A 226,921-nucleotide genomic window follows, 5' to 3' on the forward strand; every position below is an offset into this window, starting at 1 on the left:
TCGCGAAGTCGCAGCCGATCGCGGCGTGCATGGTGATGCCGAACTTCCAGAACCCGCTCGGGTTCCAGATGCCCGACGAGCGCAAGCGCGAACTGGTTGAGTTTGCAACGAAAGCCGACCTGCCGATCATCGAGAACGGCGTGTACAACGAACTGTACTTCGGCAACATGCATCCCAGCACGCTGAAATCGTTCGACCGCCATGACATCGTGCTGCATTGCTCGTCGTTCTCGAAGAGCCTGACGGCCGCGTACCGGATCGGCTGGGCGCTGCCGGGCCGCTATCGGGAACAGGTCGAGAAGCTGAAGTTCCTGAACACGCTCGCGACGCCGTCGCTGCCGCAACTGGCGATCGCGGAGTTTCTCGAACGCGACGGCTACGAGCACCACCTGCGGCGGATTCGCAAGGCGTATGCGCAGCAGGCGAACCTGATGCGGGCGATGGTGTCGCGGTTCTTTCCGGAGGGCACGCGCATCTCGAGCCCGGCGGGCGGTTACGTGCTGTGGATCGAGCTGCCCGCGCAGGTCGATGCGATGCGGCTGTACCAGCTCGCGCTGGAGCAGGGGATCACGATCGGCCCCGGCTACATGTTCTCGATCGCGGACAGCTACCGGAACTTCATCCGCCTGAACTACAGCAGCCCGTGGTCGCCGGAGATCGAACAGGCGGTCGTGACCGTCGGCAAGCTCGCCGCGCACTGTCTCGACTGACCGTACCGCCGTGCGTTGCGCGCCGCGCCCGGCGTCATGTCAGGCGGTACGACTGCGCGCCCGTGCCCGCGAGCGTGCCGCCGTCGACGATCAGGTATTCATTGCGGATCGGCTTGCCGTCGAACCAGCATTGCAGGATTTCCAGCGTGCCGGCCGCATAACGCGCCTGCGCGGACAGCGACGTGCCCGAGATATGCGGCGTCATCCCGTTGAAGGGCATCGCGCGCCACGGATGGTCGGCCGGCGCCGGCTGCGGAAACCACACGTCGCCGCCGTAGCCGGCGAGATGCCCGGACGTGACGGCATTCACAACCGCGTCGCGGTCGACCAGCTTCGCGCGCGCGGTGTTGATCAGGTACGCGCCGCGTTTCATCCGCGCGATCATCGCCGCGTCGAACAGGTGCTCGGTCGACGGGTACAGCGGGATCTGCAGGTTGACGATGTCGACGGCGCTCGCCAGCGACGCGGGATCGGCGTGATACGTGAGCGCGAGTTCCTGTTCGATCGACGGGTCGAGCCGGTGGCGCTGCGTGTAGTGCAACTGCAGGCCGAACGGCTTCAGCCTGCGCAGTACCGCAAGCCCGATGCGCCCGGCGCCGACCGTGCCGAACTGCATCCCCTCGACGTCGTAGCTGCGCGACACGCAATCGGCGATGTTCCAGCCGCCTTGCTGCACGACTGCGTGCGACGGCAGGTAGTTGCGCACCAGCGCGAGCGTCGTCATCACCACGTGTTCGGCCACGCTGATGCTGTTCGAGCCGGTGACTTCGGCGACGGTGATGTGCGCGCGCGCCGCGGCGTCCAGGTCGACATGATCGGAGCCGATCCCGGCCGTCAGCGCCAGCTTCAGCTTCGGCGCGCGGGCGATCCGGTCGGCCGTCAGGTACGCGGGCCAGAACGGCTGCGAAATCACCACGTCGGCTTCGGGGAGCCGGCGCTCGAATTCGGAATCGGGGCCGTCCTTGTCGCTCGTGACGATCAGCGTGTGACCGTGCGCTTCCATGTAATCGCGCAACCCGAGCGCGCCCGATACCGAACCGACGAGTTCGCCGGGCCGGAAGCCGAGCGGGCCGGCCGGCGTTGGCGCGGTCTGGCCGTCCGCGTACCGCGTCACGACCGGAATCGTGTCGCGCACGTAGCGCGGCGGATAGCCGTCGACGGGATCGGGGTAGAGCACGCACAGAACGGTGGCCATCGGGAGCGCTCCTGATGAGGAAAGAGAGGCGGCACGCGGATTGCGCAGGTGGCGCGACGCGTGTGCGGCGTGGCGGATGTGTTGCGCCGCAACGTGGGTGACGTTCTACGCCCGTCATGGATCGCGCACAAGCTACAGTCCGCGTTTGCGTGCGCTGCGAGGTCGTCTGTACCTGTTATTTTCAGGAGGGATGTCGATAATGGGATCGTTACCTGACTTTCCGGGAGCCACGTCATGAGCGCAAGCGACGATTCGTCTTCGCGCCCCGATCTCGCGGCAGGCATCGCGCTCGACGATATCGCCGACGGCGCGATGATCGAGGGCCATGTCGGCGATGCGGCGGTGCTGCTCGTGCGCCGTGCCGACGAACTGTATGCCGTGGGGGCGCAATGCCCGCACTACGGCGCCCCGCTGGCCGACGGCCTGCTGGTGGGCGACACGATCCGCTGCCCGTGGCATCACGCGGCGTTCTGCCTGCGCACGGGCGAGCTGCAGCGCGCACCGGCGCTCGACGGGCTGCCGTGCTGGCGCGTCGAACGCCGCGATGGCCGCGCCGTCGTGCTCGATGCACGGCCGGCACCGGTGCCGCCTGCGCCGGAAGCGGCCGGGCTGCCGGCGTCGGTCGTGATCGTCGGCGGCGGCGCCGCCGCGATCGCGGCGGCCGTGACGCTGCGGCAGGAAGGCTATCCGCATCCCGTCACGCTGTTGAGCGCCGATCGCGATCCGCCGTACGACCGGCCGAATCTGTCGAAGGATTACCTCGCGGGCACGGCCGATGCCGACTGGCTGCCGCTGCGCGCGCCGTCGTTCTATACCGACCGGCGCATCGACGTGCGGTGCGGCACGCGCGTCGCGCGGATCGATCCCGCGCGGCACGCGGTCGAGCTGGCCGACGGCAGCCGCGTCGAATACGGTGCGCTGCTGCTCGCGACGGGCGCCGAGCCGAACCGGCTGACGGTGCCGGGCGCCGACCTGCCGCACGTGTGCGTGCTGCGCTCGCGTGCCGATTGCGACGCGCTGATCGGCAGGCTGAAAACGGCGCGCCGCTGCGTGGTGGTCGGCGCGAGCTTCATCGGTCTCGAGGCGGCCGCCGCGTTGCGCACGCGCGGGCTCGACGTGCAGGTCGTCGCGCCCGATGCGCGTCCGATGGCGCGTGTGCTCGGCGACGCGCTCGGCGATACGATCAAGGCGCTGCACGAATCGCACGGCGTCGTGTTCCATCTCGGCGCGACACCCGCGCGGATCACGCAGGACAGCGTGACGCTGTCGACCGGCGACGTGCTGCCGGCCGATGTCGTCGTGGTCGGCATCGGCGTGCATCCGAACGTGGCGCTGGCGCAGGACGCCGGGCTCGCCGTCGAACGCGGCGTGACGGTCGACCGGTTCCTTCGGACGAGCGCGCCGGGCATCTACGCGGCCGGCGATATCGCGCGCTGGCCCGATCCGCTGACCGGCGAGCGGATTCGCGTCGAGCACTGGGTCGTGGCCGAGCGGCAGGGGATCGTCGCCGCGCGCAACATGCTCGGCCAGCAACGGCCGTTCGACGCGGTGCCGTTCTTCTGGAGCCAGCATTACGACCTGACGATTCGCTATGTCGGGCATGCGGAGCAATGGGACCGCGTCGAGATCGACGGCGACCTCGGCGCGCACGACTGCTCGATCGCGTACTGGCGCGGCAACACGCGGCTCGCGGTCGTGACGGTCGGCCGCGATCTCGACAGCCTGAAGGCGGAAGCGGCATTCGAGCAGCAGATTGCAGCCGCGTGACGGCGGCGTGACGACACGAACCAACCTGGAGTGGAGAAGAGATGAATTCCGATGTCCGTGCCCGTTTCGAAACCGAGTTCGCGCCGCGCATCGCCGCGCGCTTGCGCGGCCTGTACCCGCCCGGCGACGTGAAGGTCGACGTCGTGCCGCATGACGGGCAGGGCAGCCCGACCTGCATCGACGTCGTCGGCCTCACGTCGACGGTGGGGCTGCCGAACCGGCTGAATGCGCGGCTCGCGTGGCGCGACGATGCGATCGCCGGTCTGCTCGCCGAGCCCGACCACGGCCGCTTCGACCGTTATCTCGCGGCGCTGCCGGTCACGATCGAGCGCTGGCAGATGGAACTGCCGGTCGATTTCAGCTCACGGACCCAGCGCGATCGCGAGATCCTGATCGGCGACCTCGATTTCGATGCGTGACCCGCGCGGTGCGATGCCGGCCGACGACGCGCCGGCGAACCGCGCGACGTTACCGGTCGCGCGTCTTGACGATCACGCGGCCCTGGTCGATGCCGCCGCGCAGCGCCTCGTCGCACGTGAGCCATTCGGGCGTGACGAGCTCGGGCGCGGGCAGGTCGACCGGCGCGCCGTCGCGGAAGATCCGCACCTGCGCGACCCACGCGCCGTTTGCGTTGCGCGTCGCTTCGACGCGTATCTCGTGATCCATGAAGGTATCGGTGGCTTGCATCGGTCGGGGCCCTCCGTCGTGCGTGAACGCGGTGCGTCGATCGTATCAGCATGGCGCGCGCCGCGCACTGGAAACCGGCCGGATTCCGCATTCGATTCGGCCTGCGAAACGGGAGCAAGCCTGTGGGCTTCGATCTGACCTTTTCCATCAAGGTGTTCGCGGCGCTGTTCGCGATCATGAACCCGATCGCGAACATTCCGGTGTTCCTGTCGCTGACCGAGGGCGCGGCGGACGGCGTGCGCCGCAAGGTCGCGCTGACGGCCGCGATCGGCGTGTCGATCGGCTGCATCGTGTCGGCCGTCGCGGGCGGCGCGATCCTGCACGTGTTCGGTCTGACGATCGACGATTTCCGCCTCGCGGGCGGGCTGCTGGTGCTGCTGATCGCGCTGTCGATGCTGCATGGTTCGCCGAGCCGCCAGCATGCGCCGGGCGACGACGAAGGCGCGGATCCGGCGGCGGCCGAGCGCGTCGCGATCTATCCGCTGACGATCCCGCTGCTGGTCGGCCCCGGCACGATCGCGACGATGATCGTGCTCGGGCACGGCGCGTTCACGACCGGACAAGAGCTTGCGTTCGCGCTCGGGCTGGCCGCGTTTCTCGTGCTGCTGGCCGTCTCGCTGCTGTCGGCGCCGCTGATCGGCCATTACCTGTCGCCGCGCGTGACGGCCGTCACGCAGCGGCTGATGGGGATGATCCTCGCGGCGATCGCGATGCAGATGATCGTCGCGAGCCTGAAGGCCGCGTTCGGGCTGCCGCATTGAGCGCGGGCTGCCGGCACGCGACCGTTTGATTGCATGGAGTTGTCGATGAACACGCTGATCGTGTTGTCCTATCCCGACCTCGAGGCCGCCCGTCGCGCGCTGGCGGAACTCGGCACGTTGCGCGACCGGCACGTCGTCGCGCTGTCGGGCGTCGTGATCGTCGAATGTACGACCGACGGACAGTTGCGCGCGCATTCGGTCGATCCCGGCCGCGTGTCGTCCGGATCGCTGCTCGACAGCGTGGTAGGACACATCGAATCGTCGCTCGACGCGTGGCGCGAGCGGCCGGTGGACGACGCGCTGACCGATCGCGTCGCGCGCAAGGCGCGCCCCGGCGCCGTCTCGCTCGGGCTCGCCGCGACGCAGCTCGACATCTATGCGCTGAGTGCGGCGCTGGCGCCATTCGGCGGCGAAGTGACCGACACGACGCTGTCGATCGACGACGAACTGAAACTCGTCGAAGCGATCTCGAACGCGCGCGACGGCGGCCGCGGCGCGGCGACGGACTGAAGGTGAAGCCGACGCCGACGCCGACGCCATGAAGACGCGAAGAACCGAAACCGGGAGCACGGCGCTGGACGATCGGTGCGACGACGGCACGGCCGCGGGCGACGCGCTGCAGCAGCGCGTCGAGCACGGCCATCTCGACCGGCTTCACGAGATGGTCGTCGAAGCCCGCGCGTTCGGTTCGCGCGAGATCCGACGCACGCGCATGGCCGGACAGCGCGACACAGGTCGTGTCGCGCAACGCGTCGATCGCGCGCAGTTCGTACAGCAGCGTGAAGCCGTCGATGTCGGGCATCGTCAGGTCGAGGATCATCAGATGCGGGACGTAGTCGCGGGCGAGCGCCAGCGCTTCGTCCGCCCGGTAGGCGACGCGCGGCGCGTGTCCCTTCATCTGCAGGAGCACGGCGAGCGTGTCGGCGGAATCGCGGTTGTCGTCGACGACGACGATGCGCAGCGGCGTGGTGACCGGCTGCGCGGGTGCGGCCGGCTCGGGCTCGCCGACGCGTTCCGTGCGCCCCATCCGGTCGATCGGCAAGCGCACGGTGAACGTCGCGCCGCGGCCGGGCCCGGCGCTCTCGGCCGAAATGCGCCCGCCATGCAGCTCGACGAACGTCCGGCAGATCGCGAGACCCAGCCCGAAACCGTCGGACGGCCGGCGCCCCGGCGCGCCTTCCTGCTCGAACAGGTCGAAGATCGTTTCAAGCGCGCCCTGCGCGATGCCGACACCGTGATCGGTGACGCGGATCGCGACCACCGGCCCTTCCGTGCGGGCACCGACGTCGATTCGTCCGCCGGGCGGCGAGAACTTCGACGCGTTGTCGAGCAGGTTGTGCAGCACCTGGACGAGCCGTGCATCGTCGCCGTGCAGCACCACGGCATCGGACGGCAGGTCGACGTGGATGTGTTGCCCGCGCGCGGCCAGTTTCGGCTGGATGCTCTCGACACCGCGACACACGATATCGCGCACGGTGACGGGGCGATCGTCAAGCTCGACCTTGCCGGCCGTGATACGTCCGACGTCGAGCAGATCGTCGACGAGCCGCGTCAGTTGTCCGACCTGACGATCCACGGCGTCGCGGCACTGTGCCAGCGTGGGCGCCGGATCGGGCAGGTTCTGCAATATGCCGACCGAATGGCGCAGCGGCGCGAGATGGTTGCGCAGTTCGTGCGCGAGCATCGCGATGAACACGCTGAGCCGGTGTGTCGACGCTTCGAGTTCCTCGAGCCGCTTGCGCTCGGTCATGTCGCGCGTGATCTTGATGAAGCCGCACAGCTGGTTTCCGTGATCGTGCACGGGGGTGATCGTCACGCTCGCCCAGAACTGCGAGCCGTCCTTGCGCACGCGCCAGCCCTCGTCTTCGAAGCGACCCTGCGTGGCCGCCTCGTCGAGCGCGTGCGACGGCCGGCCCGCCGCGATCGCGTCGGGAGGATAGAAGCGCGAGAAGTGCTGGCCGACGATCTCGGCGGCGCGATAGCCCTTGATGCGCTCGGCACCCGCGTTCCAGGTCGCGACGTTGCCGTACGGATCGAGCATGAACACCGCGTAATCGGTGATCGATCCGACGACCGTCTGGAAACGGAACTCGGCGAAGCGATGCAGCAGGTCGCGCGCGTCGGGCAAGCCGGGCGGCGAGGGGTGCGGGCGAGGATCGGCGTCGTCTCTATTCATCGTTGCGGCGGGTCGAAGGCGGGCAGGCAGACGCTGCCAGGCCGTCGCCGGATGGACCGGTGGCGGCTACAAGAATCGGATTGGCACCCCGGAAAGCATAAGGGAACTCGATTCGCATGATCAATGGGCACGCATCGGCTGTGCCATCCGTCGTGCCGGCCGCCGAAACCGGGGTCGGCGGCGCGACGCGGCATGCCGGTTGCACGACCCTCAGGTCCGCCTGTCGGGCGGCGGCCGGGTGGCCGCACGCGACGGCGAGCCACGCACGGAGATCGACACGAACAGCACGCTGAACCCCGACAACGAACCGGCCGGCCCGGACGACGACAACACCACCCGCGGCCGCGACGGCCGCGCGCTGGGGCCGAGCGACTCGTCCGACTGCGGCAGCGACACGGCCGGCGCGCGGCGCCATCCGTTCGATATCGATTCGCCGCTCGACGATCACGCGCTCGAACGCGGCGATGCGTCGTTCGACAGCGATACGGACCGCGCGGGTACCGGCGAGCGCGCGTCGGCCGACGGCGATTCGACGCTCGACGAAAGCGCCGACATCGAACCCGACCGCACCGAGCGCCTGGGCGGGCCCGGCCGCATAGGGGAGCCGGACGAGCCCGACGAACCGGACGAACCGGACGACGGCGGCGCAACGTGACGCCCGGTACGCAAAAACTGCAATCGTGTTGCAGATTCGCGCCGCCAGCGCAGATCGCGATCACGACACGCATCTGTCGCGAGCCGGCCACTGCGTCGGCACGCGGCTTGCGTTCGACCCGCTCGGCATGCGTCGCAACGCGGCATGGGGCCGTGCGCGGCGCAGGCACGATCAAGGAGAGACACGATGCAACGACGAGATCCCGGACGATACGGCGCGCGTGGCATCCCGGACGATCTGGCACGTTGGCCGGAGGACGACCCTGAATCGGCTGATCGCCGTTCAGCGGGCGAAGCCGAACGCCCGGCATTCCGCGGCCATCGCGCGATGGGCGTGTCCGGCGTCGAACGCGACCCTGGCGGTCCGCGCGGCAACCCGCGCTACGGCGACAGGGCGCCGGACCTGTCGCGTTGCGGCAATGAAGCCGAACGCGACGCGATGCGTCGCCGCCGCGGGCCGAAAGGTTATACACGCTCGGACGAGCGGATCCGCGAGGACGTGTGCGAACGGCTCGCGCATGCGCTCGACATCGACGTGAGCGACGTCACCGTGCTGGTGAATGACGGCTGTGTCCAACTGGACGGCACGGTGCCGGCGCGCTGGATGAAGCACGACATCGAGGATCTGGCCGACGGCTGCATGGGCGTGCGCGACGTCGAGAATCGCGTGCGCGTGCGTCGCGAAGGCGAGCACGATACCGGCATGGTGCTGCATCCCGACCAGCGTACCGTCACGCCGACGCTGCCGGCCGCGCGCGACCCCGAACCCGGCACCGTCGGCTCCGATCGCGAGCGCAAGCCGCACCATTGACCGGTCAGGCGCGACACGGCACGCTCTCGAACCCGTCCGCGCGCCGCGCGCGCATGACGACCGGAAGGGACGATTCGCGGTCCGCGCCGCATGGCGGTAATTCCATGCGCTGCAACCGGGCGACACGCCGTGCGCGCCGCTTGCGAACGCTTCGGCATCGAACGGTTCGCAGCGCGACATGACCGCATGACGCTTAAGGGTTCGCCGCGGGCGGCGGAGCGGGCGTGCCGGCGCCGTTTGGATTCGGCTGGGGGGCTCTGCTGGCCGCATTGCGCTCGTGTTCGGGCAGCAGCGCGAGGCGGTTGTACAGCGTCTTCAGGCTGATGCCGAGCGCCTTCGCGGTGCGCGGCTTGTCGCCGTTGAAGTGCCGCAGCGACGCGACGATGAAGCGCTGCTGCGTATGTGCGAGCGTCGTGCCGATATGCAGCGTCATCGCGTTGTGACGCACTTCCTCGCGCGGCGGCTGGCGGCGCGGCAACTGCAGCTCGATCTGCTCGTCGGCGAGGATGAACGCGCGCTCCAGCGCGTTGCGCAGTTCGCGCACGTTGCCGGGCCACGTATACGCGCGCAACGCCTTCATCGCCTGCGTGGACAGCCGCTTTCGCGTACGGTGCCGCGCATTCAGCCGCTCGACGATCTGCAGCGCGATATCGCCGACATCGTCCTCGCGCTGCCTGAGTGCGGGCACGTGCAGCGCGACCGGCGCGATCCGGTAGAACAGGTCCTCGCGCAGCCGCCCGGTGCGCAGCGCCTCGACCGGATCGTGATGGGTGGCAGCGACGATGCGCACGTCGAGCGGAACCGGCTCGTGGCCGCCCACGCGCACGATCGTGTTCGTCTCCAGCGTGCGCAGCAGCTTGACCTGCAGTTCGGCCGGCATTTCGGCGATCTCGTCGAGAAACAGCGTGCCGCCGCGTGCGGCTTCGAACATGCCCACGTGCTGCGAAATGGCGCCCGTGAAGCTGCCTTTTTCGTGGCCGAACAATTGCGATTCCGCGATGTCGTGCGGGATCGCGCCGCAGTTCACGGGGACGAAGGGCCCGCGCCGGCGCGGGCTCATGTCGTGAATGAGCCGCGCGACGATGTCCTTTCCGGCACCGCTTTCGCCGACGATCAATACGCTGATGCGCGTCGCCGCCACGCGCGATATCTTCAACAACAGATCCTGAATCGTACGCGAGCGACCGAACAGACGTGCACCCTCATCGACTGATTTCGACATGATGTGAGATCGAATTGGGAAAATATGACCGAATGCGTCGAAGCTGGATGAAAAAATGACGTGGCACACGTCGTTTTTCATGTACCGAGGATACATTTTGTGCCAATTTCGCGGCATTGAATCTGGCAATGCAGGTAGCGTCGACAGATAGATTTATTAGATGAACGACGAATGCGCAACCTCGTTCTTCTATACTGCCTGAGCACTTGTTTGTCAGTGCAGGACAGCTTGTCTGCCCGTTCGCGTGCGGCGGAAGCGTGCCGCCGCGGCCTGCGCGGCGGCGCGTTTTGCGCCGTACCTGTCGCGGTGCCGGCCGACGATCGCGCCGGGCCGCCTTCCAAGGAGCCTCGATGCCATATGTCCTGATCGTCGAAGACGATGCCGATACGCGAACGATGCTGGCCACGCTTGCGCGCACGCAGCAGCTTGCGTGCGATACGGCGGCTACGCTCGAAGAGGCGCGTACGCTGGTCTCGACGAATACGCCCGATCTCGTGCTGTGCGATCTCGTGCTGCCCGACGGCAACGGCATGGATCTGTTCGATGCGTTGCCCAAGCGCGCGCATTGCGAAATGGTGTTGACCACCGGCCACGCGAGCCTGGAAACCGCGATCGACGCATTGCGGCGCGGCGCGACCGACTATCTGGTGAAGCCGCTCAACATGCAGCGGCTGAACAGCATCTTTGCGCGCGTGCCGCGCACGACCGCGCTGCACGAGGAAATCGCGGAGCTGCGCTCGGAACTGAAGCGCCTCGGCCGCTTCGGCCGCATGCTCGGCAGTTCGCCCGCGATGCAGGCCGTCTATGACGCGATCGGCCGCGTGGCGCGCACCGAGGCGTCGGTCCTGCTCACGGGCGAATCGGGTACCGGCAAGGAGCTCGCCGCGCAGACCGTGCACGACCTGAGCCTGCGCCGCCGCGGTCCGTTCCTCGCGGTGAACTGCGGCGCGATCGCCGCGAACCTCGTCGAGAGCGAGATGTTCGGCCACGACCGCGGCAGCTTCACCGGCGCCGAGCGCCAGCACAAGGGCTTCTTCGAACGCGCGGACGGCGGCACGCTGTTTCTCGACGAGATCACCGAAATGCCGCTCGAGTCGCAGGTCAAGCTGTTGCGCGTGCTGGAAACGGGCCGCCTCACGCGACTCGGCTCGACGCGCGAGATCGACGTCGACGTGCGCATCGTTGCCGCGACGAACCGCGATCCGGAAGCCGCGATGGCGGACGGCAAACTGCGGCCCGACCTGTTTCACCGGATCAACGTGTTCCCGATTCCGCTGCCGTCGCTGCGCGAGCGCGGCGACGACATCCCGATGCTCGCGGATGCGTTCCTGCAGCGCTACAACGAGGAAAGCGGCCGCAACCTGCGTTTCGCGCCGGCCGCGCGCGAAGCGCTGAAGACCTACGAGTGGCCCGGCAACGTGCGTGAGCTGCGCAACTTCGTGCAGCGCGCGAGCATCTTCACCGATGGCGACGTGATCGACACGCTGCCGCCGCCGATCATGGACGAGCTGTCGAACATGGTCGATTCGCACGAGGATCGCGTGACGGTGCCGTTCGGCACGCCGCTCGAGGAAGTCGACCGCAAGCTGATCCTCGGCACGATCGCCCAGTGCGGCGGCGTGAAGGCGCAGGCGGCCGAGGTGCTCGACGTCAGCCTGAAAACGATCTACAACCGGCTCGCGCAACTGGAAGACGAAGCGGAGAAGCCGGATTCCTGATGTCGCAATCGCGCACATGCCCTCGTTTTCGCATCACGACGCGTATCGCGGTCGAGACGGCGGCGCACGCGGAAAGCGGTCGCGGCTCGGGGTGGCCGTCACGCGCACGTGACGTCACAAGCGAACCGCCAGTATGTTTCGGATTCCAGGAGATCGGCGCGCATATGAGTCTCGAACAGTGCGGCCGGCCAACACGCGCCGCGCCTGCTTGCCGCCGGTCTTCCCCCGAGGAGCGTGCCCGATGATCGACCTGGTCCGGCCGCCGGCCGGAAACTACGCAACGGCGGTGATGCTGGTCGCGATCGCGACCGTGCTGCAGGCGCTCGCGATCCGTTTCGGCGGCGTGAACCTGCCGTTCGTCCTGTACTACCCGCTGCTCGCCGGCGCCGCGTGGGCGACGTCGTTCCTGTTCGGCGTCGTGTCGACCGTCGTGAGCGGGTTGCTCGTGTGGACGCTGTTCCTGTCCGATCCGGCCGCCTATCCTGCGCCGCTGCCCGAGCGGCTCGTGCAGCTCGGTACCTTCATGCTCGTCGGTGCGCTGGTGTGTGCGATCGCGTCGATGTTGCGACACACGCGGGTCACGAACGATCGCGTGCGCCGGCGCGAGGCCGCCGCGCGCCGGCAGCTCGAAGCCGTGCTGCGCGCGCTGCCGCACGGCGTGGTCGCGACCGATACGAAAGGGCGGTTGACCTACATCAACGCGGCGGCGGCCGAACTTGCCGGCTGCCGGCCGGACGACGCGACGGGTCGGCCCGTGCGCGACGTGCTGCGGATCGTCGATCACGAGGGGCGTCGCGTGCAGACGACGCCCCTCGATCGCGCGCTCGGGGGGGCGGATGCCGTGTCCGACCGGCACTGGCTGCAGCCGGGCGGCGCAGGCGACCCGGTACCGATCGTCGAGGTGGCGTCGCCGCTCGGCGATGCGGACGGCAACGTCGACGGCGCGGTGCTGCTGCTGCGCGATGCCGGTGCGGACCGCGCGCGCGCCGACGCGTCGCGGTTGCAGCATGCGGTCGTCGACGCGTCGCCGGACGCGATCGTCGGCATCGACGCGAGCGGGCGCATTGCCAGCTGGAATCCGGCCGCGCAGCGGATCTTCGGTTATGACGAGGCGGACGCGCGCGGTCGCATGTTCGACACGCTGATCGCGATGCGCTGGCTGCGGCTCAATCCGCTGGCCGATTCGTTCGACGCGATGCGCGAACCGGTCGGGCCGCTCGAGCTGCTGTGCGTGCGGCGCGACGGCCGGCGTTTTCGCGCGACCGTGTCGGCGTGCCCGGTACGCGGCGACGCGCGCGAATGCGTCGCGCTGTCGCTGACGCTGCGCGAAACCGGCGCGCAGCGCCGTCGCGACCTCCGCGCGCAGCGCTCGCTGCAGGGCGCGCGCGATGCGCGCGACCAGGCGGCCATGTCGAACCGGCTGAAGGACGAACTGCTGGCGACGGTATCGCATGAACTGCGCACGCCGCTGAACGTGATCTACGGCTGGATCGAGGTGCTGCGCAATTCCGCCGACCACGCGCTGCAGCATCAGGCGGTCGACGCGATCGACCGCAGCGCGCGCTCGCTCACGCGGATGGTCGGCGACATTCTCGATGCGTCGTCGCTCGCGACCGGCAAGCTGCGGCTCGACACGACGCCGGTCGACCTCGTGCGGCTATTCTCCGATTCGGTCGGCACGTTCCAGACGGCCGCGTCGTCGGCCGGCATCGTGCTCGAATTCGATTGCGACGCCGCGTCGTGCATCGTGTCGGGCGATGCCGAGCGCCTGCGGCAGATGCTGTCGAACCTCATTTCGAATGCGCTGAAATTCACGCCAAGCGGCGGCAGCGTGACGGTCCGGCTCGCGCGCGACAACACGCGTGCGGTATTGACCGTGGTCGATACCGGGCAGGGCGTCACGCCGGAGTTCGTCCCGTACGTATTCGACATGTTCCGTCGCGCGGACGATTCGCCCGCGTCGTCGCGGCGCGGGCTTGGTCTCGGCCTGTCGATCGTGCGGCATATCGCCGAACTGCACGGCGGCCGCGTGACCGTCGCGAGCGCGGGCCGCAATCGCGGTACGACCTTCACGGTGACGCTGCCGGCCGGCTGGCAGCCGGCCGGCGCGATGGCGTGGGGCGTCGCGCCGGCGGGCAGCAGTCTCCGCACGCCGCTCGCGCTCGATGCGCAGCGTATCCTGATCGTCGACGACGATGCGACGACGCGCGCGAGCCTCACGGCCGCGCTGACCACCTTCGGCGCGGCCGTCGCGATCGCGTCGTCGGGCCGCGAAGCGCTCGCGGTGGTCGCCGACATGCGGCCGACCGTCGTGCTGTCCGATCTCGCGATGCCCGACGGCGACGGCTTCTGGCTGCTCGACGCGCTGCGGCGCGGGTCGGTGAACGGTAACGGCGGTCAACCCGACATGTGCGTGCTCGCCGTCACCGCGCATGCGGGGCTCGCCGACGAGCGCCGCGCGCTGGAAGCAGGGTTCGACGGCTATCTGTGCAAGCCGGTCGACGTGCGCGAACTGGCGCACAAGATCGCGAACGTGACGAAGCGGGACGGCTGACGCGCCGGCCGCGGAGGCGCGACGTCGCGTGTGCCGGCCGGTTCCGCGTATGAACCGGCGCGCGCAGGCGCCGGATGAAATACCGTGCCGTGCGCGCGGGTCCATTCGCCAGCGGCGCCGCATCCATGCGCGGCACCCGCCGGAATCCCTGAAGATCGAAACCGCGCGGCACGCATCTCGATGTGCGTCTTGTCGGCGCGATAGTGCGCGATCAGGTCGAGCGCGTTCTGCGGACATTCGGCAATCAGGTGGTCGGAGCGTCGAGCGAACGTGTGCTCGATCGCGAAGCGTGCGTCCGGGAATCCGTCGGCCGCGCCCTGGCGCAGGCGCCGCCCGCCGCCCAGCGCATGTGACGAACGGCATGCCGAGCCGCCACTTCACGCGCAGCGCGGCGTCACCCGACATGAAGAAGTTCGTGTGCATCGCGTCGACCCGGTCGGGCTCGCGCCGCACGCGCGCGATCATGGCGTCCATGCACGCAACCGTGTACGGCAACAGCGGTTCCTTCAGCACGTCGGCCGGCGGCCTCGGCCGCCCGTAGGTCCTGCGCACGCGCGTGCCGATCGGCACGACTTCCGGTAGGTGCGGATCGTCGCAACGGGTGTCGATGTCGACGTCGAGCCCGCGCTCGGCCAGTTGCTTCGCGACATAGATGTTCTGTCCGCCCACGTCGACACACCGATCACCCCCATCAGCGATGCAGGTTCACTGATCGACGTGATTCTTTGCGCGGCATTGCTCCCGGTATCGAGGCCGCGCAGACGGGCCAGCGTTGCCGCTCGTTCGGCAAACGGCATGCCCGGCGCGTTGCCGGAAAAGTCGCTTCCCGGTATGCCGAAAAAATTACAACGCGTTGGATGAAAGGACGTCCGATCGCGGTTTGCCGCGTGCACGTGTCGCCTGCGCGACGGCACGCGACTTGCGCGACGGATACGCATCCGCCGGCGAGGTCGGCCTGACGAAAGGAGGTCACGATGAAGTCATTCCCGCTGCAAGCCCGCTCTCCTCGAGACCGTCGTCGGCGCGCGATGCGTGCCGGCATGGCGGTCGCCATCGTCGCAGCCACGGGCTGCGCTGTGATCGCGCCGAACGCGAGCGCGGCAGGCGACGGCACCGCCGCCTCGTCGTCGCATTCGAGCACGGGCACGAAGATTCGCGACGCGACGATCACGACCAAGGCGAAAGCCGAACTCGTCGGCACGAGCGGCCTGTCGGCCGGCGACATCCACGTGAAGACGCGGCACGGCACGGTGACGCTCAACGGCAGCGTGCCGGACGAGCAGCAACGCACGCAGGCCGTGAGCGTCGTGAAGCAGGTCGACGGCGTGCAGGGCGTGCGCGATCAATTGACCATCCGGCCCAAGTAACGGGCGCCGCGCCCAGGGAGTCCAGTGATGAACTGCATGCTCAAACCGATCGGCGAACAGACGATCGTGATCACCGGCGCGACGAGCGGCATCGGCCTCGTCACCGCGCGCAAGGCGGCACGGCGCGGCGCGAAGCTCGTGCTGTTCGCGCGCAACGAGGACGCGTTGAACACGCTGTGCGAGGAAATCCGCCAGCACGGCGGCCTGGCGGTGCCGGTCGCCGGCGACGTCGGCAACGTCGAGGATCTGCAGCGCGCGGCCGCGCAAGCGGCCGACACCTACGGCGGCTTCGACACGTGGGTCAACAACGCGGGCGTGTCGATCTTCGGCACGGCGGCCGCGGTGCCGCTCGAGGACCAGCGGCGGCTGTTCGACACCAACTACTGGGGCGTCGTGCACGGCTCGCTCGTCGCGGCCGATCATTTCCGGCGCAAGCGCGATTTCCACGGCGGCGCGATCATCAACATGGGCAGCGAGGCATCCGACGCGCCGGTGCCGCTGCAGAGCGCGTACGTCGCATCGAAGCATGCGGTGAAGGGTTTCACCGATTCGCTGCGGCTCGAGATGGAGTCGGACCGTCTGCCGGTGTCGATCACGCTGATCAAGCCGGCCGCGATCGACACGATGTTCGTGATGCACGCGAAGAACTACATGAACGTCGAGGCGAAGCTGCCGCCGCCGATCTACGACCCCGATCTCGTCGCCGACGCGATCCTGTTCGCGGCCGCGCACCCGCGCCGCACGCTGTTCGTCGGCGGTGCCGCGAAATTCACGTCGGCGAGCGCGTATCACGCGCCGCGCCTGTTCGATCGCGTGGCGGCCACGCTGTTCTCGCGCGGCCAGCGCACGGTGCGGCCGGCACGGCCGCGCGACGACAACGCGCTGTACGAGTCGCGCCACGCGCTGCACGAGCGCGAAGGGATGGACGGCCCGGTGCTGCGCGGCTGCGCGTACAACGCGGTGGTGCAGCGGCCGAAGGTGGCCGGCGCGGTCGCGCTGGGCGCGGCGGCGCTCGTGTTCGCCGCGCTGGCGCGTTCGCGCCGGACATCCACGTGATTTCATTCATTTGCAAAGGAGTTCGACATGACATCCCGACAACACACGGGCCACGAATACAGCCATTCGCGCGCGCACGAAGGCGAGCGCGTGCAGCAGGACCACGACAAGGGCGGCCACCAGACTGGGCACGGCAAGGCGCCGAGCCCGGTCGACGTGCAGAAGGCGCTGAAGGGCATGGACTATCCCGCGAGCAAGGCGGAAGTCGTCCAGTGCGCGGAACGTTCGCACGCGGACGCCGGTGTGCTCGACATGCTGCGCCGGATTCCCGATCGCGAGTACGCGACGCCGGCATCGGTATCGAAGGAACTCGGGCGGCTGATGTAAGTGCCGCCGCGTCGCGCCGCGCGGGTTGCCGCGCGCGGCGCCTGACCCGTCACGAGGAGGACGAGCATGGCGATGATCGTCGCAGGCCGCTTCACGACGTTCGATGAAGCGGAAGGTGGGGCGCGCCACCTTTACGAGCGCGCGTTCGGCCCGGACGACGTATCGATCTTCTTTCTGAATCCGGGCGGCCAGCATGCGCGCTTTCCGATCGGCGGCGACGTGTATGCCGATACGGCGGCGAAGCCGGGCGGCCGCGGCGCGATGATCGGTGCGATGCGCGGGTTGCTGATCGGCGCCGTCGCGGGGCTGGTCGTCTACGCGGTCGGCGTGCGCTACTGGTTCGTGCCCGCGGCCGGCGCGCTGGCCGGCGCGTATCTCGGCGCGTTCGGCGGTGCGCTCGGCCGGATGCGCGGCGAGCCGGCCGAAGGCAAGGGCACGCTCGCGCGGAGCGAAACGGGCGTGATTCTCGCCGCACGCGTGACGCCCGACACGGCGAGCACGGCCGAAGACGTGCTGCGCGCGACCGGCGCGCATTCGATCGAGCGCGTCGAAGGCGACTGGCAGGACGGTGAATGGCGCGATTTCGACCCGGTGCGCCGGCCGGACGAACCCGCGTCGGGCGGCCCGCGCTGAGTACGCGCTTTCCTGCATGCGCTTGCAACGCCGACCGGGAAAACGCGGCAGCAGCGCCGTGCGCCTGCGGGTCGCGCGCGGCATGCCGCTTGCGCAACAGGAACGGCACCCGTTCAAGGAGGAACCGATGACTACCGCACAGACGCCCCCGCCCCAGCAGCAACGCCATCAACCGGGCACCGAGCGCGACATGCATCCGCAGCCGCGCGACGACGCGGCCGATTACATCGGCAGCGGCAAGCTGGCCGGTAAGGTCGCGCTCGTGACGGGCGGCGACAGCGGGATCGGCCGCGCGGTCGCGGTTGGTTTCGCGAAGGAAGGCGCGGATGTCGCGATCGTTTATCTGAAGGAGTCCGACGATGCGGCGCACACGAAGCGGCTGGTCGAGCAGGCCGGCCGGCGTTGCGAGGCGATCGCGTGCGACGTCGGCGAGCGCCGGCAGGCACGCGACGCGGTGGCGCGCACGGTCGAGCGGCTCGGCCGGCTCGACGTGCTCGTCAACAACGCGGGCGAGCAGCATCCGCAACCGGGCATCGAGGACGTGACCGAGGAACAGCTCGAACGCACCTTCCGCACGAACGTGTACGGCATGTTCTTCTGCACGCAGGCCGCGCTGCCGCATATGCAGCATGGCGGGCGGATCGTCAACACGGCGTCGGTGACGGCCTATCATGGCAGCCCGAGGCTGCCCGATTACTCGGCGACCAAGGGTGCGATCGTCGCGTTCACGCGTTCGCTGGCGATCGAGCTGGCCGAACGCGACATCCGCGTCAACGCAGTTGCGCCGGGGCCGATCTGGACGCCGCTGATCCCGTCAACCTTCACCGCCGACCAGGTCGCGAAGTTTGGCTCGAACGTGCCGCTCAAGCGGCCCGGGCAGCCGGACGAACTGATCGACTGCTACGTACTGCTCGCGTCGGACGGCGCGAGCTACATGACGGGGCAGACGCTGCACCCGAACGGCGGCTCGATCGTCGGTGGCTGACGGCCGCCGGCGGCTTCCACGCAAGCACTAGGAGAAAGCAGATGAGACATCCGGACTGGACGATCGCGATGCTCGCCGCAGGCGCGCTCGCCGTGTCGGGGCTCGCCCGCGCGCAGGCGCCGAGCGAGCCGCCCGCTTCGAATTCGCACGTGCCGGGCGGCGTGATCAATCCGTCGTCGGGCGCGGGCGATGCGCGGATCGCGAAGGCGCCGCAAGGCGGCGACGCGGAATTCATCGACAAGGCCGCGCTCGCCGGCAAGGCCGAGGTGCAGGCGAGCCAGCTCGCGCTGAAGCAGGCGCAGTCGCCGGACGTGCGCGCATTCGCGAAGCGGATGGTGAGCGATCACGGCAAGGCGAATGCACGGCTCACCGAGCTTGCCGCGCGCAAGGGCATGAAGCCGCAGGTCGAACAGATTTCGGACCCCGACGTCGAGGCGCTGCGCGGCAAGAACGGCCGAGACTTCGACGTCGCTTATGTCGCGGCGGTCGGCCCCGACGCGCACCGCAAGGCGGTCGCCTTGTTCGAAAGCGAGGCGCGCGACGGCAGGGATCCGCAGTTGCGCGAATTCGCGAGCGCCACGCTGCCGACGCTCCGGCATCACCTGAGCATGGCGCAGGCGCTCGAACGCAAGGTGGGCGCGCGATAACGCGTGCCCGTTCAACCCCGGGCCGCATGCGCGGCCCGTTTTTTCCGGAGAGAGAGTCATGGCCCATCGGCAACCGAAACACGAAGGCATCCGCGAATTACTCTGTCAGGCCTACGAAACCGAGCTTGGCGGCGCGAAGATCTACGAGGCCGCGCTGCAGTGCGCGACCGACGACGATCTGCACAAGGAGTGGGAGAAGTACCATCGCGAGACGTTGCATCACCAGGAGGTGCTGCGCAAGGTGTTCGAGACGTTCGGCATGGACCTCGACGCGCAGTCGCCCGGACGCAGCGCGGTCGCGGCCACCGGCCAGTCGCTGGTCCACGTGATCGAGCAGGCGCAGAAGCACGCCGATCCTGCCGTCGCGCAGGTCGTCGCGGCGGAATGCGTGGTGCTCGCCGAAACCAAGGACCACCTGAACTGGGAGCTGATCGGCTACGCGGCCGACCAGTTGTCGGGCGATGCGGCGAAGACGCTGAAGGACGCGCACGACGAGGTCGAGGCCGACGAGGATCACCACCTGTATCACACGCGCGGCTGGGCGCGCGAGATGTGGATCGAGTCGATGGGCTTCAAGGCCGTGCTGCCGCCGCCGGAGGAAGTGAAGAAGGTCGAATCGGCGGCCGAGGCGGCGCGCGCCGAACGCTCGCGCGGCAAGATGATGTGACGCGCGATGCGGAGCGGGCAGCCGTTCGCGCGGCTGCCCGGTTGCCGACGCAACCGTCTCGTGACGCTCAGGTGAGCAGGTCGACGATCATCGTGGCCACGGCCGCGGCCATCAACGCGACCGCGAGCCAGCCGAACGCTTGCGCTGCCGGACCGCTCCCGGGCTGCCCGGCAGCGTCGCGCTGCCTTGCGAGCAGCATCACGAGCACGAGCATCGGCACCGCCGCGACGCCGTTGAGCACGGCGCTCCAGTACAGCGCCCGGATCGGATCGATCGGGCCGACGCAGATCGCGATGCCGACGATCACACATAGCACCAGTACCGCGTAGAACGCGGGCGCGCGCCGCACGGGTTCGTTCAGCCCTTCGCGAAACCGCCAGGCTTCCGCGCAGCCGTACGCGGCGCTGCCGGCGAACGCCGGAATCGCGAGCAGCCCGCAGCCGACGATGCCGAACGCGAACACGACGAACGCGGCTTCGCCGGCGATCGGCCGCAGCGCCTCGGCCGCTTGCGCGGTGGTGCCGATATCGTGCCGGCCGTGCGCGAAGAACACGGCCGCACCGATCACCATGATGCAGAACGACACCGCATTGGTGACGATCATGCCCGTCCACGTGTCGAGCGTGACGCGCCGCTCGGTGCCGGCCTGCGTATCGGTCTGCGTGCCGGTCCCCTCGTCGCGCTGTTCGGCCGCGGTTTCCTCGACTTCGAGCGCGGCCTGCCACACGAACAGGTACGGGCTCAGCGTCGTGCCGAGCACGGCGACCGCGGTCGTCGCATACGCGTGCGTGAACGCGATCTGCGGCAGCACGAGCGCATGCAGCACGCCGCGCCAGTCGACATGAACGAAGCCGAGTTCGAGCACGTACGCGATCAGCCCGAGCGTCATCCATTTCAGCCAGAGCGCATAGCGTTCGTACGACAGCATCACCTGCAGCGCGAGCGAGGCGATTCCGTAGAGCGGCGCATACCAGTAGCCGCGGCCGCCGGCGACGAGCGCCGTCGCGTCACCCATCGCCGCGAGATCGGCGCCGACGTTCACGACGTTGACCACCGCGACCATCACGATCAGCGCCTTCGCGAGACGGTCGGAGAAGTGCGTGCGAATGCCGGCGACGAGGCCTTCGCGGTTGCGGCGTCCGACGAAGGCCGCCGCGAGCTGCACGGCGACCATCATCGGCAGCGTGACGACGATCATCCAAAGCATGTTGAAACCGAACTGGCTGCCGGCCTGCGCGTAGACCGCGATGTTGCTCGGATCGGCATCGGATGCGCCCGCGAGCAGTCCTGGGCCGAGCCGCTTGTACCAGGGTTTCGCCGTGGCGGCGGCGGGCGAGGTCACGGCCGCCGGCCCTGCGCCTGGGTCCGGCGCACTCATCCGGCGTTGCGGTGCGCGCCGCGCGTGCCGCCGCGGCGTGCGTCGCGCGCGAGGTCCGATGCGGTGCGCAGCGCGTCGACGAGCGTCCGGTATGCGTGCTCGCGCGAATCGGCGCCGCGCGTGCGCAGCACGTACGACGGATGATAGGTCGCGACGACGAGCTGCCCGCCGGCGGTACGCACCGGCGCGCGCGTGCGCTCGAGCGTCGCGTCGTGGTCCTGCAGCACCGCGCGCAGCGCCGTGGCGCCGAGCGCGACGACCACCCGCGGGCGCACCGCATCGAGTTCGCGTTCGAGCCAGTAGCGGCACGCGGCCACCTCCCGCTGCGCGGGCGTCTTGTGCAGCCGCCGCTTGCCGCGCGGTTCCCATTTGAAGTGCTTGACCGCGTTGGTCAGGTACACGTGCGTGCGTTCGATCCCGGCTTCGTCGAGCGCGCGGTCGAGCAGGCGGCCGGCCTCGCCGACGAACGGCAGGCCCGCGCGGTCTTCCTGGTCGCCCGGCTGCTCGCCGACCAGCATGATCGACGCGTCGCGCGGTCCCGCGCCGGGTACCGGCTGCGTCGCGTGTTCCCACAGCGCACAGCGGCGGCACGCGTCGAGCGTCGGCGGCGCGTCGTCTTCGGCGGACGACGGTGTTGAGCGGCCCGGCGGCTGGCGGGTCATGCGGCGCGCCCCGCGCGGGTCGACGCCGGATCGCGCCGCCATCGAGGGGAACGGTCTGGCGCTCGGCCCGTCGCCCGCGCAGCGGGGTGCAGACCGGACGGAGAAAGCCGCATCGCTCGCATCAAGGACTCCCGTGTCGACGATGCGAACGACGCAGCAACCGGCATGCCGCGTGCGGTCGTGACGGGTGCGCGGCTTGCGTGGCCGTCCGGTCCAACGACAGGAGAAACGCGATGCAACCCGATCCCGGCGACGATCCGGCCGCCGCCGACGTGCTGCTGTGGCGCGCGCCCGACAGCGTGCCGCGCCGCCCGCGCCGCGTGCTGGTCGTCGACGACTATCGCGACGCGGCCGACGCGTTGCGCCTGCTGCTCGAGACGCGCGGCTTCAAATGCCGCATCGCCGACGATCCGTTCGCCGTGTGCGACGTCGCACGCGACTGGCAACCGTTCGCGGTGCTGCTCGACATCGCGATGCCGGGCCTCGACGGGCTGCAGCTCGCGACGCGGCTGCGCGCCGATCCGCGCACGGCCGACATGCTGCTCGTCGCGTGCAGCGGGTTCGCGTCGCGACGCGATTGCGAGGAGGCGAAGGCCGCGGGTTTCGACGCGCATTGCGCGAAACCGCTGACGCCGCACCGGTTGCTGGGCTATCTGGAATCGGCGAGCGGCGCTGGCGGTGGCGCTGCGAGCCCCGACGAGGACGTTACACGGCGCTTGTAAAAAGGCGGTCGGATCGCCTGCCGCATGCAGCCGGACAGGGCGCCAGGCGGCGCTCGACGGGTTCGGCATCACATGGGTCGAGGACGTCGGCCGAGGCTGCCGCGCGTTCACGCGTGCGTCCGGCGCGGCCGCGGCCCGCACGAAAACGCCCCGCGCGGGGCGGGGCGTGTCGCAAGCGGATACGCCGGCGAACCGGCGCCGCATCGTTGCGATCAGTGACGGCCGCGCGTGCGCGGATCGTCCAGTTCCTCGGTCGGGTCGGTCAGCCCGAGTTCGTCGCCGGCGCTCCAGTACGGCGCGCTGCCGTAGAACTCGTGCAGCGGCTCGGCCCATTGCGGGTCGGCCATCGCCGGCCAGTGGTCCTTGTCGAACCCCGGCGCGTTGCGGATCCGCTCGGACGATACCGACAGCAGGAAGCACTTGCGCTCGGTGTCGAGCGTGAGCGCGCTCCACGGAATCGCGTGCAGCTTGTCGCCGATGCCGAGGATGCCGCCGCTCGACAGCACCGCGTAGGCGATCCGGCCCGAGCGCACGTCGAGCATGATGTCCTTGATCTTGCCGACGTCGTCGCCGTCGGTCGTATAGACCTTGTTGCCTTCCAGCGTATCGGCCGCCATCACGTCGGGGCCGGGGCCGGCCGCGGTCGCGGCGCCCTTGCCGATGATGCGGGTCTGACCTTGATCGGAAGTCTGCATGGTTTCCTCCAGGCTGCGTGGGGCGCGACCGTGCCCGGGGCGGGCCCTGCGGGTCGCGCGGGTTGTCGGGACGGGCGAGGATCGCGCCGTCACGTCTGCTTCGGTTGCGACACGCTTTCGAGTGTGTTCGCGACGTCGTCGCGCTCGGGGCTCGCGGAGCGCGTCGCGATGTCCGCGAGCGACAGCATGCCGACCAGCCGCTTGTCGTGATCGACGACGGGCAGGCGGCGCAGTTGCGCGTCGGCCATGTAGTGCTGGATCTCCTCCAGCGAATCGTCGTCGAAGCACCATTCGATCGGGCCGGACGCGACCTCGTGGATTCGTGTCTCCGGCGGCTTGCCGGCCGAGATCGCGCGCACCGCCAGATCGCGGTCCGTCACCATCCCGATCAGCCGGTTGTTGTCGCATACGGGCAGCGCGCCGATGTCGTAGCGCTCCATCAGTTGCGCGGCATGACGGATCGAATCGGTCGGCGCGATGCGCACGACGTCCTGCGACATGATTTCGTTGACGCGATGCATGAAGTCCTCCTTGCGGGTGGGTACGGTGTGTTGGTCATCCGAACCAGCAAGCCGCGTGCCGCACGGCGCGCGCGGCCGCTCACGTGTCGCCGCGTTCGCGCTTGTCCTGCCGCGGCGCGTCGTCGTGCGTGCCGGGCGGCGTGTCGGGTTCGATACGCGTGACGCCGCCGGTCGCCGGCGGGTCGCTCGCCGGAAAGGTGTCCTCGAGCTGTTTGTCGATATGGCGTTCCGAGTGGCGAGTGTGCGTGCGGTCCTGGTGTTTCAGCGGCGGCGACGGGTCGTCGTGCCGCTCGTGGGCCGGCGCGTCGTGGCCGGACCGGGTCGAATCCTTCATCGCGAGGCTCCGTATCGGTGACGATGACGCGGATCTTCCCGCAACGGACGTTCCCGGCGCGCGCGAGGCACGCGACTTGCCGCGTGAACGGCGACGACGAACACGACACGACGACGATGCGCGGCGCAACCGGTGCCTGCCGTGCGCGTGTCCAGCGGGAGGCACGATGACGATTCCGAAACGACGACCTGGCGTGCGCTACGAGGTCAACGTATGCGGCGGCGCATTCGATTCGGTGAAGCACCATTTCAACGAATGGAAGCATGAACCGCTGATCTACCGGCCCGAGCGCCGGATGTTCGAAGGCAAGGCCGACGTGCGGCCGCTCGGCGACGAGACATTCGGCGCGACCGAGCCCGCGCGCTTCGCGCTGCAGCGCGCGTGCGAGCCGTCGGACCCGTATGCGCTCGCGGCACGCGTGACGGACGACGGCCGCGAGCTGTGGCTCGTGATGGCCGCGTATGACGCGTAGCGTGGCGCTTGCAAGTTTTGCAGTGGACGGTGTAGCGAAGGCACGGCGTGTCGGGGGGAGCCGCTCGCATGCGCGTTCATGCCGGTCCGCGGGCGACGCGCGCGACGGCATGCGCATTGCGCGACCGCTGTACCCGAATGCGGCCGCTATCCGCAGTACGGTCCGAACCCGCAACGATGGAATGCCGATGAAACACGATCCCGTGCAGTGGCTGCAGCGACCCGAGCCGCCGATTCCCGACATCGAGCCCGACCCCGAACCGCCCGATCCGGACGACGTGCCGCCCGACATGCCGGAACCGCACCGTCAGCCCGCGGGCGACCCGCCCGGGACCGCGCCGCCGGAACGCGACCCGCCGTCGCGCGAGCCGCCGGTGCGTGCTTGGGCGGTGAGCAGGGTGCGACGAACCCATCGGGAGGCACCGCGATGAGCCTCCGCGTGAAACCCGGCATGCTGCGCGAGATCGCCGAGACGCTCGGCCGCCATTTCGAGGCGCGCGCGCTGCCATTCCATGTCGAGGAACAGCCGGCGGGCGCGTTGCATATCGGCTTCCGGGTCGACGGCCATCCGGCATCGTTGACCGTGACGTTCGACGCGCACGCATTCGCGGCGCTCGAACAGGCCGGCATCGGGCGGCAGCGCGGCACGCTCATGCGGGTCGCGGCCGAATTCGACGCGATGATGGCGCGCCGCGCACCGACCGCCTATGCGGGCGATTTCCATTTCAACCGGCTTTGAGCCGCCGATCCGAGGGAGGATTTCGATGAACACGATCCAGACGATCCGCGCGGGCGCCTGTGCGTTCGCCGCCGTGTGCGCGCTGGGCGCCTGCACGCAGCCGACAAACGGCCCCTACGGCGCCCATGCGGCGCCGCCCGCGCCGCCGGACGGCCGCGGCGCGCAATCGACCACGACGATGCCGGACGCGAATACGCGCTACGACACGCGTCCGTCGCCGGGCAACATGATGCCGCAAGGCGCGGCCGGCGGCGAACCGGCCGACGTGCCGCCGCCGGGACCGAACGGCGCGCAGGGCGACCAGCCGTTGCCGGGCACGCCGCCGCCGATGCAGTACTGAACCGGCGACGCATGACGTGAGGCAGGGGGCGGCATGAGCGAAATGCGTGCCCCAAACTTGCCGCCGGCTTGTAAAAAAGCGGCCCCGAGCGGCGGCGACCCGGGGTAGGAACCCGCGAGAGCCGCGGCGCAACGCGCTTTGCCGGATTGGCACGAAAGCTGCATGAATCCTGGACACGATTGAACACGAACCGAACCGTCAGGAGGCTTTCGATGCCCGTCTCGCTTGCGCTGCAGATGCGACAGCATCTCGCACTTACGCCGAGGCTTCAGCAGTCGCTGCGGCTGCTGCAGTTGTCCTCGCTCGAATTTCAACAGGAACTGCGGCAGGCGCTCGACATGAATCCGTTTCTCGAAGACGGACAAGGCGACGATGAACCTGCCGCCGATCCGGCGGCGCAGCCGGCCGAAACGGCCGCGCCCGACCCGGCGCCCGAACCCGACGAAGGGCGCCCGCCGGACGGTGAGGTGCCCTTTACGGCCGCGCCCGCGCCGCGCGGCACCAGCCACCAGGGCGACGACGGGGGCGGCCTGTCGCCCGGCGAATGGATCGCCGCCGAGCCGTCGCTGCATCAGCAACTGCACGACGCGCTGCGGCTCTATCCGTTGAACAGGCGCGATCGCGAGGCCGCACGCATGGTGATCGACGCGCTCGACGACGACGGTTACCTGCGCCAGGAGCTGGCCGAGCTGCTGGCCGCGGCCGATCCCGCGCTGCTATTGTCCGAACAGGATCTCGCGATCGCGCTGCGGCTCGTGCAGATGCTCGACCGCCCGGGGATTGCCGCGCGTTCGCTGTCCGAATGCCTCGTGCTGCAGCTCGATGCGATTCCGGCCGGCACGCCGGCCCTGGCGGAAGCAAAAGCGATCGCGCGCGAGCATCTCGAGCGGCTCGCCCGCCGCGAGACGGCCGAAATCCAGCGGCGCCTGGGCTGCAATCAGGAGACGCTGCACGCGGCATGCGCACTGGTGCGCGGGCTCGATCCGCGCCCCGGCAATCACTACGGCAGCACGCGCGGCGACTACGTGGTGCCCGACGTGATCGTGCGTCAGGTGCGCGACGAGTGGATCGTGACGATCAACCCGGCCGTGCTGCCGCGCGCGCGCCTGCACGAGCGTTACGCGACGCTGTTCGCGCAGTCGAGCGGCGAACGCGATTCGCCGCTCGGCCAGCAGCTGCAGGAAGCGCGCTGGCTGATCCGCAACGTGCAGAAGCGTTTCGACACGATCCAGCGCGTCGGCGAATGCATCGTCGCGCGCCAGCGCGATTTCTTCCGCTACGGCGAGATCGCGATGAAGCCGCTCGTGCTGCGCGACATCGCCGAGGAACTCGACCTGCACGAATCGACCGTGTCGCGGGCGACGGGCAACAAGTACATGGCCACGCCGCACGGCACGTTCGAATTCAAGCATTTCTTCCCGCGCAAGCTCGAGGCGGCCGGCCGCGGCGTGTGTTCGGCATCGGCGGCGAAGGTGCTGATCCGCGACATGATCGCGGCCGAGCGGCGCACCGATCCGCTGTCCGACGTCGCGCTCGCGGCGTACCTCGCGGGGCGCGGCATTCTTCTTGCGCGTCGCACGGTGACGAAGTATCGCCAGGCGATGAAGATTCAGCCGGCCGACCTGCGGCGTCGCGATGCCGCGTGACGGCTTGCCTGACGAATCCACCGCGCGAGGCTGCCCGTCGTAGCGGCCCGCGCACTCACGACAGGAGCGCAACCATGCCAGCAAAATCCCAGGCCCAGCAGCGTGCCGCGGGCGCCGCGCTGTCCGCCAAGCGCGGCGAAACGAAAATGAAGGATCTCAAGCCGCCGTCGAAGTCGATGGCCAAATCGATGAGCGAGAAAGAGCTCGAGAAAATGGCTTCCACGCCCGTGCGCGGCAAACCGAAACACAAGCACGATGCGTGACCGACGACGACGTTTGGTGACGACCGCTGTCCTTCAGGAGGGTTCCATGCTTCGATACGCCATCATCTTCTTCATTATCGCGATCGTCGCGGCCGTGTTCGGCTTCGGCGGCATCGCGGCCGGCGCGGCCGAGATCGCGAAGATCCTGTTCTACATCTTCGTCGTGATCTTCCTGGTCACGCTGCTGCTGGGTGTCGTGCGACGATGAGCGATGCGCCCGACCGGTCGCAGCGCGTGGCCGAACTCGAACACGCGCTCGCGATCGGATTTCCGTCGCAGTCGACCGTCGTCGTGCAGGCGGACGACGCGTCCGGCCGGCTGACGATCCACGTGTCGTGGGTGCGCGTGCCGTCCGACGAGGACGCGCGCGAATGGCGCTGCGCGGTCGACCTGCGGTTCGATCCGGACGTGATCGCGCGCTATGCGTCGCTCGATGCGGCCGACCGGCTGCGCGTGCGCACGCAGCTGTGCGATCGCGCGCGGCGCGCGGTGGACGAGTACAAGCCGCGCGTCGAGGATGCCGCGATCGAATGCAGCGTGGCGCTCGACGTGACACGCGCCGAATTCGACGCGGCGCTACGCGCGCCCTGACGCTTCGCGGCCGGTTCGCGGGTGCGGTTCCGCTCGCGCCGGCTTTCGCCGCTGTCCGCACGCGCGCGCCGTAGCGCGAGGGCGCGTGTCGCGGCGGCCTCACACATGCCACGAGGACTCTCGATGACCCATTCCCCCTCAGCCGGCAAGACCCCGCCGGCGCCGTCGCCCGACAGCGCGAAGTCGCGCCAGCTCGAAGAAAACCGTTCGCGGCCCGACCGCGAGGCGCTGCGCACCAACCAGGGCGTGCGGATCGCCGACAACCAGAACACGCTGCGCGGCGGCGCGCGCGGCCCGTCGCTGCTCGAAGACTTCATCATGCGCGAGAAGATCACGCACTTCGATCACGAGCGTATTCCGGAGCGCGTGGTGCACGCTCGCGGCTCGGCCGCGCACGGCGTGTTCCGCGTCTACGAGCCGATGGCCGACTACACGAAGGCCGCGTTCCTGCAGGATCCGGCCGCCGAGACGCCGGTATACGTGCGCTTCTCGACGGTGCAGGGGCCGCGCGGGTCGGCCGACACCGTGCGCGACGTGCGCGGCTTCGCGGTGAAGTTCTATACGGAGGAAGGCAACTACGACCTCGTCGGCAACAACATGCCGGTGTTCTTCATCCAGGACGCGATCAAGTTTCCCGACTTCGTGCATGCGGTGAAGCCCGAGGCGCCGAACGAGATGCCGACCGGCGCATCCGCGCACGACACGTTTTGGGATTTCGTGTCGCTGGTGCCGGAAGCCACCCACATGGTGCTGTGGCTGATGTCTGACCGAGCGCTGCCCGCGAGCTTTCGCGCGATGGACGGCTTCGGCGTGCACACGTTCCGCTTCGTGAACGCGGCCGGCGACGTGCGCTTCGTGAAGTTCCACTGGCGCCCCGTGAGCGGCGCGTATTCGCTGCTGTGGGACGAAGCGCAGCGGATTGCCGGCCACGACCCGGATTTCAACCGGCGCGACCTGTGGACGGCGATCGAGCGCGGCGACTATCCGGAGTTCGAGCTCGGCGTGCAGATGATCGATCCGGCCGATGCGGACCAGTTCGACTTCGATCTGCTCGACCCGACCAAGCTGGTGCCCGAAGAGCGCGTGCCGGTGCGGCCGATCGGCCGGATGACGCTGAACCGCAATCCCGACAACTTCTTCGCGGAAACCGAGCAGGTCGCGTTTCACCCGGGCCACGTGGTGCCGGGCATCGACTTCACGAACGACCCGCTGTTGCAGGGGCGCCTGTTCTCGTACACCGATACGCAACTGAGCCGGCTCGGCGGCCCGAATTTCCACGAGATTCCGATCAACCGTCCGGTGTGCCCGTTCGCGAACAACCAGCGCGACGCGATGCACCGGCAGACGATCAACGTCGGGCAGGCGTCGTACGAGCCGAATTCGACGAGCGGCGGCTGGCCGCGCGAGACGCCGCCCGCGCCGTCCGGCGGCGGCTTCGAGACCGTGCACGAGCCGCTCGAGGGCGAGAAGGTGCGCGTGCGCAGCGAATCGTTCGCCGATCATTTCTCGCAGGCCGCGCTGTTCTACCAGAGCATGACCGGGATCGAGCAGCGGCACATCCGCGACGCGTACTGCTTCGAGCTGGGCAAGGTGACGCAGCCGCGGATTCGCGAGCGGGTGGTCAACGACATCATCGCGCGCTTCGATGGCGGGCTCGCCGCGCAGGTCGCGGAACGGCTCGGGCTGCCCGCGCCGCACGCGGCCGCGACGCCGGCCGTCGCGCAGCGCTCGCCGGCACTGAGCCTGATCGGCCGCGCGAAGCCGGGCGTCCGCTCGCGCAAGATCGCGCTGATCGCGACGCCGGGTACGAGCCCGGCGCTCGTCGAGCAGGTGCGCGACACGCTGCAGGCCGCGCACGCGGTGCCGACGATCGTCGCGCCGACGCTCGCGCCGATCGGCGGCATCGTGCCGGAGGCGACGCTGGCCGGCATGCCGTCGGTGATGTTCGACGCGGTATTCGTCTGCGGCGGCGACGACGATGGCGGCGATCTCGCGCACAGCGCCGACGCACGGCACTTCGTGCGCGAGGCGTTCAAGCACCTGAAGCCGATCGCGGCCGTCGGGTCGGGGCGGCAACTGCTGCGCACCGCGCACCTGCCGGACCCGGCCGAAGGCGTGTGCGTTGGGCAGGCCGTCGATCTCGACGCCGTCCTGAAGGCGCTGTCGGACCACCTCGGCCAGCATCGCGTCTGGGCGCGCGAGCAGCAGGCGGCCGCGTTGCCGGCCTAGCGCCGCCGCGCGATCATGGACGTCGTCGTCGCGCTGTTCGGACAGGGCCGGATGCTTGGCCCCGGCCAGATGGCGCTGCGCGCGATCGTCGTGTCCGCGATCGCGCTCGTGCTGATCCGCGTCGCCGGGCGGCGCGCGTTCGGCCAGCGTTCGCCGTTCGACTACGTGGTCGGGATCCTGCTCGGCGCGATCCTGAGCCGCGCGGTGGTCGGCGCGTCGCCGTTCGTGGCGACCGTCGCGGCGTCGTTCGCGATCGCGCTGCTGCATCGCGCGATCGGCTGGGCCTGCGTGCGCTCGCGCCGGCTCGAGCGGCTGCTGGTGGGCGTCGAGCGCGAGGTGTATCGCAACGGCCGCTTCGACGACGCGCAGATGCGTGCCGCGCTGCTCACGCCGACCGACATTCGCGAGAGCGTGCGGCAGGCGCTCGGCGCGAACGACCTGTCCGACGTCGATGCGGCGATCCTGGAGCGCAACGGCCACGTCAGCATCGTGCGGCGCAGCCGCCGCCGCAGGCCGTGACTTGCGCTGGCCCCCACACGCGGCAAGGAGGACATCGATGGCACGGATGATCTGGAAAGGCGCGATCAGCTTCGGGCTCGTTCACGTGCCCGTGCAGCTGTTCCCGGCCACGCGCACCGTGAAGCCGTCGTTCCGGCTGCTCGACAAGCGCTCGATGGACCCGGTCGGCTACCGGCAGATCAACAAGCGCACCGGCAAGGAAGTCACGCGCGAGGACATCGTGCGCGGCTACGAGTACGAGAAGGAGCGCTACGTCGTGCTGACCGACGACGAGATCCGCGCGGCGAACCCCGAATCGACGCAGACGGTCGACATCGTCACGTTCGTCGACGAGGACGCCGTGTCGTTCCTGTATCTCGACACGCCGTACTACCTCGTGCCGGACCGCAAGGGCGAGAAGGTCTATGCGCTGCTGCGCGACGCGCTGAAGGACAGCGGCAAGATCGGCATCGCGCACGTCGTGATGCGCGACCGCCAGCATCTCGGCGCGCTGATTCCGGTCGGGCCGCTGCTGGCGCTCGACACGCTGCGCTGGCAGGAGGAGCTGCGCCCGCTCGACGAACTGTCGGTGCCGGCCGACGACGCGAAACGTGCCGGCGTCAGCGCGCGCGAACTCGCGATGGCGAAGAAGCTGATCGAGGACATGTCCGGATCGTGGTCGCCCGACGCGTATCACGACACGTTCCGCGACGACATCCTCGAGCTGGTCGAGCGCAAGGTCCGCGCGGGCCGGATCGAGGAGATCGAGGACCGGCCCGCGCAGACGGGGCGCGCGGCGTCCAACGTCGTCGATCTGACCGAATTGCTCAAGCGCAGCCTGAAGGGTGGCGGGCGCGCGGGCGGTGGGGACGACGATGCGGATACTGAAGCATCGGCGCCTTCGCGTGCGGCCGGCGCGCGCCGCAAACCGGCGGCGAAAGCGCCCGCCAAAGGAGCGGCGAAGGCGCCCGCGAAACGTACGGCCGCGAAGCACGGCGCCACCGGTGCGCACTCGGCGAAGAAGGCCGCCGCGCGCCGCAAGCACGCCGCATGACGCCGCGTGAAGGAGGATGACGCGATGGCAGGCAAGCTCGATCCGTATCGCCGCAAACGCCGCTTCGACGCGAGCCCGGAACCCGAGGGCGCGCACGGGCGGCGGCGCGCTTCCGCCGATGCGAATACGCGCACGGGGCGCAACGCGCGACCGTCCGCGCGCGCGGCCAGGCCGCTGCGCTTCGTGATTCAGGAACACCACGCACGGCGCCTGCATTACGACTTCCGTCTCGAACTCGACGGCACGCTGAAGTCGTGGGCCGTGCCGAAGGGGCCGAGCGTCGACCCGTCGGTGAAGCGGCTGGCCGTGCACGTCGAGGATCATCCGCTCGAATACGCGTCGTTCGAAGGCGAGATTCCGGCCGGCCATTACGGCGCGGGTTCGGTCGTCGTCTGGGACGAAGGCACGTGGACGCCCGACGGCGGCGTCGCGCAGGCACGCGCCGGCTATCGTGCCGGCAAGCTGACGTTCCGGCTCGACGGCGCGAAGCTGCACGGCGGCTGGGCGCTCGTGCGCAGCGGGCGGCAGCAGGGCCGCCAGGCGCAATGGCTGTTGATCAAGGAACGCGACGACGACGCGCGCGACGCCGAGACGTTCGATGTCGTTGCCCAGCGGCCGGGCAGCGTGCATGACGGACACACGCGGGCCGCGCGCGATCCGGCACCGGCCGACGCGGCGCCTGCCGCGCGTGCATCGCGCCGCGCCCGGCGCAACGCGTCGGGCGTGCGCGGCGAGGCGCACGACGACGGGCTGGAAGAGCCGTCGCCCGACCTCGCTCAGGTAGAGGGCGCCGTGCGTGCGGCGTTGCCCGAGCGCGTCGCGCCGCAACTCGCGACGCTGGTCGATGCGCCGCCGGCGCACGGCGACTGGCGCTACGAGGTGAAATTCGACGGCTACCGGATCCTTGCGCGGATCGCGGGCCGCGGCGCGCGGCGGCACGTCACGCTGATGACGCGCGAAGGCCGCGACTGGACCGCGAAGCTGCGCTTGCAGCGCGATGCGCTCGCGGCGCTCGACGTCGACAACGCGTGGCTCGACGGCGAGGCCGTCGTGCTCCGCGACACCGGCCTGCCGGATTTCCAGGCGCTGCAGAACGCGCTCGGCGCCGGGCGCTCGGACGCGGTGACGCTGTTCGTGTTCGACCTGCCGTTTCTGGATGGATACGACCTGCGCGACGCGCCGCTCGCCGCGCGTCGCAGGCTGCTCGAACCGCTGCTCGCCGGCAGCGACCCCGCGCGGCTGCGCTACTCGCCCGATCTCGGCGACGATATCGCGTCGCTGATCGCGAGCGCGTGCGACACGGGGCTCGAGGGGCTAATCGGCAAGCGCGCGGATGCGCGCTATCGCGGCGGCCGCTCGTCCGCGTGGATCAAGCTGAAATGCAGGCGGCGACAGGAGTTCGTGATCGGCGGTTATACCGAGCCGTCGGGCAGCCGGCATGGCTTCGGCGCGCTGCTGCTCGGCGTCCACGAGCCCGCCGCGGGCGGCAGGCGGCCGCGCGGCACGCCGCCGCTGCGTTATGTCGGCCGCGTCGGCACGGGGTTCGATACGCGCCTGCTCGACCGGTTCGCGGCTACCTTGCGCAAGCACGAACGCGACACGACGCCGTTCGACCCGCCGCCGCGCGAACGGTCGCGCACGCGGGTCCACTGGGTCGAGCCGACGCTCGTCGCCGAATGCGAATTCGCGGAATGGACCGGCGACGGGATCGTGCGGCAGGCGGCGTTCGTTGCGCTGCGCGAAGACAAGCCGGCGCGGCAGATCGTCCGCGAGGTGCCGCGCCACACCGACACGGAGACGACGATGGATGGACCCCGCACCACGCACGACCCGCACCCGCCCGCCGCGCCTGCCGAATCCGCGCACGGCCGCCCGCCGCGCACGCGCTCCGATGCGTCGGCGGGCCGCACGCACGGCGAATCCGGTGCCGCCCAGGTTGGTCGGGTCCGCATCACTCACCCCGATCGCGTACTCGATCCGCAAAGCGGCACGCGCAAGATCGACCTCGCGCATTACTGGCAGCGGGTCGCGCCGTGGCTGCTGCCCGACCTGAAAGGGCGGCCCGTATCGCTCGTGCGCGCGCCGGGCGACATCGCCGGCGAACTGTTCTTCCAGAAGCATGCGGAGCGACGCGAGATCCCGTTCGTCACGCAGCACGTAGGACTGGATCCCGGCCACGGGCCGCTGCTGTCGATCGACAGCGTCGACGCGCTGCTCGGCGCCGCGCAGATGGGCACGATCGAGTTGCATACGTGGAACGCGCATGCGTCGAACATCGAGCGGCCGGACCGCATCGTGTTCGACCTCGATCCCGATCCGGCATTGCCGTGGCGCGAGATGATCGACGCCGCGCAGCTCGTGCGCGGGCTGCTCGATGCGCTGGGACTCGTGTCCTTCTGCAAGACCAGCGGCGGCAAGGGGCTGCACGTCGTCGTGCCGCTCACGCGGCACGCGGGCTGGGACGACGTGAAGGCGTTCTCGCGCGCCGTCGCGCAGCACGTCGCCGGCACGTTGCCCGAGCGCTTCACCGCGACGATGGGGCCGCGCCACCGGCGCGGCAAGATCTTCGTCGACTACTTGCGCAACGGCCGCGGCGCGAGCACGATCGCCGCGTACTCGGTGCGCGCGCGGCCCGGCATGGGCGTGTCGGTGCCGCTCGACTGGGACGAGGTGCCCGCGACGACGGGCGGCGCGCAATGGACGATCGACACGCTGCACGAACGGCTCGATACGCTGAAGCGCGATCCGTGGGAAGACTATGCGAAGACGCGCCAGCGCGTCACCGCCGCGATGCGTGCGCGGCTCGGCGTGCAAACGTGAACGCGTCAGCGCCGGTGCTGCAGCCGGTAGTACCAGTTCATCAGCGGCGTCGCGGAGATCCCGTGCGCGACCACCGATGCGCAGACGACGGCCAGCACCGGCGCGGCGAGCGGGCGCACCGCATCGGACGGCCCGTGCTCAAGCGCGAACAGCAGGTAGTAGAACGAGCCGATTCCGCGAATGCCGAACCATGCCATCAGGCGCCGCTGCGCGTGCGTCGCGGGTGAACCGGCGAGCGTGAGCAGCACCGCGAGCGGCCGCACGGCGACGAACAGCACGGCGGCCAGCGCGGCGGCGCCCCAGGTGAACAGCGCGCCCGGCAACGTCGCGAGCACGCTGCCGACCATCGTCATCACGACGGCTTCCGCGATCCGTTCGAGTTCGATCGTGAAGCCGAGCACCGATTCGGCCATGAACGCGTGGGCCTTCTCCGGATGCTTTTCGGTCGCGACGACGTCCTCCGAATCGATCTGGCCGATCACTTCGCGCGGCTTGCGGTCGCCGCTCGCGCGATGCTCGACGCGCCGCATCGCGACGCCGGCCGCGAACGTCGCGATGAAGCCGAACGTGTGCGCGAGCTGCGCGGCGCCGAACGACAGCACGATCAGCGCGAGCGCGAAGAAGCCTTCGAGGCCGAGTGCCTGCGCATGGCGCGTGCGCAGCCAGCCGATCGTCCAGGTCGTCGCCCAGCCGAGGCCGCCGCCGATCGCGGCCGCACCCGCGATGCCCCACAGCGCGGCGAGCGCGAACGTGCCGGACAGCGGCGCGACGCCATGCGTCGCGTCGCTTGCGCCGCACAGCGCGAGCCCCGCGAGCGCGAACGGCAGCGCGATGCCGTCGTTCATTCCGCCTTCGCCCGACAGCGCGAAGCGGACGAGATCGCGATCGCCCGGATCGTGCACCTGCACGTCGTGCGCGAGCACGGGGTCGGTCGGCGCGAGGATCGCCGCGAGCAGCAACGCGGGGCCCCAGCCGAGCCCGAGCGCGAGCACCGCGCAGGCGGCGAGCAGCGGCACGGTGACGACCATCGCGAGCAGGCCGAGGCGGCACGGCACGAGCCACAGCCGGTCGGACAGCGGCACGCGCAGCCGCAGCCCGATCGCGAACAGCGACACGAGCAGCGCGATTTCGACGATTTCACGCAGCAGCCGGCCGTCGCGTTCCAGGTCGAGACGCAGCAGGCCGGCGCCGGCCGGGCCGAGCGCGACGCCGAGGATGAGATAGATCATCGCGGTGCTGCAGGGCAGGTGGCGCAACGCGGACGTCGCGAGGCCCATGCCCAGCAGCACGGCGCCGATGATCAGGTACCAGAGCGTCTCGTGCATGGGTGCGCTCGTGGCTGGCGGGCAACGCAGGCGCGCAAGCCGTCAGGGCTTGCGGCCGAATGCCTCGCGCAGTTTCCGCTTCGCGCGTTCGAGCGTCGTGCGGCGCGTTTTCGGGAGGTTGCGGCCCGCGCGGTTCACGTAGAAGTTCAGCATCGACATCGCCGACTGGAACGGCGATGCCTTGCGGCGGCGGCTGTGCTCGGCCGAACGCTTCAGCGAGGCGGCGATCGCGGCCGGATCGTCGGATTTGAAGATGTCGGGCTCGAGGTCGAGCGCATCGCTTTTTTGCGTGACTTCGCCCGACCAGCGCTTGCGGTGTTTCGGGTCGGCGCTGCGGGCGCGGCCGGCGCGGCGCGTGAGGCGCTTGCCGTGCGCATGGGAAGCGGAGGCGGAAGGCATGAAGGCGGCTCCATATGGGGTCGGGGGAGGGTCGTACGGTGAGAGGCGCCGCAAACCGCGTGCCGCGCGGCGCGCCGGTGCCGGTGACGGCATGGGCCTTGCTGAAAGGTACGGGCAGGCTTTTCCATGACCGCATCACCACCAGGGAGACAACACCATGGAGTCAGTATTGGAATCGATGTGCGTCGCGCGGCGCGTGCTCGCTTGCGCGGCTGTCGCGATCGTTGCGGCCGCGCCGGCCGCATGGGCCCAGAACACGCAGCGTCCGGACGAAGGAACGGGCGCACCGAATCCGTCGATGGACATGTCGACGCCGGACACCAACGGCAATACGGCCGCGCCGCCTCCGCCCGCCAGCCCGAAGCGGCACGGCGCGAAGCACGGCATGCCGTCGCACAGCGGGGCGGCAGGCCACGTGAAGCCGGGCGGCGGCCCCAACGGTGCGGGTGCGGGCGGCAGCGGTGCCGCGGGGGGCGGTGTCGGTGGCGGTACGGGCGCGGGCAACGGCGGCTCGCCGGGGGCGACGGGCTCGGGCGGCGGCGGGGCCGGCGGCGCGGGTTCGAGCGGATATTGAGGCGGTAATCGACGGTGTCGTGCCGGCGCGGCCGGCACGGCGCGATGGCGGCGCGGTTTCCAGGACCGGCGCACCGCCACCACGCAGGAGGACATCATGCAATCGAATTCCCGGATTTTGCTGGAGAACGAAGAGATCGACGGCGACGCGATCGACGCGGACGATCTCGACACGACCGTCCAGGTCGATGTCGAAACGGGCCGGATCATGTTCCATGCGGCATGGGCGCTCACGCCCGAAGCGCCGCCCGAGGCCGCGCGGCATGCGGTCGTGCTCGCACTCGACTGCGACACGATGGAGCGTTACGCGGATCTCGACGACGGCGCACGGATGCGCGTGCACGCGATGCTGCACGAGGCCGTGCAGCAGACGCTCGACCAGTTGCCCGACACCGACGAGCACCTGACGCTGACGGTCGAACTGACCGACGCGATGCTCGACGCCGCGCGCCATCTGCAGTAGCCGTGGCGGATCGCCCTGCCGCATCGGATTACATCCCGTTGAAATCTTTGCAGCCGGTACGTGGCGACGTCGAACGGCCGGCCGCGCGCACGCGCGCGGCGGCCTTCGCGTGATTGCGGGGTGGTTCCCCGGCCGGCACGCCGATTGCGGCGCAATCGACGCGGCACGACGTGTGCCGCCATTCCGACGGAGGCATTCATGAGCGGCAGGCTGGATCATTGCAGGGTAGCCATTCTCGCGGTCGACGGTTTCGAGGAAGCCGAACTCGTCGAGCCGCAGCGCGCGCTCGCGGCCGAAGGCGCGCAGGTCGACGTGATTTCGCAGCAGCGCGGCGAGATCCAGGGTTTCCGACACGTCGACAAGGGCGAGCGCGTGAAGGTCGACCGCACGTTCGACGAAGCGCGCGAAGGCGACTACGACGCGGTCGTGCTGCCCGGCGGCGTCGTAAACGGCGACGCGATCCGGATGCTGCCGGCCGCGCGCGAATTCGTGACGGCGGCCGTCGGCGCCGGCAAGCCGATCGCGGCGATCTGCCACGGCGGCTGGCTGCTCGTGTCGGCCGAACTCGTCGAGGGCCGCACGATGACGAGCTGGCCGAGCCTGCAGGACGATATCCGGCACGCGGGCGGCAAGTGGGTCGACGAGGAGGTGGTGCGCGACGGCAACCTGATCACGAGCCGCAAGCCGGCCGACCTTCCCGCGTTCAACGGCGCATTGGTCGATCGCCTCGCGGCGCGGGGCGCATAGCGCGATGCCGGCCGATTCCGCCCGCCAAGTGACGCTGACCGTCGCGCCGCCCGTGTTCGACGGGGCGGCGCTGCAGTTGCGTTTCGTCGTCGAGGTCGATGGCACGCCGCAGACCTGGGCGATCACGGTCGAAGCGCTGGAAGATCATTTCGGCGCGCGCTCCGCGCTGGAGGCCGACCTGCGCGACGCGTTCGAACGCGGCCGTGCGCGCATCGAGGCGGCATGTGCGGACCTGCTGGCGAACGGCAATGAGGGTGATGTCGTGCTGCACAGCGGGTATTTCCGGGCGCCGGCGGGCCGCGCGCGGGCAGGGCTGTTCCCTTCCGGGCGGCGCTGACCCGCGTGCCGTTCCCGTGCCGGGATTCGGGCGCACCCGGGCCGCCGGCCTTACACGCAATTGAAAACTTTCCAGCCGGGCGCACCCGCCGTCCGGTGCCACATCGCGCGGCAGGCACGCCGCCCGGACATCGATCGCCTCACGCCGGCTGGCACGGACCCTGCATGTTCATCCCGTTGCCGGCGCACGATGCGCGCCGCACGCCGATGCGGTGCCGGGGGGGCGTCGCGCGCAGCCGTCAACGGGGAAACGAGCATGCTGACCGCCCATGAATTTGCCGCGCTGTTCCTGGCGCATCACGCGCCGGAACAGATCCAGATCGACCGCGACGACATCGTCGCCCTCGTCGAACAACACCTGATCGTGATGCAGCACGACGACGCGTCGGGCGAGCACCGTCCCGCGCTGACGGCCGACGGGCTGTCGGTGCTGCGCAGCGTGCAGCGGCATGACGCGGCCGAATCCGGCGCGATCGGCCTGAGCGACACCGCCGACGCGTAATGTTTCGCGCTTGCGCGCTGCGCGCGCCGCTCACCGCGCAATCGCCACGGCCGCGTTGACCCGCACGACGGGCGCCGGGCCATCGTGCGGCGGCGCATGCAGGAAGCGGTCGATCACGCCGGCTTCGAACAGCAGGCAGTACGTCGACCCGCCGAACTGGAAATAACCGATCTCGTCGCCCTTGTCGACGCGCTGCCCCGGCACGACCTCGATCACGCACGACGACACGTCGCCCATCCCGACGAACACGGCCGCCACGGTGCCGATACCGGGGTCGTCGCAGGAAAAGGCGACCACCGCGCGCGCGGCGACGGACGTCATGTAGCCTTGCGAATCGTTGAGTCCGGCAGGATCCGGGCCTTCGGCTTCGGCGACCGAGTAGTAGGCGCCGTCGACCCGGTACGCATGCGTGACGACACCACGCACCGGCGCATGCCAGCGATGGTAGTTGTAGGCGCTGAGATAGGCCTGGTAGACGTCGCCGCCGACGAAGCGTTCGGCGAGGGACAGCCGCGCGGGCGTGAAGAGATCGCGCAGCGAATACGGCTGCGCCTTGATCCAGAACGTGTCGCGCAGCTTCACGTGCGTTTCGGTGTGATACGGCGCGGCCTCGCACGCGCTGACGATCACGTGCGGATCGTCGGGCGCCGCGACCGGCCGCGCGCCGTCGCGAAAGCGTCGCGTGAAGAAATCGTTCCACGAATCGAACCCCCAGTGCGGCTGGTCGTCGCGATACCGGAATTGCGACAGGCCGAGGCGCTCGTACGCTTCGTCGCAGAACCAGCCGTCGGGCGCCGACGTGTCGAGATGCGCGCGCGAGTGCGGGCCGCCGAGGAAGTCGCACCACACGGTCAGCATGCGCTTCAGGTGGGCGTTGACGGTCTGGTCGCGAAACACCGCGTGGCCGGACGGCATGCACATCGGCCAGTCCAGGAACGCGTTGATCGGGCAGACGATCAGGCTCGCTTCGCTGAACGGCGGCGTGTAGGTCATCAGGTGATCGAGCACCGTCATCAGTTCGCCGATCGACGTGTAGCCCAGCCGGCGGCCCGACGCGACCGCTTCGTCGATCGCGCGGCTCAGCCCCATGCGCAGCACCGCGTGATCGTCGAACAGCCGCGCGAGGTCCTGCACGGCCGGCGTGCGCAGCCGGTCGCCGGCATGCGCGCGCGCTTGCGCCGCGACTTTCTCGCGGAACGCGGCCATATGAGCCTCTTCGCGCGCCATCCAGTCGCCGAGCCGGCGGCGCGTGGCGGGCGGCGGGTTGGAATGGGTGGACATTGTCTCCTCCGGACGTCGGTTCGCGTGAAGCGCAGCAAGATGCCTGCCCGGCGGCGGCACCGGAATTGCGACGCTCGTTCGACGACTGTTTCATGACACGGGAGAGCAAGATGAACACGACTTCGAAGGCACGACAAACGAAGGAGGCCGAGGCGACCGACACGCGCCGCGGCGGCGGACAGCATACGGTGACGCCGACGCGCCCGCGGGTGCGTGCCACCCGGGCCGCGCCGCGCGATGCGCGACGGCCGACGGAGCACGACGCGAGCGGGCCGGTGGCGGCGCACGACGGCCACGGCGAGGACAAGCCGTTATGGGAAGACGACCGTGGGGCGATGCCGCCGGAAGAAGGGGCGTGAGGCCGTCATCGCGCAGCGGCCGCGGCACGGCGGGGCCGGCGATCAGCCGTTGACGATCGTGTGCTGCCGGCGCGCGGCACGCGCCGGCAGGGTGGATCGGCTTCAGCGTCCGGCACGCGCCGCAACGAGCACCGCGACCGGCAACCCGCTCAGGCAGCGCTCGAGCGCCAGCACGCCGTCCGTCGCGTCGATCTCGGCGCGCCCGTCGAGCCAGTCCGTCCACGGCCCTTCCATCGCGCGCGGCAGCACGACCGCCGTATCGCCCCACCGCGCGGGTTCCACGCGCGGCAAGCCGGGCGTTTCGCCCAGCAACCGGCACGCGAGCCGCGTCGCGATCACCACCACGGCGGCCGTGTCGTCGCACCGCGCGAACGCGATCGCGTGACGTGCGAGCCTGCCGCGCACGCGCAGCGGTACGTACGCGCCCTCCGCGAAGGTCGCCGGCCAGCGCGCACGCAGCGCGAGCATCCGCTCGACCAGCGCCCGCTTCACGCGCGCATCGGGCCACGCCGGCAGGTACGACGCGACCGGTCCGTCAACGTGCTCGGCCGCCAGCGTGGCGAACGGCACGTCGCGCCGGTTGTCCGGATCGACGAGCGAGTGATCCCAGGATTCGGTGCCTTGGTACAGGTCCGGCACGCCGGGCGACGCGATCCGCAGCGCCGTCTGCGTCAGGCTGTTGACGACACCGGCCGGCGCGATCCGCGCGACGAACGCATGCAGCCGGTGCGCGAAATCGCCGGGGCCGCGCGGCGTCAGGATCGCGCGGACGAACGCGTCGCAGTCCCGTTCGTAGCGCTGCTCGGGCGCCAGCCAGTCGGTATGCCGCTTCGCTTCGCGCAGCGCCTTCGTCTGCCACTGCGCGACGCGTGCGGCGAGCGCGTCGAGACCGGCCGCATCGTCGGGGGCGAGTGCGGGCGGCCAGCAGCCGACGAGCGTCTGATACAGCATCGCCTCGGCGGCCGGCCCCGGCGCCCACGCGAGGTCGCGATGCGCGCGGCCGCGGTGCGGCAGGTTCAGCGCCGACCAGTCGAGCGACACCGCGCGCCACGCATCGGGCAGCTCGCTGAGCACCGCGAGCCGCGCCCGCGCGTCCTCGCCGCGCTTGTGGTCGTGCGTGGCCGTCGCGACGAGCCCGTGCGGCACGGTGCGCGCGCGGCGCCGGTTGCGCGCATGGAACGCGCCGCGCGACAGGCTGAAGTCGCCGGCATCGGCGCCGACCTCGTTGCGCGACAGCAGCCGGCCGTAGCGGTAGTGGGCCGTATCCTCGACGCCTTTCGCGGCGAGTGGCGCGGTGAGCTGCGCGAACGCGATGCGCGCCGCATGGCGCTCGGCCGGCGCCGCGCGCGGCACGCGCACGACCGACAAGCCCAGCCATGCGGCGACCCGGTCGAGCGCGAACCGGTCGGCCGGCTCGACGGCTGCCCGCGCGCTTTCGTAGGCTTGTGCGAGCACGCGGAGATCGGCGTCGGCCAGCCCGTTGCGCGGTGACGGATAGGTGCGGTACACGGGCAGCCGCACCGCGAGTTCGCCAAGTACGCGCTGAATCGCGATCCGGCTGACGTCCCGCGTCGCGGGCGACGCGCGTGCGACGCCGTGCAGCAGCCGCGCGACCCGCGCATGCTCGGCGGCGAGCTGGCGCATCAGCACGCGCCGCTTGCCGTCGAGCACCTCTTGCGCGAACGTGCGCGATGCGCCCGACACGGCGGCCCAGTGCGCGGCGAGCGGCTCGGCGCCGGCGGGGTCGTGCAGCAGCGCGCCGACATCGTTCATGAAGTCGTAGCCGGTCGTGCCGGCGACGGGCCAGTCGGCGGGCAGCGCCTCGCCGGGCGCGAGGATCTTCTCGACGACGACGTACGGCGGTGCCCGACGCTGAGCGGCGAGCCGCGCATCCAGCCGCCGGCAGTACGCCGGCGGATCGGCGAGGCCGTCGACGTGATCGACGCGCAAGCCGTCGACGAGCCCCGCCGCATGCAGGCGCAGCGGCAGCGCATGCACGGCGTCGAATACCGCGTTGTCGTCGACGCGGACGGCCGCGAGCGTCGCGATGTCGAAGAAGCGCCGCCAGTTCAGTTCGTCGGCAGCCGTGCGCCACCACGCGAGCCGGTAGTGCTGGCGTTCGAGCACCTGGTGCAGGCGGATGCGCGAACGCGCGAGGCGCGGGTCGGCCCCGCGCAGCACCGCGTCGAACGCGTGCGGGCCGTGCGCGGCCGCATGATCGCGCAGCGCCGCATGCGCGGCGGCCAGCCGCGCGCTGTCGCGCGCCGGCGCGGTGTCGAAGCGTTCGGCGAGGGCGTTCAGGTCCGCGCGGTTCGCGAGGCGCAGGATCTCCGCATACGTGGCGGCGGACACCGGCAGCCGCCGTCCGGGGCATGCGACGAAGAAACGTCCGGCGGCCGCGTCGACGCCGAGCGTGATGTCGCCGGCTGCGAGCGCGTCGGCATAGGGCACGCCGAGGCACGGCAGCAGCACCTTGCCGTCGAGGTCTGGATCGGGCGGGTGCCAGTCGATATCGAAGTAGTGCGCGTACGGGCTCGCCGGTCCCCATTCGAGCACGTCGTTCCACCAGCCGTTCGACGATCCGCCGACGCCCATGTGGTTCGGCACGATGTCGACGATCACGCCGAGGCCGCGTGCGCGCAGCGCGTCGACGAGCCGGACGAAACCGGCTTCGCCGCCGAGTTCGGGATTGAGCACGCCGTAGTCGACGGTGTCGTAGCCGTGCCGCGAGCCCGGCTCGGCCGTCGCGACCGGCGACAGGTACAGGTGGCTCACGCCGAGCCGCGCGAAGTAGTCGGCGTGCGCGGCGGCGTCGTCGAACGTGAAGCCCGCATGAAGCTGCAGCCGCAGCGTCGCACGCGGTGTCATGCGCCGCGCCTCGGTGAACGGCGCGCGTGTACGATGGCCGCGATGCGTTCGCGCACGTCGGCGTCGACCAGCGTGTCGATCGTGCGCGGCAGCCGCTGCCGCCAGTTCGGATGGCCGCACGGCGGCCCCGGCAGGTTCGGCTGCGCGTCGAGCGCGAGCAGATCCTCGAGCGGCACGATCGCGAGCGGCGACGGGCCGTGCGCGACGTACGCGAGGATCGCGCTCACCGGCGGCGCGGCGGCGGGCGGCACGGCGGTGCCGGCCGGTGCACAGCCGGCTTGCTGCATCGCGTGCCACAGCGCCGCGCGCTCGGTCGCGCGTGCCGCATGCGCGGCGGCGAGGCCGGGGGGCGGGACGGAAGGCGGGGCGGGAGGCAGCAAGGCGTCGCCGCTTTCCGGCGGCTGCACGGTGTCATGCCCGGACGGCGCGCTTTGCACGATCTCGTCGGCATCGTGCGCGCTGGCGTCGTCCGGCGCGGGGGCGGCCACCTCGCCCCTGGCAGGCGCCTCCGTTTCGCTGCGCGCCTTCGCGGCGTCGGCCGCGGCCTGTCGCCACGCCAGGTCGACCCCGCGCCACCAGCCGCCAACGGTCGGCAGATCGTGCGTCGACGTCGTCGCGATGGCGTCGCGGTCCCAGGCGGACGGCGGCCGGAATGCGCCGCCGGCGTCGCGCTCGAACCACAGCACGCGCATGCCCGCGATGCCCTGTGCGCCGAGTCGTTCGCGGAATCCGGCCGGCACGGTGCCGAGATCCTCGCCGATCGCGATCGCGCGATGGCGGGCCGCCTCGAGCGCGACGAGCCGCACGAGATCGTCCAGCGGATAGCGCAGGTAGGCGCCGTCGCGCGGCGAGCCGCCGTCCGGGACGATCCACATCCGCGCGAAGCCGAGCACGTGATCGATGCGGATGCCGCCCGCGTGCGCGAAGGCGGCGCGCAACAGGTCGACGAACGGCGCGAAGCCGTCGGCGCGCAGCGCGGCGGGCGTCCACGTCGTCACGCCCCACGCCTGGCCGGCCGCGTTGAACAGGTCGGGCGGCGCGCCGAGCGACACGCCGCGCAGCAGCGCCGTGCCGTGCGCCCACGCGTCGCTGCCCGCGCGATCGGAGCCGACCGCGAGATCGGCGATCAGCCCCGTCGCCATGCCCGCGCCGCGCGCGGCGTGCTGCGCGTCGCCGAGCGCGCGCGATGCGCACCATTGCAGGAACGTGTGGAACGCGATCGTGTCGGCGTGCTCGTGCGCGAACGCCTCGACTTCCGCCGATCCCGGCGTGCGCCACGGCGCCGGCCACTGCCGCCAGTCCGCGCCGATCCCGTGCTCGATGCAGAACGCCTGCAGCGCATCGAAGCGCGCATGCGCGTCGAGCGCCGCGCCGCCCGCCGCGCGAAACCGCTGGTATGTGTCGCGCGACGGGTCGTTGCCGGCGCGCCACGCGTCGAAGCACGCACGCAGGCGGCGCAGCTTCATCGGCAGCACGCGCGGCCAGTCGATCAGCGGCGCGTCGGCCGGGCCGGCGGGCGCGTGATGCGCGCCATCGGCGCCCGGCACCGCGTCGCAGTCGAGATACGCGACGTTGTGCCAGCGTCGCGACGACGGCGAATACGGGCTGTCGTGCGCGGGAAGGGCCGGATAACCGGCGTGCGTCGGGCTGATTGCGACCGCCTGCGCGCCGTGTCGCGCCACCTGGGCGACCAGCCGCGCGAGGGCCGTGTAGTCGCCCGCGCCGTCGTCGCCGCCGCGGCGCAGGCTGTAGAGCTGGGCCGCGATGCCCCAGCGGCCGCCCGTGTCGTGCGCGTGCGCCAGGGTGTCGAACGGGCGCGCCCGCTGCGGCGCGATCGCGAGCCCGATGCGCTGCTCGCCGATGTCGAGCGCGTGATAGCCGGGCATCGAAAGGGGCGGCAGCAAGCCGTGCTCGCCGGCACCGCCGACGCGGCCGTCGACGTGCCCGCCGGTCTCGAACGAGATCCGGAAGCGCGCGCCGGGCGGCGCGAGCGTCGCGGGCAGGGCGAGCGCCAGCCCGGCGTCGCCGGTCACGAGGCGCGGCGGCGCCGCGTTCCCGTCGGCGAGTGCCGCCGCGCTGTCGACCCGCTGGGACGCGGTGCCGCACGGCCAGCCGAGCGCATCGACGAGCGCGGCGAGCGCGACGTCGTCCACCCGCCGCGCGACGCCGCCGGCGTCGGTCCAGTCGGTTTCGAGGCCGGCCGCGTGTGCGAGTACCGCGATCGAGACGTCGGTCGTCATGATCCTCCCAGTCCGTTCGCGCGGTGATGCCGCGCATCGTGGTTGACCGCGCCGTCGCGCCACGCGATGCAGGCACGTGGCGGCATCCGCAAGTCGCGCAGCCGGTCGCGGGCGCGCGGCGGCGTCTCGAACACGAGCTTGCCGACCGGCAGCGCGGGCAGCACCGCATCGTGCGGGCCGAGGTTCAGCGCGATCGTCAGCGTGCTGCCGTCGCCGAGCCGCCAGCGCGCGACGAGTGCCTGCGGCTCGTCGTCGCCCGCGAGCAGGTCGACGCCGAGCACGTGCGCGCCGGGCAGATGCGGCGCCACGAGCGCCATGCGCACGGCCAGCGCGCTGCGGTAGAAGCGCTGCCAGGCGGCCGCGTCGGCCCAGGAGTCGTCGGGCGGGTGGTGCAGCGACGACCGGACGAAGGTCGCGATGTCGTTCGGATCGGGAATCCGGTCGCGATGCGCGGGATCGGCGAACGCGGGAAACGCTGCGAATTCGCGGCGCCGGCCTTCGCGCACGGCATCGGCAAGCGCGCCGCGATAGTCGGTGAAGAACTGGAACGGCTGCGTGCTGCCGTCGTCCTCGCCCATGAACAGCAGCGGGATCGGCGGCGCGAGCAGCATCAGCGCGGTGACCGCGCGTACCGCGTCGTCGTTCGCGAGCGCGCGCAGGCGTTCGCCGAACGCGCGGTTGCCGATCTGGTCGTGGTTCTGCAGGAACGTGACGAACGCGGTGGGCGGCAGGTGCGCGCTCGGCTCGCCGCGCGCGGCGCCGTCGTGCAACGGCGACGGCTCGCCCTGGTACGCGAACCCTTCGGCGAGCGTGCGGGCGAAATGGCGCAGCGGCGCGTCGGCGTACGCGCGGTAATAACCGTCGCGCTCGCCGGTCAGCAGCACGTGCGCGCTGTTGTGGAAGTCGTCGTTCCACTGCGCGTCGAACCCGCCGGGGCCGAGCAGGCTCGCCGCGTTGCGCTCGTTCTCGAGCACCAGATGGATGTGGCGTGCGTCGCCCGCGTACGCGCGCACGCGGCGCGCGAGCTCACGCAGCCACGCATCGTCGTCGATCGCGTGCGCGGCGTCGATGCGCAAGCCGTCGACGCGAAATTCGTCGAGCCAGTACAGCGCGTTGTCGATGAAGAACGCGCTCGTCTGCGGGCACGAGAAGTCGATCGCCGGCCCCCATGCGGTTTGCCGGTCCGTGCGGAAGAAGGCGGGCGCGTAGCGCGGCAGCAGGTTGCCCTCGGGGCCGAAATGGTTGTACACGACGTCGAGGAACACCTGCAGACCGAGCCCGTGCGCGGTATCGACGAGCGCCTTCAGTTCCTCGGGCCGCCCGTACGACGTGTCGGGCGCGAACGGCAGCACGCCGTCGTAGCCCCAGTTGCGCGCGCCGGGAAACGCGTTGACGGGCATCAGCTCGACCGCGGTAACGCCCAGCGCGGCGATCGACGGCAGCCGCCGTTCGACGCTCGCATAACCGCCGCAGGCGCCGACGTGCAGCTCGTACAGCACCGTCTCGTGCCACGGGCGGCCGCGCCATGCATCGTGGCGCCAACGATAGGCGCCCGGATCGACGACCTGGCTCGGGCCGTCCACGCCGCCGGGCTGGAAGCGCGACGCGGGATCCGGCACGACGAGACCGCCGTCGAGCCGGTAGCGATACAGTGCGCCGGGGCCGCACGGCGCGACTGTCTCGAACCAGCCGTCGCCGACGGGTGTCATCGGGATCACCTGCTCGCTGTCGTCGTGCAGCTCGACGGCGGCCGCGCCGCTCGCGGGCGCCCACAGCCTGAAGCGCGTGTGGCCGGCGTCGAGGCAAGTGGCGCCGAACGACGAGTCGAATGCATGCGTGCCGGACGGGCCGGCGGAACGGGTTGTCATGGCGATCCTCACGAAGGCGGGTCGAGCGGCACGGCCGCGACCGCGATCGCGGCCGCATGCGCGGCGACGTCGAGACCGTCGGCCGGCCAGGTGCGCGGACCGGCGTCGGGCGTGGCCGTATCGACCAGCACGCGATACTCGAGCACCGGTGCGGGCGGCACGAACACGATCGTCTCGGACGACGCGTTCAGCATCACGAGCAGCGCCTCGGTGCGCCCGGTGCGGCCCGTGCCGACCCGCCGCATCGTCAGCGCGCGGCGTTCGCGGTCCTGCCACGCGGGGACGGTCAGCGCGTCGCCGTGCTCGTCGAACCAGCCGATCTCGGCCATCCCCGGCGCGCCGTCGCGATCGCCGGACGGATAGCCCGGCGCCGACATCACCGGGTACATGCGCCGCAGCGCGGCGAGCCGCGACACGAAGCGCATCAGCGTCACGGCTTCGTCGCCGCGCGCGAGATCCCAGTCGAGCCACGACAGTTCGTTGTCCTGGCAGTACGCGTTGTTGTTGCCGTGCTGCGTGCGGCCGAATTCGTCGCCGGCCACCAGCATCGGCGTGCCGAGCGCGGTGAACAGCGTCGCGAGCATCGAGCGCGCGACGCGCGAGCGTACCGCGCGAATCGCCGCATCGTCGGTCGGCCCCTCGACGCCCCAGTTCGCGCTGCAGTTGTCGTCGCGGCCGTCGCGGTTGTCCTCGCCGTTCGCGTCGTTGTGCTTGGCCGAGTACGACACGAGATCGGCGAGCGTGAAGCCGTCGTGCGCGGTGATGAAATTGACCGACGCCCACGTATGGCGCCGATGGTGGTTGAACAGGTCGGCGGAGCCGGCGAGCCGCGCGGCGAGTTCCGGCCGCTGCCCCGCGTCGCCGCGCCAGAAGCGCCGCACGGTGTCGCGAAAGCGGTCGTTCCATTCGGCGAAGCCGGGCGGGTGGCGGCCGAGCTGGTAGCCGCCGGGGCCGAGATCCCACGGTTCGGTGATCAGCTTGCGCTGCGAGAGCACCGGGTCCTGCCGCAACGCGTCGAAGAATCCCGCGCCGGGATCGAAGCCGTGCGCCTCGCGGCCGAGCGTGACGCCGAGATCGAAGCGGAAGCCGTCGATGTTGAACGCGGTGGCCCAGTAGCGCAGCGAGTCCATCACCATCTGCAGCACGCGCGGATGCGACAGGTTCAGCGTGTTGCCGCAGCCCGTCTCGTCGACATGAAACCGCTGGTCGCCCGGCACGAGCCGGTAGTAGCTCGCGTTGTCGAGGCCGCGCCACGACAGCGTCGGGCCGAGCTGGTTGCCTTCGGCGGTGTGGTTGTAGACGACGTCGAGCACGACCTCGATGCCGGCCGCATGCAACTGGCGGATCGCGATGCGCATCTCGTCGAGCCGCCGCGTCGCGAGATACGCGGGCTCCGGCGCGAAGAACGCGGCCGTGTCGTAGCCCCAGTAGTTGCGCAGCCCGCGGTTCACGAGCGCGCGCTGCTGCAGGAACGCGTGGATCGGCAGCAGTTCGACCGTCGTCACGCCGATCGACAGCAGATGATCGACGAACGCCGGATGCGCGAACGCCGAAAACGTGCCGCGCTCGGGCACGCGCAACCCGGCGCGCCGCATCGACGCGCCGCGCACGTGCGTCTCGTAGATCACGGTGTTGCGCCATGGCACGCGCGGGCGCCGGTCGGTGCTCCAGTCGAATGCCTCGTCCACCACCACGCATTTCGGCATCGCGGGCGCCGAATCGCGGCGGTCCAGCGACAGGTCCGCGCGGTTCGAATGCACACGATAGCCGAACAGCGCGTCCGACCAGCGGAACTGGCCGACCAGCTTGCGTGCGTACGGGTCGAGCAGCAGCTTGGTCGGGTTGAAGCGGTGACCATGCTGCGGCTGGTACGGGCCGTCCGCGCGAAACCCGTACACGGTGCCCGGATGGGCGTTGGGCAGGTAGCCGTGCCACACCTCGTCGGTGCATTCGGGCAGGTCGAGGCGCGCGAGTTCCTTGCGGCCGGTCGGATCGAACACGCACAGCTGGATGCGCTGCGCGTGGGCGGAAAATACCGCAAAGTTGGTCCCGAGGCCGTCCCAGGTCGCACCGAGCGGATAGGCGCGGCCGGCTTCGAGGCGGGCGGGCAGGGCGGTCGGCATGGGGCGAATCTCCGAGTCGAGGGAGCGGGAAATCACGCGGGGGTCAGCCACAGCGTCGCGAGCGGCGGCAAGCGCAGGGTCGCGGACCACGCCTCGCCATGGGCGGGCACGGCCTCGGCCCACACGGCGCCGTCGTTGCCGGCGTTGGTGCCGCCGTACGGCGCGGCATCGGTGTTCATCAGTTCGCGCCAGTGGCCGGGGGCGGGCAGCCCGAGGCGGTAGCCGGCGCGCGGCACGGGCGTGAAGTTGCAGACGGCGACCACCAGGTGCCCGGCGTCGTCGCGGCGCGCGAACGCGAACACGCTGTTGTCGCGGTCGTCGCCGATCAGCCAGGCGAAGCCGGCCGCGTGGCAGTCGAGCGCATGCAGCGCCGGTTCGGCGGCGTAGGTCCGGTTCAGGTCGCGCACGAGCCGCTGCACGCCGCGATGGGCCGGCGCGTCGAGCAGGTCCCAGTGCGGCGTCGCATCGTGCGCGAACTCCGCCCATTGCGCGAATTCGCTGCCCATGAACAGCAGCTTCTTGCCCGGATGCGCCCACATGAAGCCGAAGTACGCGCGCAGCGTGGCGAGCCGCTGCCACGCGTCGCCCGGCATCTTCGCGACGAGCGAGCCCTTGCCGTGCACGACCTCGTCGTGCGACAGCGGCAGCACGAAGCGCTCCGAGAACGCGTAGACGAGCCCGAACGTCATCCGGTCGTGGTGATGGCGGCGGTGGATCGGGTCTTCGTGCAGGTACGCGAGCGTGTCGTGCATCCACCCCATGTTCCATTTGAAGTCGAAGCCGAGCCCGCCGTCGCGCGTCGGCGCGGTGACGCCCGGCCACGCGGTCGATTCCTCCGCGATGGTGACGACGCCGCCCGGCGCGGCCGCGCCGTGCAGCGTGTCGTTCAACTGGCGCAGGAACGCGACCGATTCGAGGTTCTCGCGGCCGCCGTACCGGTTCGGCACCCATTCGCCTTCCTTGCGCGAATAGTCGCGGTACAGCATCGACGCGACCGCGTCGACGCGGATGCCGTCGACGTGGTAGCGGCGCGCCCACGCGAGCGCCGACGCGACGAGGAACGCGCCGACTTCGGCACGCCCGACGTTGAACACGCAGGTGTGCCAGTCGGGATGCAGCCCTTCGCGCGGATCGGCATGCTCGTACAGCGCGCTGCCGTCGAACTGCGCGAGGCCGTGCGGATCGTCCGGGAAGTGCGCGGGCACCCAGTCGACGATCACGCCGATGCCGGCCGCGTGCGCGCGGTCGACGAACCGCGCGAAGCCGTCGACCGGCCCGAAGCGCGCGGACGGCGCGAACTGCGCGAGCGGCTGGTAGCCCCACGATCCGCCGAACGGGTATTCGGCGATCGGCATGAATTCGACGTGCGTGAAGCCCATCCCCTGCACGTAAGGAATCAGCCGCTCGGCGAGCTCGTCCCACGTCGCGCTGCGATTCATCTCCTCGGGCACGCGCTGCCACGACTCCGGATGCACCTCGTAGATCGACCACGGCACGCGGTAGCGGTCGGCGCGCGGCCGCGCGTGCATCCAGCCGTCGTCGTGCCACGCGAATGCGTCGAGCGCCGCGACGTCGGCGACGACGGACGCCGTGCGCGGCGGCGCTTCGGTCGCGCGCGCGCACGGATCGGCCTTGTGCGGCAGCACGCGCCCGTCGGCCGCGCGCAGCTCGTACTTGTAGCACTCGCCCGCGCCGATGCCGGGCACGAACAGCTCCCACACGCCCGACGGCCGGCGCAGCCGCATCGGATGGCGGCGGCCGTCCCACGCGTTGAAGTCGCCGACCACCGACACACGCTGCGCGTTGGGCGCCCAGACCGCGAAGCGCACGCCGTCGGTGCCGTCGATCCGTGCGGGCGTCGCGCCGAGGCAGTCGAGCACGGCGGCTGGGTCGCCGGACGAAAGGCGCGCCAGTGCGGCCTCGTCGAGCAGCGTGCCGAACGCGTACGCGTCGTCGATCACCTGCCGCGCGTCCGGCCAGTCGATCGCGAGCCGGTAATGAGTCGCGCCGCCGTTGCGTGCGATGGTTCCCGCGAAGCAGCCTGCGCGATCGACGCACGCGAGCGTCGCGAGTTCGTCGCCGTCCGGCGCCAGCGCACGCACGCGTTCGGCGCCGGGCAGCAGCGCGCGCACGACGGTCCGGCCGGCCTGCCCGTGCGGGCCGAGGCACGCGAACGGATCGGGATGGCGGCCGGCGAGCAGCGCATCGATATCGGTGCGGTCGAACAACGTATCGGTCATCGCGTGTCTCCGTCGTCGTCGGGCGGGCCGCCGTCGCCGAGCAGGCGTTCGACGAGCGCCGCGAGCCCGCCGACCGGCACGCTCAGCCAGTCCGGCCGGTTCGCGGCTTCGTAGCACAGCTCGTACGACGCCTTGTCGATCAGGAACAGCGCGAGCAGGCGGTCGGCATAGCGCGGATCGACGAAGCGTGCGGGAGCGAGATCGGCGGCCGCGCGATAGCAGTCGACGAAGCGGTCGGCGGCCGCCTGTCCGAAGCGGTCGAACAGCGCACGCTTGCGGCCGGCCGCCTGCGGCGGCGCCTTCTCGATCGCGAACTGCGCGGTCGCGCTCACGTACGACAGCGAACGCAGCAGGCCGGCGACGTCGCGCAGCGGATGCGATTTCGCGCGGCGGTGCCCGAGCGGACGCGCCGGTTCGCCCTCGAAGTCGATCAGCAGCGCGTCGCCCTGGACGTCGAGCACCTGGCCGAGATGGAAATCGCCGTGAATCCGCAGGCATTGCGCGTCGAGCGTGCGCGGCACGAGGTCGCCGAGCGCCTGCACCGCGGCGTCGCGCGACGCGAGCAGCGTGTCGGCCGTCGCGCGCATCGCGGGGTCGAGCGTATCGAGCCGCGTGCGCAGCACGTCGAGCGCGCGCTCGAACGACGCGATCGCGTCCGCGCACCAGCCGTCGACGTGGTCGGGCGTGGCATGCTCCGGTGCGAACGCGGGGTCGCCGGACGGCTGCGCGAGCGCGACGTGCAACTGGCCGAGCCGCGTGCCGATGATGCCCGCGAACGCCGCGTAGCCGAGCAGCGCATCGGGTGCTTCGTCCGCGTCGGCCGTTTCTTCGTCGTCCGCGGCCGGCAGCGCGAGTTCGTCGACCGCCCGCCGCAGGAAGTCGAACGACCGTGTCCACGCGTCGCCCTGGTTGTCGACGTAGCGTTGCAGGATCGCGACCGTGTGCGGCGTGCCGTCCGGATCGACGTGCACGACTTCGCCCGCGAGCGTCGCGGTGTTCGCATAGCCGATGCGCGTCAGATGCCGGCTCATTTCCGCTTCCGGGTGGATGCCGTGCGCGACCTTGCGCACCAGCTTCAGCACGATCGCGTCGCCGATCACGAGCGAGCTGTTGCTCTGCTCGGCCGCGAGCCAGCGGATGTCCGCGTCGTCGCCGGGATCGAGCGCCGCGAGCGCCTCCTCCGGCAGGAACGCGAGCCGGCCACCGTCGGCGGTCGGCACCGTCGCGCCGTCGCGCAGCTTGCGCAGCATCCCGCGCGCGAACGCCGGCAGCGCGAACGCATCGGTCAGGTACCCGACCGTATGGCCGCGCCGCACGCGCGCCAGTGCCAACTGCGCGAACAGCGGCTGCGAGGTCTCGCCGCCCCATGCGGTGGCGAGCGGCACGACGTAGCGTTCGACGCCGCCGTCGCTGGCCGACACCCACGCCTCCGCATACTGGAACGGCTCGTCCGGCATCGGCGTGACGACATTCAGCCACGCGTCGCCGATCGCGCGATCCTTCGACGCGAACCAGCGCCGCCGCGCGAGCCAGGACGCGAGCGCGTCGTGCGCGAGCGCGTGCAGCTGCGCGACGTCCGGCCGCGTTTCGCCGCGCCGCATCACGAGCGTCACGTATTCGGGCAGCGGCTCCGCGTGCGGCTGCCGCCACGACGGTTCGCGGCCGTGCTCGGCGAGCACGAACCACAGGAACCCGTACGGCGGAAAGGTGAGGAGATATGGGAGCTGACCGATCGGCGGAAACGGCGAATCGGACGTCATCTCGATCGGCACGCGGCCCGCGAATTCGGACAGGTCGAGCTCGACGGCCTGCGACGCGCGCGACAGGTTGGCGACGCACAGCACCGGCTCGTGGCCGTCCAGCTCGCGCAGGTACGCGAGCACCTTGCGGTTTTCCGGCCGCAGGAAGCGGATCGTGCCGCGCCCGAACGCCTGCGAGGCGCGGCGGGTCGCGAGAATGCGCCGCGTCCAGTTCAGCAGCGAATGCGGGTCGCGCGTCTGCGCCTCGACGTTGATCGCGTCGTAGCCGTACAGCGAGCCCATGACCGGCGGCAGCACGAGCAGCTCGGGGTCGGCGCGCGAGAAGCCGCCGTTGCGGTCCGACGACCATTGCATCGGCGTGCGCACGCCGTCGCGGTCGCCGAGGTGGATGTTGTCGCCCATCCCGAGCTCGTCGCCGTAGTAGATCACCGGCGTGCCGGGCATCGACAGCAGCAGCGAGTTGATCAGCTCGATGCGGCGCCGGTCGCGCTCCATCAGCGGCGCGAGCCGGCGCCGGATGCCGAGGTTCAGCCGCGCGCGCCGGTCGCTCGCATAGGTCTGCCACAGCAGGTCGCGCTCCGAATCGGTGACCATCTCGAGCGTCAGTTCGTCGTGGTTGCGCAGGAACACGGCCCACTGGTTGCTCGGCGCGAGCGCCGGCGTCTGTCGCATGATGTCGACGATCGGGAAGCGGTCCTCGCTCGCGATCGACATGTAGATGCGCGGCATCAGCGGAAAGTGGAACGCCATGTGGCATTCGTCCTCGTTGCCGAAATACTCCTGCACGTCCTCCGGCCACTGGTTCGCTTCCGCAAGCAGCATCCGGTTCGGGTATTCGGCGTCGATCGTCGCGCGGATCCGCTTCAGGATCGCGTGCGTCTCGGGCAGGTTCTCGTTGTTCGTGCCTTCGCGCTCGACCAGGTACGGCACCGCGTCGAGCCGCAGCCCGTCGATGCCGAGGTCGAGCCAGAAGCGCATCACCTGGATCACTTCGCGCACCACGGCCGGGTTGTCGAAGTTCAGGTCGGGCTGGTGCGAGTAGAAGCGATGCCAGTAGTACTGGCCGGCCACCGGGTCGTGCGTCCAGTTCGACGTTTCGGTGTCGAGGAAGATGATCCGCGTGCCCGCGTATTTCGTGTCGGTGTCGGACCACACGTAGTAGTCGCGATGCGCGGAGCCCGGCTTCGCGCGGCGCGCGCGCTGGAACCACGGATGCTGATCCGACGTGTGGTTGATCACGAGCTCGGCGATCACGCGAATGCCGCGCGCATGCGCTTCGCGGATGAAGCGCCGCACGTCGGCGAGCGTGCCGTAGTCGGGATGCACGTCGCGGTAGTCGGCGATGTCGTAGCCGTCGTCGCGGCGCGGCGACGGGTAGAACGGCAGCAGCCAGATCGTGTCGACGCCCAGTTCGGCGATGTAGTCGAGCTTCGCGATCAGGCCGGGGAAATCGCCGATGCCGTCGTTGTTCGAGTCGTAGAACGACTTCACGTGCACCTGGTAGATGATCGCGTCCTTGTACCACAGCGGATCGTCCGTGCAGAGCGCGGGGGCGCGGCGGCGCGCGCGACGCCGGCGCGGCGTGCCGGCCGGCGCGAGCGACGGGAATTGCGCGCGGCGCACGTCGTCGAGGGAATCTTCGCGTTTCATCATCCATGGGCTCCCGAGGAGGGGCGGGCGACGTCCGGTGCGGGCGCCGCCGCCCGCGCGGCGTCCGGCGACGGCGCGAGCCGCCAGATTGCGTAGGGCCGCACGTGCGGATCGAGCGACACGTACTGGCGATGCCCGCGCCACGTTTGCGCGTGGGCGGCATCCTGTTCGAGCGCGTCGAGCGGTTCGCCCTCGGCGAGCCCGAAACCGCGCCACAGCGCGGCGTCGAGCGTGAAGTTCGCGGCCTGCGGATGCCACGGGTCGAGGCTGATCGCGACGACGACCACGCTGTCGAACGCCGGCGTCGCCTTCACGAACACGAGCACGTTGTCGTTGTCCGCCTCGACGAATGCGAGGCCCAGATGCGTCTGCAGCGCCGGGTGATCGCGCCGCGCACGGTTCAGCCGCGCGATTTCCGTGCCGATGTGCGCGGCCTTGCTCCAGTCGCGCGCGCGCAGTTCGTACTTCTCGGCGTTCGCGTATTCCTCGCTGTCCGGCAGCGGCGCCGACTCGCCGAGTTCGAAGCCCGAGTACATGCCCCACGAACCGGCCAGCGTCGCCGCGAGCGCCGCGCGGATCACGAACTGCGCGCGCGGCGCGTTCTGCAGGTGGCGCGGGTTGATGTCGGGCGTGTTGACGAAGAAGTTCGGCCGGAAGAATTCGCGCGCGGGGCCGGCCGTCAGCTCGGTCAGGTAGTCGATGAAGTCGCGCTTCGATTCGCGCCACGTGAAGTACGTGTACGACTGCGAGAAGCCGACCTTCGCGAGCCGGTACATCATTCCCGGCCGCGTGAACGCCTCGGACAGGAACACGACGTCCGGATGCCGGCCGCGCACGTCGCCGATCATCCATGCCCAGAACGGCAGCGGCTTCGTGTGCGGGTTGTCGACGCGAAAGATCCGCACGCCCGCGTCGACCCAGAACAGCACCGCGTCGCGCAGCGCGAGCCACAGGGCCGGGAGCGCATCCGGTGCATAGAAATCGGGGTTCACGATGTCCTGGTAGCGCTTCGGCGGATTCTCCGCGAAGCGCAGCGACCCGTCGGGGCGCCACGCGAACCAGCCGGGATGCTCGGCGAGCCACGGGTGATCGGGCGAGCACTGGATCGCGAAATCGAGCGCGATCTCGAGCCCGTGGACGCGCGCGGCATCGACCAGCGCGCGAAACGACGCGAGCGTGCCGAGCCGCGGATGCACGGCCGTGTGGCCGCCGTCGGGCGAGCCGATCGCATACGGGCTGCCGACGTCGTCGGGGCCGGCGCTCAGGCTATTGTTGCGCCCCTTGCGCGCGGTCGTGCCGATCGGATGGATCGGCGGGAAGTACAGCACGTCGAAGCCCATGTCGCGGATGCGCGGCAAGTGCGCGCGTACGTCGTCGAACGTGCCGTGCCGCCGCGGATCGTCGCTCGCCGAACGCGGAAACATCTCGTACCAGCTCGAAAAGCGTGCCTTGCGGCGTTCGACGTCGACCGGGTAGGCGGTGTCGTCGTGCGTGGCGAACGGGCGGTAGCGCAGCGCCGCGAACGCGTCGGCGAGCGGCGGCGCGGCGAGCAGCGCGCGTCGCGCATCGGGCGGCGCGTCCTTGAACTCGGCGACGAGGCGCTCCATCCGCGCGCGGGCGCGCGGGTCGACCGGATCGGCGAGCTTGAGCGCGGTCGCGAGCAGCAACTGCGCCTCGCGCAGTTCGAGCGTCACGTCCTGGCCGGCCGCGTGCTTCTTGGCGACGTCGTCGACGAGCGACGCCCAGTCGTCGCGCCAGGCGATCACGCGGAATTCATGCCGGCCGAGCCGGTCGAGCGCGACGCGCGCATGCCAGCGGTCGTTCGGCCCGGCTTCGAACGGGACTTCTCGCCACGCGTCGTCGCCGTCGGCGCGCCACTGGAGCGCGGCCGCGAGATGCGCGTGGCCGTCGGTGAAGATCGACGCATGGACGACGAGCGACTCGCCGATCACGCGCTTGACCGCGAAGCGGCCGTCGTCGACCGACGGCTCGACGCGCTCGATCGCGATCCGGTCGGCCGCGAGCGCGGCCGACAACGCTTCGCGCTCGCGCGCGGCATCGGGGCGCGTCGTGACGGCGGGCGCCGGCCACGCGTGCAGCAACGCGTAGGCGCCGGGTTCGAGCGTCAACGGTGCGAGCGCGGCAGGCGGCTGCGTGTGCGCGCCCGCCTGCGTGGCGACACGCGTGAAGCCGCCGGGCACGCCGGGCAGGATCGTCGCGGGGTCGACCGTCGCCCGTGCGTCGAGAGCGGGATTCAGCGCGATCAGCAGCGCCGCGTCGTCGTGTTCGAGCGACGGGCCGGTGCCGCGCAGCAGCACCGTCGCGGCCGCGCCGGGCGCGCTCAGTTGCGCGATCTCGCCGCGGGCCGCCGCGACGGGCGTCGCCCGCCGCCAAGCGTTCGCATCGGCGATCGCGCCCGACAGGTCGAAGCGCCCGTGCTCGAACGCGGCGCGGTAGCGCCCGGCGTCGGCATCGCGCGCCATCAGCGGCACCGCGACGCCGCGCTCGAAGCCCATCGGCACCAGCCAGCCGGTGCCGACGGCCGCGGCCGTCCACAGCGCGCGGCGATATGCGCGGGCGACGGTGTCGTCCGGCGCGTCGGGCCGGTCGTCGGCGAGACGCGGGCCGTCCAGCGCGTCAGGGAACGCGATCGGCGAGCCGATGCGCCGCAGCAGCCGGTGCTCGTCCGCGAACCACGGCGCGTGCAGGTCCCACCAGCGCACCGACGAAAACACCGCGTCGAATCCGGCCGCCTCGAGCTGCGCGAGCGCGTCGCGCGCATGGCCGGGCACGCCCGCGAGCACCGCGACGTCGGGGCGGGCGCGGCGCAGCGCCGCGCGCCAGCCCGGCCACCAGTCGGCCGGCAGGTGATGCGGCGCGTCGATGAGGAAGCCGGCCGCGCCCGCATCGGCGAAGGTGGCGAGGTGCGCGCACCACCAGGCGGCCAGCGCGTCGCGTACCGCTTCGTCGCCGCTGTTCGCGTGCGCGATATCGAGCGCATGCGCGGTGCCGCGCGGGTCGATCAGCGCATCGTCGTGCGTGCGTTCGACGTACCAGTCCGGATGCTCGGCGCGCAGCGGGTTGTCGCGCGCGATGCGGTCCGGCACGACTTCGAGCAGCAGGCGCAGCCCGTGGCCGTGCGCGAGCTGGGCGAGCCGCGAGAAGGTTTCGAGCGCGCTCGCGCGTGTCGCGAAGGCCTGCGTCGGCCGCCGGTAATCGGCCACGTGGCGCGGAAAGCCCGCGACGCTCGCGGCCCAGAACGCGCCGACGAGCACGTGATCGAAACCCATGCCCGCGATATGCGCGAACGTCCGCGACCACGCGTCGAGCGGCCCGACGAGGCGGGCGTCGCAGAAATAGAGGTGCGGAGCAAAAGTCGGCGTGGAGTCCATGGCGTGGCGCGGGGCGGGTGGCGGTCGGTGACGCCGGTGCGCCGCAACACGCGTGCCCGCCCCGCGGTTTCCCGGCGGGCAAGGCGGGTGCGCGAAGCCGGCCGGCGCCGGGACTGTCGTTTTTACATGACCGCAGGGAAGGCGCATGCACTTACATACGCGGGATCGAACGGATATCGGTGCTGTCGCCGCTGCCGCGATCGTCATCCGCGGCGGGTAACGGCACGCCGGGGTCATAGCGCACCACGGTGCCGTGTTCGATGCGATGCGCGAACGGCGGCGGGGCGTCGACGTCGTCGCCGAAGCGTGCGCGCACGAACGCGCGCAGCAGCGCCACGCGCGCGTCGCGGCCGTGCGCGCCGCAGGTCGATGGCCCGTCGACGAAGGTTGCGTCGCATTCCACGTCGTCGCCGTGGCGGGCGATCCGCAGGTCGTCGACGCGATCGAGCACCGTGCCCGCGTCGGCCCACGAGGTCGACGGCGCGAACGGCGCGTCGAGGTGCCGGAACGCGTCGCAGGCGGCCGTCACGACGACGGTCGGCGCGACGGCCGTGAAGCGCAGGGTGTCTTCGTCGTCCGCGCACAGCGCGCGGGCGCACCAGTAATCGAGATCCTTGCCGTCGAGGGCGTCGGTTTGCATGGGTCGCTCCGCCGAATCGAAAAAGGGCTCAGCGCGCAAGCAACGTGCCCGTTGCGGGGGGCGTGCGCATCCGCGCCACCAGCGGGTAGTGGTCGGACGCATGCCGCGCCCGCGCGCTGCGATGCACGACCACGTCGACCAGCAGCTCGCCCGGGTGGATCCAGATCCGGTCCAGCGAGAACACCGGGCACACGGTCGGGAATGTGCGCGGCGCCGGCGCGCGCCGTCACCGCGTGGATGACCGGGCATGAAGCTTGCGCGCAAGTCCCGACGGGTGCGCGGCGATCATGTGGCGCGCATTTCTTGATCGATATCGCAGAGAAGGGCAGGAGGCCACCGTGCAACATCCACAGGACGCACAGGTTCGCGACCCGTATCGCGGTCACGAGATCCTCGTCTGGGCGCGGCGCGATGAAAACGGCGCATGGCGCGACGAGGTGCAGGTATATGTCGGCGGCGCACGCATCGAGAGGGTCGCGCCGGAACCGGCCGGCCCGGAATGGCTGACCGAGCTCGAGGCGCTGCGCGCGGGCGTCGAGCGCGGCCGCTACCTGATCGACAAGCGTGTGGACGACGACTGACCGGCGGCGCTTGCGACGTCGTGCGCCGCGAGGGGATCCGCGGCGCGGACGCGATGAACATCGACGGCAAGAACGGCCTCGCATGCCTGACCCACATGCGGACGCTGCCGCGCGCGAGCGTGCTGCGGCGGTTGCAGGGGCTGCCGGTGGTGCGCGGCTGCTGCAGGCGTACCGCCCCATTGCCGATTCGCGTGATCTCGCGACGGCCGGTTCGACAACCTCGAGGATCCATACCGGCCGTTCCGCTGCCGGGCGATCATGAACTGTACGGACGTATGCCCGAAGGGGCTGAATCCGACCCGGGCGATTTCGGAGATCCGGACGATGCCGGTCAGGCGGACGGTGTGACGCGCGACGTCTGAATGCTTGCGTTCGAACTCATGAAAATAATGCGATCAGTCGTTGCAGAAAAGGTATTCGCGCCGTCCATCTGTCCATCCTGGAAGGCGGCATGGCGATGAAGCGCAATGGAGACGATTTCGATTGGTCGTAGTAGAAAATATTGTCGTCGCCGTACTCCAGTTCCCGAGGAACGGCATCGTTGATCGTGCGTACTGCAAAATACCGCTCCGCCAGCACATCCCCCGCCGGTCCTATCACTTGGAGCCGAATTTCGTCACCGTCACCAAAAGAGCGACGTGCCCCACACAGCTCGATTTTGTATTTTTCGCCACTGAACTCTTTTGTTCCTCCGTTAAGAGCCTGAGTATAGCTTTTGCAACCCTCATATGATTTTCGCAACGTAAGCGACGAAATCGCCAACGCCGAAACGAGCGAGAGCACGATTAAATTTTTTCGGGTGACCTGCATATTTCGCCCAGACTCAATTTAATGGAATTTGTTAACTTGAGGTATCGAAATGGTGAATATATCACAAAATCTTCCCCGCGATTATGTTTGATTCTCCAGTCGTTGTAGGTTTTGTTGAAAATGGGATAGTACACATCACATGCCCTGAATTTCTTGAGCAGACCTTTTCGTGTGTCGATCGGATTATCGAGAAAGTCATCGATCAGATACTTCCACTTAATCCTCGAGTCAACCTCGAGGGAGGTTCCGAGATTCGAATTGACGCCACTTCGATATAGAAGCTCCCTGATTCTCCCTCCGTTCGTGATAATCATGCCATTTTTGTTCCAGTGTCCCAAATACTGGCTGCTCGATTGCGATTTCCCGTCGTTGAAGGAATAGCTATCTTTTATATATACATAGATATGTGTTATGGATGCGGCCAGATCGACGCAGTATGATTTGGATTTTTCATGATTGTTGTATTTGTAATATCTGTCTCCAGAAAACTCCACACGCCCAATGGCGGCATAGATGTTGAAATTCGCCAGAGCAGCAGTCAAATCCGTCGGCGCATATGGGAGGCCTCCCGTTGTATCAAAGCTGGACACATTGACAAGTTGAAATTGCCACTTCCTGCAAAACTCGACGGGATTGCCTTTGTCGCCGACCGTCTGAAAATCGAGAGCTACCGAAGATGCGAATTTTTCTTTCACCACATGCCGTAGCAGATCTCTCAACCTAGCCGTGGCATTTTCGTTGTAGATATTTTTCGAGATAAGTTCTTCATATCGCTCTTTGACCTTCCCGAATTTCAGGGCCCAATCAAGGGTGACTGCGGTATTGTCAAACGGCTGATCTGTTTTGAAGCTGTTGTCCCATACGTGCTTGGGGCCGCTGAACCATCGCCTGGCGAGCTTGGCGGCAACAGGCCATTTCATTCGTTTCATCGCCTCAGGGACTTCCAGCAGGTCAAACGGAGGCGGATTTTCGCAATGCTCCGCATCGGCTGGCTCGGGCGACTTGGGTGGCGGGGCTTGCTTGGGTGGAGGAGTCTTTGCCGGCTCAGGTGCTTTCATCGTCTCGGGCTGGGCGGGTTTGGGCCCCGGAGACTTGGCGGGTTCGGGTTCGCCCGGAGCGAGCTTGTCCATGCAAACTCCGTGCGGGGTATTCAGGGGGACACACCCGTTGACGCCAGCGTATTCCTTCCACTTCGGCAATGAGAATGGAACCGATGATGTTTTGATTTCGTAATAAGGTAATTTTTTGACTTCCGGCATAGGGTGTTCGATATAGGATTTTTTGAAATGGAGTGGCAATGATTTAATCAATGATCTGGAAAAATAGAACGGCAACAATGAAAACAACTGTCAGAATTTTCCTTGCATTTGAGATCGTAAAGATATGGGTGGCTCGCCATCGGAGGCGTACAGCAACTCGCGACGATTGGCGTACTCCGCCCGATACGATGTCGACATCGTCAGCGACGGCAGCGCATTCCTGCGGCCTCGGCGTTCGACATTAACGTACTGATAGGCCAGGTGGCTCCTGCCATCGTGTTGGTCACCTCTATTTGTTTATCGAAACCCGTCTAGTCTACCGGGATGCAGAAGTGCGGCTGTAGCTGTCCGGGAGGACGACCTTATAATCTATCGATGAATTAAATAGTAACTTCTATTCGCGAATTGATAATTAAGATTATCTTGTGCGAGAAAATCGCTCGCCTGCCGAGACTCCCATGTGAGGATTATCGATTGGCAATTTTAAAATACGGGGAAAATACGCAAGCGTTGCTCGCAGAGAACGTCGGTCCTGGCGTTGTACGCGTCATGCCGTTTGCGCCGGCCGCGAAGCTCGACGTCGCTTTAATGCATGGCGATGGGCCGGAACGTCGTACACGCTCAGCGTGCCGGCGCGTTCGAGTTCGTCGCGGCCGTAGCCTCGAGGATCCGTACCTGCTGTTCGCGTGCCGGCGATCGTGAACTGCACGGACGCGTACCGGACGGGGGCGACTCAGACCCGGGCGATTGGGAGATCAGAACAATGTTGGTCCAGGCGGACGGTGTGACGCAGGACACCCCGCTGCCGGGGCCATCGGCTCCTGCTATTTCCCGGCGAACGCATCGGCATGCGCGGCGCGATGCCGTGCTTCGGCCCGATCCCCGGCCGGATAGAACTGCCGCGCCCATCGCTGAAACACCGGGTACGGCCCGTCGCCCGCGCCCGGCGTACCGTAGCCCGTGTAGTCGCGATTGCTCCACACCATGATGTCTTCCTTGAACACCGGCACGAGCCACAGCCGGTGCAGCAACCGGCCGAGCGCGGCGTAGACGACGCGCTGCAGCGGGGCCGGCCACCTCGACAGCCACGAAAAGCGGAACGAGATGCCGTCCCGGAAGGTCCAGCGCAGCGGCGCGATCTGCACGCCGCACGCGAAGATCTTCGCTTCGAGGCCGATCGCCTTCATTTCATGGTCGGACGACACGCACCCGAGGCCGTGCACGCCGATCAGCGTGCTCCATCTGATGTTCTTCCACGCCATGTCCACCTGCATCGAAATACGCGGGCCGTCGATCACCGGGGCATGCGGTTTCATGTCCTTCCAGCGATGCAGCGCGCCGAAATGCTCGAGGTCGTAGCCGTTTTCCGGCAGGTTCTGCATCACGCCGCGCAGCGTGAATGCCTGGCCGACCGGCGCCGAGAAGCCGGTCATGTTCACGTCGGGCAGTTCCCAGGTCGGCGCCAGGCCGTCGGCGTTCTGCCACACGAACACGAAGCCGTTCCATTCGCGCACGTGCCGGGTGCGAAGCGTCAGCCCTTGGGCGCCGTGCGGGCAGCGGGCGGTGGCGCGCCGGCCGTCGGGGCCGTATGCGTAGTGATGGAACGGGCAGACGATCTGCTCGCCGTCGACCGTGCCGCCGTGGCCGAGATGCGCGCCCTGGTGCGGGCAATACGCGTCGACCGCGCAGGCGACGCCCGATGCGGTCCGGTACAGCACGACATCGCGTCCCATGAACGGCGTCGTGAGCACGCTGCCGCGCTTCAGCTCGCGGCTGAAACACAGTGCGAACCATCCGTCCGGATAGGGCAGCGGCGCGGTCTCGTCGGCGGGGCCGGTTGCATTCATCGCGTGTTCCTGCGTCGGCTTGGCACTCATCGCGCGAATGCCCGATCGACGTAGGCGACGGCCGCCGGCCCGGCGCCGTCCTGCCCGTCGGGCGCATCGCCGTCGGGTGCCGGATAGAACTGCGCGGCCCAGCGCCGGAACGTCATGATCGGCATCTCGCCGGCCATCAGCGTCGGGCGCGCGTCGTAGTCGCGGTGATGCCAGATGCGCAGGTCGCGCTTGAACTGGGGCACGAACCACCACCGGTAAGCGGCGCTCGCGAGTACCTCGTGCAGGGCCCGGCGCAGCGGCGACGGCCACGCCGACGCGCGTTCGACGCGCAGTGCCACGAATTCACGGCACGTCCAGCGATCGGGTTCGATCTGCGTCGGGAACAGCACGACCCGCGCATGCAGCCCGAGGTCCGGCAGTTCCATGCGCGCGGCCATGCAGCCCAGGCCGTGCATCGTGATATCCAGCAACAGCCGTTGCCCGAGCAGCACGAGCGTCGAGCGCATCGTCATCCGGTGGCCGTCGGCTTGCGGCGGCTCCAGCACCGGATTCGACCAGCCGTGCACCGGACTGAAATGGTTGACGTCGACGCCGTTCTCGGCCGGATTCTGCAGATTGCCGTTCAGGGTGTGGCACGCGCCGCGCGGCCGCGAATAACCATCGAGGTCGAGGTCGGGCAGCGACCACGACGGCGGTGCGCCCGCACGGTCCTGCCATGCGAGCACGAGGCCGTTCCATTCGCGCACCTGGCGGTGCCGCAGCGTGGCGGCAGGCGGCTTGCCGTCTTGCCCGGCGCGCACGCAGGTGCCGTCCGGCGCGAACGCGAGGTGATGGAACGGGCACACGATCTCCTCGCCGCGCACGACGCCGCCGTGCCCGAGATGCGCGCCGAGGTGCGGGCAATGCGGCGCGACCGCGCGAATCAGGCCGGATGCCGTTCGATAAAGCACGACGTCCTCGCCCATGAAACGCGTGACGACGAGCGCGCCGGGTTTGACGTCGCGGCTGTAGGCCAGCGCGAACCAGCCGTCCGGATAGCGATGTCGCGAGGCGGCGGGCGCGGACACGGGAGGGATCGATGCGTGCATGCGCGTCTCCGGTCACCGGTGCGAATCGTGCCGCTCCGCCGCCGCGATTTCCTCGAGCGTCGGCAGCGCCGTCATCGCGACTTCGCCGCCGGCGAAGCGCCCGCCGCCGAGATCGTCGCCGTGGTAGCGGGTGCTGAACGCGTGGAATTCCGCGTTGCCGGCGCTCATGTAGCCCAGTTCCGTCACGTACGCCTGCGTGTCGGCGTCGCCGGCCAGCACGCCTGTCGCGATCGCGTCGCGCGCGTCGATCAGGCGGCGCTCGTTCGACGCGCACAGGGCAGCCAGCCGGTCGAGCGCCGCCTGCACGTCCAGTTGTTCGACGCGTATCAGGATCCAGACGGCATTGAACCGCTCATGCGCGGACCACTCCTTGCGAAACGAAAACAGGTCGTTGACGAGGATCACCGAATCGATCGCCGCGTCGCGCGCATCGGCCAGTGCCGGGTGTTTCGCGAGGCGCTCGCCCATGTCGATGTCGAGCGCGTATTCGGTGAGCAGGGTGATCCAGTGCCCGAATCCCTCGACCCGGCGAAACGCCAGATAATCGGCGAGCGACAGGCGCGACGCGTCGGTCGCCGTCGGATTGGCCTGGGTGCGGATCTGGTCGCGGATGCATTCGACGAACCGCTGCCAGAAGGCCGGGCGCGCGTCGCCCGCGGTGCGCATCAGGTGCAGCGTGTTGTGCAGCAGTCGCGCGGACGGCACGTCGGCCGGTGGCAGCTTGCCGTCGACGGCCGCGAGGAAATGCTCGCGCAACGCGTCGAGCCCCGCCTGATCGCCGGTGCGCGCGAGATGCGTGAACGCGTCGTCCATCAGCGTCGTGACGTGCATCATGCGGTGGATCGCATACACGCGATCGGGCCGCGCATTCGGGTAGCACAGGCTGCCATAGGCGGGAACGCGCTGCGCGAGAAAACGGCGCGCCGCTGCCTCGCTGCGATAGTGCTGCAGGATGGTCGGGTAGTCGTCGATCGCGAGCTGCCGCTCGATCGCTTCATGCCGCGGGTGCCGTGCGACGGGCAGCGACAGACGCGGCAGCGGCAGCACCAGCGTCTGCGTGGCGCTCGCGGTGCGTGGCGTTTGGGAGGCGTGCATGCGAGTCTCCCGGTCATGCGTCCGGTTTGACCGCGACGACGCTGTAGGTCGACACCTTGTTCTTGATCAGCGCGACGGACCAGTTTTCGGCGAGCACGCGCAGTTCTTCCAGCGTGTCCGGGGCGTGGTGCGGAAAATGGCGATCGATGTTGGCCTTGGCGTCCATCAGCCAGCGCGCGACGTCGATGTTCGACGGCAGCACGCGCATGTCGCGGATGGCGAACCCTGCGTCGACCAGCACCCGCCGGAAATAATCGGGTGTCTTCCTGTGTTTGCACGCGATCCGGTCGATCTCGTCCGGCGTGTCGGACTGGTATTCGCTCAGGTCGACGTTGTACAGATTATCCGAGATGATCACCGATCCGCCGGGGCGCACGCGGGCATGCAGCGCGCGCATCGCCTTTTCGTACAGTGCGTTCGGGAAATGCGAGATCACGCCGCGAATGATCACGAGATCGTACGGCGTCGCGGGATCGGGTAGTCGATCGACGTCCTGGGCGTTGCACTGATAGAGGTTGATGCGGCCCGCGAGCCCGTGCTGCGCATGAAAACGTGCGCAGTAGTCGAGCTGCTCGCGACTGACGTTGACCCCGTCGAGACACAGGCAGTCGGGGAAGCGGCCGGCCAGATACTTGAGGATGTAGCCCCAGCCGCAGCCGATGTCGAGAATGCGCTCGACGCGCGCGGGAGCCGGGGCGTCGAAGCCGGCGAGATGGAGCTGGCGTTCGAAGTAGCGCATGCCCGATTCGTCGAGCGAGATCGGCGGCGTGGAGCGCGGATCGTCGTAAACACCGAACTGGAACAGCAGGTACTCGCCGATCGCCTTGCGCCAGTCGTCCGGACTGCCGGCATAGGTCGTCTGCACTTTCCGTTCGTAATCGTTCACCGTCTCGCCATGCAGCACGCGGATAGGCAGCGCGCGCTCCAGGTGAGGCGCGCGCAGTTCGGCGCTCGCCCGTTCGCTGAGCTGATTCATCGAAATCCTCGCGTCGTCTATTGCCGAAAAAACCGGACGAAACAATGCCTGCCGATTGAGCGGCAGCGCAGGTCTTCACGAGACGTCGGCACGAAAATGCGCCCGCCGATACGTGAGATCGAATAAATCGATGTAATGCTTCTGTCGAAGCGTTATGAAGGTGAAAGATCCGTGCGCATTTAAAGGTCCCCGGATAAATGGCGGAAAGGGTGCCGAGACGAAGCATCGCAACCCCGGCCCCATACCATGTGCGGGCCTTCTGGCATTGCGGGATCGCGCCGGCCAGCCGGTTCGGCGCGGTATGTCGCTTGCGTTTTCACGATTCCGATACTGCGATTGTGAAACGGAAGCGAAGTGTATTCGTTATATGAGAGGCAATTCGTTTTTTCAAGAATCTTCCAGCCTGTTTTAAAAACACCGGGAAAGCAGGCGCTAATTAAAATATTGAAATCGCAATGGTCAACGGCGATTGGGATTATTTCGATTCGATGAATCGAAGCCGGGCGGCCGCGCCGCGAACGATCGCGTGCGCGGCTGCCTGGCAGGACGAGGCCGGCCGCATGACGTCAGGCTCGACGGGAACGCGCGCTCGCGCCGAACGAGCCGGGCGCGGTGAACGGGCGCCTACGGCCGCGCGGCAATCTCGTCGAGATGCCACAGCAGGTCGGCCGGGTCGTCGTACACGCGCAGCGCGCCGGCGCGCTCCAGTTCGTCGCTGCCGTAGCCGCCCGACAGCAGCCCGACGCCGAGCGCGCGGCAGCGGGCGGCGGCCAGCATGTCCCAGATGCTGTCGCCGACCACGACGGTGTGCTCGATCGGCACGTTCAGCTGCGCGGCGGCAGTCAGGAACAGGTCGGGGTCCGGCTTCGCATACTTGACCTGGTCGCGCGTGACGACCACCTGCTTCGCCGGATCGACGCCGAGCGCCTCGAGATTGATGGCGGCCGTTTCCATCCGTCCGCTGGTGGCGATCGCCCAGCGGATGCCCGCGCCGGACAGCGCGGCCAGCAGTTCGCGCGCGCCCGGCAGCGGACGCACCTGCGCGCGCAGCCGCTGGTAGGCGGCCGCATGCAGCCGCGCGAGCCGTTCGACACGCTCGGCGTCGATGTCGCCCGCCGTCTCGCGCAGCAACTGGTTCAGGAACAGGCCGCCGCTCATCCCGATCTTGCGGTGGATGCGCCATACCGACAGCTCGATGCCCTCCGCGTCGAGCGCTTCCTTCCACGCGAGCACGTGCTGATAGACGCTGTCGACGAGCGTGCCGTCGAGATCGAACAGAAACGACGTTTCAATGCGCATGTGAATCTCCTGGTCCGGTGACAGGCGGGCGAAGCGTCCGCGGGAATCGTGGTCGATGGAGACATTATCGGCGCATGGCCGTGTCGTCGCCATGTCCGGCCGCCGGTACGGCGACGTGTCATGCGCCGCTGGTACAATCGCCCGATGCGCCGGGCCGGGCCTTCTGTGCCGCTTTCCGCGCCGCGCCCGTGCCGTACACACCCCCAACCCTCGTCTCGTCGATTCCACGCATGGCAACACCGGACGCCATCAGTTCCAGGCACTCGTGGTGGGGCGTACTGGCCCTGTCACTCACCGCCTTCATTTTCAACACCACCGAATTCGTGCCGGTCGCGCTGCTCAGCGCGATCGGCGACAGCCTGCAGATGCAGCCGACCGCCGTCGGCCTGATGCTGACGATCTACGCATGGGCGGTGGCCGTCGTGTCGCTGCCGCTGACCTTCGTCACGCGTCACGTCGAACGGCGCAAGCTGCTGATCGGCGCGTTGCTGGTGTTCATCGGCAGCCACATCGTGACCGGCGTCGCATGGAATTTCACGGTGCTGATGATCGGCCGGCTCGGCATCGCGTGCGCGCATGCGGTGTTCTGGTCGATTTCCGTCCCGCTGGCGGTGCGGCTCGCGCCGAGCGACCGCAAAAGCCGCGCGCTGAGCCTGATCGCGATGGGCTCGGCGATCGCGATGGTCGCCGGCATTCCGCTCGGCCGCGTGATCGGCGAGGCGTTCGGCTGGCGCGTCACGTTCCTGATCATCGCGGGCGCCGCGGCCGGCGCGGCGCTGGTGTTGCGCGCCACGTTGCCGGTCCTGCCGAGCCAGGGCGCCGGCTCGCTGAGCAGCATCGGCGTGTTCCTGCGCAAGCCGGCCCTGGTGGCGCTCTACGCGATTACCGTCCTGGTCGTGTCCGCGCATTTCACGTCGTACACGTACATCGAGCCGTTCGTCCAGAGCGTGAACCACGCGAGCAGCAGCCGGATCACGTACGTGCTGATCCTGTTCGGCATCGCCGGCCTGCCGGCCGCGCTCTGCTTCAATCGCGCGTACCCGCGCGATCCCGACCGGTTTCTGCTGACGTCGATCGTCGCGTTGTCGGGTTGCCTGCTGGTCCTGTTCCCGTGCGCGCTGAACATCGTCACGCTGTCCGTGCATACGCTGGTGTGGGGCGGCGCGATCGTCTGCTTCGGCCTCGCGATGCAGGCGTGGGTGCTGAAGCTGGCGCCGGACGCGACCGACCTCGCGGTGTCGATCTACTCCGGGCTGTACAACGTGGGCATCGGCGCGGGTGCACTGCTCGGCAACCATATCGCCGGGGACTACGGGCTGCCGTGGATCGGCACGTTTGGCGGCGTGGTCGGCGCGTTCGCGGTCGGGATCGCGTGGCTCGCGTTGCGGCTTCATGCGCGGCAGGCAGTGGCTTAAAGGCCGCGCAAGCCCGTTATCGGCATGAACGGGCCCCAAGCGCCATTGTCATGCGGCCCGCTTCGTCCCGCGTCGTCAATGCGGCGCGTCGTATGGGAGCCCCGCCGCATCGCGCTGCCGCAGTTTCGCGTACAGCGTCGTGCGTGAAATGCCGAGTTGCCGCGCGGCCGCCGACACGTTGCCGTCATGCTCGTCGAGCGCCCGGCGGATCGCGTCGAGCGACTGTTCGCGCAGGCTGACGCTGGCGGGTGGGCTGACGGCCGGCGCCGCGTGACACAGGTCCTCCGCGTCGGCGAGCACGTCGGCGTGGCGCGCGGCGGTCGCCCGATCGAGCGGTGCGCGCACGGTGCGCACCCAGATGTGGCTGCCATCGTCGCGTGCGATCCGCTGCGGCGTGCGCGACGGTGTCAGCAAGCGACGCTGCTGCGCGGGCGTCGCACCGGGAAACAGTTGCCGGAGCTCGACCGGTGCGGCCGGCCCTTCGGACGCGAGGTCGAGCATCCGGCGCGCCGGACGGCTCACCGCACGCACGCGGCCGGACCCGTCGAGCGCAATGACGCCGGCGAGCGGCGTGCCGAGCCAGCGCGGATCGTATTGCACCTGCAGCAGATGGCAGTCGCGCAGCATCGCATAAAGCCGCTGCTCGGCGGACAGCGCCGCATGCCGGAACGGCTCGAGCAGTTGCGCGACATTGCGCCGGCCGGTGCCGGTGATGTCGAGCGCGCCGATTACTTCACCGTCGAAGCCGACCAGCGGTACCGCGAGACAGAACACCCGCGAGAACGCGTCGAGATAATGCTGCGCGCCCGCGACGACGGTCTCGACGCCGTCGTGAATCACGCAGCTCGGCGCGGTCGTGCCGATGTTCGGTTCGACGATCCGGCGCCCGGCGACGATCGGCGTCAGCAGCGCGTCGTCGCATTGCGGGCTGCGTCGCGCGTGGACGACCGTGCCGTGCGGATTGACGCACATGATCGTCCATTCGCTGCCGCCGAATGCGGCCCACAGCGGCTCGATCTCCTGCGCGACGCAGCGATAGAGCCGCCGGTCCGCGCGCGATTCGTCGTGCTCGCGCTGCATTTCATAGCGGGCGGTTTGCCACGGCCGCAGCCCGGCATCGCGCGAGCGCAGCCACGAGCGCGCGACGCCGGCCGGCAACGCCATGTCCGGCAGCGGCTCGCCCGCGGCGAAGCGGGCGCGGAGCCGGTCGAGGTCGACCGGCCTTGCAGGGGATTCGGGGGCCATGTTCACGCTGCGCTCCATGTGGGTCGAAGGTCCGGGCGCGCGTGCCGCGCCGGCGTGTCGAGCGAATGCGTAATATAGCCCGGTGCCCGGAATGCGGCATTTTCCTTCCCCGAGGGCGTCGTTGCGTGCCGCCGCGAGGCGTCGGCGGCCCGCGCGGCGCCCGCGTGCGCTCAATGCGGCAAGCGCAGGATCGGCTTGAGCGTGATTCCCGTGCTGCTGTCTTCCGCCGCCTGGTTGATCTGCTCGAGCGGATAGAACTTCACCAGCCGGTCGAACGGAAACCGCCCCTGCAGATACAACTGCACGAGTTGCGGAATGAACGTCTGCGGCACGCTGTCGCCTTCGACGATGCCGCGGATCGTGTGGCCGCCGAGCAGCAGGCTGTTCACGTCGAATTCGGCCTTCGTGCCGAGCTTCGGCGCGCCGACCACGCCCATCGTGCCGCGCGAGCCGAGCGCGTCGATCCCTTGCGACAGCACCGCCGGCAGCCCGGTCGATTCGAGCGCATAGTCGACGCCACCGCCGGTGATCTCGCGGATCGCGGCGACGACGTCGACTTCCCGGCTGTTGAGCGCGTGCGTCGCGCCGAGCTCGAGCGCCAGCGCGAGCCGCGACGGGACGATGTCGACCGCGATGATCGTCGTCGCACCCGCGATGCGTGCGGCCATCACGGCACTCATGCCGACCGCCCCCGCGCCGAAGCTCGCGAAGCTGCTGCCGGGGCGCACCGCGAGCGAGTTGATCACCGCCCCCGCGCCGGTCTGGATCCCGCAGCCGAGCGGGCCGAGCAGTTCGAGCGGCGCTTGCTTCGGCACCTTGATCGCGTTGTTCTCGCGTGCGAGCGCGTAGCTCGCGAACGACGACTGCGCGAAGAAATGATCGTGCAGCGGTTGTCCGGCTTCGTCGCGGATGGCCGTCTGCCCGTCGGCGTCGGCGCCGCCGAAATTCAGCGCGAAGAACTGCCGGCAATACGCGCCGTGACCGCCGACGCACGACGCGCAGTGGCCGCACGCGCCGTAGGTGAGCACGACGTGATCGCCGGCGGCGAGCGTCTTCACGTCCGGGCCGACCGCCTCGACCACGCCGGCGCCTTCGTGACCGAGCACGGCCGGCAGCGGTACCGGGTAGTACTGGTCGCGCACGATCAGGTCGGTGTGGCACAGGCCCGTCGCGACGACGCGTACCAGCACCTCGTCGGCGCGCGGCGCGCGGAGCCGGGCGGATTCGATGGTGAAGGGCGCGCCGGCGGCGCGTGCGACGGCCGCGGTGACGGCGCGCGTATCGTTTTCGGTGTACATGGTCGGTCTCCTCGTCAAATCGGGTACAACGGCGCTTCGCCCTTGATCGTCAGCCACTGCCACTGCGTGAATTCTTCCCAGTTCGCGCTGCCGCCGATGCTCGCACCATTGCCCGATGCGCCGACGCCGCCGAACGGATTGATCACTTCGTCGTTCACCGTCTGGTCGTTGATGTGCAGCAGCCCCGTGTTCAGGCGTTCGCCGATCCTCAGCGCGCGGCCGACGTCGGCGGACAGGATCGCCATCGACAGCCCATATTCGGTTTGATTGGCGAGGGTGATCGCGTCTTCGTCGGTATCGAACGGCACGACGATCGCGACCGGCCCGAAAATTTCCTCGTCGAACGCCGGATTGCCCGGCGTGACGCCGCTCAGCACGGTCGGCTCGAAGAACAGGCCGCGATGGCCGCCGCCCGTCTCGACGCGTGCGCCCGCGCGGCGGGCTGCATCGACCACGCTCGCCGCATGGTCGCATTGTGCGGCATTGATCAACGGTCCGAGGCCGACGTCGCCGGTAGCCGGGTCGCCGACGCGCAGGCTTTGCGCCTTCTCGACGAGCTTCGCGACGAAGCGGTCGTGGATCGCGCGCTGCACGAGCACGCGGCCGGTCGCCATGCATATCTGGCCTTGATGCAGATACGCGCCCCACGCGGTGTTGGCGACCGCGCGGTCGAGATCGGCGTCGTCGAGCACGATCAGCGAGTTCTTGCCGCCGAGTTCCAACGATACCTTCTTCAGATGGCGGCCCGCCGCTTCGCCGACCTTGCGCCCGGCCGCGGTGGAGCCGGTGAACTGGATCATCGCGACATGCGGATCGGCGACCAGCGCGGCGCCGGCCGCACCGTCGCCGGGCAGCACGTGCAGCACGCCCTCGGGCAGGCCGGCAAGCTCGAACACGCGCGCGATCGCGACACCGCCGCACACGGCGGTGCGCGGATCGGGTTTCAGCACGACCGCGTTGCCGAGCGCGAGCGCCGGTGCGACCGCGCGCAGCGCGAGGTACAGCGGGAAATTGAACGGCGAGATCACGCCGACCACGCCGCGCGGGCGGCGGCGCGCGAGCGACAGCCGGCCGGCCGCCGACGGCAGCACTTCACCGGCTGCGCGCGACGGCAGCCCGGCGGCCTCGTGCAATGTCTTGATCGTAACGGACGTTTCGAACGACGCCTTCGCGCGCGTCGAGCCGCTTTCGCGCACGAGCCAGTCGACGATCGCATCGAAATACGTTTCGGCGACGGCCGCCGCGCGGCGCAGCACCGCCGCGCGCTCGTCGTAGGGCAGGGCGAACCATGCGGGTTGCGCGCGATGGGCGGCGATGGCGGCTTCCGCGATGGCCGCGCCGTCGGCGAGACCGATGCGGCCGAGCGTGTTGCCGGTCGCCGGTTCGATCACGTCGGCCGCGTGCGGGCTCGCGTCCCAGCGGCCGGTGAAGATCTTGCCGCGCCAGATGTCGGCGTCGAACAGTGCGGTGTTGCTGCTATCCATGTGCGCTCCTGTGGAAATTCGGATCGCCGGATCGGGCAACGCGCGGCCCGCTCCAGCATGCCCGCGAGGGTAGGCGGGCAGGGCGAAACGGGGCTATCCGGGTTTCTTCCCACGCGCGGGAGGCGTATGGATTGGGGCGTGTCCGCGATGCGGTGTGCGGAAACTGAACAGTCGCTGTGGGTTTTGTTGCCGCATTCTGTTCGATGACACTGCAGGTGTGGCCGGTGCGGCGGGACCGGTGCCTGATCTGAAGGCCCGGCGTGAAAACCTGCGCGAAGACTTTCGGTCACGCGTGTTCGGATCGGCCGTTATCGATCCGCAAAGGATATCTGGCGCCCCCGATTGCAGTCATTTTCAAGAATGCGCTTTGGCCTGGCAGCCCCATTCCGCAATTAACTCGAGGCGATGCCGGTGACGTGCCTGATCGATCGTGGGAGCGGGTGCGCGTGGCCATGGATCTTCCGTGGAGAACCACACTTCGTGCCGTTGTCGCCGGCCTGTCTGACGGACGACACCGAGGCGGAGATCGAGGCCGTATGAGCCGGAGCCGGATTCGCCCGGTGCGCGGCGTACCTGGTTCGGCCGTACGTCCAGCAGGGGCGCCTGGTGCGCCTGTTGCCGAGCCTCGAACCGGAACCGTGGAGGCCGCACGTCTATCGGCCGCGGCCCGATGCCACGGCGTATCCGGGGGGGTACGACGAACGCGTGGCGAAGCTCGCGCACGCAACGTCGCGAGCGTAGCGGCGCGCCTGTCCGGTTTTACTTCAAACCGGCAATAACGACGCGGATTGTTTCCGCCTGGTCGATCAAGTGTCCAAAGAGTGGGTTTTCGCGGACGATCGCGGCAAGCATCGACGTCAACGCGATGGGCGACCGGAACACCGTCATCTCCCAATATGTGACCGCGTGCCGCAAAGATTGAAACGGGGAAACGAACGTCATTAATCTGCGTACGCGCACGATGCTGACTGGCGTGCGTCGTTCACAACAATCGGGAGACGAAGATGAAGGGCGTCAATCATTTAGGAATGTTGATGATATGCCTCGTGGCGGCAGCGATTGGCCTGTCGGCATGCGGCGGCGACGATGTCGGTTCGTCGCCGGGAACGAACACGTCGGCGACGGGGACGACCTCGACCACCGGCACGACGTCGACGACTGGCGGCGGCACGACCCCCACCGGTACGTCGCCGACCGCACTGCAGCAGATCGCGGTGAATCCGCCGCCGATGGGCTGGTCGTCGTGGAACAGCCTCGAGGAAAACGTCAGCTTCGATACGATCAAGGCGCAGGCCGACGGCCTGGCCGCGCTGAACGCGAACCTCGCGACGGGCAACAAGTACCAGTATGTGAACATCGACGAAGGCTGGTGGACGTCCAGAAAGCGCGACGCGAACGGCAACTTCATCCTCAACGTCGACATGAACGGCAATCCCACCAATCAGTGGCCGGGCGGGATGAAGGCGATGGCCGACTACATTCACGGCAAGGGGTTGAAGGCCGGCATCTATATCGACTCCGGGCCGCAGGGCTGCGGAAACACGAACGGCACGCATTTCGTCGGCAGCGACTACGCGCACTACGATCACGACTTCCTGCAGTTCGCGCAGTGGGGCTACGACTTCGTCAAGGTCGACTGGTGCGGCGGCAGCGCGGCCGGATACGATCCGCAGCAAGCCTATACGGCGATCTCGCAGGCGATTCAGAAAGCCTATGTCGCGACCGGGAAGCGGCTGGTGCTGAACATGTGCGACTGGGGCACGCTCGGCAAGAGCGGTTATCCCGACTACAACCTGGGGCCCTGGGACTGGGGCGCGGGGATCGCGACTTCGTGGCGCACGACGGGCGACATCTACGGGCCGGGGAGCGGGGTGCCGAAGTTCGGCTCGGTGCTCGGCAACTTCAACGGCAACTATCACCCCGAAGGCCAGCACACCGGTTACTACAACGATCCGGACATGATGGTGGCCGGCATGGGCATGACGGCGGCGAACGACCTGGCGCACGTGAATCTGTGGGCCATCGCCGGCGCGCCGATGATACTCGGCAACGACCTGTCGAAGTCGCTGTCGAGCGATACGACGAGCTTGCTCACCAATCCCGAGCTGATCGCGATCGACCAGGACATGCTGGGCCTCCAGGGGTTGAAGGTCGCGGATGCCAACGGGCAGCAGGTGTGGGCGAAGCTGCTGGCCGGCGCGGGCAAACGCGCGGTGCTGCTGTTCAATAACGGCACGGCGGCGAGCGACATCACGGTGACGTGGCAGCAACTGGGCTTCGCGGCCGGTACGTCGGCGACCGTCCGCGATGTCTGGGCGCACAAGGATCTCGGCGCGGCGACCGGTGCCTACACGGCCGCGAGCGTGCCGGCCGGCGGCACCGTGATGCTCGTGTTGAGCGGCACGGACCTGCCGTCGACCGCCTACCTGCCGGGCCCGCTGTCGGGCGGCGCGACGGTCGCGGACTGCACCGCGTGTGCGAGCGGCAAGAAGGTGACGGGGCTGGGCGCGGTGACGTTCAACAACGTGACCTCGCAAACGGTGGGCGGTTATGTCCAGATCGCCTACCTGAACACCGGGACGGAAACCGCCAGCGCACAGCTCGCGGCGAATGGCGGCAACGGCACGACGCTCGCGTTTCTGCCCACCGGCAATACCGTCGGCACGGTGACGGTCTTTGTCAACCTGCAGTCCGGGGCGAACACGTTGACCTTGTCGGGCCTCGGCGGTACAACGGCGGCACCGGACGTCACGTCGGTCGCCGTGGTGGCCGGCCCGGTGAAGGTTCCGCCCCCGCCGCCGCTGGCTTACGAGGCCGAGGCAGCCGGCAACACGCTCGGCGGGGCGGCGCGCGTGTCGTCATGCGGCGCGTGTTCGCGCGGACAGGACGTCGGCTATATCGGCAACGGTGACGGGACCAGCAACGGCACGCTCACGATCAACGGCATCTCGGTGCCGGCGGACGGCACCTACAGCGTCGTGATCGCCTACGTGAACGGCGATTCGACGCCGCGCAGCGCGCAGGTCGGTTTCGACGGCGCGGCGCCCGTGTCCGTGTCGTTCCCGTCGACGGGCGGATGGGGGAACGTGTCGACGGTGACGGTGACGGGCACGTTCAGGCAAGGAAGCGCCAACGCGCTGCAGTTCTCCAATCCGACGGGCTGGGCGCCCGATATCGACGGTATCGGTGCGCCGGCAACGCAGTGACGTGCGCATGGCGCGGCGCCCCGCTCGCGGGCCGTCGCGCCATTCATCGGAACACGCGCGGCAAGCCGACATCGTGCGGCATCATCATGGTGCCGACGCACCCGCATGCGGTGCCCGATATTCGACTGGAGAGGCTCGATGCCGATACCCCGGATTGAAACGCGCGACGCGATGGGCGACCCCGACGTGGTCTATCTCAACCCGGCGCACGTGCTGTGGATGTCGCTGCCGACCGCCGCGCACCGGCGGCCGGGCGGCACGGCCATCCGCGTGGACGATCGCGTGAAGGGCGGCGCGCTGCTGCTGGCCGACGATCCGCCGGCCGCGCAGTTGCTGCAGGATCTCGGGCCGTTCGTGACGGTGACGCTCGCGAACCCGTCATCCGACTACCCGAACGGTGTCGTGCACGTCCGTGCGCATGCGATCGTCAAGGTCGCGACGGACGATCACGAGAAGCCGCTGTCCGAGCGCACGCTCGGCTGGGTCCATGTCCAGGACGGCTCGGCTTTCAAGGTCGACGATTACGCCGGCGTTGCCGCGCAATGGCAGGCGACGATCGCGGCGGCCTGCCGCTGACCGACGATGGCGCGGCGGCCCGTCGTGCCGCCACGGTCCGGCAGTTTTTTCCCTCAGGAAAACCCTGATCTTTCCGTATCGACCGCCGATTTCCTCGCTTATGGCCGGTGCGCGGGCGACCGCAGCGCACCGCCTCCCCCACCGTAGCGCGCATTCGCGCACACCCCGTTCCAGCAAGGCTCTGCATCTCGCTAACTAGCCAAAATAGGTATGGTGCGTCGCAATAATGCGCGCATATTGCCGAGGTTCGATACCTGTCAGGTATGAAATTCGGCGACCAAAAGTATTGGACGCCCCATTTCCCCGCCGCGTATAAATCCGTTCCATGAACAGCCCCCAAGCCGCACGCGCCATGTCTTCCGCCACCATCGAACGCATCGAAACCCGCCTCGTCGACCTGCCGACAATCCGCCCGCACAAGCTGTCGGTGGCCACGATGCACGGCCAGACGCTGATGCTCGTGAAGGTGTTCTGCAGTGACGGCGTGACGGGCCTCGGCGAAGGCACGACGATCGCCGGCATGGCGTACGGCCCGGAAAGCCCCGAGGCGATGAAGCTCGCGATCGATGCGTACCTCGCCCCGGCGATCGTCGGCCGCGACGCAACACGCATCCAGACGCTGATGGCCTTCCTCGGCAAGCTCGCGAAGGTCAATCACTTCGCGAAGAGCGCGCTCGAAACCGCGCTGCTCGACGCGCACGGCAAGCGGCTCGGCGTGCCCGTCGGCGAGCTGCTCGGCGGCCGCCGGCGCGATCGCCTGCCGGTCGCATGGACGCTCGCGTCGGGCGACACGTCCACCGACATCGCCGAAGCCGAGCGGATGCTCGACCTGCGCCGCCACAACGTGTTCAAGCTGAAGATCGGCGCGAAGTCGCCGGAGACGGATATCCGGCACGTGGCCGAGATCAAGAAGGCCGTCGGCGATCGTGCGTCGGTGCGCGTGGACGTGAACATGGCATGGAGCGAAACGCAGGCCGCGCGCGCGATTCCCGCGCTGGCCGATGCGGGCTGCGAACTGGTCGAACAGCCGGTCGCGTCCGCCGCGGCGCTGGCGCGCCTGATGCGCCGTTTCCCGGTCGCGCTGATGGCCGATGAAATCCTGCAAGGCCCCGACAGCGCCTTCGATATCGCGAAGCATCACGGCGCGGACGTGTTCGCGATCAAGATCGAGCAGAGCGGCGGCCTCTTCGCCGCGCAGCGCGTGGCCGCGATCGCGGATGCCGCCGGCATCGAGCTGTACGGCGGCACGATGCTCGAAGGCGCATTCGGCACGGTGGCGTCCGCGCACCTGTTCGCGAGTTTCGCGAACCTGCAGTGGGGCACCGAGCTGTTCGGGCCGCTGCTGATCACCGAAGAGATCCTGACGCAGCCGCTCGACTACAGCGACTTCGAACTGGCCGTGCCGGACGGCCCCGGTCTCGGCATCGAGCTCGACGAAGACAAGGTCAGGCGTTTCACCCGCGACGGACTCGTGCGAGTCGCGTGCTAGCCCGGGTCAGGCAAAGCCGTCATTCCCCCCAAAATACACGTGGAGACACCATCATGAGCGTCAAAGTTTTCGAAACCCGGGAAGTGCAGGATCTGCTGAAGGCCGCGTCGAACGCGGGCGGCGCCGGCGGTCACGCGCGCACGCAGCAGGTCGTGCTGCGCCTGCTCGGCGACCTGTTCAAGGCGATCGACGATCTCGACATCACGCCCGACGAAGTGTGGGCCGGCGTCAACTACCTGAACAAGCTCGGTCAGGATGGCGAGGCAGCGCTGCTCGCGGCCGGTCTGGGTCTCGAGAAGTACCTGGACATCCGGATGGACGCCGCGGACCAGGCCGCCGGCCTCGACGGCGGCACGCCGCGCACGATCGAAGGGCCGCTGTACGTCGCAGGCGCGCCGGTTCGCGACGGCGTGTCGAAGATTGATCTCGACGCGGACGACGGCGCGGGCCCGCTCGTGATCCACGGCACGGTCACGGGCCTCGACGGCAAGCCGGTCGCGGGCGCGGTGGTCGAATGCTGGCACGCGAACTCGAAGGGCTTCTATTCGCACTTCGACCCGACCGGCGCGCAGACCGACTTCAACCTGCGCGGCGCGGTGAAGACGGGTGCCGACGGCAAGTACGAATTTCGCACGCTGATGCCGGTCGGCTACGGCTGCCCGCCCCAAGGCGCGACGCAGCAACTGCTGAACGGCCTTGGCCGCCACGGCAACCGCCCGGCGCACGTGCACTTCTTCGTCGACAGCCCCGATCACCGCAAGCTGACGACGCAGTTCAACATCGACGGCGATCCGCTGATCTGGGACGACTTCGCGTACGCGACGCGCGAGGAGCTGATCCCGCCCGTGGTCGGGAAGACCGGCGGCACGGCGCTCGGCATGAAGGCCGATGCCTACCAGGACATCGAATTCAACTTCGTGCTGACGCCGCTGGTGCAGGGCCAGGACAACCAGATCGTCCACCGCCCGCGCGCAGCCGCGACGGCATAACCGCCTGGCGGCGCGGCGCGCATGCGCCGCCGCCGGCCGGGTTTCCGCGAGATTCAACCGAAACCGATGCGAGCGTGCTTGCAGGACGCGGCACGCGCATGGAAGGAGACAACATGTCCGCCACGATCGACCCCACCAACGAACTGGATCACCTGCTCGCCACCGCGGTGCAGGACGACAAGGAGGCCGGCGTATTCCGCTGCCGCCGCGACATCTTCACGAACGCGGAACTGTACGAGCTCGAGATGAAGCACATCTTCGAGGGCAACTGGGTGTACCTCGCGCACGAAAGCCAGATTCCGGCCAACAACGACTACTACACGACGTGGATCGGCCGCCAGCCGATCGTGATCACGCGCGACAAGACCGGCGAGCTGCACGCGGTCATCAATGCCTGCGCGCACAAGGGCGCGATGCTGTGCCGCCGCAAGCACGGCAACAAGGGCAGCTTCACGTGCCCGTTCCATGGCTGGACCTTCTCGAACACCGGCAAGCTGCTGAAGGTGAAGGACGAGAAGACGACGGAATATCCGGTGCAGTTCAACACGAACGGGTCGCACGACCTGAAGCAGGTCGCGCGCTTCGAAAGCTATCGCGGCTTCCTGTTCGGCAGCCTCAACCCCGACGTGCTGCCGCTCGAGGATTACCTCGGCGAAGCGCGCGTGATCATCGACCAGATCGTCGACCAGGCGCCGAACGGGCTTGAAGTGCTGCGCGGCAACTCGTCCTACATCTACGAAGGCAACTGGAAGATGCAGATGGAGAACGGTTGCGACGGCTACCACGTCAGCACCGTGCACTGGAACTATGCGGCGACGATGGGCCGCCGCAAGGAAGACGGCACCAAGGCCGTCGACGCGAACAGCTGGAGCAAGTCGGTCGCGGGCGTGTACGGCTTCGACAACGGCCACATCCTGCTGTGGACGCAGACGATGAACCCGGAAGTGCGGCCCGTGTACCGGCATCGCGACGAGATCCGCGCGCGCGTCGGCGACGTGCAGGCCGACTTCATCGTGAACCAGACACGCAACCTGTGCGTGTACCCGAACGTGTTCCTGATGGACCAGTTCAGCACGCAGATCCGCGTGGTGCGGCCGCTCGGCGTCGACCGGACCGAAGTCACGATCTTCTGCTTCGCGCCGAAGGGCGAGAGCGACACCGATCGCACGCTCCGCATTCGCCAGTACGAGGATTTCTTCAACGTCACGGGCATGGGCACCGCCGACGATCTCGAGGAGTTCCGCGCGTGCCAGGCCGGCTATGCGGGCGTCACGGCGATGTGGAACGACCTGTCGCGCGGCGCGCCGCTGTGGGTCGACGGGCCGGACGAGAACGCGACGAAGATGGGACTGAACCCGCGCATCTCGGGCGAGCGCAGCGAGGACGAAGGGCTGTTCGTGTGCCAGCACGAACACTGGGTGCACGTGATGCGCGATGCGCTGAAGAAGGAACGCGGGGAGGTGGCGGCATGAGCTTCGATTACCGGACCATTTGCACGACGCTGTATCGCGAAGCACGGCTGCTCGACGATCGCCAGTGGGACGAGTGGCTGACCTGCTATTCGGAGGACGTCACGTACTGGATGCCCGCGTGGGACGACGACGACCGGCCGACCGACGACCCGCAGAGCCAGATCTCGCTGATGTACTACCCGGACCGCGGCGGCCTCGAGGACCGCGTGTTCCGGATCAAGACCGAGCGCAGCGGCGCATCGACGCCCGAGCCGCGTACCAGCCACAACGTGACGAACGTCGAGGTGCTGGCCGAGCGCGATGACGAAGTGGACGTGCGTTACAACTTTCACACGCTGAACCATCGTTACCGCGTGACCGACCACTTCTTCGGCACGATGTTCGTCACGTTGCGCCGGGCGGGCGATGCGCTGCTGATCTCGCACAAGAAGATCGTGCTGAAGAACGACTACATCCGGCAGGTGCTCGACGTCTATCACGTCTGACGCCGTCGTTTTGTGATGAAAGGAAGTGGAGGCGACACCATGTCCAGCTACACGATTGCACTGAATTTCGAGGACGGGGTAACCCGCTTCATCGATTGCAAGGCCGGCGAGAAGGTTCTCGACGCGGCCTTCCGCGCGAAGATCAACCTGCCGATGGATTGCTCCGACGGCGTGTGCGGCACCTGCAAGTGCCGCGCCGAAAGCGGCCGCTACGACCTCGGCGACGATTACATCGACGACGCGCTCACCGAAGACGAGAAGGACGGCGGCCTCGTGCTGACGTGCCAGATGGTGCCGCAAAGCGATTGCGTGATCGCGGTGCCGACCTCGTCGGTCGCGTGCAAGACCGGCCAGAGCGGCTTTGCCGCGACGGTCACGAAGGTCGAGCAGCACAACGACGCGGCCGTCGTGCTCGAGCTCGACGTCGGCGCGGCCGCGCCGGTGTTCCTGCCGGGCCAGTACGTGAACATCGACGTGCCCGCGAGCGGCCAGCACCGCTCCTATTCGTTCTCGTCGGCGCCGGCCGATGCGAAGGTCAGCTTCCTGATCAAGAAGATTCCCGGCGGCGTGATGAGCACGTGGCTCGAATCGGCGCGGCCGGGCGACACGCTGCAATTGCACGGCCCGCTCGGCAGCTTCTACCTGCGCGACGTCGCGCGGCCGCTGCTGTTCCTCGCCGGCGGCACCGGCCTCGCGCCGTTCCTGTCGATGCTCGAAGTGCTGGCGCGCGGCGGCTCGCGGCAGAAGGTGCACCTGATCTACGGCGTGACGCGCGATCTCGATCTCGTGCTGGTCGACGCGATCGAGGCCTATGCGGCGCAGCTGCCGAACTTCAGCTTCGCGACGGTCGTCGCGGATGCCGCGTCGGACCATCCGCGCAAGGGCTGGGTCACGCAGCACATTCCGGCCGATGCACTGAACGACGGCGATGTCGACGTGTATCTGTGCGGGCCGCCGCCGATGGTCGACGCGGTGCGCCAGTATTTCGACGACGAAGGCGTGAAGCCGAACAGCTTCCACTACGAGAAATTCACGCCCAACGTCACGGCAAAGGCGGCATGATCATGCAACGATTCTCCGGCAAGGTCGTCGTCGTCACCGGCGCGGCGCAGGGTATAGGGCGAGGCGTCGCGCTGCGCGCGGCGGCCGAGGGCGGCAGGGTGCTGTTCGTCGATCGCGCGGATTTCGTCGCCGAGGTGGCGGCCGAGGCGAGCGGCGGCGAGACGGCGGGCTGCGTCGCCGATCTCGAAACCTATGAAGGCGCGCAGGCGGCGATCGCATACGCGGTGCAGACGTTCGGCGGCATCGACATCCTGATCAACGGCGTCGGCGGCGCGATCCGCATGCGTCCGTTCGCCGAATTCGAGCCGGCGCAGATCGACGCGGAAATCCGCCGCTCGCTGATGCCGACGCTCTATACCTGTCACGCCGTGCTGCCGCACCTGATCGCGCGCGGCGGCGGCACGATCGTCAACGTCTCGTCGAACGCGACCCGCGGGATTCGCCGCGTGCCGTACTCGGCGGCGAAGGGCGGCGTCAATGCGCTGACGTCGGCGCTCGCGATGGAGTACGCGGCGCACAACATCCGTGTCGTGGCCACCGCGCCGGGCGGCACGCATGCACCGCCGCGTCGCGTGCCGCGCAATGCGGCCGGCGACAGCGCGCAGGAGCAGGCGTGGATGGCCGAGGCCGTGCGGCAGGTGACCGAGTCGACGTACTTCAAGCGCTATGGCAGCCTCGACGAGCAGATCGCGCCGATCCTGTTCCTCGCGTCCGACGAGGCGAGCTACATCACCGGCACGGTGCTGCCGGTCGCCGGCGGCGATACGGGTTGAGCGGGGTGCCGCTGGACTTCGCCCATCGACCGCTTTCATCGACAACCAGACGGCCGGCGCGATGCCGCCGGCCACGGAGACCTCCATGCGTGATCGCAAAGCCATCGTTCCGGCGGGAATGGAAGCGGTGTACGAGAAAATCGGCTATGCGCCGGGCCTGCAGGTCGGCGACACGCTGTACGTGTCCGGCCAGATCGGCCGCGACGCGGCGATGCAACCGGTCGACGGCCGCGAGGCGCAGATCGTGCAGGCGTTCGAGAACCTGCGGCTCGTGCTCGAGGCGGCCGGCGCATCGTTCGGCGACGTGGTCGACCTGACGACGTTCCATACCGACATGCGCGACCTGCCGCTGTTCATGCAGGTGCGCGACCGGTATCTGCACGCCGATCCGAAACCGGCATGGACGGCGGTCGGCGCGCACATGCTGGGCGGCTCGCCAGGCTACATCGTCGAGATCAAGGCGGTGGCGGTGTTGCGGGACTGAGCGCGGCGTCGTCGCGTGCGGGACGGCACCTGCCGGGCACACGAAATGCTCGCTCGGCGATGGCGCCCGCATGCGGGCCGCACCGCAGCCGCGCGCTCGCGGCCCGTGCCTGCTCGCGCCATGACCGACAGTCTTGTCCGGGAGGCGCCATGCGCGAATCGAACGAATCATCACGAGCAAGTGTGCATGCGGGCGGCGCAGCCGCGGCCGACCGGCGGGTGGTACCGGCCAGACATCCCGTCACGCGTGCCTTCGAACGTTTCGCGTCGCACGTGACCTTGTGGGCCGGTTCGCCGATCGCGTTCGGCAGTGCAGTCGCCGTGACTGCGCTGTGGCTCGCCAGCGGGCCGGTGTTTCATTTTTCGGACACGTGGCAGCTCGTCATCAATACCGGGACGACGATCATCACGTTCCTGATGGTGTTCCTGCTGCAACGCAACCAGAACCGCGACAGCGTTGCGCTGCACCTGAAGCTCGACGAACTCGTCGCCGTGACGCGTGCGGCAAACGACCAGTTGATCGGAATCGAGGACGCGTCGGAGGACGAGCTGCGCGAGCTTGCGCGGAACTATCTCGAACTGGCGAAGCGGGTCGCCGGCCGCGACGGTGCCGGCGGGCGGCCCGAAACGCGCCCGGAAGAGTCGTGACCGGCGCGAAGGCTCGCGTTGCCGTCGGCGACGTCGGGTATCCGCTTTTTCAAGCGTTTGTCATTTCGTCCCCGTCGGGGCCGGACGATCCGTCTGGCGGCGCGGACCGTGGAAGGCGGTTACATCGAGTGGAGGCGTACCGACGACCGCGCGCGAGCCCCCCGACGCGACGTCTCCGCATGCGGAGACCGATACGCCCGACGCGCCGGGCATGCAAAGCGGGCTGCAGAGTCTCGCGGTCCTGCTGACGGCGCTGTCGCGCATTCCGACCGAACGGTTCGGCCGCACCGTGTTCACGGCCGCCGATGCGCTGCATGAAGTCGGCGCTTGGAGCCGTCGCAGCACGAACACGTTAGGTTTGCACACGCACCGCGTCACTCCCACGCGTGCTTGCTGAACTGATAACCCTTGGAGCGAATGGTCTTGATCCGTTTAGGCTCGGTCGCGTCGTCGCGCAGTTTGCGGCGCAGCTTCGAGATGCGGCCGTCGATCGAGCGATCGAGGCCGTCGAACGCGATGCCGCGCAGCAGCAACGTCAGGTCGGCGCGGCTGACCACTTCGCCGGCGCGGCACGCAAGGGCCCACAGCAGGTCGAATTCGGTCGACGTCAGGCGCGGCACGCTGCCGTCGGGAAGGTGGACGCGGCGATCCGTGCGGTCGATCGAGAGCTTGCCGAACGTGAACCGCTGCGGCGATTCCGGCCCGCGGTCGGCCGGCTGCGGGCGTGCCCGCCGCAACTGCGCCTTGATCCGCGCGAGCAGGATGCGCGGCTCGACCGGCTTGCGGAGAAAGTCGTCGGCGCCCAGTTCCAGGCCGAGCAACTCGTCGAACGGTTCGTCGCGGGCCGTCATCATGATGAGGATGCCGTCGTATTGCGTGCGCGCCGCGCGGCAGATCTCGAAGCCGTCCTTGCCCGGCAGGTTGATGTCGAGCAGCACCAGGTCCGGGCGGCTCGCGATGATCGTCGTCGCCGCGCCCGTGCCGTCGGACAGCGTGTCCACCTGGTAATGATGCTGGCGCAGATAGTCGGCGATCAGCGCGGACAGGGGGACGTCGTCTTCGACGAGCAGGATTCGGATGGGCATCGCGGAACGAGGGGGGAAACGGGAAAGTGGCGAGCGGTCAGGCCCAGTCCGAACGCGGGGTAGCCGACGCGACGTGCATGGTACTGCGCGACATTCCGACGGAATGTGACGAAATCTGATTCGTTCGGTGAGCGTATCGATGGGGGGACCGCCGCTGCCTGGCGAAGCGGCGAATGGCTGTCGGCGTGCAGACGCACGTTTGGCCGAAACGGTCGGCGCGATAGCCGGCGCGGGGCCGGCGAGGATGCGCGATCGGGCATCCTTCAGACGAAAACGTTTGCGGAAAATCCGTTGTTCCCACCGTCGTCTGTATGGGCGAAACCGAGGCCGGGCAAGGTTACTCGACATATCATTACAAAATATTACCAATGTCGCCGAGTATCCGTCCCTACAATTTCGGCACCTGTCGCGCGCGCCGGACGGATCGCGATTCGTTGCAGGTGCGCGGGGCGGGGAGCCGGGTCGCCACACGAAATCCACGCGGGGATCATCGCGCCGAAGGCGGCACCGCCGCCTCGAGCCGCGCTTTCCGCGCGGGCACCCGATCCGTTTCCCGTCCGGCAACACGAAGCGGATATTCGCTTCCTTTGGGAATGGCATGAGATTCAGAAAACGCACCAGTTATGTCGATGCAACACGGTGGTTCGCCGACGGCGATCATGACCGGGTGAAGAGCCGTCACGGCGTTTGGGCCATCGCGACGCCGGAAGGCTGGCGCACGGTGAAGCCGGGCGACTGGATCCTGCTCGATGAATGCGGAAACTGCTGGCCGATGGACGACAGTCTTTTCAGGCATTTCTACGAACCGGCAGCGGAGTGAGGCGGCCGCCGGATTAACGCGGTATTCGCGCCTATCGACGCCTGCGCGAGAACAGCAACGAATCGGCGTCGTTGAAGCGGATGCGTTCCGGTTCGCCATACCCGGCCTTCTCCGCCACGCGGATCGACGCGACGTTGGTCGGCGCGATCAGGCACACGCTGCGCTCGAAGCGCTGCTGCCCGTCGAGCCACGCCAGCGCGGCCGCGAGCGCCTCGGTCGCGTAGCCCTTGCCGTGCGCCCAGCTCGCGAGCGCCCAGCCGGCTTCCGGCACGCCGCGCACCGACGGCTCGATGTTCCGGTGGAAATCCGCGAAGCCGAGATCGCCGACATAGCGCCCTGACGCCTTCTCGCGAATCGCCCAGTAGCCGTAGCCGAGCAGCGGCCACAGCCCGCGATACGCGAGCATGCGCATCCACGAATCGCGCGGCGCGGACGGCTGGCCGTTGAAGATGTGCGAGACGACCGCCGGCTCGGCCCACATCGCCGCAAGCGCGTCGAAGTCGCCGAGCGGATGGCCTTCGAGGACGAGGCGGGGCGTGTCGAGAACGGGCGGGGAAGAGACCGGCGGCATCGAGGTTTCCGGAACAGGGTTGGACAGAACAACCTGGCCATCAAGGCGCCGAAATCATATCAAAACCCCTGCGCGGCGGTGGCGGCGTCGCGCAGCCGCTGTTGCCCGATGCAACGGGCAATCCGCATGGCCGCGGGCATCCCCGCCGTGGAACCCCGTGCGGCCGCAACCGGCAATCGGGCTCCTCCCGTGCAAGGCAAGGTCGCTCGCGGGCGGCGGCCTATTTCCGGCTTTTCAGGAAGGTCCGCCCTTCGGCCGTGATCGACGCGCCGGAGCGGCCGTGCACCGGATGACTGACGAAGCCGGCGCTGACGAGCTCCCGCGCGATCGACCAGCCGAGTGCCGGCGCATCGCGTCCGTAGCGGACATCGGCGAGGCGTTCCAGCGCCCAGATGGCGGAGGCGGACAGGTTGGGGGTGTTGGACATGTCGGTATCGCTCATCGCTTCCTCGGGGAGTGGAGATTCGGGGGGCGCGGCGCAATGCCGCGAGACGGGTGGCGCAAGCATCAGCGCGCCTGGAGCAGCGGCAGCAGCGCGTGCAGCGCGGCTTCTTCATCGGGCCCGGTGGCCAGCACCTGGGCCGACGTGCCGCCGTGTACCTGCAGCGACGCGATGGCCGCGCTGTCCTTAGCGTTCCCGCTGAGCCCGTTCGCGATCAGCAGGATGTCGCTTTCGAAGCGGCGCGCTGCGTCGGCGGTTGCGTCGCGGGCGGCGGCACCGCGGTTGCGGTTCCACGCCGAGCCGATCTGAACGTACACAACGGTTGCCACGATGCTGGAAATCCTCCGGACGGGGGCGGGATCGATGTGCGGCGTGCACCGTCGGGCCGGGCTTTCGCGGTTTTCCGCGGGAGCGCGGCGCGCGATCCGGTGCGAACTTGCAGACATCCTCAGTAAAGCTGCCTTCAAGTTCGCTGAATATCGTGAAGTCGAGGATTATAATGCATCGGTCAGGATATGTGTATTGCATTATAATGTCGTGTGCGCCGATGGCGGCCTGCCGCGTCCTGGCAGGCGTGTCCCGGTTGCATGACCGCCCGGGTGCGCAACCTGCCCGCCCGGCATTTTCCTGACCGATCCAACTCCTCCCGAATGGAAGCTGCAATGAACGCCGCCCCCGCCTGCCCGCAATGCGCGATGGAAAACACTTACCCGGACGGCACGCTGACCGTCTGCGCCGACTGCGGCCATGAATGGTCGGCGGGTGCCGAAGTGGTCGACGAACCGGCGGGTGACGTCGTCAAGGATGCGAACGGCAACGTGCTGTCGGACGGCGATTCGGTCGTGCTGATCAAGGATTTGCGCGTGAAGGGCTCGTCGATCACGCTGAAGATGGGTACCAAGGTGAAGAGTATCAGGCTCGTCGGCGGCGATCACGAAGTCGATTGCAAGACCGACATGGGCGGCTTCATGCTGAAGGCCTGCTACCTGAAGAAGGTCTGAGCGCACGTCGCGCCCGGCCGTTTTCGCCCGATTGCCCGCCCATGATCGACGATCCAGCTTCCTACGACGCGTTCGTCAAATTCCTGGCGACGCCGCTGAACGACGGCCGGCCGTTCGTGCTGGAGACACGGCATGCGCTGTCGCTGCACTTCGATCATTTCGCGACGCAGAGCTTCATGTCGCTGCGCGATCCCGTGCGGCTCGAGCTCGGTTATACGCGCGTGATGATGGGTTTTCTGCTGCTGCAGCCCGAGCCTGCGCACATCTGCATGCTCGGGCTCGGCGGCGGCTCGCTCGCGAAATATTGCTACCGGCACCTCCCCGGTACGGCGATCGACGCGGTCGAGATCAATCCGGACGTGATCGCGCTGCGCGACATATTCAGGATTCCCGCCGATGATGCACGGTTCTCGGTGATATGCGCCGACGGCGCGGATCATGTGAACCGGGCGGACGTCCGGACGGACGTGATCCTGCACGACGCGTTCGTCGCCGACGGCACGCCGGGCCGGTGTACCGGCGCGGCCTTCCTCGACGCGTGCCGCGCGCGCCTGGGCGACACCGGCGTGCTGGCGATCAACCTGATGGACGACGATCCGGCGCTGCCCCGGCATCTCGAGCACCTGCGAACGGTGTTCGGCGCGTCGTATACGCTGGTGCCGTGCGGCGACGACAACAACTTCGTCGCGTTCGCATGGAAGCACGACACCCGGCTGCCGTCGTTGCGGATCCTGCTCGAACGCGCGCTCGCGTGCGAGCAGGCCGGCACGCTGAAGCTGGCGGCCACGGCGAGGCGCATGAAGGCAGGGGAGAACGTCGATCCGCGGCGGCTGGCGCGGCGCGCGCAAGCGCGCGGGCGATGGGAAATCGACGCATGACCGGCGTGTGACCGCCGTCGCGGGCGCGGCCGGTGTGGCCGCGCTTACTTCACGCGCTTGCCGAGCGCGCTCTTGGTCTTGTACGTGACGCCGTGCCGGTCGAGATAGTCGCGGATCAGTTGCCGCACGACTTGCGACGGCGTGAGATCCTGCTCCGCGCAGAGCATTTCGAAGGCTTCCTTCTTCGCGGGGTCGATCAGGACGGTCAGGCGGGCGGTTTTCGTTTCCATGACGGGTCGAGCGTGGTCGGTATGTTAATCAAATTATAATCGATCCGACTTCGGTGCCGCCGCCGGAACGAGGGCCTCGGGGCCGATCAGCGGCTGCCGCGGAGCAGCGCGAGCAGATCGTCGATCACGGGAACGATCGCGAGCATCACGAGCACCGCGGCGAGCGGCACCGTCGATACGTAGCCGACATGCTTGAAGCCGATCGCGCCGGCCAGCCCGCCGACGAAGAACGACGTGAGCATCATCGCGTGAATCCTCAGTTTCGAACGGTTGGCGATCACCGCATGCGCGTCGACGTCGATGGCCGACCGGTTCCAGTAGAACAGCTTCCCGAGCTCGATGCCGAGATCGGTCACGATGCCCGTCATGTGCGTCGTGCGGATCTCCGCGCCCGAGAGCTTCGTGATCGTCGCGTTCTGCAGCCCCATGATGAAGCACAGCAACGTCACGGTCACGGGCACGAAGAAGGTTTCCCACAGCGCGAGGTGGCTGCCGAGCAGCCCGAACAGGAGCAGCAACGCGGCCTCGACCAGCAGCGGCAGCACGAACTGGCTATGCAGCCCGCGGCGGCGCCCCCAGTTGACGAGGATTGCCGAGCAACTGGCGCCGAACAGGAACGACCCCAGCGAACTGATGCCGGCCAGGGCCAGCCGGACGTCGCCGAGCGCCGTCTGGTCGGCGATCGCGGACACGATGCCGCTCATGTGCGACGTGTACTGCTTGACCGCGAGAAAGCCGCCGGCATTGGCCGCGCCGGCGACGAAGGCCAGCGAAAACCCGAGCTGACGGTTCGCGGTCGCGCTGCGGTGTTTTCCGGTCAGGTTGCGAAAGTACTGCGCTGGCATAAGGGTTTCGCTCAATCGCCGCGGATCGCGGGCACGGACGGGAAAGCCGGCGCCGGGCGGCAGGGTGGGCACGCTGCCTGCGCCGGAGACCGGGTCTGTCGAATCATGTGATGAACATGATAATGTCATTATCATACTCTGTTAGCCGGATGGGGCTTTCAGTACAATATGCCCGGTACGACCGGCCTGTGGCTTCGCTGCCGCGCGGCCCGCGTTTGCGATTCCTTCGACCCACCGCTTCATGACCCCGATCAAGTTCATCCTTCGCTACACGGCGATCCCGTTCACGGCCATCGTGGCCGTGGTGCTCTGGACTGTAATACCATCGTCGAAAGAGATCGATGCGAGACAATATGCGGCGCTGTCGCGCGCCTACGCGAGTTTCCCGCTGCCGTTCCGGCGCGAGATCTCGGAAGCCATGGATCACGGCCGGCTCAACGACCGGCGCTACCAGGCGCTCGTGCGCGATTCGCTGGGCAACGGCGTCGCGCTGGACTGGCCCGCGTCAGGCGTCGGCGGCATCGCCGACGAACGGAATAAACTGGCCGAACTGATTCAGGCCGATTCGGATCTTCAAAGGCAACAGCAATGAAAACCCTGCTGGTTTCTGTGGCATTCGCGATGATCATCGCGAGCTTGATCTTCGCGCTGTATTTCATGAATCACGATCGCGGCAAATCCAAGCGGATGGCGTGGTCGCTCGCGGCCCGCGTCGGGCTGTCGGTCACGCTGTTTCTGTCGCTGCTGATCGCGTACAAGCTCGGCTGGATCGAGCCGACCGGATTGCCGATCGGACGTTGAGCGGGGCGCCTCGCGGCATGCGGGGCGTTCTCGTAAATGCGAGTTTGGTTATCTAATCATGGTGTTGTGATAAGAAAACTTATCCTGACGCCGTTGATGTAAATGAATCCCGTTGGCGGAAGTGCCGCTTCGGCTGTGCCGCCGAGGCCATTCGCGGGCGCCAACAGACGCAGAGGCGACCGGCGCTAGTGGCCCGACCCGTCGGCCAGGCCATGCCGATACGCGCGCGGCGAACAACCCACGATGCGCTTGAATGCGTGTCCGAACGCGCTGTCCGAGTCGTAGCCGAGCCGCTGCGCGATCGCCGATATCGAGACGTTCGAACGTCGCAGCTCCCGCATCGCAAGTTGTATCCGCCAGCGCAGCACGTATTCGAGCGGCCCGAATCCCAGCCGTCGCTTGAAGTGCAGCGCGAACGTCGAGCGCGACACGTGGCAGCAGGCCGCGAGTGCGTCGACGCTCCAGCGTCGCGCCGGCTCTGCGTGAATGGCGGCCAGCGCCGCGCTCACCCGCGAATCCGCGAACCCCGCAAGCCACCCGACATCGCCGTTCGCACCGTCGTCCACATAGCGCCGCAGGATCTGCACCAGCATCATGTGTCCGAGATGCCGGACCATCAGCGACCCGCCTGGCGACGACGCACCGAATTCCTGCGCGAGTTGCTGCAGCGCCCAGCGCAGCACCGCCGCCTGTTCGGAGCCGCCGTTCACGACGACGACGGGCGGCAGGCTGCCGAGCAGCAGCGGCATGCCTTCTTCGTACACGAAGCGGCCACCGATCAGAAAGCAATCCGCCGGCTCGCCAAAGTGCGCGATACCGCGTTCGACATTCCGATAGACGTCGGCGGCCGGCACCGGGGCGAGCGCGAGATCGCTCGCCAGCGAAAACGCGCGCGGCGAAGCGAGCAGGAAACAGTCCCCCGGGCGCAGCCGGACAGGCGGCCCCGCTCCGTCGACGGTCAGCCAGCAGCTTCCTTCGACCACCGCGTTGAACTTGACCCCGTCGGGCGGCGGAATCGCGACTGCCCACGCACCGCCGGCGCGCAGGCCGGTGAAAAACGAATCGCGCGTTTCCAGTAGCGACAGCACTTCCGACAGCGGATCCATGCGCAACTCCCGGACGATCTCGACGAAAAAACGGATTCTATTGCATTCACAGTCCGGGTGCGTGCCCCGAGAATGGGCTCGTGCGGTGACGTGACCGGCGGGCGGCCGCGTGCCGTGCGTATCATTCCTGGAGCCTTCAATGACGAGCAGGCAACACCCCCTTCATTCCGGATTCGGCGCCGCGTCGACGGCGAGCGATGTATTGGCCGGTCTCGACCTTCGAGGCAAAACCGCCATCGTCACAGGCGGCCATTCGGGTCTCGGCCTCGAGACCACGCGCGCACTGGCGCAGGCCGGCGCGCAGGTCATCGTCGGCGCGCGGAGCGCCGATGCCGCGCGCGACGCGACGCGCGGGATGGCCGGCGTCGAGAGCGCGGCACTCGACCTCGCCGATCTCGCGAGCGTGGCCGCATTCGCCGCGCGGTTCGTCGACGCGCGGCGCGACGTGCATATCGTCATCAACAGCGCGGGCGTGATGGCGTGCCCCGAGACGCGCGTCGGCGACGCCTGGGAAGCGCAGATCGCCGTCAATCATCTCGGCCACTATGCGCTGGTCAACCGGCTGTGGCCCGCGCTCGCGCATGGGCACGGCGCCCGCGTGGTCGCGGTGTCGTCGCTCGGGCACCGGCTTTCGCCGATTCGCTGGGATGACGTTCAGTTTGCGCACGGCTACGACAAATGGCTCGCGTACGCGCAGTCGAAGACCGCCAATGCGCTGTTCGCGGTGCAACTCGACGCGCTCGGCGCCCGGTTTGGCGTCCGCGCCTACTCGTTGCATCCGGGCAAGATCGCGACGCCGCTGCAACGTCATCTCACCCGCGAGGAGATGATGGCGCAGGGCTGGGTGGACGAGCACGGCGTGCCGATCGACCCGACTTTCAAAACGCCGGCGCAGGGCGCGGCGACGCAGGTGTGGGCCGCAACGTCGCCGCGCCTCGCCGAAATCGGCGGCGTTTACTGCGAGGATTGCGACATCGCGGTGGTGACGCGCGGCAACGAGGAGTCGGGCGTGCGACCGCACGCGATCGATCGGGAGGACGCTGAACGTCTGTGGGCGTGGTCCGCTGCGTTGACGGATGTCGACGCCTTCGCGCCACGCCGCTGACGCCGGAGCGAGCGCCGGGAACCGCTCGGGCCCGGGCCGGGATGGCGAGTCGGCGCACGGGTTCTGCCGGAACGGCGCGGCGGACTGAGCGTTGTCTCTGCGCGCCGCGAGCGGATGGTTTCGTGCGCGGGCATCGTCGTGACCGTGCGTCGCAGGCCCATCCGGCGCCGACACGGCAGCCATGCGCGACCATTCCCGGCGCACGCATAACAAAAGCTGAAATCGGCTTTTCACGTGCGCCGGACGCGTCCCTATACTTTGCGATGCCGCGATCGCACTTCGCCGCGACGCACCCGATCACCTCCCACAAGGATTTTCCCGATGACTGCCCGTGATGCCGTCGATCCACGCGACGCGTTGCGCGACGCGCTCGCCACGCTGCCCGATCTCGCGAACGCGCTCGGCCAGGATGCCGCGCAACGCGAGGCGCGCCGCGAACTGCCGTTCGAGGGCTTCGCGATCTTTCGGCGCTCGGCACTGGGCGCGCTGCGGATTCCGGTGGCGCGCGGCGGCCTTGGCGGCAGGCTGGTCGATCTGTTCGATACGATCGCGACGCTGGCCGCCGCCGATTCGAATCTCGCGCACGCCTTGCGCATTCACTACGACCAGACCGAGACGCTGCGGCTGTCGCCGCGCACACCGTTCAACGACGTGCAGCTCGAACGCGTGCTGGCCGGCGCGATCTTCGGCGGCGCGTCGACCGAGCTCGGCACGTCGCGGCCGGGCGAAAACACGACCGTGTTGCGCCGGGACGGCGATCACCATCGGGTCACGGGACGAAAATACTATTCGACGGGCACCGCGTTTGCCGATTTCGCGCGCATCAACGTGGAAAACGAGCAGGGCGACGCGCTGGCCGTGATCATTCCCGTCGCGCGCGACGGCGTGCAGGTGCTCGACGACTGGGACGGGATGGGGCAGCGCATGACGGCGAGCGGCAGCCTGCTGCTCGACAACGTGCAGGTGTTCGCGGACGAAGTGACCGCGCGCGACGGGGCGACGCTCGTCGGCCGCCATTGCGGCGCGCTGCGGCAGCTGCATCTCGTCGCGACGGCGGCAGGCATCGTGCGCAACGTGGTGGCCGATGCACGTCGCTACGTGCTCGCGCACGGACGCCCGGCGCTGCACAGCCCGGCGCCCACCGCGCACGACGACCATTTCGTCCAGCAGGTCGTCGGCGAGCTGTCCGCGCACAGCCACGCGATCGACGCGCTCGTGCGCGAAAACGCGCGGGCGCTCGATCGCTCCGCCGACGCGATCGAAGCGGGCGACGCCGACGCGCATGCGCAGGTGCTCGACAGCGCGCTCGCGACCGCGCGCACGCAGCTGATCGTCAGCAAGCTCGCGCTGCATGCGGCCGAGCGGCTGTTCGAAGTCGGCGGCGCGTCGGCGACGGCGCGCGCGCACAACTTCGACCGGCACTGGCGCAACCTGCGCACGATCTTCAGTCACAACCCGCTGCTGCACAAGGCACGCGTGATCGGCGACTACGAACTGAACGGCGTGACGACGCACCTGACCGAAGGGCGCGTGTTCTGATCGCACCAGGCCGGTTGCCGCGGCCGGACGTCAGCGCCGCAAGCCGGCTTCGCGCAGCAACGGCAGCACGCGTTCGCCGAAGAAGTCGAGGTCGAGCCTGAAGTCGTAGAAGCTCAGCTGGATACCGTCGATGCCGGCGCGGTGCAGCCGCACGATGGTGTCGGCGACTTCGTCGGGCGAGCCGGTGATCGAGATGTTGCCGCCGATCGCACGCGCGGCCGTCTGCGAACGCTGGTCGAAGCCGCCGCGCCACGCATGCGCGTCGCTGTCGAAACGGTGAAAGCTGCCTTCGTCCGCGTGCGCGACGATCGCGTCGCGGTACGCGCGCGCTTGCGCCGCCGTCTCGCGGCAGATCACGAGCGGATTGAGCAGCGTGCGGATCGTCCGGCCGCGTGCGGCAGCGGCCGCCTTCACGCGGGCAGTATGCGCGGGCAGCGCGTCGATCGCCCGTTCGGCGTCGGGGCCGGCCGGGCTCGTGACGAACACGATGTCCGAATAGCGCGCCGCGAATTCGATGCCGGCGTCGGAGCCCGTTGCGTTGATCAGCAACGGGCGGCCGTAACGCGGCTTCGGCGTCACGAATGCGCCGCCCAGGCGCCAGTTCGACAGTGCCGGCGTATAACTGAAGTTGTCCGGTTGCGCCCACAACTGCTGGACCGCATCGAGGAATTCCGCGGCCATCTCGTAGCGTCGGTCGTGCTCGATCCGGTTCCAGCCGAACATCTCGTGTTCGATCGCGCGATGACCCGTCACGACGTTGATGCCCCAGCGCCCGCGCGAGATGTGATCGAGCGTCGCGGTGAATTTCGCGAAATGCAGCGGATGCCACGGCCCGTAGAGCACGTGGCTCGTCGCGACGAGGATGATCCGCTCGGTGCGCGCGGTCAGCGCGGCCAGCGTCATGAACGAGTCGAGCGCCTGGCCGTCGAACACGCCGCCGTAGCCGCCTTTCGGCAGCCACTGCGACAGCGCGAACACCAGATCGAAGCCGAGTGCCTCGGCGCGCGCGACCAGATCGGCGTTGTAGTCGAAGGTCCAGTCGGTGGAACGCGGCAAGGTCGACGCGCTCCATCCGCCGGCCTGGATCGGCAGGAACAGCCCGAGCATCAGCGGCTGCGCGAGCGCTCGCGACACGGGGCTGTCGGGGAAATCCGCCGGTGAACGGACGTCGACGAACGGCGACGGCGCGAGCGGGGCGGCAAGGGAGGTGTCGCTCATGGCTTGCTCCTGGCGAGGGTGGCGCGCGCCGGGCAACGGCGACGGGCGCGACGCCCGTCCGGTTCGGCGTTCACGCAGGCGGCCTCGCGCGGCGAAACGCACATTCTCGGCAACCGGGCACGGCGCGGCAAACAACGAATCCCGCTTTGCTTATCGCGCCGCCCCCGATACGCGTGCCGTCAGAACTTCACGCGCAGCCCGCTGACGAACGCGAGCTGCCGGTTCGTCGACGACGCGCTGCCGATGTTCGAGATCGCGGCGATCTTGCGATAGCCGCCCGACGTGGCCGTGCTCGCATCGCCGGCCGCGAGCTGGTAGATGCCCGATACGTAGATGTCGGTGCGCTTCGACAGCGCATAGTCGAACCCGAGCGTGAACTGGTGCCAGCGCGGCTTCAGCGTCTGGCCGCCGGTGCCCGGCAGGCCGCTCGCGCGCCCGTCGGTGAACGTATAGACGCCGATCAGCGTGGCGGCCGGCGTGATCTGGTAGCGCGCGTTCACGTCGTAGTTGTTGAACTTGCGCGACGAGCCGTCGACATAGTCGAGTTGCGTGTGGCTCCAGGCGAAGCCGACCGTCGCGCGGCCGAGCGCGTAGTTCGCGCCCAGCGCCCCGATCTGCTGCTTGAGCACACCGCCGTTCAGCCCGTAGAAGAATGCACCGCTGTAGTCGTTGCCGGTGGTCGAGGTCGCGCCGCCCACCGCGCCGCTTGTGTTCGACGTCGCGTTCGGGTGATTGAACCGCACGTAGCCGCCGCCGACCGACAGCGGGCCGTTCACGTAGTTCGCCGATGCACCCCAGGCGTTGTTGTTCGAGAAACCCGTGCCTGCTCCGCCGTTCGCCTGGTTGCTGAATGCATAGAGCAGGTCGGCCGTGAAGCCGGCGATCGTGTCGCTGCGGAACTTCACCGCGTTGTTCAGCCGGAAGCTCTGGTTCAGGTTGTCGTTGTCGCCCACGTGGGTGGCCGGCGACCAGAAGCCGGCGCCCGAGTACTGCGCGACGAGGTCGGTGATCGGCTCGTACTGGCGGCCGAACGTCAGCGTGCCGAGGCCCGACTTGGCGAGACCCACGTACGCGGAGCGGCCGAACAGTCGGCCGCCCTGGCCGAGGCCGCCGTCGCTCGGCCGGAACCCGCTTTCGAGCGTGAAGACCGCCTGCAGGCCGCCGCCGAGATCTTCCGCGCCTTTCAGGCCCCAGCGGCTGCCGCTCAGCTTGCCGCTCGTCTGCTGGATGTTGCTCGCGCCGCCCTGGTTGTTCGTATACGCGATGCCGGCGTCGACGACGCCGTACAACGTCACCGAGCTCTGCGCGTACGCACTGACCGAACCGATCGAAACCAAACCCAGTACTACCGATTTTTTGATCATCGCTATCCTCTGTTTTTTATGGGTACGTCCGTGAGGATCACGATGCTATTGACGACGGCCGCGCCGACGAACGGTCGATCCGTGGTTTGTAAATCGTCGCGCGGCCGATTTGTAATGTGCAGGGTCGCCGGCCCGGCATGTCCGTCGTGATCGCGTCCGGCGTGCGTGCTGCGGCGAACACATCGCCTGGACCGCATACGGCGGGCAGCGGCAACCCGTGCGTGATGTCATATCGATCGATGAAATCGTTCGATATCCGCAATATGTGCAGCCCCGACCGCGATGTTTTTATGCAACGCCCGCTAGGCGGCGTAGCACCGATGCGCTATGCGGTCCCGCATATCGATTCCGCAAAACGTTGGTAGGGCCGCACGACGCGTGACGGTAGAGTCGGGCATCCGGTCGCGGGCCGGCATGCGCCGGAAATCGACGCGCACACGGGTGCAAGCGTCCCGGCCGGGTGGATCAACGAACATGGGAGCCGATTGACATGAGTCGCGATGTACTGTTTCTGCTGGAACCGGGCTTTGCCGATCCGAAGCATCCGGGCCAACGCTTCGTCTGTCCGCATGGACTGTCGATCGAAGGACTGCTGGCGAGCGCGCCCGATCGTGCCGGCCGCCTCGACGTGAAACGCGTCGGGTTCGAGCGGCCGCGGGCCGCGGTGATCGACGCGCTCGACGATGCCCATCAGGGCCTGCCGGTCCTCGTGCTCGGCCGCGACCAGCCGGCGCCGGACGACGCGCAGACGCTCGGCGACGTGCGCTTCGTCACCGACGCGCGCCGCATTCTCGAGCTGCTGGCCGAGCGCCACGGATTTCCGGCGCTGCATTGACACGCCGGTTCCGGCAACCCAATCAATCGACAGGAGCACCCGATGTCGTCAATCTCGGCGTCACGCCGCCGCCTGCTGCTCGCCGGCGCCGCGGCCGTGGCGGCACCCCTGGCCGCGAGGTCCGTGTTCGCGGCGCCGGCCGTCAACACCGATCTCGCCGGCACGACGTTGCGCGTCGCGACCTACAAGGGCGGCTGGCGCGCACTGCTGCAGGCTGCCGGGCTCGGCGACACGCCGTACCGGATCGACTGGCGCGAGCTGAACAACGGCGTGCTGCATATCGAGGCGCTCAATGCCGATGCGCTCGATATCGGTTCGGGCAGCGAAATCCCCGCGGTGTTCGCCGCGCGCCAGAAAGCCAATGTGCGGTTCATTTCGCGGGTGCGCGAAGACCTGAACAACCAGGTCACGCTCGCGCGCAAGGACACGCCGATCCGCAGCATCGCGGCGCTGAAGGGCAAGCGCGTCGGCTATGTGCGTGCGACGACGTCGCACTATTTTCTGTATCGTCAGCTGACGGAGGCCGGCCTCGGTTTCGACGACATCCAGCCGATCAACCTGTCGCCGACCGACGGGTTGTCGGCGTACGATCGCGGCGACATCGACGCGTGGGCGATCTACGGCTACAACGGCCAGCTCGCGCGCAATCGCTACGGCGCGCGCGTGCTGAAGACGGGGAAGGGCTATCTGTCGGGAAATTTTCCGGTGTACGCGAATCCCCGGGTGCTCGACGATGCGCGCCGGCGCGCGGCCACCGCCGATCTGCTGCTGCGGTTCCGGCACGCGTATGCGTGGGCGAACGGGCGCTTCCGCGACTATGCGCTCGCGCAGAACCGCGAGACGCGCGTGCCGGTTGCCGATCTCGTCGCGATGTTCGACCAGCGCAGCGAAGACTTCGCGCTACTGCCGGTGACGCCCGACGTGGTCGCGCAGCATCAACAGGTCGCCGATGTGTTTACCCGGATCGGCGTACTCGACGGGCCGGCCAACGTCGCACCGTTGTGGGATACGTCGTTCAATTCGGTGGTTGCGGCGGGGTGACGCGCCGCCGCCGGGCGCTGCCCATGTGAACGGGCGATGCGACGGGCCCGGCGGAATCAGGAGAACGTCGTCGCGACCATGATGCCGAATACCAGCCCGATCGCGATTCCGCTGAGCCGGCCGTAAATCGACGCGCGAACATTGTCGTCGAGCACGAACGGCGAGCGCTTGTGCTTCCAGATCGTGCTCAGCGCCACCGGGCGGGTGAGCAGCGCGATGCATGCGATCAGCACGGGCGTGGCGATGAGCATCGCGATGCGCTGCCCGTTCCAGTCGACGCCGTGCATGGCGAGCGAAACCAGCGCGGCGAGCGGCACCTCGACGCACAGGCCGAGCAACGAGCCGCTGACGAATGAATCTCCCGGGGACTGGAACATGATCGGTCCTGGCGTTCGAATGAAATCGGCAACGCGGTCGAGCTGCCGAGTGAAAACTCCACGGCCGGCGCTCGCGGCCGGTCGACCGTGGGCGGCATCGGCGAGGATGACGGCCGGATGGTAAGGCAAATTGCCGGCCGGTTGTCGGTCATTCAAGCTATTTAACAAATGCCCGGCGCCGCGGCATTTTCATCCCGCATCGGGCGCCGGCGCGATCGTGATCGTCGGGCAATCGGGCCGGGTGCGACGCACCGGCGTGCGTCTTCAGGAATCCGTCGTTCTTCATTACAATCGGACATCGCTTGTCGAGCGAACGGATGCGTCGATACGAAGCCGCTGAAATGGATTCGCCGCGATATCGTATGACGATAACGAATATTCGATTGCTGCCCGGCAACCGGTCTCGCGCGCAAGAACCTGCAGCCGGACTGACTCGATACGCGCCACCTTTTCGCCACCACACGCATGAACACGTCCGATAACAACGAGACCAGCCGCCGCCATCTCGTCGCCTTCGCGATCGACGACAACCGGCAAGCCTGGTACGAGATGGTCATTCCGTTCATCGTCTCGCTGCGCGCGACGGACTACCGCGGGCGCATCGGCGTCATCGGCTACGGCTTGTCCGCCGACAAGCAGCAGCGGCTGCGCGACAACGGTATCGAAGTCTATGCCGGGGCAGGCGTCGGCGACCTTTCGTGGGATCGCTACATCTCCGCGGCCGCGGTCTTCGACGCCGATCCGGAACTGCAGACGCTCGCGCTCTACGACGCCGATATCTGGTTCCCGGGGCCGCGATTCGATATCTTCGACGTCGCGACCGATGACGATCTGCTGCACGTCGCGCCCGACGCCCACTTCTGCGCGTTCGTGATGTCGCCGATCATCGGCGAGCGGCGGGACACGCTGGTTCGTCAATGCGTCCAGGACGTACTCGATCGGGTCGGGCATCCGTTGCAGGCGGGGCTCGTCGTGGGCGGCCGAGCGCCGTGGGCGCGGTTTGCGCAGTATGTCCGCGAGCAGGCTGGACGCATCGGCCTGGACTTCGCCGGGATTCACGGGCTCGATACGACGTTCCTGCATCTGTGGGGCGGGCTGGGGCAGGTTCGCCTGGTCGGCTGCGAACAGAATTTCGTCACGAAATGGGGGCTTCACGAGCGGCACGATTTCGATGCCGTGCAAATCCTGCTCGAGCATCAGGGCAAGCCGATCCGCGGCCTGCACATGACGGGCGACGTGCGCTTCCTCAATCACTGGCGATATCTGTCTCGCGATGCCGAGCAGGCGATCGCGCTCGGCCAGGCGTTCGCGTTGCCGCCCGAACCCGGCATGCGGGAACAGCCGGCCGCCCTCGACGCGCTTCCGCTCGAACGCCTCGCCGCCAACGGGCTGGCGCTCGTGGCCGCGCACGAGGACGTGCTGCCGGATGTCCCGCGTCTCGCCGCGGGAGCGTCGTTCCGGCACCCGCAGGGCAGTGCGCTCAATGCATGGGCGTCGCACACGGTCGAATTCGAGGTGACGCGCGAACGGACGGTGCTGGACATCGGGCTGTCGCACCTGAGCGGCCAGCCGTCGGCGCCCCGGGCGCATGTGGCGCGCAACGGCGAAAGCGTCTCGCTGCAGGCGCCGTACAAGATCAGCGTCTCGACGCAACCGGGCGACCGCATCGTGTTGAGCGCGCTCACGTTGCCGGGGCAGGCATGCCATACCGCGTGGGATATCGTCGTGCGACACGCGTGATGCCGCGGCTGCCAGGCATGCAGTAGGCCGATACGTGCCGGCGCGGATGCGTCAGGCGGCGAAGATCCGGCGCTGGTAGTCGAGGATCAGGCGATCGATGTCCTGCGTAGCGCGCGGCGGCTGGCTTTTCGGTTCGAGCCAGAGCCATCGCATCATCCGGTAGCGCGCCTCGACGCACATCAGCCAGGCGTCCCAGTCCGACCAGTGGCGCAGCAGCGGGATATTGCGAATGTCCCGCAATCCGTCGCGGATCTCGTACACGTGGAAATGCTGGCTCGCGCGCTGGCTCAATTCGTCGAATGCGCGGGCGGCCTGCTCCGGGTCGGACAGCAGGAAATCGTGGATCTCGATGATCACGTGGCTGCCTGAGAGCTGTTCCAGCAGCGTGTCGTCGAACAGGTCGAATTCCGCGCCTTCGATATCGCACAAGATGACGCGTTCGGCCGGCGCGCCGCCGTGCTCCGACAGGATCGCCGGCAGGTCGCGATCGGCCTTGCCGTAGACCGCGACGCGATCCGCCAGCCCCATCTCCGCGGCGCGGTGCTGGATGGCCTGGCGGCGCTGCTCGTCCATCTCGAAGCACAGGCTGCGGGCAAAGACGTTGTTCCGGACCAGGCCGATGCCGAAGATCCCGTCGGCGGCCCCGAGATCGACCAGCACCTTGTCGGGTGACCCGAGCGCCTCGAGGATCGCGCAGACGGCAATTTCATAGGTGCCGAGCAGGTAGCCGCCGACCGCGACTTCCGCCCAGTGACTGAAGCCGATCGGAAACCCGCGAAGGATGCCGTACTGGACGATCGAGCCGGTCTGCTCGCGCAGCAACTGCGACAGATAGTGCAGGCGAAGATTCGCGGCCTGGATCGAGCTTTGGCTGAAGTACTGCGCGTGGTCCATTTTTTCGTTCTCGCTGGGTGAGGAAGCACGTCGGAGCATGCGGCGATGGCCGGACGGGCGTCTTCCGCGGAGGCGAGCGCGTCGTCCTGCTCGGACGAGAATATAGCGCGTTGCCGGCGTATCGCCAGCATGGCATGAACCCGGACGATGCCGGGCGGCGGGCCGGCGGGGCAGCGCAATGGGTTGAACGAACGTGTCGTCTGCTTGGGCGGATGCTTCGGTCACGGTGCCGCGTCGACGCCTCTGCAATGATCCGCCGATCAACCGCCCGAGAATCGCAGGCGGTTGACCGGCAACGGTCCCCGTCGTTCGCGTGAACGTCGCGTGACCGCGTCCGGCCAGCCTTCGATGCGAAGGACCGAAGGACGGCTGCGCGATCGCCCGACGTTCGACGGGTTCACGCACGCACCGTCAATTCACCCCGACCGCGCTCCAGGCCCGCGCGACCGTTGCGCTTTCGGCCGAGTTCGCGCCATACAGGTCGTTCGCCGCCTGGATCGACGCCCGTCGCGCGTTCGGGTAGCTCGAGTTGGCGTTCAGGTACACGGTCAGCGTGCGGTACCAGATCTTGCCGGCCTTCTCGCGGCCGAGGCCGCTGAAGGTCGTGTCGCCGTTGCAGACCAGTTGCGCCTTCGACAGGCCGGTGTCGGTCGACGGCACCGACGGGCCTTCCGACAGCAGGTAGAAGAAGCGGTTGCCGACGCCCGACGTGAAGTGCGGATCGTGGCGCGGATTCGACCACGAGAAGCCGCCGGACGGGTAACAGCTGAACGACCGGCCGTCGAGATCCTGCTTGTACATCTTGCGCAGGCCGCCGCTCACCACGCGCGCGCCGATCACGTAGTTGCCGGGATCGTTCGGGTTGTTCGCGTAGTACTTCACGAGCGTGCCGAAAATGTCGGACGTCGATTCGTTCAGGCCGCCCGCGTCACCCGAATAGTTCAGGTTGGCGGTGGCTTCGGTCACGCCGTGACTCATCTCGTGCCCGGCGACGTCGACTGAAACGACCGGTTTCGGCAGGCGAGTGCCCGGATCGCCGTCGCCATACACCATCACGTGCGACGACAGCCAGGCCGCGTTCGCGCCGGTCGTGCCGCTGCCGGTGTTGAAGACCACGTGAGCGTAGCTTTTCACGCCGCGGCCGTCGTTGAAGATGCCGTTGCGGTTGTGCGTGGTCTTGTAGTAGTCCCACGTCAACGCGAGCCCGTAGTCGATGTCCGCGGCGACCGTCTGCCGGTCGGTCGTCGTGTTGTTGCCCCACACGTTCGTGCTGCTCGTGAAGATCGGCAGGTCGGTCGCTTGCTCGACATCGTCCGAGCTCAGCCCACGGCCGTCGTAGACCGATCCGCTGCCGCGGCCCGGATCGAGCATCCGGTACGCGTTCGTGCCGGTCTGGTCCGTGGTGAGCGTCAGGTTGCCGTAGTACAGCGAGCGGCCGGTGCCGGTCGCGGCGGCGGTCTTGATCAGGTCTTGCGCGTCGAGCACGGTGCCGGTGCGTGCGTCGACGTAGTACAGCACCGCATCGCCGTGCGCTTCGGTGGCCTTGCCGTATACGCGCACCGCGTAGGCCAGAGCCGGCGCGACGTCGCGCGCGAACACGACGAGTTCCGCGTCATCGACACGGCGTACGTCCGAGTTGAAACGCGCGGCCGCGATGCGCGTGGCCCTGGACGCGCCGACATCGGGTGCGTTGCGTACCACCGCGCGGTTTCCGACCTTGCCGATCGTGGCGGCGAGATTGATCGGCGCGGGCTGAGTCAGGCTCGCTTGCTTCAACTGCCCGTTGCGCGAATGGACGACAACGTCGCCGCCTATCACGGGCAGGCCCGCGTGGAAGCGGTCGAAGCGCACGTGCTCGGTGCCGTCGGGATCGACGATCACGTCGCGTACCTGGAACTGATCGCCGTCCGCCGGCGCGTTCGCCTGCGGCCCCGCGAACTTCAACGTGCGTGCCGTGCCGCCGGTGGCGAGGCTGAAGGCGGACGGGTTCTGCTGGATCAGTTGCAGCGCTTTGTCGACCGCGGCCGACGGGTCGCCGGCCTGGGCAAAAGCGCTGAGACTCGCGACGGTAATCGCGGTGACGGGCAGCAGTCGAGACAGTTTCTTCATGTAATTCCCCAGATTATGAATGGGTTTGTTCGAGGAATGAATCAAGTGAAGACTTCCATACAAGACATGTCGCGAACAGCAGAGGCATGCTAGAGGGTGGTTTTTATAATTACAAGATATTTCCGGTTGGATTAAATTTTCATATCGCTATCGTTAATCAAGTCATGATTTGGTGATGGATTTGAAATGATCTTGTCGGCTTCATCGGAGGCCTCGCCGGCATTGCATCGGCGGTGGATGACTGCGAGGCGTCTCGTGACGCTCAGCGCGGCGCGGGACGCGGCTCGACGTGGGTCGGGAGGAATGAGCGAAGTGGAGCGGATTGAAAGCGGCCGCAGAAACTTGATTTATTAAACGTCGGTTTTGATTGTTTTCATTTGGTACTGAATTTGCGAGCATGAATAATGATTGAGATATTTCAGTTTTTTGATGTAGAAGACTTTGAATCCACGTTGAGATTTGGGAGGACGCCCGCTACGTAGCGAAATTTTGAACGTGAGGCCGTCAGATATTTTGATGCCGTGTTGATCGTGACCCGATGGCGGGTAATCCCGGTCGTGCAAGCTGCTGCCGGACTGATCGTGTGACGGATATCGAGGCCGGCGACAGGCTTGCCGGGACCGGCCCAAACATAGCCGCTGCCGGTGGCTGCTTCGTCGAAGCGGGCGGCGCACCGCCGCGGGCGCGGGTGGCCGGGTTTATCCGGCCGACGGCTCGATGCTTGCAAGGGAGCGACGGATCGACCGTGGAGACACGAGCTTTCCAGAATCAACTGAGGGCATTCAATCGCAGCAGGCAAGCTCGGAATTATCAATAAAAAAGAGCAAATATCCGCAAAATATCGGGTTTGCCCGATGGTGCGGTATCGTACAAAGAGCGCCGGCAAAGTGACGGATCATTGGCCCGTCCGATTCAGTGCTGTAAAAAAAACTGAGGTGAAATCTGATGTCGACGCGCCATTCAATGACATTTCGTTGATTAGGTGAGCGGCATTTAGCGCGCGATTATTCTCGGTCGATCCTCGGTCGGGCAGTCGTTCTCGTTGAAATTTCGTACTCCATGACGTGCGGGTGCCGCAGCATCCATGCGCGGGGGCACCTGTACGTCCGTTACTCGACGTCTTTCAGACGGATGCCGGACGGGACGAGGAGTGCTCGCATAGCGCCGATGAATTACCGTCCGGTTGCCGATTACGGTGAAAGGTCGACCGATTGATCTCGGCCGCCGGGATTTTATGCGCCGTTTGAGCAGGATTGATGCAAGGGTTTAATTCGGATTGATCGATATGTCGCGTCGTTCGAAAGTTTAAATCTATTTAACGTGTTGATCTGCGTCGCAATCGCGGCGTTGTTCGATGCCCCGCTAGATGGATTATCTAGCAATTTGAAACTGGAGAAATGCAATGCAAGAACTGAATCAACAGGAAATCGCACAAGTTTCCGGCGGCTACTACAGCGGCCCGGGCATCCCGTCGGCGTTGGGCAACATCATCGAATGGGGCGGCAGCACCGCGGAGAGCATCGGCAATGCGCTGACGTTCGGCATCTTCGCCGCACCGGTCAAGCAGGCATACAACATCGGCGAGACGATCACGACCGCCGCGGTGAACCTGCTGGACGGCCTGTTCGGCGGCCCGCAGTACTGAGTTGCCTGCATTGAGGCGACGCGGTAGCGGCCGCGTCTCCCGATGATGGAACTGACGATCCGGTATGCACGGGTCTTCCATGTATACCGGATCGCTTTTGCCTGTTCCGACGCGTGGAAGCGGAATGGACGCCGATACCGATATTGGGCGACACGTTGGTGAAAATGGAGTTCGGTCTTTTTCGTTCTGAAGCGGCACAGGCTCGGCGCATGCGGGTGCTGGGCGACATCGTGCTCGTGCACCCTCTGTCCATGACGCTGCTGACGGTCGCCGCGATGGTCATGGCCACCTGCGTGGTGCTGTTCTTCACGTTCGGTACGTATACGCGGCGCACGACGGTCTCCGGTGTAGTGATGCCGGATGCGGGCCTGGTCAAGGTCTATGCATTGCAGCCGGGCATCGTCGTCGAGCGCGACGTGAAGGAAGGGCAGCGCGTGACGCGCGGGCAGACGCTCTACACGGTGTCGACCGACTTGCAAAGCGCGGCGCAAGGTGCGACGCAGGCCGCGTTGATCGCGCAGGCGCGGCAGCGCAAGGCATCCCTGCTCGCGGAAATGGACAAGACCCGCAGCCTGCAGCAGGACGAGCGCGACACGCTGCGCGCGAAGATCGCCAACCTGAAAGGCGCGCTCGCGCAAATCGACGACCAACTCGCGGCCCAGCGGCTGCGCACGTCGATCGCGGCCGACGGCGCCACGCGCTATCGCCGCCTGCTCGCGCAGGATTACATCTCGAAGGACCAGGCGCAGCAGCGCGAGGCCGACCTGCTCGACCAGCAGTCGAAGCTGAACGGGTTGCTGCGCGACCGTGCATCGACGCTTCAGTCGCTCACCGAGGCGAGCAACGAACTGTCGGGGCTCGGCTTCAAGCAGCAGAACCAGCTCGCGCAGATCGACCGCAACGTGATCGACGTCGACCAGAACCTGATCGAAAGCGAGGCGAAGCGCCGGATCGTCGTCACCGCGCCGGAGGCGGGCATCGTCACGGCCGCGATCGCGGACGTCGGCCAGTCGGTCGATACGTCGCGGCCGCTCGCGAGTGTCGTGCCGGGCGGCGCGCGCTGGCAGGCGCACCTGTTCGTGCCGAGCACGGCGATCGGCTTCGTGCGGGCCGGCGAGCCGGTGCTGGTCCGCTATCAGGCATTCCCCTATCAGAAATTCGGCCAGTACGGGGCCACGGTCGTGTCGATCGCGCGCACGGCGCTGTCGGCGGCCGAACTCGCGAACGACGGCGGCCCGGCGGCGACCCCGGGCGAGGGGCGCGACGCGACGTTCTACCGTGTGATCGTCGCGCTCGACGCCCAGCACGTCACCGCATACGGCGCGCAGCAGCCGCTGCAGGCCGGCATGACGTTGCAGGCGGACATCCTGCAGGAACGCCGGCGCCTGTACGAATGGGTGCTCGAGCCGCTTTACAGCCTGACCGGCAAACTCTGACGGGCGCACGCATGCGATTACTCGATCGACTCTCGTTCGGCCTCGGCCGCAAGCTGCCGATGGTCCTGCAGACCGAAGCGGCCGAATGCGGCATCGCATGTCTCGCGATGGTGGCAGGTTATCACGGCCATCACGTGGATCTCGCGACGCTGCGCGCGCAGTTTCCCGTTTCGCTGAAAGGCGCGGGCCTCGGGCGCGTGATCGAGATCGCGCAGCGCCTGTCGCTCGGCACGCGCGCGGTGAAGCTCGACCTGGCGCAGCTCGGCCAGTTGCGCCTGCCGTGCCTGCTGCACTGGAATTTCAACCACTTCGTCGTGCTGAAGGAAGTGAACGGCAAGACCGCGACGATCCACGATCCGTCGCACGGTATTCGCAAGGTATCGCTCGCCGATGTCTCGCGCGCGTTCACCGGCGTCGCGCTGGAGCTGTGGCCGAACGCCGGCTTCGCGCCGCGCGCGGCGCGGCCGGCGGTCAGGCTGCGCGAACTGCTGGGCCCGGTGTCGGGGTTGTCGCGCTCGCTCGCGCAGATCCTGGTGCTGGCGATCGCGCTCGAAGTCTTCATGCTCGTGCAGCCGTTCTTCCTGCAATGGGTGATCGACGAAGTGATCGTCAGCGCCGATCGCGACCTGCTGACGGTGCTCGCGCTCGGCTTCGGCCTGTTGCTGCTGATGCAGCAGGCGACCGGCGCGATTCGCGCGTGGGCGCTGATGTATGTCGGCGTGACGCTCAACATCCAGTGGCGCGCGAACGTGTTCACGCATCTGCTGAGCCTGCCGGTGCGCTATTACGAACGCCGCCATCTCGGCGACGTCGTGTCGCGCTTCGGCTCGATCGACACGATCCAGCAGACGCTGACCACGTCGTTTCTCGGCGCGGTGATCGACGGGCTGATGACGCTCGTCACGCTGGCGATGATGTTCGTCTACAGCCGCACGCTCGGCTTCGTCGCGCTGGCGACGATGGCGCTGTACGCGCTTGTCCGATGGATGTGGTACGGCCCGTTGCGGCGCGCGACGGAGGACCAGATCGTGCACGCGGCCAAGCAGCAGAGCCATTTCCTCGAGACGGTGCGCGGCGTGAAGACGATCAAGCTGTTCAACCGCCAGACGGAGCGGCGCGCGAGCTGGATCACGCTGCTGGTCGAGCAAGTGAACGCGAGCCTGCACGTGCAGAAGCTACAGATCTTCTATCAGCAACTCAACGGGCTGCTGTTCGGCATCGAGAACGTGCTGGTCATCTGGCTCGGCGCGCGGATGGTGATGGACGGCCAGTTCACGGTCGGCGTGCTGATGGCGTTCAACGCATACAAGAGTCAGTTCGACAGCCGGGTCGGCAGCCTGATCGACAAGTATTTCGAGGTCAAGATGCTGCAGTTGCAGGGCGAGCGGCTGGCCGACATCGTGTTCGCGGAAGCGGAACCCGACGCGAGCCTGCGCAGCGTGCCGGGAGAGGCGGACACGCTCGACGCGAGCATCGAGATCGACGGGCTGTCGTTCCGCTATGCGGACGGCGAGCCGCTGGTGCTGGACGGCGTCAATGCGACGATCGCGGCCGGCGAATCGGTCGCGATCGTCGGGCAGTCCGGTTGCGGGAAGACGACGCTGATCAGCGTGCTGCTCGGGATTCACGAGCCGACGGGCGGCGCCGTGCGCATCGGCGGGCTCGACGTGGCCAGGCTCGGCATCGAGCGGCTGCGCGCGCTGGTCGGCACGGTGCTGCAGGACGACGTGCTGTTCGCGGGGTCGATCGCGGAGAACATCAGCTTCTTCGATCCGGAAGCGGACCCGGACTGGGTCGCCGAGTGCGCGCGCATCGCGGCCGTGCACGACGACATCGCGGCGATGCCGATGGGCTACAACACGCTCGTCGGCGACATGGGCACCGTGCTGTCCGGCGGCCAGAAGCAGCGCGTGCTGCTGGCGCGCGCGCTGTACAAGCGGCCGCGCATCCTGGTGCTCGACGAAGCGACAAGCCATCTCGACATTCAGCGCGAGATGCAGGTCAATGCGGCCGTCACGCAGCTCGCGATGACGCGGCTCATCGTCGCGCACCGGCCGGAGACGATCGCGTCCGCGCAGCGCGTCATCATGCTGCAAGGCGGGAAGGTCGTGCTCGATCAGTCGACCGCGGCGATGCGCGCGGCGGTCGCGGCGAAGTCGCATGCCGGCGTGCCGGCCGCGTCCCGGCCGGCACCGCACGATGCCGGGCCGGTAGAGCCGGTGGCGGGGCGCTAGATGATGAAGCGATCATTCGCCGTCGTGCTGACCGCCGTTGCGCTGGCCGCCGCGCTGCCCGCGAGCGCGCAGATGCTCGACGTCTATCGCACGCGCGACGACGTCGCGGCGACGCAGGCCGGGTCGATGGCATCGGCCACCGCGTGCGGCGCACGGCGCCTCGACGACCGGCCGCTCGCGCTGGAGGACGCGATCCTGCTCGCGATCTGCTCCCATCCGCAACTGAGCCGCACGTGGGCGGATGCACGCGCGGCGACGGCCGAGGTCGGCGTGTCGAAGGCCGCGTACCTGCCGACGCTGAACGCGACGGCCGGGATCCAGCGCGACAACGTGAACACGACCTATACGGGCGGATTCTCCGGCGATCAGCGCAGCACCAGCCGTTACGGCATGCTCAACCTGAGCTGGGTGCTGTTCGATTTCGGCAAGCGCGGCGCGAACCTCGACCGTGCGCGTGCGTTGCTGCGCGCGGCCAACGCGGCGCACGACGACGCGTTGCAGAGCGTCTTCTTCGACGCGGCGCAGGCGTTTTATGCGCTGCGCGATGCGCAGGCGGCGCTCGAGGCCGCCCAGGCGGTCGAACATGCGGCGCAGGAGAGCCTGGCCGAAGCAAGCGCGCGGCATGACGGCGGCGCCGGCACGCTCGGCGACGCGTTGCAGGCGCAGACGACCTATCGCAAGGCGCTGCTCGACCGTGTGAGCGCGGAGGGCGACCTGCAGAACGCGATCGGCACGCTCGCGACGACGCTCGGCGCGGACGCCGACACGCCGCTGCGGATCGCCGACGCGGAACCGTCGCCCGATCGCGACGATTTCACGCGCGGCGTCGCGAACCTGATCGCCGAAGCGAAGCGCGATCACCCGAAACTGATCGCCGCCCGCGAGCGGCTCGAAGCGGCGCGCGACCAGATCCGCGCGGTGCGCGCCCAGTCGCTGCCGACGATTTCGCTGATGGGCAGCCTCTCGCGCAACAACCCGTCGTACCAGCAGCAGCCGTCGCTGTTCCAGTTGCAGAGCAGTCACAGCAACTCGATCGGCATCCAGGTTTCGATTCCGCTGTTCGAGGGATTCGCATCCGGGTATCGCATCGCGCAGGCGAAGGCGCAGGCCGATGCGCAGGAAGCCGATGTGCGCAGTACCGAACTCAAGGTGTCGCTCGACGTGTGGAAGAGCTACCAGAGCTTGCAAACCGACACGACGAACCTCGACAACTCGCAGCATCTGCTCGACACCGCGCTGCATTCGCTCGACATCGCCCGCGGCCGCTACAAGGCCGGGGTCGGCACGTTCACGGAACTGCTGAATGCGCAGTCGGCGCTCGCGGATGCGCGCCGGCAGCGCGTGCTCGCGGTGTCGAGGTGGCGGACCGCGAGACTGAAGCTGGCCGAGAGCCTTGGGAGGTTGGGATTATGGAACGACGCGAGTTGAACGGTACCGGGCCGAACGTGGGCGACGCGCAAGCGCGCGGCTGCGCGTTCCTGTTCCCGGGACAAGGGGCGTTCTATGCGGGCGCGTTGCGGCAACTCGGGCGAGAACACCGCGGCGTGCGGCAGACGCTCGACGCGATCGACGCGGTCGCGAGCGAGCGGCTCGGCCAGCCGCTGACCGGCGCGCTGTGGCGCGACGATGCGGGGCTCGATACGTGGCTGCGCGAGGCGCCCGACTTGTTGCAGATCGGGATCTTCGGCGCATCGGTCGGGATGTTCGGCGTGCTGCGCGAACGCGGCGTCGTCCCCGACCTGCTGATCGGACACAGCTTCGGCGAAATCGCGGCGCTGGTGTGCGGCGGCGTCTATTCGATCGAGCAGGGCGCGCGCATCGTGTGCGACCGGATTGCGTCGTTGCAGGCCGCGGCGCCGGCCGACGGCATGATGGCCGCGATTTCGGCCGGCGCCGACGCGACACTCGCGCTGATCGACGCGAGCGCGATCACGCACGGGGTGCGCAACGTCTGCATCGCGGTCGAGAACCACGCGTCGCAGACCGTCGTGTCCGGCCCGCGCGACGCGCTGGAAGGTTTCGTCGCGGCCTGCGCGGCGCGCGGCGTGACCGCACAGACGCTCCGGTCTCCGTATGGCTTTCATCACCCCGACCTGGCCGGCGCGCGCGCGCAGTTCGCCGCGCGGCTTGCCGCCTATCGACCCGGCGCACTCGCGATTCCGGTGTATTCGCCGATCCTCGGCCGCCGCTATAGCGGCGCCGACGATCCCGGCATGCGGCTCGCGTCGCATTTCGTGATGCCGGTGCGCTTCGCGGACGCGATTCGCGCCGCGCGCGCGGACGGCATCGCCCGCTACGTCGAGTGCGGCGCGCTCAATGCGCTGGCGCGCATCGTCGTGCGCATCGCGGGGCCGGGCGCGGTCAGGACGTTCGGCGGCCCGACGAGCGTGGCAGAGGAATCGAGCGTCGTCACGACGATCACCCGTTATTTCCAGGAGGACAGCATCATGAAGGACGATATTCGCATCGGCAACGCCGGCTCCGGCTTCGACGCGTTCTGGCAAGCGCGCGGACCGCACATCGTCGACTGGCTCAAGGGCGAACTGCGTCACGCGTTCGACGCGGCGGGCACGGTGCCGGCAGGCACCGCACCGACGGCGACGCCACTCGCGCCGCAGCCGGACCCGATTCTCGCGCCCGCGCCGCGCCTCGCGGCAGTGGGTGGAGCGGCGCTGGCGCCGGTTCCGGCGCCGCCGAGTGAGGGGGCGCCCGCGGCGGTTGCCGCGGCGCGGCCCGCGCACGTGCCGCGCGAGCGGCTGTTCTCGGAGCTCGTCGATATCTACGCGCAGGCGATGGAATATCCGGCCGAGGTGTTCTCCGAATCGATCGAGCTCGAAGCCGAACTCGGTATCGACTCGGTCAAGCAGACCGAGATCATCCAGCGCATTACCGCGCGCTATGCGTTGCCGCCGCTGCCCGCGAATTTCCGCAGCGGCGACTTCAAGGCGATGGGGCAGATCGTCGATTTCGTCTACGAAAACCAGGGAAAGGCGCTCGCCTGACGGCCGTGGGCCGAAACGTTGGTCGGCAGGGGGGGCCCTGCCCGTAATCACAAGTTCTCGATAGGCAGGCGATCCATGTCGAATACCAGCATGCGCGGCAAGCTCGTTCTCGTGACGGGCGGTGCGAAAAACGTGGGCAAGGCGATCTGCAGGCGTTTCGCCGAGCAGGGCGCGCACGTGATCCTGAATTTCTTCCATTCGCTCGACGCGTCGAAGGAGACGGCCGAGGAACTGCGCGCGCTCGGCGCGACCGTCGACGTGATCCGAGCGTCGGTCGCGCAGCAGGCGCAGGTCGACCGGATGTTCGACGAGATCGAACGGCGCTACGGCCGCCTCGACGTGCTCGTCAACAATGCGGCGTCCGGCGCGCTGCTCGGCGTCGACGAGATCGGCGCCGAGCATTTCGATCGCGCGCTCGACACCAACCTGAAGGGCGCGTTCTGGTGCGCGCGCCGTGCCGCGGCGCTGATGGCGCGCTCGGGCGGCGGCGCGATCGTCAACGTGTCGTCGGTGGGCGCGACGCTCGTGCCCGCGAACTATCTCGTCGTCGGCACCGCGAAGGCGGCGCTCGAATCGCTGACGCGCTATCTCGCGGTCGAGTACGCGGGGCGCCAGATCCGGGTGAACGGCGCATCGTCGACGCTGATCGACGGCGACGTCGCCGCGCAGTTTCCGGACCCGGAGAACACGAAGCGATCGAGCATCGCGGCGACCCCGCTGAAGCGGCTCGCGCGCGCGGAGGATCTCGCCGATCTCGTCGTGTTTCTCGCGTCGGATGCCGCGCGTTGGATTACCGGACAGGTGGTCGTCGCGGATGGCGGGTTGTCGCTGTGCAGCGAGGGATTGTCGCCGCGCGCGGACTGGCCGACCGCCGGGCAGGATGCGGCCGCGGCCGCTGCCGTCGCGCAACCGGCTGCCCGTGCGGCCGCCGCTGCCGACGACGCACCGGACAGCGACGACATCGCCGTGGTCGGCATGGGTCTCGCATTGCCCGGCGCAAGCGATCCGGACGCATTCTGGCGGGCGCTGCTGGACGGCCCCGAGCTGTTCGGCAACGTGCCCCCGGATCGGTGGGACTACCGCTCGTTCTACTCGCCGGATACGTCGGCGGAAGACAAGAGCTACCAGTCGCGCTCGGTCTTCATCGAACAGTTCGAGCCGTGCTCGACGGTGCGCGCCGAGCTCGACGCCGGCACCGCGCCGCGCGAACTCACGACGCTGTGGCTGCGCCATGCACTGTGCCAGGCGCTCGACGGCGTGACGCTGCGCGACGCCGATCGTGTCGCGTTTCTGGTCGGCTACACGGCGGACGGCAGCCAGCATCTCGAGGAAGGCATGGTGCTGGCCGCCGCGCGCGAGCGCCTGAACGCGGTGCTGGCCGACGCCGGCGTCGACGCGGCCGAGCGCGCGCGCCGCGTGGCCGCGATCGATGCGGTGCTGAGCGCGCGCTATGCGCGCGGCGCGGGCGATCTTGCGTCGTTCTTCCCGCACCGTGTCGGTCTGAACGCGATGAAGGGCGTGCTGCCGGACGATGCGGAATACATGATGGTCGACACCGCGTGTTCGTCGTCGCTGTATTCGATCGATCTCGGGATCAAGGCGCTGCTGCTCGGCAAGCAGGACGTGGTCGCGTGCGGCGGTGCGTTCGCGCTCGCACCGCGCGGCTCGATCCTGTTTTCGAAGCTGCACGGGCTGTCGCGCAGCGGCGAGGTGCGGCCGCTCGATCGCAACTGCGACGGCGTGCTGTTCGCGGACGGCGCGGGCGTCGTGATCCTGAAGCGCCTGGCGCGGGCGCGCGCGGACGGCGACCGCATTCTCGGCGTGCTGAAGTCGTTCGGCTCGTCGTCGGACGGGAAAGGCAAGGCGATCTACGCGCCGAATTCGGCCGGCCAGCGCATCGCGATCGACCGCGCGTATGCGCGCACCGCGACGGTGCCCGCCGACGTCGACTGGGTCGTGGCGCATGCCACCGGTACGCCGGCCGGCGATCTCGCCGAATTCCAGAGCCTGCGCGACGCGATCCGGCGCGCTCGCCCGGTGCAGGTGACCTCCAACAAGTCGCTGGTCGGGCATACGGGCTGGGCGGCGGGCGTCGTATCGGTGATCCAGGTGCTGCTCGGCTTGCGCCACGAGGTCATCCCGCCCCAGCATCGCTTCAGCGAACCGCCGCCGGAATTCGAACTCGGCGGTACGAGCCTGCGGATCCCGGTGGCGCCGGTGGCGTGGCCGGTCCGGCGCGGTTCGGCGCGCGTCGCGGCGGTGTCCGGTTTCGGCTTCGGCGGCACGAACGGCCACCTGATCGTGTCGGAGTACCGCGCCGATCTGCCCGCCGGCGGCGCGAGCGGCCGCTTCAAGCGCGAACCGCTGGCGATCGTCGGTTGGTCCGCGAAGTTTCCCGGTCTCGACGGCGACGCCGAGGTCGCGGCCTGGCTGCGTGGCGAAGGCCGCGCGCCGGACGCGAGCTTCGGGATCGGCTATCCGCTGCCGAGCTTCGCGCGCGTGAAGATGCCGCCGGCCGTGTTGCGCGCGCTCGATCGCTGCCAGCTGATGGCGCTCGATGCCGCGCACGATCTGCGCGAACGTCTCGGCACGTTCTGGCAGGAGCATGCGGACACGATCGGGCTCGTGATGGGACATATGGGGCCCACACGTAACGCGGCGCTGTATGCGAGCCGCTGCTATCTCGACGACATCGCGGCGGCGGTGCTCGATGCGACGCGGCCGGACGAGCGCGCGACGACCGAGCGCCTGCTGGACGGCTTGCGCGACGCGACGCAGCGGCTCGTCGCGCCGACCACCGAAAACTCGTTTCCCGGGATGATGCCGAACGTGATCCCGGCGCGCGTCGCCAATTACCACGATCTGCACGGGATGAACATGACGGTGGACGCGGGCCACGCATCGACGCTCGCCGCGTTCGAGGCGGCCGAGCGGTTCCTGTGCAGCGGCGAGCTCGACATGGCGATCGTCGGCGGGATCAACGGCAACGCCGCGGAGGAGGTGGGTCCGGCATTCGGGCTGCCGCTCGCGGAGGGTATCGTGCTGTTCGCGGTGACGACCGTGCGACACGCGCAGGCCGAAGGGCTGCCGGTGCTCGCGGTGGTCGGCGGCGGCGACGCGCGGGCCGCGGTCGAGCCAGCCGCGCCTTGCGACGCGACGGGCCGCGCGGTCACGTACGCGGGCGCGGATGCGGCGATCGACGTGCTGCGCGCGATCGTTGCGCGTACCCCCGACGTGACGCTGGCACGCGACAGCGGCGGCGACCGGCCGCGCTATGCGCTGCACGTCGCCTGCGAGCCGGCCGCCGCGCAGGCGGCCGCCCCGCATGAACCGCAAGCCGCGGTTGTAGCCGCGCCGGTGCAGGCCGTGCAGCCGGCGCCGGCTGCCGCACCCGTCGGGCCCGGGACGTTGCTGCCCGGCACGTTGCGCCGGACCGGCGTCGCGGCCGACGGCGAGCCGCTCGGCGTCGCACGATACCGGATCGAATGGCGCGATGCGCCGTGGCGGCCCGCGGGACGATCGACGCCGTTCATCGCGCCGCGTTGCGTGATCGTCACCGACCTGCCGGAAGCGCTCGCGGCACAGGCCGATCCGGGCCCCGGCTGCGTGGTGTTGTCGACGCGTCCGTTCGCCGCGAGCCGGCCGGGCTGGCACTGGATCGAGCGAATCGACGAAACCGTGCTCGACGGGCTGCCCGACGACATCGGCCACGTGCGCGTGCTGACGTCGCTCGATGCCGGCACGCTCGCCTCGGGCACCGCGGCGCCGGCCGCGCCCGCGCGGCTCGCGCTGCACGATCTCGCGTTCCTCGCGATCAAGCGTTGCCATGCGGCACTCAAGCGCGACGGCAGCTTCGTCGCGCTGCTGCTCGATGCGCTCGCGGGCGAGGTGCCGCATCCGGATGCCGGGCTCTACACCGGTCTCGTGAAGGCACTGGCGATCGAGATGCCGGAAGCGCGCCCGGTGGCCGTGCTGACCGATGCCCGCTCGCTGCCCGATGCGCTGCGCGACGCCGAGCGTGAAAGCGGCGCGCGTCACTGGCTGCCGGTCGTCGCGCTGGGCGGCGGGCGTCGCCGCACGCCGCGCGTGATCGAGGACGCGGGCGAGCTGCGCGCGGACGAGCGCCTGGCGCTCGGGCCCGACGCGGTCGTCGTCGCGGTCGGCGGCGCACGCGGGATCACCGGCGAGCTGATGAAGACGCTGGCCGCGCACGTGCGCCCGACGCTGTACCTGATCGGCAGCAGCGCGCTCGACGAGGTCGACGCGGACCTGCTCGCGATGGACGACGAAGCGTTCGCGAAGACCCGCCCCGATTACATCCGCCAGCAGAAGGCACGGCATCCGGAGCAGCCGCTGCCGGCGATTATCCGCGCGTTCGAGCGGCGTGCCGACGCGCGCACGGCGTGCATGAACATCGAGGCGATGCGCGCCTTCTGCGGCGCGCATCGCGTGACGTACCTGCGCGCCGACGTGATGGACCCCGGCAGCGTGCGCACGGCCGTCGACACGATTCTCGCGCGCGAACCGCGCGTCGACCTGCTGGTCAACGCGGCCGGACTGAACCGTTCCGCATCGGTGCTCGTGAAGTCGCTGGACGATTTCGTCGCGGTGCGCGACATCAAGGTGCGCGGCTACTGGAACCTGCGCGGCGCGTTCGGCGCCCGGCAGCCTCGCCTGTGGTGCAACTTCGGGTCGTTCATCGGCCTGACGGGCCAGGCCGGCGAAACCGACTACGCGTCCGGCAACGACTTCCTGAACACGCAGGCGTCGTATCACCGCGCGGCGCTCGGCCACGACGAATTCACGATTGGCTGGACGCTGTGGCGCTCGGTGGGGCTCGGCTCGAATCCGGTCACGCGCGCGTTTCTCGAGAAGAGCGGCCTGTTCACGAGCATGCGCACCGCGGAAGGGCAGCATCATTTCATGCGCGAACTCGGTCTCGGCGAGCGCGCGGCGATGTCCGTGCATCTGGGCGAGGCCGAGCGACGGGCGATCGAGACGCACCTGCCCGGCTACTTCGAACTCGACGAAGCGGAAGCGGCGCCGCACGTCGCCACGCCGCGCGAGCCGGATTTCTATCTCGGCCGCGAGCTGGCGCGCACCGGCGACAGCGTGAGCTTCGAGCGCGTGTTCGATCTCGAGCGCGATGCGTATCTGCAGCATCACGTCGTCAACGGTTTTCCGACGCTGCCGGGCACGTTCGTGCCCGAAGTGGCCGCCGAGGCCGCGCTGCGGCTCGTGCCGGGGCTCAAGGTCGTCGGATTCGCGGACGCGGCGTTCCTGCACTTCCTGCGCGTCTACGATGCGAAGCGGCCGAGCGCGAAGCGCATCCACGCGCGCATCGCCGCGCGCGATGGCGACGCCGTGCTCGTGCACGTGCGGATCTCCGGCGACGTGCTGGCGCCCGGCGGCCAGGTGCTCGTGCGCGACAAGCCGCACTTCGAGATCACCGTGCGCCTGGCCGCGGCCTACGCGCCGGCACCGGTGTGGAGCGAACCGCCGGGCGGGACGTTTGTGCCCGTCGCCGATCCGTATCACTTCGACGCGGCGCCGGTGAGACTGACCGGCATGTTCGTGTCGACGACCGACACCGGCATGAGCGAAACGGGCAAGCAGGCGCGCTTCCGGCTGAACGTGCCGGACGGCGATCCGGTGTTCTCGCGCTTCGTGGTGCCGAGCATCCTGCTCGACGGTCTTGCACGCGTGGCGGCGCTCGATCATGTCGCCGGCGACTACATCCCGCTCGCGGCGCCGATGTCGATCGGCCGCATCGACCTGTACGAAGCCGGCAACGACTGCGAGCTGGCGGCGCGCCATGCGTCGATCGCGCTGCGCGTGACGCCGCGCGCCTTCGCGCTCGAAGGGCCGGCGAGCAGCGGCAACCGGTTCGTCGCGGTGCGCCCGGACGGCCGCATCGTGATGCAGATGCGCGACGTGACGGGCATCGTGACCGGCTACGTGCACCGCGTGACCGGCGCGTTCGCCACGCGCGGCGAGATCGATGCGCGGCTCGCCGCGCCCGCGGCTTCCGAACAGGTGTCGGCATGAGCACGAAGCGTCTCGCGCCCGGCCCGCGCGGCAGCGTCGTGATGGGCAATCTCGCGGAATACAAGCGCAATCCCGTCACGATGCTGCTGAAGCTGCAGCAGCAGTACGGCGACATCGCCCGCAACCGGCTGGGCCCGTTTCTCACGCATGCGCTCGCGCATCCGGACGGCGTCCAGCACGTGCTGCAGGACAATCACCGCAACTACGTGCGCGGCCGCTTCTACGACAACTTCAAGATGTTCTTCGGCGACGGACTGCTGACGACGGACGGCGAGTTCTGGCGGCGTCACCGGCGCGTCGTGCAGCCGCTCTTTCACCGCAAGCAGGTGGAAGCGCATACGGCCGCCGTCGGCGACGCGGCGCTCGCGCTCGTCGAGCGCTGGCTGAAGCGGCCCGCGCACGCGCCGTTCGACGCCGTCGAGGAGATGATGCGCGTGAGCCTGCGCATGCTCGGGTTGATGCTGTTCAACGCGGACATCTCGCGGCACGCGGACGAGGTCGGGCCGGCGGTGCGCTTCGGCATCGAGGCGATGATGCCGCAGGGCAACATGAACGATTTCGTGCCGCGCTGGATGCCGACGCCGTTCAACCGCCGGATCGCACGCGCGCGCCGCGGGATCGACACGATCGTCGATGCGATCGTCGCGGAGCATCGCGCGGGACGCTGCGACACGAGCGACGTGATCGCGCTGCTGCTCGCCGCGCGCGACCCCGACACGGGCGCGCCGCTGACCGAGCGCGAGGTGCACGACGAGGTGATGACGGTGTTCCTGGCCGGCCACGAAACGACCGGCAGCGGGATGGCGTGGGGGCTCTATGCGCTCGCACAGCATCCGGACGTGCTGCGGCGGCTGCGCGAGGAGCTCGATGCGGTGCTCGGCGGTCGCGCGCCCACGGCAGACGACATCGCGCGCCTGCCGTATCTGGTGCAGACCGTCGACGAGATCCTGCGGCTCTATCCGCCGATCTGGGGCTTCACGCGCGATCTGGTCGACGACGACGAGATCGGCGGCTATCACGTGCCGGCTGGCTCGTCGGTATTCATGTCGCCGTACGTCACGCATCGTCATCCGGCACTGTGGGCCAACCCGGACGCATTCGATCCGGAGAACTTCGGATCGCACGCACCGACGCGGCACAAGTACGCGTACTTTCCGTTCGGCGGCGGGATGCGCAAGTGCATCGGTTATCAGACCGCGCTGCTGCAGATCCGCGTGCTGATCGCGGTGGTCGCGCAGCACGTCGATCTGAGCGCGGTGCCCGGTCGTTCGCTCGACACGGGCGCGACGATTTCGCTGCGCCCGCGTGACGGCATTCAGCTGGTCGCCCGGCCGAGATCGCGCGAACACACGAGCGCGGCGCCTGCCGGGCGCGACGTGCAGGTGCCGGCTTCGCGCGGCACGGCGTGTCCGTTCACCGGTGCGCCGGCAACGACGGCCGGCGGCGAGCGGGCGGCAAGCGTGGCGGCGCCGGTCACGCGCGGGCCTGCGCCTGCTGCCGGGCCGGCGCTGGCGCCCGGCGTGCTGGCGTTTCTGCAACGCGACGCGACGGCATCGGAAGCACAGGGCGACGCCGGCGTGGACGACGCACCGACCCACCGCTTCACGTGGCGGCCGGTCGAGATCGAACCGCTGCCGGAACGGCCGGCGGCCGAACTGAGCGGCAAGCGGATCGCGATCGTCAACGGCCTCGGCCGCACGGCCGAGCGCGTGGTGGCGGCGCTCGCGCGCGCCTGCGCGAAGCCCGCGGTGTTCGCCCCCGCCGACGGCGTCGATCCGGCGGCGGCCGCGAACGCGTTCGTCGCCCAGTCGGGTCCGTTCGACGGGATCGTCGATCTCGGCGTCGAGGCACCGTTCTCGCTCGACGTGCGCGATCAGTGGGAAGCGCCGCTGCGCCGCACGGTCGCGTTGCTGCAGGCGTGCTACGGCGACTGGGTGCAGGAAGAAGCGACGTCGCGGCTGTTCTATCTCGCCGTGACCTGGCTGGATGGACTGATGGGATACGGCGACGACACGCTCGTCCAGCCGCTCGGCGGATTGTGGGCGGGGCTCGCGAAGACGCTGCCGCAGGAATTGCCGAACTGCAACGTGCGCGTGCTGGACATCGCGCCGGACGAAACTGGCCGCGTCGACGGGTTGATCGCACGCGAGCTGTATCGCTGGGGGCGCTTCGAGGTCGGTCATCGCGACGGGCGCCGCCACACGCTCGTCGCGACCCGCGACGACCTGCCGGCGCAAGCGGCGCCGGACTGGGGCCCCGACGACGTCGTGCTGTTCTCGGGCGGCGCACGCGGCATCGGGTTCCTGGCCGCCTGCGAGATCGCGAAGCGGCATCGCTGCACGGTCATCGTCACCGGCCGCGACGCGCCGCCGGCCGGCGACGAACCGTGGCTCGCGCTCGACGACGCGGGCTTCAGGCGCTACGGGCTCGACCTGCTGCGCCAGGCGACGCCGGAGCGGCCGCCCAAGGCGATCCGGCACACGCTGCAGCAACTCGAACGGCGCCGCGAGCTGAAGGCGTCGCTCGACGCCGCGGCCGCGCTCGGCCTGCCGGTACGCTACGCGGTATGCGACGTGACCGATGCGAACGCCGTGCGCGCGTTGTGCGACGCATTCGGCGCGCGGCTGCGCGGCGTGATCCACAACGCCGGCATCGACCAGCCGGTGCGGTTGCCGCGCAAGTCTGCGGACGAATTCGTCGGTACCGCGCGCGTGAAGGTGCTCGGCTTCATGAATCTGTACGCGGCCGTGCGCGAGCGGCCGCGTGTCGACTGCTTCGTCAACGTCGGCTCGCTGACCGGCCGCTGGGGCGGCATGACGGGCGAGACCGACTACGCGGCCGCGAACGAGGCGCTCGCGCGGCTCGGCTGGTGGGCGCGCCGCGATGCGCCCGGGCGCGCGGTGAAAACGCTCGTGTGGCCGACGTGGGACGGCGTCGGCATGATCACGAACCTCGCCGTCACGCGGCGCTATGTGACGCCGATGCGCATCGCCGACGGCGTCCGGCACTGGCTGGCGGAGCTCGCGCCGCCCACGCTGCCCGCGGCCCCCGGCGACGGCGAACCGATGTACATGGGCGCCGTCGGCCGTGCGTTGACGCCGATCCAGCTTCGCGGCTTCGATGCGGTCGACGGCTTGCCGAATCTCGGCGAGCTGGCGACACGCCGGCACCACGCGGGCGAGCCGCGGCGATTCCGGCCGTTCGCGTTTTTCTCGACGCGCTATCGCGCGGCCGGCGCGCCCTATACGCGCGCATTCCGCTTCGGCGGCCGCGCGGCGGTGCCCGCGTCGCTGCTGCTCGAACACGCGCGCGTCGTGGCCGACTGGGTTGCGCCGCCCGATGGCGAGCGCGCCTACCTGCATGAAGCCGTCGACGTGACGATCGCGCTCGATGCGCTCGCCGACGCGCTCGATGCGCACGGCGATCTCGCGCTCGACACCGACGTGACCGGCCGCACGGCCGGCGACGGCTGGCACGTGACGGTGCGGTGCGCGACGCTCGCCGGCCGCGTGCTGCTCGATGCGACGTTCGTGTACCGCGGTCATCCGCCCGCGGGGACGACGGTGCCGCTGCCGCACGACGGGCAGGACGATGCGGTCCGGCCGGCCGTGTGCGCGATCTGGCGCGGCGACCTGCTGCCCGACGCGGACTGGCGCGGCGGCATCGCGCAGGTCAGGGCCGCCGACGCCGATGCGTTGTGGCGCGCGCCGGGCGACGGCGACGCGCGCGACGCGGCGCCGTCCCCGCAGGTATGGCTGCCGGTCAATCATCTGGAGAACGTGTTGCGCGTGCTGCTCGGCGCGTGGCCCGCAGACGGCGAGCCGCCGCGCACGTGGCGCATCGGCGGCATCGCATTCGGCGCCGCGTGCGCCGCCGACGCCGAATTGCTGCTGCGCTATCCGGACGGCCGCTTCGCGATCGCCGATCGCGGCGGCGCATCGATCGCCGATCTGCGCGATGCGCGGCTGGCCGGCGCGACCGGCACGCAGGCCGCGGCCGCGCCGGTTCTTTGAACGGAAAGGGGAGATCCACCATGACGGAGCGCAACGACGGCGCGCGGTACTGCATCATCGGCGCGGGCGCGGCGGGAATCACCGCCGCGAAGAACCTGCTCGCGGCCGGGATCGGCTTCGACGTGATCGAGCGCGAGGACGACGTCGGCGGCAACTGGTACTACGGCCGGCCGAGCGGCGCGGTGTATCGCTCGATTCACATGATCAGCTCGAAGCGGTTTTCGGAATACACCGATTTTCCGATCCCCGACGACTACCCGACGTATGCGCGCGGCGACCAGGCGCTCGCGTACCTGCGTGCGTATGCGCGGCGCTTCGGCGTGTACGAGCGGATCGAGTTCGGCCGCTCGGTGCTCGAGATCGCGCCGGTCGACGGCGGCTCGGGGTGGCGCGTCGAGCTGGATCGCGGCGAAGTGCGCACCTATCGCGGCGTGATCGTCTGCAACGGGCATCTGTCGCATCCGCAACTGCCGGACTATCCGGGCCGCTTCGACGGGCTGCAGCTGCATTCGTCGCAATACCGTACGCCGGAGATCTTTCGCGACCGGCGCGTGCTCGTGGTCGGCGCGGGCAATTCGGGCTGCGACATCGCGGTCGAGGCGTCCCATCATGCGCGCGCGGTGTTCCACAGCACGCGGCGCGGTTACTTCTACTGGCCGAAATTCCTGTTCGGGATACCGGCGGACCAGTGGGCCGAATGGCCGCTGCGGCTGCGCATGCCTTTGTGGGCGCGCCGCTTCTTCGGTGAGCGGCTGCTGCGGCTGACGACGGCCGGACAGCCGGAGGACTACGGGCTGCGCAAGCCCGACCACAAGCTGTTCGAATCGCATTTCATCATCAATTCGACGCTGTTCTACCACCTCGGCCACGGCGATCTCGATGCGCGGCCCGACGTGCGCGAACTGAAGGGCGATCGCGTCGTATTCGCCGACGGCCGCGAGGAGCCGGTCGACGTGATCGTCTACGCGACCGGCTATCAACCGAGCTTTCCGTTCATCGACCAGGCGCATCTGCAATGGCACAAGCAGCAGCCGTCGCTGTACCTCAACATGTTCGACGCGCAGCATCGCGACCTGTTCTTCATCGGTCTGTTCCAGACGTCGACCGGCAACTGGCCGCTGATGGACTACCAGGCGCAGCTGCTCGCACGCTATCTGCATGCGCGCGACGCGGCGCCGCGCAAGGCCGCGCACGTCGACCGGCTGATCCGGCGCGGACGGTCCGACTGGAGCGGCGGCATCGCGTTCCATCGCACGCCGCGGCACGTGATCGAGGTCGAGCATTTCGCCTACCGGCTGCAGTTGCGGCGGCTGATACGCGGCCTGCCGGCCGTGCCGAGCACAGCCGGCACCGATGCGCGCGCCGCGCCGGCGGCGCCCGTGCACGCAGGAGGTGCGTCATGAGCCTCGTGAACGTCGAACACCTGTCGAAGACCTACCTGCTCGACAGCGTGCGCGTGACCGGGCTCGCCGACGTGTCGGCGACGCTCGAGGCCGGGCGCTTCACCGTGTTGAGCGGCCCGTCAGGCAGCGGCAAGACGACGCTGCTGAACATGATCGGCTGCATCGACCGCCCCGACAGCGGGCGCGTGACGATCGCGGGCCACGATACCGCGTCGTTGTCCGACGATGCGTTGTCCGATTTCCGCGCGCGCCATGTCGGCCACGTGTTCCAGACCTTCAACCTGCTGCCGGTGCTGTCCGCGTACGAGAACGTCGAGTACCCGCTGCTGATGGCGGGCTGGGCGCCGGTGCGGCGCGCGGCGCGCGTGCGCGACCTGCTCGACGCGGTCGGGCTGGCCGACAAGGGACGGCACCGGCCGAGCCAGCTGTCGGGCGGCCAGCGCCAGCGCGTCGCGATCGCGCGGGCGCTGGCCGCCGAGCCCGCGATGGTGCTGGCGGACGAACCCACCGCGAACCTCGACAGCGCCACCGGCCACGCGATCATCGCGCTGATGCGCACGATCCAGCGCGAGCGCGACGTGTCGTTCATCGTGTCGTCGCACGATCCGCAGGTGGTGAGCGTCGCCGACGAGGTGATCCGGATTCTCGACGGCCGCATCGTCGGCCGGGAACGGGCCGGCGACGGCACGGCGGCGCAGGAGGTGTGCCGATGATCCATACGCTGATGCTCGCGCTGCGCAACCTGCAGCGCAACCGCCGGCGCTCGCTGACCACGCTGCTCGCGATGATCGTCGGCGTCAGTGCGATCCTGCTGTTCGGCGGTTTCAGCCGCGACATCACGCTCGGGCTGCAAACCGACTTCGTGCAGCGCAGCGGCCATCTGCAGATCCAGCGGCAGGGCTATTACCTGTACGGCACGGGCGATCCGGCCGCGTACGGGATCCGCCGCTATGCGGCGCTGATCGACCTCCTGCGGCGCGACCCGCAGCTCGCGCCGCTGCTGCAGGTCGTCACGCCGACGCTGCAGTTCGGCGGCATCGCCGGCAATTTCGCGGCCGGCGTGTCGCGCACCGTGATGGGATTCGGCGCGATTCCCGACGACCAGTACCGGATGCAGCAGTGGAACGCCTACGGTTTTCCGCTGCGCCCGCGCGCGTTCGCGTTGCGCGGCAGTGCCGACGATGCGGCAATGGTCGGTCTCGGCGTCGCGCGCGTGCTGCATCTGTGCGGGCCGCTGCACGTGGCGGACTGCCGCGATGCGCCGCCGGGGCCGGCCGCGCCCGCCGCCGCCGGCCCGGACGCGAGTGCGCCGGCCGACGTGCTCGCGCTCGCGCAGGGCGAGGCCGGCTCGCAGCCGGCCGGCGACGGCGCAACCCACATCGAGGTGCTGACCGCGAGCGCGGGCGGCGCGCCGAACGTCGGCCGCTTCTCGGTCGTGAAGGCCGAGCAGCAGGGCGTGAAGGAGCTCGACGACGTGTATCTCGCGGTGCGCCTGCCGCAGGCGCAGCGGCTCGTATACGGCGGCGCCGAGCCGCGCGCGACCGCGCTCGAGATCCAGCTCGCGCGCACGGCCGATCTGCCGGCGGCGCGCGCGCGCATCGAGCAGCTGCTGCGCGGCGGCTTCGACGGCCAGCCGCTCGACGTCGTCGATTTCGCGACGCTGAACCCGTTCTACGACCAGACCAACCGGATGTTCTCGGTGATCTTCGGCTTCGTGTTCGTGCTGATCAGCGCGATCGTGCTGTTCGTGATCAGCAACACGATGAGCACCGCGATCATCGAGCGCACGGTCGAAATCGGCACGCTGCGCGCGATGGGCATGCGGCGCGGCGGCATTCAGGCGCTGTTCGTCTGCGAGGGCGCGCTGCTCGGCGTGGCCGGCGCATCGCTCGGCGTGCTGGCGGCGCTCGCGATTGCCGCGGCCGTCAATCACAGCGGGCTGGCCTGGACGCCGCCCGCGCGCATCGACGCGGTCGCGCTCACGGTGCGCGTGTGGGGCGAGTGGCGAACCATCGCGGTCACGTTCGCGGGGCTCGCATGCGTGGCCGGGCTGTCCGCGTGGCTGCCGTCGCGGCACGCGGCGCGGCTGTCGATCGTCGATGCGCTGCGGCATGTGTGACGCCGTGCGGATGCGGTCATTTTCGTTCATTTCACTTTCGGGAGAGCGCACGTGCGTCGCCTGTTCGTTTCATGCTGTCTGAGTCTTTCGTTCCTGGCCGGCGCCGCGCACGCGCAGCCGGCGCCCGATCCGCAGAAGGTGCTCGCGGCGAGCGACGCGATCCGCGCGCCGGCGAAATCGTTCGTGCTGACCGCGACGCTGATCGAGTATCGGTCGGGCAAGCAGGTGGACGGCAATACGCTGTCGATCTATTCGAAGCCCGACGCGCCGGGTGGCGCGTTCCGCACGCTGGTGCGCTTCGTCGCGCCGGCGCGCGACACGGGCAAGCTGATGCTGAAGAACGGCAACGACCTGTGGTTCTACGATCCCGCGAACCAGGCGAGCGTGCGGATCTCGCCCGACCAGCGGCTGCTCGGGCAGGCCGCGAACGGCGACGTCGTGACGGTCAATCTCGCGCACGACTACACGGCCGAGCTGAAGGGCGTCGAGGACATCGCCGACGGCGACCGGCAGACCCGCCGCGCCTACCGGCTCGCGCTCACCGGCCACGGCGACGGGCTCACGTACCGCCGCATCGAGATCTGGATCGACGCGGCGAACAACCGGCCGCTGAAGGCGCGCTTCTATTCGGAAAGCGACCGGCTGCTGAAGACCGCGTTCTACCGGCGCTACACGATGCAGCTCGGCGTCGAGCGGCCGACGGAGACGGTCATCATCGACGGGCTCGACAGCAACTGGGTCACGGTCATGCGTTTCTCCGACTACGCATGGCGCGACATTCCCGATGCATGGCTGCAGCGCGACTACCTGTCCCGCTTCCAGGCGCAATGACGGCGCGGCGTCGATGCCGGGTCGCCGCGCTCGCGTTCGTGCTGCTGCCGGCGCTCGCGCGTGCGGCGCCGGCCGGCGCGGAGGCGACGAGCGGGGCGGGCGGCGTGGATGCGGCCGATGCCGCGGCGCTCGATCTCGCCGACCGGTCCGCCACCGCGCCGGCCGATACCGCGAAGCCGTGGAAGCTCGACGTGCAGGACGCGTTGCGTGCGAGCCGCTATCGCGACGGCGCGCACGCCGGGCGCAACCAGCTGTCGGTCGAATTCGAGTACGGTCAGTGGCTGACGCCGACGTTCGCTGCGCACTTCTCGATGCGCTTCGACCGGTTCGATCCGCTCGGGACCTCGCGCACGTCGTCGCGCGACGTGACGCTCGTGAAGGAGGCGTACGCGAGCTGGCGCGCGGCGCCGACGTTCGTCGTCGACGCGGGGCGCGTCAACGAGCGGCTCGGTGCGGCGATCGGCTACAACCCGACCGACTTCTTTCGCGCGGGCGCGGTGAGCCTCGACGTGCCGCCCGATCCGGACAGCCGCCACACGAACCGGCTCGGTACGGTCGCGCTGCGCGCGCAGCAGGTGTGGGACACGGGCTCGCTCGCGGCGCTGCTGTCGCCGCGGCTTGAGCGCCGCAGCCTGCCGGGCGACCCGGCCGCGTCGTCCGACCTGCAGCGTACCAACGGCGTCGATCGCTGGATGCTGGTCGCGAGCCAGCGGCTCAGCACGGCGATCCAGCCGCAATGGATCGTCTACGGCGAAAGCGGGCAGGCGCCGCAGTTCGGCCAGAACCTGAGCGTGCTGCTCGGCAACTCGGTGGTCGCCTACGTCGAATGGGCGGGCGGCTACCGGCGCTCGCTGATCGCGCGCGCGACCGGTGCGGCCGGCGACAGCGCGTTCCGCACCAGCTCGTCGGTGGGCGCGACCTGGACGCTGCCGATCGACCTGTCGCTGAGTGCCGAGTTCCAGAGCAACGGCGGCGGCGCGGAAGCCGCGCAATGGCGCGCGCTGCAGCGCGCGAACCCGGCCGCCTGGGGCAGTGCGGTGCAGACGTCGATCGCCGCGCAGGAGCTGCAAACCCGTCACGGCGTGTTCCTGATGGCGGCATGGCGCAATATCGGCGTGCGCCGTCTGGATCTGTCGGGCTTCATGCAGGCCGATCTCGGCGGCGGCCGGCAATACTGGGTCGAGCTGCGGCGGCGCTTCGACCGGTTCGACGTCGCGCTGCAGTGGCTGCATCAGGGCGGGCCGTCGTGGAGCCGCTTCGGTGCGATGCCGGAGTCGACCAGCGTGCAGGTGCTGGGCATTTTCTATCGATGACGCAAGGAGGTTTCGAATGAGCAAACGCGCGCTTCAGACGGCGACCGCCGTGCTTGCGCTGGTCCCGTCGATCACCGGGGTGCTCGGCATGATGGGCATCCACGATCCGCTGTACGCGTCTCTCGGCCTCGCGCTGCCGGCCGACGCGACGCTGGACGGCAACCTGCGCTTCTACGCGGGCGTCTGGCTCGGGCTCGGCCTCGCGGCGTTCTCGGTGATCCCGGGGATCGAGCGCCAGGGGCGGCTGTTCGCGACGCTGTGGACGATGATCTTCCTCGGCGGCATCGGACGGCTGATTTCGCTCGCGACGCTCGGGCTGCCGTGGCCGCCGTTCGTCGGCTTCACGGTGCTCGAAGTCGTCGGCGCGCCGTTGTTCATCGCGTGGCAGCGGCGCGTGGCCGCTCACGCAACCTTGGGGAACGCGCATGCATGACATCGACATCGATATTGCTCGACGCGCCGTGCCGCTGCGACGCCTTGCGCGCGCGTGCGCGCGGTTCCTGGCCGCTGCCGCGCTGCTCGCCGGCGTTGGCCTGGCCGCACCCGCGGCGCGTGCGCAGACAGCGGCCGGCGCCGCGCTCGACGACTATGCGGCGACCCGCTATCCGATCATTCTCGTGCACGGCCTGACCGGCACCGACGACTATTTCGGCGTGGTGCCGTACTGGTACGGGATGCAGGCGGACCTGCAGCGGCATGGCGCGACGGTCTACGTCGCCGACCTGTCGGGGTTCCAGAGCGACCTCGGCCCGAACGGGCGCGGCGAGCAACTGCTCGCCTATGTGAAGCAGGTGCTGGCGGTCACGGGCGCGGCCAAGGTGAACCTGATCGGACACAGCCAGGGCGGGCTGACGTCGCGCTACGTGGCGTCGGTCGCGCCCGCGCTCGTCGCGTCGGTCACGACGATCGCGACGCCGCACCGCGGCTCGCAGTTCGCCGACTTCGTGCTCGCCGCGCTGAAGCTCGACCCGACGGGCATCTCGACGCCGGTGTTCGGTGCGCTGCTGAACCTGTTCGGCATCCTGACCAGCGACACGCACAACACGAACCAGGATGCGATCGCCGCGCTCGACGCACTCGGCACGGCGCGAACCACGCGGTTCAACCAGCTGTTCCCGAGCCCCGGCCTCGGCGCCGGTGCCTGTCGCACCGGCGCGCCGACCGAGACGATCGGCGGCAACGTACACCTGCTGTATTCATGGAGCGGCGCCGCATATCAGCCGGTGTCGCTGCTCGGCATCGTGACGGGCGCCGTCGATACCAGCGTGATTCCGGTGATCGATCCGGCGAATCTGCTGGATCCGTCGACGCTCGTGTTCCTGACGGCCGGCAACGTGATGGCGCTGGCCGGCGCGGGGCCGAACGACGGCTTCACGTCGACCTGCAGTTCGTTGTTCGGCACGGTGATCTCGACGCGCTACCACTGGAATCACTTCGACGCGATCAATCAGTTGCTCGGCATCCGCGGCGCGTATGCGGAAGATCCGGTCGCCGCGCTGCGCGTGCATGCGAACCGGCTGAAGCTGCAGGGCGTTTGAGCGATGACGGTCCGGACGATGCTGTCTCGCACCGTGCTCCATGGCGCCGTCGGCGTGCTCGCGGCCGCGGCGGTATGGCATGCGCTCGACCGGCCGGCGGCGTCGCCGCAAGCCGCTGCGCTGCCTGCCGCGCGCGTCGTGGTGCCCGACGCGGCGGTGCCGCGGCCCGTGCCTGCCGCGTCCGACGTCGCGCCGCCCGCGTCGCTGGCGGGTTCGCGCGCGCCGCGCCTGCCGCTCGGGCCGGACGGGCGTCTCGCGAAACGGCGTGCGGTGCGGGAATTCTTCGATTACTTCCTGCTCGCGCAGCACGACCTGACGCCGGACGCGCTCGACGCGCTGGTTGCGCGGGAGGTCGCCGCGCAGCCGATCGGCGGGCAGGCACAGCGCGAAGCGCTCGACCTGTGGCCGCGCTATCGCGCGTGTCTCGCCGCGCTCGATGCGCAGCCGGGCGCCGTGCAGCCCGGCATGCGTATCGATCCGGACGGGCTCGCGGGCCAGCTCGAGCGACGGGCGGCACTCGCGAGCCGCTGGCTCGGCGACTGGAGCGCGCCGTTCTTCGCCGACGAGTTCCGGCAGCAGCATGACGACCTCGACCGGATCCGGATTGCGCGCGACCCGGCATTGAGCGACGCGCAGAAGCGCGAACGCATTGCGGCGCTCGACCAGTCGTTGCCGTCGGACATGCGCGACGCGCGCGAGCGGCTCGCGCGGCAGCGCGAGGCGGTCGCGACGGTTGCACGGCTCGACGCGCAGCGCGCGACGCCCGATGCGCTGCGTGCGCAGCTCGGCGCCGACGTCGCCGCACGCGTCGTACGGCTGCGGCAGGACGACGATGCGTGGCAGGCGCGCTATCGCGACCATGCGGCCGAACGTGAGCGGCTCGCCGCGCAGCAGCTTGGGCCCGATGCGCGCGATGCCCAGCTCGCGCAATTGCTGCAGCGCGATTTTCCGGATCCGGCGGACGCACTGCGCGCCGCGTCGCTGGACGCGGGCAGCGCGGACATCACCGCTCGCCAGCACGCGCGATAGCCGCCCGGCGCCGGCATCCCGGGCAGGCGCCGTCATGGATCTTCCACGTTCTCCATTGGAGAAGTGTGGGATATGTCACTCAGTCCGCATTATTTCGATGGAGGAATGATTTTTATTTTCAGAATTAACTGCATTCCGTTGCATTGGCCACTATTCGGAATTTTCAATGATTCTCCGGGAAGGTGTCTTTTCAAGGGCGGCATTTAAATCGCCGATAATTGATTGACCATGCAAATATCTTCTGGCAATACCTGAAACTGTCAAATTACTTCATGTAACAAAGCCGGAGTGGCGCGAACGACAGGGCTGCGTGATACCTTTTTGTTTAATTAGACCGTAAGGAAAACGGCAAAACCGGAAAACCGGTTCGTTTTAACGCTGCATGAAGATTCGGTGGCCGAGGGGCAGCAATACAACGTACGAGGTGCACCGTGATACATCAGGCCGACAATGTCATCGAGTTGCCGCATGCGCTTGGTGCCAATCAATTCCTGTCTGCGCTCGACGGAATTAGCCGCGCGGAATTGGCGCCTCATTTGATGCTTTCGAATCTCAAGACCGGCCAGCTGCTGTGCGACGCCGGCGAGAATCTGGAGGCCGTCTATTTCCCGGTGACGGCGGGTATTTCGCTTCAATACACGACAGGCGGCAAGACGACGCTCGGCGTGACGGAGATCGGCCGCGAAGGCATCGTGTGCGACGACGTGATCGGCAGCACGATGCAGCGCCGCGTCGTCGTCTATCACGGCGGATTCGCGTATCGGCTGCATGCGCGCCGCTTCGTCGACGCGTGCGATGCATCGGCGGCGATCAGGCGGCAGGTCTTCGTGCGGATGCAGCTGGTGCTGGCGCAGGCGTCGCAGGTCATGTTCTGCAGCCGCCATCACGTGATGCGACATCAGGTGGGCCGCTGGCTGCTGATCGCCTACGAGCGCTCGCGGAGCATCGAAATCCCGGTCACGCACGGCACTTTGGGGCAGATGCTGGGCGTGCGCCGCGAGACCATCACGGATACCGTGCGACAGCTCCACGAGCTCGGCCTGATCCATCAGCATCGCGGCGCCATCGTGCTGACGGATCTCGCCCGTCTCGAAGGGCAGGGCTGCGACTGCCATCGGGTCATCCGCGACGAAACGCGCCGCATTCTCGCGATCGATGCCGGTACCGGGGCCGGTGTCGGGCTATCGCGACGCGTCCGGACGACCTAGTGGCCGCAGCCTCCTGCCGCGCGGCCGGCACCGGCGTGCCGCCGCGACGGCGTATGAGCCGGCGCGTCGCGCGCAGGGAAGGGGCGAGGTTCGGGCGCAAGACGCGTCGCGACGCGGCTGGCCGGCGGTATCGAGAAGAATCAGAAAAGCAGTCAATCAGGTATGGAAAACATTTCGAAGCTCCAGAGTCAGCGCAGCTCGTTTCACGTGTGGCCATGGAGTCCGGCGCTCGGCGTCCTGCCGATCGTCGTCGTGATCGTCGCGCTGGCCGGGTTCGTCGCGGTCAGCCTGATCGTGATCATGTCGCTGCGCGTGTACGTCGGCGGCGAAAGCAGCTGGTCGAAGGCGCAGAAGGACGAGATCATCCTGCTGACCCGCTACGGACAGACCGGTGACGAAAAGCTGTTCGACGATTACCTGGCGGTTGACCGCACCCTCACGTTTCTCGGCGTCGCCCGCCGCGCGATGATCAGCGTGCCGCCGGACCACCGCGTGGCGCGCCAGGCGCTGATCGACGCGGGCATCAATCCCGTCGATGCGGTCGCGGTGGTGTGGTTCTATCCGATCCTGAGCAGCTTCGCGCGCCTGAACGCCGCGTTGCAATACTGGGAGGACGCGGACCGGCAACTGGTCAACCTGCGCGCGATCGCGAACGCGCTGCGCGCGTCCGTGCAGGCGGACGACGTTCGACGCACGAGCCGCCTGAACCGCGCGGTCTGGGACTTCAACTCGCACATCGAGCCGCTGCCGAAACGCTTTTCCGACGAACTGAGCGCCGAATTCCGTTCGGCCGTCATCCAGCTGTTCCTGTCGTACGTCGCGGCCTCGCTGCTGATCGTCCTGCTGTCGGTGCGATGGGCGAGCCGCGCGCAGCGCCAGCAGGCGTCGATGCAGACCGAGCTGGACCGTAGCCAGGCGTTCGCGGAAGCGGCGCTGCGCTCGGTGGCCGATGCGATCGTCACGATCGGCCTCACGCGCAGCATCGAGACCGTCAATCCGGCGGCCGAGCAGCTGCTCGGCGCGCCGTCGCGGCTGTGTGTCGGCAAGCCGATCAACGACGTACTCGACCTGATCGACACGTCGACCGGCATGTCGATCAAGCTGCTCGCGTCGCTCAGCAACAGCGGCGATCACACGTTCACCCGCGACCTCGACCTGATCCGCGTGTGCGGCGCGGCGGTGTCGGTGCGCGCATCGCTGTCGAGAATGGACAACGCCGCGGGCCGCTGCGTCGGTTACGTGCTGATCCTGCGCGACATGACGCGTGAATACCAGTTGATCGAGAAACTGACCTGGCAGGCGTCGCACGATGCGCTGACCGGTCTGATCAATCGCACCGCGTTCGAACAGCGCCTGGGCGACGCGTTGACCCACCGCGGCGGCGGCATGTTGATGGTTCTCGACCTGGACGGATTCAAGGAAGTCAACGACGTGTGCGGGCACGCGGCCGGCGATGCGCTGCTGCGCGACGCGACCGCGGTGTTCGCGCGCTGTCTCGCGGACGACGACGTGTTCGGCCGACTGGGTGGCGACGAATTCGGCATCCTGTTGCCGGCCGGCCGCAACGGCTCGCCGGACGACGGCAAGGCCGAGCGCATCCGCGCGTGTCTCGAGGATTTCACGTTCCTGTGGGAGGGCGAGCCGTTCAAGATCAGCGTGAGCATCGGCGTGCTGGATCTCGCCTGTCGGCCCGAGAGCGTCGAGAAGGCGATGCAGATGGCCGACATCGCGTGCTACATCGCGAAGGACCGCGGCCGCAACCGCGTGCACGTCGCGGATTCGCGCGACATGAACTCGGGACGTCAGGCGTATCACATGCAGTGGAGCCGCCGCGTGAAGACGGCACTCGAAACGAATTCGTTCCAGTTGTATGCGCAACGCATCGTGCCGATCCAGCCGGCGCACGGCGCGCAGGAGCGCGCGGAGATCCTGCTGCGCATCCCGGACGCCGACGGCAAGCTGATCTCGCCGGTCTTCCTGCCGGCCGCCGAGCGCTACGGCCACATGACGATGATCGACCGCTGGGTCGTGCGTAACGTGATCCGGCGGCTCGCGCGGCTCGAACGGCGCCAGTACGTCGAATACAACGTGAACCTGTCGGCGATGTCGATCACCGACGAGCGCTTCGTGGAGTTCGCGATCGCCGAGCTGTCGGCGTCGGGGCTGGACCCGACGCTGCTGTGCTTCGAAATCACGGAGACGAGCGCGGTCCGCAACCTGGAGGTCGCGTCGCGTTTCATGCACGAGCTGCGCGACCTCGGCTGCCGCTTCGCGCTCGACGACTTCGGCGCCGGCATGTCGTCGTTCTCGTATCTGCGCCAGTTGCCGATCGACTACCTGAAGATCGACGGCGGCCTCGTGGCGACCATGACGTCCGACAGCGTCAAGCGCGGCATCGCGTCCGCCATCAACGACATCGCTCACGTGATGCAGTACCGCACCGTCGCCGAGCACGTCGAGGACGAGGCGACGGCCGAGATGCTTCGCGCGCTGGGCGTCGACTATTGCCAGGGCTACTACTTCAGCCGCCCCGCACCCTGGCAGGAAGGGGGATTCCATTGAACCAAGCGAGGAACGAACGCATGAGTGCTCCATTTGAACTGACCGGCGACCTGATGGACCTGACGAGCTATCCGGCCTGGCTGCGCGACGTGGTCGGCGCGACCGACGAGCTGAAGGCCCGTGTCCGAGCGCATCCGGTGTTCGCGGCGATGAGCGGCGGGACGCTGCGCGCGTCGCAACTGCGCGCGTTCTTCGTGACCGGCTGGGCGGTGGTCAGCCAGTTTCCGGAATACATGGCGATGAACCTGGTGAAGACCGCGGCCTATCGGTCGCGCGGCGACGAGAAGGCGCGACGCTATCTGATCCGCAATATCCGCGTCGAGCAGAACCACGTCGATCACTGGGCCAACTGGGCTGCGGAATCGGGCGTGACGATCGACATGCTGCTGCACGGCGATGCGCCGCTGGACGGATTCGCGCTGAGCCACTGGTGCTGGAAAAGCAGCAGCGCCGACGCGCTCGCGCCGAGCATCGCCGCGACCAACTACGCGATCGAAGGCGTGACCGGTGAGTGGAGCGCGTTGCTGTGCGCATCGCCGTATGAACGGCAGTTCGACCCGGCCGTGCGGCATCGCGCGATGCGCTGGCTCAAACTGCATGCCGACTACGACGACCGGCATCCGTGGGAAGCGCTCGACATCGTCGCGACGCTGCTCGGCCAGTCGCCCGCCGCCCGCGACGTGCGGGACGTCGAGGCGTCGATCCGCAAGAGCCTGAGCTATCTACTGACGAGTCTCGATTGCTGCATGCATGTGTAGTTGGCTGCGCCGCACGTTCGCGGGTTCGTGCAGGCCGCGCCCGGCCGTTCCGGCCGGAAGGCGGGCCGGCGTGACGTCGCGATACGCCGTGCGGGCCGTCGTGCTGGACGATTTTCCATGGCCACCCACGTTCTTGTCGTAGAGCCCGATCCGCGCATGGGCGACCGGATCCGCGCGCTCCTGCGCGGCTGCCAGATCGCCACGTCGGCGCTCGACGACGCGTCGCGGCTGCTGGCGCACGTGACGGCCACGCCGCCCACCCTGATCGTAATGCGGGTCGAACGGCCGGCCACGACGTTCTACATGGCGCTCGGTGCGCTGCGGCGCGCCGGTCACGACATGCCGGTGATCGTGATCAGCCGCGACGCGCAGGTGCTCGACAAGGTCGTTGCGCTCGAAATCGGCGCGGACGACTATCTGGTGGAGCCGTTCGACCCGATGGAACTGATCGCACGCGTGCGCAGCGCGATGCGCCGCTACGCGCCGAACCGTCCCGTGTCGGTGCGCGCGCCGGTGAATCCCGAATCGTACGCATTCGGCGACATCGAGGTGAATTTCGTCACGCGGCGCGCCACCCGCGCGGGACAGGACCTCGGGCTGCGTGCCAGCGAATTCGCGTTGCTCGCGCTGTTCATCTCGCAGCCGATGCGCGTCCTGTCGCGCGCGGAGATTCTCGCGCTGCTGGGGCTGAGCGTGGCCGGGCGCTCCGAGCGCGGGCTCGACGTGCTGATCTTCCGGCTGCGCAACCTGGTCGAGCAGGCGGTCGGCGATTATCGCTACATTCGCACCGTGCGCGGGAAGGGCTACATTTTCGTGCCGCTCGGCAGGCTGGCAGACGAAGCGGATGCGTTGCCGCACGCGTGAGCCGGGCGGCGGCCGTTCCGGGCCGGGATTCGGCGGAAATCGACACCCCTGCGAACGGCGTTTTCGCGCTGCGTCTTCATGCAGACCCGCTCGGGCTGTTCGGGCTGCTCCAACGTCGAGGAAGGGCGGGGAGACTTTCGCGGACCAAGGTCCAAAACAAAAATAATGGTGGGCGATGGAAAAATCCCATCCAATTGCGATGCCATGCTTCTCACTACTGCCGTCAGGTCAACTCACTCCCGCGATGCGGGTTGCCGCAGTGCCAGCGCGAAGAAGCGCCGGATCTCATCCATCAATTCCGTGCGGGCCGACGCGAAATCGAACGCGCGCCGGTTTTCGTGCGCGTAGCGCTGGCGCCAGTCGTCGGCCGCATGCCGCGCTTCGCGTGCGCGCAGATCGTCGAGTTCGGGCGTGCGCAATGCGTGATCGGCGATCAGCGTCACGCCGTCGCGGCTGACCTCCAGCACACCGCCCGCGACGAGGAGACGGCGATGCTCGCCGGTCGGCGCATCGACGAGCATCACGACGCCGGGCCGGATCCGCGTGAGCAGCGGCGCGTGATGCGGATAGATCCCCAGTTCTCCGCTTTCCCCCGGAACGACGACGAAATGCGCGTCGCCGGCATACAGCACCGCTTCCACGCTCACGATGTCGAGCCTCATCGACGTCTTCATGCGACTCCTTCAGACCGCCGCCGCGCCGGCGACGATTTCGCACAGCTCGGTGGTGATCTGCGCCTGTCGCGTCTTCTGGTACAGGTGCCTCAGTTCGCGCAACACGCGGTCGGCATTGTCCGTCGCGGTCTGCATGCTGAACATCCGCGCGCATTGCTCGCACGCGTAGTTCTCGACGACGGCCTGATAGAGCATCGCCTCGACGTAGCGCAGCAGCAACGTGTCGACGACGGGTTTGGGCGCGGGCTCGTACAGATAATCGGACGCGGCCGCACCGTCGGTCGGCGCGCTGGTGTCGAGCCCCGCGATCGGCAGCATCGCATCGATGCGCGGTTCGTACGCGAGCGGGCTCGTCAGCCGGTTGTACGCGACGTGCACTTCGTCGAGCTCGCCGTTGACGAACGCGGTCAGCGGCACGAGCAGCGCACCGAGCAACTGCTCGAAGTGCGGCTCGGCGGCCAGGCCGCTCGCGCGCGCCGTGATGGTCGCGCCGTGGCGCAGCAGCGGCGCGATGCCGCGCGCGCCGATCACGCTCAGTTCGCATGCGACGCCGGCCTGGTCCCAGCGTTCGAGCGCATCCACGCATTCGACGAGCAGCCGCGCATTGAGCGGGCCGCACAGCCCGCGATCGGTGCTGACGACGATCAGGCCGACGCGGCGCACGGTATCGCGTCGCGCCATCAGCGCCGATACGTAGTCGGGACGGTCGCGCAGCACGCGTTCCGCCATCGCGCCGATGCGCGCCGCGTACGGGCGGAACTCACGCGCGCGTCGCTGCGCGCTCGCCATCTTGGTGCGCGCCATCATTTCCATCGCCTTGGTGATCTTGCGCGTGGACGAGGTACTGGCGATCTTCGAGCGGATTTCGCGTATGTGCATGTCAGGGAGGGGCGTCGGGGCCATCCGGATGTCATCGTGCGGCTTCATGCTATCGGGACTTCACCTGAAACGATTGACTGAAATCAAACGACGTCGCCCGGTCCCGCACCAGAATCCGTTCACGTGATCCTTGCAAAGGGGCAGTCGATGACCGAGTTGCGCACGCATCAGAAATACGAAGCGCTGATTGCGCGTTGCCGCGCGTTACGCCCGGTGACGGTCGCGGTCGCGCATCCTTGCGACGAGGTATCGCTGCATGCGGCGGCCGCGGCCGCTCGGGCCGGTATCGTCGTGCCCGTCCTGGTCGGCCCGGTGGCGCGCATCACGATGCTCGCCGCGACGCTCGGTGTCGACCTGTCCGGCTATCGGCTCGTGGATGCGCCGCACAGTCATGCGTCGGCGGCACGCGCCGTCGAACTGGTGCGCGAGGGCGACGCTCAGGCGCTGATGAAGGGCAGCCTGCACACCGACGAGTTGCTGGCGGAGGTGGTGCGCGCCGATACGGGGTTGCGCACCGGGCGGCGCCTGAGCCACGTGTTCATCATGGACGTGCCGACTTACCACAAGCCGCTGTTCATCACCGACGCGGCCGTCAATATCCGTCCGACGCTCGAGCAGAAGGCCGACATCGCGCAGAACGCGATCGATCTCGCGCACGCGCTCGGCATCGCCCGGCCGAAGGTGGCGATCCTGTCGGCGGTCGAGACGGTCAGCTCGAAGCTGCCGTCGACGCTCGACGCGGCCGCGCTGTGCAAGATGGCCGAGCGCGGCCAGATCACCGGCGCGCTGCTCGACGGGCCCCTCGCGTTCGACAACGCGATCAGCCCGGAGGCCGCGCGCCTCAAGCATCTCGGTTCCGAGGTCGCGGGCGATGCGGACATCCTCGTCGCGCCCGACCTCGAGGCCGGCAACATGCTCGCGAAGGAGTTGACGTTCCTGGCGAATGCCGATGCGGCCGGCATCGTGCTCGGCGCGCGCGTGCCGGTGATCCTGACGAGTCGCGCCGACAGCGAACGCACGCGCCTGGCGAGCTGCGCGGTCGCGGCGCTCGTCGCGGCAGCGGCGGCGCCCGTGGCCACGCCGGCGGTTGCGGCCGGCACGCACTGACGGCGCCGCGATGCGACATCCCGTCCTGGTGCTCAACGCCGGCTCGTCGAGCCTCAAGTTCTCGGTCTACGACACGCACGAGGATCGCTCGCTCGATGCGGGCCTGCACGGGCAGGTCGAGAACCTGCATGGCACACCGCATCTGTTCGTGGCCGATGCGCACGGCGAGGTGCTCGCCGACAGCGCCGTCGCGCGACCGGGGCATCAAGGCGCGATCGAGGCGCTGCACACGTGGTTCACCGCTCACGTCGGGCGAGAGGCCGCGTTCGACGGCGTCGGGCACCGGGTCGTGCATGGTGGTCCGTATTTCACCGCGCCGGTGCGGATCGATGCGCGCGTGCTCGATGCGATCGCGTCGCTTTCGCCGCTCGCGCCGCTGCACCAGCCGCATCACGTCGACGCGATCCGCGCGGTTGCCGCCGTGGCGCCGAACCTGCCGCAGGTCGCGTGTTTCGACACCGCGTTCCATGCGACGGTACCGGCGCTTGAACGGGAGTTCGCGCTGCCGCGCGCGCTGACCGAGCAGGGCATCGTGCGCTACGGGTTTCACGGGCTGTCGTACGAGTACATCGCGACGGCGCTCGCGGCCCTCGATCCGTCGTGGGGGCGGCAACGGACGGTCGTCGCGCACCTCGGCAACGGCGCGAGCCTGTGTGCGCTCGCGAACGGCCGCAGCGTCGCGACGACGATGGGGTTCACGGCCGTCGACGGACTGCCGATGGGCACGCGCACGGGCGCGCTGGACCCGGGCGTGATCCTGTACCTGCAGCGTCACGCCGGCCTGTCGCTCGACGAGGTCGAGCATCTGATCTATGCCGAATCGGGCTTGCTCGGCGTGTCCGGCGTGTCGAGCGACATGCGCACGCTGCTCGCGAGCGACGCACCGTCGGCCGCGCATGCGGTCGAGCTGTTCGCCTATCGCGCGGCCCGCGAACTCGCCGCGCTGGCCGGCGTGCTCGGCGGCCTCGACGCGCTCGTGTTCACGGCAGGCATCGGCGAGCACGCGCCGCGCGTGCGTGAACGGATCTGCAGCCGCGCGGCGTGGCTCGGCATCGTGCTCGACGACGCGGCGAACGCCGCCGGCCTGCCGGTGATTTCGAGCGACGCGTCGCGCGTGACGGTGCGCGTGATCCCGACCGACGAGAACCTGATGATCGCGCGGCACACGCGCCGCGTGCTGGACGACGCAATCCCTTCCATGCCGTATCCGACCTCGTGAGACCTCCGATGACAGCACGCGACACGTCTTCCCCTGCCGCCAGCGCCCCCGCGCTGCCGATTTTCTGGCCGATGGCCGCCGCCACGGCGATGTTTGCGGCCGGCTCCGAGATCACGGCGCGCAATCTCCGCTTCCTCTCGGAAGAGGAGAAGCTCCATTTCGAAGCGCATCCGGCGCTGGCATCGGCGAACCGGCCGTTGCTGGAGCTGCGGACGATGACGTTCCGCGATTATTCGGCCGCGCCGGCACATGGGCTGCCGACGATCGTCGATGCGCCGTACGCGGGGCACAGCGCGATGATCGCCGACTACCAGCCGGGGCAGAGCCTGATGCAGACGCTGCGCGAGCACGGCGTGACGCGTCTGTACCTGACCGACTGGCGCTCGGCCACCGAGGACATGAAGGACCTCGAGATCGACCAGTATCTGGCCGAGCTGAACGTGTGCGTCGACGAACTCGGCGGCCGCGTGAATCTCGTCGGCCTGTGTCAGGGCGGCTGGATGTCCGCGATGTACGCGGCGCGTTTCCCGCACAAGGTCGCGAGCCTCGTGCTGGCAGGCTCGCCGATCGACACCGACGCGGGCGACGGCCCGATCAAGCGGATGGCGCACACGTATCCGACGTCGTTCTACGAGGAACTCGTCGCGATGGGCGGCGGGCTGATGCGCGGACGCTTCATGCTGCGCGGCTGGAAAAACATGCATCCCGACCAGCACTATCTCGCCGAGCACGTCGACCTGTACGAGCATCTCGACGATCCCGAATACCTGCGCAAGCGCGAGGTGTTCGCGAACTGGTACGAAAGCCCGATCGACCTGCCGGGACGCTGGTACCTGCAGGCGATCGGGCAGATCTTCAAGGAGAACCGGCTTGCGAAGGGCTCGTTCGTCGCGCTCGGGCGCACGCTCGACCTGAAGGACATCGCATGCCCGGCCTATCTGCTCGCCGGCGAGGCCGACGACATCACGACGCCGGAGCAGGTGTTCGGCGCGCGCGATCTGCTCGGAACGCCTGCGTCGAGGATCGAGAGCCGGCTCGTGCCGGGCGGCCATATCGGCCTGTTCATGGGGACGCGCACGCTGAAGACGGTGTGGCCCGACATCGCGCGATGGATCGCGGCGCAACGCTAGGCCGGCGGGGGGGCGACATGACATTGCGACACAAGCGGGGGCTCGTCGTCGGCATCGCGAACGAGCGGAGCATCGCCTGGGGATGCGCGCGCGCGTTTTGCCGGGCGGGCGCCACGCTGGCGGTGACCTGGCAGTCGGACAAGACCTTGCCGCACGTCGAGCCGCTGTTCGCGCAACTCGACGCGCCGATCCGGATGCCGCTCGACGTCGGGCGGCCGGACCAGATGGCGGCGGTGTTCGACGCGCTTGCGGCGCAATGGGGCGCGATCGACTTCGTGCTGCATTCGGTCGCGTTTGCACCGAAGGCCGATCTGCAGGGCCGCGTGGTCGACAGTTCGCCGGAAGGGTTCGCGCTCGCGATGGATACCTCGTGCCACTCGTTCATCCGGATGGCGAGGCTGGCCGAGCCGTTGATGACGCGCGGCGGGAGCCTGATGGCGATGAGCTATCTCGGCGCGGAGCAGGTCGTCGCGAACTACGGGGTGATGGGGCCGGTCAAGGCCGCGCTCGAGGCGAGCGTGCGGTACCTGGCGGCCGAACTCGGCGGCGCGGGCATTCGCGTCAACGCGATTTCGCCGGGCGTGCTGCCGACGCGCGCGGCGTCGGGCCTGCCGGACTTCGGCCGGCTGCTTGACGACACCGCGCGCCGGGCACCGCTGCATCACGCGCTCGACATCGACGACGTCGGTGCGTTCTGCGCGTTTCTTGCCAGCGACGGCGCACGGGCGATCACGGGCGGCACGCACTATGTCGATTCCGGTATGCACATGCTCGGTTAGGCTGCCGCATGCATATGAGGCGATCGTCGATCGAGATCCTGCCTCGAAGAGCAGATCCGCTCCGCCGTGCTCACGATGCTGGCCGAGGCGGGCGACACCGCGCCGGCTAGCAGTACCGTAACCGACTGAATCGCCCGGAAAATGCCGGTTAGCGCGGAAGAAAGATAAAAGATCGAGGGCTCGCGAACAGGCCGATTGCGTGAAATCCCAATAGCGGCAAGGGCCGGCTGCAGGCAACTCGGCACCCTGAAGTCGCCACATTTCGCATGAAAAGGACGCATACCCCGCCCGCGTCATCAAGGGCCAAACCAACGAACAAACGCTCGGGTTGCGACAAATTGCACCGGATACGCCCTTGATTCAAGGGGAAGCGCTACGGGTTTGCACTCGAATCAATTGCAATGCGATTATTTGTATTCCATTGCAATTTTGATGATCCTATCCTTCGCAACATGAATTGACCGGCGGCAACGGCAACCGGTGCAACCTGCGAGGAATGGAACATGGAAGTCGAGGTCGGACTGATCGCAGCACTACAAGCGAAATTGGGCGCAGATGCGGTGCTGACCGCCGAAACTGACATGGCGGGCTTCGTCGAGGACTTTAGAGGGCGTTACAAGGGCCGCGCGCTGTGTGTCGCGCATCCGTCGTCGACGGAGCAGGTCGCTTTCATCGTCAGACAGTGCGCCGCGCACGGCGTGTCGGTCCTGCCGCAAGGCGGCAACACGAGTCTGTGCGGTGGCGCAGTGCCGCGCAGCGCGGGTCCGGCACCTGTGATCGTCAGCCTCGCGCGCATGCGGCGCATCCGTGCGCTTGATGCCGCCAATCGCTCGATGGAAGTCGAAGCCGGTTGCATTCTGAAGACCGTGCAGGACGAAGCGGCGGCGGTCAATTGCCTGTATCCCGTGAGCCTGGGCGCGGAAGGTTCCTGCCAGATAGGCGGCACGCTGTCGACGAATGCGGGCGGCACGAGCGTGCTGCGTTACGGCAATACGCGCGACAACGTGCTCGGCTTGGAAGTCGTGCTCGCCGACGGCAGCATCTGGAACGGGCTGCGTAGCCTGCGTAAGGACAATACCGGTATCGATCTCAAACAGGTGTTCATTGGTGCGGAAGGCACGCTCGGCATCGTCACCGCCGCGACGCTCAAGCTGCATCCGCTGCCCACTCACCACGCGCTCGCGTGGTTTGCACCGGTCAGCCCCGAAGCGGCTCTGCGCGTACTCGGCATGTTCCAGACAAACTGTGGATCGCGTCTGTCTGCTTATGAATTGATGAACGCGCGGCAATTGCAGCTCGTGGTCGAGCGCGTGTCGGACCGTCGCAACCCGCTGGCGGAAACGCATGCGTGGCACGTACTGGTCGAATTGTCGGATACGCGCGATGGCGCGGAGATGGAGGCCATCCTGCAGCGCACGCTCGAGGAAGCCGCAGAAGCGGATCTGATCGAGGACGCGATCATCGCCATGAGCGACGCGCAGCGCGCGAATCTCTGGGAAGTGCGCCACAGCGTGACCGAGGCAAACAAGGGCGCGGGCGTGGGCTTGACGACAGATTGTTCGGTGCCGATCTCCGCCGTGCCGACCTTCATCGACGATGCCACGCGCGCCGTGCATGAGATCGCGCCAGATCTGGACGTGGTGATCGTCGGGCACATGGGTGACGGCAATATTCACTTCATCCCGATGTTTTCCTTCTCGGCATGGCAAGCGCTGGCCGATGCGCCGTCGATGGGCAGTGCGCTGCGTCGCGCCGTCAACGACGTGGCGCATCGGCTCGGCGGTTCGTTCAGTGCGGAGCATGGCATCGGCGAAACCGGTCTCGTCGAAATGGCGCACTACAAGTCGTCGGTCGAACTGGCCGCGATGCGCGCCATCAAGCAGGCGCTGGACCCGAACAATCTCATGAATCCGGGGCGTCTCATTCCCTGAGCTTGGCGGATGTGATCGGAGCGCAGGCCAGCTCGTCAATCGGTCGATTACTGCGTTCAATGATTAATACGTAGTACAAATCTTTGGAGTTCACGATGAAGTCGAAGAAATCCGAGCACTGCACGATCGAAAATCCGGCACGCCGAAGCGTGATGAAACTGGCGGCCGCCGGTGCGGCGTCGGCGGCGTTTCCATTTGTCTGGACTCCGGCGCGTGCAGCGAACAAGCGCATCGTCGTTCGAGACGACGGTGGAATCTATACGAAGGCGTACCGGGCCGTCTACTACGAGCCGTTCGCCAAGGCGACCGGCATCGAGGTGGTCGGCGTGCAGGCGAACGCGGAACCGACCGCGCAGATCAAGAGCATGGTGGACGCTGGCAGCTACACCTGGGACATGGCGAAGATCAGCCAGCCGGCCGTGCTGATGCTCACGGCGGGCGGCAAGGAATATCTCGAGCGCCACGGACTCGAAGCCGATCCGGCCGTATCGAAAGTCCCCAGCCAATATATGTCGCCGTTCGCGGTGGGCACGAACGTGTATGCGACCGTACTGGCGTATCGCACCGATGCGTTCAAGGGCCGCAAGGCGCCGTCGTCGTGGGCCGATCTCTGGAACGTGAACGAGTTTCCGGGTCGCCGCGCCATGCGCAAATATCCGTTCGACACCATCGAGGAAGCGCTGATGGCGTCGGGCGTTCAACCCGGCCAGGTGTATCCCTGCAATCTCGACCGCGCGTTCGCGAGCCTCGACAAGATCTCGAAGCACGTCGATGTCTGGTGGACGACGGGCGCACAGGTTGAGCAGATGCTCGGCTCCGGCGAAGTCGCGATGGTCGCGACCTGGGCGTCGCGCGCGCAATCGGCGATGGCCAACGGTGCACCGGTTTCCATCGTCTGGAACCAGAACATCTGGGGATGTGACAGCTGGGCGATCCTGAAAGGCACGCCGAACGCGAATGCCTGCCGCGAATTCATCAAGTTCGCGACCGATCCGAAGCGCCAGGCGCAACTTGTCGATTACTTCCCGGCGGGCCTCACACTGCCTGCGGCGTTCAATTATGTGAAGCCCGAAGTCGCGAAAAATTGTCCGACCTTTCCGGACAACATGAAGACTGGTGTCCATATCGACGCGAAGTACTGGCTGCAAAACCAGAGTACTGCGCTGGAACGATTCAACCGTTGGATTCTTTCCTGATCTTTCAGCACTTTCCGGATTTCGACGCCAATGTCAGCTACCAATCTCACTGTCAACGGACTCAGCAAACGCTACGGCGATTTCGTCGCGCTTGCCCCGACGGATCTCGACGTCGCCCAGGGCGAATTCCTGACCCTGCTCGGGCCGAGCGGATCGGGCAAGACCACTTTGCTCAGCCTGATCGCGGGGCTGTCGCATCCCGATAGCGGCAGCATTCACATCAACGGGACCGACGTAACCTACGGCGCGCCGTACGAACGTGACATCGGCATGGTGTTTCAGAACTATGCGCTGTTCCCGCACATGACGGTGGGCGAAAACATCGCGTTCCCGTTGCAGATGCGCAAGGTCGACGCCGCCGCGACGCGTAAGCGCGTCGCCGAAGCACTGGAGATGGTGCATCTTCCGCACTTGGCCGGGCGTTATCCGCGCGAGCTGTCCGGTGGCCAGCAGCAGCGGATCGCGCTGGCGCGTTGCATGGTGTATCGCCCGTCGATCATCCTGATGGACGAGCCCTTGGGCGCGCTCGACAAGAAGCTGCGCGATCACATGCAGCTCGAAATCAAGCGCATTCACCGCGACCTCGGCACCACGATCGTCTACGTGACACACGATCAGGAAGAGGCGATGACGATGTCGGACCGCATCTGCCTAATGAACGCCGGCGCGATCGCACAACTTGGCACGCCTGCTGATCTGTATTTTCGGCCCAAAAGCGTGTTTGTGGCCGATTTCCTCGGCGAATCGAATCTGCTCGACGCCACGGTGTCGTCGCGCGACGACGAACGCGTGGGTATCGCCATCGGCGGGCGCCACTGCGGTCACGCGATGGCGTACGACGGCAGCCTGCGCCCCGGCAGCAAGGCGCGGATCATGATCCGTCCGCAGAACCTGCATGTGGAAGCCGGCAACATCGGTGCGGACCAGCCGAACCAGGCGGAGTCGATGCAGGCGCGGCTCACCGACATCATGGTGACCGGCGGCATGACGAAGCTGTATTTGCAGGCCATCGAGCCCGTGAACGGCGGCACGGAAGTGATCGCCGCGTTCCCGACCAACCGGCTCGGCGAGCAATACGAGATCGGCCAGGCGCTGCGCCTGCGCTGGTCGGCGTCCGATGCCGTCGCGATTGCGGAGTAAGTCATGAATCCTTTCGCGCTCACTGTTCCCGCCGAGGCGAACCGCACTGGCCTGCAACGGCTGCGCTGGCGCCGCGCGCTGCGCATCGCCGCGATGGTCGCGCCGATCGTCGTGCTTCTGGCGGTGTTCCTGATTTACCCCGTCGGGCAATTGCTGCTGCTGAGCATTCGCGACGACAGCGGCTTCTCGCTCACCGAATACCGACGGCTGTTCGCGTCGCCCGTCTACATCGAAGTGCTGTGGGTGACGATGAAAATCTCGCTGCTCACGACGTTCTTTTCAGTGCTGACCGCTTATCCCGTCGCGCTGTTCATTTCGACGCTCACGCGCGAGCGCAAGAGCAAAGTGTTGTACTGGGTGCTGCTGTCGTTCTGGACCAGCTTTCTCGTACGTACGTTCGCATGGGTGGTGCTGCTCGGGCGCAACGGCGTCATCAACTGGACGCTGATGCATCTCGGCATCATCGATCAGCCGCTCGATCTCCTCTACAACCTGTCCGCCGTGATCGTCGGCATGGTGCATGCGCTGATGCCGCTCGCGATCCTCACGATGCTTTCAGTGATGGAGAATATCGACCGTCGCCTGCCGACCGCTGCGGCGACGCTTGGCGCGCGCCCGGGCACCGTGTTCTGGAAGGTGTATTTCCCGCTCTCGCTGCCGGGCGTCGCGTCGTCGGCGCTGATGGTGTTCGTCACCGCGATCGGCTTCTTCATCACACCGGCGCTGCTCGGCGGCCGTCGCCAGACCATGATCACGCAGCTCATCATCGACCAGGTGATGCAGGCGCTGAACTGGCGCTTCGCTGGCGCGATCTCGGTGCTGTTGCTCGTGGTGGTGCTGGTGGTGTTCGTGGTCTACGACCGCATGGTGGGCCTTTCGACGATGGCCGGCGGCAGCTCCACGACGGGCACGCCGCAGAGCGGCCGCCGCTGGAGCCGAAAGGCCGGCGACGTCGTGCTGACCGCGCTCGGAAATCTGACCGACGCCGTGTTGCATATTGTGCCGACGCCGCGCCGCAGCGCGAGCGGCGACAAGCAGCGTTCGCTCCGCACGGTGGTCTGGCTGATCCTGATCTTCTTGAGCGCGCCCGCGTTCCTCATGATTCCGCTGTCGTTCGACTCGCTCTCGGGTCTCGCGTGGCCGCCCCACGGCTTCTCGTTGCAGTGGTATCAGCAGGTCGCGGATTCGCCGCTCTGGATGCAGGCCGTCACGCGGTCGCTCTTGGTCGGCGTGGGCACCGGCGTGCTTTCGATGGTGATCGGTACACCCGCCGCGTTCCTGCTCGTGCGCGGCGGCCTCAAGTGGAATGCGGCGATGCTGGCCTTCGTGCTCGCGCCGATTGTGGTGCCGCGCATGATTCTGGCGGTCGGGGTGTTCTACTTCTTCGCCCGCATCGGCCTGGTCGGCTCGTCGTTCGGGCTGATACTCGCGCATACGGTCGTGGCTGTGCCCTACGTCGTCATCACGATGATGGCGGTGCTGCGCAACTACGACGTGCGTCTCGATCTCGCCGCGCAGAGCATGGGCGCACGCCGTTTCACGACACTGCGCCGCGTGACGTTCCCGATTCTCGGCGCGGGTTTGATGTCGTCGTTCCTGTTCGCGTTTGCCACGTCGTTCGATGAACTCACGATTGCGCTGTTCACCTCGGGCGGTTTGAGCACGACGCTCCCCAAGCAGTTCTGGGACGAGACGACCATGCAGATCTCGCCCGTGATCGCTGCCGTCTCGACGTGCTTGTTTGTCTTCATTTCGGTGCTGATCGCGGTTGCAGACCGCCTGCGCCGCCGCAGTCTGGCTTCCTGACTGGTTTTCCTTGAGAGATTGATTGAATGATCACTTCACAAAATCTGCGCGGCATCCTGCCCGCGATCCCGACGCCGGTCCATGCGGATGACACGATCGACGTCGACGCCGCGCGCCACCTGCTGCGTTACCTGCTCAAACAGGGCATCGACGGTCTGGTTCCGCTCGGCGGCACTGGCGAATACGGCGCGCTCCCGCGTGCTGAACGCATCCGCATGGCCGAGTTGTCGGTCAAGGAAGTCAACGGCGACGTGCCGGTGATCGCAGGCGTGCTCGACCCGGGCTATCACGACGCATTGCAGGCCGGCAAGGAGTTCGCCGCCGCGGGCGCGGACGGGCTGCTGGTGCTAACGCCGTACTACACGAACCCGACCCAGCAGGGCATTCGCGACTACTTCTTGCGCTATGCGGACGAGTCGCCGGTGCCGATCCTGATCTACGAAATTCCGTACCGCACGCGCATTGCAATCGCGCCGGAGGTGCTGCACGAGCTGTCTCGTCACGAACGCATCATCGGCATGAAGGCATGCAACACGGACATGTGGCACTTCCTGCGCACGGTGGCGGGCGTCGACGAATCGTTCTCCGTGCTGAGCGGCGAGGACACGCTGTTCCCGATGCACCTCGCGGCAGGCGCGCGCGGCGGCATCGTCGTGACCGCGACGCTGTTGCCGACCGCGTGGCGCAAGATTCAGGAGCATGTCGAGAACGGCCGCATCGGGCAAGCGCTCGAATTGCATCGGTCGCTGATTCCTCTCATGAATCTCGCGTTCGCGGAGACGAATCCGGGGCCCATGAAGGCAGTGATGGATCTGATCGGCGTCGACGCGCCGCATATGCTCGCACCGCTCGTGAAGCCAGATGCCGCGCTGGCCACGAAGCTGCGTTCCGAGCTCGCGAAGCAGCTCGCCCTGTTCGAGCCGGGGGTTGCCGCCTGAGCGGCGCTGCTACGTCAGCGACGGAAAGTGGAAAGCCGTGACTTCGAAATGGAAGTCGCGGCGACCTGAATGTGTTTGGCGAGTTCGGCTTCGGCGCGCTCGATCGACCAGCGCGAGGTGGGCACGGCGATGTTGATGGCGGCGACTGCGGTGCCACCATGATCGGTGATCGGCGCGGCCACGGCGATGTCGCCCAGCACGGTTTCGTTCTCGACGATGGCATAGCCGCGTCGCGTCGCGAGCCGGATGCGTTCGAGCAGCTTGTCGGGATTGATTTCGGTGTAGGGCGTGATCGGTTCAAGGCGCGTCTGGGCGAGGATGCGTTTGACCTGCGCCTCGGGCAAGCGCGACAGGATAGCGATACCGGATGCGGTGAACATGGCTGGCAGGCGCGCACCCACGACGATATCGACATTGACGAGGTGACGGCCCGGGAAGCGCGCGACGAACACGATTTCAGTGCCGTCGAGCTCCTGGAGATTGGTGGTCTCGCCGATTTGTCGGCTGATTTCGAGGAGATAGGGCGACGCCTTGTCGACGAGTTCATTGGCGCGAATGTAGTTGTATGAAAACTGCAGCACCTTCGAGGTGAGACCGTAATTTCGGGTGTCCGGCACGCGATAGAGATAGCCGAGTTCCTCCAGCGTATGCACGACGCGCTGGGTGGCGCTGCGATCGAGATCGGCTACGCGCGCGATGTCGCCTAGCGTCATGTGACGGCTCGGTCCGTCGAAGGCGTGCAGCACGCGAAACGTCTTTTCGGTCGAGCCGATGAACAGCGACGAACGCTCGGCTTTGCGTGCGCTTTCCGTTTTGCGCGGGGATTCGGAGGTAGTTTTCGGCATGGACAGTCCGTAGGAGACGGATGGCGGCCAGGTGGCGACGCATCGATTTTCAATCGGTGTAATTGTAATGCAATTATTTTCTCATGGAACTTCAGGGACCGACATGCTGGCTTGCGTTGACGATTACCGCCGTGCCGCTCGGGCGCGCCTTGCCGGGATTGCATGGGATTACCTCGAAGGCGCGGCCGAAGATGGCGATTCGATGCGCGCGGCGCGCAACAGCTACGGGCGATGGCAGTTCAGGCCGCGTGTCCTGGCGAATGTGTCCGCGTGCTCGCCGGCCACTTCGATATGGGACCGCGAAGTCGCTGCACCGATGATCGTCGGACCAACCGGGCTCAATGGTCTGTTCTGGCCGAGGGGCGACGAGATACTGGCGGCGGCCGCAGCCGAAGCGGGTTTGCCGTTCGTCGTGTCCACGGCGGCAACGTCGTTGCTGGAGGACGTGCGTGCCGCTGCACCGGATGCGGATCTGTGGCTTCAGTTGTACGTGCAGCGCGACCGCGCGATCGCCGAGGACATGATGCGGCGCGCGAGCGATGCGGCGTTCAGCACGCTGGTGTTGACGGTCGATACGCCCGTTCATGGCAATCGCGACCACGATGTGCGCAATGGCTTTCGCATGCCGCTGAGGCCGTCGGCGAAGTTGTTGCTGGACTGCGTCCGGCATCCGCGGTGGTCGTGCCAGATGCTGTGGCACGGCGTGCCGCAACTGCGCAACATCGCGAAGAGCGTGGGCGAAGCCGAGAACCTGGACCGGCAGGCCGCGTTGCTGAGCCGAGAGATGGACCTGGCGTTGCAATGGTCCGATGTCACGTGGATACGGCGTCATTGGCGCGGGCGCGTGGTCGTTAAAGGCATTCTGGATGTCGATGACGCACTTCTCGCTCGCGACGCCGGCGCGGATGGCGTCGTGCTGTCGAATCATGGCGGCAGGCAGCTTGCGAGCGCGCCTGCGCCGCTCGACGTGCTGCCGGAGATTCATCGGCAGGTGGGCCGCGATCTGCGCGTTTTCGTCGATGGTGGCGCGCGGCGCGGTTCGGACGTCGTCAAGGCAGTCTCGCTTGGCGCGACAGCGGTGCTGCTCGGACGCGCACCGCTCTACGGGCTGGCCGCGCGAGGCAAGGGCGGTGTCTCGCATGTGCTCGCGCTGATGAAAGCGGAAATGAATACGACGATGACTCTGCTTGGACGAACCCGAGTCGAGAGCTTGAATCGCGAGTGTGTACGGCCTATTGGGACTTCATTGGCGGAAGTCGATTAAGCGAGTCTGACGAATACTTTTGTACTTGTCTCGCTCCTTCGCTTAGATCTACTTATGCGCAGAACTGCGTGCACTGCAAGACCTGCGACATCAAGGACCCGACGCAGAACATCGTGTGGGTCACGCCCGAAGGCGGCGGCGGGCCGAATTACCCGAATATGTAATGACGCAGCCCACCGATCGCGCTGCGTCGAAATCAATGAACACCTCATCCAGATAGCGAGCCACTCATGAAGATTGCATTTATCGGCGCAGGAAATATGGCGAGCGCGCTTATCGGCGGATTGATCAGCCGTGGTGCCGCTCCGGGCGATATCGCCGCGATCGACCCGGGCGCGGAAGCGCGCGCGAAATGCAGCACGACGTTCGGCATCGACGCGCACGAACGCATCGATTCGGGGCTGTCGGAAAGCGACGTGATCGTGCTGGCCGTCAAGCCTCAACAGATGCAGGCAACCTGTGCATCGATCTCGCCACTGCTGCGGGGACAGCTCGTCATTAGCGTTGCTGCGGGCGTTCGGGTGCGGGAACTGTCGAACTGGCTGGGCGGGCACACACGCGTGGTGCGCGCCATGCCGAACACGCCCGCGTTGATCGGTTTGGGCGCTACGGGTCTTTTTGCATCCCCGGAGGTCGGTGGCGATGATCGCGAAGACGCATCGACGATTCTCGGCGCGGTGGGCGTTGTCAGCTGGTTCGACGCCGAGGACGATCTGGATTCGGTGACGGCGATCTCCGGCAGCGGGCCCGCTTACGTTTTCTATTTCATCGAAGCGATGCAGGCGGCCGCTGAAGAGTTCGGATTCTCGTCGGCGCAGGCACGCGCGCTGACGCTTGCGACATTCAAAGGCGCGGTGCAACTTGCGTTCGAATCGACCGATCCAGTGAGCGTGCTGCGCGAACGTGTGACCTCAAAGGGGGGGACAACGGCTGCTGCGCTCGCCGCATTCGCGCGGGCCGATGTCGCCACGAGCATCAAGCGCGGTGTGCTCGCGGCGAAAGTTCGCTCGAAACAGCTCGGCGACGAATGGGTTTCTGTATAACGACGCGATTCGCCGGCAGATTCGAAAGATCCAAAGCGAAAAATTGCGCATTTCCACCCGACAAGCGGCTTTGTCACGTGTTCGAGCGCGGCGTGATCGTAAGCTATGAAACGATCCGCCGTTGGTGCGACAAGTTCGGCGTCGGTTTCGCCTACCGGATCAAGGCCAGCCGGCGCCGCCTTGGAACCAACTGGCACCTCGACGAAATCTTCGTGACGCTGCGTGGCGAGCCGCATTCGCTGTGGCGCGCGGTCGACGAGCAGGGCACCGAAATCGACATCTTGCTGCAGAATCTACGCGACAAGGCCGCAGCCAAACGCTTCTTTCAGCGAGTGCTGCGCTCGTGCTCCGCACCGAACAAGATCGTCACCGATCAGTTGCGCAGCTATCCGGCGGCCAAGGCAGATGTTCCGGAACTCGTAAACGCGGAGCATATTTTCGTCAAAGCGGCTGCCCGCGTGAACAACCGAGCGAGAACAGTCATCAGCCTACACGCGAACGCGAGCGCCGCATGCGAGGCTTCCGGCTTCCGACTGCCGGAGCGCACGCAGGCATTCCTGGTCAGGAATTTTACATAATGCTGATGATCAACTTTTTTGTGTGTAGCAGCTATATCCTAATGTCGTGTTCGGGGGTTTCGGCGCGTGCTGGCGGCGGTTCGAACTGCCGGAGCGCATCGTGGGGCAACCTGGAGTGCTCAGGGGTAAAAGTGTGCGGTTTAGAGCGGTTTACATCCCGGGCGTATAGATTTTTTACCTCACATTTCAACCACATACATCATTTCGGGACAAAAAATATCACATTCCAACCACATAGATTTCCGCATCGTTGATACGGTCGATCCATTCACATGGTTGACGGCACCAGATCGCCCGCAGGATGGTTCTCTCGTCTGAGCGCTGCGCGTGCAGCCGGCAACGACTGCGATGTGATTCCGCGTTAGGAGGAGCCGAATATTGGACAGGGCATCAGTATCGATTGGACGGTTGTGCAGATGAGGCCAGCGTTTTGCAGAACCGTTGCACGAGCGGCGCAGCGACGGGCTGCGACGGTAGCTGGAGTGACGACGAACAGGCGGTCGACAAATGTCCTTGAGATGGTGGAACATATTGAAATCGGATGACGTAGTGCCCAGCAAGGGAGCTTGCCGGCCGATAACCGTGGAACAGTCGATGAAATGACTGTTCCATTCCGAGACATTGGCCGTGGACAAATGGCATCCTATGTTGCCGGGACGGGACGGGCCGGGACGGCAATTAGCGCCACGGTGGTATCAAGTGAGTGGCGGAATTACCTCAAACTCACCGTTGACAAACCAGTCACTATTTTTGATCTGTGCCAAAGCTGCAGTTGGGTCAGAAGACCAGAGTACCAGTGCCAACGACTCTTGTGCACGGCTGCAAGTCACGTACAGGAGGCGCAGCGAGCGATCAATAGTTGTTTCCTTGCCGCTGTCAACATTCTCCCAGTCCCTGCTACTGAGCTTCGACCCTCCAAAAATCTTGTCATAGGAAATTTGGTTGCCATTGGCCACCTTGTCGTCCATCACCACCATGACATGGCGGAATTCAGAACCTTTGACGACCTGATGAGTGGCAAGTGTCGAATTTCCTTCAAGATACTTTCGGTACTTCTGGAGCTGATTCCAAGGAGCAGCAAACAGCTTGCACCATCCGCGACGCATTCGATCTTGCTTGGACTCCTCTTCTCCTCGACCGGGGGCAGGAGGTGGGGGAGACTTGTCGGCGTATGCGACTAAAAGGCGATCGTCAACTTCAAACAGATTTGCGCTCAAAACCGTTGCGAGCACATCGCTCACAGTAGATTTCGGGTCTGTGCAAACGGTGGCGAAAGCGGTGACGGCTTGACGAATTTCGTCGACACGGCATGCGCGTAACGCTGCGTCCTCGGGCATATCGTCGAGGCGACCGTAGCGCCGAAAGACCTCGGTGACCTTGGACTCGTCCACCGCACCGTCAGCGCCGACACATGCCTCAAGTTGAGCAAGCTCGTTCAGCAATACTTGCGCAGCAGCGGGTCCCTTGTTTTCGCCACTTCCGCTTGGAGCGGCAGTGTTCGGGTCGAGCAGGAGCATCGCATCAAACGCCTCGAGAAACGATCCGCGTGTTGCCACGAGCTTGTGCTCCAAGGCGAGCAGTTGGAATTTTCCATCGCTCCAGGCGGCCGCACCGCTTGCGTGCCGCATCTGGTCAGCACACCAACGTTCGCCGCGCACTTTTTCCTCCGGCGTAAGCGATGTGTTGCCTACATAGAGTCGAACCACGCCGCCGGCCTTCTCTGTTCGTGGATGTTGTGCCACACCGTTAGCTGGTTGCGTCCTGCCTTCAAGCTTTGCCTCCCAAATTTTGTTGATGAGGGTGACAATTCGGCGCTGACTGCGATGGTTCATTTGCAGTTCGGGGGTTGCCCAACTGGGCGGGACTAAGCTTGGGAGATTTGAGTGCCCATCGGTGTAAATGCGTTGTCGATGGTCGCCAAGCAAACCGAGGGTAAGGCCATTTCCCCGCGGCTCCGCAATATCGATCAATGCATGTAGCATGCCCTTCATCGTGTCCTGGGACTCGTCAATGAGGATGATCGGATGGCTGTCTTTGAGGATAGTCCTGAGCGTGGGTTTGTTCTGCAGGAGCCAAGCCGTCGCCTCGAGCACGTGATTATGTGCAAGCGCCCCGGCCCCGTAAGTATTGCGGTCCGGGTGATAGACGAACACATCTGTGGATCTAAACTCCTCGATGTCTGCTTTTATTTCATCTAGGTCCCGTTGTTTTGCCTTCGTGATGCCTCTTGGCTTCGCCAGGGCCTCTTCAGTTTCCTTTTCAAGTTTGGCTTGCGTGACTGCTATGAGCGCGGCCCGGATGTCTTCGTTAAACCCGCCGATGAGTTCCCAACAAAACGCGTGGATGGTGGAGACATTGACCAGGTCGTTATCCCCCAAGCGTCCGTTGATCACCGAGACCGCGTTCTGAGTGTATGTCACCACGCGTATGGACCGTCCGTACATCCGCAGGCGCCGCGCAAGTTGACCACCTTTCTCATGCTCCACGACACCCGTCAACCGGCGTAGCACTTCAACGAGGGTACGTGTTTTCCCTGAACCCGCGCCGGCAAAAAGGAAGTAACTACGGGCGGGCTCCTCGGTGAGATAGCCGCAGATTTCTTCGACAACCCCGGCGTCGCGATTGTTGTCAGCGATCATGGGAACCGTGTTCATCCCATCAGCTCCTGGTTGGGTTCAAGCTGTTTCGTCAGCCATACTAGGGCGTCCGCGATGTATTTCGGGCACGTAACCGGCGCTTTTGCGGAAACTTTCTCGAAGATGCTCGCGGCGAAGTCTCCCTTTTTGAACGAGTCGTGCATCAGCACATGGAGCGCGCCTAACAGTTCGGCAACCGTCCCGGCTTTCGCGACTGTTTTTGCAACGGAGCCAAGCGCGCCGGTGGGGGCCTCGTTCTCTGTATCATCGTCATCATCTTTCTCGTCCATCAGGCCCTTGAACCAACCGATGTTTGTCAGGATGAGCGAGTCTTCGAACGTACTAGGCCACTTGCCGCGTTTGCAAACAGCAGGTCAGTGTGCTGAACACGGAAGTATCGCTCAGCGAACTGGCGAGTCTTCGTGTCGTCGCCAAAAACTTGTCCAAGGTTGACAACTTCGGTCGTTGGCATGCCGCTCGTTGCGTTCTTTGCGACGCGGCGAACGTACCGAAGTCTGTCAAAATCCTCAGCATGGGCCAGATGACTCGAATGGGTGCTAATAAGCAACTGACTCTGCAGGGTCGACGCATCCTTTTCGGTGGGATTGATGAGCTTGTATGCCTTATCCGGAAAGATGCGTTGCACCTGAACATGAAGGTGTGCCTCGGGCTCCTCGATCATTACCAAATGAACAGGTGCCGGCGAACCTTTCTCGGGCTTGAGCCGGGCGGCTTTGAACGAAACCAACTGATAGCTGAGTGACTGCAGATTCTGATAACCAAGCCCGATCGAGTATTCCGGAAGGAGTTCTTCGTGCGACTCCTTTTGCATGCTGTTCGATGATGGTTGATTCCTAGCAAAGAGCACAGTCCCAGTTACCTCCCGCTGTCCAATTTGGTCGATGAACCATCCGCGAGTTTGCCCGTTCCAGTGACTGCTTTCGATGTTCTACCACCGCTTAACTGTCCACCCGCAGCTTAGGTTGAACATCGCTCCATGGCTGATTATCGACGAATCCAGCCAGCCGTCACTGCTCGTGAGCGGCTCTTCGGGTTAGCCGGAAATTTGTGACGTCTTTTTTGATATCCAACAGCCGTTCGTCCACTCGCGTGTAGAAATCAAAACAGCACTGCCCTTCCGGAAGCCCAGCGGCGACATGAGGACCAGGTCGTGCCACAATTCGCGTGCACGGACACCAACCTTGAACGGAATCTCATTCCTTGACCTCTACGATAAACGACGGAACCCACAATATGAAAACCTCTCCCGAGGTTGAGCAGCGCGTGCAGGACTTGATACGTGGCCTCGAAAAGGACCCAGCCATTAACTGTCCTATTACGTTTAACTGGCACGGTAATTCCGACCTCGCTAACGCAGCGAGCATGCGCGTGCGGGTGTTCGCGCAAATGATGCGTGATGAGCGCAAGGGCGTTTCCTTCAAGGGCCTCAAGGGTATAACGTTCCACCACGATTATGAGCAAGGGCTGCGTGACGCGGTCGGCAACGCAACCGGCGTCCCAAAGCCCACTCGCGAAGCCAGTGGTTTGAGCATCGGAATGATGGTCGTCACCGCGGCCGGCCCGGAGCTTGTGCTTGATGAATCAGTTGCGCTGGCATTGGCCGCCTATGACGAACCTGGCAACGCGTGGGCCGAACAGACTATTCGGCACGAGCTGTGCCACGTCGACGATTTCATATTCAAGAAGCAACTTCTAGACCTTTATCCCGAGCAAAGCACGCTCACACGCTTCGAGAACAACTTCTACGGTCCCGCTCTCACCATGTGGGATGAGTTCTACGCGAACCGTTATTCATTCGGCAGTTGGTCCGAACCCCGGCTCTTTCTCGACCTGCTCCGGGACTCCGTCAACGACGTGCGGCCGCAACTGATAACTGAAATTCGGCGCTACCGAGGTCATCACAGACTTGATGACCTGCTCGCGTTCGCAGTACCGAAAATGAAATTTCTGGCCCAGTGCTTTGGGTACGCGGCTGGGGTACTGGCTGCACAGCACACGACGCTCCTCGAAGAGGCCCCGCTCGAGCATGCCTTGCTCAAGAAATACGGGATGCTTGATGCCTGGGAACAATGCTACGTGACGCTGCTGGACCTGGACGCACGGCGCCCCGACTGGCAATCGATTCTCGAGCTTAAAGCACTTTTCCCGTGCTGCTCGGCCTTGTTTGCGAGTCTCGGCTTTGAATACCGGCCACACGGGACCGAAACGTGGGTTTCCATTCCCGAGACGTCAGAAACCGACCCGCGGCTCGCAGCCCTCGCCGAACTCCGAAAATAGGCAGCGCACGTTGCCGCGTACCCCGTAAGTTGATGAATTATGAGGCAGAAAAGCGCATGAGATGATTAAAATATGGTGGCTTTTGAAGCCCAAGATGCCCGAGTGCAAAAGGGGTACCTCGCTTCGTCGTATAGGTAGTCCTGGAAGCAATGGCAAAACGGGTTGCCACTCCTGCTGATGCAATTCCACGAGGGTCGTAGCCAGTACACCTGCTGAGGCACTCGATGCGCTCAGCAGGTCAACGCAAAGCTGCTCGAAGTTTGCAAAGTGTAATGTTGAGGTTGCTCTGTCAAGTCGGCAAACTACTCGGCGAGATGCCTCGAAGAGGAAGTCGCGGAGCAAAACGAGCCTCTGCCGACCATCCAAGACCTGTTCCACACTCCAACCGCATAGATTTTCAACCCCAAAGCCCGTCTACATCCCAACCGCATACTTTTGTTCGACGGAAAAAAGACGTACATCTCAACCGCATAGTCTTTCTCGTCGTGCCGAGTCAAACGTGCCGCGGAGCAAAAATATGTGCGGTAAAAAACCATGTGGTTTAGGTTTCCTCCTACCCGCAAACCCTTGTCGCTGCGAGATCCACACACTCACACTTTTCCTCCGGAGCACTCCTGGACTGATCACCATGAGCATGCGGGAGCTGGATCGTCTGAAGGTCGTGGAAGCTGTGGTCGAGCAGCGTCTGATGCCTTGGCGGGCCGCGGAGCGGCTCGGGATCAGTCGACGGCAGATTGAACGGCTGGTCGCCCGGTATCGGGCTGCTGGCCCGGCCGGTCCGATTTTTCCAGCGTAGGAGACTCCCAACGAACTTCGTAGCTTCCATCCATTGCGTTTACTGCCGAGGCGGCGCCAATTGCCACGCTCGCAACACTGCACGCCATGAAGAAAGCTTTTTCAGCTTGTACACCTGCTTCGGCTGCCGGCCGTGCGGAGCACTGGCTAGCGCGCCAGGTTGGTTTCCTGTTTATCGGCTTGCACGGCGATTACTTGATCAACTGCATCCCTGCGACCTTGGCGGCCCCGACATCAAAGGTAGCCGTGTACTCACAATCGGCTGCATGGCCGGAACGCTCGATCAGGCAGTCTGCGAAATCCGCCTTTGAAGATGCCGCGTACACGCGAAGTGCCTTTCGCACCGTGTCCGCACCTTCAACTGCCAGTTCCTTGGTGCCGATCATCGAGTCGATGATGTCCTTCATCTGCTCGCGCTCAACGCCGTAGCACCGCCCGAGCACCCACACAACTTCGACCAAGGCGACCTGCGAAACGTATCCCGGCCGCTCGGTCGACAGAGACTCCATCAGCGCCGTCGCCTTCCTCGACTGTACGTCGTCGTCCTGGGCGAAGTAGCGGACCAGCACGTTCGTATCCAATCCGATCATTTCGCGGATGCTCCTTGGTCCGCGATGGCTCGATTCATTTCCTCGATCGACACCGGTTTCGCGGGCTTTTTCACGATGCCCTTGAGCGACGCAAGCGACCGCGTGGCCGGATAGACCTCATACCTGCCAGTTCCCTCGTTAAAGCTGAACTCGATCCGGTCGCCGGCCTGCAAACCAAGCTGATTGCGCACGTCCACGGGAATCGTGACCTGACCCTTTGATGTGATGGTTGCTGCTGTCATGATGGTACCTCCTATATTCCTTACTTTAAGGTAAGGCGATCGCTCACGCAAGGGCAAGATCGATGCATCCACCACACTCGGTCCGACAGGTTCGGCGACCGTCGCACCTTCCCCTGGAAGCCGTTGTCCGGCCCGGGGCCGCCGGCACCCTCCCGATTCTTCCTGGAGCACGTCCATCATGAAAATTTCGTCCACCCGCAGCGGCGCCGTTTCCGAACACACGCAGGACAGCCCGGCCGGGCATCCCGCAGGAAAACCGCGGGCGCCTGCCGCATCGTTAGGATAGCTTTCCGATTTGTCAGCGATGGCTCGCCCGAAGCGGGGTGCAGGTGCAACGGGCCCCGCGATGGGTGCGGACAATGGCACCACGCCGTTTCATGCCGGCACGCAGAACGATTGCGGCCTGCATACCATCGCGTCCCTGACCGGCTGGTCCGAACCCACGGTGGTGCAGAAGCTCGGGCTGTCGGAGCAGGACGTGAACGACATCAGTGCGCACGGCATGCAGCCCGATACGGTGACCGCCGCGTTCAAGCACATCAACAACGGCAACGTCGAGCATCGCCAGGGCACCGCCGACGATCTCGTCAAGGGGCTGGCTCAATTCCCGGAAGGTCACCAGTTCGCGCTCGGCATGCAGCGCGATTCGGGCATCGGCCACCTGGTGTCCGCGAAACGTGTCGGCGACCGCCTCGATATCACCGATCGTCAAATCAACCAGACGACGTCGGTCCGCAGTGAGCAGGAGCTTCAGCAATACCTGCAGCAACAGGGCGCGTCGAAAATCCACACCTGGTACGACAAGTAAACGGGGCACCGGCAACCGGTGCCCTGCCCGATGCCGGCCGGGCATCGCCGAGCAGCGCCTCGGCGGCGGCTCGCGGCTTCCATCTGCCGATCATGCGCCGGACAGGGAGAACGGCATGCCACGCCTATCGTCCGCCGTGACCTGCATCTGCAAGCGCGCGGATGAGCCGGTTCTATCTGGTCGGCGTTCAATGGGAGAAGCCCGGGCGATCCAGGACGCGTTGACCCGACACTCCATGGACGGACGCATGCCGGACCGTGCGATGCTCGATCGAGGCTGACACGACGACATCGGGCTGCGGAACCCGTTGCCGATTCGACACGAGCAATTCGTGCGTCGACAATGGGAAGCCACGACTGCGGAGCGGGAAACACTGAGTCACGCGGGTGCGCAGGCAGACCGCCTTTCCGCGCGCTACGATTCGATCGTCGCATTGCCCGACGCGCTGTCGGGCAACATCCGGCATCAAGGGACCGGGCCATTCGTCCGCGTTCGCTTGACCGCGATTCCGCCCGACGGTGCGCCCGCAGGCCGTGCTCGCGAGCGCACCGCCCCTTCCATTCGACAATACGCTCGGCTCTACAGCCCCTCACCTCGTCCAAGCTGAAACACCGACACGACCTCCACGAGTTCCCGGGACTGCTGACGCAGACTGATGGCCGCTGCCGCCGTTTGCTCGACCAACGCGGCGTTTTGCTGCGTCGTACGCTCCATCTGGCCGACGGCTTCGCCGATCTGGGCCACGCCGAGCGATTGCTCGGTGCTGGCGGCGCTGATTTCGCTCATCGTCTCGGTGACGCGACGGATCGAGTTCACGACTTCGGTCATCGCCACCCACGCGCGCTCGACTTCCGCCGAGCCTTGAGCGACGCGCCCCGCGCTCGAGCCGATCAGCTTCTTGATCTCCTTGGCCGCATCGGCCGAACGTCCGGCCAGGCTGCGCACCTCGCTGGCAACGACCGCGAAACCTCTGCCCTGCTCGCCGGCACGCGCAGCCTCGACCGCGGCATTCAAGGCCAGGATGTTCGTCTGAAAGGCAATGCTGTCGATGACACCCGTGATATCCGAGATTCGATGGGAACTGTCGTGGATGCCCTTCATGGTCGCCACAACCTGGTTGATCACTTCGCCGCATTGCGCGGTAACCGTGGACGCGTTCACGGCCAATTGATTCGCTTCGTGAGCATTATCGGCATTCCGGGCCACCGTGGAACTCAGTTCTTCCATGGACGCGGCGGTTTGCTCGAGCGCACTGGCCTGGCTCTCCGTGCGAGAGCTGAGATCGTCGTTGCCCTGTGCGATTTCGGCACTCGCCGCCGCCAGGTTATCCGAGCCGCGGCGCACATTGGAAACCACGCGAAGAAGTGCAGCTTGCATGTCACGCAAGCTGCCGAGCAATTGGCCGAGTTCGTCCGTGCCATGAACATCGACACGAACGCTAAGGTCGCCTCTGGCCACTCGATGCGCGACGTCCGTCGCGCGCATGAGCGGCCGGGTAATACTGCTGGTGATCAGCCATCCACATACCACGCTCAGCAGCATGCCGACCACGCCGAACGCGATCATCAACGTGCGCCCGAATTGATAATTTGCGTCGATCTCGGCCGCGAGTCCGTCGATTTCCACGCGCTGGTACTTCACCAACGCGTCGACTTTGTCGACCAATTGCCGCGCGGTCGGTATGAACTGCTGTTCGAGCAACTGGTCGGCCTGTTCCGCTTTTCCTTCTTTCTTCAACGCATAGATCCGATCCCGGATAGCGAGGAAAAGCTTGCGTTGTTCGCCGATGGCAGCGAACAAGCGCTTTTCCGTGCCCGACGTCATCAGCGCCTCGATGGCCGTTTGCTTCGCCGCAGACACTTTCGATGCAGCAATGGCTTCGTCGTTGAAATAGCTGGCCAGCCCCGGATCGGCACTCTTGGCAATCGCGGTAGTACGCGTAACCGCGACGCTGATTTGCCGGGACCAGTCATTGACCAGCCGTTCGGTCTGCAACGGCTTGGCGACCAGGTCTCGGGTTGCCTGGGCAACGGAAGACAAACGCATCAGTCCGATGACGATCCCGATCAACGACATCGCCAATACCAAGGTAAAACCGAGCCCGAGCCGCTTGCCGATGTTCAACTTCGAAATAACGGTCAACATACCTTTCACTCGTTCATGTTGATGAAAAATTGATGAATTCAAGACACGTGATTAATTCGGTTTACTGAGTATTTTTATTATCGTCACTCATCGAATAAACTTGAGGAAAGATGCCGTTCTGGGCGAGGTCCGCGCTTTCCCGTAGCGCCACTCCAGGCGGACATATGTTCTGCCCGCGAAGCGCGGGCGCGTGCCCGGCACTTCGCGCGCATCGTCATGCAGAGTACAAGGTGTCGACTGAACCGATCTCGCCTCGGAACGAGAATCGTCGAATATCTTTCAAGCCAACTCGGCTATTCGAGGCGTTGCATCGAGTCCGCTGCCTGTCATGCGAAAACAAGCCGACATCGCGTGTAGCGGGATACCTGGTCGCGCATGTCGTTCCTGCATACACGCGGGAATCCCGTAGAGACCGGGCCCGTTCTCCGTCATTGAAATGACTCGAATAAATCCGGAAAACCACACTCCGAAGCAAGACCATTTTTATCGCATCAGTAAATTAATACGTGCTCGGCGATCGCCTGCTTCAACTCCTTCAAAACAAGCGTGAGAAGACGAGATACTTGCATTTCGACCCCGTCGCCCTCGACGGTAACGAGAGCACTCACCCTGTTTCCTTCGATGCTGCCGAGCCAGTCGAGGTCTTGCGGACGTGTCGACCACAATAGCAACGGCACGCCTCGCGGCAATTGACTCAACCGGTCATCCCCGCTCGTCTTCGACGCATTGGACATGCTGCCCGACATCAGCGACTCGCTCCATGCACGGTGTGCATCAGCGGGATCGTCAATCTGGAGAAGCGCCACCTCCGGCACCGCCGTCAAGGAGGCTACGGTCGCTGAAACCGCGGCCACGCCAGGGCTTGGATCAACGACGACACACACGCGGGCCCGCTCCGAAGGCGGTAATAGCCAATTCCACATCGAGGCCTCCAACGATACCGCGTCCAGTTTCCTTGCACTCATTCCGACCTCGCCTCGCATTTCATCGAAACAGTCTCGGACCGCATCCGGTGAAGCAATCGCTCGATGCGCTGCCTATCGAAGATTCAACATCGATCGGCATCCCCGCAATGCACTCAAACTCAGCACGCCGAGCAGCATCAGGTAAAACGCCGGCGATGCCAAATTGCCTGTCTGATGTATCAACGATGCGACGATCAGCGGCGCGAAGCCGCCAAACAGCGTGACGCCGATGTTGTAGCTGATAGCCATACCGGTCGCCCGGGTTCCTGTCGGAAATACTTCCGACATCAACGCGGGTAGTGCGCCAAAATAGACCGCCTTCAGCGTCCCGATCCAGGCCATCATCGCAATGAGCCTTCCCAGATCGGGATGCGCCCCAAGCAATTTGAAGACCGGATAAATGGTCAAGATAAATGCTGTCCCGGCCCAGGTCATCAGTCTAACGCGGCCGATCTTGTCCGAAAGATAGCCAACGAACGGCGTGACGAACGTCAGGATGCCGCCGGTCAACATCGTTGCGATGAAGCCGAAACTGGCAGGCAGATGAAGCTCGCGTACCGCGTAGGTCGGAATATAAAGAATGACGTAACTGGCGCCAGTGGAAAGGACGAGCGTACCGATCGCCAACAACATTCTGGTTTTCTGATTGACGAACACCTCCCTTACCGGGAACGATTCGGGCCTTTCATGCCTTGCGCCATCGCTCTCATGCACGTGCTTTCGCAAGTACAGGCCGACGGGACCGATCAGCACGCCAAAGAGAAACGGCACGCGCCAACCCCATGAGTCGATCGCGTCTCCATCCAGGATCAAGGTGAGGAGAACACCAAAACCGGCCGCGAGCATGTAGCTCAATCCCTGACTCGCGAACTGGAAGCTGGCGAACAATCCCTTGCGTTCGGGACACTGCTCCACCAGAAAGGCCGTTGTACTGCCAAATTCGCCGCCCGCGGAAAAACCCTGAAGCAATCGAGCGCAGATCACCAGGATCGGTGCGGTCACCCCGATCGACTCGTAACTCGGCGTCAGTGCGATCGTCGTCGTGCCGACCATCATCGTAACAATCGAAACCATCATCGATGCCTTGCGACCGCGACGATCCGCATACGAACCCAGCACGAGCGCGCCGATCGGCCTGGCCAAATACGAGATCGCGAATGTCCCGAAGGTCAGAAGCAGGGATACCCCACTGCTCGACGCCGGAAAGAAAGCCTTTGAAATCGAGATGGCGAAGAATCCGTAAATCAGTATGTCGAACCACTCCAACGCATTGCCGACGGTTGCGGCAGACACCAGTCGAAAAACGTTTGGCGCTCGTTCCCTTGCCGGCGCGGCATCCACCATTTCCATCGTACGCATCTCATTCTCCGTTAACTTACGATAACAAGTGCATTAAAAATGGGCGTCTTATGCCCGGTCGACACGTGCTCCTTCCCTGCGTCGATCTCGGACGGCGGATGCCGACTCCCCGAGATCCCAGAATATGCCGGCCATGATCTGCAGCGCCTCACGAGCGACGCTTCCAAGCAGGTGTTCGTTCGGGGCATGCTGGGAGCAGGCTCCGTACGAGTGCGGAATCCAGATCGTTGGAAGGCCCAGAACCTCGGAAAAGACGTCGTTTGGCAGAGACCCGCCAAGATTGGGAAGCAAGTCGGGATGCTTTCCCGTCGTCTGCTCGATTGAATCGAGCGCCCATGCGACCCACGGATCTTCCGGCGGCAGACGCGTGGCGCCCATCCGCTCGCCGATCGCAACCTCGACCCTGTCGAAGCCGCACGCGTCGAGGCGACGCCGTAGAACTTCTTCGATACGCTCGCAATCCGTACCGACGACGTATCGGAGTTGGCAATGCGCATGCGCAACGGGAGGAATCGCCCCGATCGGGCTGGTCGGGTTACCGGTGGTGAAGGCCAGTACCTCAAGGGCGTTCCATGCATAGACACGCTCTTGAGCCGTCAAGCCAGGTTCTCCCCAATTACCGTCGACCTGAGGATCGTTGGGACCGCCGCCGACGGCAATATTCTTCAGCGCTGTTCGTACCGCAACCGGAATAGGCTTCGGCAACAGCGCGTCGACGAGGATCCGCCCACGCCCGTCGACGAGCGATGAAATGGCGTTGGCGAGTACGGTTCCGGCATTGCTGAGCGCCCCTCCCCAATTTCCGGAATGATGGGCGCCCGAACGGAGCCGGACGGAAAGCGTGAAGTTGACGAATCCGCGAGACCCAAGAAAAACACACGGGACATTCGATCTGGCCCGGGGGCCATCCGAAGCGACCAGAAGGTCGGCCGCGAGAAGGTTCTTGTGCTGCTCGCACACCGTGCGTAGCCCAGGCGATCCTGTCTCTTCCCCCATCTCGAGCAGCAGCGTCGCATTGAAACCCAGACGTCGATTCCTGGCCTCGATGACTTGCTCCAACGCGGCCAGGTTGATGGTGTGTTGCCCTTTGTTGTCCGCCGTGCCCCGCCCAAACCACCGGTCTCCTTCAACCGTAATGTTCCATGGCGACATCTGGTCCATCCACTGTCCGTCATAACCACGAACGACATCACCGTGCCCGTACATCAGCATCGTCGGAAGCGAGGGATCCTCGATACGCGTCGCAATCAAAAACGGCGCATGCCCTTCAACGGGGTTTTCGACAATACGCGACTCAAAACCAATACGGCCAATCGATGGGGCAATCTCGTCGACGAGGTATGCTCGAAGCTCGTTCAATCTTCCGGAATCCTGACTTTCCGTCATCATGTGGACGCGACGCGTGAGATCTTTCAGGAATCCACCCGAATCGAAATAGTTTGTGGCAGAGTCGATTGCTTGGCGGCGCGTCATCGTGATCCTCGCGTGTATCGTGGAAGAGCGGTGTGTTCAACCCTGATGAGTCAAGCGTACGGAACCAAAATGCGCACTACAATTGACTTTTTCGCCTGCCCCGCTTTCCGATAACGCAAACTTGGCGGCCCGTCATGCACAACGCTGCACTCCGATACTTCCTTGCCGTTGCAAACACCGGTTCGCTGAGCGAGGCGTCCGACAAGTTGCACGTTTCGATCTCGGCGATCAGCCGCCAGATCACGAAACTCGAGGAGGAGATCGGCTGCCCGCTTTTCGAGCGTCAGGCGCGTGGCATGGTCCCCAACAAGGCCGGGGAGCTGCTGGCCGCGCATGTCCGGAGAACCCTGCTCGAAGGTCAGCAGGTGATCGAGGAGATCAAGGCGCTGAACTCATTCGATCGAAGCACCATCCGCGTCTCGGCGTCGGAAGCGTTTGCCCGGGATGTTCTCCCTCGCGCCATCACGCAATTCCTGGAAAGGTCACCCGGTACCTGTTTCGAGGTGGCAGTGACTGCGCCTGGCGATGTGACGGCACACGTACGGAGTGGCGAAGCGGATATCGGTCTGACCTTCGGTGTCGTACGAGAGCCGGAGATCAACGTCGAGTACACGCAAAGCGCGCCCATTTGCGCCGTCGTGCCTCGCACTCACGCGCTGGCCGGGCACGCGACCGTGTCGATGGCCGAGTTGCGGAATTTCCCGATTGCCCTGCTGGACCGCGGCACGACGATCCGCCAACTTTTCGATACGACCGCCAGCCTCGAGAATCTGCTCTTTGAGCCCGTTCTGACCTGCAACAACTCGAGCACGCTGTATGCGTTCACTCAAATGTCCGGTGTGGTGTCGCTGACTAGCCGCATGACGGTGCAGGCACGTCTGGCGGCGGACGGCCTGGTAGCAATTCCGATCGATCATCCGGGGATGTCGTTACGCGCGATCCAGATCCAGACGCTGGCCGGACGCGTGTTGTCCACCGTATTGGCGGACTTCGTTGGCGAATTGATCAAGCAGTTGCATACGGCCGAGTAGATACGCGGCGGCTTCGTACCGGCTCGTCGCCACCCAGTGCCGGCATGTCACGAACCGCGGCCGATCAAGAGAACACGAACCTGGGCAGGCCCCGTTGGCGTCTGCCCAGGGACGCGCCTTTCCTTTGGTTACCTTTCCTCGGAAGACAAGGAAAAGTGACCGCCGCCCCGCGTAGGGGCGACGCGAATAGACCGTCAGTCGGTAGACCGAATTGTCTGTATGTCCATCGCTTCCGACTCCATCTTGCAGCCGGAACGCAGCCAAGCCTTAACCGTTCTTGAACAAGAAGCTGTAGGCGTTCAGTGCGGGGACGCCGCCGAGGTGCGCATACAAAACCCGGGACCCTTCCGGAAACTCGCCCCGGCGCACCTTATCGATCATCCCGTGCATCGACTTGCCTTCATAAACCGGGTCGGTCAACATCCCCTCGGTCTTCGCGCTCAGTCGAATCGCTTCGAGCGTACCTTCCGACGGGAGGCCGTATTCGGGGCCCCCGTAGCGCGTGTCCAGCACCACATCCGCGTCCTTGATCGGCCGATCGAGTTCCACGAGGTCGGCGGTTTGGCGTGCGATGCGAAGAATCTGCTCGCGCGTCTGCTCGGGTTTGGCCGACGCATCGATCCCGATCACGCGATCCGCGCGTCCGTCCGCCGCGAACCCGACGACCATGCCAGCCTGCGTACTGCCGGTCACCGAACAAACGACGATGTAATCGAACTTGAATCCGAGTTCAGCTTCCTGGGCGCGAACTTCCTCCGCGAAACCGACAAACCCCAGGCCGCCGAGCCGATGCTCGGAACAACCGGCGGGGATCGGATACGGCTTCCCTCCCGCCTTGCGAACGCTCTCCATTGCGTCTTCCCAGCTGGGACGAATGCCGATGTCAAAACCGTCGCTGACCAGCCGAACGTCAGCGCCCATCATGCGAGACATCTGAATATTGCCGACGCGGTCATACACGGCGTCCGAGTAGTTGACCCAATTTTCCTGAACCAGCACGCATTTCAGCCCAAGATGAGCCGCGACTGCTGCGACCTGACGCGTCTGGTTCGACTGGATGCCGCCGATCGATACCAGCGTGTCGGCTCCGCTCGCCAGAACGTCCGGAACGATGTACTCGAGCTTCCGCGTCTTGTTGCCGCCGAACGCCAGACCGCTGTTGCAGTCTTCGCGTTTCGCATAGAGATGAACCTTGCCACCCAGCTCGGTGCTGAGACGGCGCAACTCATGGATGGGGGTGGGGCCGAAGGTCAGCTTGTGGCGAGGAAAGCGATCGAGGTTCACGGAAGTTCTCCGAAAGATGGGTCGGTGGGTTCCGACGCCTGATGTCGTCAGGGCGACCGGGCACGATGAAATTCTAGTTAATTGACCACGAAACGTGCTTGCAAACATTCGCTAGTTGTCGTGCCTTGAAATGCAATTTCCGCCATCCGTACGAATGTTTATTTTTTTGAATCGATGAAATAGACAACAAAATTTCTCGACAAATCTCACCCGATGACGCGAGCCGCGTCGCGCTTGACCGTACGGACAAAGCGATCCTGCGAGCCCTTCAGAAGGACGCATCGATCTCGACCGTTGCGCTGGCGGCGAAGGTGAATTTGAGCGCGCCGGCCTGTCTGCGCCGCGTGGAACGGCTCAAGAGTCTGGGTCTGATCCGAGGAATCGTCGCGTTGCTCAACGCTCCTGCCCTCGACACAGGCATGGTCGTCCTCATCGGCGTCGTGCTGGATCGGTCGACTCCCGAATCCTTTTCCGCGTTTGAAAAAGCGGCCCAGAACGTATCCGGATGCGTGGAATGCCACGTGGTGACCGGCGAGTTCGACTACTTCATGGTGCTGTGCACCCCGCGGTAGCGAACGCTTCAACCGACTCCATGCCGAGCAGCTTCTTTATCTTCCCGGCCTGTGTCAGATTCGGACTTTCATGGTGCTCAAACAGGTTTTTCCTTCGACCCGGATCGCTATATAGCGGACGACAGCGAACACGGCATCAGACCGGGCCGCCTGTTGATACAGCGAGCCATTCCGTTTTCGGAACATGACTTGCCGAGGAACAAAAATACGTGCGGTCGAAAACGATGTGATTCATGTTTCCTTCTGCCCGCAAAACCTTGGCTTGACGAAGGTCAAACCCGTGAAGACCGCCCGTGCGAAAAATTGCATATGCACGATCGCCGGTTGCCCGCGGGAGACATTCATGAGCACCAGCACTTCCCCCTTCCACGCGGCACCCGCTCTCCAGCGGGTGCTGATCGCCGTCGACGGTTCGACGGCATCCGCTCACGCGCTCGCGTATGCCAAAGCGTTCCTCCCGTCGAATGCAGCGGTGCACATCATTAGCGTTGCGGAAAATCCGAGAACGCTCGTCCCGCTCGGATCGAAAACCATGGCGTTCCTCGAATCCGCGCGCGCCGAGTTGCTGGGGGATGCATCTGATACGGTGTCGCGCGCCAAAGCCGCCATGGATCGCGGCGACCTCGTCGTCGACACGGAAGTCATCGACCTCGCCACGCGTGGCGGGGATGTCGTGGATGCGTTGGCCGACAGCGCACAAGCCTGGCAGGCCGACCTCCTGATCGTCGGCACACGTCAGCATCACGGCCTGCTCGGCTGGATCGAAGGCACGGTTTCCGGCCCGCTCGGCAAGCTCGTCGGCTGCCCGCTGCTGATCGTTCCGGACGGTTTCGCGTCGGTTGCCGAACACCTGCCGCGGCGGATGGTGTTCGCCGTCGACGGAAGCGCGATTGCGTTCCACGCATTGCGAACGGGGTTGAAATTCTCGCGACCCGACACCGAATGCCGGGCAATCTACGTGCTCGATCGCCCGACATCGCTGGGCGATTTCGTCCCCGTCGAGACGCTGGAAGGCGCGTTGATCAGCGAAGGCAATCACGTACTGAAAAAGGCCATGACCCTGCTCGACGGCCCACCCGCCGGGCGCGCGCAGTCGCAACTGATTCGAACGGATCGCACCGGTGCGGACGTGCCTCACCTGATCGTGCAAGACGCGCTCGAATGGCATGCGGACCTGATCGTCCTGGGCACCCATGGGCGGCGCGGCGTCACGGGCTGGCTCGTCGGCAGCGTGGCCGGACGCGTTGCACGCATCGCGAAAACGCCGGTTCTTCTGGTGAGTGCGCCGCATGCGTGATGCGTTTCGCCGTCACGCATCCGCTCCGACGGCGTGGAACAGCTCCTCCTCCTGGGCGCAATGCAGGCGCACGATCGCTTCCAGTCCGTACAACAGGCGCTGTATCGCCTGCACCTGCATGGCGTTCGTGCCGTCGCGCGGCAGGTCCGCGACCATCTGCCGGAGCGATCGGACCATCTTGAAGATTTCCCGGTGCGCGCCGCTCATCGCAGCCAGCGGGTCCTCGCCGCCGAGAAGCGGGGCGAGGCGCGCGTAGACGTCCCGATCGTCGGCGCGTTCGTGCGGCAGCAGCCGTTCGTCGAGCGAGCCGATCATCTGGACCAGCTCGCTGGCGATGGCGGCCCCGGATAGTCGCGGCAAGCGATCCGCGAGATCCCTGATCTGGTCCAGCAACGGTGACAATGCCGTGTGCTCGCGCCTGAGCCGCTCGACGTCGGCATCGTCGAGCCGGGCGTTCGTCGGCCTCGGGCGAACCAGCGACACGCGCAACGCATTGACGATGACGACGACGTCGATGACTTCCTGAATCACCGCGCCTGCAATCGGCTGCAGGAATCCGGCCGCCGCAACCGTCATCGCGACGACCGACAGCGACATGCCGGCCACCACGCTCTCGAGTGCGATTCGGCGCGACCGTCGTGCGATACGGATCGCATCCACGAGTCGGTCCAGCCGATCGACCAGCAGTACCACGTCGGCCGCTTCGGATGACGCGGCCGCCCCCCGCGCCCCCATCGCGATACCGACGTCGGCGGCCGCCAGCGCCGGTGCGTCGTTCACGCCGTCGCCGACCATGATCGTCACGCCCTCCTTGCGCGCGGCCTGAATCGCGACGAGCTTGTCCGTCGGCGTCTGCTCGGCACGCACGTCGGTGACACCCAGCAACTCGCCGACGGCCTGGGCGATGTCCCGCCGGTCGCCGGTGAGCATGACGAGGCGCTCGACGCCTTCTCGTTTCAACAGCCGCAACGCCCGCGGCGTTTCCAGCCGCACCTGGTCGGCCATCTGGATCGCGCCGATCATGATGCCGTCGACGCCGACGAACACGGCAGCCCCGCCCTCGTTGCCGACCCGCTTGAGGAATGCGTCGCTCCACGGGGCGATCGTCGAACAGGCGGACACGTACCCGAACTTGCCGATCGCGACGGTCCGGTTGCCGACCCGGCCCGTCACGCCCTCGCCCGCCGTTTCCACGACGACCGACGGCGGCGACAGATCGATCCGGCGTTCCCGTGCGGCAACCGTCAGCGCATCCGAAATCACGTGCCCCGAAGCCTGGCCCAACGACGCCGCGAAACGCAGCACCTCGACCGCCCCGACGTCCGTCTCGCATTCGATCGCCACGATGCGGGCCCGCCCTCCCGTCAGCGTCCCGGTCTTGTCGAAGAACAGGATCGTCGCTTGCGCAAGGCGTTCCAGCGCGCCCCCGCCCTTGACCAGGATGCCGCGCTTCGAACAACGCGACATGCCCGACACGATGGCGACCGGGACGGCGAGGATCAACGGACAAGGCGTGGCCACGACGAGCACGGCGAGCGCACGGGCGACGTCCCCGGTCAGCACCCAGGCGATGCCGGCGACGAGCAGCGACGCGAGCACGAAGAAGGCGGCATATCGATCCGCGAGGCGCACGGACGGACTGCGCTCGCGCTGCGCGCGGGCGACCATGCGGACGATACCGGCAAACGTGCTGTCGCCCGCCGTCGTGCGGGCAACCATGTCGAACGGCGCACCGGCGTTGACCGCGCCGCTGCATGCGTTTTCCCCCGAGCGCCGCCGCTGGATGGACGACTCGCCCGTCAGCATGGATTCGTCGAGTTCCGCGTCATCCGTCAACGTGCCGTCGACTGGCACGCATTCGCCGCTTCGTACGAGCAACCTGTCACCGGGAACGAGGGTCTCGACGGCAACGGAACGCCATTCGCCGTTCTCGAACCGGGTTGCCTGCCGAGGCGCGCGGGCGAGCAGCGCGGTCATCTCGCGTTGCGCGCGGTCTTGCGCATACCGCTCCAGCGTCCGGCCGCTTGCCAGCATCAAGGCAATGACCGCGGCAGTCAGGGTCTCGTCGAGCGCGATCGCCAGACCGATCGCGAGCCACGCGAGCACATCGATGCCGGCTTGCCGCCTCGCCACGGCCCTGGCGACGGATACCGTCAACGCGAACAAGACCGGCAGCGCACCCAGCAGCCAGACGACGCGCGCGAGCGAAGTCAGGCCGAACGCGATGCACGCGCCTCCTGCAGCGAGCGTGACGGCCGCCAGAATCAGCAACGCAAGATCGATCGACCAGGGAATGCGCGACATGACGATTGTTCCGATCGCCGTGCATGGAGGCGTTCACTGCATCCTGTTCCGGTTGCAGACGGCGTGACATCAGTCTAGGGAGCGCCGCGGTTCGACCGTTGACATGGGTCAGCACGATGCGCGTCCTGCGACATGCCGGCACGGCGCGTTGCTTGACGTGAGTCAAGCCGCCGGCCCCTTTCGTCAGCAAAATTGAACCGTGACACCGGATGGCCTGGAATCGAAATCGTGCTGACGCTGGCTATACTTTTTCTGCTGATTCTTCTGCTGAATCTCATGCCTGCGTTCGCCCCGCCTACCTGGATGGCGATGTCGTGGGTCGGGTTCAACCTGCCGGACGGCAATCCGTTGATCTTTGCCATCGTGGCGGCCGGCGCGGCAACGACCGGCCGCGTGATTCTGGCGACCTTCGCACGATCGCTCGTCCGCTCCCGCTGGATGCGGGAATCGGATCGCGAGAATATCGACGTCGCCGCACGCTGGCTGAGAACGCACCGAACGCTCACCACCGGCGCGTTCTTCTTCTATGCGTTGAGCCCGCTTCCGTCGAACTATCTGTTCATTGCGTACGGACTGTCCGGGTTGCCGCTCAGGATCATCGCGGCGGCCTTCTTCGTCGGCCGCGCGACGACCTATGCGATCTGGGCGCATCTCGGCCGCTTCGCGTCGACCCGGCTCGACGTGGAATCCGAACTTGAAGGCACTTATCTCGGCGGATACTTCGTCGTCACGCAACTGGTGTTGCTGGGTCTCGTGTTCGTGTTGATGAAGCTCGACTGGCGCGCGCTTTTCAACGAACACCGGTTGACGTTTCGGCGCGGCCATCGCCCGCGCAGCTCCGGTTGACATCGCAGGCAGACTTGCCTGCCCATGCCGCGGCAGGCGTTCCTGCCTCAATACAGCAGGAACGACGCCCGCTCGCGCGCGAAAGCGGCGTTTTGCGCCTCGACCACGCGTTCCATCTCGTCGAGCGACCGCCCCGTCTCCAGCATGTCCGCCACCTCGCGCGAGCCGATCGATGCGCGGATCGCGTCGATCCGGAACTGCGCCGGGTAACGCCGGTGCAGCGCCAGCGCGAGTGCCAGCCCGATCACGCCCGGCCGTGCCGGGCCCTGCGGCCGTTCGATGCGCACGCCTTCGCATATCCTGCCGCGATGCGGCCCCTCCGTCGGCACGAAGCGTACTGGCGAGAACGTCGCGTCCAGCCGCATCGCGCGAAGATCGTCGGTGAGAACGCGCCCATCGATCCACGGCGCGCCGACCACGCCGAACGGTGTCGCGGTGCCACGCCCGACGCTGACCGCCGCCCCTTCGACGAGCCCTGTCTCCGGGTAGAGCGACAGCGCGGCGTCATCGCGCAGGTTCGGCGATGGCGGCACCCGGCCGAGCCCGGTGTCGTCGAAGCGCATCGCACGGGCGTAGTTCGCCATCGGCACCACGGTCAGTGCCGCGCCGATATGCAGGCGGTCGTTGAACAGCCGCGCCAGTTCGCCGAGCGTCATGCCGGGCTGAAGCGGCAACGGGAAGTACCCGGTGAACGTGGCCGGCCCGGCATCGGCCACGGGGCCGCCGAACGTATCGCCGCCCAGCGGGTCCGGGCGGTCGAGCACAAGCACCGGGCGATGCGCGGCGGCGCCCGTCACGACGACCGCACCGGCAAGACGGCCGTCGGCGATCTCGGCGGCGATCGCCTCGTCGATCGTCGCGGCCGTGCCGGATTCCGCCCGCACATCGGCCGGGGCAAGCGCGAACAGCAGCGCGCCGGTCAGCACGGCGGCGCAGCGGGACCGTAGCGATCGAGCCGGTTTCACCGCATCCATTTCTTCGTGCCGACGAAATCGGCGCTACCGCGTTCGGCACCGAAATCCGCGACGCCGACGGCGCGCACGCCGCGCATTGCCGCTTCGCCGGTCGCGATCGAACGTACGGCTAGCGCGCCGGTTGCTGCTGCGATCCGGCACACCCGCTACACAGACGCATCGCCCCTTGCCGTTCGGGGTCGTGCCAGTAGAAGCGCACGTCGACGGCGCCGCGCGCCGGTACGACGACGTGCCGCACCTCCTGAACGCCCCGGTCGTGTGCGGACACCGTATATCGCCCCGGCGGCACGCGGGCGAACAGGAACGGCCCGCTCGTATGCGCGTCGAGCATCGTCGACTTGCCGGACGACAGCGTGACGTCGACATCGGAAAGATAATGGCCCCGCTTCGAGGCGAACGTGATCCGCAGGTTGTATCGCGGTGCGACGTCGCGAAACGCGGCGACCTCGTCCTGACCGATTCCGCCGGTGACATAAGCGACGCCGTTGCGCACGATCGGCTCGGGCGATGTTTCAGCCAGCGCGTTCGCCACGAGATTCAGCAGGCAGGCTGCCAGCAGCAGCCACTTCACGGTTCCGGTCCACATCTTCACTCTCCTGATCGAGCACGCAGGGCTGCCATGCCGCCCGTCCGGTCGCGGAACGGGGCGCGTGCGGTGACGTCGCTCGGGCGAGCCGACGACGCTGTCAGCGTCGCGCGGAACGTCGATTTCCCGTTGACTCAAGTCAAGTGCGCGTCTCTCGAAGCCGGGTGATGCGGGACGGGCGCGCGAGACGGTCATCGCGCCCGACCCGCCCCGAACGCGCGGCAAACCCGAAAACTCGGGGAAACAGCATGCGGACGGCGCAATCGTCCGTGACGGCTGTCAGCCGATATTGCAGGGCTCGTCGGAAATTTCCGACACGGCGGCCCGACGTCGGACAGCAAGCTCAGGCCACGCTGATTGTTCCGCGCGGCGCCGCTGCCGATACTGGAAACGTGACAGGACGCAATGCTTTCGCGGCCGGCGCCTGGTTCTTCCACCCCGCCGCCGCAGGACCGAGGAGCTGGCGATGATGGATCCGACCGCAGCACGCGCCGACGACGCCATGCCGGATGGCGAACCGCCGGTCGGGGCGCACCTCGCGACCCGCCGCCCCGGTTACGTGCATCACGGGATCTACATCGGCGACGGCAACGTGATTCATTACGCGGGATGGTCGCGCCGTGCGAGCGGCGGCCCGGTCGAGGTCGTCACGCTGGACGGCTTCCGGGCCGGTTTCGGGCTCGCGGTCATCCGCCACGCGCGCACGCTGTACGACGGAACGGAGGTAGCGCGCCGCGCGGCATCGCGCCTCGGCGAATGCCGCTACCGGCTGCTCACGAACAACTGCGAGCACTTCTGCCTGTGGTGCCTGTTCGGCGTGGGGAGAAGCGAGCAGGTCGCGTCGTGCCTGCGCAACCCGGTGCACGGCATCGCGGTCGCCGTCATGCTCGCCGCGTGCATGCTGGCCGCGCGGTGGCATCCGGCGATGACCGCGCGCGAATGTCCGGTGCGGTGTACGGCCCAGTTTTGACGGCATGGCGGTCGTGCAGCCACGCGTCACGCTGACCCGCGCGAGCGCCCGCGCAAGTCGGCACGCGCATCTCCCCACCGTTTCGCCCGCGCGATCGCGATGCGGCTCGCGCTGCCCTCGGTCCGCCCCTGCCGCAGCAGCGCATTGGCCATCTCGATCGCCTTGCGGCGAACCGGCGGCGGCAGATACCGCATCGAAGGCGGATAACGTTCGTCATTCCACGGCATGATCGATTCGTCTCTCGCACGTTCGCGCCGCCATGCCCGTGCCGCTCAGCGCGGCAACGCGGCAGGATCGTAGCGATTGCGCGGGTTCCACAGCATCCAGCCGTCCGTGCCCGCCGCGTCGGCCGCGTCGACCTGTGCGCGGATCTCGTCGGCATCGAACGGCCGGCGATCGAACGCATAGTCGCGAAACGCCTGGAGCCACGGCCGAAACCGGACACCGCCCAGGCCGGTCCGGCGCTTCGCCTCGGCCAGCGACCGCGCAACGATCTCGCCGGGATGCTCGGTCGGCTTCCGGCAGCCGGGCAGGCCCCACGTGAAGCCGGACGGATACAGCATCGGCGACACATAGTCGACGACCGGTCCGAGCGCGTCGAGCCGCTGCCCGATCGCGGTGTCGTCGGCGTTCCAGCAGACGTACCCGAAGATGTCGGCCGACACGTAGAGGTTGTACGGCCGCAGCCGTTCGCGCGCGCCGGTCAGAAATCCGGTGATTGCCGCGACCCGGTTGGCCTCGGTATTGGGCTCGGCGAACCGGAGACCGTTGGCGTCGGGGAAACGCAGGTAGTCGAACTGGATTTCGTCGAAACCCATGCGGGCAGCCTCCTCGGCGATATCGTAATTGTGTTGCCAGGCCGCCCGCGACGTCGGGTCGATCCAGCGCTGATGCTCGCGGTCCTGCCAGATCTCGCCCGCCGCGTCGCGCACGGCCCATTCGGGATGCGCGCGCGCCAGCGGGTCGTCCTTGAACACGACGATGCGGCCGATCACGTAAAGACCGCGCGCGTGGAACGTCCGCAACAGGTCCGGCAGATCGGGCGGACGAACGATGGCACCTTCGGTATTGCTCGCGGCACCGGAGATGTCGCGCGCCTGGCTGCGATAGGGCGTCACGCCGCTGTCGCCCTTCACGTCGACGACGAGCGCGTTGATCGCCGTCTTGTCCTGCAGGGATAGCACCGCGTCGCGCAGCGTGTGGTCCGCCACGCCGTAGGCGGACAGATACACGGCTTTCGGACGCACCGGCGTCATCCGGATCGTATGCGCGCCCTCGGCGGGCGCGAGCGTCACTTCGGTTCGCGCGTAGCCGGGCGCCCGCACGCTCACGCGTGTCCCCGCCGCGTCGATCTCCAGTGACAACGCGCCGTCGCGATCGGCGGTCCGGTTCGCGCCCGCCGCATGGCCGATCGCGCCCGCAAGCGGCTGCCCGTTCGTGGCATCGACGACGGTGATCGTGACGGGCGCCGCCCGGGCGGCGAAGCCGGCGAGCGATACGAGCAGGCAGACGATCAAGCGTTCAATCACGGCTTCCCCCGGCGGTTCTCAACAATCCGTTCATGCACCGTGTGTCGCAGTCGTCCGTCATCAGATAGCGCGGCAACGCCATTGCCGGGTCGGTGACGCGCACGGGGCGCGCGTCGAGCGTGAACGCCGCGACGTAGCCTTCACGGGCGGCCAACTGGTCGGTCTGCGCATCATGGACGCCGAACGGCCAGGCCAGCAGCCTCACCGGCTTACCGGTTTCCGACTCGAGTCGATCTCGTGACCGGATCAACTGGAACGACACGACGCGCCGGTAGTCGTCCGGCGTGAGCCGGGCGTGCTCGGTGTGGAAATTCGGATGCCAGTACGTATGGGACTCGATGTCGAACCCGCCGGCCTGCCCGAGCGTGCGCAGCTGGTCCCATGTCATCGCGTAGCTGGCGTTGGAGATGGCGGACGGATAGATGAACAGCGTGACCGGCATCGGACGGGCGGCCAGCAACGGACGCAGCACGTCGTAGACGGAGCGATGACCGTCGTCGATCGTGATCGCGACCGCACGCGCCGGCACGGCATCGGCCTGGCCGCCGTGCCAGCGCACGACGTCGGCAAGCGGCACGATGCGGTAGCCGTTCGCGTCGATTGCCTGCAACTGATGGCGAAAGGTTTCGGTACGCACCGTCATCGAATCCAGGCGCGTGGCGGCGAACCGGTGATAGACGAGGATCAGCACGCGCGGCGGTGGCGAGTCGACGGTTGCGACGTCGGCGGACGACACCGCCGACACGCACGACAGCAGGAGCAGGCAGGCGATCGGGCGAACGGCCATGGCGGACCTCGTGGAATGGCTGCCCCATTTTTCGCGATCGCGGCCCGAATACCGCTGAGCCAGATCAATGATCGATCGCGCATCGACGCGATCGTGCTTGCGTCGAGCCGGCTAACCGTCAGCTTGCCTGCGCAACCAGTTCGGCATGAATCCGCTCGATGTCGTCGCGGGTGCACAGCGCCGTCCCCGGATGCTCGACCGACGCGGACGATGCCGCCAGCGCGTAGCGGCACGCGTCGTCGAACGGCACGCCGCGCGCCAGCGCCCAGACCATGCCGCCGACGAAACTGTCGCCGGCGCCGACCGTGCTGCATACCGCCGTCGGCCTGGCGGGCAGGCGCAGCGTGCGGTCGCGCGTGACGACCCAGGCGCCGCGCGCACCGAGCGTCAACGCGACGATGTCGGCCTGGTCTCGCGCCACGAGTTCGCTCGCCTTGCGGCACGCCGACGTGTCGTCGAGCGGTTCGCCGGCCAGCGCGCTCAGTTCGCCGAGACTGGGTTTCACGAGATGAACGCCGGCCTCGAGGGCCGCTTGCAGCGCGCGGCCCGCCGCATCGACGACCACCCTGCTTCCCCGTGCCCGGGCCGTTCGCGCGAGCGTCGCATACAGGTCGTCGGGCGCGCCGGGCGGCAGGCTGCCGCTCAGCACGAGGTAGCGCGGCGCGGGATGCACGGCGTCGATGCGGGCCGCGCAGTCCCGCCACTCGGCCTCCGTGACCGGCGGCCCGGGCATCAGGAAGCGGTATTCGCGTCCGGTCGCGGTCTCGGTCACGCACACGTTCTCGCGCGTCTCGCCCGCGATCCGGATGCGCACCGCCGGCAGGCGCTCCGCTTCGAGCAGCAGCGTCAAGACGTCGCCGGTCGGCCCGCCGGCCAGGTACAACGCGACGCAGTCGCCGCCGAGCCGGTGAACGGTCCGGGCGACGTTGATCCCGCCGCCGCCGGGGTCGCGCCGCGGCCGTGCGCAGCGCAGCTTGTGGGTATCGACGATGTGCTCGACCGACGTCGAGACATCGACGGCCGGATTCAGCGTGACGGTCACGATATCGGTCATGGCAGGTTGCTCGTAGTCGATGGCAGGCGCGCAGGATGTCGGCGTGGCTCCACGTTACGTCCGACGCCGGCGACGGCGTTGACCGCCATCAAGCGGTGCCGCGAAAGCACCCGGTTGCGCTCGATCAACGGCACGGCCGGGCAGGCGCCTACATTGAATCATTCGTTGTCGCCGAGCCCCGCCATGGATGAGCAGCCGCTTTGCACCACCGTGTTCGCCGAACGTTATGCGCAGCCCGGCGAAACGTCTCGCGCGGCCGTCTTCCGTCGGGTCGCGCATGCGCTGTCGCTCGCCGAGCCGACCCGATTGCGTGCGCAGATGGAGCAGGCGTTCTTCCGGAACCTGCAGCACGGCGCGATCGGCGCCGGCCGCATCCTGGCGAACGCCGGCGCGCGGACGGGCGGGACGATGATCAACTGCTTCGTCCATCCGCTTGCCGTGTCGCCCGACCGGCCGGTGCAGACCGTCGACGCCGCGCTCGAGCAAGCGCTCGACGACGCGCGGCTCACGCTGTTGATGGGGGGCGGAATCGGCTACGACTTCTCGCCGGTGCCGCCCGCCGGTACGTACGAACGGCGCCTGTCAGCCGAACGAGGGGCATGCGCGGCCATCGACCGCTTCGATGCCATGTGCGGCGCCCTGCCGTTCACCGGCCCGCGCCGCGGCGCGCAAATGGGCGTGCTGCGCTGCGATCATCCGGATCTCCTCGCGTTCGTCGCCGCCAAGCGCGCACGCATGCGCTGGCCGACGTTCAACCTGTCGGTCGGCATCACGGACGCGTTCATGGAAGCGGTCGCGCACGATCTGCCCTGGGCGCTCGTTCATCACGCGCCGCCCCGCGCCGCATCCGGTGCATCGATCCGGCGGCTGGATGGGCGCTATCTTCATGCAACGGTGCCGGCCCGCGCGCTCTGGCACGAGATCGTCCATGCCGCACGCGACAGCGCCGAACCCGGGTTGCTGTTTCTGGACACGATCCGCGAGGCGAATCCGATGCGCGCGCACGAGCGGATCGACGCGACGAATCCGTGCGGCGAGCAGCCGCTGCCGTCCTACGGCAGTTGCGTGCTCGGACCGATCGACCTGTCGCGGTTCGTCTCTCACCCGTTCGGTGTCGACGGCAAACCGCGCTTCGATGCCGCTGCGCTCGCCGACGCGGTGCGCATCCAGGTGCGCCTGCTCGACAACGTGCTCGACCTGACCGCGTGGCCGCTCGCGGCGCATGAACGGGAGGCGCGCCGGATGCGGCGCGTCGGCGTGGGCGTCACCGGGCTGGGCGACGCGCTGACGATGCTGCGGTTGCGCTACGACAGCATCGACGCGCGTACGGTGGCGGCCGGCATCGCGCGGACGATGCGCGAGCATGCGTTTGCCGCGTCCGCTGCGCTTGCCGCCGAGCGCGGCGCATTTCCCGCCTACGATCCGGCCGCCTATCTGAGCGGCCCCGCGTACCGCATGCGCCTGCCGCTGAAGGTCCATCACGCGATCGCGCGGCACGGGCTGCGCAACAGCCATCTGCTGTCGTTTGCGCCGGCCGGCAGCGTGAGCCTCGCCTTCTGCGACAACTGTTCGAACGGGATCGAGCCGGCCGTCGGCTGGACGCAGCGCCGCATGGTGCGCACGGCGGACGGGCGGATCCGTCCGTTTCGCGTGGAGAATCACGCTTACCGGCTGTTTCGCGAGCGGCACGGCGAGCACGTCGCGCTACCGGACTACTTCGTCACGGCGGCGGATATCGCACCGGCCGATCACGTCGCGATGCTCGCCGCATTGCAGCCGTGCGTCGACGCAGGTATCTCGAAGACCGTCACGATGCCCGGCCAGTGTTCGCTCGCCCAGGTCGATGCGCTGTTCTTCCAGGCCTGGCGCGACCGGCTCAAGGGCATCACCGTCTTCCGCCCCGATCCGCAGCTTGCGTCGGTCGTCGCGGATGACGCCGCACGACCGTGCGACAACGCCGTCTGCATCAGCTGTTGACCGGCACCATGGCCGACGGCAGGCGTCCGGCGTCGCTCCGGCGCTCGATCGCTCAGGCGGAGACGTCGTTGACGGCTTCCGTATCGGCTTGCGCCGGGCGGTGCTCCCCGTCGCCATCGTCCGGCGCCCCCATGAGGGCCACCAGCCTGTCGTGATCGATCGATTCGTGCTGCAACAGGCTCTGCGCGATCCGTTCGAGCGCATCGCGACGCGCGCCGAGCGTCCCCGCAACCCGCGCATGCGCGTCCTCGAGCAGCGCGCGCACTTCCCCGTCGATCAGTTGCGCCGTGTGCTCGCTGCAGCGACCGTCGCCCGGCGTCCACACGCCCGGCGCCCCGCCCGGCGATGCCGCGTCGTCGAGCGTCATCAGGCCGATCGCGTCGCTCATCCCGTACTGCATGACCATGTGCCGCGCCAGCGCGGTCGCGCGTTCGAGATCGTTCTGCGCGCCGGTCGAGACGTCGCCGAACGCGATTTCCTCGGCCACCCGGCCGCCCAGCAACACGTCGAGCCGGTCGAGCAGTTCGCTCCGGCGCAGCACGTAGCGATCCTCGGTCGGCACTTGCTGCGTATAGCCGAGCGCCGCGATGCCGCGCGGGATGATCGACACCTTCTTCACCGGATCGCAGTGCGCACGGCTTTGCGCGACGAGCGCGTGCCCTGCCTCGTGGTAGGCGATGGTCCGCTTCTCCTGTTCGTTCATCACGCGGCTCTTGCGCTCCATGCCCGTCATCGCGCGATCGATCGCCTCGTCGAAGTCGGCCATGCCGATCGCTGGCTTGCCGAGTTCGGCCGCATGCAGCGCGGCTTCGTTGACGACGTTCGCGAGATCGGCGCCGACGAAGCCCGGCGTGCGCGACGCCAGCTCGGCCAGATCGACTTCCGGCGCGAGTTTCACGCGCTTCGTATGCACGGCCAGGATCTGCTTGCGTCCGGTCAGGTCCGGCCGGTCGATCGCGATGTGGCGGTCGAACCGTCCGGGGCGCAGCAGCGCAGGATCCAGGATCTCCGGCCGGTTGGTCGCGGCCATGATGATGACGCCCGAATTCGCCTGAAAACCGTCCATCTCGACGAGCAGCTGGTTGAGCGTCTGTTCGCGCTCGTCGTTGCCCGACATCAGTCCGACGCCGCGCGCCTTGCCGAGCGCGTCCAGTTCGTCGATGAACACGATGCACGGTGCCTTCTGCTGCGCCTGCCCGAACAGGTCGCGCACGCGGGCCGCGCCCACGCCGACGAACATCTCGACGAATGCCGACCCGCTGATCGTGAAGAACGGCACGCCCGCCTCGCCGGCAACGGCACGTGCCAGCAGCGTCTTGCCGGTGCCCGGCGCGCCGACGATCAGCACGCCCTTCGGAATCTTGCCGCCGAGCCGCTGATAACGTTCGGGGCTGCGCAGGAACGCGACGATCTGCTGCAACTCGGCCTTCGCCTCGTCGATACCCGCGATGTCGTCGAACGTGATGCCGGTTTCCTGCTGCACGTACACGCGGGCCTGGCTTTTGCCCATGCCGCTCAGGTCCCTCATCCCGCCCGGCCGCCGCATCATGAAGTTCCACACCAGCAAGAACATGATCATCGGAAACATCCACGTCGCGAGCGTCGCGATCCAGCCCGAATCCGGCATCCCGCGATAGCGGATGCCGGCGGCGGTCAGCGCGGCGACCAGATGATCGTCGCCGACGCGGTTCGTCGTGAAGCGCCACGGCGGCCCGGCTTGCTTGACGGCGACCGCGTCGGAAGCCGGCAGCAGCGCGCCGGCTTCAGGCATGCGCAGCGCACCCGCGATCGACGACTGACCGATTTCGAGCTCGTCGACGAGCCGCGCGTCGACCAGCCGATGAAAATCGCTGTACGAAATCGATGTCGTCGCCGGCTGGGCCATCAGCAACTGATAGGCGATCAGGATGGCGAACGCGATCGGGATCAGCAACGCGGAGTAGTCGAATGGCTTCTTCATGACGTCGCGCCTGTGCGCCGGACTCGCGACCGCTCAAGCCGCGTCACGCGTCCAGCTCGCGCGCAGCAGGTCCTCGCTGTCGCGATAGTTGAATGCCAGCGCGCCGTGATGCGCATGCAGCAGCGCCTCGCCCATGCGCCTCACCACGTGCACGCCGGTGGTTCGAATCACGAGCGTGTCGCCGGATTGCTCGATCTCCATGATGCGTTCGAGCGCGTGCTCGCTCATTTCCAGACCGGCTTGCCGCTCGAGCAGTTCGAGGATCGCCGAGCGATGCTTGCGCATGTATTCGCCGCGCAGCACCAGTTCGCCCGCCGGCGCGTTTTCCCGCATGCGCTTGCAGGCCGGGCATTCGAGCTGACGCCGGTCGAGCGGCGTCGCGTACCAGGTCCAGCGGCCGGCATTACAGACGGCCCCGCATCCGTCGCAGATCCGGTCGCCCGGCGGCCGTTTCGGCTCGCGGTAACTGTCCTTCGTGTGCGGCTGCACGCGCTTGTCGCGGCGCAGATAGTGGCGGCCGGGGCCGGAATGCGAGCGATTCATGGCTGCTTCTCCGTGGTAATGGACCGTACGGGCGCGACGCTCACGCGACGGTCAACCGGTCGACGACCTCGCGCACGCCCCTGACCGACGCCGCCGCGCTGCGCGCGACGGGCCAGCGCTTCGGCGATCCGGGTGCCCACGTCGGGCACCGTATGGTCGGCGCGCACCCGAATGCGGTTCGCGACGCCGACGACGCCTTTCATCCGGCTCACCATCTTTTCCGCTGCGCGGCTCTGGTATGCATGATCGACCTCGCCATCGAGCGTCACGCAGCCGTGATCGACCTCGACGCGAATCGCGTGATCGCGCAATGCCTCCTGCCAGCCGAGCGCGAACGTGATCGCGATCGCCAGTTCGTGGTCGGCGCAGGCATCCTCCGGCGGCTCGACGTTCAGCTCGAGCACCAGCGCGCGCGCATCCGCGACATGCAGCGCGGTTTTCTGCGCCTCGAGCTTCTGGGCCCAGCTGTCGACCGTGCCGCGCAGCGTCACGATCCGGTCGCGTACGTCGACGTCGATCCGGCGTGCATCGATCGCCGGATTCCAGAACAGCGCCTGCTCGACATCCTGCTTGAGTGCTGCATCGGACTTCATGTCGGTCTCCCGTCCGGGCGCGTGCCGATCGCGAAGCGTGCGACCGGACGCGTGCCGTACCCGATTCAGCATCGCGCATGGCGGCGCCGGCGGCTTGACGAGGATCAATCAACCGCGGGCTTGCCGGCACGGCACGCGCGTGCGTCACCGCTGAATTCGTCTGTTGATGCAGATCAACGGTGCGCCGCGGCGCGACTCGATCATGACCGGAGACGCCGCGAACGCCGCGACAACGCCGGCAGGTCGCGTCGAGAGGGCAGAACCGCTTCCCGGGAGACCGTCATGAACCGAAAGCAGTACCGCATCGCACTCGCGACGCTGAGCGTGTTCATCGCGCTGGCATCGCTGGCCGGCATCGTGCACGGCATGCTGTTCGACGAACGGGTGTTCAGGTATTCGATCGTCACGTTGATCCTGAGCATCCTGTCGTTCGTCGTCCTGCTGAATCTCGCGCCCGGCGACCGCCTGTAAATGGCGCATCGGCCGGACGACCTGGCGCTTGCCTGTCAAGCGAGGGTTCACTCGAAACGCATTACAGCGGCAGTGATGCAGATCAAGGGGGCGCGCGGCAATCGTCGGATATAAGTGAACCCGAAGCGGCGTCGCCATGAAGGCGGCGTCATCCAGTGTTCGCGTATCCGATGGGAGATCCCATGCGCGCCGTCGCGCTTCCGCCGCTGTTTCAGCCTGCCTTCGCGCGGCGCATGCGTCTCGTTGCGCTGGCCGCCGGTGCGGCCCTGCTGTCCGGATGCCTGTCGTTCGCGCCACCCGACGAACGTCCGGCCGCCCCGATCCCCGCCGCGTTCCCCGATCCGTCGGCTCGCGGCCCCGCCATTGCACAAGCGCCGCCTGCCTGGCAAGACTACTTCGTCGATGCACGCCTGCGCGCGTTGATCGAGCAGGCGCTCGCCAACAACCGCGATCTGCGTGCCGCCGTGGCCCGCGTCGAACAGGCGCGCGCCGTCTACGGCATCCGCGGCGCGGATCAGTGGCCGACGATCGGCGCCGGCGCGGCCTATGCGCGGTTTCGCACGCCCGGCGGCTTCCTGACGCCCGCGCCGATCGTCGGCCAGGTCTATGAAGTCCAGCTGGCCGAGACGCAATGGGAGATCGATTTCTGGGGCCGCGTGCGCAACCTGAAGGCGTCGGCGCTGCAGCGCTATCTCGCGAGCGACGCGGCCCGGCAGGCGATGGCGTTGAGCGTGATCACCGGCGTCGCGAACGCCTACCTGACCCTGTGCGAGATCGATGAACGGATCGCGCTGACGCGCGCGACGATCGATACACGACGCGAGTCGCTGCGGATTTTCCGGCTGCGTCATGCGGCCGGTGCGATCTCGCGCCTGGACCTCACGCAATCGGAGATCCTGCTGCAGCAGGCCGAGTCGCTCGGCACGCAGCTGGCGCAGGCGCGTGCATCGGCTGCCGATGCGCTGGCATTGCTGGTCGGCGCGACGCCGGAGCGGGCGGACACGCCGCTCACGCTCGACGACGGCGCCGTGATGCCGTCGCTCGCCCCGGGCCTGCCCGCCTCGCTGCTGACCCGGCGTCCGGACGTGATGGCCGCGGAGCACGAACTGCAGGCGACGCGCGCGAATATCGGCGCGGCCCGCGCGGCGTTCTTCCCGCGCATCGCGTTGACGAGCGCGATCGGTTCGGGAAGCAGCGCGCTGCACGACCTGCTGTCGTTCGGAGCGGGCGTGTGGTCGGTGATCCCGAACGTCACGCTGCCGCTCGTCGACGGCGGCCGCAACCGGTCGAATCTCGCCCTCGCGCGCGCGCAGCGCGACGAGGCCCTCGCGCAGTACGAGCAGACCGTGCAGCGCGCATTTCGCGACGTGTCCGATGCCCTCGCCGCGCGCTACTGGCTCGCCGATCAGGTCGCGATCGAGCATGCCACGCTCGTCTCCCAGATGGAGCGGGCGCGCCTCGCGAAGCTGCGCTACGACAGCGGCGCCACCCGCTTCCTCGAAGTCCTCGATGCACAACGGGACCTGATGAACGCGGAGCAGCAATGGGTCATGACACGTCGCGCGTTGCTGTCGAGCCGCGTCGCGCTGTACGGCGCGCTCGGCGGCGGAACGACCGATACCGGCAAGACCGCCGCCGCACCGGACCACCTTTCCACCGATTCGGGTTCCCGACAATGAAAACCATCAAGCACCCTCTTCTGATCGGTGCCGGTGCGGCCGTGCTCGCGATCGGCCTCACGTATTACGGGTGGACCCGCTGGCGCGACGGACAGTCGGATGCGGGCCTCGTCAGCGGCAACGGCCGCATCGAGGCGACCGAGATCGACGTCGCGACCAAGCTGCCGGGACGGGTCACCGCGATGCTCGTCGACGAAGGCGACTTCGTGACGGCCGGTCAACCGCTGGCACGCATGGACGTCGTCGTCCTGCAGGCCCAGCTCGACGAGGCGCAGGCCCGGGAACAGCAGGCCGTGAACACCGCGGCGAGCATCGACGCGCAGGTGGCCCAGCGCCGCAGCGACAAGGCCGCCGCCGCCGCGCTCGTCGTGCAGCGGGAAAGCGAACTGGACGCCGCGATGCGACGCCTCGCGCGTTCCGAAACGCTGTCGCGGGACGGTGCGTCGTCGCTGCAGGAACTCGACGACGATCGCGCCCGCGCGGGCAGCCTGAAAGCGACCGTGAATGCCGCGCGCGCCCAGGTGGACGCCGCCCAGGCCGGGATCGACGCGACCCGCGCGCAGCTCGTCGCGGCGCGCTCGGCCGTGACGGCCGCGCAGGCGACGGTCGCACGCGTGCGGGCCGACATCTCGGACAGCGAGCTGACGTCGCCGCGCGACGGGCGCGTCCAGTATCGCATCGCCGAATCCGGTGAAGTCCTGCCGGCGGGCGGCAAGGTGCTCAATGTCGTCGACCTGTCCGACGTCTACATGACGTTCTTCCTGCCCGAAACGGTCGTCGGCAGGGTGCCGCTCGGCGCCGACGTGCGGATCGTGCTCGATGCGGCACCGGAATACGTGATTCCGGCCCGCGTGTCGTACGTGTCGAGCACCGCGCAATTCACGCCGAAGACGGTCGAGACGGCCACCGAACGGCAGAAGCTGATGTTTCGGGTCAAGGCACGCATCGACCGCGACCTGCTGCAGCGCCACCTGAAACTCGTCAAGACCGGCCTGCCGGGCGTCGCGTGGCTGAAGACCGATCCGGGCGCAGGCTGGCCGGCCCGCCTCGCGATCAAGGTGCCGCAATGAAGTCGACGTTGCCCGTCGACACCGGGGCCGGCGCGGCGGAAGATCCGCCGGCGTCCGCGCCATCGGGCATGGTCGCCCGGCTGTCGGGTGTCTCGTTGCGCTACGGCGCCACGTGCGCGCTGGACGACGTGACGCTCGACATCCCGGCCGGCCGCATGATCGGGCTGATCGGGCCGGACGGTGTCGGCAAGTCGAGCCTGCTCGCGCTCGTGTCCGGCGCGCGGGCGATCCAGCAGGGCCGGGTCTGGACGCTCGACGGCGACCTGTCGTCGCGCCGCCATCGCGCGCGGGTATGCCGGCGCATCGCCTACATGCCGCAAGGCCTGGGCCGGAACCTGTACGCGACGCTGTCGGTCGAGGAAAACCTGCAGTTCTTCGCGAGACTGTTCGGCCACGATGCGGCCGAGCGGCGCCGCCGCATCGACGCACTCACGCACAGCACCGGCCTTCATGCGTTTCTCGACCGCCCTGCCGGCAAACTGTCCGGCGGCATGAAGCAGAAACTCGGCCTCTGCTGCGCGTTGATCCACGATCCCGACCTGCTGATCCTCGACGAGCCGACGACCGGCGTCGACCCGCTGTCGCGCGCCCAGTTCTGGGAACTGATCGAACGCATCCGCGCCGCGCGTCCTGCGATGAGCGTGCTCGTGGCAACCGCCTACATGGACGAGGCACGGCGGTTCGACCGGCTGATCGCGATGGACGCCGGCCGCGTGCTGGCGACGGGCAGCCCTGCGGAACTGCTCGCCCGCACCGGCTGCGACACGCTGGAAGACGCGTTCGTCGCGCTGCTGCCGGAAGCGCGGCGGCACGGGCACCAGCCGGTCCGGCCGACGCCGTTCGAGCCCGGCGCGGCCGCCGACTACGCGATCGAGGCCGACGCGCTGACGATGCGCTTCGGCGATTTCGTCGCGGTGGACCACGTGAGCCTGAAGATCCGGCGCGGCGAAATCTTCGGGTTTCTCGGCTCCAACGGCTGCGGCAAATCGACGACCATGAAGATGCTCACGGGCTTGCTCGCCGCGTCCGAAGGCACGGCGACGCTGTTCGGCCGGCCGGTCGCCGCGAACGACATCGACACGCGCAGGCGGGTCGGCTACATGTCGCAGGGGTTTTCGCTGTACGGCGAGCTGACCGTCCGGCAGAACCTCGTGCTGCATGCGCGCCTGTTCGGCGTGCCCGAACCGGACCTGCCCGCGCGGATCACCGAAATGGTCGGGCGCTTCGGGCTCGCCGAGGTGCTCGACGCGCTGCCCGAACGCCTGCCGCTCGGCATACGCCAGCGGCTCTCGCTTGCCGTGGCGATGGTCCACAAGCCCGACCTGCTGATCCTCGACGAACCGACGTCGGGCGTGGATCCGGTGGCGCGGGACGACTTCTGGCGCTTGATGATCGCGCTCGCGCGCAACGATCGGGTCACGATCTTCATTTCGACGCACTTCATGAACGAGGCCGCCCGTTGCGACCGCATCTCGCTGATGCACGCGGGCCGCGTGCTGGCGAGCGCCGCGCCCGACGAACTGGTCCGCCAGCGCGGCGCCGGCACGCTCGAGGAGGCGTTCATCGGCTACTTGAGCGACGCGCAGCGTACCGACGCCGCGGACGGCGCGGACGGCGCACCGTCCGACGCCGGCTGGCTCGCTCCGCCGCCCGCGGCGGCCGGTGCGGGCGGCGGCGCCCATGCGGCGGCGTGGTTCAGCCCGGCGCGCGCCGGCAGTTATCTGTGGCGCGAAGTGCTGGAGCTGCGACGCGACCCGTTGCGCGCGACGCTGGCGCTGTTCGGCTCGCTCGTGCTGATGTGCGTGATCAGCATCGGGATCAGCCTCGACGTCGACAACCTGACGTTCGCGGTGCTCGACCGCGATCAGTCGATCCTGAGCCAGGACTATGCGCAGAACCTCGCCGGTTCCCGCTACTTCGTGCCGCGCGCGCCGCTCGTCGACGATCGCGACATCGAGCGCCGCATGCGCAACGGCCGGCTGTCGCTCGCGATCGAGATCCCGCCCGGTTTCGCTCGCGACGTCGCGCGCGGGCGCCGCGTCGAGATCGGCGCATGGGTCGACGGTGCGATGCCGATGCGCGCGGAAACGATCCGCGGCTACGTGGCCGGCATGCACGAGAACTGGCTGCGCGACCAGGCGAAGCGCCGGCTCGGCATGTCGCTCGCGCCGGCCGTCGACATCGCGATCCGCTATCGCTACAACCCCGACGTCAAGAGCCTGCCGGCCATGATTCCCGCGATCATGCCGATGCTGCTGCTGATGCTGCCCGCGATGCTGACCGCGCTCGCGGTCGTGCGGGAGCGCGAGCTCGGCTCGATCGTCAACCTGTACGTGACGCCCGTCACGCGGGCCGAATTCCTGCTCGGCAAGCAGGCGCCGTACGTCATGCTCGCCATGCTGAACTTCCTGCTGATGGTCGTGCTGGCCGACGTCGTGTTCGGCGTGCGGATCAAGGGCAGTTTCGCGACGCTGGCGGCCGCGGTACTGATCTTCAATGTCGTGGCCACCGGCATCGGGCTGTTCGCGTCGACGTTCACCCGCAGCCAGATCGCCGCGATCTTCATGACGATCGTCGGCACGCTGATTCCCGTCGTGCAGTTCTCGGGCCTGCTCACGCCGCTGTCGTCGCTCGAGGGCAGCGGCAAGTGGGTCGGCACCGCCTATCCGGCCACCTACATGCTCGCGATCAGCCGCGGCGTCTACAACAAGGCGCTCGGGCTGGCCGACCTGTCGTCCCAGTTCTGGCCGATGCTCGCGGCCGTGCCGGTCATCATGGTGGCGACGGGCATCCTGCTGCGCAAGCAGGAGCGGTGATCATGTCACGCCTGCTCGTCATCTACCGGCTCGGCATCAAGGAACTGTGGAGCCTCGCCCGCGACCCGATCCTGCTCGCGCTGATCGTCTACACGTTCAGCGCATCGATCTACGTCGCCGCCACCGCCCGCCCGGAAACGCTGCACAAGGTGCCGATCGCGATCGTCGACGAGGACGCGTCGCCGCTGTCGGCGCGCATCGCGGCGGCGTTCTTTCCACCGCAGTTCGCGCCGCCGCCGATCGTCGGCGCCGGCGCGGCCGATCGCGGTCTCGACAACGGCGACTACACGTTCTCGCTCGACATTCCGCCGGACTTCCAGCGCGACGTGCTGTCCGGCCGCCGCGCGACGATCCAGCTCAACGTCGATGCGACCCGCATGACGCAGGCGTTCACCGGCGGCAGTTACGTCCAGCAGATCGTGGCGGGCGAGATCGATGCGTTCGTGCGCCGCCATCGCGGCACGTCCTTGCCGCCCGTCGATCTCGCGATGCGGATGCGCTTCAACCCGAATCTCGACGAAGTCTGGTTCGGCGCGCTGATGGAGCTGATCAACAACGTGACGATGCTGTCGATGATCCTCACCGGGGCCGCGCTGATTCGCGAGCGCGAGCACGGCACGATCGAGCATCTGCTCGTCATGCCTGTGACCGCGGCGGAGATCATGCTCGCGAAAGTCTGGTCGATGGGGCTCGTCGTCACGGCGGCGGCCGTCGCTTCGCTGACGTTCGTCGTGGGCGGCGCGCTGCACGTGCCGATTCCCGGGTCCGTGCCGCTGTTCGTGGCCGGGATGGCGTTGCACCTGTTCGCGACGACGTCGATGGGGATCTTCCTCGCGACGCTCGTGCGCAGCATGCCGCAGTTCGGCATGCTGCTCGTGCTGGTGCTGCTGCCGCTGCAACTGCTGTCGGGCGGACTGACGCCGCGCGAGAGCATGCCGCCCGTCGTGCAGGACATCATGCTGGCCGCGCCGACCACCCATTTCGTCGAACTCGCGCAGCGCATCCTGTATCGCGGTGCGGGGCTCGATGCGGTGTGGGCCCAGTTCGCGGCGCTGTTCGCGATCGGCTGCGTGCTGTTCCTGCTGTCGTTGACGCGGTTCCGCAAGACGATCGGCCAGATGGCGTGATCGGGGCATCGCCGCCGCGACGTCGGGATTCGTCCGTTGATACAGATCAAGCGGGCGGGCGCGCGGCACGCGATCATGGGGCCATGTGTTGCGCAATCCGCGGCCGCTGCGTCGACGGCAACGCCGTCCGCGGCGGCCGCCTCCCGGGAGAACGTCATGATGGGTCTGCCATACCGAAGCGCGCTCGCGACGCTCTGCGTGTTCGTCGCGCTCGCGTCGCTGCTGGGCGTCGTGCACGCGATGCTGATCGACTCGCGGGTCGTTCCGTACGCGGCCGTCGCGCTGGTTGCCGGCATCGTCGCGTTCGTCGCGCAGCTGGATCCCGCGTCGTCCGGGCGCTAGCGGCACGGCCGGGCGCGCGGGATTCGCGATCATGAACGGCATCCTCCGGCTCGCCCGGCCGGCACGCGGATCCCGCCATCCCTGATTTCGATCAACCGCCGCGCGCGCGTTCGGGATGTAATCGACCTACTGTTCCGTCGACTCGCGGTGAGGCAATCCATGAAACTGACTTTTCTCGGTGCGACCGAAACGGTGACCGGCTCGAAGTATCTGGTCGAGCACGGCAGCCGGCGCGTGCTGGTCGATTGCGGCCTGTTCCAGGGGACGAAGAACCTGCGGCTGCGCAACTGGCGGCCGCTGCCGCTCGCGGCCGACACGCTGGACGCGGTCGTGCTCACGCACGCGCACCTCGATCACACCGGCTATCTGCCGGTGCTCGCGCGCGAAGGGTATCGCGGGCCGGTCTACTGCACGGCGGCCACCGCCGAACTCTGCGACATCATGCTGCGCGACAGCGCGCGGCTGCAGGAGGAGGAAGCCGACTTCGCGAACCGGCACGGTTACTCGAAGCATCATCCGGCGCAACCGCTCTACACGCTGGACGACGCGCAGCGCGCGCTGCGCCTGCTGAAGCCCGTCGCCTTCGACGAATGCACGGCGCTGGGCGGCGGCGTGTCGTTCCGCCTGCTGCCGGCCGGGCACATCCTCGGCGCGGCGAGCGTCGTGATGCACTGGGATCACAAGGTGCTCGCGTTCTCGGGCGACCTCGGCCGGTACCACGACCCGATCATGCAGCCGCCGCGCCCGCCCGCGCACGCGGACTACCTGGTCGTCGAGTCGACGTACGGCGACCGGCTGCACCCGGCGTCGGACCCCGAGAACGAACTGGCCGCGCTGTTCGACAAGACCTTCTCGCGCGGCGGGGTCGTCGTGATGCCCTGCTTCACCGTCGGCCGCGCGCAGGAAATCCTGCACTACATCGCGCGGCTCAAGGCGTCCGGCCGCATGGCGCGCGTCCCGGTGTTCCTCGACAGCCCGATGGCGACCGACGTGACCGAGCTCTATCGCCACCATATCCTCGAACACCGGCTGACCGTTTCCGACGCGAACGCCCTCGGCCACGCGGCCACGATGATCCGCTCGGTCGACCAGTCGAAAGCGATCGCCGAACACCATGGCCCGATGGTCATCATCGCCGGCAGCGGGATGGCGACGGGCGGGCGCGTGCTGCACCACCTGACCCGCTACGCGCCCGATGCGCGCAACACGATCGCGCTGGTCGGCTACCAGGCGGCCGGCACGCGCGGCGCGGCGCTCGCCGCGCACGAGCCGACGCTGAAGATTCACGGCGAATACGTCCGCGTGCGCGCGCAGGTCGAGTCGATCACGACGCTGTCGGCCCATGCCGATTACGAAGAGATTCTGAACTGGCTCGGCACGATGCAGGGCGCGCCCGTGCGGACGTTCGTCACGCATGGCGAACCCGCTGCCGCGGATGCGATGCGCCGGCGCATCTCGGAACGCCTGCATTGGCCGTGCGAGGTGCCGACCTACGAGCAGTGCGTCGATCTCGACGAAGCCGAATCGCGCGGCACGCAGGAACCGGCCGCGCTGTCGTCCTGACCGCCGGCGAAGCGCCGGCCAGACGCCCGCCGCGCGTGACGGAACCCGCAGCCTCCGCGGTTTCCGCCGCACGCGACCCCGGGCCGGCACTCAGCCGATCTCGATGATGACCTTCAACGCGCGGGTTTGCGCGGCGCGCCCGAACGTGTCGTACGCGCTTTCCACGTCGTCGAGCGAAAACCGGTGCGTGATCAGGCGCGCCGGATCGAGGCGTCCGGCCCCCACGGTCTTCAGCAGCATCGGCGTGCTGACGGTGTCGACGAGCCGCGTCGTGATCGAGATGTTGCGATCCCACAGCTTCTCGAGGTGCAGGTCGGCCTTGACGCCATGGACGCCGACGTTCGCGACCACCCCGCCGGGCGCCACCAGCGACGTGCACATCTCGAACGTCGCCGGAATGCCGACCGCCTCGATCGCGCAATCCACGCCCACGCCGTCGGTCAGCTTCATCACGCCCGCTACCGGGTCGCCGTCGCGGCCGTCGAGGCAGTCGGTCGCGCCGAAGCGCCGCGCGACGTCGAGCCGATGGCTGTCCGGGTCGATCATGATGATCCGCGCGGGGGAATAGAACTGCGCGGTCAGCAGCGCGGCCAGCCCGATCGGCCCGGCCCCGACGATCGCGACCGAGCAGCCCGGCTGCACCTTGCCGTTCAGCACGCCGCATTCGAAGCCGGTCGGCAGGATGTCGGACAGCATCACGAGCGCGTCCTCGTCCGCGCCGGCCGGAATCCGGTACAGGCTGGTCGCCGCATGCGGGATGCGCACGTACTCGGCCTGCGTGCCGTCGATCCGGTTGCCGAGGATCCAGCCGCCGGTCGTGCAATGCGAATACAGGCCGCGGCGGCAGTATTCGCAGCGGCCGCACGACGAGATGCATGAAATCAGCACGTGGTCGCCCGGCTTCGGCGAATCGACCGCCGCGCCGACCTGCTCGACGATGCCCACCCCTTCATGGCCGAGAATGCGGCCCGGTTCGCAGGTCGGCACGTCTCCCTTGAGGATGTGCAGATCGGTGCCGCAGATCGTCGTGCGCGTCACGCGGACGATCGCGTCGGTGGGCGACTGCAGTTCCGGCCGGGGCCGCTGTTCGAGCGCCTTGCGCCCGGGCCCGTGATACACGAGTGCTTTCATCGCGATTCCTCCATCGAAAGGGGGGCCTGTTCAGGCATCGGGGCGGCGTCGTGCCGGACTTGCGCCAGCAACACCGCGAGCGCGCAGGAGGCGAGCCGGACGGCGACGCCGTCGGCGCGGCTCGTCAGCACGATCGGCACGCGCGCGCCCACGACGACGCCCGCGTTCGCGGCGCCGCCCAGGTATTCGAGCTGTTTCGCGAGCATGTTGCCCGCTTCGATATCGGGCACGACGAGGATGTCGGCACGGCCGGCAACCGGCGAGTCGATCCCCTTCTCGCGCGCGGCGCGCTGCGATATCGCGTTGTCGAACGCGAGCGGGCCGTCGACGATCGCCCCCGTGATCTGCCCGCGCTCCGCCATCTTCGCGAGCGCGGCCGCGTCCAGCGTCGAACGCATCGCCGGATTGACGGTCTCGACCGCGCACAACACGGCCACGCGCGGGCGCGCGACACCGAGCGCATGCGCGACGTCGACGGCGTTCTGCGTGATCGCCGCCTTCTGCGCGAGATCCGGTGCGATGTTCACCGCCGCGTCCGTCAGGATGAACGGCCGCGAATACGCGGGCGCGTCGATCAGGAAACAGTGGGACATGCGCTTGTCCGTGCGCAGGCCCGATTCCGCGGCCACGACGGCCTCCATCAGCTCGTCCGTATGCAGGCTGCCCTTCATCAGTGCGCCGGCGCGGCCCGCCGCCGCGAGTTGCACCGCGCGGGCCGCCGCCGCATGGCTGTGCGGCACGTCCTCGATCGGCCATTTCGCCAGATCGACGCCCACCTCCGCCGCCACGCGCGACACCTTCGCGCGCGGCGCGACGATCAGCGGTTCGATCGATGCGCCCAGCGGCGACGCGGCGAGGGCGGCGAGCGCGACGAGGCTGGCCGTGTCGCACGGATGCACGACGGCCACCGTCAGCGGCGGCGCATGGCACGCACGCGCGATCAGGTCGGGCGGCGCGCCGTCCGCGCGCGGCAACAGGCCGGGCAGGCACGCGTCGGCGGGCGCTTCCGGAGGCAGGTTCATCTTCGGGTTCAGGTTCATGTCTCGAGCACGTAACTGCCGGGCGCGGCGCCGAAGCCGGCGGCCGGCACCCGTGCCGGCACGTCGCCCGACGAATGCGCATGCAACCAGTCGCGCCAGCACGTCCACCACGAGCCGTCGACCGCGGGCGTTGCGCTCGCGAAATCGTGCCGGCTGCGGTATGGCGCGCCGGGCTCGCGCGTCGCGCAGCGATAGTGGCGTCCCGGATGGCCGGGTTCGGACACGATCCCGGCATTGTGGCCGCCGGAGGTCAGCACGAACGTCAGCGCGTGGTGCGTGAGCAGATGGAGTTTGTAGACGGAATGCCAGGGCGACACGTGATCGCGCTCGGTCCCGACCGCGAACGTCGGCACGTCGATATCCGACAGCGCGACAGGCCGCCCGTCGACGCAGTAGCGGCCGGCCGCGAGATCGTTGTCGAGGAAAAGCCGCGTCAGGTATTCGGTATGCATCCGGTACGGCATGCGCGTGGTGTCCTCGTTCCACGACATCAGGTCGTTCGGCTTGGTGCGCGTGCCGAGCAGGTATTCGCTCATCATGCGCGACCAGATCAGGTCGCGCGCGTTCAGCAGCTGGAACGCGGCGGACATTTGCGCGCCGTCGAGGTAACCCTGCCGCCACATCAGCGCATCGAGCGCGGACAGTTCGCTGGCATCGATGAAGAGGCCGAGCTCGCCGGGCTCGCTGAAATCGGTCTGGGCGGCCAGCAACGTGATGGAGCGCAGTACCTCGTGTTGCCGCCCGTCGCGCGCGAGCGCCGCCGCGCCGATTGCCAGCAGCGTGCCGCCGAGGCAATAGCCGACCGCGTGAACGGCCTCGGCGCAGATCGAGCGGGCGGCGTCGAGCGCCGCCATGCACCCGTCGCGCAGGTAATCGTCGAGCCCGAGCTCGCGCGCTTCCGCGCCCGGATTGCGCCACGATACGGCAAACACCGTGTAGCCGGCGTCGACCAGGAAGCGAATCAGCGAATCGTGCGGCTGCAGGTCGAGGATGTAGTACTTCATGATCCACGACGGCACGATCAGGATCGGCTCGCGTGCGACGTCGGCCGTCGTCGGGTCGTATTGCAGCAGCTCGCACAGCGCGTTGCGCCAGACCACGCGGCCCGGCGTGATCGCCACGTCGCGCCCCGGCAGATAGGTGCGCGTGTCGCGTGCCCGCGTGCCGCGCGTGCGTTCGAGCAGCGCGTGCGCGTCGTCCAGCCAGTGCCGCAGCCCTGCCGCGAGATTCGCGCCGCCGCTGCGCATCGTCGCGTCGAGCACGACCGGGTTGGTCGCGAGGAAATTGCCCGGCGAGCATGCGTCGAGCCACTGCCGCGCGGCGAATCCGACCAGTGCCTCATGGTGCCGTTCGACGCCCGGCACGCCGCGCGTCGCGTCGCGCCACCAGCGCTGGATCGACAGGAAGCCGTCGCGGTACGCGCAAAACGGCCAGCCGGCCCATGCGGGCGCGACGAAGCGCGGATCGGCCTGCCCGGCGTGCACCGCCAGGCCGCTCGTGTCGGCGGCGTCGGCCTCGTCGTCGCCCGGGTTTGCCGCCGGTGCGGCGGCGGCCAGCCACGCCTGCGTCGCAAGCTCGAAGCATTTTCCCGGCGACACGGCCAGATGCGCGCCCCAGTCGAGCACGGCCAGCGCGAGCGACACGGGCGACAGCCCGAAGGTCATCGCGGCCACGTTCGCATGCGCGGCGCGGTTCCATTGGTCGGCGGGCGACGGCCGGGCCGGCATGCATTCGGCCGGGTTCGACGCCGGTGCGTGCGTACCCGTTGGCCGTTTCGGCTCGTGCTCGACCGGCATGCGCGTGACGGATGCTTTCATCGCATGTGCATGCCGCCGTTGACGTCGAATTCCGCGCCGGTCGCGAAAGCCCCCGCATCGGAACACAGGAAGGCGACGAGTTCGGCGATCTCGTCCGGATTGCCCAGGCGGCCGACCGGAATCTGCGGCAGGATCTTGGTGTCGAGCACTTCCTTCGGCACCGTCGCGAGCATCGCGGTCGCCAGATAGCCGGGGGCAACCGTGTTGACCGTCACGCCGTGGCGCGCGAGTTCGAGCGCCAGCGCCTTCGTGAAGCCATGGATGCCGGCCTTCGCCGCCGCGTAGTTCGCCTGCCCGTATGCGCCGCGCGAGCCGTTCACCGAGCCGATGTTGACGATCCGCCCGAAGCCGGCCTCGATCATGCCCGGCACGAACGGCTTCGTCATGTTGAACATGCCGTCGAGGTTGGTGCGCAGTACCGCGTCCCACATGCTCTTGGTCATCTTCACGAAGGTCGCGTCGTGCGTGACCCCCGCGTTGTTGACGAGCACGTCGACGCGCCCGAACTCGGCCAGCACGCGCGCCGCGCAGTGCTGGCACGAATCGTAGTCGGAGACGTCGACTTCGAAAGCGTGGAACGTCCTGCCCGCGTCGCGTTCCTGCGCGAGCCACGTCGCGACGTGGTCGTTGCGCTCCGTATGCGACACCGCCACCGTCATGCCCGCGTCGTGCAGGCGCCGGCCGATCGCCGCGCCGAGCCCGCCCATTCCGCCCGTGACGAACGCGACACGATCAGCGCACATGATCGTTCTCCCGGGCGTCGGTCACGCCGTTCAGACGGCGATGGGCACCCGGCGCCTCGTCGTTCGCGTCCTCGAGCCCGCGTTCCAGTGCCGTCATCCATTCGGCCCACGGCATGCTGGCTTCGTTGACCGCGGCCAGTCGTCCCAGATCGGGCAGCCAGTCGGTCTGATAACGCGACAACGCACCCGCGCCGTATTCGCGCAACCAGTTGCGCCACGCGCCGGCGTTCTCGAACTGCGCACGCATGCCCAGCTCGACGGCGTCCTGCCAGATCGCGACGCTCGCGATCGCGTAGTCGCGCATCACCTGCCGGGTCGCCTCGCCGAACGCCGTCCATTCTTGCGTTTCAGCCAACGCCTGCTGCAGGTGGCCCACCGCGGCGCGGTCCCGCTCGATGCGCCGCCCGGCCAGCGCATGCCATTCATGCTGCCAGTCGCGGTTCAGCGCGGCCATGCGCAGCGCGAGATCGCAGCCCGCGCGGCAAACGTCGTTCGGTGTCGTCCAAGCGTACGTACTCATCGGCTTCCCTCTTTCGATCCGGTCAATGGGTTGGCATCGCGCCACATGCCGCCTGCCCGGGATCGGCATCGCGACCGCTTCACTGTGCGGGCATCGCGCGCGGGAGCCGTTGATCTGAGTCAAGCACGCGGAAACCCTGCTTCGTAGACTGGATTGCACTGGCGGTTCCCCCGTCGATGGAGCGATTCCGATGAGCTACAAAAGCATGCTCGTGCACCTCGATACGAGCGCCCGCGCGCATTCGCGCCTCGAGTGCGCGTTGCGTCTCGCCCGGCGCTTCGGTGCGCATCTCACCGGGCTGTTCGCGGTCTACACGCCCGAGCCTTACTCGTTCTACGTGATGGCCGGCTCCGCCGACTATTTCCACGCGCACCGCGAACAACGCGACGAGCGGCTCGCCGCGCTGGAACGCCTGTTCCATGCGGAGACCGCCCGGGCAAAAGTGCCGGCCACCTGGGTTCGCGCGGACGAGCGCGCGAACGTGGCCGTGCCGCGCGCCGCCCGTCTCGCCGATCTGGTGATTGCCGGCCAGAGCGACCCGAACGACCCCGAGACCTATATCGACGACCAGTTTCCGGAGAACCTCGTGTTGTCCGCCGGCCGCCCGGTGCTGTTCTGGCCGTACACCGGCGAATTTCCGTCGATCGGCGAACGGGTTTTCGTCGCATGGGACGGCAGCCGCGAAGCCGTTCGCGCCGCGCACGACGCACTGCCCTTTCTGGAGCATGCGAAGCGCACGACGGTCGCCGCCGTGGTCGACGGCAACTCGGAAGCGGCGACCACGCGCATTCCGGCCGCCGATGCCGCGCTGATGCTGGCCCGCCATGCACGCGACGTGAACGTGCTCGACATCGATGCCGGCGCCGGCTCGGCGGTCGGCGACACCTTGCTGTCGCGCGCGTATGAAACCGGGTCCGACCTGCTCGTGATGGGCGCCTACGGCCATTCGCGCTGGCGCGAGCTGGTGATGGGCGGCGCCACGCGCACGGTGCTGGCGTCGATGACGCTGCCGGTGCTGATGTCGCACTGAGGGCGGCCGATGCGTACGCTCGCCCTGCTCGTCGTCAATGCCGGCTCGTCGAGCGTGAAGTTCGCGGTCTTCGCGTACCCGCCGCACGGCGCCCCCGCGCGGCGGCCGCTGCACGAGGGCGAAGCGGTCGCGGCCGGCCACCGCGTATCGATCCGCTTCGACGCCGAGCCCGACGGTTCGCTGCCGCTCGGCACGCGGGAAGACCCCTACCGCGCGGTGCTCGCGCGGATCGCGACGTGGATCCGCACGAAATTGCCGCATGTCGCGCTGGGCGCGATCGCGCATCGCGTCGTGCACGGCGGCGCGCGATACATGGAGCCGGTGCTCGTCGACGACGACGTGCTGGACGCGCTGCGCACGCTGACGCCGCTGGCGCCGTTGCATCAGCCGCACAGCCTGGATGCGATCGACGCGCTGCGCGACGCGTTTCCGGACGTCCCGCAGATCGCCGTGTTCGACACGGCGTTTCATCGCACGCTGCCGCGCACCGAGCAGCTGCTGCCGCTGCCGCACGCGTGGTTCGACCAGGGCGTGCGCCGCTACGGGTTCCATGGACTGTCGTACGAATACCTGTCCGTCGCGCTCGACGAGTCGTTCGGCGCGCGTGCGCACGGCCGCGTGATCGCCGCCCATCTCGGCAGCGGCGCGAGCCTGTGCGCGCTGCGCGACTGCCGCAGCGTCGCGACGACGATGGGCTTCTCCGCGCTCGACGGATTGATGATGAGCACCCGCTGCGGAACGCTCGACCCCGGCGTCGTCCTGCACCTGCTCGAGGCCGGCAAGCTGTCCGGCGACGCGCTGGGACACCTGCTGTATCACGAGTCGGGGCTCAAGGGCGTGTCGGGGGCCTCCGGCGACCCGCGCGTGCTGCTCGCGCGCGAGGCGGCCGGCGACGCGCCGGCCCGCGACGCGCTGGCGCTGTACGTCCATCGCATCGTGCGCGAGGCCGGTGCGCTGACCGCCCTGCTCGGCGGCCTCGACATGCTCGTCTTCACGGCCGGCATCGGCGAGCACTCGGCGGTGTTGCGCGAGCGGATCTGCGCGGCGCTCGGCTGGCTCGGCGTCGCGCTCGACGCGCGCGCGAATGCCGCCGACGCGCATGTCGTGTCGTCCGCGGCGAGCGCGGTCACGGTGGTCGTCGAGCCGACCAACGAGGCCTGGATCGCGGCGCGCGCCGCGGTGCGCGTGCTGCGCGGCAACCGGGACGCTTGATCCAGATCAGCGCGACCGGCGTGCACGCGCCGATGATGAGTGCATCGACATCCGTTCAAGGGAACTGCCATGTACTCGAACATTCTGGTTGCGCTCGACGGCAGCGACACGTCGTCCCGTGCACTCGACGCCGCGCTGACGCTCGCGTCGGAAACGGGTGCCCGGCTGACACCCGTCTACGTCGTCGATTTCCTGGTGCCGGCCTACGACATGTACGGATACGATCCGTCGATCCTGGTCGATGCATTCCGTGAAGAGGGGCTGCGCGTCACCGAGGACGCGGCGCGACGCATGAAAGCACGCGGCGTGGCCGGCACGCCGCAGATCTCCAACGTCGCGCCCGCGGGCGAAACCGTCCCGCACCGGATCGTCGGTCTCGCCAGGGAGATCGAGGCCGACCTGATCGTGATGGGCACGCACGGCCGTCACGGCTTTCAGCGCCTCTTCCTCGGCAGCGTGGCCGAGCGCGTGCTGCGTCAAGCCACCTGCCCGGTCCTGATGATTCCGGCGAGCTGCCCGTCGGAGCACCCCGCCGAATCCCCCGCCGCCTCAACCGAAAAGGTACCGTCATGAGCTACAAGACCCTGCTCGTTCACCTCGACGACAGCGAGCGTTGTGCGACGCGAGTCGACCTCGCGCTCGAACTCGCGGGACGCTGGAACGCGCATTTGATCGGCCTCTACGTGGTCTGCCAGGATCTCCTCGAGCCGTTGCGCCGGCCCGACGAGCCGCTCAAGCTTGCCGTCTACGAGCGCCTGTGCGACCAGCGGCGCAAGGAGGCGGAAGAACGGTTCCTCACCGCCGCCGAGCGCGCGGGACGCAGCGTCGAATGGCAGGCGCCGGCCGGCGACCCGATTGCCGCCACGATCCTGCATGCTCGTCACGCGGATCTGCTGGTGCTCGGCCAGGAAGATCCCGACGACCGCATGACCTACGTGGCGCGCCGTTTCGTCGAGGATGTCGTGATGGGCAGCGGCCGTCCGGCGCTCGTCGTGCCGTATGCGGGCGACGTGCGCACGCTCGGCGAGAACGTGCTGATCGGCTGGGACGGCGGGCGGGAAGCCGCGCGCGTGATGGCCGACGCGCTGCCGCTGCTCGCCCGCGCACGCTTCGTCAACGTCGAGACGGTTGTCCGCGGCCAGCCCGATCCGGACAAGACGCCCGCCGGCGTCGACGTCGCCGCGTATCTCGAACGGCACGGCGTGCGCGCATCGTTCTCGACGACGCCGCGCGATCGGTCGGTCGGCGTGGGCGCGACGCTGCTGAACCGGGTGACCGACCTGCATGCGGATCTGCTCGTCATGGGCCTGTACAGCCATACCCGCGCCCACGAGCGCGTGCTGGGCGGCGCGACCCGCACGATCCTCGAAACGATGACGGTGCCGGTCCTGCTGTCCCACTGAGCCGGCGCGAACGGGCAGCCACTCGCGGCTGCCCGCCTCCTTCCCCTCACAACACGCCGGCGCACGCGTCCGGCCCCTCCCGTACGACCAGCACCGGCCGGTCCGCGATGCGCACCAGCGACTCGGCGACACTGCCGAGCAACGCGCGGCGCACGCCGCGCCGGCCATGCGTGCCCATCACGATCAGGTCCGCCTCGCATTCGGCCGCGGCGCGCGCCAGCACGTCCGATATGTCTTCTCCGCACGCGTCGATGGTTTGCGCGACGCCGCGCACCCCCGAGAGCCGGAACGCCGTTTCGGCGTCCGAGACCGCTGTCGCGGCCCGGTCCGCGTCCAGCCCGGCCGGATCGCGCTGATCGATATAGCCGCTGTCGACGTCGGCGAGCCGCGGCGCATCCGACACCACGCACATGGCGATGACCAGACTGCCCGACTCGCGGGCGAGCGAGATCGCCTCGTCGAGCGCGAGCCGCGCGCCACGGCTGCCGTCGAGTGCCGCAAAGATCCTGTGATACATGACGCCTCCCAGTTGTCGTCCGGGTTCGACCGGTTCATGAAGCCAGTCTGATCCCGGCAGGCGCCGGTCCGTTGACACGGGTCAAGCACGCGCGGCGTCGCCCCCTTGCGCATCGGTCCCGATTGGCGAACGCCGACAAAACGCGCACAATTCAGGGCGATATCGTGGTTGCGGCCCGCTCCGCCCTCCGTGCCCGGCGTCCGGCCCGCCGCCAGCCCGCCGTCGACGAAATCCGTCAGGATGAACGGCAATGACCGTGAATGCGCCCCCCTTCCGGGCCGGACCGGCTTCGCAGCCGATTCGACCCAGCCGATATGCGACCGTTGCCGTGCTGCTGACGCTGGTGCTCGGCGTGGCTGCCTCGTTTGCCGCATCCCGGCTGCTGCTGCATCGGGCGGAGCAAGCCGCCCAGGCGCGCTTCGCGCAAACCGCGACGCGCGCGACAGCCGACCTCCGCCGCAGCCTCCTCGGTGCCGCCGTCGTCCTGCGCGGCGCCCGGGAATTCGCGTCGGCACTGCCCGCGCCGCCGGACGGCGGCGCGTGGCGCCGTTATCTCGCCGGTCTCGATCTGGACGGGTTGCAGTCGCCGGTCCACAGCCTCGGGCGAATCGAGCCGAGCGTGGCGAACAACGATCAGCCGACCCGGCAGGCGCTGCAGCGGGCGGCGGAAACCGGCAAGGTCGCGCTCGCCGCGAACGCCATTCAGGACGGCACCGATGCGGCGATCGCCCGGACCGAACTGACGCTGTACTTGCCGATCGATGCACAGGGTGAAGACCGCACGTCGCCCAGCGCGCGGCACGCAACGGCGGCCGGGTACGTGTATGCGGCGCTGAATCCGGCTCGTCTCGTCGATCCGTCCCTGCTCGAACGGCTGCGCCTGGAAATCCTGGCCGACCATCCCGCGGCGCCCGTGTATTCCGGCGGTTTCGGCGGAAGCGACGCATTCGACGCCGGCGCGACATTCGAGCGGACCGATGCGCTGACATTCGGCGGCACGCCGCTCTCGCTCCACTACAGCGCGCCGCGCGCCGCGACGGACGCGGCCGCGACGGCCGTGCTGCTGGCGGGCATCGTACTGTCGCTGACGCTGGCCGCGCTCGTGCGGCAGGCCGTCGCGAACCGAACGCCGGCGCCCGCCGGCGACAGCCAGCCCACCGAGGCCCGGATGATGGGCATCATCCGCTCGTCGATGGAGGCCATCATCACCGTCGACGAAAGCCAGACGATCGTGATCTTCAACCCGGCCGCGGAGCGCGTGTTCGGCGTCTCCGCGATGGAGGCGGTCGGTGCGCCGCTGTCGCGTTTCATCCCCGAGCGCTTTCGCGCCGCGCATGCGCGACACGTCGAGCAATTCGGCGTGACCGGCGTGTCGGAGCGCCAGATGGGCCGGCAACGCGTGCTGTTCGGCTTGCGCGGCGACGGCACCGAGTTTCCGATCGAGGCGTCGATCTCGCAGATTCGCGACGGCACCGGCAAGCTGTACACGGTCATGCTGCGCGACGTGACCGAGCGGGTGCGCGCGGAAAACGCCCTCAAGCAGTCGCGCGAGGAACTGCGCGACCTGTCCGCCAACCTGCAGAACGTGCGCGAGGAAGAGAAGACGCGGATCGCGCGCGAACTGCACGACGACCTCGGCCAGCAACTCACCGCGCTCAAGATGGATCTGTCGGCCGTCGAACTGGGGCTCGCGGGCGTCGTCGCGCCCAACCCCGGCGTGCGCGAGCAACTGGGCGGCATGCACCGCCTGATCGATTCGACCGTTGCGTCGCTCCGGCGCATCGCGGCCGATCTGCGGCCGGTGATGCTCGACGACCTGGGCCTCGTCCCGGCGATCGACTGGCTGGCGAACGATTTCACGCGCCGCCACAGAATCACGGTCGACCGGGACATCGCCCCCGGCGACATCGCGTTCACCGGCGCGGGGGCGACCACGCTGTTCCGCATCGTGCAGGAGGCGCTGACCAACGTCGCGCGGCACTCGGACGCGACGAACGTGAAACTGTCGTTGAAAGCGGAAGACGGTTATTGCATGCTGCGCATCGCGGACAACGGTCACGGCGCGCCGGCGCCCCCCCGCGATGCGCAGGACCGTCCGTCGTTCGGCCTGATCGGCATCCGCGAGCGCGCGCACATGCTCGACGGCACGGTGACGATCGACAGCCAGCCGGGCAAGGGATTCACGATCACCGTGGCGCTGCCGCTGCACGCCATCGAGCAAGGAGAGATGCGGTCATGATCAGGGTACTCATCGCCGACGACCACGCACTCGTCAGGGACGGTCTTCGGCACATCCTGCAGAGCGCGAGCGGGTTCGAGGTCGTCGGCGAAGCGCAGGACAGTGCGTCGACGATCGCGCTCATGCGCGGCACGGACGCCAACGTGCTGGTGCTCGACCTGTCGATGCCCGGCCGCAACGGGGTCGAGCTCATCAAGCAGATCAAGGACGAGAAGCCGGGATTGCATATCCTCGTGCTGACGATGCATGCCGAGCAGCAGTACGCGGTGCGGGCATTCCGCGCGGGCGCCTCGGGCTACATGACCAAGGAAAGTGCCAGCGCCGAACTGGTCGCCGCCCTGACCAAGATCGCGGCCGGCGGCGTCTATGTCAGCCTGACCATGGCCGAGCAGTTCGCGCAGAGCCTGAACGAGCCGACCGATCTCCTGCCGCACCAGCGCCTGTCCGACCGCGAGTTCGACGTGTTCCGGCGCGTCACCACCGGCGAGTCGATTTCCGAGATCGCGCAGGCGCTCTGCGTCAGCGTCAAGACCGTCAGCACGTACAAGACGCGGATCCTCGAAAAAATGCAGATGCCGAACGACACCGCGCTCGTCCGCTACGCGATGCGCCACAAGCTGTTCGAGGACCCGGACGAGCTGTGACGCCGACGGCGGTATCGGGCACGGCCGCTTCCCCGCGCGGAGGGACCGGACGCATCGGCGCGGCGAAGCGCCGCCCGCCGTCCGTGTCCGGCGCACGCCGGCGACGCTCGCGACAAGATGCCGCAGCGCTGTAGGAAACGTCCTACAAGGCTTCCCTCTCCCCTACCGCAACTTCAATTCCGGCTGATTTTCTTGACGCCGCGCAACCTCCATACTTCGCATCAAGAAAAACGAGCAAACGTGCCTCCCGGAGCCAGGGCAGCATCATCGACGAGACCGGCGTAGCGGTCTCCGGCGCGTCCGGCGGGCTTTCCCGACACGAAGGCGGCAGACACCAAGACCGCCGCTACAACGGCCAGCGCGATCCCGCCCGACGGCGAACCGCCGCTGCCGCCGAACAGGAGCCGATCATGCAGAGCAGTGCCGAAGTCCCGACGACCATGCCGTTACGCCCGTTCATCCCGCTGCGCTCCGTCGAGCCGGCGGATCAGCCCAAGCGCGCCGCGTCCCGCTGTTCGACATGCGCGTTGCGTACCGTCTGCATGCCGCCCGATCTTTCTCCCGACGATTTCGCGCGCGTCGACGCGATGATCTGCACGACGCGCCACGTCCGGCGCGGCGAAACGCTGTTTCGCGCGGGGGACGCCTTCACCAGCATCTATGCGGTGCGGACCGGGTCGTTCAAGACCATCATGATGCATCGCGACGGCGACGAGCAGATCACCGGCTTCCAGATCGTCGGCGAATCGCTCGGGCTCGATGGCGTGCACACCGGGCATCACAACGGCGACGCGGTCGCGCTCGAGGACAGCACGGTCTGCATCATCCCGTTCGGCCAGCTCGAGCAGCTGTGCCGCGAAGTGCGGCCGATGCAGCATCACGTGTACCAGATGATGGGCGGCGAGATCGTGCGCGAATCGTCCCAGATGCTGCTGCTCGGCACGATGAGCGCCGAGCAGCGGGTGGCCGCGTTCCTGCTCAATCTTTCCGCGCGCTTCAAGGCGCGCGGCTACTCGGCCGCGGAATTCGTGCTGCGGATGACGCGCGACGAGATCGGCGAATACCTCGGCATGAAGCTCGAAACGGTCAGCCGCATGCTGTCGAAATTCCAGCACAAGGGGCTCGTCGCGGCGCAGGGCAAGCAGATCCGGATCGTCGATTCGGAAGGCCTGCGGCAAATCTGAGCGCGCCGCGGCGCCGTCGGGCGGATCAGCCGCGCATGCCCAGCACGGCGGCGCCCGATACGCGTCCGCCGCGCAGGTCGTCGAGTGCGCGGTTCGCGTCGGTCAGCGCGTAGCGCACTGCCTCGACCCGCAGCGGCATCGCGGCGGCGACCCGCATGAATTCGACTGCGTCCGCACGGGTCAGGTTGGCCACCGACGCGATGCGGCGTTCGCCCCACAGCCACGCGTACGGAAAGGCCGGGATGTCGCTCATGTGAATGCCGCCGCACACGACGATCCCGCCTTTGTCGACCGCGCGCAGCGCGGCCGGCACCAGCGCGCCCACCGGCGCGAAGATCAGCGCCGCATCGAGCGGCTCCGGCGGCGTTTCGTCGCTGCCGGCGGCCCATGCGGCGCCCAGCGACAGCGCGAGCTGCTGCGCGTCCGTGTCGCCGGGCTTCGTCAGCGCGAACACCTCGCGTCCTTCGCCATGCGCGACCTGCGCGACGAGATGCGCCGCCGCACCGAAGCCATAGATGCCGATGCGGCGCGCGTCGCCCGCCATGCGCAAGGTTCGGTAGCCGATCAGGCCCGCGCACAGGAGCGGCGCGGCTTCCAGGTCGGCATAGCGCCGCGGCAGATGCACGCAATACCGGTGATCGGCGGCCGCACGCTCGGCGTAGCCGCCGTCGATCGTATAGCCGGTGAATCCGGCGGTGTCGCACAGGTTCTCGCGGCCGGACGTGCAATACGCGCAATGCCCGCACGTCGAGCCGAGCCACGGAACACCCACGCGGTCGCCCACCGCGAAGCCCGTCACGCCCGCACCCATCGCGCGCACCGTTCCGACGATTTCGTGCCCCGGAATCAGCGGCAGCTTCGGATACGCGAGCTCGCCGTCGACGACGTGAAGATCTGTCCGACACACGCCGCATGCATGCACGTCGATCAGCAGTTGGCCCGGCGCGGGCGACGGATCCGGCACGCGCGCTTCGCGCAAGTGCGGCGTCGTGCCGTCAAACATCATCGCGAGCATGCTCCCCTCCCTGCGCGATCGGTCTCGCGCGTTTCGCATTCCAAGCGTAGCCGCACCGCAACGCGCGCGGCTCGCCCGATGACGGGGGCTTGACGTGGGTCAACGGCCGCCGGTCGGTTGCTGACACGATGAAGTGGCATGACGCCGCCCGCGCGGCAACCAGGAGATGATCGATGATATCCGTTCCGCCGCTTGCCGCAAGCGCCCATCCCGACCAGCAACTGAGGGAGCTGCTGGGCTACGCGGTGCTGGCGCCGTCCAGCCATAATTCCCAGCCGTGGCGCTTCCTGGTCAACGGCACCACGATGTCGGTCTGCGCCGACCGCGTCCGCGCGCTGCCGGTGGTCGATCCGTTCGATCGCGAGCTGATCATGAGCTGCGGCGCGGCGTTGCTCAACCTGCGAGTCGCGCTCAATCACGCCGGGCTCGCCCATACGATCCGCACGTTTCCGTCCGAGGTCGATCCCGATCTCCTGGCACTCGTCCGGGTCTGCGACGACGGTTATTCCGATGCGTCGCTCGGCGCGCTGTTCGATGCGATTCCGGAGCGCGTCACCACGCGCGCGCCGTTCGAATCGACGGCCGTGCCGGACGAGATCCAGCAGGCGCTGATCGCGGCGGGCGTCGCGGAAGGTGCCGACGTCGCGTGCGTCGACTCGATCGCGCATCGCGCGCGCGTCGCCGAGCTGGTGGCCGAGGCCGACCGTCAGCAGTTCGCGGACCCGCGCTTTCGCCGCGAGCTGGCGAGCTGGATCGATCCGCGCCGGCACGTCGACGGCATGCCGGCCTTCGCGGCCGGCGTGCCGTCGTTGCTGGACTTCGCCGCGCCCGTCGTGACGATGGCGGTACGGACCTTCGATCTCGGCAACGGGCTCGCCGCGCTGCATCACCAGCTCGTCGGTGCGTCGCCGCTGATCGTGTGCATCGCGACCGTGCGCGACGATCGCGAAGCGTGGCTCGCCGCCGGCCAGGCGCTCGAGCGCATCCTGCTCGTCGCGACGCGCGCGGGTTATACCGCGTCGTACCTGAACCAGCCGATCGAGACGGCCGGCCTGCGTGCCCACCTGCGCCACATGCTCGGGCTGCGCGGCGAGCCGCAGTTGCTGCTGCGCGTCGGGCGCGGTCCGCATACGCCGCATTCGCCGCGTCGCCCGCTCGACGACGTGATCTCCTTCACCTGACCTCGACGAGGAACCGAACATGAACGTCATGCGTTGCGCCGCCCTCTGCGTGATCGCCGTCGCGGCCGGCGCGGCCGCCGCGCAGACGACCGTGCCCGAGCCGACCGAACTCGTCAATGCCCAGCACTGCATGTTCTGCCATACGCTCGACATGACGTTCCTCGGGCCGTCGTTTCACGAGATCGCCGAGCGCTACCGCGGCGATCCGCACGCCGCCGCGGAACTGGAACGCAAGCTGCGCGTCGGCGGCCGTGCGCATTGGGGCGACACGCCGATGCCGTCCGCCGTCGATCGCGGCGGGCCGCTGTCTCCCGACGACGCGCATCAGCTCGTGCAATGGGTGTTGAGCCAGTGATCGGCGCGCGGCACTTCCGTTCATGTCGACCCTCGTGAAACGCGCGCCCGCCGGCATGGCGAGAGACCGCGCACGCCGCCGCCCCGCATCCGCCGCGACGCTCGCGAAGGCCCGCGCCAAACGGCCGCGCGCGAAGCCCGAGGCCGTCGTCGGCGAGGACCCCGGCGGGCGCACCCCGCGCCGGCCGCGGCGCGGCGCCCATTCCCTGAACCGGCCGCCGGCCGAGGAAGACGCGACCCTTCTGCAGGGTGCCGGCATGCGCGGCATCCGGCTGCAATTCGATTACTGGAAAGCCGAGGAGCGGCTGCAAAACGAGCGGATTGGCCATGCGGTCGTGATCTACGGCAGCACGCGCATCGTCGCGCCGTCGGTCGCGAAGGCGCGGCTGGACGAGGCGAATCGCCTGCTCGCGGAGCGTCCGTACGACGCGGGCCGGCGGCGCGCCGTCACGATCGCCAGCCGGCTCGTCGAATACAGCGTGTATTACCGCGTCGCGCGCGAATTCGGGCGCATCGTCGCGCATGCCGACCGCTGCACGCGCACCGCGCGCCTCGCCATCGTCACGGGCGGCGGTCCCGGCATCATGGAGGCCGCCAACCGCGGCGCCTACGAACGCGGCGCGCCGAGCATCGGCTTCAATATCGAGCTGCCGCGCGAACAGGCACCCAATCCGTACATCACGCCGGCGCTCGGCTTCCGGTTCCACTATTTCGCGATCCGCAAGCTGCACCTGCTCGAGCGCGCGAAAGCGGCCGTCTTCTTCCCCGGCGGCTACGGCACCTTCGACGAGCTGTTCGAGGTGCTGACCTTGCTACAGACCCGAAAGATCGCGCCGCTGCCGGTCATCCTCGTCGGCGAGGCGTACTGGCGCCGCGCGATCGACCTGGCGTTTCTTGCCGACGAAGGGATGATCGACCGCCGCGACCTGGAACTGTTCACGTATTGCGAATCCGCCGCGGCGATCTGGCAAGCGATAGGCGGCTGGTACGCGCGGCGGCGCGAACGCGCGCCGGCACGCTGCAACGCGGCTTCGACGCCACGTGCCGTGTAGGAATCGGCCGACGGAACGGGCGCGATTCCTACCGCGACTTCGGGGCAGGCTGATTGAACCGCGGGCGCGCGACAACGATACTGAAATCACGGGTACCGGCCGACCGGCACGCCGATCGCGCAACCACCAGGAGAGACGTCATGTCAAACGCCGACTATCGTTCCGATTCGGGGATGCGGGTTGCCGCGTCCGACACGGCAGCGCTCGACACGCTGGCACTCGTCGCCCTCGCCCGGGACGCCGGCATGCTGGTGATACTCGACGGACAGATCGGGCGCGAGCGGTACGAAAGCGTGACGGGATCGATCGCCACGCTGGCCCGCTTCGCCCAGGCGCTGCAGCTTGCCGCGCTCAAGGCGGCGTGATGCCCGGCATCGCGGCGGCGGGCATCGGCAGCCGTCGCCGGTGCGACGGCCGCTGTCGCCGCGCGGTGTCGCGCGTCCGTTCGAGAGCGGCCACCTTTCAATGAACGGCTGCCTGTCGGGGCACGGCAACCCTTGCGCCCCGACCTTGTCCCGATGAAGCCGCGATGAACCGCCCGTTTTCCGGAAGGGTTGCCCGCATGCTTCCGGGCGTGGCGCTGCTCGCGCACTATCGGCGCGCGTGGCTCGCGCGCGACCTGTACGCGGGAATTGCGCTTTCGGCCATCCTGGTGCCGGTCGGCATGAGCTACGCGCAGGCAGCCGGGCTGCCCGCCATCACGGGCCTCCATGCATCGATCGCCGCATTGCTCGCCTATGCGCTACTCGGCCCGAGCCGGATCCTCGTTCTCGGCCCCGATTCCGCGCTGGCGGCGCTGATCGCGGGTGCCATCGCCCCGCTCGCCGCCCATGATCCGCAGCGCGCGATCGCGCTGTCGGGCGCGCTGGCGCTGTCGGCGGGCGCGATCTGCATCCTGTTCGGTGCGCTCGGTCTCGGTTTCGTCACCGACCTGCTGTCGCGCCCGATCCAGTACGGTTACCTGAACGGCATCGCGATCGCGCTCGTCGTCGGGCGGTTGCCCGAATTGTTCGGCATGCCCGTGTCGGGCAGCGACGTGTTGTCCAGCTTGCCGCGCATCGCGCACGCCTTCGCCGACGGCCGTTTTTCCCTCGCCGCCGGCCTGCTCGGCGCCGCGGTGCTGGCAGCCATTTTCCTGATCAAACGCGTGACGCCGCGCGGGCCCGGCATATTGGTCGCCGTGCTGGCGGCAACGCTCGTCGCTCGCCTGCCGCCGTTGCACGGCGTCGCGACGGTCGGCGCGTTGCCGGCCGGCCTGCCCGCCCCGCACCTGCCGGCCGTCTCGCTGGCCGACGTGGGCGCACTCGCGTCCGGCGCGATCGCCGTCGCGCTGGTGTCGTTCGCCGACATCAGCATGCTGTCGCGCGCGCTGTCCGTACGGGCGGGCGATGCGCCGGACCGCAACCAAGAGCTGATCGCACTGGGCGCGGCCAATCTGCTGGCCGGCGTGACGCAGGGCTGCGCGGTCAGCAGCAGCGCGTCCCGCACGCCGGTCGCGATCGCCGCGGGCGCGCAAAGCCAGGTCACGAACGTCGTCGCCGCCGCGTGCATCGCGATACTGCTCGTTGCCGCGCCGATGCTGCTGACGTTCGTCCCGCGCACCGCGCTGGCCGCGGTCGTGATCTACGCGGCGTTCGGCATCGCCGACGTCCGCGGCGTCGTCCGGCTGTACCGGATGCGCCGCGGAGAATGCCTGATCTCGATGCTGTGCTTCGCCGGCGTGATCGGCATGGGCGTCGTGCCAGGCATCCTGCTCGCCAGTGCACTGTCGCTGCTGTCGTTCGTCTGGCGGGCCTGGCACCCGTACGACGCGGTGCTGGGCCGGCTGACCGGCGTGCGCGGCTATCACGACGTCGCGCGGCATCCCGACGCCGTGCAAACGCCGGGGCTCGTGCTGTTTCGATGGGATGCGCCGCTCTTCTATGCGAACGTCGAGATCTTCTGCGAGCATCTGGATGCCGCGATCGCACGAGCGGCCGGCCCGGTCACGCGAATCGTGATCGCCGCCGAGCCCGTCACCGACATCGACGTCAGCGCCGCGGACCGGCTCGTCGCGCTGCGCGAGGAACTCGGGGAGCGCGGCATCGCGATGAATTTCGCGGAAATGAAGGGGCCGGTGAAGGATCGCCTGCGCGCCTACGGCCTGTTCGACGCATTCGGCGCGGCCAGCTTCTTTCCGACCGTGACCGATGCGGTCGCCCGTCATGTCCGGCAGCCGGAACGACATGTGCGTGCCTGCCGGAGAAAGCGCGCGCGGCACCGGCGCGTCTCGCGCAAGACGCGGCAAACGCAATAGTCGGGCGCGGACGACCCGGGCGCGCAGCGAATCCGTCGCGGCTTCGCGCTCGATCCCGTGCGTCCCGCCGTGCTCGAACGTCCGCCCGCGGATACCGTCCGGTGATTCGAGCGTGACGTGGGGCCGGCAGCGGAAGCCGCCCGTTGCGGCCGCGACCGTCTCGATCGCAACCGCCCCGCCCGTTTCGTGAAATGCACCTGAAAGCGTCATCCGGCGACCCTGCCGGATCGCCGTGGACCGCCCGTCCGCCTGCCGGACTTACTCGACCACCAGGTCGTCGACGACGGCACGCACGCCGCGCGCGGACCACGCGGCACCCCGCACGGCCTTGCGTTCGGAAAACGAGCCGACCTTGCCGGACAGCCGCACGGTACCGTCGTGCACGTCGATCGCGATGTGCTTCGCCTCACGCTCCGCGTGACGCATGATCGCGCGCTTGATGTTGCCGCCGATGTCGTCCGAACCGACCGTGCCCTGCACCGCGATGTGGTCGGTCACGCCCGTCACGCTGCGCATCTGCGAGATCGCGCGCACGGCCAGGTGGCTCTGGTACGCCCAGTCGACCCTGCCCGACAACGTGATCCAGCCGCGCTCGACCTGCACCTTGACCGCGTCGTCGTGCAGCCCGACCGTCCAGTGCAGCACCGAACGCACCGCTTTCGCGATGTCCTCGTCGGTGCGCACGTCGTCGTCCGGCAGATGCACGGTCATGTCGACGACGAGCGCCTTGACGCCGCCCACGCGGTTCGCCGCACGCTCGATCGCCAGCTTCTCCGCGTAGCTCGGCGGATGACCCGAAAGCGTCACGATCCGGTCGGCCACCTCGACGCCGATGCGGGTCGAATCGATCGACGGGTCGGACTCCAGTTCGTCCTGGACATCCTGCTTCAACTGCTTGTCGGTTTTCATCGTCTGCTCTCCTGTGAGCCGCGGCGCGCCTGTCCGCCGCACGTCGTCAGCGTTGCACACGCGCGGCGCCCGGTCGCTGATGCAGGTCAACGGATGCCGCACGCCGCAAGTCGTGGCCGGCCGGTGCGCTGCTTGACGGAAGTCAAGCCGATACGGCCCAGCCGCCTTATCGTGAGATCGCCGATGCGCGAGGTTCCAGGCACGCGCAATCACGCTTCAAGGAGACTCGCATGACCGCACCGCACCTGTTGGCCTATTCGCCGGCGCCCGCCGCGCGGCCGGCGTCGCCCGAGGGCGACTCGCCGGAGATCATCGACCTGCCGCGCCCGATGCTCGACAACGACGTGCCGCTGATGGCCGCGCTCGCGACCCGCATGAGTTCCCGCGAATTCGCCGCCGCGCCGCTCCCGCCGGTGACGCTCGGCACGCTGTTGTGGGCGGCGGACGGCATCAACCGGCCGGCAAGCGGCGGCCGAACCGCGCCGTCCGCGCACGCATTCAACGAAATCGACATCTACGTGGCGCTGCCTGGCGGCGTCTATCGTTACGATGCGCCCGCGCACCGGCTCGTGCTCAAGCATGCCGTCGATGCGCGCAACCTGACCGGCTATCAGGACTTCGTCGGCCGCGCGCCGCTGGATCTCGTCTACGTCGTCCGGACGGCCGCGATACTCGACATGCCGCCCCAGCAACGCGACGTGTTCTCGGCAATCGCGGCCGGCGCCATCGCGCAGAACGTCTCGCTGTACTGCGCGGCGGCCGGCCTCGGCACCGTCGTGCGCGGCTGGATCAATCACCGCACGCTCGCCGACGCGCTGCGGCTGAACGAGGACGAGTTGCCGATCCTCGCGCAGACGGTCGGCTATCGGACCGGCAGTGCGCCCTCGCATGCGTGAGCACGGCAGCGGCCGCGCCTGCAAGACGGCGCGCGGATCGCTCCGCGCGCCGGATCCTCCCGATGGGCGACGCGTGCCCGCATCGCCCGTTGCCCGTCGTCCGATCAGCTGATCGCCAGTTTCTTCTGCCCGACCGGCGCCTTCTTCGGCAGCGTCAGCGACAGCAGGCCATCCTGATAGGTCGCCTTCGCGTTCGCATCGTCGATGTCGCCGGACAGCGAGAACGAGCGGCTGATCGCACCGCTGTAGCGCTCGCGCCGGATCACGCGCTCACCGTCCTTTTGCTCGTTGTTGCGCTCGATCTTCGCGTGGATCGATACGGTGTTGCCTGTCACCTGGACGTCGATGTCGTCCTTCGCGACGCCGGGCAGCTCCGCGTTCACCGTGTACGCCTTGTCGTTTTCCGTGACGTCGATCTTCATCGATGCGAGATCGGGCTCGTCGGCCAGCGTCATGCCGCGCAGCGGCCTGAACAGACCCTGGAACAGATCGGCCACGGGTTCGATCGAAAACGGATCGTAACGCGTCATGTTGCTCATGATTCGCACTCCTCATAGGGATGACGTGCAGCCGGTGCGCTCGTCCCGGCAGCAGCGACCGCAATGAAGACCGGACGGCGCGGCACCGCATGCCGCGCGTGGGACGACTGATCGTTCGAATTCCAGCGTACCTCCGCGCCCCGGCACGCGCTTGATGCGCGTCAAGGGCGGCGGCCGATTACGTGCAGAACCGGAAATGGCCGCTGTGGAGCAGGATCGGCCGACCGCCGATTTCCTCGAGCAGGCAGCGCGCGGCGCGCTCGATCGCGGGACGATGGCGTGCGAATGCATCGACGAGGTCCGGCTCGCGAGGGGATGCCGCGCGGAAATGATCTTCCAGCGCGGCCGCGGTGATCGCGCAGCGTACGCGGCGGCCCTCGACGAGCGCCGGAAAGCTCAGTGCGGAATCGAGGTCGCAATACGTCGGATGTTCGGAAGGAAACGAGATCTGCATGATGATCACCTGGGCGGGTAACGCACGGGCCGACGGCGGGACTAGGCCGCCGCGACCGTCGCGTGCGCGGCATCCTCGCCGCGCACGAGCAGGACCGGGCAACGCGATGCGCGGAGGAAGCGCTCGGCGACGCTGCCGAGCACCAGCCGCCGGACACCGCGTCGACCATGCGTGCCGACCACGGCCAGATCGATCGAATGATCGACGACGTAGCGCTGCAGGCGCGCCGCGACATCCTGACCGAAATCGGTCTCGACGAGGTCCGTCTCGCCGTTGACGGCCGCGCGCGCGATCGTCCGGTCGGCATCGTGCAAGATCGCGGCGCCATGGCGCCGGATCTCGTCGAGCAAGGCTTCCGGCTCGATGCGGCCGCGGTAGGCGAGCAGCGCGGATTTGTCGACGACGAACACGGCGAACAGGCGGGCGCCGCACACTTTGGCCATCCTCAGGCCTGCGTCGAGCGCCTGATTCGCGGTAGGACTGCCATCCGTCGCAACCATGATCGTCGTGTACATGCGGGCCTCGCTGAGGAACGGACGCGCGAGCGGCGTCCGGATTCGCTTCCATCATCGGCGCTCGCCGCCGGCGCGCGTTGACCGGGGTCAACGGTTTGAAGCCGCGATGAAACCAGCACGCGCGGAGACTGGCGGCAGCCGCGGCATGCGGGCCCGAGCGGCCGGCATCCGGCCGACCGGGAGGCGCGGCACCGCGTGGCCCGGAATCGGCGGCATCCGACGCTAGCTCGGCGGGTTCTCATCAGGCCGGAAGCCCTGCTCGATTTCAAGGATCTTCCGCGCGCACACATCGTATTGCCAGCCGGGGCCGCCGTCGGTGTCGTACATGCCCTTGCACATCGCCTTGAGCCGGATCACCGCGCCGCCGCCGCCCGATTCCACGCGCGACGCCCAGAGATAGACTTGTCCCGCCGCATACGGTTGCGCCGTCTCGATCCGGTCCGCACCGAATCGCGTGATCCGGGTCGACGAATGCGCCTGGACGTAGCGCCGCGTGCGGCTCCACGCTCGGTCGCATTCGGACGGTGTCGAACACGGCAGCGATGCGGCCTGACGCATCGCGAGCAGTCGTGTTTCCATCGTCCTGAATGTCGCGGATCGCTCCGCGCCGGCGCAGGCGCCCAGCGCGAGCAGCACGATCATCGCGAACGCTCGTCGTTTCATCGTCAATGCCTCTCGGGCCGTGAATGAGGCCGTGAATGCCGCACATGGTCGCGCGCCGCTTGACGCAGGCGCCACAGCCGACTGTATGCGCCGCGTCGGCGGCCGCGGTTGACCTGCATCAAGCGCGCTTTCGCGCCTCCGGCTTGACCGGCATCAAGCCGGAATGCGCCGCGCTCGGCTGCAATACGGCTCATCGAGTCGGCAATGCCCGGCCTGCCGGTCCGGCGACATCGGGCAGACGGGAGCGCGCAGGCTCGGGTCGAATCCAACCCGCCGGGTGCGGCAACGCGCAGACGCACCCGTACAACCCATTCGTTCATCATGTCCCGAGCGCCGCATCCCCCGTTCGTGCCGAGTCGCGGAAACACGCGACGACAGTCGACGCAATTCGATCGCGCCATGCGCCGACCTGCCACCTATCCGCACCCCGCGGGCCGGATCGAGCGGATCGAAACCCATCTGTCCGTCGTTTATCTGGCCGGGCGCTATGCGTACAAGCGCATCAAGCCGGTGCGCTTCGCCTTCGTGGATCTCGTGCGGCCGGCGCGGCGGCGCCGCTGCGCGCTCGCGGAATGCACGCTCAACCGGCCGTTTGCCGGCCCGTTGTACCTGGGTGTCTGGCCGCTCCTCGCGCACGGCCGGCGCTGCGCGTTCGGGGCACCGGTGCCGACCGGCGGGCGCCGGCAGCGGACGGTGCCGGGCGAATACGTGGTACGCATGCGCCGTTTCGACGCGCACGCGATGTTGTCGGCTCGCAGCGCATCGCACGACGACGGTCTCGCGGATGCGGACGCCCTCGCCGATACGCTGGCCCGCCACCATCTGCATGCGCCGCGCCGTGCGCCGCGCGGCCATCCCGGTAGCGCCGCCGGCGTCGCGGCCCAGTGCCGCCCCTTGCTCGACACGCTCGACGTCACGGTGCCGGACGAAGCCGCGCTGCGCGCCTGGTACGACGCCGAGCTGATCCGCATCGCGCCGCTGCTCGCCGCTCGGCAATCGCGCGGTTTCGTGCGCGCGTGCCACGGGGATCTGCATCTCGACAACATCGTGCGCTGGCGGAACCGGATCCTGATGTTCGACTGCATCGAATTCGACGACGCGCTGCGCTGGATCGACGTGGCGAGCGATCTCGCGTTCGCGCTGATGGATTTCTCCGCCCACGGACGCGAGGATTGCGCCCGGCGCCTCCTTTCCGGCTGGCTGGCACGCACGGGCGACCCCGCGGCACTGGGCGTGCTGCCGTGCTACTTCGTCTACCGTGCGCTGGTGCGCGCGCTGACCGCCCGGCTGCGCGGCGACGAAGCGGCGCGCGAGCGCTATCTGCGCACGGCGTCGGCAATGGCCGACGCACGACGCGATGCGCAACCGGTTTTGCTCCTGTGTCACGGGCTGTCCGGCTCGGGCAAATCGCTGGCCAGCCGCGCACTGGCCGAGCGGCTCGGCGCGATCCGGTTGTCCAGCGACGACACACGCAAGCGCGTGGCCGGCGCCTCGGCCGGCACCCGCCTGCCCTCGAATGCGTATTCGGACACGGCGATCGACGAGATCTACGACGGACTGCTTTCGACGGCTCGCGTAGTGCTCGACAGCGGCTACACGGCGATCGTCGACGCCACGTTCCTGCGCGGGTGCCACCGGGCAGCGTTCATCGCGCTCGCCGCACGGCTCGGCGTGCGCGTCGCGATACTGGATTTCACCGCGAGCCCGGCAACGCTTGCCGTGCGTGTCGCTGCCCGGGCGGCACGCGGGCACGATGCCTCCGATGCCGACACCGCCGTGCTGGCCCGGCAGATCGAGCAGGCCGATCCGCTGACCGAAGCCGAAGCGGCGATCGCCGTCCGCTTCGATACCGACCGCGACGCCGCCGCATATGGCAGCCGCGCGTTCTGGTCGCCGCTGCTCGCCGCACTGCGCGCGTAGGCGCGCGGGGCGAATCCCGCCGGCACACGGCCGGGCCGCCCCATCGCCGTGACGGTCAGCGGCCGAACGTGCGGGTGTGGTCGTCGTAGTCGAACAGTCCCGCGTAACGGCCCCAGTCGGTCACGACCCGCAGCGCCTGGTCCGCGCTGCGCGGATCGAGACGATCCTCCAGTTCGAGTTCGAAACGCTCGCGCGGCGCGCGACGCCCCTCGCGTTCGCCGAGCACTTCGTCGATATGCTCGGCGAGCGGCACGAACCGGACGACGTGCTCGCGAAACAGGCGCCGCCGCGCATCGTCGTCGCTTTGCGCGAACACCTGGCCCGCGGCGCTCAGCCGGATGGTCCGGTCGCGCCATTCGGCGAACGCGAGCAGATGGAGCGCGGCCGCCGTCGAATGGAGCGCGTCGACCCGGAGCGCGAGCGCCGCTGCAATCGTGCCGAGTTCCGCATGCCCGTCGTACGGCGCGGCCGCGAGCGTCTCGACGAATCCGGCGAGGTGGTGACTCGACACGTTAGGCAGTTTCATGGCCAGCGCACCGCCCGTCGCTGCGCGGTCGGCCGTCGCATCGGCGATGCGTGCCGTCAGCGCCGCATAGATCTTGCCGACGATCGCCTGCACGGCCGGATCATGCCGGCTGCGCGGGCGCGGCAGCGGCACGTTCAGCGTCGCCTCGATGTGCGCCGGGCCGCCGCCGAGCACCAGGATGCGATCGCACATGAGCACGGCTTCCTCGATGTTGTGCGTCACCATCAGCACCGACCGCGTCGACAGCTGGTGCGCATCCCACAGGTCGAGAAAGTCGGTGCGCAGCGTTTCGGCGGTCAGCACGTCGAGCGCGGAGAACGGTTCGTCCATCAACAGCAGCACGGGTTCGCTGACGAGCGCGCGGGCGAAACCGACCCGCTGACGCATGCCGCCCGACAGTTCGCGGGGAAACGCCGATTCGAACCCGTCGAGCCCGATCAGCTCGATCGCGGCGGCCGCGCGGGCGCGGGCATCGCCCGGCGCAAGACCCAGCGCGTCGAGGCCGAGCTCGACGTTTTCGATGACGGTCAGCCACGGATACAGCGCGAAGGTCTGGAATACCACCGCGATGCCGTCGGTCGGACCGGCGAGCGGCGCACCGCGATACGTCACCGTCCCGGACGAGGGTCTGACGAGCCCGCCGGCGATCCTCAGCAGCGTGGATTTGCCCGAACCGGAGCGGCCCAGCAGCCCCAGGATCTCGCCCGTGTGCAGCGCGAGGTCGATGTCGGCCAGCACGTGCCGCGGCTCGCCGGACGGCTCCGCGAACGATCGGGATACGGCCCGCATCTCGAGCACGACCGCCGCCGGGTCGGGCGGCGGCGCCGCCGCGTGCGTGACGTTGCGTTCGGTGTCTTCGCTGAGGTTCGGCACCCGCGTCTCCCGTGCGTAAAGGATCGGTTGAGGGCTCAATCGAGCCGCGTGCGGCGTTCCGCGAACGCGACCATCGGGCGCCACACGACCCGGTTGGTCGCGATCACGAGCAGCGACATCGCGGCGACGCCGAGCGCGATACGCGGATAGTCGCCGGCGTCGGTCATCCGCGCGATATAGGCGCCGAGTCCGCCGGCATCCAGGCGCGTGCTGCCCCAACTCACGGCCTCGGCGACGATGCTCGCGTTCCATGCGCCGCCCGACGCGGTAATCGCGCCCGTCACGAAGTACGGCAGGACGCCGGGCAGCATCACGTGTCGCCACCAGGTCGCCGGCCGTACCCGAAAGCACGCGGCCGCTTCGCGCAGGTCGGCCGGGAACGCGTTCGCCCCGGCGATCACGTTGAACAGGACATACCATTGCGCGCCCAATATCATCAGCGGGCACAGCCAGATGCGGGGTTCGAGCCGCAGGTGCACGATCGCGAACACCGCGACCGGAAACAGCAGGTTGGCCGGAAACGCGGCGAGGAACTGCGTGACCGGCTGGATGCGGGCGGCCACGCGCGGCCGCAGACCGATCGCGATGCCGACCGGCACCCAGATCGCCGACGCGATCGTGACCAGCACGGTCACGCGCACGAACGTCAGCGCGCCTTCGCTCGCGACGACACGCAGGTCCGTCCACGTGAGCGTCGCACGTCCGTGCCGGTACAGTTCGACCGCCGCATACACGCATCCCGCCCCGCACAGTGCAAACCCGAGCACGTCGCCCGCGTGGCGCGGCAGCGCGATCCGGGCGCGCCATGCCGGCACGAACCCGCGCAGCCGCGCGCGCGCCACCCGGCGCAACACCGCCCGGACCGGGCCGACCCCACGGGCGATCCATGGCGATCGGTGGAACAGGTCGAGCATCCAGCTGCGCGACGCGACCGTGGGCGACGCATCGCCATAACGGAACCGCTCCGACCACGCGACCAGCGGCCTGAACAACAACTGGTCGTACAGGGCGATCGTGACGCTCATCGCGACGATCGCCCAACCCACGGCCGCGAGGTCGCGATTCGCGATCGCCTGCGCGACGAAGGCGCCGACGCCCGGCAGGTCGACGCGCCGGCTGCCGACCGCGATCGCCTCGGCCGCGACCACGAAAAACCAGCCGCCCGACATCGACATCATCGCGTTCCAGACGAGCCCCGGCATCGCGAACGGCACGTCGAGGCGCCAGAAGCGCTGCCATGCCGACAGCCGGAAGCTGCGGCTGGCCTCGTCCAGATCGAGCGGCACCGTGCGCAACGCCTGGTAGAAGCTGAACGTCATGTTCCACGCCTGGCTGGTGAAGATCGCGAAGATCGCCGCGCACTCGGCGCCGAGCATCCGCCCCGGAAACAGCGACAGGAAGAACGGCACGGTAAACGACAGGTAGCCGAGGATCGGCACCGACTGCAGCACGTCGAGCAGCGGGATCAGCACGCGCTCGGCGCGACGGCTGCGCGCCGCGGCGGTCGCATAGACGAACGTGAAGACGATCGACGCGAGCAGTGCCGCGAACATGCGCGCGACGGTGCGCAGCGCGTAGCCGGGCAGCGCCGCGGGCGACAGCGAAATGGCCGGGGGAGGCGCCACCGCCAGCGGGCCGGCCATCTGGTGCGCCGAGAGGCCGGCCAGCAACAGGAACCCGACGACGATCAGCATCGCGGCGAGATCCCGCCAGCCCGGCGCCGGCAGCGACCAGCGCCCGCCCCGCAACCCCTCCGCATGGTGCTCCACGACGCCCCTCCCCGCCGATGATGGCGGTTCATCTTCGCGGGCGGGGCGGCCGGCGGGCTTGACTTGCGTCAAGCGCGCCGCAACGGGCGGCGCCATGCATGCGGCGAGTGGTCAGAGGCGATAGATCCGTTCCGCATTGCCGATGAACAGCGCCTGCCGTTCCGCATCGCTCGCGCCGGCGACGATGTCCGCATACGCTCGCCAGAGCGCCGGATAGCCGGCATGCAGCCGGTCGATCGGAAAATTCGACGCGAACATGCATCGCGCGGCGCCGAACGCGTCGATGCCCTCGAGCACATAGGGCCGGAAGCTCTCGACCGTCCACCGATGATCGAACATCGCAAGCCCGCTCAGCTTGAGCACGACGTTCTCGCGGCGGGCGAGCCCGTGCAGCCCGGTACGCCACGCGCGATAGCCGTGCACGCTGTCGCGGTCGACGAACATGCCCGCGTGATTGACGATGAAGACCGTGTCCGGATGCGCGTCGACCAGGGCCAGCGCGGCCTCGACCTGGGACGGATAGAGCTGCAGGTCGAACGACAGCCCGAGCCGGGCGAGCCACCCGAAATGCGCGCGCCAGCCGGGATCGTCGAGATAGTCCCGGTCGACGTAGTTGTACCAGGGGTTCGCGTGACGGTTCAGCACCTGACGAATACCGCGCACGTTCGCGCAGGCGGCGGCCGCCTCGAGCCGCGCGGGCGCGTCGGCACGCGACAGGTCGACGCCCGCGACGATGCCCTCGGGCATGCCGCCGCTCGCCGGCGCATCCGCGAGCGCCTGCAGCCATTCGACCTCGCTCGGCGTGGTCCACGCGTCATGGATCGCCTCGACGTGCACGACTTTCAGGACATCGATCTCGCCCGCGTCCGCGCGCAGATCGGCCGGGCCATAGGCGCGCGGCAGCGCGGCCACCGGCCCGGAGAACGCCGGCTGCGCGCGGTCGAGCCAGCCGTAGCTCAACGCATCGGCATCCCAGAAATGCACATGTGGATCGACGACCTGCATTACGCCTCCTGACGGTCACGCGAGATGGAACATCGGTTCCAGCGGTTTTTCGAGCGGCCGCCCGTCCTCGTCCGTCGCCATCAGGTCGGCCATGTACGCCCACCACCGGCGCATCACGTCGGCCTGCGCGAGCTCGGCCATCCGGTGCCCAGCCGGGCGTTTCAGGACGGCGAACAGGCAATCCGTTTCGTCGTCGAGGAAAATCCAGTAGTCCGCGATGCCGGCCGCGCGCAGCGCGTCGGCGAGCGCCGGCCAGATCGCGTCGTGGCGCCGCCGATACTCGTCCTTGCGCCCGCGATGCAGCCGCATCCTGAACGCGATCGTCTCCATCTCCGCCCCCTTCATTGCAGGTTCACGTACAGGCCGCCGTCGACGAGCAGCGCCGCGCCGTTGACGTAGCGTGCCAGGTCCGACGCGAGGAACACCACGCAGTCCGCGACGTCGTCGGGCTCGCCGAGGCGGCCGAGCGGAATCCGCTGCTCGAAGTACTCGGCCTTGCCGGGCGCCGCGAGATCCGCTTCGTTGATCTCGGTGCGGATCGTGCCCGGCAGCACGGAATTGCAGCGGATCCGGTGCGGGCCGAGCGCGACCGCGCACGACTGCATCAGCGCATGCACGCCGGCCTTCGTCGGCGTGTAGTGCGTCTGCATGCCGCCGCCGACCAGCGCGCTGATCGAACTGGTCGCGACGATCGCGCCGCCGTCGCCTTGCCTGGCCATTTGGCGCGCGACCGCCTGGGCCACGTGGAACGCGCCGTGCAGGTTGACCTCCATCGTGCGTCGCAGCAGGTCGGCGGGCAGGTCGAGGAACGCGTGGAACGGGCAGATCCCCGCATTGCTCGCCAGCACGTCGATCCGGCCGAACGCGTCGACGGCCCGCTCGACCAGTTCGTCCGCGGTGTCCGGCCGCGCGATGTCGCCCGGCACCGCGAGCGCGCGCCGGCCGGTCGCCCCGATCTCGTCGATCAGCGCGTCGAGCGCGTGATCCGACTGCGCCGGCAGCAGCGGGTTGGCCCAGTAATTGACGACGACGTCGGCGCCATGCCGCGCGCATGCAAGCGCGATCGCCCGGCCGATGCCGCGCGAGCCGCCGGTGACGACGACCACCTTGTTCTCGAGCAGTTTCATCGCGGCGGCTCAGTGCGTGTAGGGCCGTTCGGTGCGCACGGCCGGATTGAGCCGCACACCGAACCCGGGCGTGTCCGGCACCTTCATCCGTCCGCCGCTCGGCACCGGTTCGTCGAGCAGCAGCGGATCGAACATCGGCACGACGCGATCCGCCTGCGGCGCCATCATCAGGAATTCCGCGAACGGGCTGTTGTGCCGCGTCGTCACGAAGTGATAGCTGTAGACCGACGAGCCGTGCGGCACCACCAGCACGCCATGCGCGTCGGCGAGGGCCGAAATGCGGACGAGTTCCGTCATTCCGCCGCACCAGCCGACGTCGGGCTGGATGATGTCGCAGCAGCCCATCTCGAGCAACATGCGGAAGCCCCAGCGCGTCGCCTCGTGCTCGCCCGTCGTCACGAGCAGATCGGGCGGCGCCGCGCGGCGCAATTGCGCATAACCCCAGTAGTCGTCGGGCGGCAGGCACTCCTCGATCCACTTGAGCCCATAGGCGTGCGCCTCGTGCGCGAGCCGGGTTGCATAGCGCACGTCGAGGCTCATCCAGCAGTCGAGCATCAACCAGAAATCGGCGCCGACGCGCTCGCGCATCGTGGCCAGTTCATCGAGGTTGCGGCGCAAGCCGTCGTCGCCCTCCGCCGGACCATGATGCAGCGGCAGCTTGCCGCCGATGAACCCCATCTCCTTCGCGAGGTCCGGCCGCGCGCCGGTCGCGTAGAACTGCAGTTCGTCGCGCACCTTGCCGCCGAGCAACTGGTGCACCGGCTCGCCGCGCACCTTGCCGAGCAAGTCCCACAACGCGAGGTCGACGCCGGAGATCGCGTTCAGCACCACGCCCTTGCGTCCGTAATAGAGCGTCGCGTGGAACATCTGATCCCACATCTTCTCGATGTCGGTCACGCGCTGACCTTCGATGAAACGCGCCAGATGGCGCTCGACGATGAACGCGCCGATCTCGCCCCCCGTCGTCACCGCGAAACCCACCGTGCCGTCGCTCGCCTCGATCTCGATCACGAGCGTGCCGAGCACGTTGATGCCGAACGACTGCCGGCTCTGCCGGTATTCGGGGTAACGCGCCATCGGCGTCGCGATGTGATCGTCGATCCAGTGGTCCGCGCCCTGGTCGTGGTAGTCGGCGCCGCCGCCGCGCACCGTCAGCGCGCGGATGTGTCGTATCGTGGGCATGCTCATCGGGACATTCCTCGCAGGGGAAAAGGAAACAGGCAGGCGCGTCAGCGCGCCCAGCGCAGCACGCACGCGTCGAGCCGCCGCGCGATCTCCACGAGGCCCGCGCGCGTCTGCGGGTGCAGCGGCACCAGCGGGCGCCGCGGCGCGTCCGACGCGATCACGCCGCCCGCCTTCATCAGCGCCTTGCAGGCGAGCAGCCCGGCCTGGCGGTTTTCATAGTTGATGAGCGGCAGCCACTTCTCGTAGCCGGCCACCGCCTCGTCGCGACGGCCGGCGCGATAGGCGGCCAGTATCGGCTGCAGGCCGTCCGGATACCCGCCGCCGAGGATGCTGCCGGTCGCGCCCGCGTCGAGATCGGCGAGCAGCGTGATCGCCTCCTCGCCGTCCCACGGCCCCTCGATCGCGTCGCCGCCGAGCGCGATCAGCTCACGCAGCTTCGCCGCCGACTGCGGCACCTCGATCTTGAAATAGCGCAGGTTCGGAATCGTGCGCGCGAGCCGCGCGAGGAACGCCGCCGATACCTGCGTGCCGCTCATCGGCGCGTCCTGGTACATGATCGGAATGTCGATCGCGTCGGAAACCTCCGAGAAGAACGCGCCGATCGCCGCCTCGCCGCAGCGGATCGTCGCGCCGTGATACGGCGGCATGATCATCACCATCGCCGCACCGGCCGCCTGTGCGCGCCGGCTGCGTGCCGCGCAGATCA

196 protein-coding genes and 10 pseudogenes (1 of these 206 cut by a window edge) are annotated in these 226,921 nt (G+C 67.9%); 120 read left to right on the forward strand and 86 right to left on the reverse strand.

Annotated elements, in window-relative coordinates:
- Positions 1 to 710 (forward strand): aminotransferase-like domain-containing protein (locus AC0KUR_RS08285; protein ID WP_473375679.1); only part of this gene is annotated, 710 nt, incomplete at its 5' end.
- A gap of 34 nt (positions 711 to 744) precedes the next feature.
- On the opposite strand, the gene AC0KUR_RS08290 is transcribed toward AC0KUR_RS08285, so the two are convergent.
- On the reverse strand, positions 745 to 1,905 hold the full coding sequence (locus AC0KUR_RS08290; RefSeq protein ID WP_473375680.1) for an NAD-dependent formate dehydrogenase: 1,161 nt from the start codon (positions 1,903 to 1,905) through the stop codon (positions 745 to 747).
- 234 nt (positions 1,906 to 2,139) lie between these two features.
- On the opposite strand from AC0KUR_RS08290, the gene AC0KUR_RS08295 reads away from it, so the two are divergent.
- Positions 2,140 to 3,672 (forward strand): FAD-dependent oxidoreductase, encoded by a 1,533-nt coding sequence (locus tag AC0KUR_RS08295; RefSeq protein ID WP_200087127.1) that lies wholly within the window; start codon positions 2,140 to 2,142, stop codon positions 3,670 to 3,672.
- A gap of 41 nt (positions 3,673 to 3,713) precedes the next feature.
- Complete coding sequence (locus tag AC0KUR_RS08300; RefSeq protein WP_049034788.1) at positions 3,714 to 4,091, forward strand: DUF5594 family protein; 378 nt, start codon at positions 3,714 to 3,716, stop codon at positions 4,089 to 4,091.
- Positions 4,092 to 4,140: 49 nt separating this feature from the next.
- On the opposite strand, the gene AC0KUR_RS08305 is transcribed toward AC0KUR_RS08300, so the two are convergent.
- On the reverse strand, positions 4,141 to 4,359 hold the full coding sequence (locus AC0KUR_RS08305) for a DUF6566 family protein (RefSeq protein ID WP_034189953.1): 219 nt from the start codon (positions 4,357 to 4,359) through the stop codon (positions 4,141 to 4,143).
- Positions 4,360 to 4,481: 122 nt separating this feature from the next.
- On the opposite strand from AC0KUR_RS08305, the gene AC0KUR_RS08310 reads away from it, so the two are divergent.
- Both AC0KUR_RS08310 and AC0KUR_RS08315 read left to right on the forward strand, forming a co-directional pair.
- On the forward strand, positions 4,482 to 5,120 hold the full coding sequence (locus tag AC0KUR_RS08310) for a MarC family protein (RefSeq protein WP_473375681.1): 639 nt from the start codon (positions 4,482 to 4,484) through the stop codon (positions 5,118 to 5,120).
- A gap of 45 nt (positions 5,121 to 5,165) precedes the next feature.
- Positions 5,166 to 5,630 (forward strand): hypothetical protein, encoded by a 465-nt coding sequence (locus AC0KUR_RS08315; RefSeq protein ID WP_473375682.1) that lies wholly within the window; start codon positions 5,166 to 5,168, stop codon positions 5,628 to 5,630.
- 94 nt (positions 5,631 to 5,724) lie between these two features.
- On the opposite strand, the pseudogene AC0KUR_RS08320 reads toward AC0KUR_RS08315, so the two are convergent.
- Positions 5,725 to 7,296 (reverse strand): annotated as a pseudogene (locus AC0KUR_RS08320) (PAS domain-containing hybrid sensor histidine kinase/response regulator); the annotation flags it as partial.
- Between the two features lie 271 nt (positions 7,297 to 7,567).
- On the opposite strand from AC0KUR_RS08320, the gene AC0KUR_RS08325 reads away from it, so the two are divergent.
- Together AC0KUR_RS08325 and AC0KUR_RS08330 are read left to right on the forward strand one after the other, a co-directional pair.
- Positions 7,568 to 7,951, forward strand: coding sequence for a chemotaxis protein (locus AC0KUR_RS08325; protein WP_473375898.1), 384 nt, complete (start codon positions 7,568 to 7,570; stop codon positions 7,949 to 7,951).
- A gap of 90 nt (positions 7,952 to 8,041) precedes the next feature.
- Positions 8,042 to 8,761: a BON domain-containing protein gene (locus AC0KUR_RS08330; protein ID WP_473375899.1), complete on the forward strand. Its 720-nt coding sequence runs from the start codon at positions 8,042 to 8,044 to the stop codon at positions 8,759 to 8,761.
- Positions 8,762 to 8,954: 193 nt separating this feature from the next.
- Here AC0KUR_RS08330 and AC0KUR_RS08335 read toward each other — a convergent pair whose 3' ends face one another.
- Complete coding sequence (locus AC0KUR_RS08335) at positions 8,955 to 9,983, reverse strand: sigma-54 interaction domain-containing protein (RefSeq protein WP_473375683.1); 1,029 nt, start codon at positions 9,981 to 9,983, stop codon at positions 8,955 to 8,957.
- 350 nt (positions 9,984 to 10,333) lie between these two features.
- Here AC0KUR_RS08335 and AC0KUR_RS08340 point away from each other — a divergent pair, with 350 nt between their 5' ends.
- Both AC0KUR_RS08340 and AC0KUR_RS08345 read left to right on the forward strand, forming a co-directional pair.
- Positions 10,334 to 11,701: a sigma-54-dependent transcriptional regulator gene (locus AC0KUR_RS08340; RefSeq protein ID WP_034189967.1), complete on the forward strand. Its 1,368-nt coding sequence runs from the start codon at positions 10,334 to 10,336 to the stop codon at positions 11,699 to 11,701.
- 241 nt (positions 11,702 to 11,942) lie between these two features.
- Positions 11,943 to 14,255 carry a hybrid sensor histidine kinase/response regulator gene (locus AC0KUR_RS08345; protein ID WP_473375684.1) on the forward strand — a complete coding sequence of 771 codons (2,313 nt, stop codon included), beginning with the start codon at positions 11,943 to 11,945 and terminating at the stop codon, positions 14,253 to 14,255.
- A 118-nt stretch (positions 14,256 to 14,373) separates the two neighbouring features.
- Here the strand turns inward: AC0KUR_RS08345 and AC0KUR_RS08350 are convergent.
- Positions 14,374 to 14,947: pseudogene (locus AC0KUR_RS08350) on the reverse strand (glycosyltransferase); the annotation flags it as partial.
- Positions 14,948 to 15,229: 282 nt separating this feature from the next.
- Here AC0KUR_RS08350 and AC0KUR_RS08355 point away from each other — a divergent pair.
- The 7 genes from AC0KUR_RS08355 (at position 15,230) to AC0KUR_RS08385 (ending at position 19,937) form a co-directional block, all read left to right on the forward strand.
- On the forward strand, positions 15,230 to 15,622 hold the full coding sequence (locus tag AC0KUR_RS08355; protein WP_473375685.1) for a BON domain-containing protein: 393 nt from the start codon (positions 15,230 to 15,232) through the stop codon (positions 15,620 to 15,622).
- Positions 15,623 to 15,649: 27 nt separating this feature from the next.
- Positions 15,650 to 16,678, forward strand: a complete 1,029-nt coding sequence (locus tag AC0KUR_RS08360) for an SDR family oxidoreductase (protein WP_473375686.1) — start codon at positions 15,650 to 15,652, stop codon at positions 16,676 to 16,678.
- Between the two features lie 27 nt (positions 16,679 to 16,705).
- A complete protein-coding gene (locus tag AC0KUR_RS08365; RefSeq protein WP_049035074.1) occupies positions 16,706 to 17,005 on the forward strand; it encodes a DUF2795 domain-containing protein in 300 nt (99 codons plus the stop codon).
- A 66-nt stretch (positions 17,006 to 17,071) separates the two neighbouring features.
- On the forward strand, positions 17,072 to 17,638 hold the full coding sequence (locus AC0KUR_RS08370; RefSeq protein ID WP_473375687.1) for a hypothetical protein: 567 nt from the start codon (positions 17,072 to 17,074) through the stop codon (positions 17,636 to 17,638).
- Positions 17,639 to 17,765: 127 nt separating this feature from the next.
- Entirely contained in the window at positions 17,766 to 18,623 is an 858-nt protein-coding gene (locus AC0KUR_RS08375) for an SDR family oxidoreductase (RefSeq protein WP_226253167.1), read from the forward strand.
- A 41-nt stretch (positions 18,624 to 18,664) separates the two neighbouring features.
- Positions 18,665 to 19,270, forward strand: a complete 606-nt coding sequence (locus AC0KUR_RS08380; RefSeq protein ID WP_124669544.1) for a DUF4142 domain-containing protein — start codon at positions 18,665 to 18,667, stop codon at positions 19,268 to 19,270.
- Positions 19,271 to 19,328: 58 nt separating this feature from the next.
- On the forward strand, positions 19,329 to 19,937 hold the full coding sequence (locus AC0KUR_RS08385) for a DUF892 family protein (RefSeq protein WP_034189977.1): 609 nt from the start codon (positions 19,329 to 19,331) through the stop codon (positions 19,935 to 19,937).
- Positions 19,938 to 20,004: 67 nt separating this feature from the next.
- On the opposite strand, the gene AC0KUR_RS08390 is transcribed toward AC0KUR_RS08385, so the two are convergent.
- Positions 20,005 to 21,315 (reverse strand): NRAMP family divalent metal transporter, encoded by a 1,311-nt coding sequence (locus AC0KUR_RS08390; protein WP_473375688.1) that lies wholly within the window; start codon positions 21,313 to 21,315, stop codon positions 20,005 to 20,007.
- Positions 21,312 to 21,977 (reverse strand): UdgX family uracil-DNA binding protein, encoded by a 666-nt coding sequence (locus AC0KUR_RS08395; RefSeq protein ID WP_473375689.1) that lies wholly within the window; start codon positions 21,975 to 21,977, stop codon positions 21,312 to 21,314. Before AC0KUR_RS08395 ends, AC0KUR_RS08390 begins: the two co-directional genes overlap by 4 nt.
- Positions 21,978 to 22,210: 233 nt before the next feature.
- Here AC0KUR_RS08395 and AC0KUR_RS08400 point away from each other — a divergent pair, with 233 nt between their 5' ends.
- A complete protein-coding gene (locus AC0KUR_RS08400) occupies positions 22,211 to 22,699 on the forward strand; it encodes a response regulator (RefSeq protein ID WP_473375690.1) in 489 nt (162 codons plus the stop codon).
- 212 nt (positions 22,700 to 22,911) lie between these two features.
- Here AC0KUR_RS08400 and AC0KUR_RS08405 read toward each other — a convergent pair whose 3' ends face one another.
- The 3 genes from AC0KUR_RS08405 to AC0KUR_RS08415 all read right to left on the reverse strand — a co-directional run bounded on the left by AC0KUR_RS08405 (position 22,912) and on the right by AC0KUR_RS08415 (position 24,249).
- Complete coding sequence (locus tag AC0KUR_RS08405) at positions 22,912 to 23,394, reverse strand: PRC-barrel domain-containing protein (protein ID WP_034189979.1); 483 nt, start codon at positions 23,392 to 23,394, stop codon at positions 22,912 to 22,914.
- Positions 23,395 to 23,483: 89 nt separating this feature from the next.
- On the reverse strand, positions 23,484 to 23,915 hold the full coding sequence (locus AC0KUR_RS08410; RefSeq protein ID WP_034189980.1) for a CBS domain-containing protein: 432 nt from the start codon (positions 23,913 to 23,915) through the stop codon (positions 23,484 to 23,486).
- A gap of 79 nt (positions 23,916 to 23,994) precedes the next feature.
- Positions 23,995 to 24,249 carry a hypothetical protein gene (locus AC0KUR_RS08415; protein ID WP_034189981.1) on the reverse strand — a complete coding sequence of 85 codons (255 nt, stop codon included), beginning with the start codon at positions 24,247 to 24,249 and terminating at the stop codon, positions 23,995 to 23,997.
- A gap of 166 nt (positions 24,250 to 24,415) precedes the next feature.
- Here AC0KUR_RS08415 and AC0KUR_RS08420 point away from each other — a divergent pair, with 166 nt between their 5' ends.
- The 12 genes from AC0KUR_RS08420 to ligD all read left to right on the forward strand — a co-directional run bounded on the left by AC0KUR_RS08420 (position 24,416) and on the right by ligD (position 34,900).
- On the forward strand, positions 24,416 to 24,721 hold the full coding sequence (locus AC0KUR_RS08420; protein WP_034189982.1) for a hypothetical protein: 306 nt from the start codon (positions 24,416 to 24,418) through the stop codon (positions 24,719 to 24,721).
- Positions 24,722 to 24,908: 187 nt separating this feature from the next.
- Positions 24,909 to 25,151 carry a hypothetical protein gene (locus AC0KUR_RS08425; protein ID WP_473375691.1) on the forward strand — a complete coding sequence of 81 codons (243 nt, stop codon included), beginning with the start codon at positions 24,909 to 24,911 and terminating at the stop codon, positions 25,149 to 25,151.
- Complete coding sequence (locus AC0KUR_RS08430) at positions 25,148 to 25,459, forward strand: hypothetical protein (RefSeq protein WP_301742467.1); 312 nt, start codon at positions 25,148 to 25,150, stop codon at positions 25,457 to 25,459. Before AC0KUR_RS08425 ends, AC0KUR_RS08430 begins: the two co-directional genes overlap by 4 nt.
- A gap of 25 nt (positions 25,460 to 25,484) precedes the next feature.
- On the forward strand, positions 25,485 to 25,799 hold the full coding sequence (locus tag AC0KUR_RS08435) for a hypothetical protein (protein WP_034189983.1): 315 nt from the start codon (positions 25,485 to 25,487) through the stop codon (positions 25,797 to 25,799).
- A 212-nt stretch (positions 25,800 to 26,011) separates the two neighbouring features.
- Positions 26,012 to 27,445, forward strand: a complete 1,434-nt coding sequence (gene rpoN / locus AC0KUR_RS08440) for an RNA polymerase factor sigma-54 (protein ID WP_473375692.1) — start codon at positions 26,012 to 26,014, stop codon at positions 27,443 to 27,445.
- Positions 27,446 to 27,519: 74 nt separating this feature from the next.
- Positions 27,520 to 27,708, forward strand: coding sequence for a DUF3008 family protein (locus tag AC0KUR_RS08445; protein ID WP_049028728.1), 189 nt, complete (start codon positions 27,520 to 27,522; stop codon positions 27,706 to 27,708).
- A gap of 46 nt (positions 27,709 to 27,754) precedes the next feature.
- Positions 27,755 to 27,916, forward strand: a complete 162-nt coding sequence (locus tag AC0KUR_RS08450; RefSeq protein WP_027792525.1) for a DUF1328 family protein — start codon at positions 27,755 to 27,757, stop codon at positions 27,914 to 27,916.
- The gene (locus AC0KUR_RS08455) at positions 27,913 to 28,299 is read left to right on the forward strand and encodes a DUF3022 domain-containing protein (RefSeq protein WP_473375693.1); all 387 of its coding nucleotides are present in this window, start codon (positions 27,913 to 27,915) and stop codon (positions 28,297 to 28,299) included. The genes AC0KUR_RS08450 and AC0KUR_RS08455 overlap by 4 nt, the downstream gene beginning before the upstream one ends.
- Before the next feature lie 105 nt (positions 28,300 to 28,404).
- Positions 28,405 to 30,528 carry a catalase HPII gene (gene katE, locus AC0KUR_RS08460; RefSeq protein WP_473375694.1) on the forward strand — a complete coding sequence of 708 codons (2,124 nt, stop codon included), beginning with the start codon at positions 28,405 to 28,407 and terminating at the stop codon, positions 30,526 to 30,528.
- A 15-nt stretch (positions 30,529 to 30,543) separates the two neighbouring features.
- The gene (locus tag AC0KUR_RS08465) at positions 30,544 to 31,047 is read left to right on the forward strand and encodes a DUF421 domain-containing protein (RefSeq protein ID WP_049034872.1); all 504 of its coding nucleotides are present in this window, start codon (positions 30,544 to 30,546) and stop codon (positions 31,045 to 31,047) included.
- Positions 31,048 to 31,084: 37 nt separating this feature from the next.
- The gene (ku, locus tag AC0KUR_RS08470; RefSeq protein ID WP_124608219.1) at positions 31,085 to 32,080 is read left to right on the forward strand and encodes a non-homologous end joining protein Ku; all 996 of its coding nucleotides are present in this window, start codon (positions 31,085 to 31,087) and stop codon (positions 32,078 to 32,080) included.
- 24 nt (positions 32,081 to 32,104) lie between these two features.
- The gene (ligD, locus tag AC0KUR_RS08475) at positions 32,105 to 34,900 is read left to right on the forward strand and encodes a DNA ligase D (protein WP_473375695.1); all 2,796 of its coding nucleotides are present in this window, start codon (positions 32,105 to 32,107) and stop codon (positions 34,898 to 34,900) included.
- A gap of 5 nt (positions 34,901 to 34,905) precedes the next feature.
- On the opposite strand, the gene AC0KUR_RS08480 is transcribed toward ligD, so the two are convergent.
- Both AC0KUR_RS08480 and AC0KUR_RS08485 read right to left on the reverse strand, forming a co-directional pair.
- Complete coding sequence (locus tag AC0KUR_RS08480; RefSeq protein ID WP_473375696.1) at positions 34,906 to 36,225, reverse strand: cation:proton antiporter domain-containing protein; 1,320 nt, start codon at positions 36,223 to 36,225, stop codon at positions 34,906 to 34,908.
- Positions 36,226 to 36,267: 42 nt separating this feature from the next.
- The gene (locus tag AC0KUR_RS08485; RefSeq protein ID WP_034189992.1) at positions 36,268 to 36,624 is read right to left on the reverse strand and encodes a DUF3175 domain-containing protein; all 357 of its coding nucleotides are present in this window, start codon (positions 36,622 to 36,624) and stop codon (positions 36,268 to 36,270) included.
- A 157-nt stretch (positions 36,625 to 36,781) separates the two neighbouring features.
- On the opposite strand from AC0KUR_RS08485, the gene AC0KUR_RS08490 reads away from it, so the two are divergent.
- The 5 genes from AC0KUR_RS08490 to AC0KUR_RS08510 all read left to right on the forward strand — a co-directional run bounded on the left by AC0KUR_RS08490 (position 36,782) and on the right by AC0KUR_RS08510 (position 39,245).
- Positions 36,782 to 37,198, forward strand: coding sequence for a hypothetical protein (locus tag AC0KUR_RS08490; protein WP_473375697.1), 417 nt, complete (start codon positions 36,782 to 36,784; stop codon positions 37,196 to 37,198).
- Between the two features lie 96 nt (positions 37,199 to 37,294).
- Positions 37,295 to 37,660 (forward strand): DUF3022 domain-containing protein, encoded by a 366-nt coding sequence (locus tag AC0KUR_RS08495; protein ID WP_049029431.1) that lies wholly within the window; start codon positions 37,295 to 37,297, stop codon positions 37,658 to 37,660.
- A 198-nt stretch (positions 37,661 to 37,858) separates the two neighbouring features.
- Positions 37,859 to 38,407 carry a type 1 glutamine amidotransferase domain-containing protein gene (locus AC0KUR_RS08500; protein WP_034189995.1) on the forward strand — a complete coding sequence of 183 codons (549 nt, stop codon included), beginning with the start codon at positions 37,859 to 37,861 and terminating at the stop codon, positions 38,405 to 38,407.
- 4 nt (positions 38,408 to 38,411) lie between these two features.
- Entirely contained in the window at positions 38,412 to 38,744 is a 333-nt protein-coding gene (locus AC0KUR_RS08505; RefSeq protein ID WP_473375698.1) for a DUF1488 family protein, read from the forward strand.
- 255 nt (positions 38,745 to 38,999) lie between these two features.
- Entirely contained in the window at positions 39,000 to 39,245 is a 246-nt protein-coding gene (locus tag AC0KUR_RS08510) for a hypothetical protein (protein ID WP_034190091.1), read from the forward strand.
- Between the two features lie 30 nt (positions 39,246 to 39,275).
- On the opposite strand, the gene AC0KUR_RS08515 is transcribed toward AC0KUR_RS08510, so the two are convergent.
- Entirely contained in the window at positions 39,276 to 40,526 is a 1,251-nt protein-coding gene (locus tag AC0KUR_RS08515) for a phosphatidylserine decarboxylase family protein (protein ID WP_343727747.1), read from the reverse strand.
- 110 nt (positions 40,527 to 40,636) lie between these two features.
- On the opposite strand from AC0KUR_RS08515, the gene AC0KUR_RS08520 reads away from it, so the two are divergent.
- Positions 40,637 to 40,885, forward strand: coding sequence for a hypothetical protein (locus tag AC0KUR_RS08520; protein ID WP_473375699.1), 249 nt, complete (start codon positions 40,637 to 40,639; stop codon positions 40,883 to 40,885).
- Between the two features lie 102 nt (positions 40,886 to 40,987).
- Here the strand turns inward: AC0KUR_RS08520 and treY are convergent, their stop codons facing one another.
- The 9 genes and pseudogenes from treY to AC0KUR_RS08565 all read right to left on the reverse strand — a co-directional run.
- Entirely contained in the window at positions 40,988 to 43,753 is a 2,766-nt protein-coding gene (gene treY, locus AC0KUR_RS08525; protein WP_473375700.1) for a malto-oligosyltrehalose synthase, read from the reverse strand.
- The gene (gene malQ, locus AC0KUR_RS08530; RefSeq protein ID WP_473375701.1) at positions 43,750 to 45,993 is read right to left on the reverse strand and encodes a 4-alpha-glucanotransferase; all 2,244 of its coding nucleotides are present in this window, start codon (positions 45,991 to 45,993) and stop codon (positions 43,750 to 43,752) included. The genes treY and malQ overlap by 4 nt, the downstream gene beginning before the upstream one ends.
- Positions 45,990 to 47,861, reverse strand: a complete 1,872-nt coding sequence (gene treZ / locus AC0KUR_RS08535) for a malto-oligosyltrehalose trehalohydrolase (RefSeq protein WP_473375702.1) — start codon at positions 47,859 to 47,861, stop codon at positions 45,990 to 45,992. Before treZ ends, malQ begins: the two co-directional genes overlap by 4 nt.
- 8 nt (positions 47,862 to 47,869) lie before the next feature.
- Positions 47,870 to 49,984: a glycogen debranching protein GlgX gene (gene glgX, locus AC0KUR_RS08540; protein WP_367190694.1), complete on the reverse strand. Its 2,115-nt coding sequence runs from the start codon at positions 49,982 to 49,984 to the stop codon at positions 47,870 to 47,872.
- A 32-nt stretch (positions 49,985 to 50,016) separates the two neighbouring features.
- Positions 50,017 to 52,224 (reverse strand): 1,4-alpha-glucan branching protein GlgB, encoded by a 2,208-nt coding sequence (gene glgB / locus AC0KUR_RS08545; protein WP_200087169.1) that lies wholly within the window; start codon positions 52,222 to 52,224, stop codon positions 50,017 to 50,019.
- The gene (gene treS / locus AC0KUR_RS08550) at positions 52,221 to 55,634 is read right to left on the reverse strand and encodes a maltose alpha-D-glucosyltransferase (RefSeq protein WP_473375900.1); all 3,414 of its coding nucleotides are present in this window, start codon (positions 55,632 to 55,634) and stop codon (positions 52,221 to 52,223) included. Before treS ends, glgB begins: the two co-directional genes overlap by 4 nt.
- Positions 55,634 to 59,026: a maltotransferase domain-containing protein gene (locus tag AC0KUR_RS08555; protein ID WP_473375703.1), complete on the reverse strand. Its 3,393-nt coding sequence runs from the start codon at positions 59,024 to 59,026 to the stop codon at positions 55,634 to 55,636. Before AC0KUR_RS08555 ends, treS begins: the two co-directional genes overlap by 1 nt.
- Before the next feature lie 151 nt (positions 59,027 to 59,177).
- The gene (locus AC0KUR_RS08560; RefSeq protein ID WP_034190005.1) at positions 59,178 to 59,666 is read right to left on the reverse strand and encodes a phage protein NinX family protein; all 489 of its coding nucleotides are present in this window, start codon (positions 59,664 to 59,666) and stop codon (positions 59,178 to 59,180) included.
- A pseudogene (locus tag AC0KUR_RS08565) lies at positions 59,552 to 59,892 on the reverse strand (endonuclease/exonuclease/phosphatase family protein); the annotation flags it as partial. The pseudogene AC0KUR_RS08565 and the gene AC0KUR_RS08560, both read right to left, overlap by 115 nt.
- Before the next feature lie 112 nt (positions 59,893 to 60,004).
- Here AC0KUR_RS08565 and AC0KUR_RS08570 point away from each other — a divergent pair.
- On the forward strand, positions 60,005 to 60,247 hold the full coding sequence (locus AC0KUR_RS08570) for a DUF6566 family protein (protein ID WP_473375704.1): 243 nt from the start codon (positions 60,005 to 60,007) through the stop codon (positions 60,245 to 60,247).
- Between the two features lie 26 nt (positions 60,248 to 60,273).
- Positions 60,274 to 60,595, forward strand: a pseudogene (locus AC0KUR_RS08575) (hypothetical protein); the annotation flags it as partial.
- Positions 60,596 to 60,625: 30 nt separating this feature from the next.
- Here the strand turns inward: AC0KUR_RS08575 and AC0KUR_RS08580 are convergent.
- The 7 genes from AC0KUR_RS08580 to AC0KUR_RS08610 form a co-directional block, all read right to left on the reverse strand.
- Positions 60,626 to 61,030, reverse strand: coding sequence for a hypothetical protein (locus AC0KUR_RS08580; RefSeq protein ID WP_124608231.1), 405 nt, complete (start codon positions 61,028 to 61,030; stop codon positions 60,626 to 60,628).
- 2 nt (positions 61,031 to 61,032) lie between these two features.
- Positions 61,033 to 62,187, reverse strand: coding sequence for a DUF6402 family protein (locus AC0KUR_RS08585; RefSeq protein WP_473375705.1), 1,155 nt, complete (start codon positions 62,185 to 62,187; stop codon positions 61,033 to 61,035).
- 953 nt (positions 62,188 to 63,140) lie between these two features.
- Entirely contained in the window at positions 63,141 to 64,163 is a 1,023-nt protein-coding gene (locus tag AC0KUR_RS08590) for a Rieske (2Fe-2S) protein (RefSeq protein ID WP_473375706.1), read from the reverse strand.
- 26 nt (positions 64,164 to 64,189) lie between these two features.
- Entirely contained in the window at positions 64,190 to 65,242 is a 1,053-nt protein-coding gene (locus AC0KUR_RS08595) for a Rieske 2Fe-2S domain-containing protein (RefSeq protein WP_473375707.1), read from the reverse strand.
- A 12-nt stretch (positions 65,243 to 65,254) separates the two neighbouring features.
- A complete protein-coding gene (locus AC0KUR_RS08600) occupies positions 65,255 to 66,337 on the reverse strand; it encodes a terpene synthase family protein (protein WP_473375708.1) in 1,083 nt (360 codons plus the stop codon).
- Between the two features lie 13 nt (positions 66,338 to 66,350).
- Positions 66,351 to 67,313, reverse strand: a complete 963-nt coding sequence (locus AC0KUR_RS08605; protein ID WP_226253124.1) for an SAM-dependent methyltransferase — start codon at positions 67,311 to 67,313, stop codon at positions 66,351 to 66,353.
- Between the two features lie 624 nt (positions 67,314 to 67,937).
- Positions 67,938 to 68,612 carry an HAD family hydrolase gene (locus tag AC0KUR_RS08610; protein ID WP_034190015.1) on the reverse strand — a complete coding sequence of 225 codons (675 nt, stop codon included), beginning with the start codon at positions 68,610 to 68,612 and terminating at the stop codon, positions 67,938 to 67,940.
- Between the two features lie 230 nt (positions 68,613 to 68,842).
- On the opposite strand from AC0KUR_RS08610, the gene AC0KUR_RS08615 reads away from it, so the two are divergent.
- Positions 68,843 to 70,027 carry a sugar transporter gene (locus AC0KUR_RS08615; RefSeq protein WP_473375709.1) on the forward strand — a complete coding sequence of 395 codons (1,185 nt, stop codon included), beginning with the start codon at positions 68,843 to 68,845 and terminating at the stop codon, positions 70,025 to 70,027.
- A 75-nt stretch (positions 70,028 to 70,102) separates the two neighbouring features.
- Here AC0KUR_RS08615 and AC0KUR_RS08620 read toward each other — a convergent pair whose 3' ends face one another.
- The 3 genes from AC0KUR_RS08620 to AC0KUR_RS08630 all read right to left on the reverse strand — a co-directional run bounded on the left by AC0KUR_RS08620 (position 70,103) and on the right by AC0KUR_RS08630 (position 74,054).
- Positions 70,103 to 71,272, reverse strand: coding sequence for a helix-turn-helix domain-containing protein (locus AC0KUR_RS08620; protein ID WP_473375901.1), 1,170 nt, complete (start codon positions 71,270 to 71,272; stop codon positions 70,103 to 70,105).
- Between the two features lie 170 nt (positions 71,273 to 71,442).
- Positions 71,443 to 72,570, reverse strand: coding sequence for an NAD(P)-dependent alcohol dehydrogenase (locus AC0KUR_RS08625; protein WP_124669514.1), 1,128 nt, complete (start codon positions 72,568 to 72,570; stop codon positions 71,443 to 71,445).
- A gap of 14 nt (positions 72,571 to 72,584) precedes the next feature.
- Complete coding sequence (locus AC0KUR_RS08630) at positions 72,585 to 74,054, reverse strand: benzaldehyde dehydrogenase (RefSeq protein ID WP_473375710.1); 1,470 nt, start codon at positions 74,052 to 74,054, stop codon at positions 72,585 to 72,587.
- Between the two features lie 1,046 nt (positions 74,055 to 75,100).
- Here AC0KUR_RS08630 and AC0KUR_RS08635 point away from each other — a divergent pair.
- The 10 genes from AC0KUR_RS08635 to AC0KUR_RS08680 all read left to right on the forward strand — a co-directional run bounded on the left by AC0KUR_RS08635 (position 75,101) and on the right by AC0KUR_RS08680 (position 85,237).
- Entirely contained in the window at positions 75,101 to 77,260 is a 2,160-nt protein-coding gene (locus tag AC0KUR_RS08635) for an alpha-galactosidase D (protein WP_473375711.1), read from the forward strand.
- A gap of 138 nt (positions 77,261 to 77,398) precedes the next feature.
- Positions 77,399 to 77,836, forward strand: a complete 438-nt coding sequence (locus tag AC0KUR_RS08640) for a hypothetical protein (RefSeq protein WP_154233787.1) — start codon at positions 77,399 to 77,401, stop codon at positions 77,834 to 77,836.
- 352 nt (positions 77,837 to 78,188) lie between these two features.
- A complete protein-coding gene (locus AC0KUR_RS08645; RefSeq protein WP_473375712.1) occupies positions 78,189 to 79,325 on the forward strand; it encodes a muconate/chloromuconate family cycloisomerase in 1,137 nt (378 codons plus the stop codon).
- Between the two features lie 53 nt (positions 79,326 to 79,378).
- On the forward strand, positions 79,379 to 80,314 hold the full coding sequence (gene catA / locus AC0KUR_RS08650; RefSeq protein ID WP_226253114.1) for a catechol 1,2-dioxygenase: 936 nt from the start codon (positions 79,379 to 79,381) through the stop codon (positions 80,312 to 80,314).
- 113 nt (positions 80,315 to 80,427) lie between these two features.
- On the forward strand, positions 80,428 to 81,786 hold the full coding sequence (locus AC0KUR_RS08655; RefSeq protein ID WP_034190095.1) for a Rieske 2Fe-2S domain-containing protein: 1,359 nt from the start codon (positions 80,428 to 80,430) through the stop codon (positions 81,784 to 81,786).
- Positions 81,783 to 82,271: a benzoate 1,2-dioxygenase small subunit gene (gene benB / locus AC0KUR_RS08660; protein ID WP_034190024.1), complete on the forward strand. Its 489-nt coding sequence runs from the start codon at positions 81,783 to 81,785 to the stop codon at positions 82,269 to 82,271. Before AC0KUR_RS08655 ends, benB begins: the two co-directional genes overlap by 4 nt.
- 39 nt (positions 82,272 to 82,310) lie before the next feature.
- The gene (benC, locus tag AC0KUR_RS08665) at positions 82,311 to 83,333 is read left to right on the forward strand and encodes a benzoate 1,2-dioxygenase electron transfer component BenC (RefSeq protein WP_034190025.1); all 1,023 of its coding nucleotides are present in this window, start codon (positions 82,311 to 82,313) and stop codon (positions 83,331 to 83,333) included.
- Positions 83,330 to 84,106, forward strand: coding sequence for a benzoate diol dehydrogenase BenD (gene benD / locus AC0KUR_RS08670; RefSeq protein ID WP_473375713.1), 777 nt, complete (start codon positions 83,330 to 83,332; stop codon positions 84,104 to 84,106). The genes benC and benD overlap by 4 nt, the downstream gene beginning before the upstream one ends.
- Before the next feature lie 85 nt (positions 84,107 to 84,191).
- Complete coding sequence (locus AC0KUR_RS08675; RefSeq protein ID WP_049030437.1) at positions 84,192 to 84,590, forward strand: RidA family protein; 399 nt, start codon at positions 84,192 to 84,194, stop codon at positions 84,588 to 84,590.
- A 149-nt stretch (positions 84,591 to 84,739) separates the two neighbouring features.
- Positions 84,740 to 85,237, forward strand: coding sequence for a low affinity iron permease family protein (locus AC0KUR_RS08680; protein WP_049030435.1), 498 nt, complete (start codon positions 84,740 to 84,742; stop codon positions 85,235 to 85,237).
- A gap of 374 nt (positions 85,238 to 85,611) precedes the next feature.
- On the opposite strand, the gene AC0KUR_RS08685 is transcribed toward AC0KUR_RS08680, so the two are convergent.
- Positions 85,612 to 86,322 carry a response regulator gene (locus AC0KUR_RS08685; protein WP_059561100.1) on the reverse strand — a complete coding sequence of 237 codons (711 nt, stop codon included), beginning with the start codon at positions 86,320 to 86,322 and terminating at the stop codon, positions 85,612 to 85,614.
- 598 nt (positions 86,323 to 86,920) lie between these two features.
- Between AC0KUR_RS08685 and AC0KUR_RS08690 the strand changes: the two genes are divergently transcribed.
- Positions 86,921 to 87,142, forward strand: a complete 222-nt coding sequence (locus AC0KUR_RS08690; RefSeq protein WP_034190039.1) for a hypothetical protein — start codon at positions 86,921 to 86,923, stop codon at positions 87,140 to 87,142.
- A gap of 31 nt (positions 87,143 to 87,173) precedes the next feature.
- On the opposite strand, the gene AC0KUR_RS08695 is transcribed toward AC0KUR_RS08690, so the two are convergent.
- The 3 genes from AC0KUR_RS08695 to AC0KUR_RS08705 form a co-directional block, all read right to left on the reverse strand.
- The gene (locus AC0KUR_RS08695; RefSeq protein ID WP_473375714.1) at positions 87,174 to 87,713 is read right to left on the reverse strand and encodes a GNAT family N-acetyltransferase; all 540 of its coding nucleotides are present in this window, start codon (positions 87,711 to 87,713) and stop codon (positions 87,174 to 87,176) included.
- 220 nt (positions 87,714 to 87,933) lie between these two features.
- Entirely contained in the window at positions 87,934 to 88,155 is a 222-nt protein-coding gene (locus AC0KUR_RS08700) for a hypothetical protein (RefSeq protein ID WP_034190041.1), read from the reverse strand.
- Positions 88,156 to 88,220: 65 nt separating this feature from the next.
- Positions 88,221 to 88,484: an HPr family phosphocarrier protein gene (locus tag AC0KUR_RS08705; RefSeq protein WP_034190042.1), complete on the reverse strand. Its 264-nt coding sequence runs from the start codon at positions 88,482 to 88,484 to the stop codon at positions 88,221 to 88,223.
- 333 nt (positions 88,485 to 88,817) lie between these two features.
- On the opposite strand from AC0KUR_RS08705, the gene AC0KUR_RS08710 reads away from it, so the two are divergent.
- Both AC0KUR_RS08710 and AC0KUR_RS08715 read left to right on the forward strand, forming a co-directional pair.
- Entirely contained in the window at positions 88,818 to 89,156 is a 339-nt protein-coding gene (locus tag AC0KUR_RS08710) for a zinc ribbon domain-containing protein YjdM (protein WP_034190043.1), read from the forward strand.
- 41 nt (positions 89,157 to 89,197) lie between these two features.
- Positions 89,198 to 90,034: a class I SAM-dependent methyltransferase gene (locus AC0KUR_RS08715; protein ID WP_367190721.1), complete on the forward strand. Its 837-nt coding sequence runs from the start codon at positions 89,198 to 89,200 to the stop codon at positions 90,032 to 90,034.
- A 44-nt stretch (positions 90,035 to 90,078) separates the two neighbouring features.
- Here AC0KUR_RS08715 and AC0KUR_RS08720 read toward each other — a convergent pair whose 3' ends face one another.
- Together AC0KUR_RS08720 and AC0KUR_RS08725 are read right to left on the reverse strand one after the other, a co-directional pair.
- Complete coding sequence (locus tag AC0KUR_RS08720) at positions 90,079 to 90,264, reverse strand: ribbon-helix-helix protein, CopG family (RefSeq protein WP_034190045.1); 186 nt, start codon at positions 90,262 to 90,264, stop codon at positions 90,079 to 90,081.
- Positions 90,265 to 90,350: 86 nt separating this feature from the next.
- Entirely contained in the window at positions 90,351 to 91,109 is a 759-nt protein-coding gene (locus tag AC0KUR_RS08725) for a YoaK family protein (RefSeq protein ID WP_034190046.1), read from the reverse strand.
- A gap of 241 nt (positions 91,110 to 91,350) precedes the next feature.
- Here AC0KUR_RS08725 and AC0KUR_RS08730 point away from each other — a divergent pair, with 241 nt between their 5' ends.
- A complete protein-coding gene (locus tag AC0KUR_RS08730; RefSeq protein WP_034190047.1) occupies positions 91,351 to 91,701 on the forward strand; it encodes a hypothetical protein in 351 nt (116 codons plus the stop codon).
- Positions 91,698 to 91,910 carry a twin transmembrane helix small protein gene (locus AC0KUR_RS08735; protein ID WP_006489184.1) on the forward strand — a complete coding sequence of 71 codons (213 nt, stop codon included), beginning with the start codon at positions 91,698 to 91,700 and terminating at the stop codon, positions 91,908 to 91,910. The genes AC0KUR_RS08730 and AC0KUR_RS08735 overlap by 4 nt, the downstream gene beginning before the upstream one ends.
- A gap of 185 nt (positions 91,911 to 92,095) precedes the next feature.
- Here AC0KUR_RS08735 and AC0KUR_RS08740 read toward each other — a convergent pair whose 3' ends face one another.
- A complete protein-coding gene (locus AC0KUR_RS08740; RefSeq protein ID WP_473375715.1) occupies positions 92,096 to 93,016 on the reverse strand; it encodes an AraC family transcriptional regulator in 921 nt (306 codons plus the stop codon).
- A 139-nt stretch (positions 93,017 to 93,155) separates the two neighbouring features.
- Here AC0KUR_RS08740 and AC0KUR_RS08745 point away from each other — a divergent pair, with 139 nt between their 5' ends.
- Together AC0KUR_RS08745 and AC0KUR_RS08750 are read left to right on the forward strand one after the other, a co-directional pair.
- Complete coding sequence (locus tag AC0KUR_RS08745) at positions 93,156 to 94,121, forward strand: SDR family NAD(P)-dependent oxidoreductase (RefSeq protein WP_473375716.1); 966 nt, start codon at positions 93,156 to 93,158, stop codon at positions 94,119 to 94,121.
- Positions 94,122 to 94,442: 321 nt separating this feature from the next.
- The gene (locus tag AC0KUR_RS08750; protein ID WP_473375717.1) at positions 94,443 to 95,660 is read left to right on the forward strand and encodes an acyl-CoA dehydrogenase family protein; all 1,218 of its coding nucleotides are present in this window, start codon (positions 94,443 to 94,445) and stop codon (positions 95,658 to 95,660) included.
- 30 nt (positions 95,661 to 95,690) lie between these two features.
- Here the strand turns inward: AC0KUR_RS08750 and AC0KUR_RS08755 are convergent, their stop codons facing one another.
- Both AC0KUR_RS08755 and AC0KUR_RS08760 read right to left on the reverse strand, forming a co-directional pair.
- Positions 95,691 to 96,878, reverse strand: coding sequence for an LLM class flavin-dependent oxidoreductase (locus AC0KUR_RS08755; protein ID WP_473375718.1), 1,188 nt, complete (start codon positions 96,876 to 96,878; stop codon positions 95,691 to 95,693).
- Positions 96,879 to 97,057: 179 nt separating this feature from the next.
- On the reverse strand, positions 97,058 to 98,242 hold the full coding sequence (locus AC0KUR_RS08760) for a porin (protein WP_034190051.1): 1,185 nt from the start codon (positions 98,240 to 98,242) through the stop codon (positions 97,058 to 97,060).
- A 490-nt stretch (positions 98,243 to 98,732) separates the two neighbouring features.
- On the opposite strand from AC0KUR_RS08760, the gene AC0KUR_RS08765 reads away from it, so the two are divergent.
- Both AC0KUR_RS08765 and AC0KUR_RS08770 read left to right on the forward strand, forming a co-directional pair.
- Positions 98,733 to 99,077, forward strand: a complete 345-nt coding sequence (locus tag AC0KUR_RS08765) for a DUF3088 domain-containing protein (protein ID WP_034190052.1) — start codon at positions 98,733 to 98,735, stop codon at positions 99,075 to 99,077.
- Between the two features lie 42 nt (positions 99,078 to 99,119).
- Complete coding sequence (locus AC0KUR_RS08770; RefSeq protein WP_473375719.1) at positions 99,120 to 100,118, forward strand: ABC transporter substrate-binding protein; 999 nt, start codon at positions 99,120 to 99,122, stop codon at positions 100,116 to 100,118.
- Between the two features lie 56 nt (positions 100,119 to 100,174).
- On the opposite strand, the gene AC0KUR_RS08775 is transcribed toward AC0KUR_RS08770, so the two are convergent.
- Positions 100,175 to 100,495: a hypothetical protein gene (locus AC0KUR_RS08775; protein WP_034190054.1), complete on the reverse strand. Its 321-nt coding sequence runs from the start codon at positions 100,493 to 100,495 to the stop codon at positions 100,175 to 100,177.
- Positions 100,496 to 100,960: 465 nt separating this feature from the next.
- Here AC0KUR_RS08775 and AC0KUR_RS08780 point away from each other — a divergent pair, with 465 nt between their 5' ends.
- Positions 100,961 to 102,235, forward strand: a complete 1,275-nt coding sequence (locus tag AC0KUR_RS08780) for a hypothetical protein (protein ID WP_473375720.1) — start codon at positions 100,961 to 100,963, stop codon at positions 102,233 to 102,235.
- Positions 102,236 to 102,286: 51 nt separating this feature from the next.
- On the opposite strand, the gene AC0KUR_RS08785 is transcribed toward AC0KUR_RS08780, so the two are convergent.
- Both AC0KUR_RS08785 and AC0KUR_RS08790 read right to left on the reverse strand, forming a co-directional pair.
- Complete coding sequence (locus tag AC0KUR_RS08785; RefSeq protein WP_473375721.1) at positions 102,287 to 103,354, reverse strand: hypothetical protein; 1,068 nt, start codon at positions 103,352 to 103,354, stop codon at positions 102,287 to 102,289.
- Positions 103,355 to 103,540: 186 nt separating this feature from the next.
- On the reverse strand, positions 103,541 to 105,238 hold the full coding sequence (locus tag AC0KUR_RS08790) for a M4 family metallopeptidase (RefSeq protein WP_473375722.1): 1,698 nt from the start codon (positions 105,236 to 105,238) through the stop codon (positions 103,541 to 103,543).
- 1,402 nt (positions 105,239 to 106,640) lie between these two features.
- On the opposite strand from AC0KUR_RS08790, the gene AC0KUR_RS08795 reads away from it, so the two are divergent.
- The 19 genes from AC0KUR_RS08795 to AC0KUR_RS08885 all read left to right on the forward strand — a co-directional run bounded on the left by AC0KUR_RS08795 (position 106,641) and on the right by AC0KUR_RS08885 (position 137,241).
- Positions 106,641 to 106,883 (forward strand): hypothetical protein, encoded by a 243-nt coding sequence (locus tag AC0KUR_RS08795; protein ID WP_034190058.1) that lies wholly within the window; start codon positions 106,641 to 106,643, stop codon positions 106,881 to 106,883.
- 164 nt (positions 106,884 to 107,047) lie between these two features.
- Positions 107,048 to 108,319, forward strand: a complete 1,272-nt coding sequence (locus AC0KUR_RS08800) for an HlyD family secretion protein (protein WP_034190059.1) — start codon at positions 107,048 to 107,050, stop codon at positions 108,317 to 108,319.
- Between the two features lie 11 nt (positions 108,320 to 108,330).
- A complete protein-coding gene (locus AC0KUR_RS08805) occupies positions 108,331 to 110,553 on the forward strand; it encodes a peptidase domain-containing ABC transporter (RefSeq protein WP_124608251.1) in 2,223 nt (740 codons plus the stop codon).
- Positions 110,554 to 111,981: a TolC family protein gene (locus AC0KUR_RS08810; RefSeq protein WP_059561069.1), complete on the forward strand. Its 1,428-nt coding sequence runs from the start codon at positions 110,554 to 110,556 to the stop codon at positions 111,979 to 111,981.
- Positions 111,963 to 113,555, forward strand: coding sequence for an acyltransferase domain-containing protein (locus tag AC0KUR_RS08815; RefSeq protein WP_080287899.1), 1,593 nt, complete (start codon positions 111,963 to 111,965; stop codon positions 113,553 to 113,555). Before AC0KUR_RS08810 ends, AC0KUR_RS08815 begins: the two co-directional genes overlap by 19 nt.
- 75 nt (positions 113,556 to 113,630) lie before the next feature.
- Positions 113,631 to 119,603, forward strand: coding sequence for an SDR family oxidoreductase (locus AC0KUR_RS08820; RefSeq protein ID WP_473375723.1), 5,973 nt, complete (start codon positions 113,631 to 113,633; stop codon positions 119,601 to 119,603).
- Positions 119,600 to 123,616, forward strand: coding sequence for a cytochrome P450 (locus tag AC0KUR_RS08825; RefSeq protein WP_473375724.1), 4,017 nt, complete (start codon positions 119,600 to 119,602; stop codon positions 123,614 to 123,616). The genes AC0KUR_RS08820 and AC0KUR_RS08825 overlap by 4 nt, the downstream gene beginning before the upstream one ends.
- A 20-nt stretch (positions 123,617 to 123,636) precedes the next feature.
- Entirely contained in the window at positions 123,637 to 125,019 is a 1,383-nt protein-coding gene (locus AC0KUR_RS08830; RefSeq protein WP_473375725.1) for a flavin-containing monooxygenase, read from the forward strand.
- Positions 125,016 to 125,732, forward strand: a complete 717-nt coding sequence (locus AC0KUR_RS08835; RefSeq protein ID WP_473375726.1) for an ABC transporter ATP-binding protein — start codon at positions 125,016 to 125,018, stop codon at positions 125,730 to 125,732. Before AC0KUR_RS08830 ends, AC0KUR_RS08835 begins: the two co-directional genes overlap by 4 nt.
- Positions 125,732 to 127,138 (forward strand): ABC transporter permease, encoded by a 1,407-nt coding sequence (locus AC0KUR_RS08840; RefSeq protein WP_226229632.1) that lies wholly within the window; start codon positions 125,732 to 125,734, stop codon positions 127,136 to 127,138. The genes AC0KUR_RS08835 and AC0KUR_RS08840 overlap by 1 nt, the downstream gene beginning before the upstream one ends.
- A gap of 51 nt (positions 127,139 to 127,189) precedes the next feature.
- Positions 127,190 to 127,969, forward strand: a complete 780-nt coding sequence (locus AC0KUR_RS08845; RefSeq protein ID WP_034190065.1) for an outer membrane lipoprotein-sorting protein — start codon at positions 127,190 to 127,192, stop codon at positions 127,967 to 127,969.
- On the forward strand, positions 127,966 to 129,282 hold the full coding sequence (locus AC0KUR_RS08850; RefSeq protein ID WP_200087733.1) for a hypothetical protein: 1,317 nt from the start codon (positions 127,966 to 127,968) through the stop codon (positions 129,280 to 129,282). The genes AC0KUR_RS08845 and AC0KUR_RS08850 overlap by 4 nt, the downstream gene beginning before the upstream one ends.
- Positions 129,283 to 129,298: 16 nt before the next feature.
- Complete coding sequence (locus AC0KUR_RS08855; protein ID WP_034190067.1) at positions 129,299 to 129,715, forward strand: DUF4345 domain-containing protein; 417 nt, start codon at positions 129,299 to 129,301, stop codon at positions 129,713 to 129,715.
- On the forward strand, positions 129,708 to 130,820 hold the full coding sequence (locus AC0KUR_RS08860) for an esterase/lipase family protein (RefSeq protein WP_080287901.1): 1,113 nt from the start codon (positions 129,708 to 129,710) through the stop codon (positions 130,818 to 130,820). The genes AC0KUR_RS08855 and AC0KUR_RS08860 overlap by 8 nt, the downstream gene beginning before the upstream one ends.
- An 18-nt stretch (positions 130,821 to 130,838) precedes the next feature.
- Positions 130,839 to 131,849, forward strand: a complete 1,011-nt coding sequence (locus tag AC0KUR_RS08865; RefSeq protein ID WP_473375727.1) for a lipase secretion chaperone — start codon at positions 130,839 to 130,841, stop codon at positions 131,847 to 131,849.
- 431 nt (positions 131,850 to 132,280) lie between these two features.
- Positions 132,281 to 133,057: a Crp/Fnr family transcriptional regulator gene (locus tag AC0KUR_RS08870; protein ID WP_049033390.1), complete on the forward strand. Its 777-nt coding sequence runs from the start codon at positions 132,281 to 132,283 to the stop codon at positions 133,055 to 133,057.
- 162 nt (positions 133,058 to 133,219) lie between these two features.
- Positions 133,220 to 135,619: a putative bifunctional diguanylate cyclase/phosphodiesterase gene (locus tag AC0KUR_RS08875; RefSeq protein ID WP_473375728.1), complete on the forward strand. Its 2,400-nt coding sequence runs from the start codon at positions 133,220 to 133,222 to the stop codon at positions 135,617 to 135,619.
- A gap of 20 nt (positions 135,620 to 135,639) precedes the next feature.
- A complete protein-coding gene (locus AC0KUR_RS08880; protein ID WP_034190071.1) occupies positions 135,640 to 136,377 on the forward strand; it encodes a TenA family transcriptional regulator in 738 nt (245 codons plus the stop codon).
- 117 nt (positions 136,378 to 136,494) lie between these two features.
- The gene (locus AC0KUR_RS08885) at positions 136,495 to 137,241 is read left to right on the forward strand and encodes a response regulator transcription factor (protein WP_034190072.1); all 747 of its coding nucleotides are present in this window, start codon (positions 136,495 to 136,497) and stop codon (positions 137,239 to 137,241) included.
- Between the two features lie 233 nt (positions 137,242 to 137,474).
- Here the strand turns inward: AC0KUR_RS08885 and atpC are convergent, their stop codons facing one another.
- Both atpC and atpG read right to left on the reverse strand, forming a co-directional pair.
- Positions 137,475 to 137,915 (reverse strand): ATP synthase F1 subunit epsilon, encoded by a 441-nt coding sequence (atpC, locus tag AC0KUR_RS08890; protein ID WP_034190073.1) that lies wholly within the window; start codon positions 137,913 to 137,915, stop codon positions 137,475 to 137,477.
- 9 nt (positions 137,916 to 137,924) lie between these two features.
- Positions 137,925 to 138,794, reverse strand: coding sequence for an ATP synthase F1 subunit gamma (gene atpG / locus AC0KUR_RS08895; RefSeq protein ID WP_124669571.1), 870 nt, complete (start codon positions 138,792 to 138,794; stop codon positions 137,925 to 137,927).
- 147 nt (positions 138,795 to 138,941) lie between these two features.
- Here atpG and AC0KUR_RS08900 point away from each other — a divergent pair, with 147 nt between their 5' ends.
- From AC0KUR_RS08900 to dapA, 9 genes are all read left to right on the forward strand, one after another.
- Positions 138,942 to 139,901 (forward strand): phosphate acetyltransferase, encoded by a 960-nt coding sequence (locus AC0KUR_RS08900; protein WP_059561045.1) that lies wholly within the window; start codon positions 138,942 to 138,944, stop codon positions 139,899 to 139,901.
- Positions 139,902 to 139,911: 10 nt separating this feature from the next.
- Positions 139,912 to 141,120 carry an acetate/propionate family kinase gene (locus AC0KUR_RS08905; protein WP_473375729.1) on the forward strand — a complete coding sequence of 403 codons (1,209 nt, stop codon included), beginning with the start codon at positions 139,912 to 139,914 and terminating at the stop codon, positions 141,118 to 141,120.
- 8 nt (positions 141,121 to 141,128) lie between these two features.
- A complete protein-coding gene (locus AC0KUR_RS08910) occupies positions 141,129 to 142,250 on the forward strand; it encodes an alpha/beta fold hydrolase (protein WP_069706208.1) in 1,122 nt (373 codons plus the stop codon).
- A 17-nt stretch (positions 142,251 to 142,267) separates the two neighbouring features.
- Positions 142,268 to 143,029, forward strand: coding sequence for an enoyl-ACP reductase FabI (gene fabI / locus AC0KUR_RS08915; protein WP_034190077.1), 762 nt, complete (start codon positions 142,268 to 142,270; stop codon positions 143,027 to 143,029).
- A gap of 503 nt (positions 143,030 to 143,532) precedes the next feature.
- Complete coding sequence (locus AC0KUR_RS08920; protein WP_049032567.1) at positions 143,533 to 144,960, forward strand: FAD-binding oxidoreductase; 1,428 nt, start codon at positions 143,533 to 143,535, stop codon at positions 144,958 to 144,960.
- A gap of 95 nt (positions 144,961 to 145,055) precedes the next feature.
- A complete protein-coding gene (locus AC0KUR_RS08925; protein ID WP_473375730.1) occupies positions 145,056 to 146,156 on the forward strand; it encodes an ABC transporter substrate-binding protein in 1,101 nt (366 codons plus the stop codon).
- 30 nt (positions 146,157 to 146,186) lie between these two features.
- Positions 146,187 to 147,296, forward strand: a complete 1,110-nt coding sequence (locus AC0KUR_RS08930) for an ABC transporter ATP-binding protein (RefSeq protein ID WP_034190079.1) — start codon at positions 146,187 to 146,189, stop codon at positions 147,294 to 147,296.
- Between the two features lie 3 nt (positions 147,297 to 147,299).
- Positions 147,300 to 149,102 (forward strand): ABC transporter permease subunit, encoded by a 1,803-nt coding sequence (locus AC0KUR_RS08935; RefSeq protein WP_049028608.1) that lies wholly within the window; start codon positions 147,300 to 147,302, stop codon positions 149,100 to 149,102.
- Positions 149,103 to 149,128: 26 nt separating this feature from the next.
- Positions 149,129 to 150,040, forward strand: a complete 912-nt coding sequence (dapA, locus tag AC0KUR_RS08940; RefSeq protein WP_301742425.1) for a 4-hydroxy-tetrahydrodipicolinate synthase — start codon at positions 149,129 to 149,131, stop codon at positions 150,038 to 150,040.
- A gap of 14 nt (positions 150,041 to 150,054) precedes the next feature.
- Here the strand turns inward: dapA and AC0KUR_RS08945 are convergent, their stop codons facing one another.
- Positions 150,055 to 150,885 carry an IclR family transcriptional regulator gene (locus AC0KUR_RS08945; protein ID WP_034190081.1) on the reverse strand — a complete coding sequence of 277 codons (831 nt, stop codon included), beginning with the start codon at positions 150,883 to 150,885 and terminating at the stop codon, positions 150,055 to 150,057.
- Between the two features lie 67 nt (positions 150,886 to 150,952).
- Here AC0KUR_RS08945 and AC0KUR_RS08950 point away from each other — a divergent pair, with 67 nt between their 5' ends.
- From AC0KUR_RS08950 to AC0KUR_RS08965, 4 genes and pseudogenes are all read left to right on the forward strand, one after another.
- A complete protein-coding gene (locus AC0KUR_RS08950) occupies positions 150,953 to 152,149 on the forward strand; it encodes an alpha-hydroxy acid oxidase (protein ID WP_473375731.1) in 1,197 nt (398 codons plus the stop codon).
- A 56-nt stretch (positions 152,150 to 152,205) separates the two neighbouring features.
- Positions 152,206 to 152,313: pseudogene (locus tag AC0KUR_RS08955) on the forward strand (4Fe-4S dicluster domain-containing protein); the annotation flags it as partial.
- 66 nt (positions 152,314 to 152,379) lie between these two features.
- On the forward strand, positions 152,380 to 153,192 hold the full coding sequence (gene proC, locus AC0KUR_RS08960; RefSeq protein WP_473375732.1) for a pyrroline-5-carboxylate reductase: 813 nt from the start codon (positions 152,380 to 152,382) through the stop codon (positions 153,190 to 153,192).
- 77 nt (positions 153,193 to 153,269) lie between these two features.
- Positions 153,270 to 153,724: pseudogene (locus AC0KUR_RS08965) on the forward strand (IS6 family transposase); the annotation flags it as partial.
- A gap of 741 nt (positions 153,725 to 154,465) precedes the next feature.
- On the opposite strand, the gene AC0KUR_RS08970 reads toward AC0KUR_RS08965, so the two are convergent.
- Genes AC0KUR_RS08970 through AC0KUR_RS08980 form a run of 3 tightly spaced genes read right to left on the reverse strand, consistent with a single transcriptional unit; the run spans position 154,466 to position 157,238 of the window.
- The gene (locus tag AC0KUR_RS08970; RefSeq protein WP_034192165.1) at positions 154,466 to 156,424 is read right to left on the reverse strand and encodes a UvrD-helicase domain-containing protein; all 1,959 of its coding nucleotides are present in this window, start codon (positions 156,422 to 156,424) and stop codon (positions 154,466 to 154,468) included.
- Positions 156,421 to 156,696: a hypothetical protein gene (locus AC0KUR_RS08975; RefSeq protein ID WP_473375733.1), complete on the reverse strand. Its 276-nt coding sequence runs from the start codon at positions 156,694 to 156,696 to the stop codon at positions 156,421 to 156,423. Before AC0KUR_RS08975 ends, AC0KUR_RS08970 begins: the two co-directional genes overlap by 4 nt.
- Before the next feature lie 26 nt (positions 156,697 to 156,722).
- Positions 156,723 to 157,238, reverse strand: a complete 516-nt coding sequence (locus AC0KUR_RS08980) for an ATP-dependent nuclease (RefSeq protein ID WP_473375734.1) — start codon at positions 157,236 to 157,238, stop codon at positions 156,723 to 156,725.
- 422 nt (positions 157,239 to 157,660) lie between these two features.
- Between AC0KUR_RS08980 and AC0KUR_RS08985 the strand changes: the two genes are divergently transcribed.
- Together AC0KUR_RS08985 and AC0KUR_RS08990 are read left to right on the forward strand one after the other, a co-directional pair.
- On the forward strand, positions 157,661 to 158,704 hold the full coding sequence (locus tag AC0KUR_RS08985) for a hypothetical protein (protein ID WP_034192155.1): 1,044 nt from the start codon (positions 157,661 to 157,663) through the stop codon (positions 158,702 to 158,704).
- A gap of 628 nt (positions 158,705 to 159,332) precedes the next feature.
- A pseudogene (locus AC0KUR_RS08990) lies at positions 159,333 to 159,482 on the forward strand (helix-turn-helix domain-containing protein); the annotation flags it as partial.
- A gap of 208 nt (positions 159,483 to 159,690) precedes the next feature.
- Here AC0KUR_RS08990 and AC0KUR_RS08995 read toward each other — a convergent pair.
- Together AC0KUR_RS08995 and AC0KUR_RS09000 are read right to left on the reverse strand one after the other, a co-directional pair.
- On the reverse strand, positions 159,691 to 160,089 hold the full coding sequence (locus AC0KUR_RS08995; RefSeq protein ID WP_034192154.1) for a PIN domain-containing protein: 399 nt from the start codon (positions 160,087 to 160,089) through the stop codon (positions 159,691 to 159,693).
- Positions 160,086 to 160,331, reverse strand: coding sequence for an AbrB/MazE/SpoVT family DNA-binding domain-containing protein (locus AC0KUR_RS09000; protein ID WP_034192153.1), 246 nt, complete (start codon positions 160,329 to 160,331; stop codon positions 160,086 to 160,088). Before AC0KUR_RS09000 ends, AC0KUR_RS08995 begins: the two co-directional genes overlap by 4 nt.
- A gap of 346 nt (positions 160,332 to 160,677) precedes the next feature.
- Between AC0KUR_RS09000 and AC0KUR_RS09005 the strand changes: the two genes are divergently transcribed.
- Entirely contained in the window at positions 160,678 to 161,139 is a 462-nt protein-coding gene (locus AC0KUR_RS09005) for a hypothetical protein (RefSeq protein ID WP_175028207.1), read from the forward strand.
- A gap of 579 nt (positions 161,140 to 161,718) precedes the next feature.
- Here AC0KUR_RS09005 and AC0KUR_RS09010 read toward each other — a convergent pair.
- From AC0KUR_RS09010 to AC0KUR_RS09025, 4 genes are all read right to left on the reverse strand, one after another.
- Positions 161,719 to 163,284: a methyl-accepting chemotaxis protein gene (locus tag AC0KUR_RS09010; protein ID WP_473375735.1), complete on the reverse strand. Its 1,566-nt coding sequence runs from the start codon at positions 163,282 to 163,284 to the stop codon at positions 161,719 to 161,721.
- Positions 163,285 to 163,775: 491 nt separating this feature from the next.
- Positions 163,776 to 164,249, reverse strand: a complete 474-nt coding sequence (locus AC0KUR_RS09015) for a hypothetical protein (RefSeq protein WP_124669478.1) — start codon at positions 164,247 to 164,249, stop codon at positions 163,776 to 163,778.
- A gap of 72 nt (positions 164,250 to 164,321) precedes the next feature.
- Positions 164,322 to 165,608, reverse strand: coding sequence for an MFS transporter (locus AC0KUR_RS09020; RefSeq protein ID WP_473375736.1), 1,287 nt, complete (start codon positions 165,606 to 165,608; stop codon positions 164,322 to 164,324).
- Between the two features lie 48 nt (positions 165,609 to 165,656).
- Entirely contained in the window at positions 165,657 to 167,081 is a 1,425-nt protein-coding gene (locus AC0KUR_RS09025) for a M20 family metallopeptidase (RefSeq protein ID WP_473375737.1), read from the reverse strand.
- Positions 167,082 to 167,215: 134 nt separating this feature from the next.
- Between AC0KUR_RS09025 and AC0KUR_RS09030 the strand changes: the two genes are divergently transcribed.
- The gene (locus AC0KUR_RS09030; RefSeq protein ID WP_367190745.1) at positions 167,216 to 168,112 is read left to right on the forward strand and encodes a LysR family transcriptional regulator; all 897 of its coding nucleotides are present in this window, start codon (positions 167,216 to 167,218) and stop codon (positions 168,110 to 168,112) included.
- Between the two features lie 267 nt (positions 168,113 to 168,379).
- Here AC0KUR_RS09030 and AC0KUR_RS09035 read toward each other — a convergent pair whose 3' ends face one another.
- Positions 168,380 to 169,396 carry a 1-aminocyclopropane-1-carboxylate deaminase gene (locus tag AC0KUR_RS09035; protein WP_034192147.1) on the reverse strand — a complete coding sequence of 339 codons (1,017 nt, stop codon included), beginning with the start codon at positions 169,394 to 169,396 and terminating at the stop codon, positions 168,380 to 168,382.
- 179 nt (positions 169,397 to 169,575) lie between these two features.
- On the opposite strand from AC0KUR_RS09035, the pseudogene AC0KUR_RS09040 reads away from it, so the two are divergent.
- Positions 169,576 to 170,083, forward strand: a pseudogene (locus tag AC0KUR_RS09040) (Lrp/AsnC family transcriptional regulator).
- 228 nt (positions 170,084 to 170,311) lie between these two features.
- Complete coding sequence (locus AC0KUR_RS09045) at positions 170,312 to 171,265, forward strand: universal stress protein (protein WP_034192145.1); 954 nt, start codon at positions 170,312 to 170,314, stop codon at positions 171,263 to 171,265.
- Positions 171,266 to 171,277: 12 nt separating this feature from the next.
- On the opposite strand, the gene AC0KUR_RS09050 is transcribed toward AC0KUR_RS09045, so the two are convergent.
- Positions 171,278 to 173,569, reverse strand: coding sequence for a heavy metal translocating P-type ATPase (locus AC0KUR_RS09050; RefSeq protein ID WP_473375738.1), 2,292 nt, complete (start codon positions 173,567 to 173,569; stop codon positions 171,278 to 171,280).
- Positions 173,570 to 173,797: 228 nt separating this feature from the next.
- Between AC0KUR_RS09050 and AC0KUR_RS09055 the strand changes: the two genes are divergently transcribed.
- The gene (locus AC0KUR_RS09055; RefSeq protein ID WP_473375739.1) at positions 173,798 to 174,415 is read left to right on the forward strand and encodes a hypothetical protein; all 618 of its coding nucleotides are present in this window, start codon (positions 173,798 to 173,800) and stop codon (positions 174,413 to 174,415) included.
- 47 nt (positions 174,416 to 174,462) lie between these two features.
- On the opposite strand, the pseudogene AC0KUR_RS09060 reads toward AC0KUR_RS09055, so the two are convergent.
- Together AC0KUR_RS09060 and AC0KUR_RS09065 are read right to left on the reverse strand one after the other, a co-directional pair.
- Positions 174,463 to 175,209 (reverse strand): annotated as a pseudogene (locus AC0KUR_RS09060) (exo-beta-N-acetylmuramidase NamZ domain-containing protein); the annotation flags it as partial.
- 289 nt (positions 175,210 to 175,498) lie between these two features.
- On the reverse strand, positions 175,499 to 175,975 hold the full coding sequence (locus AC0KUR_RS09065; RefSeq protein ID WP_049032862.1) for a hypothetical protein: 477 nt from the start codon (positions 175,973 to 175,975) through the stop codon (positions 175,499 to 175,501).
- 466 nt (positions 175,976 to 176,441) lie between these two features.
- Between AC0KUR_RS09065 and AC0KUR_RS09070 the strand changes: the two genes are divergently transcribed.
- Positions 176,442 to 176,945, forward strand: coding sequence for a lecithin retinol acyltransferase family protein (locus tag AC0KUR_RS09070; protein ID WP_226253033.1), 504 nt, complete (start codon positions 176,442 to 176,444; stop codon positions 176,943 to 176,945).
- Positions 176,946 to 176,971: 26 nt separating this feature from the next.
- Here the strand turns inward: AC0KUR_RS09070 and AC0KUR_RS09075 are convergent, their stop codons facing one another.
- The 4 genes from AC0KUR_RS09075 to AC0KUR_RS09090 all read right to left on the reverse strand — a co-directional run bounded on the left by AC0KUR_RS09075 (position 176,972) and on the right by AC0KUR_RS09090 (position 180,315).
- Positions 176,972 to 177,172 carry a DUF2188 domain-containing protein gene (locus tag AC0KUR_RS09075; protein ID WP_367190750.1) on the reverse strand — a complete coding sequence of 67 codons (201 nt, stop codon included), beginning with the start codon at positions 177,170 to 177,172 and terminating at the stop codon, positions 176,972 to 176,974.
- 45 nt (positions 177,173 to 177,217) lie between these two features.
- Entirely contained in the window at positions 177,218 to 178,474 is a 1,257-nt protein-coding gene (locus AC0KUR_RS09080) for a putative glycoside hydrolase (RefSeq protein ID WP_473375740.1), read from the reverse strand.
- Positions 178,467 to 179,261, reverse strand: a complete 795-nt coding sequence (locus AC0KUR_RS09085) for a polysaccharide deacetylase family protein (RefSeq protein WP_473375741.1) — start codon at positions 179,259 to 179,261, stop codon at positions 178,467 to 178,469. Before AC0KUR_RS09085 ends, AC0KUR_RS09080 begins: the two co-directional genes overlap by 8 nt.
- 118 nt (positions 179,262 to 179,379) lie before the next feature.
- Positions 179,380 to 180,315, reverse strand: a complete 936-nt coding sequence (locus AC0KUR_RS09090) for a 1-phosphofructokinase family hexose kinase (RefSeq protein ID WP_473375742.1) — start codon at positions 180,313 to 180,315, stop codon at positions 179,380 to 179,382.
- 183 nt (positions 180,316 to 180,498) lie between these two features.
- Between AC0KUR_RS09090 and AC0KUR_RS09095 the strand changes: the two genes are divergently transcribed.
- Positions 180,499 to 182,292, forward strand: coding sequence for an adenosylcobalamin-dependent ribonucleoside-diphosphate reductase (locus tag AC0KUR_RS09095; protein ID WP_473375743.1), 1,794 nt, complete (start codon positions 180,499 to 180,501; stop codon positions 182,290 to 182,292).
- A 52-nt stretch (positions 182,293 to 182,344) separates the two neighbouring features.
- On the opposite strand, the gene ftsH is transcribed toward AC0KUR_RS09095, so the two are convergent.
- The 3 genes and pseudogenes from ftsH to AC0KUR_RS09110 form a co-directional block, all read right to left on the reverse strand.
- The gene (ftsH, locus tag AC0KUR_RS09100) at positions 182,345 to 184,252 is read right to left on the reverse strand and encodes an ATP-dependent zinc metalloprotease FtsH (RefSeq protein ID WP_226229818.1); all 1,908 of its coding nucleotides are present in this window, start codon (positions 184,250 to 184,252) and stop codon (positions 182,345 to 182,347) included.
- A gap of 33 nt (positions 184,253 to 184,285) precedes the next feature.
- The gene (locus AC0KUR_RS09105; RefSeq protein WP_473375744.1) at positions 184,286 to 184,795 is read right to left on the reverse strand and encodes a BCAM0308 family protein; all 510 of its coding nucleotides are present in this window, start codon (positions 184,793 to 184,795) and stop codon (positions 184,286 to 184,288) included.
- A 40-nt stretch (positions 184,796 to 184,835) separates the two neighbouring features.
- Positions 184,836 to 185,388 (reverse strand): annotated as a pseudogene (locus tag AC0KUR_RS09110) (BON domain-containing protein).
- Between the two features lie 282 nt (positions 185,389 to 185,670).
- On the opposite strand from AC0KUR_RS09110, the gene AC0KUR_RS09115 reads away from it, so the two are divergent.
- The 7 genes from AC0KUR_RS09115 (at position 185,671) to AC0KUR_RS09145 (ending at position 194,456) form a co-directional block, all read left to right on the forward strand.
- Positions 185,671 to 185,859 (forward strand): DUF2964 family protein, encoded by a 189-nt coding sequence (locus tag AC0KUR_RS09115; protein ID WP_034192132.1) that lies wholly within the window; start codon positions 185,671 to 185,673, stop codon positions 185,857 to 185,859.
- Positions 185,860 to 186,041: 182 nt separating this feature from the next.
- Positions 186,042 to 187,538, forward strand: coding sequence for an efflux transporter outer membrane subunit (locus AC0KUR_RS09120; RefSeq protein ID WP_473375745.1), 1,497 nt, complete (start codon positions 186,042 to 186,044; stop codon positions 187,536 to 187,538).
- Positions 187,535 to 188,608 (forward strand): HlyD family secretion protein, encoded by a 1,074-nt coding sequence (locus tag AC0KUR_RS09125; RefSeq protein WP_034192130.1) that lies wholly within the window; start codon positions 187,535 to 187,537, stop codon positions 188,606 to 188,608. The genes AC0KUR_RS09120 and AC0KUR_RS09125 overlap by 4 nt, the downstream gene beginning before the upstream one ends.
- Entirely contained in the window at positions 188,605 to 191,424 is a 2,820-nt protein-coding gene (gene rbbA / locus AC0KUR_RS09130) for a ribosome-associated ATPase/putative transporter RbbA (protein ID WP_367190757.1), read from the forward strand. Before AC0KUR_RS09125 ends, rbbA begins: the two co-directional genes overlap by 4 nt.
- Positions 191,425 to 191,426: 2 nt before the next feature.
- A complete protein-coding gene (locus tag AC0KUR_RS09135) occupies positions 191,427 to 192,551 on the forward strand; it encodes an ABC transporter permease (RefSeq protein ID WP_473375746.1) in 1,125 nt (374 codons plus the stop codon).
- Between the two features lie 156 nt (positions 192,552 to 192,707).
- Positions 192,708 to 192,893: a DUF2964 family protein gene (locus AC0KUR_RS09140; RefSeq protein ID WP_059560974.1), complete on the forward strand. Its 186-nt coding sequence runs from the start codon at positions 192,708 to 192,710 to the stop codon at positions 192,891 to 192,893.
- Between the two features lie 159 nt (positions 192,894 to 193,052).
- A complete protein-coding gene (locus AC0KUR_RS09145; RefSeq protein ID WP_226229822.1) occupies positions 193,053 to 194,456 on the forward strand; it encodes an MBL fold metallo-hydrolase RNA specificity domain-containing protein in 1,404 nt (467 codons plus the stop codon).
- 90 nt (positions 194,457 to 194,546) lie between these two features.
- Here AC0KUR_RS09145 and AC0KUR_RS09150 read toward each other — a convergent pair whose 3' ends face one another.
- The 5 genes from AC0KUR_RS09150 to AC0KUR_RS09170 are packed head-to-tail and all read right to left on the reverse strand — an operon-like array spanning position 194,547 to position 199,707.
- On the reverse strand, positions 194,547 to 195,587 hold the full coding sequence (locus tag AC0KUR_RS09150; protein WP_034192125.1) for a zinc-dependent alcohol dehydrogenase family protein: 1,041 nt from the start codon (positions 195,585 to 195,587) through the stop codon (positions 194,547 to 194,549).
- Positions 195,584 to 196,627 (reverse strand): bifunctional enoyl-CoA hydratase/phosphate acetyltransferase, encoded by a 1,044-nt coding sequence (locus tag AC0KUR_RS09155; protein WP_473375747.1) that lies wholly within the window; start codon positions 196,625 to 196,627, stop codon positions 195,584 to 195,586. Before AC0KUR_RS09155 ends, AC0KUR_RS09150 begins: the two co-directional genes overlap by 4 nt.
- Positions 196,624 to 198,444, reverse strand: a complete 1,821-nt coding sequence (locus tag AC0KUR_RS09160) for a PHA/PHB synthase family protein (protein WP_059560966.1) — start codon at positions 198,442 to 198,444, stop codon at positions 196,624 to 196,626. The genes AC0KUR_RS09155 and AC0KUR_RS09160 overlap by 4 nt, the downstream gene beginning before the upstream one ends.
- Positions 198,441 to 199,187: a beta-ketoacyl-ACP reductase gene (locus AC0KUR_RS09165; protein ID WP_034192122.1), complete on the reverse strand. Its 747-nt coding sequence runs from the start codon at positions 199,185 to 199,187 to the stop codon at positions 198,441 to 198,443. Before AC0KUR_RS09165 ends, AC0KUR_RS09160 begins: the two co-directional genes overlap by 4 nt.
- On the reverse strand, positions 199,177 to 199,707 hold the full coding sequence (locus tag AC0KUR_RS09170; protein WP_200087772.1) for a hypothetical protein: 531 nt from the start codon (positions 199,705 to 199,707) through the stop codon (positions 199,177 to 199,179). Before AC0KUR_RS09170 ends, AC0KUR_RS09165 begins: the two co-directional genes overlap by 11 nt.
- A 190-nt stretch (positions 199,708 to 199,897) precedes the next feature.
- On the opposite strand from AC0KUR_RS09170, the gene AC0KUR_RS09175 reads away from it, so the two are divergent.
- From AC0KUR_RS09175 to AC0KUR_RS09190, 4 genes are all read left to right on the forward strand, one after another.
- Positions 199,898 to 200,737, forward strand: coding sequence for a universal stress protein (locus AC0KUR_RS09175; RefSeq protein WP_034192120.1), 840 nt, complete (start codon positions 199,898 to 199,900; stop codon positions 200,735 to 200,737).
- Positions 200,738 to 200,746: 9 nt separating this feature from the next.
- Positions 200,747 to 201,949: an acetate/propionate family kinase gene (locus AC0KUR_RS09180; RefSeq protein ID WP_034192119.1), complete on the forward strand. Its 1,203-nt coding sequence runs from the start codon at positions 200,747 to 200,749 to the stop codon at positions 201,947 to 201,949.
- 69 nt (positions 201,950 to 202,018) lie between these two features.
- Positions 202,019 to 202,522 (forward strand): universal stress protein, encoded by a 504-nt coding sequence (locus AC0KUR_RS09185; RefSeq protein WP_034192118.1) that lies wholly within the window; start codon positions 202,019 to 202,021, stop codon positions 202,520 to 202,522.
- Positions 202,519 to 203,352, forward strand: a complete 834-nt coding sequence (locus tag AC0KUR_RS09190) for a universal stress protein (RefSeq protein ID WP_049030817.1) — start codon at positions 202,519 to 202,521, stop codon at positions 203,350 to 203,352. Before AC0KUR_RS09185 ends, AC0KUR_RS09190 begins: the two co-directional genes overlap by 4 nt.
- A 46-nt stretch (positions 203,353 to 203,398) precedes the next feature.
- On the opposite strand, the gene AC0KUR_RS09195 is transcribed toward AC0KUR_RS09190, so the two are convergent.
- Positions 203,399 to 203,869 (reverse strand): universal stress protein, encoded by a 471-nt coding sequence (locus AC0KUR_RS09195; RefSeq protein WP_034192116.1) that lies wholly within the window; start codon positions 203,867 to 203,869, stop codon positions 203,399 to 203,401.
- 250 nt (positions 203,870 to 204,119) lie between these two features.
- On the opposite strand from AC0KUR_RS09195, the gene AC0KUR_RS09200 reads away from it, so the two are divergent.
- The 3 genes from AC0KUR_RS09200 to fnr all read left to right on the forward strand — a co-directional run bounded on the left by AC0KUR_RS09200 (position 204,120) and on the right by fnr (position 207,936).
- Positions 204,120 to 206,108, forward strand: a complete 1,989-nt coding sequence (locus tag AC0KUR_RS09200; protein WP_473375748.1) for a PAS domain S-box protein — start codon at positions 204,120 to 204,122, stop codon at positions 206,106 to 206,108.
- Positions 206,105 to 206,752 carry a response regulator gene (locus tag AC0KUR_RS09205; protein WP_034192114.1) on the forward strand — a complete coding sequence of 216 codons (648 nt, stop codon included), beginning with the start codon at positions 206,105 to 206,107 and terminating at the stop codon, positions 206,750 to 206,752. Before AC0KUR_RS09200 ends, AC0KUR_RS09205 begins: the two co-directional genes overlap by 4 nt.
- A gap of 410 nt (positions 206,753 to 207,162) precedes the next feature.
- A complete protein-coding gene (gene fnr / locus AC0KUR_RS09210) occupies positions 207,163 to 207,936 on the forward strand; it encodes a fumarate/nitrate reduction transcriptional regulator Fnr (RefSeq protein ID WP_034192113.1) in 774 nt (257 codons plus the stop codon).
- Between the two features lie 25 nt (positions 207,937 to 207,961).
- On the opposite strand, the gene AC0KUR_RS09215 is transcribed toward fnr, so the two are convergent.
- Positions 207,962 to 208,951, reverse strand: a complete 990-nt coding sequence (locus AC0KUR_RS09215) for a zinc-dependent alcohol dehydrogenase family protein (protein ID WP_473375749.1) — start codon at positions 208,949 to 208,951, stop codon at positions 207,962 to 207,964.
- A 173-nt stretch (positions 208,952 to 209,124) separates the two neighbouring features.
- On the opposite strand from AC0KUR_RS09215, the gene AC0KUR_RS09220 reads away from it, so the two are divergent.
- The 5 genes from AC0KUR_RS09220 (at position 209,125) to AC0KUR_RS09240 (ending at position 213,834) form a co-directional block, all read left to right on the forward strand.
- Positions 209,125 to 210,132, forward strand: a complete 1,008-nt coding sequence (locus AC0KUR_RS09220) for an Acg family FMN-binding oxidoreductase (protein ID WP_034192111.1) — start codon at positions 209,125 to 209,127, stop codon at positions 210,130 to 210,132.
- 19 nt (positions 210,133 to 210,151) lie between these two features.
- On the forward strand, positions 210,152 to 210,487 hold the full coding sequence (locus AC0KUR_RS09225) for a c-type cytochrome (RefSeq protein ID WP_034192110.1): 336 nt from the start codon (positions 210,152 to 210,154) through the stop codon (positions 210,485 to 210,487).
- A 22-nt stretch (positions 210,488 to 210,509) separates the two neighbouring features.
- A complete protein-coding gene (locus tag AC0KUR_RS09230) occupies positions 210,510 to 211,538 on the forward strand; it encodes an LOG family protein (RefSeq protein WP_473375750.1) in 1,029 nt (342 codons plus the stop codon).
- 173 nt (positions 211,539 to 211,711) lie between these two features.
- Complete coding sequence (locus tag AC0KUR_RS09235) at positions 211,712 to 211,903, forward strand: hypothetical protein (RefSeq protein ID WP_226193873.1); 192 nt, start codon at positions 211,712 to 211,714, stop codon at positions 211,901 to 211,903.
- Between the two features lie 164 nt (positions 211,904 to 212,067).
- Positions 212,068 to 213,834, forward strand: a complete 1,767-nt coding sequence (locus AC0KUR_RS09240) for a SulP family inorganic anion transporter (protein WP_034192107.1) — start codon at positions 212,068 to 212,070, stop codon at positions 213,832 to 213,834.
- 258 nt (positions 213,835 to 214,092) lie between these two features.
- Here the strand turns inward: AC0KUR_RS09240 and AC0KUR_RS09245 are convergent, their stop codons facing one another.
- Positions 214,093 to 214,743 (reverse strand): BON domain-containing protein, encoded by a 651-nt coding sequence (locus AC0KUR_RS09245; protein WP_034192176.1) that lies wholly within the window; start codon positions 214,741 to 214,743, stop codon positions 214,093 to 214,095.
- 230 nt (positions 214,744 to 214,973) lie between these two features.
- Here AC0KUR_RS09245 and AC0KUR_RS09250 point away from each other — a divergent pair, with 230 nt between their 5' ends.
- Positions 214,974 to 215,639: a nitroreductase family protein gene (locus AC0KUR_RS09250; protein WP_034192106.1), complete on the forward strand. Its 666-nt coding sequence runs from the start codon at positions 214,974 to 214,976 to the stop codon at positions 215,637 to 215,639.
- Between the two features lie 104 nt (positions 215,640 to 215,743).
- Here AC0KUR_RS09250 and AC0KUR_RS09255 read toward each other — a convergent pair whose 3' ends face one another.
- From AC0KUR_RS09255 to AC0KUR_RS09270, 4 genes are all read right to left on the reverse strand, one after another.
- Complete coding sequence (locus AC0KUR_RS09255) at positions 215,744 to 216,178, reverse strand: Hsp20/alpha crystallin family protein (RefSeq protein WP_034192105.1); 435 nt, start codon at positions 216,176 to 216,178, stop codon at positions 215,744 to 215,746.
- A gap of 178 nt (positions 216,179 to 216,356) precedes the next feature.
- A complete protein-coding gene (locus AC0KUR_RS09260) occupies positions 216,357 to 216,632 on the reverse strand; it encodes a DUF1488 family protein (protein WP_034192175.1) in 276 nt (91 codons plus the stop codon).
- A gap of 41 nt (positions 216,633 to 216,673) precedes the next feature.
- On the reverse strand, positions 216,674 to 217,147 hold the full coding sequence (locus tag AC0KUR_RS09265) for a universal stress protein (protein ID WP_034192104.1): 474 nt from the start codon (positions 217,145 to 217,147) through the stop codon (positions 216,674 to 216,676).
- Between the two features lie 222 nt (positions 217,148 to 217,369).
- Entirely contained in the window at positions 217,370 to 217,810 is a 441-nt protein-coding gene (locus tag AC0KUR_RS09270; RefSeq protein ID WP_069706180.1) for a hypothetical protein, read from the reverse strand.
- A 321-nt stretch (positions 217,811 to 218,131) separates the two neighbouring features.
- On the opposite strand from AC0KUR_RS09270, the gene AC0KUR_RS09275 reads away from it, so the two are divergent.
- The gene (locus tag AC0KUR_RS09275; RefSeq protein WP_059560935.1) at positions 218,132 to 219,730 is read left to right on the forward strand and encodes a bifunctional aminoglycoside phosphotransferase/ATP-binding protein; all 1,599 of its coding nucleotides are present in this window, start codon (positions 218,132 to 218,134) and stop codon (positions 219,728 to 219,730) included.
- 55 nt (positions 219,731 to 219,785) lie between these two features.
- On the opposite strand, the gene AC0KUR_RS09280 is transcribed toward AC0KUR_RS09275, so the two are convergent.
- From AC0KUR_RS09280 to AC0KUR_RS09310, 7 genes are all read right to left on the reverse strand, one after another.
- Positions 219,786 to 221,045: an ABC transporter ATP-binding protein gene (locus tag AC0KUR_RS09280; RefSeq protein WP_473375902.1), complete on the reverse strand. Its 1,260-nt coding sequence runs from the start codon at positions 221,043 to 221,045 to the stop codon at positions 219,786 to 219,788.
- 119 nt (positions 221,046 to 221,164) lie between these two features.
- Positions 221,165 to 222,898: an ABC transporter permease gene (locus AC0KUR_RS09285; protein ID WP_473375751.1), complete on the reverse strand. Its 1,734-nt coding sequence runs from the start codon at positions 222,896 to 222,898 to the stop codon at positions 221,165 to 221,167.
- Between the two features lie 111 nt (positions 222,899 to 223,009).
- A complete protein-coding gene (locus tag AC0KUR_RS09290; RefSeq protein ID WP_049032028.1) occupies positions 223,010 to 223,903 on the reverse strand; it encodes an amidohydrolase family protein in 894 nt (297 codons plus the stop codon).
- 15 nt (positions 223,904 to 223,918) lie between these two features.
- A complete protein-coding gene (rhaM, locus tag AC0KUR_RS09295; protein ID WP_049032029.1) occupies positions 223,919 to 224,233 on the reverse strand; it encodes an L-rhamnose mutarotase in 315 nt (104 codons plus the stop codon).
- A gap of 11 nt (positions 224,234 to 224,244) precedes the next feature.
- Entirely contained in the window at positions 224,245 to 225,030 is a 786-nt protein-coding gene (locus tag AC0KUR_RS09300; RefSeq protein WP_343726830.1) for an SDR family NAD(P)-dependent oxidoreductase, read from the reverse strand.
- 9 nt (positions 225,031 to 225,039) lie between these two features.
- A complete protein-coding gene (gene rhmD / locus AC0KUR_RS09305; RefSeq protein WP_034192099.1) occupies positions 225,040 to 226,218 on the reverse strand; it encodes an L-rhamnonate dehydratase in 1,179 nt (392 codons plus the stop codon).
- Between the two features lie 41 nt (positions 226,219 to 226,259).
- Positions 226,260 to 226,921, reverse strand: the 3' portion of a protein-coding gene (locus tag AC0KUR_RS09310) for a dihydrodipicolinate synthase family protein (protein ID WP_059560929.1). The gene runs 274 nt beyond the window's last position; only the last 662 of its 936 coding nucleotides appear in the window; its start codon lies beyond the right edge, outside the window; its stop codon occupies positions 226,260 to 226,262.

Source organism: Burkholderia sp. YHN3-13 (assembly GCF_055810675.1).

What these genes read in the sequence shown, in the direction of transcription:
- AC0KUR_RS08290 (WP_473375680.1), bottom strand. Translation starts at nt 1,905, where the DNA reads ATGGCCACCGTTCTGTGCGTGCTCTACCCCGATCCCGTCGACGGCTAT.
- AC0KUR_RS08295 (WP_200087127.1), top strand. Translation starts at nt 2,140, where the DNA reads ATGAGCGCAAGCGACGATTCGTCTTCGCGCCCCGATCTCGCGGCAGGC.
- AC0KUR_RS08300 (WP_049034788.1), top strand. Translation starts at nt 3,714, where the DNA reads ATGAATTCCGATGTCCGTGCCCGTTTCGAAACCGAGTTCGCGCCGCGC.
- AC0KUR_RS08305 (WP_034189953.1), bottom strand. Translation starts at nt 4,359, where the DNA reads ATGCAAGCCACCGATACCTTCATGGATCACGAGATACGCGTCGAAGCG.
- AC0KUR_RS08315 (WP_473375682.1), top strand. Translation starts at nt 5,166, where the DNA reads ATGAACACGCTGATCGTGTTGTCCTATCCCGACCTCGAGGCCGCCCGT.
- AC0KUR_RS08335 (WP_473375683.1), bottom strand. Translation starts at nt 9,983, where the DNA reads ATGTCGAAATCAGTCGATGAGGGTGCACGTCTGTTCGGTCGCTCGCGT.
- AC0KUR_RS08340 (WP_034189967.1), top strand. Translation starts at nt 10,334, where the DNA reads ATGCCATATGTCCTGATCGTCGAAGACGATGCCGATACGCGAACGATG.
- AC0KUR_RS08345 (WP_473375684.1), top strand. Translation starts at nt 11,943, where the DNA reads ATGATCGACCTGGTCCGGCCGCCGGCCGGAAACTACGCAACGGCGGTG.
- AC0KUR_RS08355 (WP_473375685.1), top strand. Translation starts at nt 15,230, where the DNA reads ATGAAGTCATTCCCGCTGCAAGCCCGCTCTCCTCGAGACCGTCGTCGG.
- AC0KUR_RS08360 (WP_473375686.1), top strand. Translation starts at nt 15,650, where the DNA reads ATGAACTGCATGCTCAAACCGATCGGCGAACAGACGATCGTGATCACC.
- AC0KUR_RS08365 (WP_049035074.1), top strand. Translation starts at nt 16,706, where the DNA reads ATGACATCCCGACAACACACGGGCCACGAATACAGCCATTCGCGCGCG.
- AC0KUR_RS08370 (WP_473375687.1), top strand. Translation starts at nt 17,072, where the DNA reads ATGGCGATGATCGTCGCAGGCCGCTTCACGACGTTCGATGAAGCGGAA.
- AC0KUR_RS08375 (WP_226253167.1), top strand. Translation starts at nt 17,766, where the DNA reads ATGACTACCGCACAGACGCCCCCGCCCCAGCAGCAACGCCATCAACCG.
- AC0KUR_RS08380 (WP_124669544.1), top strand. Translation starts at nt 18,665, where the DNA reads ATGAGACATCCGGACTGGACGATCGCGATGCTCGCCGCAGGCGCGCTC.
- AC0KUR_RS08385 (WP_034189977.1), top strand. Translation starts at nt 19,329, where the DNA reads ATGGCCCATCGGCAACCGAAACACGAAGGCATCCGCGAATTACTCTGT.
- AC0KUR_RS08390 (WP_473375688.1), bottom strand. Translation starts at nt 21,315, where the DNA reads ATGAGTGCGCCGGACCCAGGCGCAGGGCCGGCGGCCGTGACCTCGCCC.
- AC0KUR_RS08395 (WP_473375689.1), bottom strand. Translation starts at nt 21,977, where the DNA reads ATGACCCGCCAGCCGCCGGGCCGCTCAACACCGTCGTCCGCCGAAGAC.
- AC0KUR_RS08400 (WP_473375690.1), top strand. Translation starts at nt 22,211, where the DNA reads ATGCAACCCGATCCCGGCGACGATCCGGCCGCCGCCGACGTGCTGCTG.
- AC0KUR_RS08405 (WP_034189979.1), bottom strand. Translation starts at nt 23,394, where the DNA reads ATGCAGACTTCCGATCAAGGTCAGACCCGCATCATCGGCAAGGGCGCC.
- AC0KUR_RS08410 (WP_034189980.1), bottom strand. Translation starts at nt 23,915, where the DNA reads ATGCATCGCGTCAACGAAATCATGTCGCAGGACGTCGTGCGCATCGCG.
- AC0KUR_RS08415 (WP_034189981.1), bottom strand. Translation starts at nt 24,249, where the DNA reads ATGAAGGATTCGACCCGGTCCGGCCACGACGCGCCGGCCCACGAGCGG.
- AC0KUR_RS08420 (WP_034189982.1), top strand. Translation starts at nt 24,416, where the DNA reads ATGACGATTCCGAAACGACGACCTGGCGTGCGCTACGAGGTCAACGTA.
- AC0KUR_RS08425 (WP_473375691.1), top strand. Translation starts at nt 24,909, where the DNA reads ATGAAACACGATCCCGTGCAGTGGCTGCAGCGACCCGAGCCGCCGATT.
- AC0KUR_RS08430 (WP_301742467.1), top strand. Translation starts at nt 25,148, where the DNA reads ATGAGCCTCCGCGTGAAACCCGGCATGCTGCGCGAGATCGCCGAGACG.
- AC0KUR_RS08435 (WP_034189983.1), top strand. Translation starts at nt 25,485, where the DNA reads ATGAACACGATCCAGACGATCCGCGCGGGCGCCTGTGCGTTCGCCGCC.
- rpoN (WP_473375692.1), top strand. Translation starts at nt 26,012, where the DNA reads ATGCCCGTCTCGCTTGCGCTGCAGATGCGACAGCATCTCGCACTTACG.
- AC0KUR_RS08445 (WP_049028728.1), top strand. Translation starts at nt 27,520, where the DNA reads ATGCCAGCAAAATCCCAGGCCCAGCAGCGTGCCGCGGGCGCCGCGCTG.
- AC0KUR_RS08450 (WP_027792525.1), top strand. Translation starts at nt 27,755, where the DNA reads ATGCTTCGATACGCCATCATCTTCTTCATTATCGCGATCGTCGCGGCC.
- AC0KUR_RS08455 (WP_473375693.1), top strand. Translation starts at nt 27,913, where the DNA reads ATGAGCGATGCGCCCGACCGGTCGCAGCGCGTGGCCGAACTCGAACAC.
- katE (WP_473375694.1), top strand. Translation starts at nt 28,405, where the DNA reads ATGCCACGAGGACTCTCGATGACCCATTCCCCCTCAGCCGGCAAGACC.
- AC0KUR_RS08465 (WP_049034872.1), top strand. Translation starts at nt 30,544, where the DNA reads ATGGACGTCGTCGTCGCGCTGTTCGGACAGGGCCGGATGCTTGGCCCC.
- ku (WP_124608219.1), top strand. Translation starts at nt 31,085, where the DNA reads ATGGCACGGATGATCTGGAAAGGCGCGATCAGCTTCGGGCTCGTTCAC.
- ligD (WP_473375695.1), top strand. Translation starts at nt 32,105, where the DNA reads ATGGCAGGCAAGCTCGATCCGTATCGCCGCAAACGCCGCTTCGACGCG.
- AC0KUR_RS08480 (WP_473375696.1), bottom strand. Translation starts at nt 36,225, where the DNA reads ATGCACGAGACGCTCTGGTACCTGATCATCGGCGCCGTGCTGCTGGGC.
- AC0KUR_RS08485 (WP_034189992.1), bottom strand. Translation starts at nt 36,624, where the DNA reads ATGCCTTCCGCCTCCGCTTCCCATGCGCACGGCAAGCGCCTCACGCGC.
- AC0KUR_RS08490 (WP_473375697.1), top strand. Translation starts at nt 36,782, where the DNA reads ATGGAGTCAGTATTGGAATCGATGTGCGTCGCGCGGCGCGTGCTCGCT.
- AC0KUR_RS08495 (WP_049029431.1), top strand. Translation starts at nt 37,295, where the DNA reads ATGCAATCGAATTCCCGGATTTTGCTGGAGAACGAAGAGATCGACGGC.
- AC0KUR_RS08500 (WP_034189995.1), top strand. Translation starts at nt 37,859, where the DNA reads ATGAGCGGCAGGCTGGATCATTGCAGGGTAGCCATTCTCGCGGTCGAC.
- AC0KUR_RS08505 (WP_473375698.1), top strand. Translation starts at nt 38,412, where the DNA reads ATGCCGGCCGATTCCGCCCGCCAAGTGACGCTGACCGTCGCGCCGCCC.
- AC0KUR_RS08510 (WP_034190091.1), top strand. Translation starts at nt 39,000, where the DNA reads ATGCTGACCGCCCATGAATTTGCCGCGCTGTTCCTGGCGCATCACGCG.
- AC0KUR_RS08515 (WP_343727747.1), bottom strand. Translation starts at nt 40,526, where the DNA reads ATGTCCACCCATTCCAACCCGCCGCCCGCCACGCGCCGCCGGCTCGGC.
- AC0KUR_RS08520 (WP_473375699.1), top strand. Translation starts at nt 40,637, where the DNA reads ATGAACACGACTTCGAAGGCACGACAAACGAAGGAGGCCGAGGCGACC.
- treY (WP_473375700.1), bottom strand. Translation starts at nt 43,753, where the DNA reads ATGACACCGCGTGCGACGCTGCGGCTGCAGCTTCATGCGGGCTTCACG.
- malQ (WP_473375701.1), bottom strand. Translation starts at nt 45,993, where the DNA reads ATGACGACCGACGTCTCGATCGCGGTACTCGCACACGCGGCCGGCCTC.
- treZ (WP_473375702.1), bottom strand. Translation starts at nt 47,861, where the DNA reads ATGACAACCCGTTCCGCCGGCCCGTCCGGCACGCATGCATTCGACTCG.
- glgX (WP_367190694.1), bottom strand. Translation starts at nt 49,984, where the DNA reads ATGCCGACCGCCCTGCCCGCCCGCCTCGAAGCCGGCCGCGCCTATCCG.
- glgB (WP_200087169.1), bottom strand. Translation starts at nt 52,224, where the DNA reads ATGACCGATACGTTGTTCGACCGCACCGATATCGATGCGCTGCTCGCC.
- treS (WP_473375900.1), bottom strand. Translation starts at nt 55,634, where the DNA reads ATGAAACGCGAAGATTCCCTCGACGACGTGCGCCGCGCGCAATTCCCG.
- AC0KUR_RS08555 (WP_473375703.1), bottom strand. Translation starts at nt 59,026, where the DNA reads ATGGACTCCACGCCGACTTTTGCTCCGCACCTCTATTTCTGCGACGCC.
- AC0KUR_RS08560 (WP_034190005.1), bottom strand. Translation starts at nt 59,666, where the DNA reads ATGCAAACCGACGCCCTCGACGGCAAGGATCTCGATTACTGGTGCGCC.
- AC0KUR_RS08585 (WP_473375705.1), bottom strand. Translation starts at nt 62,187, where the DNA reads ATGGACAAGCTCGCTCCGGGCGAACCCGAACCCGCCAAGTCTCCGGGG.
- AC0KUR_RS08590 (WP_473375706.1), bottom strand. Translation starts at nt 64,163, where the DNA reads ATGAATGCAACCGGCCCCGCCGACGAGACCGCGCCGCTGCCCTATCCG.
- AC0KUR_RS08595 (WP_473375707.1), bottom strand. Translation starts at nt 65,242, where the DNA reads ATGCACGCATCGATCCCTCCCGTGTCCGCGCCCGCCGCCTCGCGACAT.
- AC0KUR_RS08600 (WP_473375708.1), bottom strand. Translation starts at nt 66,337, where the DNA reads ATGCACGCCTCCCAAACGCCACGCACCGCGAGCGCCACGCAGACGCTG.
- AC0KUR_RS08605 (WP_226253124.1), bottom strand. Translation starts at nt 67,313, where the DNA reads ATGAATCAGCTCAGCGAACGGGCGAGCGCCGAACTGCGCGCGCCTCAC.
- AC0KUR_RS08610 (WP_034190015.1), bottom strand. Translation starts at nt 68,612, where the DNA reads ATGCGCATTGAAACGTCGTTTCTGTTCGATCTCGACGGCACGCTCGTC.
- AC0KUR_RS08615 (WP_473375709.1), top strand. Translation starts at nt 68,843, where the DNA reads ATGGCAACACCGGACGCCATCAGTTCCAGGCACTCGTGGTGGGGCGTA.
- AC0KUR_RS08620 (WP_473375901.1), bottom strand. Translation starts at nt 71,272, where the DNA reads ATGGCCCCCGAATCCCCTGCAAGGCCGGTCGACCTCGACCGGCTCCGC.
- AC0KUR_RS08625 (WP_124669514.1), bottom strand. Translation starts at nt 72,570, where the DNA reads ATGTACACCGAAAACGATACGCGCGCCGTCACCGCGGCCGTCGCACGC.
- AC0KUR_RS08630 (WP_473375710.1), bottom strand. Translation starts at nt 74,054, where the DNA reads ATGGATAGCAGCAACACCGCACTGTTCGACGCCGACATCTGGCGCGGC.
- AC0KUR_RS08640 (WP_154233787.1), top strand. Translation starts at nt 77,399, where the DNA reads ATGCCGATACCCCGGATTGAAACGCGCGACGCGATGGGCGACCCCGAC.
- AC0KUR_RS08645 (WP_473375712.1), top strand. Translation starts at nt 78,189, where the DNA reads ATGTCTTCCGCCACCATCGAACGCATCGAAACCCGCCTCGTCGACCTG.
- catA (WP_226253114.1), top strand. Translation starts at nt 79,379, where the DNA reads ATGAGCGTCAAAGTTTTCGAAACCCGGGAAGTGCAGGATCTGCTGAAG.
- AC0KUR_RS08655 (WP_034190095.1), top strand. Translation starts at nt 80,428, where the DNA reads ATGTCCGCCACGATCGACCCCACCAACGAACTGGATCACCTGCTCGCC.
- benB (WP_034190024.1), top strand. Translation starts at nt 81,783, where the DNA reads ATGAGCTTCGATTACCGGACCATTTGCACGACGCTGTATCGCGAAGCA.
- benC (WP_034190025.1), top strand. Translation starts at nt 82,311, where the DNA reads ATGTCCAGCTACACGATTGCACTGAATTTCGAGGACGGGGTAACCCGC.
- benD (WP_473375713.1), top strand. Translation starts at nt 83,330, where the DNA reads ATGATCATGCAACGATTCTCCGGCAAGGTCGTCGTCGTCACCGGCGCG.
- AC0KUR_RS08675 (WP_049030437.1), top strand. Translation starts at nt 84,192, where the DNA reads ATGCGTGATCGCAAAGCCATCGTTCCGGCGGGAATGGAAGCGGTGTAC.
- AC0KUR_RS08680 (WP_049030435.1), top strand. Translation starts at nt 84,740, where the DNA reads ATGCGCGAATCGAACGAATCATCACGAGCAAGTGTGCATGCGGGCGGC.
- AC0KUR_RS08685 (WP_059561100.1), bottom strand. Translation starts at nt 86,322, where the DNA reads ATGCCCATCCGAATCCTGCTCGTCGAAGACGACGTCCCCCTGTCCGCG.
- AC0KUR_RS08690 (WP_034190039.1), top strand. Translation starts at nt 86,921, where the DNA reads ATGAGATTCAGAAAACGCACCAGTTATGTCGATGCAACACGGTGGTTC.
- AC0KUR_RS08695 (WP_473375714.1), bottom strand. Translation starts at nt 87,713, where the DNA reads ATGCCGCCGGTCTCTTCCCCGCCCGTTCTCGACACGCCCCGCCTCGTC.
- AC0KUR_RS08700 (WP_034190041.1), bottom strand. Translation starts at nt 88,155, where the DNA reads ATGAGCGATACCGACATGTCCAACACCCCCAACCTGTCCGCCTCCGCC.
- AC0KUR_RS08710 (WP_034190043.1), top strand. Translation starts at nt 88,818, where the DNA reads ATGAACGCCGCCCCCGCCTGCCCGCAATGCGCGATGGAAAACACTTAC.
- AC0KUR_RS08715 (WP_367190721.1), top strand. Translation starts at nt 89,198, where the DNA reads ATGATCGACGATCCAGCTTCCTACGACGCGTTCGTCAAATTCCTGGCG.
- AC0KUR_RS08720 (WP_034190045.1), bottom strand. Translation starts at nt 90,264, where the DNA reads ATGGAAACGAAAACCGCCCGCCTGACCGTCCTGATCGACCCCGCGAAG.
- AC0KUR_RS08725 (WP_034190046.1), bottom strand. Translation starts at nt 91,109, where the DNA reads ATGCCAGCGCAGTACTTTCGCAACCTGACCGGAAAACACCGCAGCGCG.
- AC0KUR_RS08730 (WP_034190047.1), top strand. Translation starts at nt 91,351, where the DNA reads ATGACCCCGATCAAGTTCATCCTTCGCTACACGGCGATCCCGTTCACG.
- AC0KUR_RS08735 (WP_006489184.1), top strand. Translation starts at nt 91,698, where the DNA reads ATGAAAACCCTGCTGGTTTCTGTGGCATTCGCGATGATCATCGCGAGC.
- AC0KUR_RS08740 (WP_473375715.1), bottom strand. Translation starts at nt 93,016, where the DNA reads ATGGATCCGCTGTCGGAAGTGCTGTCGCTACTGGAAACGCGCGATTCG.
- AC0KUR_RS08745 (WP_473375716.1), top strand. Translation starts at nt 93,156, where the DNA reads ATGACGAGCAGGCAACACCCCCTTCATTCCGGATTCGGCGCCGCGTCG.
- AC0KUR_RS08750 (WP_473375717.1), top strand. Translation starts at nt 94,443, where the DNA reads ATGACTGCCCGTGATGCCGTCGATCCACGCGACGCGTTGCGCGACGCG.
- AC0KUR_RS08755 (WP_473375718.1), bottom strand. Translation starts at nt 96,878, where the DNA reads ATGAGCGACACCTCCCTTGCCGCCCCGCTCGCGCCGTCGCCGTTCGTC.
- AC0KUR_RS08760 (WP_034190051.1), bottom strand. Translation starts at nt 98,242, where the DNA reads ATGATCAAAAAATCGGTAGTACTGGGTTTGGTTTCGATCGGTTCGGTC.
- AC0KUR_RS08765 (WP_034190052.1), top strand. Translation starts at nt 98,733, where the DNA reads ATGAGTCGCGATGTACTGTTTCTGCTGGAACCGGGCTTTGCCGATCCG.
- AC0KUR_RS08770 (WP_473375719.1), top strand. Translation starts at nt 99,120, where the DNA reads ATGTCGTCAATCTCGGCGTCACGCCGCCGCCTGCTGCTCGCCGGCGCC.
- AC0KUR_RS08775 (WP_034190054.1), bottom strand. Translation starts at nt 100,495, where the DNA reads ATGTTCCAGTCCCCGGGAGATTCATTCGTCAGCGGCTCGTTGCTCGGC.
- AC0KUR_RS08780 (WP_473375720.1), top strand. Translation starts at nt 100,961, where the DNA reads ATGAACACGTCCGATAACAACGAGACCAGCCGCCGCCATCTCGTCGCC.
- AC0KUR_RS08790 (WP_473375722.1), bottom strand. Translation starts at nt 105,238, where the DNA reads ATGAAGAAACTGTCTCGACTGCTGCCCGTCACCGCGATTACCGTCGCG.
- AC0KUR_RS08795 (WP_034190058.1), top strand. Translation starts at nt 106,641, where the DNA reads ATGCAAGAACTGAATCAACAGGAAATCGCACAAGTTTCCGGCGGCTAC.
- AC0KUR_RS08800 (WP_034190059.1), top strand. Translation starts at nt 107,048, where the DNA reads ATGGAGTTCGGTCTTTTTCGTTCTGAAGCGGCACAGGCTCGGCGCATG.
- AC0KUR_RS08805 (WP_124608251.1), top strand. Translation starts at nt 108,331, where the DNA reads ATGCGATTACTCGATCGACTCTCGTTCGGCCTCGGCCGCAAGCTGCCG.
- AC0KUR_RS08810 (WP_059561069.1), top strand. Translation starts at nt 110,554, where the DNA reads ATGATGAAGCGATCATTCGCCGTCGTGCTGACCGCCGTTGCGCTGGCC.
- AC0KUR_RS08815 (WP_080287899.1), top strand. Translation starts at nt 111,963, where the DNA reads ATGGAACGACGCGAGTTGAACGGTACCGGGCCGAACGTGGGCGACGCG.
- AC0KUR_RS08820 (WP_473375723.1), top strand. Translation starts at nt 113,631, where the DNA reads ATGTCGAATACCAGCATGCGCGGCAAGCTCGTTCTCGTGACGGGCGGT.
- AC0KUR_RS08825 (WP_473375724.1), top strand. Translation starts at nt 119,600, where the DNA reads ATGAGCACGAAGCGTCTCGCGCCCGGCCCGCGCGGCAGCGTCGTGATG.
- AC0KUR_RS08830 (WP_473375725.1), top strand. Translation starts at nt 123,637, where the DNA reads ATGACGGAGCGCAACGACGGCGCGCGGTACTGCATCATCGGCGCGGGC.
- AC0KUR_RS08835 (WP_473375726.1), top strand. Translation starts at nt 125,016, where the DNA reads ATGAGCCTCGTGAACGTCGAACACCTGTCGAAGACCTACCTGCTCGAC.
- AC0KUR_RS08850 (WP_200087733.1), top strand. Translation starts at nt 127,966, where the DNA reads ATGACGGCGCGGCGTCGATGCCGGGTCGCCGCGCTCGCGTTCGTGCTG.
- AC0KUR_RS08855 (WP_034190067.1), top strand. Translation starts at nt 129,299, where the DNA reads ATGAGCAAACGCGCGCTTCAGACGGCGACCGCCGTGCTTGCGCTGGTC.
- AC0KUR_RS08860 (WP_080287901.1), top strand. Translation starts at nt 129,708, where the DNA reads ATGCATGACATCGACATCGATATTGCTCGACGCGCCGTGCCGCTGCGA.
- AC0KUR_RS08865 (WP_473375727.1), top strand. Translation starts at nt 130,839, where the DNA reads ATGCTGTCTCGCACCGTGCTCCATGGCGCCGTCGGCGTGCTCGCGGCC.
- AC0KUR_RS08875 (WP_473375728.1), top strand. Translation starts at nt 133,220, where the DNA reads ATGGAAAACATTTCGAAGCTCCAGAGTCAGCGCAGCTCGTTTCACGTG.
- AC0KUR_RS08880 (WP_034190071.1), top strand. Translation starts at nt 135,640, where the DNA reads ATGAGTGCTCCATTTGAACTGACCGGCGACCTGATGGACCTGACGAGC.
- AC0KUR_RS08885 (WP_034190072.1), top strand. Translation starts at nt 136,495, where the DNA reads ATGGCCACCCACGTTCTTGTCGTAGAGCCCGATCCGCGCATGGGCGAC.
- atpC (WP_034190073.1), bottom strand. Translation starts at nt 137,915, where the DNA reads ATGAAGACGTCGATGAGGCTCGACATCGTGAGCGTGGAAGCGGTGCTG.
- atpG (WP_124669571.1), bottom strand. Translation starts at nt 138,794, where the DNA reads ATGCACATACGCGAAATCCGCTCGAAGATCGCCAGTACCTCGTCCACG.
- AC0KUR_RS08900 (WP_059561045.1), top strand. Translation starts at nt 138,942, where the DNA reads ATGACCGAGTTGCGCACGCATCAGAAATACGAAGCGCTGATTGCGCGT.
- AC0KUR_RS08905 (WP_473375729.1), top strand. Translation starts at nt 139,912, where the DNA reads ATGCGACATCCCGTCCTGGTGCTCAACGCCGGCTCGTCGAGCCTCAAG.
- AC0KUR_RS08910 (WP_069706208.1), top strand. Translation starts at nt 141,129, where the DNA reads ATGACAGCACGCGACACGTCTTCCCCTGCCGCCAGCGCCCCCGCGCTG.
- fabI (WP_034190077.1), top strand. Translation starts at nt 142,268, where the DNA reads ATGACATTGCGACACAAGCGGGGGCTCGTCGTCGGCATCGCGAACGAG.
- AC0KUR_RS08920 (WP_049032567.1), top strand. Translation starts at nt 143,533, where the DNA reads ATGGAAGTCGAGGTCGGACTGATCGCAGCACTACAAGCGAAATTGGGC.
- AC0KUR_RS08925 (WP_473375730.1), top strand. Translation starts at nt 145,056, where the DNA reads ATGAAGTCGAAGAAATCCGAGCACTGCACGATCGAAAATCCGGCACGC.
- AC0KUR_RS08930 (WP_034190079.1), top strand. Translation starts at nt 146,187, where the DNA reads ATGTCAGCTACCAATCTCACTGTCAACGGACTCAGCAAACGCTACGGC.
- AC0KUR_RS08935 (WP_049028608.1), top strand. Translation starts at nt 147,300, where the DNA reads ATGAATCCTTTCGCGCTCACTGTTCCCGCCGAGGCGAACCGCACTGGC.
- dapA (WP_301742425.1), top strand. Translation starts at nt 149,129, where the DNA reads ATGATCACTTCACAAAATCTGCGCGGCATCCTGCCCGCGATCCCGACG.
- AC0KUR_RS08945 (WP_034190081.1), bottom strand. Translation starts at nt 150,885, where the DNA reads ATGCCGAAAACTACCTCCGAATCCCCGCGCAAAACGGAAAGCGCACGC.
- AC0KUR_RS08950 (WP_473375731.1), top strand. Translation starts at nt 150,953, where the DNA reads ATGCAATTATTTTCTCATGGAACTTCAGGGACCGACATGCTGGCTTGC.
- proC (WP_473375732.1), top strand. Translation starts at nt 152,380, where the DNA reads ATGAAGATTGCATTTATCGGCGCAGGAAATATGGCGAGCGCGCTTATC.
- AC0KUR_RS08970 (WP_034192165.1), bottom strand. Translation starts at nt 156,424, where the DNA reads ATGAACACGGTTCCCATGATCGCTGACAACAATCGCGACGCCGGGGTT.
- AC0KUR_RS08975 (WP_473375733.1), bottom strand. Translation starts at nt 156,696, where the DNA reads ATGGACGAGAAAGATGATGACGATGATACAGAGAACGAGGCCCCCACC.
- AC0KUR_RS08980 (WP_473375734.1), bottom strand. Translation starts at nt 157,238, where the DNA reads ATGCAAAAGGAGTCGCACGAAGAACTCCTTCCGGAATACTCGATCGGG.
- AC0KUR_RS08985 (WP_034192155.1), top strand. Translation starts at nt 157,661, where the DNA reads ATGAAAACCTCTCCCGAGGTTGAGCAGCGCGTGCAGGACTTGATACGT.
- AC0KUR_RS08995 (WP_034192154.1), bottom strand. Translation starts at nt 160,089, where the DNA reads ATGATCGGATTGGATACGAACGTGCTGGTCCGCTACTTCGCCCAGGAC.
- AC0KUR_RS09000 (WP_034192153.1), bottom strand. Translation starts at nt 160,331, where the DNA reads ATGACAGCAGCAACCATCACATCAAAGGGTCAGGTCACGATTCCCGTG.
- AC0KUR_RS09005 (WP_175028207.1), top strand. Translation starts at nt 160,678, where the DNA reads ATGGGTGCGGACAATGGCACCACGCCGTTTCATGCCGGCACGCAGAAC.
- AC0KUR_RS09010 (WP_473375735.1), bottom strand. Translation starts at nt 163,284, where the DNA reads ATGTTGACCGTTATTTCGAAGTTGAACATCGGCAAGCGGCTCGGGCTC.
- AC0KUR_RS09015 (WP_124669478.1), bottom strand. Translation starts at nt 164,249, where the DNA reads ATGAGTGCAAGGAAACTGGACGCGGTATCGTTGGAGGCCTCGATGTGG.
- AC0KUR_RS09020 (WP_473375736.1), bottom strand. Translation starts at nt 165,608, where the DNA reads ATGCGTACGATGGAAATGGTGGATGCCGCGCCGGCAAGGGAACGAGCG.
- AC0KUR_RS09025 (WP_473375737.1), bottom strand. Translation starts at nt 167,081, where the DNA reads ATGACGCGCCGCCAAGCAATCGACTCTGCCACAAACTATTTCGATTCG.
- AC0KUR_RS09030 (WP_367190745.1), top strand. Translation starts at nt 167,216, where the DNA reads ATGCACAACGCTGCACTCCGATACTTCCTTGCCGTTGCAAACACCGGT.
- AC0KUR_RS09045 (WP_034192145.1), top strand. Translation starts at nt 170,312, where the DNA reads ATGAGCACCAGCACTTCCCCCTTCCACGCGGCACCCGCTCTCCAGCGG.
- AC0KUR_RS09050 (WP_473375738.1), bottom strand. Translation starts at nt 173,569, where the DNA reads ATGTCGCGCATTCCCTGGTCGATCGATCTTGCGTTGCTGATTCTGGCG.
- AC0KUR_RS09065 (WP_049032862.1), bottom strand. Translation starts at nt 175,975, where the DNA reads ATGTGGACCGGAACCGTGAAGTGGCTGCTGCTGGCAGCCTGCCTGCTG.
- AC0KUR_RS09070 (WP_226253033.1), top strand. Translation starts at nt 176,442, where the DNA reads ATGATGGATCCGACCGCAGCACGCGCCGACGACGCCATGCCGGATGGC.
- AC0KUR_RS09075 (WP_367190750.1), bottom strand. Translation starts at nt 177,172, where the DNA reads ATGCCGTGGAATGACGAACGTTATCCGCCTTCGATGCGGTATCTGCCG.
- AC0KUR_RS09085 (WP_473375741.1), bottom strand. Translation starts at nt 179,261, where the DNA reads ATGGCCGTTCGCCCGATCGCCTGCCTGCTCCTGCTGTCGTGCGTGTCG.
- AC0KUR_RS09090 (WP_473375742.1), bottom strand. Translation starts at nt 180,315, where the DNA reads ATGACCGATATCGTGACCGTCACGCTGAATCCGGCCGTCGATGTCTCG.
- AC0KUR_RS09095 (WP_473375743.1), top strand. Translation starts at nt 180,499, where the DNA reads ATGGATGAGCAGCCGCTTTGCACCACCGTGTTCGCCGAACGTTATGCG.
- ftsH (WP_226229818.1), bottom strand. Translation starts at nt 184,252, where the DNA reads ATGAAGAAGCCATTCGACTACTCCGCGTTGCTGATCCCGATCGCGTTC.
- AC0KUR_RS09105 (WP_473375744.1), bottom strand. Translation starts at nt 184,795, where the DNA reads ATGAATCGCTCGCATTCCGGCCCCGGCCGCCACTATCTGCGCCGCGAC.
- AC0KUR_RS09115 (WP_034192132.1), top strand. Translation starts at nt 185,671, where the DNA reads ATGAACCGAAAGCAGTACCGCATCGCACTCGCGACGCTGAGCGTGTTC.
- AC0KUR_RS09120 (WP_473375745.1), top strand. Translation starts at nt 186,042, where the DNA reads ATGCGCGCCGTCGCGCTTCCGCCGCTGTTTCAGCCTGCCTTCGCGCGG.
- AC0KUR_RS09125 (WP_034192130.1), top strand. Translation starts at nt 187,535, where the DNA reads ATGAAAACCATCAAGCACCCTCTTCTGATCGGTGCCGGTGCGGCCGTG.
- rbbA (WP_367190757.1), top strand. Translation starts at nt 188,605, where the DNA reads ATGAAGTCGACGTTGCCCGTCGACACCGGGGCCGGCGCGGCGGAAGAT.
- AC0KUR_RS09135 (WP_473375746.1), top strand. Translation starts at nt 191,427, where the DNA reads ATGTCACGCCTGCTCGTCATCTACCGGCTCGGCATCAAGGAACTGTGG.
- AC0KUR_RS09140 (WP_059560974.1), top strand. Translation starts at nt 192,708, where the DNA reads ATGATGGGTCTGCCATACCGAAGCGCGCTCGCGACGCTCTGCGTGTTC.
- AC0KUR_RS09145 (WP_226229822.1), top strand. Translation starts at nt 193,053, where the DNA reads ATGAAACTGACTTTTCTCGGTGCGACCGAAACGGTGACCGGCTCGAAG.
- AC0KUR_RS09150 (WP_034192125.1), bottom strand. Translation starts at nt 195,587, where the DNA reads ATGAAAGCACTCGTGTATCACGGGCCCGGGCGCAAGGCGCTCGAACAG.
- AC0KUR_RS09155 (WP_473375747.1), bottom strand. Translation starts at nt 196,627, where the DNA reads ATGAACCTGAACCCGAAGATGAACCTGCCTCCGGAAGCGCCCGCCGAC.
- AC0KUR_RS09160 (WP_059560966.1), bottom strand. Translation starts at nt 198,444, where the DNA reads ATGAAAGCATCCGTCACGCGCATGCCGGTCGAGCACGAGCCGAAACGG.
- AC0KUR_RS09165 (WP_034192122.1), bottom strand. Translation starts at nt 199,187, where the DNA reads ATGTGCGCTGATCGTGTCGCGTTCGTCACGGGCGGAATGGGCGGGCTC.
- AC0KUR_RS09170 (WP_200087772.1), bottom strand. Translation starts at nt 199,707, where the DNA reads ATGAGTACGTACGCTTGGACGACACCGAACGACGTTTGCCGCGCGGGC.
- AC0KUR_RS09175 (WP_034192120.1), top strand. Translation starts at nt 199,898, where the DNA reads ATGAGCTACAAAAGCATGCTCGTGCACCTCGATACGAGCGCCCGCGCG.
- AC0KUR_RS09180 (WP_034192119.1), top strand. Translation starts at nt 200,747, where the DNA reads ATGCGTACGCTCGCCCTGCTCGTCGTCAATGCCGGCTCGTCGAGCGTG.
- AC0KUR_RS09185 (WP_034192118.1), top strand. Translation starts at nt 202,019, where the DNA reads ATGTACTCGAACATTCTGGTTGCGCTCGACGGCAGCGACACGTCGTCC.
- AC0KUR_RS09190 (WP_049030817.1), top strand. Translation starts at nt 202,519, where the DNA reads ATGAGCTACAAGACCCTGCTCGTTCACCTCGACGACAGCGAGCGTTGT.
- AC0KUR_RS09195 (WP_034192116.1), bottom strand. Translation starts at nt 203,869, where the DNA reads ATGTATCACAGGATCTTTGCGGCACTCGACGGCAGCCGTGGCGCGCGG.
- AC0KUR_RS09200 (WP_473375748.1), top strand. Translation starts at nt 204,120, where the DNA reads ATGACCGTGAATGCGCCCCCCTTCCGGGCCGGACCGGCTTCGCAGCCG.
- AC0KUR_RS09205 (WP_034192114.1), top strand. Translation starts at nt 206,105, where the DNA reads ATGATCAGGGTACTCATCGCCGACGACCACGCACTCGTCAGGGACGGT.
- fnr (WP_034192113.1), top strand. Translation starts at nt 207,163, where the DNA reads ATGCAGAGCAGTGCCGAAGTCCCGACGACCATGCCGTTACGCCCGTTC.
- AC0KUR_RS09215 (WP_473375749.1), bottom strand. Translation starts at nt 208,951, where the DNA reads ATGCTCGCGATGATGTTTGACGGCACGACGCCGCACTTGCGCGAAGCG.
- AC0KUR_RS09220 (WP_034192111.1), top strand. Translation starts at nt 209,125, where the DNA reads ATGATATCCGTTCCGCCGCTTGCCGCAAGCGCCCATCCCGACCAGCAA.
- AC0KUR_RS09225 (WP_034192110.1), top strand. Translation starts at nt 210,152, where the DNA reads ATGAACGTCATGCGTTGCGCCGCCCTCTGCGTGATCGCCGTCGCGGCC.
- AC0KUR_RS09230 (WP_473375750.1), top strand. Translation starts at nt 210,510, where the DNA reads ATGTCGACCCTCGTGAAACGCGCGCCCGCCGGCATGGCGAGAGACCGC.
- AC0KUR_RS09235 (WP_226193873.1), top strand. Translation starts at nt 211,712, where the DNA reads ATGCGGGTTGCCGCGTCCGACACGGCAGCGCTCGACACGCTGGCACTC.
- AC0KUR_RS09240 (WP_034192107.1), top strand. Translation starts at nt 212,068, where the DNA reads ATGAACCGCCCGTTTTCCGGAAGGGTTGCCCGCATGCTTCCGGGCGTG.
- AC0KUR_RS09245 (WP_034192176.1), bottom strand. Translation starts at nt 214,743, where the DNA reads ATGAAAACCGACAAGCAGTTGAAGCAGGATGTCCAGGACGAACTGGAG.
- AC0KUR_RS09250 (WP_034192106.1), top strand. Translation starts at nt 214,974, where the DNA reads ATGACCGCACCGCACCTGTTGGCCTATTCGCCGGCGCCCGCCGCGCGG.
- AC0KUR_RS09255 (WP_034192105.1), bottom strand. Translation starts at nt 216,178, where the DNA reads ATGAGCAACATGACGCGTTACGATCCGTTTTCGATCGAACCCGTGGCC.
- AC0KUR_RS09260 (WP_034192175.1), bottom strand. Translation starts at nt 216,632, where the DNA reads ATGCAGATCTCGTTTCCTTCCGAACATCCGACGTATTGCGACCTCGAT.
- AC0KUR_RS09265 (WP_034192104.1), bottom strand. Translation starts at nt 217,147, where the DNA reads ATGTACACGACGATCATGGTTGCGACGGATGGCAGTCCTACCGCGAAT.
- AC0KUR_RS09270 (WP_069706180.1), bottom strand. Translation starts at nt 217,810, where the DNA reads ATGAAACGACGAGCGTTCGCGATGATCGTGCTGCTCGCGCTGGGCGCC.
- AC0KUR_RS09275 (WP_059560935.1), top strand. Translation starts at nt 218,132, where the DNA reads ATGTCCCGAGCGCCGCATCCCCCGTTCGTGCCGAGTCGCGGAAACACG.
- AC0KUR_RS09280 (WP_473375902.1), bottom strand. Translation starts at nt 221,045, where the DNA reads ATGCGGGCCGTATCCCGATCGTTCGCGGAGCCGTCCGGCGAGCCGCGG.
- AC0KUR_RS09290 (WP_049032028.1), bottom strand. Translation starts at nt 223,903, where the DNA reads ATGCAGGTCGTCGATCCACATGTGCATTTCTGGGATGCCGATGCGTTG.
- rhaM (WP_049032029.1), bottom strand. Translation starts at nt 224,233, where the DNA reads ATGGAGACGATCGCGTTCAGGATGCGGCTGCATCGCGGGCGCAAGGAC.
- AC0KUR_RS09300 (WP_343726830.1), bottom strand. Translation starts at nt 225,030, where the DNA reads ATGAAACTGCTCGAGAACAAGGTGGTCGTCGTCACCGGCGGCTCGCGC.
- rhmD (WP_034192099.1), bottom strand. Translation starts at nt 226,218, where the DNA reads ATGAGCATGCCCACGATACGACACATCCGCGCGCTGACGGTGCGCGGC.